The following is a 230,686-nucleotide window of genomic DNA, read 5'->3' on the forward strand; positions in this document are numbered from 1 at the left end:
TGTCGGCCACCCGCCTGCTCGTCCTGGGCATCGTGCGCGGCTACGGGCGCGCCCACGGCTACCGCATCGGCACCGACCTCCAGTCGTGGGACGCGGCCGACTGGGCCAACGCCAAGTGGGGCTCGATCTACCACGCCCTGCGGGCGATGACCGACGCCGGGATGCTGCTCGACCACGACGACGTGCCGGGGCGCACCGAGTACGAGCTCACGGACAAGGGCGAGGCCGAGTTCCTGAGGCTGCTGCGCGACGCCGTCCGTCGCCCGGCCAGCCGCCCCGACCAGCTCGGGGCCGCGCTCGCGATGCTGCCCTCGCTCTCCCGCGCGGAGGCGGTGCGGCTGCTGCGCGAGCGTTTGTCGGCACTGGAGGAGATCCGGGACAAGGCCCGCGCCCAGCTCGAGGGGTGGGTCGACGCGCCGCACTGGTCGGAGCTCTACGGGCTGTGGGAGCACACCGCGGCCGGTGGCGTCGAGTGGACGTCCGGGCTGATCGCGCGGCTCGAGGGCGGCGCGTACGCGATGGCGGGCGAGCCGGGCTCCCCCGGCCGGCCGGGCAGCTGGCCGTCGCTGCAGGAGTGACGCGCCGGGTTCGCGGCGATTCCCGTTTGCCTGTCCGCCCGAGGGTCGGGCACACTCGCACGACGGAGTTCAAGTTTGAGTATGGGAGACCGATGACCGAACGCACCGACCGGCGCGCCGTCAGGCCCCCCGCGGGGCTGAAGGAGATGAACGAGGAGCTGATGGAGCAGCAGCGGGCCGGCGCGCTGCCGTTCGACCTCCCGGTGCTGACCGTGCCGGGGCGGCGCAGCGGCGTCCCGCGGCACACGCCGCTGACCGTCCTGGACCGCGACGGCGTGCGCTTCGTGGTCGGCGGCTTCCCCGCCGCCGACTGGATCCGCAACCTCCGGGCCGCGGGCGGCCTCGCGAGCCTGCGCACCGGTGGCGTCGACGAGGCGGTGCGGCTCGTCGAGCTCGACGTCGCCGACGCCGCCGCCGTCCTGCGGGAGTGGCCCGTCGTGACCCCGCAGGGAGTGCAGATGATGAGGGACGCCGGGGTCGTCGACGACGTCACCCCGGACGCACTGGCCGAAGCGGCCGGAACCTGTCCGGTGTACCGCATAGAAAGGGTCGTATGACCGAGTACATCACCGTCACCGGCGCCCGGGAGAACAACCTGCGCGACGTGTCGGTCCGCATCCCCAAGCGGGCCATCACCGCCTTCGTGGGGGTGTCCGGGTCCGGCAAGTCGTCGCTGGTGTTCGACACCATCGCCGCGGAGGCCCAGCGGCAGCTCAACGAGACGTTCTCGGCGTTCGTCCGCGGGTTCCTGCCCAAGCTGGGCCAGCCCGACGCCGACCTGATCGAGAACCTGTCCACCGCGATCGTCGTCGACCAGAAGCGCCTCGGCGGCGGCTCGCGCTCCACGCTGGGCACCGTCACCGACATCAACCCGCTGCTGCGGCTGCTGTTCTCCCGCCGCAGCACCCCGCACGTGGGCCCGGGCTACGCCTTCTCGTTCAACGAGCAGGGCATGTGCCCGGGCTGCAACGGCATCGGGCGGCGCGTGCAGCTCGACCACACCGTCATGTTCGACCGCTCGAAGTCGCTCAACGAGGGGGCCATCCGGCACCGGGACTTCGCGGTCGACAGCTGGTACTGGCACATCTACGCCCAGTCCGGGAAGTTCGACAACGACAAGCCGCTGCGCGACTACACCGACGCCGAGTGGCAGCTGCTGCTGTGGGGGGCGGACGAGAAGGTCGAGCTCGCGGTCACGGGCAAGAAGTCGATGAAGATGGAGCTCGAGGGCGTCGAGGCGAAGTTCAACCGGATCTACGTCAACGCCGCCGAGGAGGGTGCGTCGGAGCGCAAGAAGGAGGTCGTCGCGGCGTACACGACCTCGGTGCGCTGCGCCGACTGCGGCGGCACCCGGCTCGCCGAGGCCCCCCGCACCGCCACGGTCGCGGGCGTCACGCTGCCGGAGGTGTGCGCGATGGACCTCGCGTCGCTGCACGCGTGGCTGCCGACCGTCCGCGACGCGGACGTCGCCCCCCTCGTCGACGAGGCGGGCGCCCGGATCGGTGCGCTGGTCGACATGGGCCTGGCCTACCTCACGCTCGACCGGGAGACCTCCACGCTGTCCGGCGGGGAGTCGCAGCGGATCAAGATGGTGCGCCACCTCGGGTCGTCGCTGGTCGACGTCATGTACGTGTTCGACGAGCCGACGATCGGCCTGCACCCGCGCGACGTCGGCCGGATGAACGCCCTGCTGCACCGGCTGCGCGACAAGGGCAACACGGTGCTCGTCGTCGAGCACGACACCGACGTCATCACCCAGGCCGACCACGTCGTCGAGCTGGGGCCGCGCGCGGGCACGGCCGGCGGCACGATCGTCTACCAGGGCGACGTCGCGGGCCTGCAGCACTCGGGCACGCTCACCGGTGAGTTCCTGCACCGCCCGGTCCGGGCCAAGGAGTCGCCGCGGCAGCCCACCGGCACCCTCCCGCTGCGCGACGCCACCGCGCACAACCTCCGCGGGTTCGACGTCGACATCCCGCTCGGCGTGCTCGTCGCGCTCACCGGGGTGGCCGGCTCGGGCAAGTCCACGCTGGTCCGCGAGGTGCTGGTCCCCCAGCACCCCGACGCGATCGTCGTCGACCAGAGCGCGGTGGCCACCTCCGTCCGGTCCACGCCCGCCACCTGGACCGGCGTCATGGACGCCGTCCGCAAGCTGTTCGCCAAGGAGACGGGCGTCAAGCCGGCGCTGTTCTCCTTCAACTCCGCGGGCGCCTGCCCCACCTGCAACGGCCTCGGCGCCGTCTACTCCGATCTCGCCTACCTCGACGGCGTGCGCTCCACCTGCGGCGACTGCGGCGGCCGCCGCTACACCGAGGAGGTGCTCGCGCTCACCGTGCGCGGGAAGTCGATCTCCGACGCGCTCGACATGACCGCCGCCGACGCCGTCGAGTTCTTCACCGGGCGCGACATCCGGCCGAAGCTGCAGGCCGTCGTCGACGTCGGGCTGGGGTACCTCACGCTCGGGCAGCCCCTGTCCACGCTGTCCGGCGGCGAGTGCCAGCGGCTCAAGCTGGCCAGCCGGCTGCACGAGGAGGGCAACGTCTACGTCCTGGACGAGCCCACGACCGGGCTGCACATGTCCGACTGCGGGCACCTGCTGACGATGCTCGACCGCCTGGTCGACGGCGGGAGCTCGGTGATCGTCGTGGAGCACAACCTCGACGTCATCGCGCACGCCGACTGGGTGATCGACCTCGGGCCCGACGGCGGCGACGGCGGCGGCTCGATCGTCTTCGAGGGCCCGCCCGCCGCGCTGCTCTCCGCCCCGGGCTCGTTCACCGGGGAGCACCTGGCCCGCCACGTCGGCGCCGGGGCCCGGTGACCGAGGCGTCCTTCCTGCCCGCCGATCCGCCGCGCGCCGGGACGCTGGTGATGTGGGGCGACCCGGCCCACCCGCCGGACGGGGTGCTGCGGGTCGCCGGGCCGCCGGACGGGGCGGTGCGGCCCGGGCCGGTGCGGCGGATCGGGATCGGGGACGCGCTGCCGCTGCTGCTCGCCGCCGACCCCGGGGCGTGCTCGGGCTCGGTGCGGTTCTGGGCGGCGGTCGCGCGCACGGCCCTCGGGCTCGTCGCGCGGGGCCGGCTGCTGCCCGGTGTGTCGCCCGGGGGGTGGGACGCCTGGCGGGCCGGCCCGCTCGACGCCTCCGACGCCGACCACCTGCGGGCGCTGGCCGCGGCGATGCCGGCGCAGGCCCGGGCGGTCCCGGCCGGCCCCGGTCTGCTCCCGGCGGCCGCGCCGCTGGTGCGGGCGTTCGTCGACGCGGTGGCCGACCACCTGCCGCGGACCGGCGAGGGCCCGTACGCCGGACCCGTCCCGGTCGCCGTGCCGGACCTGCGCGGGTGGGCGGCGGAGGCCGCGGCGGGCGTCGACGCCGGGGTGCGGGTGTCGCTGCGCCTGGATCCGGAGCGGCTCGACGGCGACCCGGCGGGGCGGCTGCGGCTCGTCGTGCAGGTCCACGCCCTCGACGACCCGACGCGGCTGGCCGACCTCGCCGACGTCTGGAGCGGGGCGGCGGCCGGGTTCGGGCCGGACGCCCGGGTCGACGCGCTGCGCGCCGTCCGCCGGGCCGCCCGGTTCTGGGCCCCGCTCGAGCAGCTGCTCACCCGCGCGGTCCCCGACGAGGCGGAGCTCGACGACGTCGACCTCGCCGACCTGCTCGACACCGGCGCCGCCGCGCTCGCCGCGGCCGGCATCTCGGTGCACCGCCCGCGCGACCTGGTGACGCCGCGGACGCAGGTGGTCGCCGGGGACGCGGGAGACGGGCCGGGCCTGCTGGGCGACGACCCGTTCCGGCTGGACTGGGAGGTCGCACTGGGCGGCGTCCCGCTCACCCCCGACGAACGCGACGAGCTGGCCCGCAGCCACCGGCCCGTCGTGCGGCTGCGCGGGGAGTGGGTGCTCGTCGACTCCGCGACCCGCCGCCGCGCCGCCGCCCCGGCCGCGCCGCCGGTGCCGGTCGTCACCGCGCTCGGCGCCGCGCTGGCCGGGGAGGTCGACCTCGACGGCGACCGCGTGCCGGTCCGCGCGACCGGCCGGCTCGCCGACCTGCGGGAACGGCTCACCGCTCCCCCGGAGCCCGAGCCCGCGCCCGACGGCCTCGCCGCGACGCTGCGCGACTACCAGCTCCGCGGCGTCGGCTGGCTGCACCGGATGACCGCGCTGGGTCTCGGCGCCTGCCTGGCCGACGACATGGGGCTGGGCAAGACCGTCACGCTGATCGCGCTGCACCTGCGCCGGGCCGCTCTCGGCGCCGGACCCACGCTGGTCGTCTGCCCGGCGTCGCTGCTGGGCAACTGGGAGCGGGAGATCACCCGCTTCGCCCCCGGGCTCACGGTCGCGCGCCACCACGGGCCGGACCGTGCACTGGGTGCCGCCGACGTCGTGCTGACGACCTACGCCACCATGCGCCTGGACGCCGGTGTGCTGGCCGCCCACGGGTGGGGGCTGGTCGTCGCCGACGAGGCCCAGCACGTCAAGAACGCGGGGTCGGGCACCGCGCGGGCGCTGCGGACGATCCCGTCCGCGGCCCGGGTCGCCCTCACCGGCACGCCGGTGGAGAACGACCTCGACGAGCTGTGGGCGATCCTCGACTGGGCCACCCCCGGCCTGCTCGGCTCCCGCGCCGGGTTCCGGCGCCGCTGGTCGGACCCCATCGCCGACGGCGACGCCGACGCCGCGGCCCGCTTCGCCCGGCTGATCGGACCGTTCCTGCTGCGACGCCGCAAGTCCGACCCCGGGATCGCGCCGGAGCTGCCGCGCAAGACCGAGACCGACCGGCCCGTCGCGCTCACCCCGGAGCAGGCCGGGCTCTACGCCGCCGTCGTCGACGATGCGCTGGCCCGGATCGCGGCGGCCGACGGGATGGCCCGGCGCGGGCTGGTGCTGGGCCTGCTCACCGCGCTCAAGCAGGTGTGCAACCACCCCGCCCAGTACGCGCGCGAGGTCGACCCGGTCCTCGTCGGGCGCTCCGGGAAGCTCGAGCTGCTCGACGAACTGCTCGACACGATCCTCGCCGAGGGCGGATCGGTGCTGGTCTTCACCCAGTACGTGGCCATGGCGCGGCTGCTGGAGCGCCACCTCGCCGACCGCGGCACCGGGCACGCGCTGCTGCACGGCGGCACCCCGGTCCCGCGCCGCGAGGAGCTGGTGGAGCGGTTCCAGCGCGGGGCGATCCCGGTGTTCCTGCTGTCGCTCAAGGCCGCCGGCACCGGGCTCAACCTCACCCGCGCCGACCACGTCGTGCACTACGACCGCTGGTGGAACCCGGCGGTGGAGGACCAGGCCACCGACCGGGCGCACCGGATCGGGCAGACGCGCCCGGTGCAGGTGCACCGGCTGATCACCGAGGGCACGCTGGAGGACCGCATCGCCGCCCTGCTGGAGAGCAAGCGCGCGCTCGCCGACGCCGTGCTCACCGGCGGCGAGGCCGCGCTGTCGGAGCTGTCCGACGCCGAGCTCGCCGAGCTGGTGGGGCTGCGGTGAGGGCCAGGGGCTTCCCCGCGTTCGCCGCCCGACCGGGACGGCGGGGCCGGTCCTGGTGGGCGCGGGCGTTCGTCGCGGCCCTGGAGGACGCGGCACTGGACGCGGGCGTGCTGCGCCGCGGCCGCCGGTTCGCCGGGAGCGGGCGGCTCGGGCCGATCACGGTAGCCCCCGGCCGGCTCTCCGCCGTCGCCGACGACCCCGACGACGGCCCGGTCGGCACCGTCGTGCACGTCCCGGTGCTCGACGACGCCGACTGGGACCGGCTGCGCCGCCAGACCGGTGCCGAGGCGGGCCACCTCGCGGCCCTGCTCGACGGCGAGCTGCCCCGCGCGCTCGTCGACGCCGCCGACGCGGCGGGGGTGGCGCTGCTGCCCGGGGTCGGCGACCTGGAGTCCGACTGCGACTGCCCCGACATCGGCGATCCCTGCCCGCACTCCGCCGCCCTGTGCTACCAGGCGTCCTGGCTGCTCGACGCGGACCCGTTCGTCCTGCTGCTGCTCCGGGGCCGTTCCGCCGACGACCTGGTCGACGTTCTCACCCCCGCCCCGGCCGGACCGGGCACCGTCGACCCGCTCGACCAGCCCGTGCCCGCCGCCGCGGCCTACGCCGGCACCCCACCCGACCCGCCGCCCGCCGCCCGCCCGGGCCCGGTGTCGGTGCCGGCGGTCCCTCCCCCACCGGGCCTCGACGCGGCCCTGCTCCCCCGCCTCGCCGCCGACGCGGCCGCCAGGGCCCGGGCCCTGCTCGCGGCGGACCGGCCCGGCGTCAGTGCCGCGCCGCCACCCGCCGCCGCAGCGCCCGGCCCGGCGCCGAGACGACCGTCTCCAGCGGGCCGCGGCGGCCGGCCAGACGCAGCCCCACCCCGACCGCGACGGCCACGGCGAGGTGGGTGAGCAGCGTCGGGATCCCCTCCGTCGGCCGGTCCGCGAGCCACACCACGTGCCCGGTGTAGAGCGTCAGCGGGACCGCTCCCACCGCGGCGGGCAGCCACAGCACCGACCGCGGCAGCAGCAGCGCCAGCCCGAGCACCGCGAGCGCCGTGCCGGTGGTGTGGGCCAGGTCGAACGGGGTGCCCGAGTGCGGGGCGTCGACGACCAGCCACCACCAGGTGTCGACGGGCGTGGTGCCGGAGAACCGCTCGCCGCGGAGGTCGAGCGCGGGACCCGCGACGCCCACCAGCCACGCCGAGCCGGCCGCCGCCGCCACGGCCAGCGCGACCCCGCCGCCGAGCAGCCACCCGGCCGTGCGGCGGTCGCGCAGGTCGAGCCGGCCCACGGCCATCCCCGCGAGCAGGTACGCGGTCCACGGCAGCACCGGGTAGTAGCCGGTCAGGGTCAGCGTGACCAGCAGCTGCCCGGGGTCGGCGAGCGAGTCGAGCGCGGCCTGCGGGCCCGGGCCGGCGGGCAGGCCCGCCCGCAGCACCTGGCTCACCACCGGGCCGGCGACGGCCAGCACCGCCGCCCCGGCCGCGAGCACCCCCGCCCGCAGCCGCAGCAGCGGGATCGCGACGACGAACAGCAGCGCGTAGTAGGCGAGGATGACCGCGATCGGGGGGCCGAGCCCGGCCAGCGCGAGCCCGAGCAGGCCGACGAGCAGCGCGCGCACCAGCAGGCCCACCCCGGCCGCGGCGTGGTCCCGGCCCGCGTCGTCCCGGCCCGCGTCGTCCCGGCCCGCGGGGTCCTGCAGCCCGCGCGTCGACAGCGCGATCCCCACCCCGGCGAGCACCGCGAACAGGGCCGAGGACCGCCCGTGCGCGACGAGCCCTGTCAGCGACGCCGACCCGCCGGGGTCCACCAGCGGCAGGGTGTGGGTGGCGAACATCCCCGCCAGGGCGACCGCCCGCGCGGCGTCGACCCCGAGGACGCGGTCGGCGCTCAGCGCCGCGTCACCTGGGTGACCGGCCCGTCCGGGGCCGCGTCGACGCTGCGCAGCCAGGTCTCCAACGCGTCGCGCGCGGCGGACAGCGGGGGCCGCTGGGCCGGGTCGTTGTGCATCGCGGCGTGCAGCAGCGCGGTGTGGGCGCTGCGCGTCGGGAGCTGGGAGAGCGGGGCGCCCGCGGCGGCCGCCCGCAGCCCGGAGACGGCGTCGGCGTGCGTGCCGCGGGGCGGATGCCCGGACAGGGCGTAGGAGATGGTGGCGGCGAGCTGCCACGAGTCGGACTGCGGGGTGGCCCGCTGCCCGCCCGCGACCTCGGGGGCGAGGAAGTCCGGGGTGCCGAGCACGAACCCGGCGACGGTCAGCGTGGCGTCGCCGGTGCGGCGGGCGATCCCGAAGTCGATCAGGTGCGCGTACCCCGCGGCGTCGACGATCACGTTGCCCGGCTTCACGTCCCGGTGCATCACCCCGCGGGCGTGCGCGGCGTCCAGCGCCCCGGCGACCGACGCCCACGCCCGGGCGGCCGCGATGTCGTCGAGCAGCCCGCGGGAGCGCACGAGCTCGCCGAGCGGGGTGCCCACGACGTGCTCCATCACCAGGACCAGGCCCTCGAGCTCGGCGAGTCCGGGGTCGCTGCGGGCGTCGACGAGGTCGAAGATGCGGACGCAGTTGGGGTGGCGCACCGAGCCCAGCGCCGTGGCCTCGCGCCGGATGCGCTCCTCGGTCTCGGCGTCGGGGGTGTGCGCGGCCTTGAGCGCGACCTCGTGGCCGAGCCGCGCGTCGTGGGCGAGCCAGACCTTGCCGAAACCGCCGGCGCCGAGGCGCCGGATCATCCGGAACCGCGGCTCGCCGGAGCGCGCGCCCGCTGCGGCCGCGGCCCCGAACAGCGGCCCGGGCGCGACGAGGGTCGGTGTCGGGCCCGCCCCGGAGCGCGGCACCGACACCAGGGGCTCCGGCGGGCGCGTGAACTGCCGCCCGGCCGCCGCCGACCGCGCGGACGCGACGTCCTCGGGCCGGGTCGGGGGCACCGGGCGGCTGCGGATCGGCGCGCTGCGGACCGGCCCCCGCGACACCGGGTCGGGTTCGCGCGCCGGGGCCTCCCGGCGCCGCGACCGCGCGGGCTCCAGCGAGCGGCGGACCGCCTCCCGGGACGGGCGCCCGGCCAGCAGCACGAGGAAGATCCCCACGAACGCCCCGCCGACGGCGCCGATCCACAGGTGCCCCGACGACCCCGCGGGCGTCGCCGCCGTGAGGAACGGCACCGCGAGTGCGGGGATCCAGAACAGGTGCACCGGCCAGGTGGGGCCGCGGCGCAGCGCGAGGCGGGCCTGGACCCACACGAACACCGCGACGAGCAGCGGCAGGACGGCGAGCACCCCGATCGCGAGCCCGAGCGCGGCGGGGTTCGCCGGGTCGAACGCCTGGCGGACCGACGTGCCGCCCAGGTAGTCGCCCTGCGAGGCGAAGACGAGGTCGGCGAACGGGACCGGGATCGGCTCGGCGAGTGCGGCGACGTCGGACGAGCGGAGGCCGGTGACCTGCTCCCCCGCGGCGGCCGACCGCACGACCTGCCCCGTGGCGGTGAACGCCAGCCAGGGCAGCAGCCCGGCGGACCCGACGCCGAGCACGACGAACCCGAGCGCGGCCCCGCCGCCGTAGCGCGACCCGATCCCCTTGCGCCACAGCGCCAGCAGGAAGGCCCCGACCGCGGGCAGCAGCCCGACCAGCACCCCCAGCACCGTGATCGCCCAGGCCCAGCCGCCGACGACCACGTCGGTGTTCAGCACGGCCCTCAGGCCGGAGATGAGGGCGGCGACCAGCGCGGTGACCCCGTCCACGCCGTCCTCCCCGAGCCTCTCGCCGCCACGACCTCCCCCACTATGGCATCACCGCGCCGGGAGGACTCCCAGCGCGTCCGGGGCGGCCCGCAGCGACGCCAGGTCGGCGAAGCCCGCGAGGGCGAGGGTGAGGTCGAGCTCGGCCAGCACGCTGCGCAGGACGTGCCGCACGCCCTCCTCGCCGCCGATCGCGAGCCCGTAGGCCATCGGGCGGCCGAGCAGCACGGCGTCGGCCCCCAGCGCGAGGGCGATCGCGGCGTCGGCTCCGGTGCGGACGCCGGAGTCGAACAGCACGGGCGCCCGCCCGCCCACGGCACCGACGATGCCGGGCAGCGCGTCGAGCGACCCGATCGCGCGGTCCACCTGCCGCCCGCCGTGGTTGGACACGATGATCCCGTCCATCCCGGCGTCGAGCGCGTGCAGGGCGTCGTCGACGTGCTGCACGCCCTTGAGCACGATCGGGCCGTCCCAGTGCTCGCGCAGCAGGTCGAGCCGGTCCCAGCGCAGCGCGGTGCCGGTGAACATCGGCACCCACCGCCCGACCGCGGCCATCAGGTCGTCCTCGGGGGCCTTCGCCAGCCCCGCCCGGAACGCCGGGTCGGAGAAGGGGATCGCCGTGCCCACGCCGCGCAGGAACGGCAGGTAGGCGCCGTCGAGGTCCATCGGGCGCCAGCCCAGCGTCCACGTGTCGAGCGTGACGACGAGCGCGGTGTACCCGGCCGCGCGGGCGCGGTGCAGCAGGCTGACCGTGACGGCGTCCTCGGTGGGCCAGTACAGCTGGAACCAGCGCGGGCCGTCGCCGCCGGCCTCCGCCACCTCCTCCGTCGTGTACGACGAGGCGGTCGAGAGCACCATCGGCACCCCCAGCGACGCCGCCGCGCGGGCCACCGCGAGCTCGCCGTCGGCGTGCAGGATCGACATGACGCCGACCGGGGCGGTGAGCAGCGGGGCCGGCGTCGCCGTGTCGAGCACGGTGGTGGACCAGTCGCGGGTCGTGGTCTCGCGCAGCATCCGCGGCACGAACCCGTGGCGGTCGAACGCGGCCCGGTTCGCGCGCATCGTCGTGCCCTGCCCCGCGCCGCCCGCGACGTAGCCGAAGGGCCCGTCGGTCAGGACGGACCGGGCCGCGGCCTCGAGCTGCGCCGGGTCGGTCGGGTGGCGGGGCACCTCGTCGCCCAGCCCGCGCAGGTAGATCTCGGCGGCGTAGGAGGAGAAGGGGGCGGTCATGAGGGCAACCTACGGTGGGCGTCGAGGTCGACGTTGAGCCGGTTCAGCAGGGTCGCCAGCGCGTCGCCGTCCTCGGCCGACCACGACTCCAGCACGTCCCCCATCCGGGTGGCGCGGCCCGCCCGGACGTGCCGGACCTGCGCGTCGCCCGCCGCGGTGAGCGCCACGCGCATCGCGCGGCCGTCGGTCTCGGTGGCGACGAACCCGGCCGCGCTGAGCCGGGAGACCCGACGGCTGGCGGTCGGCTTGGTCAGCCCGAGGCGGGCCGTGAGCGTCGTGAGGTCCTGCGGGCCGTGCTCGTCGAGCAGGGCCAGGACGGAGTAGGTGTAGCGGTCGACGGCCGGGTCGTCGCCGTAGCCGACGGCCCAGACCTCCTCCAGCGTGCGCCGCAGCAGCACGGTGACCTCGCGCTCGACGCGGGCGAGGACGGCGGTGTCGGAGATCACCGGCGGACGATCGGGACGAGGGGGCACGAACCCATACTACGTGTGTTGCGTCATGCAACGTTGCGGCGTGCAATGCAAGGCATGTGCGGACTCTGTGGATGGATCGACTACGACCGGAACCTCGACGACCCCGCTGCCCGGCGCGAGCTGGCCGACATGACCGCGACGATGTCCTGCCGCGGCCCGGACGACGAGGGGGTGTGGGTCGACGGCACCGCGGCGCTCGGGCACCGCCGCCTCGCCGTCATCGACGTGCCGGGCGGCCGCCAGCCCATGACGCTCACCGAGGAGGGGGCGGTGCGGCTCGCGCTGGTCTACAGCGGGGAGACCTACAACTACCGCGAGCTGCGCGAGCGCCTGGCCGCGGCGGGGCACCGGTTCGACACCGCCAGCGACACCGAGGTGGTGCTGCACGCGCACCGGGAGTGGGGCCGCGACGATCCCCGGGACGCCGTCCGCGAGCTCAACGGCATGTTCGCCTACGCCCTGTGGGACACCGGCGCGCAGGAGCTGACGCTGGTGCGCGACCGGCTCGGCGTCAAGCCGCTGTACTACTACCCCACCCCGCACGGCGTGCTGTTCGGCTCGGAGCCGAAGGCGGTGCTGGCCAACGCGCTGGCCGAGCGCGTCGTCGACGCCGACGGGCTGCGCCACGCGCTGTCGTTCGTCGCCGACCCCGGGCACGCGGTGTTCCGCGGGCTGCGCGAGGTGCCGCCCGGCCACGTCGTCCGGGTCGGCCGCGGCGGGATCCGCGAGGAGCGGTACTGGCAGCTCGCCGACACCGGCCACACCGACGACGTCCCCACCACCGTCGGGCACGTCCGGGAGCTGCTGGAGGACACCGCGCGCCGCCAGCTCGTGTCGGACGTCCCGCTGTGCACGCTGCTCTCCGGCGGGCTCGACTCCTCGGCGCTCACCGCACTGGCGGCGCGGAACACCCCGGACCGCGTGCGGTCGTTCGCCGTCGACTTCGCCGGCTACACCGAGAACTTCACCGCCGACGACGTCCGCGGCACCCCGGACGGCCCCTACGTCCACGAGGTCGCGCAGTTCGTCGGCACCGACCACACCGACATCACGCTGTCGACCGCGCAGCTGATGGACCCGGCCGTCCGCGCCGCCACGCTGCACGCCCGGGACCTGCCGGTCACCACCGGCGACCTCGACACCTCGCTCTACCTGCTGTTCCGGGCCGTCCGGGAGCGGTCGACGGTGGCGCTGTCCGGCGAGAGCGCCGACGAGGTGTTCGGCGGCTACCGCGACTTCCACGACGCCGACACCGTCGCCGCCGACACGTTCCCGTGGCTCGCCGGCCGCATGCTCGCCCACGACGTCACCGGGCCCGGGCTGTTCGACCCGGCCCTGACCAAGGAGCTCGACCTCGCCCACCACCTCGGCGACAGCTACCGCACCGCGCTCGCGCAGGTGCCCGAGCTGACCGGCCCCGCCGCCGCCGACCCGCACGAGCGGCGGATGCGCGAGATCTGCTTCCTCTACCTGACGCGGTTCCTGCCGAACCTGCTCGACCGCAAGGACCGGATGAGCATGGCCGTCGGGCTGGAGGTGCGGGTGCCGTTCTGCGACCACCGGCTCGTCGAGTACGTGTTCGGCACGCCGTGGGCGCACAAGACGTTCGACGGGCGCGAGAAGAGCCTGCTGCGGGCCGCCACCGCCGACCTGCTGCCGGAGTCGGTGGTGCAGCGCGTCAAGAGCCCGTACCCCTCGACGCAGGACGCGGGCTACGAGCAGGCCCTGCGCGACCGGGTCGCCGCGCTGGGCCCGGACGCTCCGGTCGCCCCGCTGCTCGACCCGGACGCGGTGCGGGCGCGCGTCGCCGAGCCCGTCGGGAACGGGATGGGGGCGCGCTGGGCGCTGGAGCAGGTGCTGGCCCTGGACGCCTGGCTCACCGACTACGACGTGCGGGTGGCCCTGTAGGCGGAATGCGGCCGCGCGGGTCCGGCGTTGGCGGTGACATGGGCCTCACCCGCACCACCGGACCGCTGTCCCCGCGCGCACCGCAGACCGTCAACTACGCGGTCGACGGACCGGCGCACAAGCTCCTCATGCACCCGTTCCCGCGACGGGTGCGCGCCGAGTTCGCCGGCCGCACGATCCTCGACACGACCCGCGGCGTCCTGCTGCACGAGACCGCGCTGCTGCCGCGGCTCTACGTCCCCGAGGACGACATCGACCTCACCGCGTTCGTGCCGAGCGCGCTGAGCACGCACTGCCCGTTCAAGGGCGACGCCGCCTACCGGACGCTGCAGGTCGGCGACCGGACCGTGCCCGACGCGCTGTGGAGCTACCCCGAGCCGGTCGGCTCCGCCTCCTGGCTGACGGGCTACGCCTCGCTGTACTGGGAGGCGGCCGACGCCTGGTTCGACGAGGACGAGCAGGTCTTCGCCCACCTCACCGACCCCTACACCCGCGTCGACGTCCGCCCGACGAGCCGGCACGTGCAGGTCTTCGCCGGTGACGAGCTGGTCGCCGAGTCGCACGCCCCGCTGCGCCTGGACGAGACCGGCCTGCCCACGCGCTGGTACCTCTCCCCCGGCGACGTCCGGGCGACCCTGACCGACAGCGACACCCGGATGCGCTGCCCGTACAAGGGCGAGTCGAGCTACCGGAACCTGCGCCTGGCCGACGGCCGCGAGATCGCCGACGCCGCCTGGGGCTACGCGGACCCGCTGCCGGAGTCCGCGCGCATCGCCGGGTACCTCAGCTTCCTGCACGACGACCTGCGCACGGTCGTGGACGGCGAGGAGATCTGACCGGCCCTCAGGACAGCCGCAGCGCGGCCACCGTCTCGCCGTCGTCGACCTCCCCGGTCGGGACGAAGCCCAGGCGGCGGTAGAACGGCTCGGGCCCGCCGGGGCCCTCCACCCAGCTGGTGACGAGCCGGGTGCGGCCCTGCTCCCGCAGCCGACCGGCCAGCAGGCCGATCGCGCGGGCCCCGATGCCGCGGCGCTGGTGGCGACGGTCGACCAGCGGCCGCCACAGGTAGGGATCGGGGACCGTCGAGGTGACCTCGGCGAGCATGAGGAACCCGGCGGGCTCGCCGTCCGCGGTGATCATCCGCAGCCACGGGACGAGCGGCACCCCGTCGACGGACTCGGGGAACAGGGCGTCGGCGAACGACACCGCGGTGGTGGCGACGAACCGCTCCTGGCTGCGGTGCGTCGCCAGCCGCCACACGGTGCGGGTGTTCGACGCGTCGACCGGTACCAGTGCGACGTCGTCCGGACGGCCCGTGGGGCGGGCGCGCCAGGCGTCGCGGTCGGCGGCCAGCAGGGCGTAGCGGTCGTCGTCGAGCCAGGCGCCGCGCACGAGCGCCGCGGACGGCGACCGGCCCTCGTAGCGGAACCCGAGCTGCTCGAGCAGGTGCGCGGAGCGGACGTTGTCGGGGTCGAGCGTGGCGGTGATCCGATGCACGCCGCGCCCGTCGAGCAGGGCGTCCACCAGCGCCGACACGGCCTCGCGGGCGAGGCCGCGCCCCTGGCGGTCGGCGCGGAACGAGTACCCGATCCCGGCCTGGTGCCCGGCCGCGTCGAGGCCGACGGCGAGGTCGCCGACCACCTCGCCGTCGTGCTCCACCGCGATCTGCACCCAGCGGCCCGGCTCGGGCCCGCGGGGTTGGGCGGCGAAGTGCTGCCGCATGGCCGCTGCGTCGACCGGGAGCGGCCAGTCCTGGAAGCGCGCCACCCCGGGGTCGTCGTGGTAGGCGGCGACGGCGGGTGCGTCGTCCGGGGTGCAGGCGCGCAGCGTCGACCGGGCGGTGCGGATCGGCAGCATCGGCGCAGTGTCGCCGACCGGGGCGGGTCTGCCGAGCGGATTGCGCCGCTGCCAGGGTGGGGTCATGACGTCCGTCGAGGTGCCGACGTCGGCGGGCCGGGTGCGCGGGCTCCGGGAGGGCCCGTCGGTGGTGTTCCGCGGCATCCCGTTCGCCGCGCCGCCGGTCGGGCCGCACCGGTTCGCCGCCCCGGTCCCGGCCGCGCCGTGTGACGGCGTGCGCGCCGCCCTCCGGCCCGGCCCCGCACCACCCCGGCCGGGCCACCCGACCACGGGCGACGACTGGCTCACCCTCACCGTGTGGACCCCCGACCCGGGCCGGGCGGCCCTGCCGGTCATCGTGTGGATCAGCGGCGGCGGCTACCTGGCCTGCGACTCCGCCGACCCCTTCCTGCAGGGCGACCTGCTCGCGGCGGCCGGTGCGGTCGTCGTGAGCGTCCACTACCGCACCGGGTGCGAGGGCTTCCTGCACGTCGACGGCGCGCCGGACAACCGCGCCCTGCTCGACCAGCTCGCCGCGCTGCGGTGGGTGCACGGGGAGATCGCGGCGTTCGGCGGCGACCCGGACTCGGTCACCGTCCTGGGCCAGTCGGCGGGGGCGGGGTCGATCGCCGCGCTGCTGGCGATGCCCGCCGCGGCGGGGGCGTTCCGGCGCGCGATCCTGCAGAGCGTCCCCGGCACGTACTTCTCGCCCGCGCTGGCCGCCGACGTCGCCGTCGCGGTGTGCGCGGGCCTCGACCGCACCCGGCTCGCCGACGTCGACCCCGACGTCCTGGTCGCGGCGACCGCGGCGGTGACCGACGGGCTGGTGCACCGCGCCGACGACTGGGGCGCGGTGGCCTGGTCGTCGACGCCGTTCTCCCCTGTCGTGGACGGGGAGGTGCTCCCGCAGGCGCCGTGGCCCGCGCTCGCCGCGGGGGCCGCCCGTGACGTCGACCTGCTCGTCGCGCACACCCGCGACGAGTACCGCCTGCTCGCCGCGCACCTGCCCGACACCGACGACGACGGGGTCGACGCGCTGGTCGGGCGGCTCGACCCCACCCCGGGCGCGGCCCGCTACCGGGAGGCGTTCCCGGCGTCCGAGGTGCGCGAGACCGCCCTGGCCGACTGGCTCCACCGGATGCCCGCCCTGCACCTCGCCGAGGCGGCCGACCGGGGCGGGGCCCGGGTGCGGCTCGCCGAGCTGCGGTGGGGCTTCGGCCCGGACGGCGCCTCCCACGGGCTCGACACCCTGCTGCTGTTCGGCTCGGCCGACCTGCGCGGCGAGGTCACCGCCGCCGGGCCCGCCGCCCTCGACGAGGCCGCCCGGCTCGGGCGGACGCTCCGCGCCGAGTACCTGGCCTTCGCCGCCACCGGCGACCCGGGCTGGCCCCGCTTCGACCGGCTCGCCCGGCGCACCCGCGTCCACGACGCGCAGCCCGGTGTCCTCGCCTACCCCGAGGAGGCCTCGCGCCGGATCTGGCGTGACCGCAGGTTCGGGGTGCTCGACCTGCCGGACCGGCCGGGGCTCACTCGTCGTCGACGAGGAGCGCCTCCAGCGCCGGCATCGCCGCGGCGAGGGCCCGGCGCTGCTCGTCGTCGAGACGGGTGAGGCGGCGGGCGACCAGCGCGGTGCGCGTCGTGCGGACCTCGGTGAGCCGCGTGGCACCCAGCTCGGACAGGGTGATCAGGACGCCGCGGGCGTCCTGGGGGTCCGGGGCGCGCACGACCAGGCCCTGCTCGTCGAGCGCGGAGAGCACGCGGCTCATCGTGGGGGCGGTGACCGCCTCGCGCCGCGCCAGGTCCGACAGGCGCAGCGGGCCGCACTGCTCCACCGTGACCAGCGCCGAGAGCTGCAGCGGCGGGATCGACTCGCGTCCGTCGATCCGGATGCGCCGGTGCAGCCGGCCCACGGCGAGGCGCAGGTGGGCGGCGAGCTCGGTCAGCTCGGCGTCGAACGGGTCGGGGTCCTCGAGAGGGGCGGCGTCGTGGGGGGCGGCCGCGTCGATCCGGTCAGAACGGGCGTTCATCCCCGCATCGTGCCAGGTCAGACCTTCCGCAGTCGCACCCCGGTGACGCTGTGGTCGGGGCCCTTGCGCAGCACCAGGCTGGCACGCCCGCGGGTGGGCAGGATGTTGCGCTGCAGGTTGGGCCCGTTGATCTCCGCCCAGATCTTCTCCGCCCGCGTCACCGCCTGTTCCTCGGTGAGCTCGGCGTAGCGGCGGAAGTAGGACTCCGGGTCGCGGAACGCGGTCTCGCGCAGCCGCAGGAAGCGGTCGACGTACCAGCGGCGGATGTCCTCGGTGGCGGCGTCGACGTAGACGGAGAAGTCGATGAAGTCGCTCACCGCCAGCGCCGCCCGCCCCGGCATCGACGACGCGGGCTGCAGGACGTTGAGGCCCTCCAGCAGCAGGATGTCGGGCCGGTGCACGGTGGCCTTCTCGCCGGGGACGATGTCGTAGACCAGGTGGGAGTACACCGGCGCCGCGACCTCGGCCCGCCCCGCCTTGACCTCGGTGACGAACCGCAGCAGCGCGCGCCGGTCGTAGCTCTCGGGGAAGCCCTTGCGGGTCATCAGGTCGCGGCGGGCCAGCTCGGCGTTGGGGTGCAGGAACCCGTCGGTCGTCACGAGCTCGACGCGCGGATGCTGCGGCCAGCGGGCGAGCAGCAGCTTGAGCAGCCGGGCGGTCGTCGACTTGCCGACCGACACCGACCCCGCCACCCCGATGACGAACGGCGTGCGCGCGCTCTGCGCGCCCAGGAACGTGCGGTAGGCGCGGTAGAGCCGGCCGCCCTCCTGCACGTGCAGGGTGAGCAGCCGCGAGAGCGGGAGGTAGACCTCGCGGACCTCGTCGAGGTCGACCTCGTCGCCGAGGCTGCGGACCCGCTCCAGCTCCTCCGCGGTGAGCGGCAGCGGCGTGGCCTCCCCCAGCTTCGCCCACGCCTCCCGGTCGAAGTCGACGAACGGCGAGGACGCCTCGCGGGCGAGGCTGCTGCGACCGGTCATGGGCGGCTGCCGTTCATGAGGGGTCAACCTAGGTCGTACCGGGCCCGACCGCGGGCGGGGGTGACGTGCGGCTCACCCGGGAGTGTCAAGGGTCACCGGCATCATGCGCCCATGGACCTGACCCGTGAGCAGGTGCTCACGCACCGTCTGCACGCGCACGGCCTCGTGGAGCGGGCGAGCGCGCTCACCGACGTCGCCGTGCTCGACCTCGGCGTGCAGAACTCCCCGCCCGGTTCCCTGCCCGTCGCCCTGTCCGCGCGCCTGCGGGAACCGCTGGGCCCCGACGAGGACCCCACCGACGGCGGGGCGTTCACCCTGGTCTGGTCGCACCGCGGGGCCCCGCACCTGCACCGCACCGCCGACCTGCCGGCCCTCGCCGCCGCCTGCTGGCCCCGCGACGACGCCGACGCCGCCGCCCGGCTCGGTTGGCAGAAGGCCCGCGCGGCCGCGTCGGGCGGGGCGGCCCGCTCGGCGTTCCGCACGGCGGCCGACGCGGTGCGGTCGGTGCTCACGGCCCCGATGACGAAGAGCGAGCTGAGCACCGCCGCCACCGCGGCCGTCCCCGCCGAGCTCTCCCCGTACTGCGCCGCCTGCGAGGTCCACCACATCGGCGAGCAGCTGCTCCGCGTCACCGGGCTCGCCGCCGGGGTGCGGCTGCGCGGGGCCCGGCCGCTCGTGCTGGAGCCGATCCCCGACTGGCCGGGCCCACCGGCCGACGACGCCGCGGGCACCGCCGCCCTGCAGCGCTCCTACCTGCGGTTCTTCGCACCGTCCACCGAGGTCGAGATCGCCTCGTTCCTGGGCACCTCGCGCGCGGCGGCGGCCCCCGACCGGCCCGACGACCTCGTCGCGGTGCGGGTGGAGGGGCGGGCCGCGGCCGCGCCGCCCGAGGTCGTCGACGCCGTGCGGGCCGCGGAACCCGTGCCGGTCGTGCGGCTGCTGCCGCCGTCGGATCCGTGGCTGCAGAGCCGTGACCGGGAGGTCCTGGTCCCCGACGCCGCGCTGCGCAGGACGATCTGGAAGCCGATCGGGTCGCCGGGGGTGGTGCTGTCCGGGATCGACGTCGTCGGCACCTGGCGCACGAAGCAGAGGGGCCGGACCCTGCGGGTGGAGATCGCGTGGTCCGGACCCCCGGTCGACCTCGGCGACGAGCCCGAGCGCCTGGCCGCGGTCCGCGGGGCGTCCGGGGTCGAGGTGGTGTGACGGGTGGCTCGGTCTGGGACCGGGCCACCCCGGGTACGTCACCGGAACGTGTCCCTAGACTGAGCCGACCGAAGCACCGAGGAGCCCGATGACGGTCCTGCTGTCCGTCCTGGGACTCCTGGGCGTCGCCGTACTGACGTTCGGCACGTTCGTGGCCGTCGCCTCGGAGTTCTCCCTCACCGCGCTGGAGCGCAGCCAGGTCGACGCCCACGTCGCCGAGGCCGACGACGCCCGCGCCCGCACGGTGCAGCGGGCCCACCGCGACCTGTCGTTCCAGCTCTCCGGCAGCCAGCTGCTCATCACCGTCACCACGCTGGTCACCGGCTACATCGCCGAGCCCGCGATCGCGTCGCTGTTCCGGCCGGCGCTCGACGCCGCCGGTCTGCCCGAGGGGCCCGCGGCCACCACCGCCACGATCCTGTCGCTGCTGGTCGCCACCACCCTGTCGATGGTGTTCGGCGAGCTGGTGCCGAAGAACCTCGCCATCGCCAACCCGCTGCGCACCGCGCGCAACGTCGTGTGGCTGCAGAGCGGGTTCGCGCACGCCTTCCGCTGGCTGATCAGCGCGCTCAACAGCGCCGCCAACGCCGTCGTGCGCCGGGTCGGCGTCGAACCGGCCGAGGAGCTGCGCTCGGCGCGGTCGCCGCGGGAGCTGTCGTCGCTGGTCCGGTCGAGCGCGCAGAGCGGCACCCTCGACGCGGGCACCGCCACCCTGCTCGACCGGTCGCTGCGCTTCACCGACCGCGTCGCCGAGGATCTGATGACCCCCCGCGTCCGGGTGGCCTCCCTCGACGCCGACGACACCCTCGCCGACCTCATCGCCCTCGCCCGCCGCACCGGCTTCTCCCGGTTCCCGGTCGACGCGGGCGACCCCGACACCGTCCTCGGCGTCGTGCACGTCAAGCAGGCGTTCGGCGGACCGGACCGCCGCACCCCGCTGCGCGAGCTCGTCCAGACCGTGCCCACCGTCCCCGGCTCCCTCGACGGCGACGCCCTGCTCACCGCGCTGCGCGGCTCCGGGCTGCAGATGGCCGTCGTCGTCGACGAGTACGGGGGCACAGCCGGGATCGTCACGCTGGAGGACCTCATCGAGGAGATCGTCGGCGACGTCCACGACGAGCACGACGGCGCCGAGCGCGCCCAGGTGCAGCCCCTCGTCGACGGCGGGTGGCTGGTCTCGGGCCTGCTGCGCAGCGACGAGGTCGTCGACGCCACCGGGTTCGCGATGCCCGACGGGCCCTACGAGACCCTGGCCGGGCTGGTGCTCGCGCAGCTGGGCAGGCTCCCCGACGTCGGCGACGAGCTGGTCGTCGACGGGCGGCGGTTCACCGTGACCCGCCGCGACCGCAACCGCGTGGCGGAGCTGCGGATGCACCCGGCCCAGCCGGCGCCCGCCGTCCAGGAGGCCTCCCGTGGGTAGCGACGTCCTCGCCCTGCTCGCCGCGGTGCTGCTGCTCGCGGCCAACGCGTTCTTCGTCGGCGCCGAGTTCGCGCTGGTCTCGGCCCGGCGCGACCGGCTGGAGTCGATGGCCGACTCCGGTCAGGGCTCCGCCGCGGTCGTGCTCCGCGCGCACGCCGACCTCTCCCGCATGCTGGCGGCCTCGCAGCTGGGCATCACGATCTGCTCGCTGCTGCTGGGCCGCCTCGGCGAGCCCGCGGTGGCCCACCTGATCGAGGGCCCGCTGGCGTTCGTCGGCCTGCCCGAGGCCGTGCTGCACCCCCTCGCGTTCGCGATCTCCCTCGCGGTCGTCGTGGTGGCGCACATGGTGCTGGGCGAGATGGTGCCGAAGAACATCGCGATCGCCGGACCCGAGGCCGCCGCGATGTGGCTGGTGCCCCCGTTCCTGGTGTTCACCACGGTGGCCCGCCCGCTGATCGCGTTCTTCAACTTCCTGGCCAACGGCGTGCTGCGCCTGGTCGGGGTGGAGCCGCGCGACGAGCTGGAGGCCGCGTTCACCTCCGGCGAGCTGGCCGACCTGATCACCGAGTCGCGCCGGGAGGGCTTCCTCGACGACGAGGAGACCAGCCGCCTCACCCGCACGCTGCGCTCGGCGCAGGCCACCGTCGCCGACGTCCTCATCACCGCGGGCGACCTGGTGACGCTCCCGCCGCACCCCGTCGTCGGCGACGTCGCCCGCGCCGTCGCCGACACCGGTTACTCGCGGTTCCCGCTGCGGGCCCGCGACGGCCGCCTCACCGGGTACCTGCACGTCAAGGACATCCTCGACCTGGCCGACGACGAGGCCGCCGCCGTGCCCCCGGCCCGCGTGCGGGCGCTGCCCGAGGTGTCGACCGGGGCCCGGCTCGACGAGGCGCTGGCCGTGCTGCGGCGCCACCGCGCGCACCTGGGCCGCGCGGTCGGCCCCGACGGCGGCACCGCGGGCGTCGTCACGATGGAGGACCTCATCGAGCGCTACGTCGGCAACGTCCGCGACGCCACCCACGCGCCGGGCGACCGGGTGCGGCCCGCGTAGGGCACCGTGTCCGCCGGCCGCCTCGGCCCCGGGTAGCGTCGCCGGGGTGCGGGTGCTCGACGAACCGACGTGGCGCGGCCGGGCCGCCGCCCACCGCGCCCGCGTGGAGGTCTGGACCGTCCCGCACCGGGAGCGCCGCCGCCGCGGCGAGGCCCACCCCGTCATGGACTTCCTGTTCACCTACTACTCGCTGCGCCCCGTGCGGCTGGAGCAGTGGGAGCCGGGCCTGGGCGTGGCCCTGCGCGGGGGCGAGGACCGGCCGGGCCGGGTCCGCGACGGCGACGCCGTGCACCTCGACCCCGCCGCCCTGCCCGAGCGGCTGACCGGCACCGCGCGGTTCGTCCGGGCCCTGCTCGACGCCACCGCGTCGCGCCCGCCGCGGCTGGGCTGCTTCGGGCTGCACGAGTGGGCGATGGTGTACCGCACCGACGCGCCCCGCCACGGCGCCGTCCCGCTGCGGCTGGGATCCGCGGGCACCGACGCGGTCGTCGAGTCGCTGCCGGTGTACTGCACCCACCACGACGCGTTCCGCTTCTTCACCGCGGCCGCGGTGCCCCGCAACGCGCTCACCCCCACCCGGGAGGCGCAGGTGGACAACGAGCAGCCGGGCTGCCTGCACGCCACCATGGACCTCTACAAGTGGGCCTACAAGCTCTCCCCCGCCACCCCGTCGGAGCTGCTGGCCGACTGCTTCGCCCTCGCCGTCGACGTCCGCGAGCTCGACATGCGCGCGAGCCCGTACGACCTCGCCGATCTCGGCTACCCCCCGGTCCGCATCGAGACCCCGGCCGGGCGGGCCGAGTACGCCCGCGCCCAGGCCGGGTTCGCCGAGCGGGCCGCTCCCCTGCGGCGTCGCCTCGTCGAGGTCTGCGACCTCGTCGCCCCGCCCTCCTCCTGACGCACCGGGCCGGCCTCGGCCGGTCGAGGCCGTCGTCGTCGGTCAATGAAAGATCGACGGTTCGATAGCGTCAATGTTTCATTGACATCGGAGAGGAGGTATCAGGGGGAGGCGGTGGGCGCTCGTCGATCTGCGGGCGGGCGCGGACCGGAGGGGGTCGCGCCCGCCCGCACGCCTACCGGCAGGGCACGTTGGCCGTTCCCCTGGCCGCACCGACGGCCCTGTTCGTGCAGGTCACGCGGTTGCGGTCCTTGTTGGTCGAGAGGTTGATCCCGTACCCGGGGCCGTTGACGGTGGCGGTGTTGCCGCTGAAGACGTTGTCCAGCCCCCACCCGTCGAGGATCCGGTGGAGCTGGAAGCCGTCGGTCGGGGCCGTGGTGCCGACGTTGCCGCTGATGGTCCAGCCGTTGCCCTTCACGTCGACCCAGGAGTCCGCGTCGGTCATCCCGGTCCCGGTGAACCGGTTGTTGCGCAGGATCCCGCCGGTCGTGCCCTCCTTGAGGTCGACGGACTCGGCGCGCGTCGCGGAGATGTCGTTGCCCTCGATGAGGTTGCGGTCGCTGCGGTCCGGCCGGCAGGCGGTGTAGGTGCACCAGTTGCTCTGCGCGGTGCCGACGTAGATGCCCTCCCCCACCGCAGGCGTCCGGGAGCCGGCGTCGCGGATGACGTTGTTGCGCACCGCGTTGTCGGAGCTGTTGCGGCGCAGGTGCAGCGCCTCGTCGCCGGTGCCCTCGACGAGCAGGCCCTCGATGCGGCTGTCGCGGGTGGCGTCGGCCATCACGCCCTTCTGCCCGCCGCGCACGGTGAACCCACTGACCTGCCAGTACCGCGCCCCGTCGAGGTGCAGGGTGTACCCGGTGGCCGTCGTGCCCGCGGTGAGGACGGCGGTGCGGGGCCCACACAGCACGACCGGCCGGGTCGCCGTCCCGGCCCCGCGGGCGACGAAGGTGCCGGTGTAGGTGCCCGGGGCCAGCCGGACCACCGACCCGGGCCCGGCCGCGGCCAGCGCCCGGGTGAGGCCCGCGGCGTCGGAGACGAGCGTCCCGCCGGAGCACGCCCGCGTCGACGGCGGCGCCGCGCTCCCCACCGAGGGGAGCGCGAGCAGCAGCGCCGCGGCGAGCGGGACGACGAGCAGGCGGGCGAGCGTCATGCCCCACTGTCGTCGCTCCCGCACCGTCCGTTAGGCGGAGTGTGGGCCGTTCAGCCCAACGGAGCAGTGCCGTCCGGGGTAGGGCCGGAGCGGGGCCGTCAGGAGTACGCCTCCACCGGCGGGCAGGAGCAGACCAGGTTGCGGTCGCCGTGGGCCCCGTCGATCCGGCGCACCGGGGGCCACACCTTGCGGTCGTGCACGCCGGGCGTCACCCCCGTCGGGTAGGCCGCCAGCTCGCGCGGGTACGGGTGGTCCCACTTGTCGGCGATGCAGGCCGCGGTGTGCGGGGCCCCGCGCAGCGGGTTGTCGTCGACCGGCCACTCCCCCGCCGCGACGCGGTCGATCTCGCCCTTGATCGAGATCATGGCGTCGACGAAGCGGTCGATCTCGGCGAGGTCCTCGCTCTCGGTGGGCTCCACCATGAGCGTGCCGGCCACCGGGAACGACATGGTGGGTGCGTGCAGGCCGTGGTCGGCGAGGCGCTTGGCCACGTCGTCGACGGTGACGCCGGTGTCCTTGGTGATCCCCCGCAGGTCGAGGATGCACTCGTGGGCCACCTGGCCGTCGGCGCCCGCGTAGAGCACCGGGTAGTGCTCCCCCAGCCGGACGGCGACGTAGTTGGCCGCCGCGACCGCGGTGAGGGTGGCGCGGCGCAGCCCGTCGAGCCCCATCAGCCGGACGTAGGCCCAGGAGATCGGCAGGACGCCGGGGCTGCCGTGCGGGGCCGCCGAGACCGGTCCGACGACGCCGCGCCCGGGCAGGAACGGGGCCAGGTGCTCGGCCACCGCCACCGGGCCGACGCCGGGGCCGCCGCCGCCGTGCGGGATGCAGAACGTCTTGTGCAGGTTGAGGTGGCTGACGTCGCCGCCGAACGCCCCCGGCCGGGCGACACCGACCAGCGCGTTGAGGTTGGCGCCGTCGACGTAGACCTGCCCGCCCGCCTCGTGGACGGCGTCGCAGACCTCGCGCACCTGCGCCTCGTACACGCCGTGCGTGGACGGGTAGGTGATCATCAGGGCGGCGAGCGCCTCGCGGTGCTCGGCGATCTTCGCGTGCAGGTCGTCGAGGTCGACGTCGCCGGTGGGGGCGGTGGCCACCACGACCACGCGCATCCCGGCCATCACCGCCGACGCCGCGTTGGTGCCGTGCGCGGAGGCGGGGATCAGGCAGACGTCGCGGTGGTCGTCGCCGCGGGAGCGGTGGTAGGCCGCGATCGCCAGCAGACCGGCGAACTCGCCCTGGCTGCCCGCGTTGGGCTGCAGCGACACCGCGGCGTACCCGGTGAGCTCGGCGAGCCAGCGCTCCAGGTCGGCGATCAGCTCCAGGGACCCCTCGGCGTCGGCGGCCGGGGCGAACGGGTGCAGGTCGGCGAAGCCGGGCCAGGTGATCGGCTCCATCTCCGCGGTCGCGTTGAGCTTCATCGTGCAGGAGCCCAGCGGGATCATCGTCCGGTCCAGCGCGAGGTCGGCGTCGGCGAGGCGACGCAGCCAGCGCATCAGCGAGGTCTCGCTGCGGTGCTCGTGGAACACCGGGTGGGTCAGGTACTCGCTGGTGCGGGCCAGGCCGGCGGGCAGGGCGTCGTCGGTGGCGGCGTCCAGCTCGTCCACCGAGCCGGTGACGCCGAACGCGGCCCACACCGTCTCCAGGTGCGCGCGGGTGGTCAGCTCCGAGCACGCCACGGCGAGCGTGTCGACGTCGACGCGGCGCAGCGCGATCCCTGCGTCGTGGGCGGCGGTGGCGATCGCGTCGGCGCGGCCGGGGACCCGGGCGGTGACGGTGTCGAAGAAGGCGTCGTGGACCGGCTCCACTCCCCCGGCGCGCAGCCCGGCGGCCAGCACCGCGGTCATCCGGTGCGTGCGCCGCGCGATCGTGCGCAGGCCGTCGGGACCGTGGTAGACGGCGTAGCAGGCGGCGACGACGGCGAGGAGCACCTGCGCGGTGCAGATGTTGGACGTGGCCTTCTCCCGGCGGATGTGCTGCTCGCGGGTCTGCAGCGCCAGGCGCAGCGCCGGGTTGCCGTCGGCGTCGCGGGACATCCCGACCAGGCGTCCCGGCAGCTGGCGGGCCAGCTTCTGGCCGACGGACAGGAACGCGGCGTGCGGGCCGCCGAACGCCATCGGCACCCCGAAGCGCTGCGTGGTGCCGACGACCGCGTCGGCGCCCAGCTCCCCGGGCGGGGTGAGCAGCGTCAGCGCGAGCAGGTCGGCGGCCACGGCCACCAGCGCGCCGCGCTCGTGCGCCTCGGCGATCAGCGCGGACGGGTCGCGGACCAGCCCGGACGCGCCGGGGTAGGACAGCAGCGCGCCGAAGAACTCGCCGTCGGGCAGCCCGTCGTCGATCACGAGCTCGATGCCGAGCGGCTCGGCGCGGGTGCGCAGCACGTCGATCGTCTGCGGCAGGGTGTCGGCGTCGACGACGAACCGGTTGCTCGGCGACTTCCCCGCCCGGCGCAGCAGCGTCATCGCCTCGGCGGCCGCGGTGGCCTCGTCGAGCAGGGACGCCCCGGCGACCGGCAGCCCGGTGAGGTCGGCGACGGCGGTCTGGAACGTCAGCAGCGCCTCCAGCCGGCCCTGGCTGATCTCCGGCTGGTACGGCGTGTACGCCGTGTACCAGGCCGGGTTCTCCAGCACGTGGCGGCGGATCACCGGCGGCGTGATCGTGCCGGAGTAGCCCAGGCCGATCATCGGGACGGTCACGGTGTTGCGCGCGGCGAGGGCGCGCAGCTCGGCGAGCACCTCGGTCTCCGACGCCGCGGGGGGCAGCGTCGACGGCGCCGCGCTGGACGACCCGGGGGGCCCGTCGTGGATGGTGTCCGGCACCGCGCGGTCGGCCAGCTCGTCGAGCGAGGCGACGCCGACGGCGGCGAGCATCGCGTCGAGATCGGCGGGGCGGGGCCCGATGTGCCGGTCGGCGAACGGCACACCCTGCTCCAGGGCGGCGAGCGGGATGCGGTTCGTGCTCAACGGACGACCTCCGGGGTGACGCGGGCAGGACCGAGCTGCCCTCCCCCTCTGTCACCACCCGAAGGCACCTGAGAGATTCACCTGCACCCGCAGGCTTTCCCCGTCGGCGGACGCTCGCGCGTCACTTTCCAGAGGCGTCTGCCCGCGCGGTCCGTGTGCCTGAGAGGTTCCGGGGAGGATTTGCTCCTTCGGCGCCCGGCCCGACCTCGACCGGATCTCTTCCGCGCGGCCGTCGACCGCCCCGACACCCTACCGCGGTGCACCGGTCCGTGACCGCGGTCCGGTAGTGCTACGGACGCGACGCGGGTCACCCCGGCGACACACTTCCGCCATGACCTCGACACCCCCGCCCGTCTCGCCCACCTCCGCCGCTTTCCACATCCAGGCGGTCCTGTCCTTCGGGATCTCGCTCACCGCGGTCGCCGTCGCCGTGGTCTACCTGCCGGCCGACGGCTGGGTCCGCGCGTTCCTCGGGCTCGGCATCCTCTACGTCACGACCTCGGCGTTCACCCTCGCCAAGACGATCCGCGACCGCCAGGAGGTGAGCACCGTCGTCACCCGCGTCGACCAGGCGCGCATGGACAAGCTGCTCGCCGAGCACGACCCCTACGCGGTGCGCTGAGCCAGGAGGGTCAGGAGATGGCGCGGCGGGCGCGGCGGCGGGACAGCTCGTCCTCGGGCGTCTCGTCGACGCTGCCGCCGTCGGCGCGCTCGACCGGGAAGTCCTTGATGGAGCCGCTGATCTCGCGCATCGCGCCGGAGACGGCGATGCCGAAGACGCCCTGGCCGCCCTGCAGCAGGTCGACGACCTCCTCCGGCGAGCTGCACTCGTACACCGTGGTGCCGTCGGAGAACAGCGTGATGCCGGCGAGGTCCCGTATCCCGCGGCGGCGCAGGTGCTCCACCGCCACGCGGATGTTCTGCAGCGACACCCCCGCGTCGAGCAGGCGCTTGACCACCTTGAGGACCAGCACGTCCTTGAACGAGTACAGGCGCTGCGATCCCGAGCCGGCCGCGCCCCGTATCGAGGGCATGACCAGGCCGGTGCGCGCCCAGTAGTCGAGCTGGCGGTAGGTGATGCCGACGACCTGGCACGCGGTGGGCCCGCGGAAGCCGACGAGCTGGTCCGGCATCCCGTCGAGCCCGGCACCCAGGAGTGGGTCGGGGAAGAGCTCACCCTGCTCGGGCTTACCCGACGGCGGGTTGTCCACCGAACTCCCTCCCGCCGAGGTCCCGCGATCGGGACCCGCTGTCGGAGCTGACCGTAAGCGGGTCGACGCTCCCGGTCAACGCGGCGCGCCGGGTGGCGTCACCCGATGACGGGCGCGTCGCGCCCGGTGGTGCGCCGGTTCGACCCGTTCAGGGCTGGGCGCCGCGGAAGTCCTCCGGCGAGATGGAGTCGAGGAACTCGCGGAACTTCTCGACCTCGTCCTCCTGCTCGTCGGGGATCACGAGGCCCGCCTCGGCGAGCACGCTCTCCTCGGCGTGGATCGGGACCCCGATCCGCAGGGCCAGCGCCACCGAGTCGCTCGGCCGCGCCGACACCGTGATGCCGCCGTCGAAGATCAGCTCGGCGTAGAAGGTGCCCTCCTGCAGATCGGTGATCCGCACCTGCTCGAGGCGACGCCCGAGCGAGGAGATCACGTCCTTGAGGAGATCGTGGGTCAACGGCCGGGCCGGCTTGACCCCCTGCTGCTCCAGGGCGATCGCCGTGGCCTCCACCGACCCGATCCAGATCGGCAGGTAGCGGTCACCGCTGGTCTCCCGCAACAGGAGGATGGGCTGGTTCGCGGGGAGTTCAACTCGGACTCCCACGACGCGCATCTCACTCATGCGCTCTCCTCCTCCTGGGTCGTGCTCCGGTGCCGAGGCCGCTGGATCCTGCGATCGGGCCGCCCCGTGTCCGACGGTGTCGACGCTACACGGGCGACCCCGCCCGCGCCCGACTCCGGACGGGCGGCGGGCCGCGTCGTGCGCGTCACTCGGTGCCGGGCTCCTGCGGTCCGGTGAGGAAGACGAGGCGGAACTTCCCGATCTGGACCTCGTCGCCGTTCGCGAGCACCGCGGTGTCGACCGGCTCGCGGTTGACGTAGGTGCCGTTCAGGCTGCCGACGTCGACGACGACGAACTCGCCCGAGTCGCGGCGGAACTCCGCGTGGCGACGCGAGACGGTGACGTCGTCGAGGAAGATGTCGCTGTCCGGGTGCCGTCCCGCGCTCGTGGAGACGCGGTCGAGCAGGAACCGGGAGCCGGCGTTCGGGCCGCGCTTGACCACCAGGAGGGCGGCCCCAGCGGGAAGCGCGTCGACGCCGGAGATCGGCTGGTCCTGAGCGGGCGGCTCGGCGTCGGCGAGGAAGTCGGCCCGGAAGACCGACGTCATCTCGGGGGCGCGCTCCGGCGGTACGCCTGGCCCGTCGTTCGTGGTCACCTCGGGGTCTCCTCCTGCGGTGGTGGGGCGGTGGATCGGTCGGGGGGAACCTACCGTGCCTCGCGGGCACGGCCGGGGTCAGGCGCCCGTCAGCTCGGCGTAGGCCGCGGCGTCGAGCAGGGCGTCCAGGCCGCCGTCGGTCACCCGGAGGTCGATCATCCAGCCGGCCTCGTACGGGCCGGAGTTGACGAGCTCGGGGCTGTCGGCGAGCGCCTCGTTGACGGCGACGACCTCGCCGGTCAGCGGGGAGTAGATGTCGGAGACGGACTTGGTCGACTCGACCTCGCCGACCGAGGCGCCGGCGGCCACGGAGGCGCCGACGTCGGGCAGCTGGACGAAGACGACGTCACCGAGCTGGTTCTGGGCGTGGTCGGTGATACCGATGCGGACGACGCCGTCGCCCAGCTCCCGCACCCACTCGTGCGCCTCGGTGTACCGGAGATCGTCGGGAATCACGCCGGGAGCTTAGTCGGGGGACGGAAGGGCCGACGGAGGAGGCCCGGGGTGGGCAGGGCCGGTACGCATCGCCAGCACGAACTGGGTCAGGTACAGCACCCCGGACCACAGGTACAGCGCCGTGCCCCAGGCGGCGAACGCGAGCCCCAACGGGAGGGCGATCGCCGCCCACACCCCGTCGGCCTGGCCCAGCAGCAGCAGCGGGAACGCGTAGAGCAGCAGGAACGTGGCCGCCTTGCCCAGGTAGGTGACGACGAACGGCCCGTAGCCCCGCCCGCGCAGCACCAGCACGCAGCAGGCGAGCACCACGTCGCGCGCGACGAGCAGCACCACCACCCACCACGGGACGACCTCGCGGATCCCCAGCGCCACGAGCGCGGCGAGGATGTAGAGGCGGTCGACGGCCGGGTCGAGCAGGGCCCCGAGCCGGGAGTACTGGCCGAGCAGCCGCGCCAGCTTGCCGTCGAGCCAGTCGGTGAAGCCGCCGACGGCCAGCACCAGCACCGCCCAGCCGTCGCCCCAGCCCGGCGCGCCGTCGGCTCCCGGGGACAGCAGCAGCCACAGGAACAGCGGCACCCCGGCCAGGCGCAGCACGCTGAGCAGGTTGGGGATCGTCAGGACCCGGTCCTCGGGCGGGGCTGCCACGGCAGCAGGGTAGGACCGGACCGTGCGCGACGGCGAACCGTTGTGCACGATGTGCCCATGGACACCGCCGCCCTGAAGGCCATGCAGGCTCCGCTCAAGGCCCAGTACACCGAGGACCCCGGCACCGCGCTGGTCACGTTGAAGGCCGACGGCGAGCTCGACGGCTCCGGCATCGCCTGCAAGGTCCGCACCGCCACCGCCCTGTCGGAGGCGGGCCTGCACCCCGCCACCGGCGGTGACGGCACCCAGCTCTGCTCCGGCGACATGCTCCTCGAGGCGCTCGTCGCGTGCGCCGGGGTCACGCTCCGCGCCGTCGCGACCGCCCTGGACCTGCAGGTCTCCGGCACCGTGCACGCCGAGGGCGACCTCGACTTCCGCGGCACGCTCGGCGTCGCGAAGGACGCCCCGGTCGGCTTCCGGGACATCCGGCTGAGCTTCGCGCTCGACACCACCGCCGACGCCGACCAGATCGCCACCCTGATGAAGCTGACCGAGCGCTACTGCGTGGTGCTGCAGACCATCGTGTCCTCGCCGAACACCGACGTGACGGTGACGACTGCGTGAACGGTGCCGGTTCGCTGCTGCGCACCCTGACCGGCGCGGGCGTCGACGTCTGCTTCGCCAACCCCGGCACGTCGGAGATGCACTTCGTCGCGGCCCTGGACGGGGTCCCGGAGATGCGGGCGGTGCTCGCGCTGTTCGAGGGCGTCGCCACCGGCGCCGCGGACGGCTACGCCCGCATGTCCGGCCGCCCCGCCGCGGTGCTGCTGCACCTGGGGCCCGGGCTGGGCAACGGGCTGGCGAACCTGCACAACGCCCGCCGCGCCGGCACGCCGGTGGTGGCGGTCGTGGGCGACCACGCGCTGTCCCACGCCCCGCTCGACGCGCCGCTGCAGTCCGACATCGCCGCGGTCGCCGGCAGCGTGTCGGGCTGGGTGCGGCACAGCGGCTCCGCCGCCGAGGTGGGGGCCGACGCGGCCGACGCGGTCGCCGCCGCGCTGCGCGGACAGGTCGCCACGCTCGTGCTGCCCGCCGACGTCAGCTGGGGCGACGGCGGGCGGGTCGCGCCGCCGTCGGCCGTCCCGGCCCGGCCGGTCGCCGATCCGGAGGCCCTGCGGGCGGCCGCCGACGCGCTCGCCTCGCGCGAGCCCGCCGTCCTGCTGATCGGCGGCGACGCGCTGCGCGCCGACGGGCTCGCCGCGGCGAACCGGATCGCCGCGGCCACCGGTGCCCGGCTGCTCGCCGAGACCTTCCCGGCCCGCCTCGAACGCGGGGCGGGCGTCGCGCCGGTGGGACGGCTCGCCTACCTCGGCGACGCCGCGCGCCACCAGATCGGGGCGGCCCGGCACCTGGTGCTCGTCGGCACCCGCTCCCCCGTCACGTTCTTCGGCTACCCGGGCAAGGACGGCGACCTGGTGCCCGACGGCTGCGCCGTGCACCCCGTCGTCGACGGGGCGGGTGCGGCCGCCGCCGCGCTGGAGGAGCTGGCCGACCTCCTCGCGCCCGGCACCACCGCCGCGACGGCCCCGGCCGCCCGGCCGGAGCTGCCCACCGGGGAGCTCACGGCGGCCTCGGCGGCCGCGGTCGTCGGCGCGCTGCTGCCGGAGGGCGCGGTCGTCGTCGACGAGGCCATCACCTCCGGCGCCGGACTGCCCGCCGCCACCGCGGGCGCGCCGCGCCACGACTGGCTCACCCTCACCGGCGGCGCCATCGGCTACGGCCTGCCCGCCGCCACCGGCGCGGCGGTCGCGTGCCCCGACCGCCCGGTCTGGTGCCTGCAGGCCGACGGCAGCGCGATGTACACGATCTCGGCGCTGTGGACCCACGCCCGTGAGGGCCTCGACGTGACGACGGTGATCTACCACAACAGCGCCTACGCCATCCTGCGCGCGGAGCTCGCGCAGGTCGGCGCCACCGGCGGGCCGGCGACCGAGGGCCTGCTCGGGCTGGACCGCCCGGAGCTCGACTTCACCGCCCTCGCCCGCGGCACGGGCGTCCCCGCGGAGCGCGTCACCACCGCCGAGGGGCTGGCCGCCGCGCTGCGCCGGGCGGCGGCCGAGCCGGGACCGCACCTGATCGAGGCGATGGTGCCGTCGCCGGTCTGACCCGGAGCACGGCCACTAGGCCGATCGGCCCTGCCCAGGTCGCGAGGGGTGTCACGCCCGCCGCACCTCCGCCGCCGCTCGTCGCGGACGGCGGGCCGGTCACCGCTCGGTGACCGGCCCACCCCGACGGGCGACCCCGCGGGCGGACGTACAGTGGTCGTCGCGTGACGCTGCGACGTGACGGCTGCAGCGGGACCGATGCACCGTGACCGCTGCGACGTGATGCCCGTACCCGCGATCCCCCGGGGGACCGATGACCGTGCTCGAGGACGTGCCGCCCGTGGCGCACGCCTGCGCGGTCCCGGTCGGCGACGAGCAGCTCTGGGAGATGACCGCCGGCTACCTCGCCGAGGGCATCGCGGCCGGGGAGCGCGTCCTCTACTTCGACGACGGGCGCTCCGGGTCCCTGCTGCAGCGCCTCGAGGACGACCGCGTCGCCTACCGCTCCGCGATGCGCACCGGCCAGTTCGCGATCGTCCCCTCCTCCGTCACCCGCGCGCTGCTGTCCTCCAGCGCGGGCGAGCTGATCGCCGCGGTCGACGCCGTCGTCACCGAGTCGCTCGAGCAGGGCTACGGGTCGGTGCGGCTGATGGGCGACGGCAGCCACGGGCTGGCGCACGACGGCGGCGCGATGATGATCGACTACGAGTCCCGGCTCGACACGGTGCTCGGCCCGCGCCCCGGCAAGATGCTGTGCGCCTACGACCGCGGCCGCTACCCCGAGGACGTGCTGCACAAGCTCCGCGAGGTGCACCGCCACGAGGTCGTCGCCCCGTCGATCTACGACGACAGCCTGCTGCGGATCACCGGACCGGCCCCGTCGACGGTGCGCGTCGCGGGCGAGATCGACCACAGCAACCGGCCCCGGATCCGGCGCGTGCTCGACGCCGCGCTCGACGAGGCGCTGCGGTCGCACTCGTCGTCGTCGGAGATCACCCTGGACCTGTCGTCGCTGCGCTTCCTCGACGTGGCCGGTGCGGTGAGCCTCGTGCACGCGGCCGAGGAGTTCCCGAGCACGCACACGCTCGTGCTGACCGGCGCCCGTCCGGGGGTCCAGCGGCTGCTCGACCGGTGCGGCGCGCCGTTCGCCCGGCAGCTGCGGGTGGAGCCCCGCACCCCGGTCGACCCGTGGGTCCCGCCCGTCGCCGGTGAGGCCGGCGCCGCATCCGGCGACGCCGCTTCCGACGACGCCGCTTCCGACGTCACCGGCCCCGACGACGCCGCGGCCGCGTCGTGAGGATCACCGGGACGCCGGCGGGCACGGCGGCCCGCCTGGAGCACGCGGTCGGCTACCACGCCTCGCGCACCCACCTGCTCGGCCAGCTGGCGCCGCTGGCGCTCGCCGCGGCCGACCGCGGCGAGCCGGTCGCGCTCGCCGTCACCGGCGACACCGAGGCCGCGCTGCGCGCCGAGCTCGGCCCGGACGTCGCGCTGCACGCGCTCGCCCCGCCCACCGACGCCGGCTCGGGCCAGACGGTGGCGCTGCAGCTGGGTCGCCAGCTGCGCGAGCTCACCCGCGGCGCGGGCCCGGTGACGCTGCTGTCGGAGCACCGGTCCGAACTGGACGGACCCGACGGCAGCTTCTGGACCGAGCTCGACGCCGCGGTCAACGTCGCGCTCTCCGAGCTGCCGGTCCGGATGACGTGCTTCTACCCGGAGATGCCGCTGCACCTGTGCGTGCTCGACGGCGCACGGGAGAACCACCCGCTCGTCCTCGTCGACGGGGAGCTCCGGCACAACCCGCTGCACCGCCCGCCCCGCGACGTGCTCGCCGGGCACCCGGTGGCGCCGCCGCTGCTGCTCGGCGTCCCCGACCTCACCGTGGGCTTCCAGTCCTGGGAGCTGCAGGAGGTGCGCAGCGCGGTGCGCGGCATCGCGGGTGCGGCCGGGTTCACCGACGACCGCGTCGACGACGTCGTGCTCGCCGTCAACGAGGTCGCCACCAACGCGGTCGAGCACGGCGGGCCGCAGGCGGAGCTGCAGGTGTGGGCCACCGGCGGCGGGCTGGTCTGCGAGGTGCACGACGCGGGCGAGCTCACCGACCCGCTGCCCGGCCTGACCTCGCCGCACCCCTCCGAGCCGCGCGGGCGCGGCCTGTGGATCGCGCGGCAGGTGTGTGACCTGCTGCACGTGTGGTCCGACGACCGCGGCACCCACGTCCGCGTCCGCGCCGCGCCGTGAGATACCCTGGTCACAGTCGTCACCCGTCCGGCCGCACGTGCGGCGGGAACTGTGACGAAGCAGCCCCTTGGCAAGTGGGTGCGGTCGGAGAACACTTCTCTGCGGACTCGGCGCCATACGGTTGCAGACGGGTCATCATCGGCACCACCACAGACCGGGACAGCCATGCCTGAGGATCAGCGACGATCTCGCACGATGCCCGCCGGAACGAGCGCGCCCCACCGGGTCACCGTTCTCGGCTCCTTCACCCTCCACTCGCACGGCGGCACCGTGCCCCTCGGGGTCGACGCGCGCCGCGTGGTGGCCTACCTCGCGGTGCACCCGCGGCCGCAGCGGCGCGGCGCACTGGCCGTCGACCTGTGGCCGGGCGTCCCCGTCGAGGCCGCCATGCGCCTGCTCGACGACGCCGTGCTCGCCGTCGACGTACCGGGGCTGCTGGTCACCGACGCCGAGGGCGCACTGGCCCTGGCCGGCGACGTCGAGGTCGACCTGGCCGAGGCGATGCTGCTGCTGCGCACGCTGCCCGAGGTCGCGGCCGTCGAGGACCCCGACCTGGCGCTGCTCGGCGCCGACATCCTGCCCGGCTGGACCGCGTCCTGGCTCGTCGTCGAGCGGGAGCGGTTCCGCCAGCTCCGGCTGCACGCCGTCGAGGAGCGCAGCCTGCGCCTCACCGCGGCCGGCCGCTTCGACCGGGCCGTCGCGCTCGCCCAGGGCGCCGTGCACTCGGCCCCGAGCCGGGAGACCGCCCGTCGTGCCCTCATCGAGGCGCACCTCGCGCAGGGCAACATCTCCGCGGCCGTCGCGGAGTACGACGAGTACCAGGAGCTGCTGCGCTCCAGCGTCGGCGCCGCTCCCGCGTTCTCGCTCGACTCCCTGCTGCCGCCCACGCCGGCCTGGCCGGTCATGCGGGCCCGCTCGGTGATGCCGCGGTCCGCGGTGCAGCTGCCGGGCCTGCGCTCGGTGCGGGCGTCGGGCACCACCCGCCGCCTCGTCGCCGGGGGCACGGTCCCCGGAACCTCCCGCTGACCGCTGCGCTCCACCGGTCAGGCCGGGTAGACGATCTCGAAGGACACCTCGGTGCCAGCGGGTGAGCACAGCACCTGCACGCGCTGGGCGAGCTCGTCGATCATGACCAGGCCCCGTCCGCGGAAGCCGGGTGACGCCGGCGCGGGCCGCCAAGTCCCGTGGTCGGCCACGCGGACCACCACGGCGTCGGGGGCCCCGGTGCGGACCTCCATCTCGACCTCGACCGTGGCGTCGGTGTCGCCCCCGGCTCCGTAGGCGTGCTCGACGCCGTTGGCCACCGCCTCGCCCACGGCGAGCTGCAGGTCGATGGTCACGTCCTCGGGCACCCCGGACTGGCTGGCCCACCGCCCGACCAGGCGGCGGATCCGGCGGAGCTCCGTCGGGTCGGCGCGATGGCGCAGGCGGAGACGGGGTGCCGCACCGTGCCGTCCTCCCTGGCCCTCCATCACCACCCCGGTTGCCCGCGCACCCGGCGGGGCAAACCCGGCGCGCCCGCCCGAAGCGTGTGTGTCCGCCACACCGGGCGGGTATCCGGCGCCATGCCAGGAACAGAGGACGACGTCCCCGCCGATCCCGCACTCGCCGACTCCCGCGAGACGGGCGGCTCCGCGGAGGACACCCCGGGCGACGCCGCGGGTGACTCCACCAGCACGACGGGCACCGACCGCACCGAGGAGTTCGTCGGCCGCGTGGCCGGTGACGACGCCGGCTACGCCGGGGAGACAGGCGCAGAGAGGCGGGCGCAGTGAGCGCGCGCCGGGGCGACGGCTCCGAGCTGAGCACGCTCGGCAAGATCGCCTACAAGCCGTTCGGGCTGATCTTCGGGGTGCTCGGTGGCATGGTCGCGAGCTGGGTGTTCGGTCAGGTGTGGAAGCGCGTGTCCGACGAGGACGGCACCCCGCAGCCGTTGTCGGACGACTACAGCACCCGCGAGGTCCTGCTCGCCGCCACCATCCAGGGCGCGGTCTTCGGGCTGATCAAGACGGCGGTGGACCGCTACGGGATGAAGGGCGTGCGCCGCTTCCTCGACGCGCCCCGCCCCCGCCCGGAGGTCTGAGCGGTGCCGGCGGAGGAGGAGGTCCCGAGCACCGTCGAGCGGTCGGACGCGAAGGCGCAGCGGACGTGGGAGAAGACCTACGACTCCGCGCTGGAGACCTACGACGGCGACGGCGGGCGGGCCCGGCGCACGGCGTTCGCCTCGCTCAAGCACACCCACGAGAAGGTGGGCGACCACTGGGAGCCCAAGGACGAGAACGGCCCGTCCGACGAGCAGGCCGAGCGCGGCTCCGTCGACACCGACCTGCCCACCGCGGGCGGCGTCGACGCGAACGCGACCAAGGAGCACCTGCTCGAGCTGGCCCGCCGCCTCGACGTCCCGGGCCGGTCGACGATGACGAAGGCCGAGCTCGTCGACGCGCTGCAGCGGGCGAGCGACCGCGAAACCGCCCGGGCCCGGCGGGACTGACCCGGCGCGCACCTCCCGCCGCGGCGGGAGGTGCGCGTGGGGATCAGTGGAACGACGGCGGGCGCTTCTCGGTGAACGCCGCCAGTCCCTCGCTGCCTTCCGCGCCCGCCGCGGAGGCGGCGATGGCGGCGGCCTCCGCGTCGAGCTGGTCGGCGAGCGGGAGGTCCGGCGACGAGCCGAGCAGCCGCTTGATCCGGCCGAGCGCCAGTGTCGGGCCCTGGGCGAGGCGGTGCGCGGTGTGCTCGGCCTCGGCCCGCACCTCCCCGTCGTCGACGACGGTGGCCAGGATGCCGAGGTCGAGCGCGGCCTGCGCGTCGAGGATCCGGTCGGTGAGCAGGATGTGCCGCGCCTTCGCGGCCCCGACGATCCGGGGCAGCGTCCACGTCATCCCGCCGTCCGGGGAGAACCCGATCCCGGGGTAGGCCGGGCGGAGCTTCGTCCCCCGCCCGCCGACGGCGAGGTCGGCGGCGCAGACGATGCTCATGCCCGCGCCCGCGGCCCAGCCGGTGACGGCCGCGACGACCGGCACCGGGCAGTCCACGACCGCCCGCAGGAACGTGTGGAACGCGGTGGCGAGGTCGCCGACGTACGCGCCGCGGTCCTCGGCACCGGCGAACGCGCGCACGTCGCCGCCGGTGCAGAAGCTGTCGCCGTCGGACACGAGCAGGACGGCGCCGACCGACTCCGGGTCGAGCGTCGCCAGCGCGTCGGCGAGCACCGGCAGGGCGTCGCCGTCGAGGGTGCCGTGGCGCCCGCGCGCCACCCGCGCGCGGAGCACCCGCCCGTCCTGCTCCACCGCGTCGCTCACCCCAGCTCCCGCAGGGCGGGCAGCACGTCCTCGGAGAACTGGGTGAGGAAGCGCTCCTGGTCGTGGCCGGGGCCGTGGAAGACCAGGTGGGTCAGCCCGGCGTCGACGTAGGGGCGGATGCCGGCCAGCGCCTCCTCCGGGGTGGAGGCGACGATCCAGCGCTTCGCGACCTGCTCGATCGGCAGCTCGTCGGCGAGGCGCTCCATCTCCACCGAGGAGTCGACGCTGTGCTTCTGCTCGGGGGTGAGCGAGAGCGGCGCCCAGAACCGGCAGTTCTCCAGCGCCTGGTCCTTGTCGCGGTCGTAGGACATCTTGATCTCGATCATGCGGTCGACCGACCCGGCGGCCTTCTCCCCCGCCTCCTCGCCCTCGGCGACGGCCGGCAGCAGCTTGTCGGTGTAGAGCTCCATGCCCTTGCCGGAGGTGCAGATGAAGCCGTCACCCGCGCGCCCGGCGTACTTCGCCATCTGCGGCCCGCCCGCGGCGATGTAGACCGGCACCGGGGTCTCCGGCCGGTCGTAGATCGTGGCGTCGACGGTGCGGTAGTACTCGCCGTCGAACGACACCGGCTCGTCGGACGTCCACAGCTCGCGCATGAGCCGCACGGCCTCGCGCAGGCGGGCGTAGCGCTCCTTGAACTCGGGCCACTCGCGCCCGGAGACGGCGATCTCGTTGAGCGCCTCGCCCGTGCCGACGCCCAGCATCACCCGGCCGGGGTACAGCAGGCCCAGCGTCGCGAACGTCTGCGCGAGCACCGCCGGGTTGTAGCGGAACGTGGGGGTGAGCACCGACGTCCCGAGCTGGATGCGCGAGGTGCGCTCCCCCACCGCCGCCAGCCAGCTCAGCGCGAACGGGGCGTGGCCGCCCTCGTGCCGCCAGGGCAGGAAGTGGTCCGACACCGCCGCGCTGTCCAGGCCGACCTCCTCGGCCCGTACCGCGTACTCCACGAGCTCGCGCGGCGCGAACTGCTCCGCCGACGCCTTGTAGCCGATCCGCAACGCCACTCGTCTGCCCTTCTCGCGATGATCCGTCCCCACCACAGTGCTACACCGCGGCGTCGACCTCCACACGGGTGCAGGTCGCACCGTGGACCCATGAGCAAACTCGCATGCGGCGGACGCGCGGGCGACCTACCGTCGGGGACGCCATGAGCGATGTCCCACGGCCTGCGGACGGCACCCTGTCCGCGCTGCGCCGGCTGCTGCCCTACGTCCGCCCCCACCGCGCACCGCTGATCGGGGGTGGCCTCGCCGCGCTCGCGGCCACCCTCGCCGGGCTCGCGGTCCCGCTGGTCACGCGCGAGATCGTCGACGGCCCGATCGCCCGCGGCGAGCTCGACGTCCTGCCGTGGCTGGTGCTCGGCGTCCTCGCCTTCGGGCTGGTCGAGGCCGCGCTCATCACGCTGCGCCGCGCACTGGTGGCCCGGCCGAGCAACCAGATCGAGTCCGACATGCGGGCCGACCTGTTCGCGCACCTGCAGCGGCTGCCCGTGGCCTTCCACGACCGGTGGGCGTCGGGGCAGCTGCTCTCGCGCGCCACCGCCGACCTCACGACGGTCCGCTGGTTCGTCGCGTTCTCCGGGATCTTCCTGGTGGTCAACGCGGTGACGATGGTCGTCGGCATCGGGGTGCTGGTGTGGCTCTCGCCGTGGCTGGGGCTGGTCATCGCGATCACCGCGGTGCCGCTGACGATCCTGACGCTGATGCTCGAGAGCCGCTTCTCGGTGGCGGCCCGGCGCGCGCAGGACCAGCAGGGCGACCTCGCCACGATCGTCGAGGAGTCGGCGCTGGGCATCCGCGTGCTCAAGTCGCTCGGGCGGGGGCGGCGGCTCACCGACCACTTCGTCGCGCAGTCGCGCGGGCTGCGCGGCACCGAGCTGGTGAAGCTGCGGCTGCTCGCGGCGCTGTGGTTCGTGCTGGTCATGCTGCCCGAGACGGCGATCGCGGTGATCCTCGGGCTCGGCGCGTACGGCGTCGCGACCGGATCGCTGACGATCGGCACCCTCGTCGCGGCCGTCACGGTGATGACCTACCTGTACTGGCCGATCGCCTCGCTGGGCTGGCTGCTGGCCGAGGCCAGCAACGCCGCGACCGCCACCACGCGGTACTGGGAGGTCCGCGACGTCCTCCCGTCCATCACCGACCCCGCCTCCCCCGTGCCGCCCGCCGAGCCGGTCCGCGGCGCGCTGGAGCTGCGCGGGGTGGCGTTCCGCTACCCCGGGGCCGCCCGCGACGTCCTGACCGGCGTCGACCTGGTGCTGCGCCCCGGCGAGACGCTCGCGCTGGTCGGGGCGACGGGGTCGGGCAAGACCACGCTGACCGCGCTGATCCCCCGGCTCTACGACGTCACCGCGGGCTCGGTGCGGATCGACGGCGTCGACGTCCGCGACCTGACGCTCGCCGACCTGCGCCGGACCGTCGCCACGGCGTTCGAGGACCCGGTGCTGATCTCGGCGAGCGTGCGCGAGAACGTGGCGCTCGGGTCGCCCGCCCGCTCCGACGAGGACGTGTGGGAGGCGCTGCGGATCGCCCGCGCCGACGGGTTCGTCGCGGCGCTGCCGTGGGGTCTCGACACGCGGATCGGCGAGCAGGGCATGTCGCTGTCGGGCGGGCAGCGCCAGCGCCTGGCCCTGGCCCGCGCGGTGTTCGGGCGCCCGCCGCTGCTGGTGCTCGACGACCCGCTCTCCGCGCTCGACGTGCACACCGAGGCCGAGGTGGAGGCGGCGCTGCGGCAGGTGCTCGGGGGCGTCACCGCGCTGGTGGTGGCGCACCGGTCCTCGACGGTGCAGATGGCCGACCGGGTGGCGCTGCTGTCCGGCGGGCGGATCTCCGTCGTCGGCGACCACAGCGAGCTGATGGCCACGCACCCGGAGTACCGGGCGCTGCTGGCCAGCCTGGACGTGGAGAAGGAGGGGGTGGGGGCATGAGCACGGACACCGACACCGGTACCGAGGAGTGGCGCGGCGTCGCCACCGAGGACGACGAGGACGTCACGCACGCCGCGGGCCTGCGCCTGCAGCGCCGGGCGCGGTCGCTCGTCGTCGACCTCGTGCGCCCGCACCGCCGCGCGGTCGCGCTCGCCGTGGCGCTGCTCGTGCTGGAGAACGCGGTGATGCTCGCCGGGCCGCTGCTGGTGGCGCTGGCGATCGACACCGGGATCCCCGCGGCGCTCGACGGCCGGCCCGCGCCGCTGGCCTGGACGATCGCGGGCTACGCGGCGTGCGGGCTGGCCGGCGCGGGGCTGCGCGCGGCGTTCCTGGTGCTCTCCGGGCGCGTCGGGCAGGACCTGCTGCTGGAGCTGCGGCGCCGCGTGTTCGCCCACGGGCAGCGGCTCTCGCTCGACTTCCACGAGTCCTACACCTCCGGGCGCCTGATCTCCCGGCTCACCTCCGACCTCGACTCGCTCGGCGACCTGCTCGAACGCGGTCTCGACGGGCTGCTCGGGGCGATCCTGTCGCTCGTCGGGATCTCGGTGCTGCTGGTGGTGCTCGACCCCCTGCTCGCCCTGATCGTGTTCGCCGGGTTCGTGCCGCTGGTGTTCCTGACGCGCTGGTTCCAGCGCAGCTCCCGGGCCAGCTACCGGCGCACCCGGACGACGGTCGCCCGGCTGATCGTGCACTTCGTCGAGTCGATGAACGGCATCCGCGCGGTGCAGGCGTTCCGCCGCGAGCGCCGCAGCGAGGTGATCATGGACGGGCTCGGGACGTCGTTCCGCGACGCCAACGTGCAGGCGTTCTACACCGTCGCCTGGTACGTCGGGGCCACCCGCGCGGTCGGCAACCTGACCCTGGCGACGGTCCTGCTCGTCGGCGGCCTCCGCGTCGTCGACGGCTCGCTGGCGCTCGGGGCGCTCACCGCGTTCCTGCTGTACCTGCGCCGCTTCTACGACCCGCTCGACGACCTGGCGCAGTTCTTCAACGCCTACCAGTCGGCCGCCGCGGCGCTGGAGAAGATCTCCACGGTGCTCGACACCTCCCCCGGGGTCGAGGAGCCGGAGCGGCCGGTGGCGCTGCCGTCGCCGGTGCGCGGGGCGCTGGAGTTCGACCGGGTCCGCTTCGCCTACCGGCGCGCACCCGACCGCGTCGTGCTCCCGGAGTTCTCGCTGCGGGTGCCGGCCGGGCAGACGGTCGCGCTGGTGGGGGCCACCGGCGCGGGCAAGTCGTCGCTGGCCAAGCTGGCGGCGCGGTTCTACGACCCGACGGCCGGGGCGGTGCGGCTCGACGGCGTCGACCTGCGCGACGTCGCCGACGCCGACCTCCGCGACGCGCTGGTGATGATCACGCAGGAGGCCTTCCTGTTCTCCGGGTCGGTCGCCGGCAACATCGCGATGGGGCGGCCGTCGGCGACGCGGGAGGAGGTCGTCGCGGCCGCGGAGGCGGTGGGCGCGCGCGGGTTCGTCGAGGCGCTGCCCGACGGGTTCGACACCGACGTCCGCAAGCGCGGCGGGCGGCTGTCGGCCGGGCAGCGCCAGCTCGTCTCGCTGGCCAGGGTGGTGCTGGCCGACCCGGCGGTGGTGCTGCTCGACGAGGCCACCTCCTCGCTCGACGTGCCGTCGGAGCGGGCCGTGCAGGACGCGCTGGAGACCGTGCTCGCCGGGCGGACCGCCCTGATCATCGCCCACCGGCTGTCGACGGTCCTCATCGCCGACCGGGTGCTGGTGATGGCCGACGGGCGGGTCGTGCAGGACGGCCCGCCTGCCGACCTGCTGGCCGGGGACGGCGAGTTCGCCACCCTGCACGCCGCCTGGCGCGCGTCCCTGGCCTGAGGGTGCGGGTCGGGGCGGGTCGGGGCAGCCTGGAGGGGTGATCGCGCCCGTCTCCCCCACCGCCCCCGACCTGCCGCGGCCGCACCTGATGCGCCAGCGCTGGTCCGACGTCGGGTTCCTGCACTGGGCGATCGACCCCGCGGCCGTGGCGCACCTGTACCCGCCCGGCGTCCGCCCGGACGTCATCGACGGGCGGACCTACGTCGGGCTGGTGCCGTTCCGGATGGTCGGGGCCGGGTTCGCGCACGGGCCCGGGGTGCCGTGGGCGGGCACGTTCCTGGAGGCGAACGTGCGGCTCTACTCGGTCGACGAGCGCGGGCGCCGCGGCGTGCTGTTCCTCAGCCTCGACACCGACCGCGCGGTGATCGTCGCCGGGGCGCGGACGGTGTTCGGGCTGCCCTACCGGTGGGCGCGGATGCGGTACCGCGCCGAGGGCGGCGTCCACCGCTACGCGGCACGCCTGCGGTGGCCCGGCGCGACCGCGGAGAGCCGGATCGGGCTGCGTCCCGGCGCCCCGGCCCCCGACGGGGAGCTGGAGCGGTTCCTCACCGCCCGGTGGGGCCTGCACGTCGCCCACCTCGGCCGGACCCTGCACGTCCGCAACGCCCACCCGCCGTGGCCGCTGCGCACCGCGGAGGTGACCGAGCTCGACGACGGGCTGGTCGCGTCCGTCGGACTGGGTCACCTCGTGTCGGGGCCCCCCGACCACGTCCTGTTCAGCGACGGTGTGCCGGTCTCCTTCGGCACCCCCACGCGCGTGCGGTGACTCAGCTGGAGAGCGTCAGCTCGAAGGAGTAGCGGCTGGCCCGGTAGACGTGCGAGCCGTACTCCACCGCCCGCCCGGACTCGTCCCAGGCCGTGCGGACCATCGTCAGCATCGGGGCACCGCGGGGGTCGCCGAGCTGGCGGGCCTCGGCGGCGGTGGCCGCCTTCGCCCCGACGGTCTGGCTGGCCATGCGCGGCACGTGCCCGGCCGCGCGCAGCAGCTCGTAGAGGCCGCGCTCGGCGAGGTCGTCCTCGGTCAGCGCGAGCAGGTCGAGCGGCACGGCGTTGTGCATGATCGCCAGCGGCTCGCCGCCGGAGTGGCGCAGCCGCTCGATCCAGGTGATGTCGAGCCCGCCGGGCACGCCGAGGGCCTCGGCGACGTGGTCGGGAGCGCGGCGGACCTCCACGAGCAGCACGTCGGTGCGCGGCGACTGCCCGTTCTTGACCAGGTCGTCGTACAGGCTCGTCAGCTCGACCGGCCGGCGGACCTTGGGATGCACGATCTGCGTCCCGATCCCCCGGCGGCGCACCAGCATGCCGCGCTCGACGAGGTAGGCGATCGCCCGGCGCATGGTGGGCCGCGACACACCGAGCCGCTCGGCGAGCTCCACCTCGTTCTCCAGCCGGCTCCCGACGGCCAGCTCGCCGTCCTCGATGAGCTGCTGCAGACGCGTCGCGACCTGGAAGTACAGCGGCACGGGGCTCGTCCGGTCCAGCGGGACGTCGGGAACCGTGCGCTCCACCATTCCGTGACCTCCTTTGTTAGTACAAAGTGTTGACCTAATCTTTTCGTGAGAGTACACCTGACCCGGCGCGAGGAGCCAGATCGACCGGCAGCCAGATCGAGCGACGAGGGAGTCGGATGCCAGGCCAGGAGAGCACCGCGGCGGAGGTGCTGACGATGGGACGCATCGGCGTCGACGTCTACCCGCTGCAGACCGGCGTCTCGCTGCGCGAGGTGACGACGTTCGGCAAGTACCTCGGCGGCAGCGCGACGAACGTCGCGGTGGCCGCGGCGCGGCACGGCCGGCGCAGCGCGGTGATCACCCGCACCGGCGACGACCCGTTCGGCGAGTTCCTGCACGACGCGCTGCGCGGCTTCGGCGTCGACGACCGACACGTCACCGCCGTGCCCGGCCTGCCGACGCCGGTGGTGTTCTGCGAGATCTTCCCGCCCGACGACTTCCCGCTCTACTTCTACGGCCGCGACCCCGCCCCCGACCTGGTGATCCGGCCCGAGGAGCTCGACCTCGACGCCGTGCGCGCCGCCGACGTGTTCTGGGTGACGGTCACCGGCCTGTCCCGTGAGCCCAGCCGCTCGGCGACCCTGGCCGCGCTGGAGGCCCGGGCCGGGCGCGGGACCACCGTCCTGGACCTGGACTACCGCCCGATGTTCTGGGAGTCCCGAGAGGAGGCCCGGCACTGGGTCCGGCAGGCCCTCCCCCACGTCGACGTCGCCGTCGGCAACCTCGACGAGTGCGACACCGCGGTCGGCGAGCGCGAGCCCCGGGCCGCGGCCCGGGCGCTGCACGCCGCCGGGGTCGGGCTCGCCGTGGTCAAGCAGGGCCCGGCGGGCGTGCTCGCCTCCGAGGCGTCCGGGGATGGCGGCACGACGCAGGTCGAGGTGCCGCCGGTGCCGGTCGAGGTCGTCAACGGGCTCGGCGCGGGCGACGCGTTCGGCGGGGCGCTGTGCCACGCGCTGCTGTCCGGCTGGGACCTGGAGCGGTCGATGCGCTTCTGCAACGCGGCCGGCTCGATCGTCGCGGGCCGCCTGGCCTGCGCCGACGCCATGCCGACCTCCGCGGAGATCGACGAGATGCTGAGGGAGACCGTCGGTGCGTGAAGAGGACCTGCGCACGCTGGTGGAGACCCGCGTGCACCGCCCCGGCGCGGTCGCCGACGCGGCCGCCGCGCGCGTGCGCCCGGCGTCGCTGCTCGGGGACCACGGCCGGCTGATGATGATCGCCGCCGACCACCCCGCCCGCGGCGCGCTGCGCGCCGGGGACCGGGCGATGGCGATGGGCGACCGCGCCGACCTGCTCGACCGGCTCGTCCTCGCCCTGTCGCGCCCCGGCGTCAACGGCGTGCTCGGCACCCCCGACGTCCTGGAGGACCTGCTGCTGCTCGGCGCGCTCGACGGCAAGGTCGTCGTCGGGTCGATGAACCGCGGCGGCCTGGCCGGCACGGCCTTCGAGATCGACGACCGGTTCACCGCCTACGACGCCTCCGGGATCGCCGCGAGCGGGTACGAGGGCGGCAAGATGCTCACCCGCATCGACGCCGAGGACCCCGCCACCGTCGTCACGCTGGAGGCGTGCGCGCGGGCCGTCTCCGACCTGGCCGGGCACGGGCTCATGGCGATGGTCGAGCCGTTCGTCTCCCACCGCGTCGACGGCCGGGTGCGCAACGAGCTCACCGCCGACGCCATGGCCCGGGCGATGACCGTCGCCGCCGGGCTGGGCCGGACCTCGGCGCACACCTGGCTGAAGGTGCCGATCGTCGAGGAGATGGAGCGGGCGATGGCCGCGACGACCCTGCCCGCGGTGATCCTCGGCGGGGAGGTCTCCGCCGACCCGGACCGCGCGTTCGCCGACTGGAGCAAGGCGCTCGCCCTGCCCACGGTGCAGGGACTGGTGATCGGCCGGTCGCTGCTCTACCCGGCCGACGACGACGTCGCCGCCGCCGTCGACACCGCGGTGGGTCTGCTGTGAGCGTGATCCGGGCCGGGGAGAGCGCCGAGGGGGCGTTCTCGCTGGTCGTGACCCCGGCGAGCGCCGGGTGGGAGTACAGCTCGCTGCGGGTGCTCGCCCTCGACCCCGGCGGGAGCGCCACCTTCGACACCGGCGAGGACGAGACGATCGTGCTCCCGCTGACGGGGAGCTGCGTCGTGGAGTGCGACGGGGAGCGCTTCGAGCTGGTCGGCCGCGACGACGTGTTCAGCCGCGTCACGGACTTCGCCTACGCCCCGCGCGACGCGCAGGTGACGGTGACCAGCGCGGGCGGGGGCCGGTTCGCCCTGCCCGCCGCCCGCGCGACGCGCCGCCTCGCGGCCCGCTACGGGCCCGCCGAGGGCGTGTCGGTGGAGCTGCGCGGGGCCGGGCAGGCGAGCCGGCAGGTCAACAACTTCTGCATGCCCGGCACGTTCGACGCCGACGCGCTGATCGCCGTCGAGGTGCTGACGCCGGGCGCCAACTGGTCGTCGTTCCCCCCGCACAAGCACGACGAGGAGCGCGAGGGCGAGTCGGTGCTGGAGGAGATCTACTACTTCGAGGTGGCGAACGGTGGTCCCGGCTACCAGCGCGTCTCGACCTCGGGCCCCGGCCGCGAGATCGACGTCTGCGCCGAGGTCCGCTCCGGCGACACCGTCCTCATCCCGCACGGCTGGCACGGCCCGTCGATGGCCACCCCCGGCTACGACCTCTACTACCTCAACGTCATGGCCGGCCCCGGCGACGAGCGGGCCTGGCGGATCTGCGACCACCCCGACCACGCGTGGGTCCGCGGCACCTGGGACGCCGAGGCGATCGACCCCCGGCTCCCCCTGACCACCACGGAGGCGAAGTGAGACTGACCGTCGCCCAGGCCGTCGTGCGGTTCCTGGCCAACCAGTACTCCGAGCGCGACGGCGTCGAGCAGCGACTGGTGCCGGGGATGTTCGGCATCTTCGGCCACGGCAACGTCGCGGGGATCGGGCAGGCGCTGCTCGAGGTCGCCGACAGCGGTGACCTCCCCTACCACCTGGCCCGCAACGAGCAGGGCATGGTCCACTCCGCCGTCGGCTACGCCCGGATGCGCGACCGCACCCAGTTCCTGGCCTGCACCGCGAGCATCGGCCCCGGCTCCACCAACATGCTCACCGGCGCCGCGCTCGCCACCACCAACCGCATCCCGGTCCTGCTGCTGCCCTCCGACGTGTTCGCGACCCGCGTCGCGAGCCCGGTGCTGCAGGAGCTGGAGCGCGCCGACGGCTACGACGTCTCCGTCAACGACGCGTTCCGCCCGCTGTCGGTGTTCTTCGACCGCGTGTGGCGCCCCGAGCAGCTCCCCGCGGCGCTGCTCGGCGCGATGCGGGCGCTGACCGACCCGGCCCAGACCGGCGCGGCGACGATCGCGCTCCCCCAGGACGTGCAGGCCGAGGCGCACGACTGGCCCGACGAGCTGTTCGCGAGGCGCGTCTGGCACCTGGCCCGCCCGGTGCCCGAGCCCGCCGCGCTCGCCCGCGCCGCCGCGGTCATCCGCTCCGCACGGCGACCGCTGCTCGTCGCGGGCGGGGGCGTGCACTACTCGCAGGCCTCCGACGCGCTCGCCCGCTTCGCCGAGGCCACCGGCATCCCGGTCGCCGACACCCAGGCCGGCAAGGGTGCGCTGCTGCACGACCACCCGCAGGCCGTGGGCGGCGTCGGGTCCACCGGTTCCCCCGTCGCCAACGGGCTCGCCCGCACCGCCGACGTCGTGATCGGCGTCGGCACCCGGTGGTCGGACTTCACCACCGCCTCGCGCAGCGCGTTCCAGGACCCGGACGTCCGGTTCGTCAACCTCAACGTCGCCTCCCTCGACGCCGCCAAGCACGCCGGGGAGATGCTGCTGGCCGACGCGCGGGAGGGGCTCGACGCGCTCACCGGCGCGCTCGCCGGGCGGCGCTGGGACATCACGTGGGACGCGGGCCCCTGGAACGCCGAGGTCGACCGCGCGTTCCACCTCGGGCACTCCCCGCTCCCGGCGCAGACCGAGGTGCTCGGCGCCCTCAACGAGGGGATCGACGCCCGCGACGTCGTCGTGCAGGCGGCCGGGTCCATGCCCGGTGACCTGCAGATGCTCTGGCGCGCGCGGGACCGCAAGGGCTACCACGTCGAGTACGCCTACTCCTGCATGGGCTACGAGATCGCCGGCGCGCTGGGCGTGAAGATGGCCGCTCCCGAGCGCGAGGTCTGGGCCCTGGTCGGCGACGGCTCCTACCTGATGATGGCGAGCGAGATCGTCACCGCGGTGTCGGAGGGCATCAAGCTCAACCTGGTGATCGTCCAGAACCACGGGTTCGCCTCGATCGGCGCGCTGTCGGAGTCGCTGGGCTCGCAGCGCTTCGGCACCGCCTACCGCTACCGCGGCGGCTCCGGCCGCCTCGACGGCGACGTCCTGCCCGTCGACCTCGCCGCCAACGCCGAGAGCCTCGGCGCCGACGTCATCCGCGTCCGCACGATCGCGGAGTTCCGCGACGCGGTCAAGCAGAGCCGGGCGGCGACCCGCACCACCGCGATCCACGTCGAGACCGACCCGCTCGCCCCGGTGCCCGACCCCGACAGCTGGTGGGACGTCCCGGTCGCCGAGGTCTCGGAGCTCGACAGCACCCGCCACGCCCGCACGACCTACGACGAGCGCAAGCGCGACCAGCGCCCCCTGATCGGAAGGAACGCACCGTGAGAACCGTCAGCCACTGGATCGGCGGCAAGCCGGCCACCGGCACGTCCACCCGGACGAGCCCGGTCTGGAACCCCGCCACCGGCGCGCAGCAGGCCGAGGTGCTGCTGGCGGGAACGGCGGACGTCGACGCCGCCGTGCAGAGCGCGAAGGCCGCGTTCGAGACCTGGGGCCAGTCGTCGCTCTCGCAGCGGGTCAAGGTGCTCTTCGCCTTCCGCGAGCTGGTCAACGCCCGCATGGACGACCTCGCGGAGATCATCTCCGACGAGCACGGCAAGGTGCTGTCCGACGCGAGGGGCGAGGTGCAGCGCGGACTGGAGGTCGTCGAGTTCGCGTGCGGCATCCCGTCGCTGCTCAAGGGCGAGTACTCCGACCAGGTCTCCGGCGGGGTCGACCTGTTCTCCTTCCGCCAGCCCCTGGGGGTCTGCGCCGGGATCACGCCGTTCAACTTCCCGGCGATGGTCCCGATGTGGATGTACCCCGTCGCCATCGCCACCGGCAACACGTTCGTGCTCAAGCCCAGCGAGCGCGACCCGAGCGCGTCGATGCTCGCGGCGGAGCTGTGGGCCGAGGCCGGGCTGCCCGACGGCGTGTTCAACGTCGTGCACGGCGACAAGGAGTCGGTCGACGCGCTGCTCGACCACCCCGACGTCGCCGCGGTGTCGTTCGTCGGCTCCACCCCGATCGCGCGGTACATCCACGAGCGCGGCATCGCCGCGGGCAAGCGCGTGCAGGCCCTGGGCGGTGCGAAGAACCACGCGATCGTCCTGCCCGACGCCGGCCTCGACTACGCCTCCGACCACCTCGTCGCCGCCGCCTTCGGCTCGGCCGGCGAGCGCTGCATGGCGATCTCCGCGGCCGTCGCCGTCGGCTCGGCCGCCGACGCGCTCGTCGAGGCCGTCAGCGCCAAGGCGCGGGCCACGAAGGTCGGCTCCGGGCGCGACGCGGAGTCCGAGATGGGCCCGGTCATCACCGCCGCGGCCCGCGACCGGATCGTCGACCTGATCGGCACCGGCGAGGCCCAGGGCGCCACGCTCGCCGTCGACGGCCGCGGGCTCACCGTGCCCGGCCACGAGGACGGCTTCTTCGTCGGTCCGACGGTCATCGACCGCGTGACGACGGAGATGGACGTCTACACCGAGGAGATCTTCGGCCCGGTGCTCTCGGTGATCCGGGCGGACTCCGTCGACGAGGCCATCGCGATCATCAACGCCAACCCCTACGGCAACGGCACCGCGATCTTCACCTCCTCCGGCGAGGCCGCGCGGCGGTTCCAGCGCGGCGTGAACGTCGGGATGATCGGGATCAACGTCCCCATCCCGGTCCCGATGGCCTACTACTCCTTCGGCGGCTGGAAGGACTCCCTGTTCGGGCAGTCCCACATCCACGGGCCGGAGGGCATCGCGTTCTACACCCGCGCCAAGGTCGTCACCGCGCGCTGGCCGCAGGTCACGGCGGCCTCCGACTCCTCGTTCCACTTCCCCACCGCTACCTGATCACCCCGTCAACACAAAGGATCACACCGATGAAACTCCGCAAGGGCGTCGTCGTGGCCGCCTCGGCCGCACTGCTCCTCGCCGCCGGCTGCAGCGGCACCGGCCAGGCCCCGTCCGCCGAGAGCGCGGGCGGCGGTGGCGGTACCTACGGGTACAACTTCACCGTCGTCACGCACGGCGCCGCGGGTGACACGTTCTGGGACGTCGTGAAGAAGGGCGCCGAGCAGGCCGGCACCGACGAGGGCGTCACGGTGACCTACCGCGACAGCAACGGCGACCCGGCCCGGCAGTCGCAGCTCATCGACGCCGCCGTGAACGAGGGCGTCGACGGCATCGTGGTCTCGATGGCCAACCCGGACGCGCTCCGGTCGTCGATCGAGGCCGCGGAGGCCAAGGGCATCCCGGTCATCACGATCAACTCCGGACAGGACCGGTCGGCGGAGTTCGGCGCACTCGCGCACGTCGGCCAGGACGAGGGCATCGCCGGGCGCGGGGCCGGCGAGCAGATGGCGGCGGCCGGCGTGACCAAGGCGCTGTGCGTCATCCAGGAGGCCGGCAACATCGGTCTCGAGCAGCGCTGCGCGGGCTTCGCGGAGGGCCTCGGCGGCTCGGTGGAGAACCTGCAGGTCGAGAACAGCAACCCGACGGGCGCGCAGGCGACCATCCGGGCGAAGCTGCAGTCCGACCCGTCGATCAACGGCGTCCTGACGCTCGGCCCGGTCATCGGCGCCGTCGCGATCAACGCGGTCGCGGAGTCCGGCTCGAGCGCCCAGCTCGCCACGTTCGACCTCAACGGCGACGTCACCCAGGCCATCGCCGACGGCACGATGCTCTTCGCCGTGGACCAGCAGCAGTACACGCAGGGCTACCTGCCGATCGTGATGCTGACGCTGTACAAGTCCAACCTCAACACCATCGGCGGCGGGCAGCCGGTCCTCACCGGACCCGGCTACGTCACGCGCGAGAACGCCGCTCAGGTCCAGGACCTGGCCACGCAGGGCACCCGCTAGCAGGCCTCCGGAGGGGGCCGGACCGCTCCGGCCCCCTCCCCTGGAACCCGGAGCACACTCATGACCACGACCCTGAACCCGACCCCGCCCGCCCCTCCCGACACCGACGAGCGGGTGGCCCGCGTCGGGCTGCTGCGGCGGCTCGTCCTGCGCCCCGAGATCGGCTCGCTGATCGGCGCGGTGATCCTGTTCGTGCTGTTCGCGGTGTCCTCGACGCAGTTCTACTCGCTCGCCGGCATCTCGAACTGGCTCGACCCCGCGTCGCTGTTCGGCATCATGGCCGTCGCGGTGGCGATGCTGATGATCGGCGGCCACTTCGACCTGTCCGCGGGCGTCCTGACCGGCACCGCCGGCCTCGCCACCGCCGTGATGACGACCCAGTGGGGCCTCAACATCTGGGTCGCGCTGCTGGTGTCGCTGGTGATCTGCCTGGGCGTCGGCTTCGTCAACGGCTACCTGGTGACGCGCACGGGGCTGCCCAGCTTCATCATCACCCTCGCCACCTTCCTCATGCTGCAGGGCCTCAACCTCGCCGTCACCAAGCTGATCACCGGCACGGTGTCGGTGGGCGGGATGGCGCAGGTGCCCTTCTTCGACACCGTGCGGCCGCTGTTCGCCAGCCGGATCAACGTCCTCGGGGTCGACTTCAAGATCCAGATCCTGTGGTGGGTCCTGGTCGTCGCGATCGGCGCCTGGGTGCTGGCCAAGACCCGGTTCGGCAACTGGACCTTCGCCGTCGGCGGTGACCCGGTCGCCAGCCGCAACATCGGCGTCCCCGCGGCCCGCACCACGATCACCCTGTTCATGGGCGTCGGGGCCTGCGCGTGGCTCGTCGGGTCGCTGAAGCTGATGGAGCAGACCTCGGTCCAGACCAGCCAGGGCTTCGGCGAGGAGCTGATCTACATCGTCGCCGCGGTGATCGGCGGCTGCCTGCTCACCGGCGGGTACGGGTCGGTGATCGGGGCCGCCATCGGCGCGCTGATCTTCGGCATGACCAGTCAGGGGATCGTCTACGCCGGCCTCGACAGCGACTGGTTCAAGTTCTTCCTCGGGGCGATGCTGCTGCTCGCGGTGCTCGCCAACCAGTACGTCCGCCGGTACGCCGAGCGGAGCGGGAGGTAGCGATGAGCACCGCAGAGTCCGAGACGCCACTGCTGGAGATCCGCAACGTCACCAAGCTGTTCGGCAGCGTGATCGCGCTGCAGGACATCTCGACCAAGGTCGGCGCGGCCGCCGTCACCTGCGTCCTGGGCGACAACGGCGCCGGCAAGTCCACCCTGATCAAGATCTTCGCCGGCGTGCACCGGCACGACGGCGGCGACTTCCTGCTGGAGGGGGAGCCGGTCTCCTTCGCCTCGCCCCGCGAGGCGCTCGACGCCGGCATCGCCACCGTCTACCAGGACCTCGCGGTCGTGAAGCTGATGCCGGTGTGGCGCAACTTCTTCCTCGGGTCGGAGATCCGCAAGGGCTGGGGCCCGGTGGCGCGGCTCGACACCGACGCGATGCGGAAGATCGCCAAGGCCGAGCTGCTCGCCATGGGCATCGACCTGCGCGACATCGACCAGCCGATCGGCACGCTGTCCGGTGGCGAGCGGCAGTGCGTCGCGATCGCCCGGGCGGTGTACTTCGGCGCCAAGGTGCTCATCCTCGACGAGCCGACCGCGGCGCTGGGCGTCAAGCAGGCCGGGGTGGTGCTCAAGTACGTCATCCAGGCGCGCGAGCGCGGGCTGGGCGTCATCTTCATCACCCACAACCCGCACCACGCCTACCCGGTCGGCGACCGGTTCATGCTGCTCAAGCGGGGCCGCAGCCTCGGGGACTTCGCCAAGAGCGAGATCACCCGCGAGGAGCTGACCGGCCTGATGGCCGGCGGTGCCGAGCTGGAGGCGCTCAGCCACGAGCTGCAGCAGGGCGGCGGCGCGGCGGCGGAGGCGGCCCAGCAGATCGGGGCCGAGGCGCAGGACCTGGCCATCCCGTCCGGGGTCGCCGCCGGCACCCCGCCGACGACCTGACCCCCGAGAGGACCGCAGTGACCATCACCGTCGGCGTCATCGATGCGGGCGCGACCGGGCGGGACCACGTCCGCCGGTCGTCCCGCGTCCTGTCGGGGGGCCGCCCCGCCCTCGACGGGGGTGCGGTGTGACCCGGGTCGGGGTGGGGCTGGCCGGGCTGGGCCGGATGGGGCGCATCCACGCCGCCGCGCTGGCCGGGCGGTGCTCGGTCGCGCAGCTCGCGTGCGTCTACGACCCGGTCCCGGCCGCCGCGCAGGCCGCCGGAGCCGAGTTCGACGTCCCGTGGACGACGTCGTTCGACGAGCTGCTCGACCGCGTCGGCTCCGTCGCGATCGCCTCCCCCACCGGCACGCACGCCCCGCTGACGACGCAGGCGGCCGCCGCGGGCCGGCACGTGTTCTGCGAGAAGCCGATCTCGCTCGACCGCGCGACGACGGTCGCGACGCTGGAGGCGGTCGAGGCGTCCGGGGTCGTGTTCCAGGTGGGCTTCCACCGGCGCAGCGACCCCGACTGGGTCGCCGCGGCGGCCCGGATCCACGCGGGCGAGCTGGGCGAGGTCACGCTGTTCCGCACCTCGCTGCGCGACATGACCCCGCCGGACCCGGCGTTCCTGTCCGGCTCGGGCGGGTTCTTCCTCGACGTGGTGGTGCACGACCTCGACGTCGCCCGCTGGCTCGTCGGCGAGGTCGTCGAGGTGCACGCGCACGGCGCCGCGGCCGACCCGGAGTTCGCCGCGCTCGGCGACATCGACACCGCCGTCACCGTGCTCCGGTTCGCCGACGGCGCGCTCGGCGTGATCGACAACAGCCGCAGCGCCCGCTACGGCTACGAGTGCTCCACCGAGGTCATGGGCACGCTCGCCACGGCGCGGATCGACGCCCCGCACGTCCGCGGCGTCGAGTGGCGCACGCCGGGGCTCGCCTCGCGCGACCTGCCCCGCGACTTCGAGGAGCGCTACCCCTGGGCGTACGCGGCGGAGCTGGACGCGTTCGCGCGCGCCGTCCGCGACGGCACCCCTCCCCCCGTCACCGGTCGCGACGCGCTGGCCGCGTTCGACCTCGCCCTGGCCGCCGACGAGTCCTGGCGGACCGGCGTGCCCGTCCGTCCGAAGGAGAACGCATGAAGATCGCCGGAGCCCCCATCTCGTGGGGCGTCTGCGAGGTCCCGGGCTGGGGCCATCAGCTCCCGCCGTCGCGGGTGCTGGCCGAGATGCAGGAGGTGGGCCTGGCCGCCACCGAGTTCGGGCCGGACGGCTTCCTGCCCGAGGACCCCCGCGAGGTGCTCGCGCGCCACGACCTGCAGGCCATCGGCGGGTTCACCCCGCTGCTGCTGCACGTGCCGGAGCACGACCCCGTCCCCGAGGTGGAGAAGCTGCTGGCCACCTACGCCGCCACCGGGTCGGACACCCTCGTGCTGTCGGCGATCAGCGGTCTCGACGGCTACGACGCCCGCCCCGCGCTCGACGACGACGGCTGGCGGACCCTGCTCGGCAACCTCGACCGCCTCGCCGGGGTCGCCGCCGCGCACGACGTCCGCGCCGTGCTGCACCCGCACGTCGGGACGATGGTGGAGAACACCGACGACGTGCAGCGCGTGCTCGACGGATCGGCGATCGCGCTGTGCCTCGACACCGGGCACCTGCTCATCGGCGGCACCGACCCGGTCGCCCTGGCCCGCCAGGCCCCGGAGCGGATCGCGCACACCCACATCAAGGACGTCGACGCACGCCTCGCGAAGCAGGTGCAGGGCGGGCGGCTCACCTACACCGAGGCGGTGCGGGAGGGCATGTACCGCCCCGTCGGGCACGGGGACGTCGACTTCTCCGCGATCGTCGGGCACCTGCGCGACCACGGGTACGCCGGCTGGTACGTCCTGGAGCAGGACACGATCCTCACCGGGGAGCCGGCGGGCGAGGGTCCGCTGACCGACGTCCGCACGAGCGTCGAGGCGCTGCGGACGATCCTCGCGCGCTCGTGACGGGCCCGTTCTGACCCATGCAGCCGGTGAGGTCGACATCATCGGAGCCTGCCGGCCGTGAAGCCCCCACCACGTCGATCCCATCCGTGTCGGGCGCGTCCTCGTGAGCGGCCCCCTGCGGATCGGGATCCTCGGGGCCGCCCGGATCACGGGGCAGGCGCTGGTCGACCCGGCGAAGGAGACGGGCGACCGGCTCGTCGCCGTGGCGGCCCGCGACCCCCGCCGGGCCGAGGCGTTCGCCGCGGAGCACGGCGTCGAGCGGGTCGTCGGCTCCTACGCCGACGTGCTCGTCGACCCCGAGGTCGAGATCGTCTACAACCCGCTGGCCAACGCGCTGCACGGCCCGTGGAACCTCGCCGCCGTCGCGGCCGGGAAGCACGTGCTCAGCGAGAAGCCGTTCGCGAGCAACGCGGCGGAGGCCCGGGCGGTGCGCGACGCCGCGGCGGCCGCGGGCGTCGTCGTGCTGGAGGGCTTCCACCACGCCCACCACCCGGTGCTGCTGCGGCTCCACGAGCTCGTCGCGTCCGGGGAGCTGGGGGCGCTGCGCCGCGTCGAGGCCCGGTTCACGATGCCCGCCCCGCCCGACGACGACCCGCGCTGGCGGCTCGACCTCGCCGGCGGGGCGCTGATGGACCTCGGCTGCTACCCGCTGCAGTGCCTGCGCTCGTTCGCGCGGTGGGCGGGCGGCGAGCCGTCCGTCTCCTCGGCCACCGCCGGGGAGCGGGCCGGGCACCCGGGCGTCGACGAGCGGGTCACCGCGGAGCTCGGCTACCCGTCCGGCGCGACCGGTGCGGGCGCACCTGCGCGACGGCGCGCCGTTCCCCACCGGGGCCGACGACGCCGTGCGCACCGCCGAGCTGATCGACGCGGTCTACGCGGCGGCCGGGCTGCCGGTGCGACCGCGGGCGGAGTCGGTGTCGCCGTAGCGGCGACCGGCGGAACGCGGTCGACTCCGACCGCGTTCCGCAGAACGCGGTCTGCCGGCGCGGCGGGCGGACGGACGGCGTTCCGCTGACGGCGGTCGGTCAGTCGGTTGTGCGGGCGGACGCGCGGATACGTCGGCAGTGGTCGGATCGCGTACCCGCGGAACGCAGGGCCCGATCGCGTCCCGCGGAACACAAGACCCGATCACGTCCCGCGGGCCGGCGATGCCGGCGGATGCGGATACGTCGGCGATGGCCGGATCGCGTCACGCGGAACACGGGGCTGATCGCGTCCAGCAGAACGACGCCCGATCGCGTCCGCGGAAAACTGGGGCCGACGGCGTCCCGCGGAACGCCGGGCCCGATCGCGCCCGGCGGAACACCGGGCCCGAGGTGCATTCCGCAGAACTCGAGGCCCGATCGCGTTCCGCGGAACATCGCGCCCGAGGCGCGTGCGCAGCCGCGCTGCGTTCCGCGGAACGCGGGGGCTCACCTCGGACCCCCGTTGTGAGGGCCGGGGCCTGCCCTGCGGGCGCGGGGATCACCGCGAGTCGCACGTGGTGGTCCTCCCGCGCGCCCTGGTGCGCGGGTCGCGCCGATCACCCCGCGACGGGTCGCCGCGAGTGGCACCCGGGTCGTCGCCGGGACCGTGGCGGCCCGGTCCTGGTGATCCTCGCGGCCGGGAGGTGCCGTGAAGGGCGGCGCAGCGATGGACCCGAGACCCGTGGTGACCGTCGCCCGGGCCCCGACTCGCACCGCCGCACGGCACCGCGTTCCGCAACACTCGGAGCGGACACGCGGCGCCGCTCGCAGGACGCCGGACCGTACACGAGCACGATCGCGTTCCGCGGAACGCACGGACCGTGCCGTTCCCGACCGGCCCGGGGGCGGTGATCGCGGCGAGAGAGTCGTACGTGGTGGTCACCCCGACCGGGAGGATCGGCCGCGTCTCACTCCCCCACCCGCCCCAGCATCTCCAGGTAGTGCACGTTCGTCATCACGCCGAGGACGTTGCCGAAGGGGTCGACGACCGAGGCGGTGACGAACCCGTCGCCGCGCACCTGGACCGGCAGGTACTCGACGGCCCCGAGCCCGAGCAGGCGGGCGACGGTGCCGTCGAGGTCGTCCACGGCCCAGTGCATGATCGCGCCCGCCGGGCCGCCCCCCACCGGCGGGCGGTAGGCGCTGCTGATGATCCCGAACTCGGCCTCCAGGTCGCCGATCCGGAACTCGATGTAGGCAGGCCTGCCGTCGGGGCCGGGGCGCTCGAAGTAGGGCTGCACGCCGAACACGTCGGCGTACCAGCGGGCGGCCTGCGCGACGTCGTCGGCGAAGAAGTTCAGGGTGGCGAATCCGCGGAAGGTGGTCATGGCACCCATCCTGCGGGCGTAAGTGCTCACCTCCTGAGCACTTTCGCTGGCAGACTTCCGGCGTGCGTGCAGACCGGCTCGTGGCCGTCCTCCTGCTGATGCAGGCACGCGGCCGGGTGACGGCCGCGGAGGTCGCGGCCGAGCTGGAGGTCTCCGTCGCCACGGCCCGCCGCGACCTGGACGCGCTGTCCGCGGCGGGGATCCCGGTCTACCCGCAGGCCGGGCGCGGTGGGGGCTGGTCGCTGCTCGGCGGCGCCCGCACCGACCTGACCGGGCTCACCGCCCCGGAGGCGCGGGCCCTGTTCCTGCTGCTCGGTCCGGCCGCGGCGGCGGCGCCCGAGGCGCGCTCGGCCCTGCGGAAGCTGACGCGCGCGCTGCCCGAGGTGTTCCGCGCCGAGGCGGCCGCCGCGGCCGACTCCGTGGTCGTCGACCCCACCGGCTGGGGCGGGCGCGACGACGACCGGCCCCCGGTCGTCGAGCTGCTGCAGACCGCCGTGGTGGCCCGCCGTCGCGTGCGGCTGCGCTACGCCGGGCGCGCCCGGGAACCCGGCGAGCGGCTGGTCGACCCGTGGGGCCTGGTCGACAAGGACGGCACCTGGTACCTCGTCGCGGGCACCGACGCCGGGCAGCGGACGTTCCGGATCGACCGGGTGGTCGACGCCGAGGTCACCGACCTGGTCGCCCACCGCCCCGACGGGTTCGCCCTGGCCCGGGCGTGGGAGCGGGTCGTCGAGGAGATGGAGGCGCGGCGCGGGCGGTTCACCGCGACGGTGGTGATCGAGACCCGCTTCGTCCCGGTGCTGCGCACCCACTTCGGCCGGCACTGCGACGCCGGCCCGCCCGGTCCCGACGGCCGGTCGCAGGTGCGCGTCGGCGCCCCGACCGCGCTCGACCTCGCCCGCACCCTCGCCGGGTGGGGTGCCGCGGTGGAGGTGCTCGACCCGCCGGAGGTCCGTGCCGAGCTCGCCCGGATCGGCCGGGAGCTGGCGGGGCGCTACGCCTGAACCGGGGCGGTCGTCCCGCGCACCACCAGCCGCGGCCGCAGCACCCGCTCCACGACGTCGGTGCGGTCGCCGTCGAGCCGCTCCAGCGCGGCGTCGACGGCCATCCGCGCCTGCTCGGGGGCGTCCTGGCTGACGGTGGTGAGCCGCACGTGCTCGAGCCGGGACAGCTCGGCGTCGTCGTAGCCGACCACCGAGACGTCGCCGGGCACGCGGACCCCGGCCCGGACGAACACGTCGAGCAGGCCCAGGGCGCTGCGGTCGTTGGCGGCGACCACCGCGGTCGGCAGGCCCGCGTCCAGCAGCGCCCGGGCCGACCGGGCCCCCGCCCCCTCGCTGTCGCCGCCGGGCGCGACCCGCGGTTCCAGGCCGTGCCGGGTCATCGCGGCGGTGAAGCCCTCGCGGCGCTCCTGCGCCATCTCGGCCCGCCCGCCGTCGACGTGCACGATCGCGCGGTGGCCGAGCCCGACGAGGTGGTCGACGGCCTGGCCGATCCCGTCGGCGTCGGCGACCCGCACGACGTCGAACCCGGACGGGGGGAGCCGCCGCCCGACGACCACGGTCGGGACCCGCGCCCCCAGCCCGGCCAGCTGGGCGGGCGACAGGCCAGGGGCGAGCAGGAGGACCGCCTCGCAGCGCAGGTCGAGCAGGGTGTCGACGACGCGCTGCTCGTCGTGGGTGCGGGTGATGCCGCTCAGGGCCACGGTGTAGCCGCGCGCGTCGGCGGCGAGCTGCACCTCCTCGGCCAGCTCGGTGCGGAACGCGTCGCGCAGCAGCACCGGGACGCCGAGCACGTGGGTGCGCCGCCGGGCCAGCAGGCTCGCGCTGCGGTCGGCGCGGTAGCCGAGCCGGGCCGCGGCCTCCAGCACGCGCTCCCGGGTCTCCGCGCTCGGGCCCGCGACGCCGCGCAGTACGAGCGACACCGACGCCGTCGACACCCCGACGGCGGCCGCGACGTCCTCCAGCCGCGGCCTCTTGACAGCTCCGGTCACGTCGCGGATCGTACACAGCGATCGTTAAAGCGCTTTAAAGGAGAGTGGCCCATGGGCGTGCCCGTCCTCGACGACCTCGTCGCGGTCCTCGCCGACCGGATCGACCCGCGCGCCTACCCGCACGCCGACGCCGTGGAGCAGCAGGTGCTGGTCTACTCCGCCGACGGCGTCCGCGCCGCGCCGCCCGCGGAGCTGGTGCGGGCCCTGGCCGACGGTCCCGGCGTCGTCGTCGTCCGCGGTGCCCTGGACCGGGCCATGGTCGACCGCGTCACGGGCGAGTTCGACGCGATGGTCGCCGAGCAGCACGCCGCCGGCCGGCAGGTGGGCGACCACTTCGCCGCCCCGGGCACCAACGACCGCGTCTGGAACGCGCTGGAGAAGCTCGCCGTCCGGGCGCCGGCCGCGTTCGTCGACTACTACTCCTCCGACGTGCTCGCCCTCGTCGCCCTGGCCTGGCTCGGGCCGGGCTACCAGGTGACCTCGCAGGTCAACGTCGTGCACCCGGGCGGACGGGCGCAGGTCGGGCACCGCGACTACCACCTGGGCTTCCTGCCCCCGACCGAGATCGTGCGCTACCCGGCGCACGTGCACCGCCTGTCCCCCGTGCTCACGCTGCAGGGGGCGGTGGCGCACGCCGACATGCCGGTGGAGTCGGGCCCGACGCTGTACCTGCCGCACTCGCAGAAGTACGGCGACGGGTACCTCGCCACGGCCCTGCCGGAGTTCGCCGAGCACTTCGAGCGCCACCACGTGCAGCTGCCGCTGGCCACCGGCGACGCCGCGTTCTTCAACCCCGCGGTGATCCACGGCGCGGGCCGCAACCGCAGCTCCGACGTCCGGCGCACCGCCAACCTGCTGCAGATCAGCTCCGCGTTCGGCCGGGCGATGGAGTCGGTCGACCGCGCCCGCGTGTGCCGCGCGGTGTACCCGCACCTGCGTCCGGGCCACGAGCACGCGATCGCCGCCGCGGCCGAGGGCTACGCCTTCCCGACCAACCTCGACCGCGACCCGCCGGTCGACGGCCTCGCGCCGCCCACCCAGGCCGACCTGGTGCGCCGCGCGGTCGCCGAGCGCTGGACCGCCGAGGCGTTCGACGCCGCCCTCACCGACCACACGACACGACGGGACACGCACTGATGGGACTGCTGGACGGAACGGTGCTGCTGGTCAGCGGCGGCACGCAGGGGGTCGGGGCCGGTGTCGCCCGGGCCGCGGTGCGGGAGGGCGCGCAGGTCACGATCAGCGGCCGGCGCGCCGACGTCGGGGAGAAGGCGGCCGCCGACATCGGCGCGCGGTTCGTGACCGCCGACATCGCCGACCCGGAGCAGGCACGGGCGTCCGTCGCCGCGGTGATCTCGGAGCACGGCCGGATCGACGCGCTGGTCAACGCGGCGGGGCTCACCGACCGCGGCACCCTGCTCGACACCACCCCGGAGCTGTTCGACCGGCACGTCGCGGTCAACCTGCGCGGGCCGTTCTTCACGATGCAGGCGGCCGTCTCCGACATGGTGGGCCGCGGCGCACCCGGCGCGGTCGTCAACGTCATCTCGTCCTCGGAGCTGGGCGGGCAGCCGTTCCTCGCGCCCTACGTCGCGGCGAAGGCCGGGCTCGCCGGCCTCACCCGCAACGCCGCGCACGCCCACCGCTTCGACCGCGTGCGGATCAACGGCCTCGACATCGGCTGGACCGACACCGAGGGCGAGGACGCCACCCAGCGCGCCTTCCACGACGCCGACGACACCTGGCGCGCCGACGCGGCCGCCCGGCTGCCGATGGGCAAGCTCGGCCAGGTCGACGAGATCGCCGACTTCGTGGTGTTCCTGCTGTCGCCGCGCAGCGGCGTCGTCACCGGCTCCGTCATCGACTGGGACCAGAACGTCCTCGGAGGGTTGGACTGACATGAGGTTGGGACTCATCGGACTGGGGCGCATCGGCGCCTTCCACGCCCGCACGCTGGCCGCGCTGGACGCGGTCGACTCGCTCGTCGTCACCGACGCGGTGCCCGCCGTCACGGCGGCGGTGACCGCGGAGGTCGGTGCGGAGGCCGCCGACTCCCCGGAGAAGCTGATCGCCGCGGGCGTCGACGGCGTGCTGATCGCGGCCGCCACCGACGCCCACCCGGTGCTGCTGCGCGCCGCCGTCGCCGCCGGGCTGCCGGTGTTCTGCGAGAAGCCGCTGGCCGCCGGGCTGGCCGACGCCCGCGCCACGGCCGCGTCCGTCCGGGGCGCCCGGGTGCAGATCGGCTACCCCCGCCGCTTCGACGCCGCGTTCCTCGCGGTGCGCGGGGCCGTCGCGGCCGGGGAGCTGGGCCGGGTGCACACCGTCCGGTCCACCACGCTCGACCCGGCCCCGCCGCCGCGCGCCTACCTGGCCGGGTCCGGCGGGCTGTTCCGGGACTGCACCGTGCACGACCTCGACGCCGTCCGCTGGGTCACCGGACAGGAGATCAGCGAGGTGTACGCCACCGGCTCCGACCGCGGCGACGCGATGTTCGGGGAGCTGGGCGACGTCGACGCCGCGGCGCTCGTCCTGACGATGGCCGACGGATCGCTCGGGCTGGTCTCCAACAGCCGCTACAACGCCCGCGGCTACGACGTGCGCCTCGAGGTGCACGGCGCGGCCGACAGCGCCGCCGCCGGGCTCGACGGCGGCCTGCCGGTCCGCCCGCTGGGCCCCGGCGCGCTCACCGTCGCCGGGCCGGCGCACACCTTCTTCATGGACCGGCTCGCCTCGGCGTTCCGGGCCGAGCTGGCCGCGTTCGTCGAGGTGGTGGCCGGGACCAGGGAGTCGCCCTGCACCGTCGACGACGCACTGGCCGTGGCCGTCGCGGCGGAGGCGGCCACGATCTCGCTGCGGGAGCACCGGCCCGTCGCGACCGCCGAGATCGCCTGACTCAGACGAAGGCGGAGTGCCCCGTGATCGCCCGGCCCACGACGAGGGTGTTGATCTGCTTGGTGCCCTCGAAGGAGTACAGCGCCTCGGCGTCGGCGAAGAACTTGCCGACGCCGTAGTCGAGCACCACCCCGTTGCCGCCGACGACCTCGCGCGCGAGCGCGACCGTCTCGCGCATCTTCGTGGTGCAGTACTCCTTGGCCAGGGCGGCGTGCTCGTCGCGGGCCTCCCCCGCCTCCTGCATCTCGGCCAGGCGCACGGCCAGGCCGAGGGAGGCGGTGATGTTGCCGAGCATCCGCACGAGCAGGTCCTGCACGAGCTGGAACCCGGCGATCGGGCGGCCGAACTGCTCGCGCTCCTGGGAGTAGGCCAGCGCCAGCTCGTAGGCGGCCATCATCGTGCCGGTCGAGCCCCAGGCCACGCCGCCGCGGGTGCGGCGCAGGACCTTGTTGGTGTCGGCGAAGGAGTGCGCCTCCTGCAGGCGGTCGGCCTCGGGCACGCGGCAGCCGCTGAGCACGATGTCGGCGTTCTGCACGGTGCGCAGGGCGATCTTGTTCTCCATCTTCGTGGTGGTCATGCCGGGGTTGTCCTGCTCCACCACGAAGCCCTTGACCGAGTCGTCCGCGACGTCCCGGGCCCAGATCACGACGAGGTCGGCGAACGTGCCGTTGCCGATCCAGCGCTTCTCGCCGTCGATCACCCACTCGTCGCCCTCGCGGCGGGCGGTGGTCTCCAGGCCGCGCGCGACGTCGGACCCGCCGTGCGGCTCGGTCAGCCCGAACGCACCGATCTTCTCCATCCGCCCCATCGCGGGCAGCCAGCGCTCGCGCTGCTCGGGCGAGCCGCACAGGTCGATGCTGCCCATCGCGAGGCCGTTGTGGATGCCGAAGAAGCTGTTCAGCGACGGGTCGGTGTGCGCGATCTCCATCGACACGAACCCGATGAGCTGCCGGCGCGCGGCCGGGCCGTCGAGGCCGTCGTAGGGCAGGGACGCGATGTTCAGCCCCGCGAACCCGGGGATGAGGTGGTGCGGGAACTCGGCCTTCGTCCAGTGCTCCAGGGCGACGGGCGCGACCTCCTCCGCCAGGAACTCGCGCACCCGGCCGACGACCTCGCGCTCGTCGTCGGTGAGGGCGTCGGCGAAGCGGAAGAAGTCACCCGTCAGGGGTTCGGCGGTCATCGCACCAGGGTGGCACCGGTGGCGTCCGCGCGCCCGGTCTGCGGCGCCGCCCCGGCGGACCGCCCCGGGCCGTCGGGGCCTGCGCCTACGATCGGGGCGTGCTCCCCGACACCGCACCCGCCCCGCTCGACGTGCTCCGCCGCGTCTTCGGCTACGACGCGTTCCGCGGGCCGCAGCAGGAGGTGATCGAGCACGTCTGCGCGGGCGGCGACGCGCTCGTCCTCATGCCCACCGGCGGGGGCAAGTCGCTGTGCTACCAGGTGCCGTCGCTGGTCCGAGACGGCACCGGGGTGGTGGTGTCCCCGCTGATCGCGCTCATGCAGGACCAGGTCGACGCCCTGCGCGCGCTCGGCGTCCGCGCCGGGTTCCTCAACTCCACGCAGAACCCCGACGAGCGGCGCGACACCGAGCGCGCCTACCTCGACGGCGAGCTCGACCTGCTCTACCTCGCCCCCGAGCGCCTGCGCGTCCCGTCCACCCTGTCGCTGCTCGGGCGCGGGCGGATCGCGCTGTTCGCCATCGACGAGGCGCACTGCGTCGCCCAGTGGGGCCACGACTTCCGGCCCGACTACCTCGCCCTGTCCGAGGTCCACGAGCGCTGGCCCGACGTCCCCCGCATCGCGCTGACCGCCACCGCCACCGAGGCCACGCGCACCGAGATCGCCCAGCGGCTGGACCTGACCGCGGCCAAGCAGGTCGTCGCGAGCTTCGACCGGCCCAACATCCAGTACCGGATCGCGCCGAAGAACGAGCCCCGCAAGCAGCTGCTGGACCTGCTGCGCGCCGAGCACCCCGGCGACGCCGGCATCGTCTACTGCCTCTCGCGCAAGTCGGTGGAGCAGACCGCGGAGTTCCTCGTCGGGCAGGGGATCCCGGCGCTGCCCTACCACGCGGGGCTCGACGCGGAGGTCCGCGCGCGCCACCAGTCCCGGTTCCTGCGGGAGGAGGGCGTGGTGATGGTCGCGACGATCGCGTTCGGCATGGGCATCGACAAGCCCGACGTGCGGTTCGTCGCCCACCTCGACCTGCCGAAGTCCGTCGAGGGCTACTACCAGGAGACCGGCCGCGCGGGCCGCGACGGGCTGCCGTCCACCGCGTGGCTCGCCTACGGCCTGGCCGACGTCGTGCAGCAGCGCAAGATGATCGACGAGTCCGAGGGCGACCGCGCGCACAAGCAGCGCCTGGGCCAGCACCTCGACGCGATGCTCGCGCTGTGCGAGACCGTGCAGTGCCGCCGGGTGCGGCTGCTGAACTACTTCGGGCAGCCGGGCGAGCCGTGCGGCAACTGCGACACCTGCCTCACCCCGCCCGAGTCCTGGGACGGCACGATCCCGGCGCAGAAGATCCTCTCCACGGTGTGGCGGCTGAAGAACGAGCGCAACCAGTCGTTCGGGGCCGGGCACCTCATCGACATCGTCACGGGCAAGCGCACCGCGAAGGTCGAGCAGTTCGCCCACGACCAGCTGACGGTGTTCGGGGTGGGCGCCGACCTGTCCGAGCCCGAGTGGCGTGCGGTCGTCCGCCAGCTGCTGGCCCAGGGCCTGCTCGCCGTCCAGGGCGCGTACCAGACCTTCGCGCTGACCGACGCCAGCTCGGAGGTGCTGCGCGGCGAGCGCGAGGTGCCGATGCGGCGCGACCCGGTGAAGGCCACCCGCACCCGGTCCCGGTCCTCCCGCGGCGACGCCCCCGCCCTTGCCCCGGAGCTGGCCCCGGTCTTCGAGCGGCTGCGGGCCTGGCGGGGGGCCACGGCCAAGGAGCAGGGCGTGCCCGCGTACGTGATCTTCCACAACGCGGTGCTGGAGGAGATCGCCACCCGCCGACCCGACTCCCTGGCCGCGCTGGGCACGATCAGCGGGATCGGGGAGAACAAGCTGGCGAAGTACGGCCAGGGCGTCCTCGACGCGCTCGCCGACGACTGACCCACCCCGTGGGGTCCTCCCGGGGCCCCCCCGCGCGTGGCGCGCGTCGGGCGGCGGGGGTGCTGCCATGCTCGTCCGATGAGGTTCACCGCCCGGGTCGCCCTGTTCGCCGCGACGGCGGTCCTGGTCGGGTGCGGGGCCGCGGGACCCGCACCCGCGGCGTCCACGTCCACCTCCACGTCCACCTCCACGCCCACCTCGCCGCCGACCACCGTCGCCCCGCTCACCCGGGGCCCCGGGCCCACCGTCGCGGCGTCGGAACCGCGGGTCGTCGTCCTCGATCCCGGCCACAACGGCGGCAACGGCGCGAACCCCGCCGCGATCGGCCGGGAGGTCCCCGACGGCCGCGGCGGCACCAAGGCCTGCAACACCACCGGAACCGAGACCGACGCCGGCTACCCCGAGCACGCGTTCACCTGGGACGTCTCCCGGCGGGTGCAGGCCGGCCTGGAGGACGCCGGGGTGCGGGTCGTCCTCACCCGGCCCGACGACGACGGCGTCGGGCCCTGCGTCGACGAGCGCGGCCGGGCGGGTGAGGCCGCCGACGCCGACGCGGTGGTCTCGATCCACGCCGACGGCTCGGCCCCCGCCGACAGCGGCTTCCACGTCGCACTCTCCGACCCGCCGCTCAACGCCGCCCAGGGCGCGCCCGCCCGGGAGCTCGCCGTCGCCGTCCGCGACGCGATGCGCACCGCGGGCTTCCCCGACTCCGACTACATCGGGGACCAGGCCCTGTCCCCGCGCGGCGACCTCGGCGGCCTCAACCTCGCCACCCGCCCGACCGTCCTCGTCGAGTGCGCCAACATGCGCAACCCCGGCGAGGCCGCGCTGGTGTCGAGCGAGGCCGGGAGGCAGCGCTACGCCGAGGCGATCGCCGCCGGCATCCTCGCGTTCCTGGGCTGACTCGCCCGGCTCAGCCGGCGTCGAGCCGGTGCAGCATCGGCGGCAGCGGCTGCGTGTGCACCACCGCGAGCCGCTGCGTGGCCCGGGTGAGCGCGACGTAGAGGTCGTTGGCCCCGCGCGGGGACTCCGCGAGCACCTCCGCGGGCTCCACCAGCACCACCGCGTCGAACTCCAGGCCCTTCGCCGAGGAGATCGGCAGGACCACCACCGGGGACTCCAGGTCGACGCTCGGGTCGGCCGGGCCGTCGGGGGTGTCGGGTCCCTGCTCGGGCTCCGCGGCCCCGAGGAGCCGCAGCCGCAGGTCGCGGACCCGCGCGGCCGGGGCGAGCACCACGGTCCGCCCGTCGGGCACCGCCCCCGACTCCTCCGCGAGCACCTTCGCGACGGTGTCGTCGAGGGCGGCGGGGTCGGCCGCGACCGCGCGCGGCGGCACGCCCGTGCTGCGCACCGAGCTCGGGGCCGCGAGCCCCGGCTCGATCACGGCGAGCACGTCGTCGGCGACGTCGGCGATCTCCGACGGGGTGCGGTAGTTGACGGTGAGCTGCTCCAGCCGCCACCGGTTCGCCACGTACGGCGAGAGCACCTGCCCCCACGACGACGCCCCGGCCAGGTCGCCGGTCTGCGCGATGTCGCCGACGAGGGTCATCGAGCGGGTCGGGCAGCGGCGCATGACGAGCCGCCACGCCATCGCGGAGAGCTCCTGGGCCTCGTCGACGATGACGTGGCCGTAGGTCCACTCCCGGTCGGCGGCGGCGCGGTCGGCGGTGGAGTCGTAGCGGCGCACGGCCTGCCGCTCGGCGAGGCGGTCGGCGTCGACGACGTCGCCGGCGCGCAGCAGCTCGTCGTCGAGGTCCTCCTCCAGGTCGAGCACGTCGAGCACGCCCTGCGCGTAGAGGACCTCCTCGCGCAGCGCAGCGGCCTCGCGCGCGGCCCGCTCGGCGCCGTCGTCGCCGAGGAGCTCGGCGGCCTCGTCGAGCAGCGGGACGTCGGCGGGGGTCCAGCGCAGGCCGGGCGGGACGTCGTCGCCGGGCGCGGGCCGCTCCAGGCGGGCCCGGTCCTCCGCCGGGATGCGGCGGGCGACCGAGCCGAGCCGGCGGGGATCGGCGAACAGGTCGGTGAGCAGCTGCTCGGCCGAGAGGGTGGGCCACAGGTCGTCGAGGGCCCGGGCGAGCTCGCGGCTCTCGGTGAGCTCCTCGCGGATGTCGGCGAGGTCGCCCGCGTCGAGGAAGCGCGCGGAGTTGAGACCCGCCCCGCCCAGCCCGCGGGCCGCCTGCTGGGCGAGCAGGTTCACGGCCTCCTTGTGGAAGATCCGCTTGGCCTCGTTGTGCGGCTTGCGCGAGCGGCGGGCCCGGGTGCGCGCGGAGTTGGCGACGTCGCGGTCGAGCCGGATCCGCTGTCCCTCCACGTCGAGCTCGACGGGGCGGCGCGGCACCTGCTGGCGGTCGCGCACCGCCGCGGCGACGACGGCGGCCATGTCGGCCCGCCCCTTCACCTCCGCGGTGGCGGCGGGTTCGGGCCGCCGCGCGTCGAGGTTCGGGAACAGCTGCCCGACGGTGCCGAGCACGACGCTGGTCTCCCCCAGCGACGGCAGCACCTGCCCGATGTAGCGCAGGAACGTGGGGTTGGGGCCGACGACGAGCACACCGCGCCGGGCCAGCCGGTCGCGGTGGGTGTAGAGCAGGTACGCGGCCCGGTGCAGCGCGACGGCCGTCTTGCCGGTGCCCGGCCCGCCCTGCACCACCAGGACGCCCGACGGCTTGGAGCGGATGATCGCGTCCTGCTCGGACTGGATGGTGGCGACGATGTCGCCCATCCGCCCCGTGCGCCGCGCCCCGACCGCGGCGAGCAGCGCCGCCTCGCTGGTGAGCCCCGAGGACCGGGTGCCGGCGTCGACGTCGTCGAGGTCGAGCACCTCGTCGTCGATGGCCAGCAGCTCGCGGCGGCGGGTGCGCAGGTGCCGCCGCCGGCGCATGCCCTCCGGGGACGCGGCCGTGGCGGTGTAGAACGGGCGCGCCGCCGGGGCGCGCCAATCCATCAGCAGCGGCTCGTAGTCGTTGTCCTCGTCGAGCAGCCCGAGGCGGCCGATGTAGCGGCGCTCCCCCGGCGAGCCGTCGGCCTCGTCGGCGGCGTCGAGGCGGCCGAAGGCCAGGCCGTGCTCGGCGGCGCGCAGCGCGGCCAGCCGGTCGGTGTACATCGCCGCCGCGGCGTCGCGCTCGGTGAGGGCCTGCGGCGTGCCGACGGTCTCGTCGTGCAGGGCGTCGTGCAGCCGCTGCGCGGTCTCCGCCCGCCGGGCGTCGAGGCGGCCGTAGAGCATCTCCACGTACCGCCGCTCGTGGGCGATGCCGTCGTCGGGGTCCGGGTGGGTCTCGGTACCGGGGAGCCCGGAGGACGTGCTGTCTGACACCGGCGGATCACCTTCACGGGCTGGAGAATCGGCGACTATCCAAGCTACCAGCGCGCCCCGGGGGGAGTTTCCCGTGCCGGGTGGGCGGGTATGCCCCCGAGTGCCCGATCACGAGGCCTCACGCGATTCCGAGTACGGGCACCTGGCCCCGCTGTTCGCCGAGTTCGCCGCGCTGCCACCCGACCACCCCGACCGTGCCGCGCTGCGTGCGCGGCTGGTCACCGGCCACCTGCCCGTCGTCCGGCACATCGCCCGGCGCTTCTCCGGCCGCGGGGAGCCCTCCGACGACCTGGAGCAGGCGGGCACCATCGGGCTGCTCGGCGCCGTCGACCGCTTCGATCCCTCCCACGGCAGCGACTTCCTGTCCTACGCGGTGCCCACCATCACCGGCGAGATCCGCCGGCACTTCCGCGACCGCACGTGGGCGATGCGGGTGCCGCGCCGCCTCAAGGACCTGCAGGCGACGATCGCCGGGGCGGTCGGCCCGCTGTCGCAGGAGCTCGGCCGCGCCCCGCGTCCCAGCGAGATCGCCGCCCGCCTGGACATGCCCGTCGACCAGGTACTGGAGGGCCTCGACGCCCAGCAGGCCTACCGCAACACCTCGCTCGACGAGCTGGTCGCCGGCGGCGAGACGCCGCTCGCCGACACCCTCGGCGCGATCGACGTCGACATGGCGACCGTCGAGTACCGCGAGACCCTGGGCCCGCTGCTGGAGGAGCTGCCGGAGCGGGAGCGGACGATCCTCGTGCTGCGGTTCTTCGGGAACATGACGCAGACCCAGATCGCCGACCGCGTCGGGGTGTCGCAGATGCACGTGTCGCGACTGCTCGCGCAGACCCTGCGGCAGCTGCGGGAGAAGCTCAACGCGGCGGGCTGACCCCGTTGCGGCGCACCGGGACGGGCAGGACGAACCACAGCCCGACCAGCACCAGGCCGACGGCCGCTGCGGCCGGCACCGCGAAGCCGCGCCCGACGGCGACGTCGAGGACCAGCAGGACCGCGCCGGTCAGGGTCAGCGCCAGCGTCACCAGCCCGGCGAGGAACAGCCGCTGGCCGAGCGCGACCGTCGCCTGCTTGACGCCGTGCCCGAACGTGACGCGGTGCGCCGCCGCGGGCCCGACGAGCAGGCCCGCGGTCAGCACCGAGAGCAGCAGCGTCACCACGTAGGTCCAGCGCTGCACCTCGTCGATGCGCCCGAAGCGCTCGGTGAACGACAGCGACAGCAGGAACGCGAACAGGATCTGCACACCGGTCTGGGCGACGCGCAGCTCCTGCAGCAGCTCGAGCATGTTGCGGTCGGCCCGCCGCAGCGGGCCCTCCCCGCGCTCGTCGGGCTCGATCACCGGCCCACGCTACCGGGCGAACGCGTCCACCACGGCCGCGGAGAACGCCGGGAGGTCGTCGGGGTCGCGGCTGGTCACGAGGTTGCCGTCGACCGACACCTCCTCGTCGACGACGGTGGCGCCCGCGTTGCGCAGGTCGGTCCACACGCTGGGGAACGAGGTGAGCGTCCGTCCTTGCACCACCCCGGCGTCGATCAGCGTCCACGGGGCGTGGCAGATCGCGCCGACGGGCTTGCCCGAGCTCACGAACGCCTGCACGAACAGCCGCACGTCGTCGTCGATGCGGAGCTTGTCGGCGTTGACCGTGCCGCCCGGCATCAGCAGGCCGTCGTAGTCGTCGACCGAGACCTCGGCCGCCCTGCGGTCGACCGCGAAGGTGTCGGCCGGCTCGATGTCGCCGTTCATGCCCTGGATCTCGCCCGTGGAGATCGAGACGAGCGAGACGACCGCCCCCTCGCCGAGCACCGCGTCACGCGGGCCGGTGAGCTCGACCTGCTCCACGCCGTCGGTCGCGAGGATCGCGATCCGCTTGCCGTTCAACCTGTCCGTCATGGGTGCGGCGTACCCCCGCCGCGGTGTGGGTACTCGCGGTCCATGACCGACATCGAGGAGGGCGACCACGTCGCCTGGAAGACCCACGGCACCACCACGGAGGGCACCGTGGAGGAGGAGATCACGTCCGACACCGAGGCGGCCGGGCGCACGGTGCGGGCGTCGGAGGACGACCCGCAGTACCGCGTGCGCAGCGACAAGTCCGGCAAGGACGCCGTGCACCGGCCCGACGCGCTGGAGAAGACGGACGAGGGAAGGGCCGACTAGGTGACGACCGGGGTGTCGGCGTGCTCGCGGCACGTCGCCACCTCGGGCCGGGCCTCCAGGCGCTCGTCGTCGATCGTGGCGCCGCAGACGACGCAGGTGCCGTAGCTGCCGTCCTCGACGCGCTCGAGCGCCTCCTGCACCAGCCGACGCTGGTCGGCGACGGTGTCGACGAGCAGCTCGGAGTCCATCGCCTCGGCGACCTCGGAGCCGTAGTCGCCGGGGTGCTGGCCGAGCGCGCCCTCCTCGGTGTCGCCCGAGGTCTCCGCGCGGGTGCGCTCGGCGAAGCGGGCGCGCTCGTCGAGCGACTCCAGCTCGGTGGTCAGGGTCTTCCGTGCGTGGTCGAGGTCCACGGTGGGTCCTTCCGGGTGGGGAGACGTCAACGAGGCTGCATACCCCGTTCCCCCACCCGGGAACCCCGGCTCAGCCCCCGGGGTGGCGCGCCTTCGGCGCCCGGCCGAACGGCTGCTCGACGGGCTCGACGCGCACGGCGTCCGGGTTCTCCCGCAGCACCGGGTCCTCGGCCAGCGCGAGCGCGTCGCCGTGGTGGGTCAGGCGCATCGGCGGCCCGCTGACCAGCTGGTACTCGGTGCCCTCCGGCGTGATCTGGACGCGGAGCTGGCGGCCCTGCCACTTGAGCCCGAAGGAGATCCGGGACAGCGCCGGCGGCAGGCGCGGCGCGAACCGGAGGCCGGCCGAGTCGCACTGCATCCCGCCGAAGCCCTGCACGACGGCGATCCAGGTGCCCGCCATCGACGCGATGTGCACGCCGTGGTCGGAGTTGCCCGCCAGGTCGTTGAGGTCGACGAGGGCGGACTCGGCGAGGTAGTCGAACGCCAGGTCCAGGTGCCCCGTGCGGGCGGCCATCACGGCCTGGGTGCACGCCGAGAGCGACGAGTCGCGCACCGTGATCGCCTCGTAGTAGGCGAAGTTGCGCTCCACCTGCTCCGGGGTGAACGCGTCCGGGCGCAGCTGCATGGCCAGCACCAGGTCGGCCTGCTTGGAGACCTGCTTCCGGTACAGGTCGAAGTAGGGCACGTTGAGCAGCAGCGGGTACATGTCGGGCTTGGTGTTCTCGAAGTCCCACACCTGGTGGTCGGTGAAGCCCTCCGACTGCGGGTGCACGCCGAGCGTCTCGTCGTAGGGGATCCGCATCGACGTCGCCGCGTCGCGCCAGCTCGCCATCTCCTCGGCGTCGACGCCGAACTTGGCCGCCGCCCGGGAGTGCCGGGCCGCGGTGTCGGCGGCGACGCGCAGGTTCAGCTGCGCCATGAGGTTGGTGTAGACGTTGTTGTCGACGATCGCGGTGTACTCGTCGGGACCCGTGACGCCGTCGATCCGGAACTGCCCGGCCGAGTCGTGGTGCCCGAGCGAGCGCCACAGCCGCGCGGTCTCGATCAGCAGCTCGAGGCCGACCTCCTTCTCGAACTCGGTGTCGCCGGTGGCCGCCACGTGGCGGCGCACGGCGTCGGCGATGTCGGCGTTGATGTGGAACGCCGCGGTGCCGGCCGGCCAGTAGCCCGAGCACTCGTGGCCGCGGATGGTCCGCCACGGGAACGCCGCGCCCTTGAGCCCCAGCTGCTCCGCGCGTTCCTTGGCCAGCGGGATGATCGACTGCCGCCAGCGCAGCGCGTCGGCCGCCGCCTCCGGGGCGACGTGGCTGAGCAGCTGCAGGCAGAACGTCTCGGTGTCCCAGAAGGTGTGCCCGTCGTAGCCCGGGCCGGTCAGGCCCTTCGCCCCGATGCAGCGCCGCTCGGCGCGCGCCCCGGCCTGCAGCACGTGGAAGATCGCGACGCGGACGGCCTGCTGCAGCTCGGCGTCGCCGTCGATCTCGATGTCGGCGGTGAGCCAGAAGTCGTCGAGGTAGGTGCGCTGCTCGTCGAGCAGCCCCTGCCAGCCGGTGTAGCGGGCGGCGGCGAGCGCGGCCCGCACCTGGTCGTGCACGGCGGACAGCGACCGGCGCGAGGACCAGCCGTAGGCCAGGTACTTGACGACGGTCAGCTTCTCCCCCGGCTTCAGCCGGGAGATCACGGTGGTGCGGGCGACGTCGGGGTGGGCCTCCGAGGAGATCTGCAGGCCCTCGGGTCCCTGCACCTCGTGGTCCATCGCCGCGGCCACCCGCAGCCCCGACGCGCGGGTCTGGTGCACGAGCGTGGCGCTGGTGTCGCCGTGGCGGTGCTGCTCGGCGACGAGCGGGTCGGTCATCGCGGCCTCGACGCGCGGGTCGTCGTCGTCGCGGGCGGGCAGGGCCTCGTTGGCCACCAGCTCCGACTGCACGACCAGCAGCGCCGGCGCGTCGAGCACCTCGACCTCGTAGCGGATCGCGGCGATCGCGCGCTGGGTCAGCGACACCAGCCGCTCGGTGCGCAGCGTCACCACGCGCCCCGCCGGGGACTCCCACTCGACCTCGCGGGTCAGCGTGCCGGCCTGCAGGTCGAGCACGCGCTCGTGGCGGTGCACCCGGCCGTAGCGCAGGTCGAGCGGCTCGTCCTCCACCAGCAGCCGGATCAGCTTGCCGTTGGTGACGTTGATGATCGTCTGCCCGGACTCGGGGTAGCCGTAGCCGCCCTCGGCGTAGGGCAGCGGGCGCTTCTCGTAGAACGAGTTGAGGTAGGTGCCCGGCGTCTCGTGCGGCTCGCCCTCGTCGAGGTTGCCGCGCAGGCCGATGTGCCCGTTGGACAGCGCGAACACCGACTCGGCCTGGCCGAGGGCGGCGAGGTCGAGGTTGGGCTCGCGGACGACCCACGGCTCGACGGTGAAGGTGCGGGCGGGATCAGGACTCACAGCAGGTCCTCCAGGTCCTTCACCACGACATCCGCGCCCGCGGCGCTCAGCTCGTCGGCGTGGTCGAGCCGGTCGACCCCGACGATGAAGCCGAAGCCGCCGGCCTTCCCCGACTCCACCCCGGCGATGGCGTCCTCGAACACCACCGCGTCGGCCTTGTCGACACCCAGGTCGGCAGCGGCCGCGAGGAAGGTGTCGGGCGCGGGCTTGCCCGGCAGGCCGCGCTCCTTCGCCGTGGCGCCGTCGACGCGGTGGTCGATGTACTGCGCGAGGTCGGCGACGCGGAGCACCTGCTCGGCGTTGGCGCTCGACGACACGACCGCGGTGGCCAGCCCCGCCTCGCGGACGGCCTTCAGGTAGCGCACCGAGCCCGGGTACACCTCCACCCCGACGCTGACGATCTTCTCCTGCACCAGGTCGTTCTTGATCGTCGACAGGCGCACCAGCTCGTCGTGGTCGAGTTCGATGCCGCGCGAGCGCAGGAACGAGTCGGTGCCGTCCAGGCGCGGCTTGCCGTCGACGTAGGGGCCGTAGTCGGCGGACACGTCGAACGGCCGGAAGCCGTCGCCGTCGCGTTCGCGCAGGTAGTCGTCGAACATCTGCTTCCAGGCGGCGGCATGGACGCTCGCGGTGTCGGTGAGGACGCCGTCGAGGTCGAACAGGCACGCGCGGGTGCCGTCGGGGAGGCCTAACATGCGCGAACCGTACCCACTGCATCGATCACCGCCGAGCGGTGGCCGTGCGGAGTTCACCCAGCGTTGACCTGGCTCAGGGTGCGGCGGCGGGGAACAGCAGCCGCGCCGTCTCCCCCGCCGCGGTGATCGCGACCTCGCAGCCGTCGTCGACGCGCCGGGCCGCGACCGTCAGCAGCCCGCCCTCGCGCCGGGGCTCGATGCCCTTCTGCACGGCCTCGCGGACGACCGAGAGCACCTGCATCGTCGCCACCGGCTCCGACCCGACGCCGTCGTCGAGCTCGATCTCCACCTGCAGCCGGGACCCGAACCGGGCCTGCTCGATCTGCAGGTAGGCGCGCACGGCGTCGAGCTCCCGCGCGACCGTGCTCTCCGGGGGGCCGTCGGCGGCGCGGGACAGGTCGGCGAAGCCGAACAGCAGCTCGCGGGCCCGGAACGGGTCGGTCCGGATCAGCGCGGCGATCGTGTTGAGGGAGTTGTAGACGAAGTGCTGCTCGAGCCGGCGGACGTCGGTCCCCTCCGGCTCGGCCGGCGCGACCGCGGGCGGGGGTGGCGGCTCGGTCGCAGCGGGCGCCGGGTCGGCCGCCGCCGGGGCCGCGACGGCCAGCGCATCGGGCGCGGGCGCCGGGGTGGGCGGGATCGCCCACTGCGAGTCGTCGAGGTCGTCCAGGTCGGCCAGGCCGCGCCACAGCGGCAGCCGCATCCGCGTGCCGCCGACCCAGCCGGTGAACTCGACGAGCCCGACCAGGTCGGGCAGCACCCACACCGCGTGCCGGGCGGCGTCGGCGGGCAGCTCGGCGGTGAACGGGGAGTCGTCGCGGGCGCTGCCGCGCAGGTCGGCGTCCAGGCGGCGCCGCTCCTCCACCCCGATCCCGACCCGCCCGACGTAGCGCAGCCGGTCGCCGTCGGGCACGCCGAGCAGCAGCGTGCCGATCGCGTCCGCGCGGTGCGGGTCGGTGGGCGTCCATCCCCCGATGACGACCTGGCGGGTGCGCTGCACCGGCACGCGCAGCCAGAACTTCGACCGGCCGCCCGGGCGGTAGCGGGCGCCCAGGTGCCGGGCGTGGAAGGCGTCGATGCCCTCGGCCGCGGCGATCCGCATGATGGACCCCAGCTCGGTGGCCGGGAACAGCGCCGTCGTCCACACCGGGGCGCCGTCGAGCCCGAGCCCCTCCAGCAGCGTGCGGCGCTCGCGGTAGGGCAGCCCGGTGGTGTCGTGACCGTCGAAGAACAGCAGGTCGGCGATCTGCAGGTCGACCGGGACCGCGGCGATGTCGTGCTCGCTGGGCTTGTAGCGGGAGTGCCGGCGCTTGAGCAGCCGCGGCCGGGCGGCGTGCTCCTCCCCGCGGGCGACGATCGTGCCGTCGAGCACCATCCCGCCCGGCGGGCAGCGGGCCAGCAGCGGCGCGGAGAACTCCGGGTAGGCGTGGGTCATGGAGTTGTCGGCGCCCGACAGCAGCCGCACCCGGCCGTCGCGGCCCGGGCCGGGCGGGTGGACGTAGGCGACGCAGCGGTGCCCGGTCCACGCCACCTCGACGCGCCAGTCGGGCCCGGTCGGCGGATCGCCGGAGGTCACCGCGGGCATCATGGGCGGGACGAGGAGCGGCACACCGTCGTCGGATGCGGCCCCCGTCACGGGCGTCACCGTATCGGCCCACCCCCGTTCCGGCACCGCAGCGGCACACAGAGGACGATCGGGACCATCATGACGCTCACCGACCGCCTCCCTCCCGGCAACGACCCCGACGACCTCGTCGAGGCGTTCACCGACTGGGCGTACGAGGAGCGGGGCCTGTCGCTCTACCCGGCGCAGGAGGAGGCGCTGCTGGAGCTCGTCACCGGCAGCAACGTGATCCTGTCGACGCCCACGGGCTCCGGGAAGTCGCTGGTGGCGGTCGGCGCGCACGCCGCCGCACTGGCCCGCGGCCAGCGCACGTTCTACACCGCGCCGATCAAGGCGCTGGTCAGCGAGAAGTTCTTCGCCCTCATCGACGTGTTCGGCCCCGACAAGGTCGGCATGCTCACCGGCGACGCCGCGGTGAACGAGAAGGCGCCGATCATCTGCTGCACGGCGGAGATCCTGGCCAACATCGCGCTGCGCTCCGGCCGCGACGCCGACGTCGGCTCGGTCGTCATGGACGAGTTCCACTTCTACGCCGACCCCGACCGCGGCTGGGCCTGGCAGGTCCCGCTGATCGAGCTGCCGCAGGCGCAGTTCCTGCTGATGAGCGCCACGCTCGGCGACGTCTCCTTCTTCGAGGAGGACCTGACCCGGCGCACCGGCCGGCCCACCGCGGTGATCACGTCCGTCGAGCGGCCGGTGCCGCTGCTCTACCAGTACGTCTTCACCCCGGTGCACGAGACGATCACCGACCTGACGACGACGAACCAGGCCCCGGTCTACGTCGTGCACTTCACGCAGCAGTCGGCCGTGGAGCGGGCGCAGTCGCTGATGAGCGTCAACGTCACGTCGAAGGAGGACAAGGCGGCCATCGCCGCGCTGATCGGGAACTTCCGGTTCACCTCGGGCTTCGGCAAGACGCTCTCGCGCCTGGTGCGCCACGGGATCGGCGTGCACCACGCGGGGATGCTCCCCCGCTACCGGCGGCTGGTGGAGACGCTCGCGCAGGCCGGGCTGCTGCGCGTCATCTGCGGCACCGACACCCTCGGCGTCGGCATCAACGTCCCCATCCGCACGGTGCTTTTCACCGCGCTGGCCAAGTACGACGGGCAGCGCACCCGCCCGCTCAAGGCGCGCGAGTTCCACCAGATCGCCGGGCGCGCGGGCCGGGCCGGGTACGACACCGTCGGCTCGGTCGTCGCGCAGGCCCCCGACCACGAGGTGGAGAACGCCCGGCGGGTCGCGAAGGCGGGCGACGACGCGAAGAAGCTCAAGCGCGTGGTGCGCACCCAGCCGCCGGAGGGGTTCGTCGGGTGGTCGGGGGTCAGCTTCGAGAAGCTGCAGACCGCCCAGCCGGAACCGCTGACCAGCCACTTCCAGGTCTCGCACGCGATGCTGCTCAACGTCATCTCGCGGCCGGGGGACGCGTTCGCCGCGATGCGGCACCTGCTGGAGGACAACCACGAGCCGCGCCCCCGCCAGCGCCGCCACATCCTGCGCGCGATCGCGATCTACCGGGCGCTGCGGGCGTCCGGGGTGGTCGAGGAGCTGCCCGAACCGGACGCGGAGGGCCGCCGCGTGCGCGTCGTCGGCGACCTGCAGCTCGACTTCGCCCTCAACCAGCCGCTCTCGCCGTTCGCGCTCGCCTCGCTGGAGCTGCTCGACCGGGAGTCGCCGTCGTACGCGATGGACGTGCTCTCGGTCATCGAGGCCACCCTCGACGACCCGCGCCAGGTCCTCTACGCCCAGCAGAACAAGGCCAAGGGCGAGGCCGTCGCCGCGATGAAGGCCGAGGGCATCGAGTACGAGGAGCGGATGGCGCTGCTCGAGGACGTCACCTGGCCCAAGCCGCTCGACGAGATGCTCGACGCGGCGCTGGAGACCTACCGGCGCGGCGCGCCGTGGGTCGAGGACGCCAAGCTGTCGCCGAAGTCGGTGGCCCGCGACATGTTCGAGCGCTCGATGACCTTCGTCGAGTACGTCTCGCACTACCAGCTCGCGCGCTCGGAGGGCCTGGTCCTGCGCTACCTCGCCGACACCTACCGGGCGCTGCGCCAGACCGTGCCCGACCAGGCCCGCACCGAGGAGCTCACCGACGTCATCGAGTGGCTCGGCGAGCTGGTGCGCCAGGTCGACTCGTCGCTGCTCGACGAGTGGGAGGCCCTCGCGGCCGGCGCGGGCACGGGCGACGAGATCGTGCCCCCGTCGCTGGACTCCGGTCCGGCGGGCGTCACCCGCAACGTCCGCGCGTTCCGGGTGCTCGTGCGCAACGCGATGTTCCGCCGCGTCGAGCTGGCGTCGTTCCGGCGCTGGGACCTGCTCGCCGAGCTCGACGGCGCCGCAGGCTGGGACGCGGCGGCGTGGCGCGAGGCGCTGCTCCCCTACTGGGAGCGCTACGGCGACACGATGACCGCGATCGGCACCGGCCCGGACGCCCGCGGCCCGCAGCTGATCTCGATCACCGCCGAACCCGAGCGCTGGCTGGTCCGCCAGGTCCTCGACGACCCCGACGGCGACCGCGACTGGGCCATCACCGCCGAGGTCGACCTCGCCGCGTCCGACGAGGAGGGCGCCCCGGTCGTCTGGCTGACCGGCGTGGAGCCCCTCGGCGGGATCTGACCCCGGGTCCGGTCCCGGCGGGGTTGCGCGTGCGCCGTCGGTCAATGATCGATTGCCGATCCGAAAGCGTCAATGTATGGTTGACAGATGAAGTACGAGGAAGCGCAGCGCTGGCTGGAGCGGGCCGACCCGTCCATCGCGAAGCAGCGGGAGTCGATCACCCAGCAGCTCGACGGGCTCAAGGAGCGGGCCCGGTCGGGCGTGCTCACCCACGACGGGGCGGCGGCCTGGTACGCGCTGGTGCAGGAGATGCGCCGGCTGGCCGACTACTACGAGCGCGACCTGATCCGCAAGCTCCGCTCCGACGGGCTCACCTGGCAGCAGACCGCCGACGCCGTGCAGGCGCAGCTGTCGAGCCGCCAGGCCGCCCAGGGCAAGTGGAAGCGCCTGATCGACCCGGGCCGGCGCACCACCACCGGCGACATGCAGCGCGGGGGGCGGCGCAAGCAGGCCCCCGAGGCCGGGGCGGAGCGGCCCGGATGACGTTCGGGGGCTGCCTCCGATGATCGTCACCCGATAGTGTCGCCGGGTCCCGCACGGGACACCGAGCGGGGCGGGGGGCCGGATGGGCGTCGACGGCGGTCCCCGCGGCACCGGCCCGTCGGCCGCCGACCTCGCGGCGTCCTGGCCGGTGCCCGGCGCGGCGCCCGCCGACGGCGCCGCCGTCCCCGACCTCGCCGTCCCCGACCTCGCCGTCCCCGACCTCGCCGTCCGCGACCTCGCCGCCCGCGTGCGCGACGCGTGGGACTGCGCCGAGCCCGACCGGTGCGCCGAGCTCGCCGCCGCGGTCGGCCACGGTCTGGCGGCCGCCGGGGTCACCGACCTCGCCGCACTGGACCGGACGCTGCGCTACCTGACCGAAAGGCTGGCGCCTTCTGCGAGCACCCCGGAGGCCGCGGCCCGGCTCGCCACCCTCGTCGGCGGCATCGCCGTCGGCGCCGCGGGGGCCCAGCAGGAACGCCAGTGCGCCGAGCAGGACCGGCTCGCGCGGGCGGCACTGACGCAGCGGATCGACGTCGAACGCGCCCGCTGGGCGAGCGAGGCCCGCTTCGCCGCGGTGTTCGCGGGCTCCCCCACCGGGATCGGCATCACCGCGCTCGACGGGCGCGTCCTGGAGGCCAACGCCGCCCTGTGCGAGACATTCGGGCTCTCCCCGGAGGCGTTCCGCGGGCAGAACCTGCGGGCCTTCGTCCACCCCGACGACGACCCCGAGGACTGGGTCCGCCTGGACGCGATGCTCGACGGGCGCCTGGACCGCCTGCGGGTGGAGAAGACGATCTGGCGCTCCGACGGGCGGGCGGTGCACCTGGAGGTCGTCCTGTCCCTGGTCCGCGGGCCGGACGGGCCGCCGCGGTACATCCTCGGGATGGTCCAGGACGTCACCGAGCGCCGCGACCTGGAGCACCGGCTGCGCCACCAGGCCCAGCACGATCCGCTGACCGGCCTGCCCAACCGGGCGGTGTTCCTGGACCGGCTCGACGCCGCGCTGGGCCGGGCCGGTGACGTCGGCGTGTGCTTCGTCGACCTCGACGGGTTCAAGACCGTCAACGACACGCTGGGGCACACCGTCGGGGACGAGCTGCTGCGGACCGTCGCGCAGCGCCTGCAGGCCGATCTCGGACCCGACGGCCACCTCGTCGCGCGGATGGGCGGGGACGAGTTCGTCGTGCTGGTCGAGGGCGGCGACCTGCGCCCGGTCGCCACCCGGATCCTGGAGGCGCTGCGCAGGCCGGTGGCCCTCGCCGGGCGCGAGGTCTCGGTCACCGCCAGCGTCGGCGCGGTGGGGCGGGCCGACGGCGGCGACACCGCGGCCGACCTGCTCGCCGCCGCCGACACCACGCTGCTGTGGGCCAAGAACGACGGCCGCGACCGGTGCGCGCACTTCGACCCCGACCGGCACCGGGCCCACCTCGACCGCTCCGCCCGCGCCGCGGTGCTGCCCGCCGCGCTCGCCGCGGAGGAGTTCGTCGTGCGCTACCAGCCGCTGGTGCGCCTGGGCGACGGGCGGCTGGTCGGCGTCGAGGCGCTGGTGCGCTGGGACCGGCCCGGGTCCGCCGCGCTGCTGGGTCCCGACGAGTTCGTGCCGCTGGCGGAGGAGACGGGGCTGATCGTCCCGCTGGGCCGGTGGGTGCTGGAGCAGGCGTGCGCGCAGGCCGCGCGGTGGCGGGCCGAGCCGGGCGGCGCCGACCTGTTCGTCAGCGTCAACCTGGCGGTGCGGCAGGTGCACGAACCGGGGATCGTCGACGACGTCGCACGGGTCCTGCACGAGACCGGCCTGCCCCCGTCGGCTCTGCAGCTCGAGCTCACCGAGACCGCCGCGATGGCGACGACGGGGGCACCGCTGGGGGTGCTGCGGCGGCTGGCCGACCTCGGCGTCCGCATCGCGATCGACGACTTCGGCACCGGCTACTCCAACCTCGCCTACCTGCGCGACCTCCCGGTGCACGTGCTCAAGCTGGCCGGCCCGTTCGTCACCGGCCGCGGGGCCGCCGGTGGCGACGTCGACGCCGCCGTGATCCGGCACCTGGTCCGGCTCGCGCACACGCTCGGCGTGTCGATCACCGCGGAGCACGTGGAGACCGCGCAGCAGGCGCGCCTGCTGCAGTCCCTCGGCTGCGACGTCGGCCAGGGCTGGTTCTTCGCCCCGGCCGGCGTGCCCGCCGAGATCACCCGGATGCTGGACGCCGCCGCGTCCGGCCGCGGGAAGCCCCGGGCCGGCTGACGCGCGGCGCCTACCCCAGCGGGCTGCGCGGCAGCAGGCGGTCGGCGATGATCTTGCGCTGGATCTCGCTGGTGCCCTCGAAGATCGTGGTGAGCCGGGCGTCGCGCCAGTGCCGCTCCACCTGGTGCTCGGTGGTGTAGCCGTTGCCGCCGTGCAGCTGGATGCCGTCACCGGTGACCTCCGCGGCCATCTCCGTCGCCATCAGCTTCACCATCGCGGCCTCCCGCTGGCAGGGGTGGCCGAGGTCGATCAGGTGGGCGACGTGCTGGTAGAACGCCCGCGCCTGCTCCACCCGGGCGGCCATGTCGGCGAGGGTGAACCGCACCGCCTGGAAGTCGCCGATGGGGTGCTCGAACTGCTCGCGGTCCTGCAGGTAGCCGATGCAGTCCTCGACGGCGGCGCGGGCGAGCCCGACGGCCCGGGCCGCGGTGTGCACGCGCGCGATGTTGAGCCACTTCTGGGCGTCGGCGAAGCCCTTCTCCCCCACCTGGTTGGCGACCGGGACGCGGAAGCCGTCGAACTCCAGGTCCCAGGTGACGAACCCGTGGTAGCCGATCTTGTCGATCGGCTTCCCCGTGATGCCGTCGGGGAAGGAGTCGCGCTCCTTCTCCACGAGCAGCGACGCGAGGCCTGCGGAGCGCTTCTCGTCGGGGCCCGGGTCGGCGGTGCGCACGAGCACCTGGATGAAGTCGGCCGCCTTCGCGTTGCCGGTCCAGCGCTTGTGGCCGGTGACGACGAAGTCGTCGCCGTCGCGGACCGCGCGCGTCGCGACGCCCGCGAGGTCGGACCCGGCGTCGGGCTCGGACAGCGCGATCGCGCCGATCCACTCCCCCTTCGCGCTGCGGCGCAGCAGCTCCGCCCGGCGGGCCGGGTCGGCGACGTCGGTGCCGGCGCCCTGCGCGCGGGCGATGATGCTGCCGACGCTCATCCACGCCCTGGCCAGCTCCTCGGCGACCATGCAGTACTCGAACGCGCCCAGCCCCATCCCGCCGAACTCGCGGTCGACGGTGATGCCGAACCAGCCCTCGCCGGCCATCGCGTCGAGCAGGGAGCGCGGGATCTCGCCCTTGACCGGGTCGAGCTCGTTGGCGACCGGCAGCACCCGCTCGGTGGCGAACGCCCGGGCCCGCGCCTGCAGCTCCTCGCGCTCGGGCGTGTGGTACGGCGGGGCGACGACGGGCACGGGGGGCAGCAGCGGATCCTCGGTGGTCACCCCGTCAGTTGTGCCACATCGTGCAACGGAGCGCGACCGCGGGGCCGGGGCGTCAGAGCCGGCGCAGGCCCGCGAGCACGCGCTCCATCAGCGCCAGGTCGGGGCCGCCCGCGTCGGCGGCGCGGTGGACCTGCACGGCCCCCGCCCCCAGCATGTCCCCCAGCAGGACCTGCGCGACCCCGAGCGGGACGCCCAGCAGCGCGGCGACCTCGGCGACCGACCGCGGCTCGCGGCACAGCTCCCGGATCCGGGTGTGGTCGAGCGGTTCGCCGGCGCGGCCGGGACCGGTGGCCGTGATCAACGCCTCGACGGCGAAGCTCACCCCGGCACGGGTGCGGCCGCCGGTCAGGACGTAGGGCCGGACGATCGTGTACGGCGACGGCTCCTCGACGGCGTCGGGGACGCCGGGGGCCGGCGCGGCGGGTGGTGCGGGGACCGGCGCCGCAGGGACCGGCGCTGCGGGGACCGGGACGGCGGCCGGCGGGGCGGCGGGGGCCGGGGCCGCCTCGGGCGGCCGGGCCTGCTCCCGGCGCCGCCGCGACGAGCCGCCGAAGCGGGCGCCCGTGAGTCCGACCGGGGCGTCGTCGACGGCATCGGCGCCGACCGGGGGCAGCGGCGCCCGGGCGGGCTCCGGCCGCTTCTCCCGGCGCTTGCGCGAGGCCCCGCCGAACCGGGCACCGGTGAGCCCGATCTCGGGGCCGGTGTCGTCGGGGTGCACGGGCATGCCGGGACCCTGACCGGGCCGTGTGACGAACGTGTTGCCTCCCCGTTCCACGGTCATGACGACACGGTACTGCGCGCCGATCCACCCGATCCGGTGGCCGCGCCGCCACCGGGCTACCCACGGTGACCCCGCGTAACCTGAGCGCCATGAGCCGTCCGGCCCGCGCCTGGCACGCGACCAGCGCCCTGGTGGTGGTCGTGGCCCTGGTGATCCAGATCCCGATCACCGCGGCGAACACGGGGGGTGCGTTCGACACCCCGGCCGCCCGCGTCGCCAACCTGTTCACCTTCTTCACGATCCTGACCAACCTGCTCGTCGTCGTCACGGGGGTGGCGCTGGCGGTGGCCCCGCAGCGGCGCTCCACGCTGCTGTCGGTGATCCGGCTCGACGCCGTCCTGGGCATCGCCGTCACCGGGATCGTGTTCCACACGCTGCTCGCCGACCTCTACGACCTGCGCGGCGGCGAGGCCGTCGCCGACGTCCTGCTCCACACCGCGTCGCCGATCCTGGTCGTGCTGGGCTGGCTGCTGTTCGGGCCGCGCGGCCTGATCGACCGGCGGATCGTGGTGCTGTCGCTGCTCTACCCGCTGCTGTGGCTGGGGTTCACGCTCGTGCGCGGCGCGCTGATCGACTGGTACCCGTACCCGTTCGTCGACGTCTCCCGGTTCGGCTACCCGACGGTGCTGCTCAACTCGCTCGGCATCACCGCGCTGTTCCTCGTGCTCGCCGCCGCGCTGCTCGGCATCGACCGGGCGCTGGCCCGGCACGGCGCGGCGCGCGGTGCCAGGATCGGATCATGAACCACCCCATCCGGATCGGTGTCCAGCTCCACCCGCAACACGCCGACTACGCGCAGATCCGCAGCGCCGTCGCCGAGGCCGAGGACGCCGGCGTCGACGTGGTCTTCAACTGGGACCACTTCTTCCCGCTCTACGGCGAGCCCGACGGCAAGCACTTCGAGTGCTGGACGATGCTCGGAGCCTGGGCCGAGGCCACCAGCCGCGTCGAGATCGGCGCGCTGGTCACCTGCAACAGCTACCGCAACCCCGAGCTGCTCGCCGACATGGCCCGCACCGTCGACCACATCTCCGGCGGCCGCCTGATCCTCGGCATCGGAGCGGGCTGGTTCGAGCGCGACTACGACGAGTACGGCTACGAGTTCGGCACCGCGGGCTCCCGGCTGGCCGACCTCGCGCAGGCGCTGCCCCGGATCCGGGACCGGTGGAGCAAGCTCAACCCGGCCCCGACCCGCGAGATCCCGATCCTCATCGGCGGCGGCGGGGAGAAGAAGACGCTGCGCTACACCGCCGAGCACGCGCAGATCTGGCACAGCTTCGGCGACGTCGACGTGCTCACCCGCAAGAACGGCATCCTCGACGGCCACTGCGCCGACGTGGGCCGCGACCCGTCGCAGATCGAGCGGTCGATCGGCGTGCAGGCGCCGCCCGGCGAGGTCGCCGACGCGCTGGTCGCGGCGGGCGCGACGCTGTTCACCGTCGGCGTCGGCGGGCCGGACTTCGACCTGGGCCTGCTCCGGGACTGGATCGCCTGGCGCGACGAGCGCTCCTGATCTGGGAGGCTGGGGACGTGGCCGTACTGAGCGCGGGGTTGTTGCTGTTCCGACGGGGGGCCGCCGGGGTCGAGGTGCTGCTGGGGCACATGGGCGGGCCGTACTGGGCCCGCAAGGACGACGGCGCCTGGTCGATCCCCAAGGGCGAGCACGAGCCCGACGAGGACGCGTTCGCCGCGGCGGAGCGGGAGTTCACCGAGGAGCTCGGGCACGAGCCGCCCGCGGGCGAGTCGCACGGGCTGGGCACGCTGTCGCAGCGCGGCGGGCGCAAGCAGATCACCGTGTTCGCCCGCGAGGGCGACTTCGACCCGGCCCACCTGCGCCCCGGCACGTTCGACCTGGAGTGGCCGCCGAAGTCGGGCACGATGCAGGCCTTCCCGGAGATCGACCGGGTGGCCTGGTTCGACCTCGACACCGCCCGGCACAAGCTGGTGGCCGCGCAGGCCGGCTTCGTCGACCGGCTCGCGGACCTGCTCCCCTCCCTCACCGCGGCCGCGGGCACCGACTGACCCCGGGGGTTGGCCGCGGCGGCCCCCGGGTAGGACTGCGCCATGACCCCCTCACCCTGGAACGGCCTCGTGCGCGGCGCGGCCGCCGGCGCGGCCGGCACCACCGCGCTGAACGCCGTCACCACGCTCGACATGGCCGCCCGCGGCCGCCCGGCGAGCGACGCACCGGAGCAGGTCGTGGCCGCGCTGGCCGACCGGGCCGGGGTGTCGATCCCGGGCGGGCGACGGGAGCGGGCCCGCCGGCTCTCCGCCCTCGGCCCGCTGGCCGGCACGGCCACCGGCGTCGGGATCGGGGCGGCGGCCGGGGCGCTGCGGGCGGCCGGGCTGCGGCTGCCCACCGCCGTCGGCGGCCCGCTGCTGGGGGTGGCCGCGATGCTGGCGAGCGACGGCCCGATCGCGGCGCTGGGCATCTCCGACCCGCGCCGGTGGAGCCGCGCCGACTGGATCTCCGACGCCGTGCCGCACCTCGTCTACGGGGTGACGACGCACGCGACGCTGGTCGCGGCGCTGCCGGACGCCGGGCCGGCCCCGCGGGCGGGCACCCTGCTGCGGGCCGCGGCGCTGGGCGCGGCCTCCGGGGCGCGCAGCACCGCGGGGGTGGCGGCGATCGCGCTGACCTCCGCGGGCGACGACCGCGGCCCGGCCGGGCGCCTCGGCGGGCGCACCGGCACGACGCTCAGCGCGCTGATGGCCGCCGGTGAGCTGGTGGCCGACAAGCTCCCGTCGACGCCGAGCCGCACCGACCCGCCCGGCCTGCTCCCCCGGGCCGCGCTGGGGGCCGGCTCGGCCGCCGCCGTGGCCCGCCGCGACGGCGAGGACGCCACCCTCGCCGGCGTGATCGGCGTGCTCGCGGCGCTCGGGGCGGCGGCGCTCGGCGTGCGGGCCCGCGCGGCGGCGTCGGACCGGTTCGGCTCCGACCTCCCCGGTGCCCTGGCCGAGGACGCGGTCGCCGCCCTGCTCGGGTGGCTGGGAGCGCGCCGCTGACCCCCGGCTGCCGCGGTCGGCCGGGGGTGCGCGGGTCTACCTGCGCCGCAGGCGCGCGCGCAGGGCGCGGACCCGTCGACGCACGGCGTCGGCCACCGCGCCCGCCGCGATCCGCACCGGGCTCGGCGCGGCGACCCGCACATCGGGCACCGCGCCGGTGCGGGCGCTCTCGTCCACCGCGGAGGCGAACTGCTCGAACAGCCGCCTGCTGACGTCCCCCGCCAACGCCCGCCCGAACTGGGCGATGCGGCCGGAGAGGAACAGGTCGGCCTCGGCGCGCAGCACCGTGCCGCCGTCCGGGCCGGGCTCGGCGTGCAGCCGGATGTCGGCCTGGGTGGCGCTCCCGCCGGTGTCGCGGCCCTGGCCGACGAGCCGGATGCGGTGGGCGTCGGCGTCGCGATCGAGGATCTGCGCGAGGCCCTCGAACGACAGCTTCACCGGCCCGAGTGCGACGCCGGCGCGGCCGCGGTAGCGGTCGCCGGGCAGCGTCTCGGTCAGCTCGGCACCGGGGAGGCAGGCCACGAGCCGGGACACGTCGGACACGACCTCCCAGACGGCCGCGATCGGCGAACGCAGCTCGCTGGTGACCAGCACCGTGGCCGACGGGGCGCCCGTGGGGATGCGCACCTCGGCCGGGGCGGCGGCCCGGACCTCGTCGGCGGGCACGTCACCGGACGGGGCCTGCGACGACGCCGGCCCGCTCCCCCGCCCCACCAGCGTGCGGGTGGCGCAGTTGCGCGGCCCGGGCACCCCGTCGGGATGGGTCCCGTGCACGTCCGACACCGCGGCGAGGATCCCGCGGTAGCCGGTGCAGCGGCACAGCACGCCCGACATCTGCTCGGGCAGCTCGTCGTCGCCCGCGTGGTCGGGCGCGTTCGCGAGCAGGTCGTAGGAGCTCATCAGCATGCCCGGCGTGCAGAACCCGCACTGCAGGCCGTGGTGGTGGGAGAACGCCTCCTGCAGCGGGTGCTGCCGCTCCGGCGACCCGAGCCCCTCCACGGTGACGATCTCGGCGCCCTCGCACTGCACCGCGAACAGCAGGCAGGCCCGCGCCGCGTCGCCGTCGACGAGGATCGTGCACATCCCGCAGACCCCGTGCTCGCAGCCGAGGTGGGTGCCGGTGAGCCCCAGCTGCTCGCGCAGGGCGTCGGCCAGGTGCATCCGGGGCGGCACGGACACCGACACGGACGACCCGTTGACGGAGAACGCGACGTCGACGAGTTCGTGCGCCTCCACGCGCTCCCGCGCCGGTGCGCACTTCGGAGCCGAAGTGCCGTCCGGGGCCCCCTCCGGAGTGCGTTGTGGCTCCGGAGTGCGTTCGGTGGTGGTCATGGGCGCTCCTTCCGGGCGTTGCGTCGTGCGCGTTGCAGCTCGCGCGTCGCCAGCACCGTGAACAGGCGGCGGCGGTATCCCGTCGAGCCGTGGGTGTCGCCGCCGGTGTCGACCACGTCCGCTGCCAGGTCCCGGATCCCGCTCTCGTCGTCGAGCAGGGCGGTCACGTCGCGGGTGACCGGGGTGTCGGAGATGCCGAAACCGGTCAGGCGGGCGTCGAGCACGGTGCCGTCGTCGTCCACGCGGACGCGCGTCACCACCCCGGCCAGCGCGAAGTCGCCGTGCCGGCGGGCGATCTCGCCGAACCCGTAGCCCTCACCGGGGCGGGCGACGGGGAACTCCACACCGGTCACGACCTCCTCGGCCGTGGCGGCGGTCGTCATCGCGCCGGCGAAGAACTCCGCCGCGGGGACGCGGCGGCGACCACCGGTCCCGGCCACCTCGATCGTCGCGCCCAGGCAGGACGCCACGGCGGGCAGCTCGGCCGACGGGTCGGCGTGGGCGATGCTGCCGCAGACGGTGCCGCGGCTGCGCAGCTCCCGGTGCCCGACGAACGGCATCACCATCCCGATCAGGGGCACCGCGCGGGCCTCGTCCGATCGCTCCAGGCGGCGCTGCCGCACGGTGGCGCCGACGCGCAGCACGTCGTCCGTCACCGCCAGGTCACCGAGGGACGCGACCGACCCGATGTCGACGAGCGTCGCGGGCCGGCCCAGGCGCATGGCCAGCACCGGCACCAGCGACTGACCGCCGGCCAGCACCTTCGCGTCCCCGCCGGCCAGCTCGGCGAGCACGTCGTCCAGGCTGCCCGGCCGGACGTAGGCGAAGGGAGCGGCCTTCATCGGCCCGTGAACTCCGGCTTGCGCTTCTCGCCGAACGCCGCGACGCCCTCGGCGAAGTCGTGGGTGGAGCGGAGCATGGCGTAGGCCTTCCGCTCCAGGTCGATGCCGGTGTACAGCGGGCCGTCGATCCCCTTGTCCAGCACCTCCTTGGCGGTGCGCTGGGCGATCGGGGAGAAGCCGGCCATCTTCGCGGCCAGTGCGTCGGCGGCCGCGTCGAGCGCCGCGCGGTCGTCGTGGACCTCGGCGAGGATCCCCCAGTCCAGCGCCTGCTGGGCCGGGATGCGGGTGGCCGTCATGATGTGGAACTTGGCCCGCGACAGCCCGATCAGCCGGGAGAGCCGCTGCGTGCCGCCGGAGCCGGGGATCATGCCGAGGTTCATCTCGGGCAGCGCGAACTGCGTGCGCGGGGTGCCGAGCCGGATGTCGCAGGACAGCGCCATCTCGCAGCCGACGCCGAAGCAGTAGCCGTCGATGGCGGCGATCACCGGCTTGGTGCTGCGCGCGGGGGCGGTGACGTTGTGCCCGAGGTCGGTGAAGTCGATGGGGTCGACCTCCATGAACCCGGCGATGTCGCCGCCGCTCGTGAAGTGCTCCCCGTCGGACCGCACGACGACCACCCGGATGTCCGGGTCGGCGTCGATGTCGGCGAACCGGTCGGCCACGAGCTGGCGCATCTCCCACGTCACGACGGTGTACCTGCCGTGCGAGAGCGTGAGGTACGCGATCGGGCCCTTCTTCTCGAGCAGGACGTCGCCACCGGTGAGTGCCATTACTTCTCCTCCATGAGCTGGTGCAGCACCTCGCCGTGCAGCGGGAGCTGGGTGATCGGGACGCCGGGCAGCGCGTCGGCCACGGCGTTGGCGAAGGCCACGGGGAAGCTCATCGACGAGCCCTCCCCGCAGCCCTTGGCCCCCAGCGGCGTCAGGGGCGACGGCGTGACCACGTGGTCGGTGCGCAGGTCGAAGCCGGTCTCGGCGCTGGTGGGGCACAGGTAGTCGAGGAACGTGGCCGAGGTCGGCTGCCCGGACGGGGCGTGGGTGAACTCCTCGTACATCGCGCCGCCGAGTGCGTGGGCGAGCGCGCCGTGGACCTGGCCGTCGAGGAGCTGCTGGTTGAGCACGGTGCCGGCGTCGTGCACCGACGACACGCGGTCGATCGTGATCTCCAGCGTCGCGGGGTCGATCCGCACGGCCACGATCTCGGCGACGAACCCGTAGCAGAGCGAGGAGTTGATCCGGTCGTCCGCCGTGGCGGCCCTCGTCTCGCGCGGGCTGAACTCGGCCTCGGCGTAGAGCCGGGCGGGCACGCCGGCGGGCAGCGAGGTCGGGTCCCAGTGCACGATCCCGGCGGCGTGCCGGAACGCCAAGGTGGCGCCGGACGGGTGCACGACCGCGCCGTCGGCGAGCGAGAGCTCGTCGGCAGGCACCTCCAGCGCGACGGACGCGGCGGCGCGGATGGTGGCGGCGATCGTGTCTGCCGCCTGCACCACCGCGCTCGTGACGAGCGGGGCGAAGCGCGAGGAGTAGCTCCCGGACGTGACCGTCCACGGGGTGGTGGAGGTGTCCATGTCGACGACGACGCGCACCTGCTCGACCGGCAGCCCCAGCCGGTCGGCGGCCACCTGGCGCGCCACGGTGGCGTGCCCCTGCCCCTGCGGCACCGACCCCAGCAGCACCGTGACGACCCCCTGGACGTCGACCGACATCCGCACGTGCTCGGTGGAGCCGGACTTGTCGCGGCCCGGCCTGCGCTGCTCGGAGGGGGTGGCGAGGCCGACGTAGCCGATGTTGGTGCCCGACGGGTCGACGACGAGTGCGGTGCCGATGCCGTAGTAGGCGCCCTCGGCGCGGGCCGCGGCCTGACGGGCGCGCAGCTCGTCGAGGTCGGCGTTCTGCACCGCCAGCGCGACGGCGGCGGCGTAGTCGCCCGAGTCGTAGACGCCGCCGGTGGGCGTCTCGTACGGGAAGGCGTCGACCAGGTTGCGGCGGCGGACCTCGATCGGGTCCAGCCCGGTGGCCGTCGCGACGGCGTCCATCAGGCGCTCCAGCCCGAAGTAGAGCTGCTGGCCGCCGAAGCCACGGTTCAGCCCCGTCGGCATGGCGTTGGTGACGACCGCGCGTGCCCGGATCTCGACGGCCCCGATCGCGTACGGGCCGGTGATGTTGCCGAAGCAGCGGTAGAGCGTGGACGGCTCGGGCGGGCGGAGGTAGGCGCCGACGTTGTCGACGAGGTCGGTCCGCAGCGCGGTGACCTGGCCGTCCCCGGTGACGGCTGCGGCGAACCGCATGACCCGGTCGGCCCCGGAGGAGGAGGCGAGCAGGTGCTCGACGCGGTCCTCGGTCCAGCGCACCGGCGTGCCGGAGTGCTGCGACGCCAGTGCCATCAGCACGACGTAGGGGTAGATGCCGGCCTTGATGCCGAAGCTGCCGCCGATGTCGGCGGGCACGTGCAGGCGCACCGCCGAGGTGGGCAGGCCCAGCGCACCGGCCATGACGGGCACCATCGTGAAGGGGCCGTGGAAGTTGGCCCACGCCTCGACGGAGTCGCCGCGGTGGTCGGCGATCACGGAGTAGCACTCCATCGGCACCGAGGAGTAGCGCGGGAAGTCGTACTCGCCCTCGACGACGTGGGCGGCCTCGGCGAAGGCCCGCTCGACCTCCCCGAAGGAGAACGTGCGGTCGGTGGCGACGTTCGTGCCCGCGGCCTCGTGCAGCAGCGGCGCCCCCTCGGCGAGCGCGGCGCGGGCCCCGACCACCACGTCGAGCGGCTCGTAGTCGACCTCGACGAGCTCGGCGGCGTCCTCGGCCACGTACCGGTCGGACGCGACGACCACCGCGATCGGCTCGCCGACGAACCGCACCACGTCGGTGGCGGTCGGGTAGTAGTGCATCGGCGCGCCCGTCGAGAGCGGGAACGGCGCCAGTGCGGCGAGCACCTCCTCGGGGCCGATCACGGCGGCGACGCCGGGGTGGGCCCGGGCGCGGGAGAGGTCGACCGAGCGGATCCGCGCGTGCGGCTGGGTGGAGCGGACGACGGCGGCGGTCAGGGTGCCCGGGAGGGGGTCCTGGTCGTCGAGGAACCGCCCCCGCCCGGTGACGAGCGGGAGGTCCTCGATGCGGCTGGGGGTCCACTTCCGTTGCAGCATGGCCACCTTGCCGCCATCCGGTTGCGGGAAGGTGGCCTTGCTGCGATCCGGCTCAGGCACGCGCACGCTCCTCGTAGTCGCCGGCCACCAGCGTGCGGCGCAGCGTCTTGCCCACGCCGGAGCGCGGGACGGCGTCCACGGCGATCACCCGCTTCGGGCGTTTCAGCGACGGCAGCACCTCGCGGGCGAACGCCATCGCCCGCTCGGCGCAGGCCTGCGGATCGACCCCCGTCCGCGGCACCACGAACGCGGTGACGGCGTGGCCCCACCGCTCGTCGGGCAGGCCCACCACGCACACGTCGTCGACCTCGGGGCAGCGGATGAGCGCGGCCTCGATCTCGTCGGGGTAGATGTTCTCCCCGCCCGAGTTGATCATGTCGTCGACCCGGCCGGAGACGTGGAGGTCACCGTCGGCGTCGGCCGTGGCGAGGTCGCCGGTGAAGTACCAGCCGTCGCGGATCGCCTTCGCGTCCGCGTCCGGGCGGTTCCAGTAGCCGGCGAACGCCTCGGGGCTGTCCATCGACACGATCACCTGCCCCTGCTCCCCCGGCGCCACGATCGCGTCGACGGGCGCGCCCACCTCGGGCGCCACCAGCCGGACGCGGGAGAAGATCCCCGCGCGGCCGGCCGATCCGGGCTTGGCCGCGACGTCCGGTCCGATCGTGAACGTGTAGATCTCGGTGCTCCCGAAGTGGTTGACGAAGGACGTGGGCGCCAGCGCGTCCACGAGCTCCTCGGCGAGCGCGGGCGTCATCGCGGCACCGGCGTAGGCGAGGTGGTCGAGCGTGCCGCGGACCCCGTCGAGCCCGGCTCGCAGCAGCGACCAGTAGATCGTCGGCACCAGGTAGAGCGAGGTGACGCCCTCGCGGCGGACCAGCTCCATCGACTCCGCCGCGTCGAACGCGGGCTGCCCCACCCACGTGCCGCCGACGACGATGCTGGCCAGCAGCGTGCGCAGGCCCATCGTGTGGAACATCGGCATGACGCCGAGCACGACCTCGCCGTCGCGCTGCTGGGTCTGCACCGCGTGCGCCACGGCCGCGGCGTGCTCGGCGCGGTGGGTGCGCGGTACGCCCTTGGGCTTCCCCGTCGTGCCGGAGGTGTAGAGCATGACGCTGACGGCGTCCTCGCCCGGCGTCTCCGCGAGCGGGGCGTCGGACTCCCGTTCGGCGCGGGCGTCGAGGTCGGCGACGGCGTGCGTCGCACCGGGGAAGCGGCCCGCGTTGGCCTCGTCGGCGACGACGAGCACGGCGGACGCGTCGTCCACGCAGTACCGCAGCTCCTCGGCGCCGAAGCGGGTGGACAGCGGCACCGACACCGCGCCGAGCTTCTGCGCCGCGAGGTGCAGGCTGGCCAGCGGCTCACCGCCGCCGAGGCCGAGGGCCACGCGGTCACCCGCCGCGACGCCGGCCGCGGCGAGGGCACGGGCGAGGCGGGTCGTGCGGGCGTCCCACTCGGCGTAGGTCAGGTGCCGCCCGGACCCGCCGACCGCGCGGCGGTGCGGGTACCGCTCGGCGGCCCAGCTCAGTGCCGTGGACAGGTCCATCCGCTCTCCGATCGTCAACGCTCTGAATCGGACGGTACTGGAAGGACGGTGAACACACAAGCACGACCGTCCCGGGCGGACGGTCCGGGCGCTACCATCCGCGTCGTGTCCGAGGTGCGGCTGTCGACCACGTCCTACGTCGTGCTGGGGATGATCGCGCTGCGCGGCCCCTCCACGCCGTACGACCTCAAGCGCGCCGTGGGCCACTCCGTCGGCTACTTCTGGCACTTCCCGCACGCCCAGCTCTACTCCGAGCCCGACCGGCTCGCCGACCTCGGCCTGCTGGAGCTGTCGGTGGAGGACAGCGGGCGGCGGCGCAAGACCTACTCGCTGACCGCCCCCGGCCGTGACGCCGTGCGCGCGTGGCTCGCAGCGCCGACGAACGAGCACTTCCAGATGCGCGACATCGCCGAGCTGAAGCTGTTCTTCAACGAGGTCGGCGACCCGGGCAACGTCGCCACCCTCGCCGCGGAGCAGATGGCGCAGCACCGGGAGCGCATCGCCGTCTACGAGGGCATGGTGGAGCGCTTCGGCACCCAGCCCTCCGCGGAGCCGCGCATGATCACCCTCGAGCTGGGGCTGGAGATGGAGCACGCGGCCCTGCGGTTCTGGCGGGCGCTGGCCGACGGCGATCTGGACGGGCTGCGCGCGGCGCGGGAGCATCGGTACGACCGGTCGGAATGAATCCTGCCGGGACGGGCTTGGGAGCGGTATGGCGGGCACCACGCGAGGTTTCCTCGGACGACGACGCGAGCGCGATCCCCGGCTCCCCCCGGGCCAGTACGACGCGCGGGACGAGTGGCCGGTGCTCAACGCCGAGGCCACGCCGCGGCTGAGCACCGACCGGTGGACGTTCACCGTGGAGGGTCTCGTCGAGCGCGAGCTGACGTGGACCTGGGACGAGATCCGCGCGCTGCCGCCGTCGCGGTACGAGGGCGACATCCACTGCGTGACGACGTGGTCGAAGTTCGGCATGCGGTTCGACGGCGTCTCCGTCGACACGCTGCTCGACGCGGCCGGGGTGCTGCCCACCGCCACCCACGTCATCGGGGTGGCGCACACCGGCTACACCACCAACCTGCCGCTGGCCGACGTCACCGGCGGGAAGGCCTGGGTGGTCTGGGACGTCGACGGGCAGCCGCTCACCCGCGAGCACGGCGGCCCCGCCCGGCTGCTCGTGCCGCACCTGTACTTCTGGAAGAGCGCCAAGTGGGTCTCCGGCCTGCGCCTGCTCGACCACGACGAGCAGGGCTTCTGGGAGCGCAACGGCTACCACGACCGCGGCGACCCCTGGACCGAGCAGCGCTACCAGGGCGACTGATGACCCTGACGCCCGGCGGCACCACCCACCGCCGGACCCTGCGCTGGCAGCTCGCCCGGGTGCTGGCCGTGCGGGACGAGACGCCCCGCGCGCGGACGCTGCGCCTGGCCCTGCCCGAGCCCCGCCGGCACGTCGCGGGGCAGCACTACGTCGTGCGGCTCACCGCGCCCGACGGGTACACGGCCCAGCGCTCCTACTCGGTGGCGTCCGCCCCGGACGACACCGGCGAGATCGAGCTGACCGTCGAGGAGCTCGAGGACGGCGAGGTGTCGGGCTACCTGCACGGCGTGGTCGAGCCCGGCGACGAGCTGGAGGTCCGCGGCCCCATCGGCGGGTACTTCGCGTGGGCGGGCGACACCCCGGCGCTGCTCGTCGGCGGCGGGTCCGGCGTCGTGCCGCTCATGGCGATGCTGCGCCAGGCCCGACGTGCCGGGGCGGGCGACCTGCTGCGCGTCGTCGTCTCCGCCCGCACCGCGGCCGACCTGTACTACGCCGACGAGCTGCCCGGCCCGGAGACCACCGTCGTCCTGACGCGGACCGGGCGCGGGCGGCTCACGGTCGACGACCTCGCGCCGCTCGTCCGCGGCGGCGAGGACGTGTTCGTCTGCGGCTCCCCCGGCTTCTGCGACGCCGTCACCGACCTGCTGGTGGAGGCCGGGGTGCCGGTGGGGTCGATCCGCACGGAACGCTTCGGCCCCTCCGGCTGACGACCGCGGGCGCGCCCCGCCGCCCCGGCCCGTCGCCCGGCCCCCGCGCCCCGCCCGATCGCAGTGGGGTGGCTCCACTCCGACCAGGTTGCAGTGAAGCCACCCCACTGCGTCGCGGGTCGGGGTGGCGGGGGTCGGGGTGGCGGGGGTCGGGGTGGCGGGGGGTCAGGGCGGCGGGGTGAGGGCGCGGAGGATGCGGGCGAGGTGGGCGCGGTCGTCGTCGGACAGCGGCCGGAACACGCTCTCCGCCTCCGCCGCCCTGGCCGCGCGGATCGCGTCGCCGACCTCGCGCCCGCGCTCGGTGGGGGCGACGAGGGTGGCGCGGCGGTCGGCCGGGTCCGGGGCGCGCTCGACGAGGCCGCGACCCTCCAGCGCGTCGACGACCTCGGTCGCGGACCGGGGCGCGATCCGCAGTGCGTCGGCCAGGTCCCCCAGCCGCAGCGGTCCCCCGCGCAGCAGCGTGCCCAGTGCCCGCGCCTGGGCCGGCGTGACGTCCCACGGCGCCAGCGCCTCGCGCGCGGCCTCGCGCATCCGCCGCGCGACCGCGCGGAAACCGTCGGAGAGGGAGTCGTCCACGGGAACAGACTAGACACGGCCCGTGTTGCACCCTCATAGTGAGGTTACCTCAACAAAGTCGACGGAAGGATCCGTACTTGGAAGCCGACATGCAGAAGCTGTCCCGTCGCGCCGGGCGCGACACCGTCACCGCCGCCGACACGGCGCAGGCCCGCGAGGTCTCGCTGCGTCGCATCGGCCGTCTGTTCACCCCCCACCGCCGCGCGCTCGCGGTCGTCACGGCGATCATCGTCGCGTCGTCCGTCGTCGCGCTGGCCTCGCCGTTCCTGCTCCGCGCGGTGATCGACACCGCCCTCCCGGAGCGCGACATCCCGCTGCTCGCCTGGCTCGCGGGCGCGATGGTCGCGGTCGCCGCGATCACCGCCGCCCTCGGCGTCGTGCAGACCTGGATCGCCACCTCCGTCGGCCAGCGGGTCATGCACCGGCTGCGCACCGACGTGTTCGCCCACCTGCAGCGCCAGTCGATCGCGTTCTTCACGCGCACCCGCACCGGCGAGGTGCAGTCGCGCATCACCAACGACATCGGCGGCATGCAGACCGTCGTCACCTCGACGGCCACGTCCGTCGCCTCCAACCTGACCACCGCGGTCGCCACGGCCGTCGCGATGGCCGTGCTGTCCTGGCAGCTCTCGCTGATCTCGCTGGTCGTGCTGCCGCCCGCGGTCTACCTGACCCGCCGGGTCGCGCAGATGCGCCGCGCCATCACCGCGCGCCAGCAGCGCGAGCTCGCCGACCTCAACGTCACCGTCGAGGAGGGCCTGTCGATCAGCGGCATCCAGCTCTCGCGGACGATGGGCGCGGGCCCCGCGCTCGTCGAGCGGTTCACCGGGTCCTCGGCCCGGCTCGTCGACCTGGAGCTGCGCAGCCAGCTCGCCGGACGCTGGCGGATGGCCTCGACCGGGGTGGTGTTCGCCGCCGTGCCGGCCGTGATCTACCTCGGCGCCGGGTTCACGACCACCCTGTCGATCGGCACGCTCGTCGCGTTCACCACCCTGCAGGCGGGGCTGTTCCGGCCCCTGCTGGGCCTGATGAGCGTCGGGGTCTCGCTGGTCAGCTCGCTCGCCCTGTTCGCCCGCATCTTCGAGTACCTCGACCTCCCCGTCGAGGTCGACGACCCGGCCGACCCCGTCGAGATCGACCCGGCGCGGATGCGCGGGCACGTCCGCATCGACGACGTCACCTTCGCCTACCCCGGCGCCGACACCGCGGCCGTCGCGGGCGTCACCCTCGACGTCCCCGCCGGCAGCACGCTGGCCCTGGTCGGCGCGACGGGCTCGGGCAAGTCGACGCTCGCCGCGCTCGTCGCCCGCCTCTACGACCCGGACGCCGGACGCGTCACGATCGACGGCGTCGACCTGCGCGACATGCGCCTCACCGACCTCGCCTCGGTCGTCGGCGTCGTGAGCCAGGAGACCTACCTGCTGCACACCACGGTGCGGGAGAACCTGCGCTACGCCAAGCCGGACGCGACCGACGCCGAGATCGAGGCCGCGGCCCGCGCCGCGCAGGTGCACGAGCTGATCGCGGCCCTGCCCGACGGCTACGACACCCTGGTCGGCTCGCGGGGGCACCGCTTCTCCGGGGGCGAGAAGCAGCGCCTGGCCATCGCCCGGACCCTGCTGCGCGACCCCCGCGTGCTGGTCCTCGACGAGGCCACCTCGGCGCTGGACACCAGCACCGAGAAGGCCGTCCAGGCCGCGTTCGACGCGCTGTCCCGCGGCCGCACCACGATCACCATCGCCCACCGCCTGTCCACCGTCCGCGGCGCCGACCGGATCGCGGTCGTCGACCACGGCCGGATCGCCGAGTCCGGCACCCACGACGAGCTGGTCGCGCGCGAAGGCCGGTACGCCACACTGGCGGCATGATCGGTCGCACGGCCCTGGTCACGGGCGTCAGCAGGCGGCGCGGCATCGGGTTCGCCCTCGCCCGGCGCCTGCTCGCCGACGGCCACCGCGTCTTCGCCCAGTCCTTCAGCCCCTACGACGCCACCGAGCCCTGGGGCGCCGACCCGATCGACGAGGTGCTCGACGAGCTCGGCGGCGAGGGGCCGCGGTTCGCGCACACGGCCGTCGACCTGGCCGACCCGGCGGCCCCCGCGGCGCTCGTCGCGGCGGCCGTCGAGCGGTTCGGCGGGATCGACACCCTGGTCGTCAACCACGCCCGCTCCCAGGACGCCACGCTCGCCGAGATCGACGCCGCGATGCTCGACGCGGTGTGGGCGGTCAACGTGCGGGCGTCGCTGCTGCTCGTGCAGGCCTTCGCCGAGCAGTACCGCGGCGAGGCCGGCCGGGTCGTGCTGTTCACCTCCGGCGCGCACCGCGGCCCGATGACGCGCGAGATCCCCTACGCGGCCACCAAGGCGACGCTGGCGGCGATCACCGAGACGCTGTCCGACGCGCTGGTCGGGCGCGGGATCACCGTCAACTGCGTCAACCCCGGCCCCACCGACACCGGCTGGGCCACCCCGGAGCTCACCGAGCAGGTGCGCGACCACCTGCCCCGCGGCCGCTGGAACCGTCCCGACGAGGCCGCGGCCGTCGTCGCGCTGCTGCTCTCCCCCGACGCGGGGTCGATCACCGGGCAGGTCGTCGACGCCGAGGGCGGGTTCCGCCGCTCCACCGTGTGACCGGTGACCCGATCGGGTGGCGTCCCGGTCACACCTTCGGGGCCGATCGCCGTGCGGAACCTGACGGCGGGCCGCACCGTGGGGAAGCTGGGGTCATGCAGCTCACCCGATACGTCCTGGCCGGAGCGCTCGCGATGGCCCTCGCCATCGGCGGTGCGACGGTCGCGTTCGCCGCGGACGCGCCGGGCAACCGCGGGTGGTCGGCGCCGGTCGGGGCGGCCGACGAGTTCGCCGACCGCTCCGAGTAGACCCGCCCCTAGCCCCGGTCCGGGCCGCCCGCCGCCCGGTACACCTGGGCGGCGGCGCGGCTGAAGCCGTCGGGCAGGCCGACGGCGGCGATCGCGTCCGCGGCCTCCTCCATCTCCCCCGCCCAGCGCCACGCCTTGGCCGAGGACCGGGCGGTCACCTCGCTGATCCGGGCGCCGTAGTCGATGCCGTCGCGGGCCAGCTCGTCGCGCAGGGCGTCCTCGACCCCGTGGGCGCGGGCGGCCTGCGCGAGCGTCAGCCACAGGGCGGGGACCGCCTTGCTCTGCAGCCCGAAGCACGCCTTCAGCGCGCTCGCCGCGCCGAGGTCGGCCCCGAGCACGCGGGCGTCGAACGGGGAGTGCGCGAACAGCTGCGCCACCTCCTCGGCGCGGGCGCCGGACAGCCACAGCACCGTGCTCCCCCGCTCCCACGCGGGCGGCCCGATGATCGACCCGTCGACGACGTCCCCGGCGCCGAGCAGGTCGGCGATCGCCGCGACCGTGCCGGGCGAGACGGCGTTCGCGTCGACGTAGAGCGGCCGGTCGGGCCGGTCGGCCAGTGCCCGCGCCACCTGCGTCGCGACGTCGAGCGCGGCGTGCGGCGGGCAGATGGAGACGATCACGTGCGAGCGGCGGGCGAGTTCCGCGAGGTCGGGCACGGCGACGAGGTCGGCGGTCTCCGCGCGCTTGGAGGTGGGCACGCTCCGCGCGGCCGCGGCCCAGATGACGGCGCCCGCCACGGGCTTGAGGGCCGAGCCGAGGGCGGCACCCATCACGCCGGGGTGCAGGATCCCGATCACCGGGCGGGGCGGCAGCGCGCTCATGGGGTCATCATGGCCGCTGCGGAGATCAGCTGCTCGACCCGGTCCCGCAGGTCGAGCAGCACCGGCGCCACCCCGGGCACGACGAGCGCGACCAGCACGAACGCCGCCACCGTGAGGCCCGGCGCGACGAGCCACGCCTCCACCTTCCCGCCGGTGCGGAACCGCATCGCGCGCGGGCTGCCGACCGGGTACCAGCGGCGCTGCCGGATCGGCAGCGGCCACAGCAGCGGCGCCCCCGACTCGGTGACCGCGTCGCCGACGGAGTGCACGACCATCCCCAGCGTCACCGCGGTGCCCAGCCAGCCCGCGGTGCCTGCGGTCCCGCCGGGCACGTACACCTGCACCGCGAAGGTCAGGCCCGCCGCGACCACCAGCGACGGCGGGCCGGGCACGATCGCGTCGAGGCCCTTGATCGCGAGCGCGAGGCAGACGAACAGCGTCCCGAGCAGCACCGGCGTGCCCCAGGCCGCGGACGCCAGGTTGATCCCGAGCCCGAGCAGCACCGCCCCGAGGACGGTGTGGGTGAGCCCGCGGTGCGTGCCCTTACCGGTGTCGCGCCGGGCGCGGGTGAGCCGGTACACCAGCCCGGACAGCGGCCGCACCACCTGCGAGGCGAGGAAGGACGCCGCGGTGAAATGCTTCGTCGCCGTCGAGCTCGGATGGTCGAGATCCGGCAGCAGCGCGGCCCCCGCGCACACCGCGGCGAAGGTGAGGACGGACCCCGCGGACGGCTCGACGCCGAGGGCGAGGGGGACGTACCCGGCGACCGCCAACCCGAGGACGGCACCGGACGTGGCATGACTGACCCCGAGCACGCGGTGACGCTACGCAACCGGCGGGGCGACGTCGGTGAGGCGCGCCGCCCGCTCGTCGCTAGGGCGGATCGGGCAGGCCCAGGGTGTCCAGGAGCCGCGTCGCCGCCAGCGTCGCCGTCAGGTCACCGCTGCGGACCTCGGCCTCCACCTCGCCCAGGGTGTCCTTCGCGCTGGTCTGCAGGCGGTCCATGAGCTGGTCGCGGACCATCGCCCACATCCACTCGACCTGCTGGTCGGCGCGGCGGCGGCCCAGCGACCCGTCGGCCTCCAGGGTGGAGCGGTGATCCTGGACCGCCGCCCACACCTCGTCCATCCCGGCGCCGGTCTGCCCGCTGCAGGCCAGCACCGGCGGGCGCCAGGTGTCGTGGGCGGGCGTCATCATCCGCAGCGCGCCGGCGAGCTCGCGGGCGGCGACCCGCGCATCGCGCTCGTGGGACCCGTCGGCCTTGTTCACCGCCACGACGTCGGCGAGCTCGAGGATTCCCTTCTTGATGCCCTGCAGCTGGTCGCCGGTGCGGGCGATGGTGAGCAGCAGGAACGTGTCGACCATCCCCGCGACGGTCACCTCGGACTGCCCCACCCCGACGGTCTCGACGAGCACCACGTCGTACCCGGCGGCCTCCATCAGCACGATCGTCTCCCGGGTCGCGCGGGCGACGCCGCCGAGCGTCCCCGCGCTCGGCGAGGGCCGGACGAACGCGCTGTCGTCGACGGCGAGCTTCGCCATCCGGGTCTTGTCGCCCAGGATCGAGCCGCGCGTCCGCGTCGACGACGGGTCGACGGCGAGCACCGCGACCCGGTGCCCGTCGCCGGTCAGACGGGTGCCGAGGGACTCGATGAACGTCGACTTGCCGACGCCGGGCACGCCGCTGATGCCGACGCGCACCGCTCCCCCGCTGTGCGGCAGGAGCTCCAGCAGCAGCTCCTGGGCGGCGGCGCGGTGGTCGGGGCGGTTCGACTCGACCAGCGTGATCGCGCGGGCGAGCACCGACCGCGACCCGTCCCGGACACCGGCGGCGAGAGCGGCGACGTCGACCGGCGGCCGCTCAGCCACGGGGCCTCCGGCCCCCGTGCGCGGGGAGGAGGGCCGGAGCCCTCTTCTCCGCGCACAGGGCGTTCAGCTCTCCCCCAGCTTCGTCAGCAGGTCCACCGCGGCCTCGGCGATCACGGTGCCCGGCCCGAAGACCGCGGCCGCGCCCATCTCCAGCAGCGTCGGGACGTCGGCGGGCGGGATCACGCCGCCGACGACGACCATGATGTCGGCGCGGTCGAGCTTCGCCAGCTCCTCGCGCAGCTCCGGCACCAGCGTGAGGTGCCCGGCGGCGAGGGAGTTGACGCCGACGACGTGCACGTCCGCCTCCACGGCCTGGCGGGCGACCTCGCCGGGGGTCTGGAACAGCGGGCCCACGTCGACGTCGAAGCCGAGGTCGGCGAACGCGGTGGCGATGACCTTCTGGCCGCGGTCGTGGCCGTCCTGGCCCATCTTCGCGACGAGGATCCGCGGCTGGCGGCCCTCCTCGGCGGCGAACGCGTCGACCAGCTCGCGGGCGTGGTCGAACGTCGGGTTCTTCCCCGTCTCCTCGGAGTACACCCCGGAGATGATCCGGATCTGGCCCGCGTGGCGCGAGTACACCTTCTCCAGCGCGTCGGAGATCTCCCCGACGGTCGCCTTCGCCCGGGCGGCCTGCACCGCGAGCAGCAGCAGGTTCTGGTCGTCGCCGCGGGTGGCCTGGCCTGCGGCGTTCGTCAGGGCGTCGAGGGCGGCGTCGACCTCGCGGGAGTCGCGCTCCTCGCGCAGCCTGCGGAGCTTGTCGAGCTGCTCGGCGCGCACGCCGGCGTTGTCGACCTTGCGGACGTCGAGCTGCTCGTCCTCCGCGACGACGTACTTGTTGATGCCGATGACGGGCTGGCGACCGGAGTCGATGCGGGCCTGGGTGCGGGCCGCGGCCTCCTCGACGCGCAGCTTCGGGATGCCCGCGTCGATGGCCTGCGCCATGCCGCCCGCCTTCTCGACCTCCTCGATGTGCCCCCAGGCGCGGCGGGCGAGGTCGTAGGTGAGCTTCTCGACGTAGTAGCTGCCGCCCCACGGGTCGATGACGTCGGTGGTGCCGGACTCCTGCTGCAGCAGCAGCTGGGTGTTGCGCGCGATGCGCGCGGAGAAGTCGGTGGGCAGTGCGAGCGCCTCGTCGAGGGCGTTGGTGTGCAGGCTCTGCGTGTGGCCCTGGGTCGCCGCCATCGCCTCGACGCAGGTGCGGATGACGTTGTTGTAGACGTCCTGCGCGGTGAGCGACCAGCCGCTGGTCTGCGAGTGCGTGCGCAGCGACAGCGACTTCGCGTTCTTCGGGTCGAACTGGCTGACCAGCCTGCTCCACAGCAGCCGGGCCGCGCGCAGCTTCGCGACCTCCATGAAGAAGTTCATCCCGATCGCCCAGAAGAAGCTCAGGCGCGGGGCGAAGGTGTCGACGTCGAGCCCGGCGTCGATCCCGGCCCGCAGGTACTCCACGCCGTCGGCCAGGGTGTAGGCCAGCTCGAGGTCGTTCGTCGCCCCGGCCTCCTGGATGTGGTAGCCGGAGATCGAGATCGAGTTGAACTTCGGCATCTCCCGCGAGGTGAAGGAGAAGATGTCGGAGATGATCTGCATCGACGGGGCGGGCGGGTAGATGTAGGTGTTGCGGACCATGAACTCCTTGAGGATGTCGTTCTGGATGGTCCCGGTCAGCGCCTTGTGCTCCACCCCCTGCTCCTCGGCCGCCACGATGTAGAGCGCGAGGACGGGCAGCACGGCCCCGTTCATCGTCATCGACACCGACATCCGGTCGAGCGGGATGCCGTCGAAGAGCTGGCGCATGTCGTAGATCGAGTCGATCGCGACGCCCGCCATGCCGACGTCGCCGCCGACGCGCGGGTGGTCGGAGTCGTAGCCGCGGTGCGTGGCCAGGTCGAACGCGATCGACAGGCCCTTCTGCCCGGCGGCGAGGTTGCGCCGGTAGAACGCGTTGGACTCCGTGGCGGTGGAGAAGCCCGCGTACTGGCGGATCGTCCACGGCTGCGTCGCGTACATCGCCGGGTACGGGCCGCGCAGGTACGGCGCGATGCCCGGGTAGGTGTGCAGGAAGTCGACGCCGTCGAGGTCGGCCGCGGTGTAGAGGGGGTTCACCGCGATGCCCTCGGGGGCCTCCCACGCGCTCCCGGACCCCGCCCAGGTGTCGGCCGGGGCCGCGTCGGAGCGGAGCGGGACCTGGGTGAAGTCGGGGATCATCGGCCGGCCTCCTGGTAGATCGTGTCGATCACGGTGACGGCGTCGCAGCCCGCGTACAGGGTGCCGTCGAGCCCGTCGAGGTCGGACCTCCCGGCGAGCAGGACGTGCGTGGCGCCCGCCTCGCGCAGCGCGGAGACGGTCTCGGCCGCGCGCTCGGCGTAGACGTCGTCGGTGGAGCACAGGACGGCGACGGTCGTGCCCGCGTCGGCGAACGCGGTGGTGACGTCGGACGCGGTCTCGGTCGGGCCCGCCTCGACTGGCTCGATCCCGCCGGCCTGCAGCAGGTTGCGGGCGAACCCGGCGCGCGCGGTGTAGGCCGCGAGCGGGCCGAGCGTGGCGAGGAACGCGCGGGGCCGGGACCCGGATTCGGCGAGCCGGGCGTCGGAGCGGTCGCGGAACGCCTCGTAGACGCCGGCGGGGCGGTAGACCGGGAGCCCCCCGGTCGGTGCCTCGGGCAGCGGGCGGCGCTCGACGGGCTTCTCGTCGAGGTCGGGGAACTCGCTGACGCCGGTGAGCGGGCGCTTCCGCGTGGCGGCGTCGCGCTCGCGGCGGGCCCGGACCTCCCCGGTCCGCTCGGCGAGCCATCCCGAGTCGAGCACCGCGACCGCCCCGCCCGCGGCCTCGATCTCCTGGAAGAACGCCCAGGACGCCTGCGCGAGCTCGTCGGTGAGGGACTCGACGTAGAACGAGCCGCCCGCCGGATCGATCACCCGGGCGACGTGCGACTCCTCGACCAGCAGCGCCTGGGTGTTGCGGGCGATGCGGCGGGAGAACGGCTCGGACGCCCCGAGCGCGGAGTCGAACGGGGCGACGGTGACGGCGTCGGCTCCCCCGACGCCCGCGGAGAACCCGGCGAGGGTGCCGCGCAGCAGGTTCACGTAGGGGTCGCGGCGGGTGTACATCGTCGGTGAGGCGACGGCGTGCTGGGCCATCGGCTGGGCATCCCCGCAGGCCTCCGTGACGCGGGACCACAGCCGTCGGGCCGCGCGCAGCTTCGCGATCGTCGGGAACTGCTCGGCGGTGGCGGCGAGCCGGAACTCCAGCAGCCGCGACGCCGTCGGGATGCCGAGGTCGGCCAGCACCCGCAGGTACTCCAGTCCCGCGGCGAGGGCGAAGCCGAGCTCCTGGGCGTCGGAGCCGCCCGCGGTGTGCACCGGCAGCGCGTCGACGACGACGGCGCGGACCAGCGGGTGCTGCTCGGCGACCCGGGTGGCGAGCGCGACGACCGAGTCGACGGGCGGGCCGTCGCCGGTGCGGGCGCGCAGGCCGATCGGGTCGAGGCCCAGGGTGCCGCGCAGGGCGTCGCCGGTGCCGCGCTCGGCGGCCAGGTCGAGGAACGCCTCGGCGAGCGCCTGCTGGTCGGGTCCGTCGAGGACGACCGGGGCGAGGTCGAGCAGCACGTCGCCGAGGACGTGCGGGAGGTCGGCCGGCGCGGTGCCGGTGAGCCAGACCGAGGTGACGCCGTTCTCCAGGTCGGCCAGCACGGCGGCGCGCGCGGTGTCGGCGTCGGTGTCGGTGTGGCGCTGGCGGACGTCCCAGCCGTCGGGCACGGGGCCGTCGGCGGTGCCGCCGCGGACGAACGGGGCCGCGCCCGGCACGCCGACCGGGGCGTCGGGGACCGCGGTGTAGAGCGGGCGGACCGCGATCCCGTCGGGACTGGTGCGGACCAGCTTCTCGACGCCGGCGCCCGCGGGGGCGTCGTCACCGATCCGGCGGGCCTTGCGCAGCACCCCGTCGACCAGCGCGGTCCACTCCGCCTCCGTGGCCGCGGGGAACTCCGCGGCCAGCGACAGCGCGGGCGGCGCGGTGACCTCGCCGGACACGGGCACCTCGGACGACGCGGCCCCGGACGACGCGGCCTCGGACGACGCAACCTCAGACGACTCTGCCTCGGGCATCCCGCGATCGTAGTGAGTGGCCGGCGGCGCGGCCGGACCCGCCGTGGGTGGTTCCGCTCACGTACGGCGCACGGCCGGCTCCGCAGCCGGGTGACGCCCGGGGGCGCCATGGCCGTTCAGGCGAGCACGACCGCCCCGTCCCGCACGGCGACGGTGCGGGACGGCAGCGGCTGCTGGGCCGGGCCCGCGGTCGGGCTGCCGTCGACGGCGGAGAACGTGCTGCCGTGGCACGGGCACACGATCTCGCCGTCGTTCACCTCGGTGACCGCGCAGCCCTGGTGCGTGCAGGTCGCGGAGAACGCCCGGAACTCGTCCTCGGCGGGGCGGGTGACGACCAGGTCGAGCTCGGCGAACACCCGCCCGCCGCCGACGGGGATGGTCGCGGCCAGGGCGAGCGCGTCGGCGACGGGCAGGGAGGCGGCGGGCGGGGAGGCGGCGGGCGGGGACGCAGCGGGGGCGGGCACGACGGCGCCGGCCTCGGCCGCCGGGCGGCCCGCACCGTAGGCGGCACAGCCGGTCAGCGCCGCGGCACAGGTCCCGCAGGCCGCGGCGAGCAGGGAGCGTCGGGTCGTCACGGGGTGCCTCTCAGAGGGTCGGGCCGGAGGTGGTGAAGAACCACAGCGAGGACGTCAGCCACAGCGCGGTGAGCACGACGAACAGCAGCGCGCCCAGCACGGGGACCGCCCACCGCGGGCCGCCCGGACGGCCGAGCACCAGCATCTTCGCGACGAACGCGCCGTACACCGCGCACCCGGCGAGCGAGTGGACCAGCACGCGGACGGTCGTGTCCTGGTAGCCGAGCGCGTAGAGGCAGTGCACCGCGACCGGCACGGTGAGCAGCACCGCCGCCCGGCCCGACCAGCGGTGCAGGCCGGCGGCGACCCGCCCGCCACCGCGGTGCATCCGCCGCGCCGACCCCAGCTGCACCAGGGCGAGGGCGAACGCGGCGGTCCCGAGCCAGCTCTTCGCCGCGGTGCCGCTGGAGAACCCGGCGACGTTGATCGCGACGAGCGCGGGCTCGTGCACGCGCCCGTAGACGCCGAGGCCGACCGAGACCATGGTGCCGAGCGCGACCGCGACGACCAGGGGGCCGGGCCGCAGCGCGGGCGGCGTCGGGCGGGCCGCGGCGTGGGCGGGCCCCTCGAAGGTCCAGGCGCCGTCGTCGTCGGTGGGGGCGGCCGGGCGGGCGGTGGTGCCGGGGAGGGCCGCGGCGCCGGGGCGGGCGTCGGACGTTCCCGCACGCGCGGGGGCGGCCATCAGTACGCCATCCCGGCGCGGTCGGCCACGTCCGCGACGTCGTCGCGGCCCGCGGCCACCGCGGCGTCGACGTCGGTCGCCTCCGCCGTGAGGGCCCACTCCACCCCGTCGAGGGTGAAGGTGCCGGTGGCGCCGTCGGCGTCGGCGGTGCCGGTGAGGGTCGCGGAGCCGTCGGCGCTGCGCAGGTCCAGCTCCCCGCCGGTCGCGGTGCCGCGCAGCCACACCTCGTCGCGGGCGTCGCAGACGTAGGCCACGGCCTCGTCGCCGGTGACGACGACCGCGACGGTCATCGGGCGGCCCTCGGTCCGGCCCGCGTAGGCGATCTCGTCGGGCCGGGCGCCCGCGTCCCGGTCGGCGCCCGCGGCGGCGGCGGGGTCCGGGACGACACCGACCACCCCCGGCGCGGGGATGGTGCCGATCCGCGGGGCGGCGGCGGGCGGGCCGGGGGCGGTGGCGCTCTCGGCGACGCGCACCGCGTCGCCCGCCGGCGGGGCCGCCAGGTGGTTGGTGGCGAACAGGCCGCCGCCGAGTACCCCGACGGCGAGCAGTGTCAGGAGGGGAGCGTTGCGGGTCATGACCGCCACACGGACGGGTGACGGCGGCGGTTCAGGTGAACCCCGTCCGGTCGCGGTCCGTGTGGGGATCAGGCGGCCGGACCGTGAGTAGGGTCCCCGCCCGTGGACCGGACAGGTGACCGTCGAGCCAGGGCGGACGAGGCGTTGGTCCACGCCGTCTACTCCGAACACGGACGGGCGATGCTGGTGTACGCGACACGACTGCTCGACGACCGCGCGGCGGCCGAGGACGTGGTCCAGGAGACCCTGATCCGGGCCTGGCGACACCCCGACGTGCTCACCAACGGCCGCGGCTCCGTCCGCGGCTGGTTGCTGACGGTGGTGCGCAACATCGTGATCGACCGCGTCCGGGCCCGCGACGCGCGTCCCCGCGAGGTCGCGGAGGAGCCCGAGCGCCCGCCCGTGGCCCGCGACCACGCCGACGCCGTGGCCGCCTCGGTCACCGTGCACGCGGCGCTCGGGTCGCTGTCCGACGAGCACCGCGCCGTGCTGGAGCAGGTCTACCTGCACGGCCGCAACCTCGACGAGGCCGCGGCGGCGCTCGGTGTCCCCAAGGGCACCGTCAAGTCGCGGTCGTTCTACGCGCTGCGCGCCCTGCGCTCGGCGATGGAGGCCGCCCGATGACGCTCCACGACCGCGGCGACCTCGGCGCTCACGCCCTCGGCCTGCTCGACGGCGACGACGCCCGCGCCGTCGACGCCCACCTCGCGACGTGCCCGGACTGCCGGGCCGAGTGGGAGTCGTTGCGCGGCACCGCGCTGGCGCTGCGGGAGCTGCCGCCGGAGACGTTCCTCGACGGCCCGCCCGACTCCGGGCTGCTGCTGCGCCGCACCGTCCGCGCGGTCCGCGCCGAGGGCGGTGGGGCGCGGCGCCGCACCCGGCTGGCGCTGGTGGCGGCCGCGGTCGCCGTCGCGGTGGCGCTGGCCGGCGGCGGGGCCCTGCTCGGGCGAGCGCTCGGCCCGTCGACGACGGTCTCCGCCGACTCCCGCACCCCCGGCTCCCGCACCGTCGAGGGCACCGCGGGCCCGATCGTCATGTCCGCCACGGTCACCCCGGCGGCGGGGTGGGTGCGGGTGGCGACGACGGTGCGCGGCATCGAGGCCGGGAAGCGCTGCACGATCATCGTGGTCGGCCGCGACGGCACCGAGAACGTGGCCGGGAGCTGGCTGGTCTCCCCCGCGTGGGAGGTCGAGGGCGGCACGGTGCAGGGCTCGACGATCATCGACCCTGAGGACGTGCTGGCCGTGGCGATCCGCGACGAGGGCGGGACGGACCTGATCACCCTGCCCGTCTGACCCCGCCCGTTCGACCCCGCCCGTTCGACCCCGCCCCGCCCGGACCATGGCCCGGGACACCTTCCGCCCCCGCTGACTTCTACAGGGTGTAGAACTACTACAGGACGTAGAAGTTCGAGCCTGGAGGAAGCCCGTGGACGCCCTGGACCTGGCCCGGTGGCAGTTCGGGATCACGACGATCTACCACTTCCTGTTCGTGCCGCTGACGATCGGGCTCTCCGTCGTCGTCGCCTCCCTGCAGACGGCCTGGCACCGCACGGGGAGGACCGAGTACCTGCGCGCCACCCGGTTCTTCGGCAAGCTGTTCCTGATCAACTTCGCGATGGGCGTGGTGACCGGGATCGTCCAGGAGTTCCAGTTCGGGATGAACTGGAGCGCGTACTCGACGTTCGTCGGCGACGTCTTCGGCGCCCCGCTGGCCCTGGAGGCGCTGCTCGCGTTCTTCCTGGAGTCGACGTTCATCGGGCTGTGGATCTTCGGCTGGGACAGGCTGCCCAAGCGCGTGCACCTGGCGACGATCTGGGCCGCGGCCATCGGGTCGAACCTCTCGGCCTACTTCATCCTCGCCGCGAACGCCTGGATGCGGCACCCGGTCGGCTTCGAGGTGAACCCGGAGACCGGCCGCGCGCAGCTCACCGACATCGGAGCAGTGCTGACCAACCCGCAGGCGTGGTCGACCTACACGCACGTGCTGGGCGCGTCGTTCGTCGTCGCCGGGCTGTTCGTGGTGGCCGTCAGCGCGTACCGCCTGTGGAAGCACCACGACCAGGACTCCGGGATGTTCCGCAGGACGCTGCGCGCCGGGCTGCTCACGACCGTGGTCGCCGGCGTCGTCGTCGTGGCGTCGGGCGACCACCAGGCCAAGCTGATGGCGCAGGACGAGCCGATGAAGCTCGCCGCGGCCGAGGCGCTGTGGCGCACCGAGGCGCCCACCGGGTTCTCGCTGTTCGCCGTGGGCGACGTCGAGGGCTCGCGCAACGTCGTGAACGTGCAGGTCCCCTACGTGCTGTCGTTCCTGGCCACGGGCGAGATCACCGGCGAGGTCGAGGGGATCGTCGACCTGCAGGAGCGCTTCGAGCAGCAGTTCGGCCCCGGCGACTATGTGCCCAACGTGCCGGTCCTGTACTGGGCGTTCCGGCTGATGATGGGCCTGGGCGGTGCGGCGATCGGCGTCGGCGTGCTCGGGCTGTGGCTCACCCGCCGCGGGCGGCTGCCGCGGGCCGGCTGGATGTACGGCGTCGCGATGCTCGCCCTGCCCGCGGCGCTGGCCGCCAACATCGCGGGCTGGATCCTCACCGAGATCGGGCGCCAGCCGTGGACGGTCGTCGGCCAGCTGCTCACGGCGGCGAGCGTCTCCCCCGGGGTCTCCCTCGGCGAGGTCGCGTTCTCGCTGACCGTCTTCACCCTGCTCTACGGCGCGCTCGCCGTCGTGGAGGCGCGGTTGCTCTGGCGCTACGTGCAGGCCGGGCCCGGGCACGTCACCCCGACCGTCGAACCGGGCGCCCGCGTCCCGGCCTTCACCTACTAGGAGCGGTCATGGATCTCGCGACGGTCTGGTTCCTCGCCATCGCCCTGCTCTGGACCGGCTACCTCGTGCTGGAGGGCTTCGACTTCGGCGTCGGGATGCTGCTGCCCTCCGTCGGGCGCGACGAGCCGGGGCGCCGGACGATGATCAACGCGATCGGCCCGGTGTGGGACGGCAACGAGGTGTGGCTGATCACCGCGATCGGCGCGATGTTCGCCGCGTTCCCCGCCTGGTACGCCGCCGTGCTCAGCGGCTTCTACCTGCCGGTGCTGCTGGTCGTGGTGGCGCTGGTGTTCCGCGGGGTCGCGTTCGAGTACCGCGGCAAGATCGACTCGCCGGCGTGGCGGCGGCGCTGGGACGCGGCGATCGTCGGCGGCAGCCTGGTCCCGGCGTTCGGCTGGGGGCTGGTGTTCGCGAACATGCTGCGCGGCGTCGAGATCGGCGCCGACGGGGTGGTCCGCTCCTCGCTGCCCGACCTCCTGTCCCCCTACGCCCTGCTCGGCGGGCTCGCCACGACCGCGCTGTTCGTCCTGCACGGAGCGCTGTTCCTGGGCCTGAAGACCGACGGGCCGGTGCGGCAGCGGGCGCGGGCGGCGGCGCGGCGGGCCGCGTTCGTCGCGGTGCCCGTGGTCGGCGGGTTCCTGGCGTGGACGGTGCACGACCGGGGCACGGGCGTCGTCGCGGCGGTGGCCGCGGTGGTCCTGCTGCTCGCGGCCGTCGGGTGCGCGGCGCGGCGCCGGGAGGGGTGGGCGTTCGCGGCCACCGCGACCGCGGTCGTCGCGGTGTCGGTGGTGGTCTTCACCGGCCTGCACCCGGAGCTGCTGCCCTCGCTCGTCGACCCCGCGTACGCCCTGACCGTCGCCGACGCGTCGTCGGCGCCGTACACGCTGGGGATCCTCAGCGCGGTCGCCGCGGTGTTCCTGCCCCTGGTGATCGGCTACCAGGCGTGGAGCTACTGGGTGTTCCGCAAGCGGGTGCACGTTGAAGCCGCTTGACCCCCGCCTGGTCCGCAGCGTCGCCGCGGTGCGGGTGCACCTGGCCGTCGTCGTCGTACTCGGCGTCGCGACGACGGGGGTGATCCTGGCGCAGGCCTGGCTGCTGGCGCGCACGATCGCCACCGCGGAGCTCGCCGTCTCGGTGGCAGCGCTGGCCGCGTTCGCGCCGGCCCGGGCCGCGCTCGCGTACGGCGGGGAGACCCTCGCGCTGCGCAGCGCGGCGACGGTGAAGTCGGCGCTGCGGCGGCGGCTGGTCCGGCACGTCGTCGACGACCCGCAGGGCGCGGGCGAGGTCGTCACGCTGGCGACCCGCGGCCTCGACGCCCTCGACGACTACGTCGCCCGGTTCCTGCCCCAGCTCGTGCTCGCGGTGCTCGTGCCCGCGGCGGTGCTGGTGGTCGTCGCGCGGGCCGACTGGATCTCCGCGCTGGTCATCGGCCTGACGCTGCCCCTGATCCCGCTGTTCATGGCGCTCGTCGGCTGGCACACCCGGGCCCGGACGCAGCGTCAGTGGCGGCTGCTCGAACGCCTCGCCGGGCACTTCCTCGACGTCGTCGAGGGGCTGCCGACGCTGGCGCTGTTCCGCCGCTCGAGGGCCGCGGCCACGCAGATCCGCGCGGCCACCGACGCCCACCGCGACGCGACGCTGGGCACGCTGCGGATCGCGTTCCTCTCGGCGTTCGTGCTGGAGCTGCTGGCGACGCTGGCGGTGGCGCTGGTGGCCGTCGAGGTCGGGCTGCGGCTGCTCTACGGCCACCTGGACCTGGAGACCGCGCTGCTCGTGCTGATCCTCGCGCCGGAGGCGTACCTGCCGCTGCGCGAGGTGGGGGCGCGGTTCCACGCGTCGACCGAGGGGGTGGCGGCCGCGGAGCGGGTGTTCGAGGTGCTGGAGCGGCCGGTGCCCCCGGTGGTCGCGGGAGGCCCGGTCGCCGCACCGTCGGTCGTCCGGTTCGAGGGCGTCTCGCTGTCCTTCGGCGAGGTCCCCGTCCTGCGCGGGCTCGACCTCGCGCTCGCCGCCGGCACCACGACGCTCGTCACCGGGCGCAGCGGGGCGGGCAAGTCGACGCTGCTCGCGCTGCTGCTGCGGTTCGCGACGCCCGACTCGGGGCGCCTCACCGTCGACGGGCGCGACCTCGCCGCGGTGTCCACCGAGCAGTGGCGGCGGCTGATCGCCTGGGTGCCCCAGCGGCCGCACCTGTTCGACGCCTCGCTCGCCGACAACATCCGCCTCGGCTCCCCCGGCGCCTCGCTCGCCGACGTCGCGGACGCCGCCGGGCGGGCCGGGCTCGCCGACGTGGTCGCCGCCCTGCCCGCGGGCTACGACACGCACCTCGGCGAGCGCGGCACGCGGCTGTCGTCCGGGCAGCGGCAGCGGGTGGCGCTCGCGCGCGCGTTCCTGCGCCGGGCCCCGATCGTCCTGCTCGACGAACCGACCGCGCACCTGGACGCGGCGATGGCGGCGGTCGTCCGGGCGTCGGTCGCGGATCTGGTGCGCGGCGCGACGGCGGTGATCGTCGCCCACGACGACGGCTGGTCCGACCTGGCCGACGCGGTCGTGCACCTCGACACCGCTGCGCCCGACCCCGGCGACCCCACCGCACCCGGTGCCTCCGACGCCTGGACCGGCCCCGCGGTCCCCCGCGGCCCGGCCCCCGGCACCCGCTCGCCGGAACCGGTCCGATGACCGCCCCGAGACGGGGCTCCCGGTGGCCCGGACCGCACCCGGCCGCGGCTCGGGACGATCACCCCGAGGGTGCTCGCTCCGGGGGGCTCCCGGGCGGGCCGACCGCGTCGGGGCGGGACCCCCTGCTGCGGATGATCGTCCTCGCCCGGCCGCGCGGGGCCCGGTTCGCGCTCGGCGTCCTGGCCGGGGCCGTCGCCACCGCGTCCGCGGTCGCCCTGCTCGCCACCGCCGCCTGGCTGATCAGCACGGCCGCCGCGCAGCCGCCGATCACCGCGCTGAGCGTCGCCGTCGTCGCGACGCGGGCGCTCGGCGTCACCCGCGGGACGGCCCGGTACCTCGAACGCCTCATCACCCACGACGCCGCGCTGCGCACCCTGTCCGACGTGCGGGTCCGCGTCTACGAGCGGCTCGCGCGCACCGAGCCGGTGCGCCGGTTCCGCTCCGGCGACCTGGTGACGCGGCTGGTCGGCGACACCGACGCCACCCAAGACCTGCTGATCCGCGGGCTCACCCCGCCCGCGGCCGCGCTCGTCACCGGGGCCGGGGTCGTCGGGCTGTCGACGGCGGTGCTCGTGCCCGGCGGCGCGCTGCTCGCCGCGGGGCTGCTCCTCGGCGGGGTCGCGGTGCCGCTGCTGGCCGCCGCGGCCGGTCGCGGTCCGGGTCGCCGGGCCGCCGCGGCCAGGGCGGAGCTGTCGACCGCGCTCGTCGACGCCCTGCACGGCGCCCCCGACCTGCACGCCCACGGCGCGATGCCCGCCGCCGTGGCCCGGGTGGAGGCGGCCGACGCCGCGCTCACCCGGACCGCCCGCCGCGACGCGACGCTGCTCGGCCTCGGGGCGGGGGCGTCCGCGCTGGTCGCGGGCCTGACGGTGTGGGGAACGCTGCTGCTCGGCGTCGCCGCCGTCGACGACCTCGGCACCGTCGGCCTCGCGGTGCTGGTGCTCACCGCGCTCGCCGCGTTCGAGATCGTCGCCCCGCTCCCGGCGGTCGCCGCGCGCCTGGGCGGCCTGCGGGCCGCGGGCGCCCGCCTGTTCGACGTCCTCGACGCCCCGCCCGCGGTGACCCGGCGGCCCGCCGCGCCCGTGCGCGACGAGCCGGGCCTGCGGATCCGCGACCTGCGCGTCCGCTACGGGCCGGACGAGCCGTGGGTCCTCGACGGTCTCGACCTCGACCTGCCGCCGGGTCGCCGGATCGCCGTCGTCGGGCCGAGCGGGGTGGGCAAGTCGACGCTGGCGGCGGTGCTGTTCCGGTTCCGCGACCCCGACGCCGGCACCGTGCACCTCGACGGCGTCGACGTCACCACGCAGGACCCCGACGACGTCCGCCGCGTGATCGGCGGCGTCCCCGCCGACCCCCACGTGTTCGACGCGACGGTGCGCGCCAACCTGCTCCTCGCCCGCCCCGGCGCCACCGACGCGGAGCTGTCGGCGGTGCTCGACCGCGTCCGGCTGACCGCGCCGCTGGCCCCCGCGGGCGGGCTCGACGCCGAGACCGGCCCGCACGGCGACCGGCTCTCCGGCGGCATGCGCACCCGGCTCGCGCTGGCCAGGGCCCTGCTCGCCGACCCGCGCGTCCTCGTCCTCGACGAGCCGACCGCCCACCTCGACCCCGAGACCCGCGACGCCGTGCTCGCCGACGTCCTGGCCGCCACCCGCGGCCGCACGCTCGTCCTCGTCACCCACGACCCGGCGGGGCTCGACGCGCTCGACGAGGTGGTGGAGCTCAGCTCGGCGCGCCGGACTCCGGCAGCACGGTGAGCGTCTTCGGGGTGGCGGGCAGGATCCGCTGCACGTAGGACCGGGCCGCCGCGGTGGTCCCGACGTCGGTGCCGGCCTGCTCCGAGAGGAACCAGCGGTGCTCGAGGATCTCGTGGAACAGCTCGGCGGGGGCCAGGCGGTCGGACAGCTCCGGCGGGACCATCGCCATCACGCGGTCGTAGACCTCGGAGCGCCAGCGGTGCCCGGCCACCGTCTCCGGCACCTGACGGCCCTCCTTCTGCTCCAGGTAGGCCCGGTAGCTGACCACGTCGTTGAGCAGGCGGCGCGCCTGGTTCTCCGTGACCTGCAGGCCGGTGAGCACGAACAGCCGGTGCCGGTGCCGGCCGGACTCCGCGACGCGCGTGTGCACCTTGAGCCGCGTGCCCTCCGCCGTGGTGACCAGCTCGATCTCGTCGACGTCGAAGCCCAGCTCGTTGAGCCGGTCGACCCGCTCGGCCACGCGGTAGCGCTGCTCGTCGGGGCGCATCAGCTCCTCGCGCGTCAGCTCGTCCCACAGGGCGTGGTAGCGCGCCGGGAGCTCCGCGGCGATCCGGATCGGGTCGACGTCGTCGGGCAGCAGCCCGCCCGCCTGCAGGTCGAGCAGCTCGCCGCCGACGCGCTCCACGGCGTAGTCGATGTCGAACCCGCGCTGGCCGTCGGTGAGCGAGGGGTGCAGCTCCGCGGTCTCGGCGTCGACCAGGTAGGCGGCGACGCTGCCCGCGTCCGGGCGGAACAGGGTGTTCGACAGCGAGCAGTCGCCCCAGAACAGCCCGGCCAGGTGCAGCCGCGCGAGCAGCTCGACCATCGCGTCGATCAGCTGGTCGGTGGGCTGCTGGGTGTGCCCGTGGGAGAACACGTAGCGGTAGGACATCGAGTAGTCCAGGAAGCGGGTCACGAGGATCGCGTCCTGGCCGTCGCCGCGCTCGACGCAGATGCCGAGCACCGACACCGCCGGCATCTCCATCGCCTCCAGCTCGCCGAGCAGGCGGTACTCCCGCCGGGCGAGCCGCTCGTCGATCTCCTTGAGCGCGTAGACCATGCCGTCGACCTCGACGAAGCGCACCACGTGCCGCGAGATGCCGCGCTGGGCGACCTCGAGGAGGTGGTCGTCGACCCACTCCTCCAGCGGCGTGGCCCACGGGAGCGTCAGCAGCCCCGCCGCGTGCGCCGCCGGGGGGCGGAAGATGAAGCGCATCAGGCCTTCGGTCCGCCTGCGACGTAGATGACCTGCCCCGAGACGAAGCCGGCCCCGTCGCTGACCAGGAACGACACCGTGTGCGCGATGTCCTCGGGCTGACCGGCGCGGGCCACCGGGATCTGCGCGGCGCGCGCGGACACGTAGGTCTCCCAGTCCTCGCCGATCCGCTCCGCCGTCGCCTTCGTCATGTCGCTGACGATGAACCCGGGGGCGATGCAGTTGGCGGTGACGCCGAACTTGCCCAGCTCGATCGCCAGCGTCTTCGTGAAGCCCTGCAGGCCCGCCTTCGCGGTGGCGTAGTTGGCCTGGCCGCGGTTGCCCAGCGCCGAGGTTGACGACAGGTTGACGATCCGGCCCCACTTCGCGGCCACCATGTGCTGCTGCACGGCCTTGCTCATGAGGAACGCGCCGCGCAGGTGCACGCCCATGACCGAGTCCCAGTCGAGCTCGGTCATCTTGAACAGCAGGTTGTCGCGGGTGATCCCGGCGTTGTTGACGAGCACGGTCGGCGCGCCCAGCTCGGCCTCGACGCGGGCCACCGCCGCGGCGACGGCGTCGGCGTCGGCGACGTCAGCGCCCACCGCGAGGGCCCGCCCGCCCCCGGCGACGATCGCGTCCACGGGGGTCTTCGCAGCCGACTCCTCGAGGTCCAGCACCGCGACCGCCATCCCGTCGCGCGCCAGGCGCAGGGCGGTGGCGGCACCCAGGCCGCGCGCCCCACCGGTCACGATGGCCACCCGCTGGTCGCTCGTCAGCTGGTCGTTCGTCATCTGGGCACTCCTCGTCGCACGGCTCGGTCGGGCCTGATCCTTCCACCCACCGGGGTGCGGCCGCGGATGGACCGACCGGCCCAGCGTTCCTGGCCCGTCCGGGGCAGCCCGCCGCCGCCGGTCCCCGCAGCACGACCGCTGACCGCTCGTCCCCGCGGGGGTGACGACCCGTGTCCTCTCCGTCACCGTTCCGTGACCTGGATGGGCGACCGTTCGCCCCGGTGTCGGGGGGCGCCCCCGGTCGTCCTCCCCCGTGAGTCTCCGCCGCTATCGGAATGCGAGGGCCCGTGAGCTCTGCCGATCGATCCCGTGACCGCTCCGGCCCGGCCTGGCTGCCGCTGGCCGCCGCCGCACTGGTGGTGCCGACCGTGCTGGCCGGCCTCACGCTGCTGTGGCCGCGCCCGCAGATCGAGGGCGAGCTGACGCGCACCGCGACGGAGTCGCTCGCCGCCGCCGGACTCACCGGCGCCGGGGTGGCGTTCACCGGCCGCGACGCCGTCGTCACCGGGCTCGACGGCCCGGACGCCGCGCGGGCCGTCGAGATCGTGCAGGGCGTGGACGGGGTCCGGATCGCGCAGCTGCCCGCCGGCGGCGCGGGTGCGGAGACGGGCCCGGGCGACGGGACCGGGACCGGGGACGGGGCGGGTCCGGACGCGGCCGCGAGCGCGCCGTTCGGGATCGCGCGCCGGGGGGCCGACGTCGTCCTGACCGGCGTCGTCGGCTCCGAGGCGGAGCGCGACGCCCTCGTCGCCGCGGCCACCGAGCAGGCGGGTGGCGCCACCGTCGTCGACGAGCTGACCGTCACCCCGGGTGCCCTGCCCCAGCCCGGGGTCACCACGACGAGCGTCGGGGCGATCGCCGCCCTGCTCGGCGCCGTGCCCGCCGACATCGCGACCTCGATCGACGGCGACACCCTGACCCTGACCGGCACCGCCCCGGACTCGGCGTCGGCCCAGGCCGCGGGGGCCGCCCTGGGCGCGCTGCTGCCGGGCACGACCGTCGACAACCAGCTCGCCGTCGCGGGCGGGGGTGCGGCGGCGTCCGGCGAGCTCGACGACGCGGGCAAGCGGGAGCTGCAGACCGCGATCGACGCCCTCGTCGCCGGTGCCCCGATCACGTTCGAGCCGAACAGCCCGGCGCTCACCGCGAGCGGCGCCGCCACCGTCGACGGCATCGTCACGCTCGTCGCGCTGGTGCCCGGGGCGCGGGTACAGGTCGACGGCTACGTCGCCACCGGGCCCGGCGACGGCGTGCTCACCGCGCAGGAGCTGTCCGACCAGCGCGCGGCCGCCGTCCGCGACGCGCTGGTGGCCGGTGGGGTGCCCGCCGACAACATCACCGCACGCGGTCTCGGCGAGGGCGACACCCCGGCGGCCCAGGCGGCCGGGCGCCGCGTCGAGATCACCGTCGTCTGAGTCCCCCGTCCGCATCCGCTCGAGGAGGAGTCGTCGTGCTCTGGTTGTTCGCCCAGGTCTGGGTCTGGTTGATCGTCGCGCTGGCGCTCGGGGTGCTGGCCGGCTGGCTGTTCTGGGCCCGCCCGCTGCGCCGCCGGGTCGCCGAGCTCGAGTCCTCCCGCGGTCAGGCGGCGCCGCCGTCCCGCTCCGCCGCCTGACCCATCCGCTCCCGCACCGCTCTCTGGAGGAACACCGTGTCTTGGCTCTACGGGCAGACCTGGCTCTGGTACCTGCTGGCGTTCCTGGTCGGCGTGCTGCTGGCCTGGCTGCTCCTGGTGGTCCCGGCCGGGCGGCGGCTGCGGGCGCTGGAGCGCGGGCGGCCGGCCGCGGGCCCGGACGGGCGGGACCGGCCCGCCCCCGCGGCGGCGGAGCCCGTCGCGCTGCGCAAGGACGAGCGCCGGCCCGCGGTGGACGACGCGGTCACCGAGCAGATTCCGGCCGTCGACCCCGCGCTGAGCATCCTGGACACCTCGCGCTCGCGCCCCGACCTCGCCGCCGGGGCCACCGCCGCCGGGCTGGGGGCGGCCGGCCTGGGGGCGGCCGGGCTGGGGGCGGCCGGGCTCACCGCCGCGGACGACAGCGAGACCACCCGCGAGATCCCCCGCGTCTCCCCCGACGACGAGACCCGCGAGATCGACATCTCCGGCACCCGGGACACGACCGTCCTCCCGGTCACCCCGCCCGCCGAACCCGACTCCACGACCGTGATCGAGCGACCGGCCGCCGACGCTCCGGCCGCCAACGCTCCGGCCGCCGACCCGACCCGCACCGACGCGGGCGGCGGCTCCGCCGCCGCCGCCCACGCCCCCGCCTCCGACGCCCCTGCGTCCGAGACCCCGGACGCCGCGACCTCCGAAGCCGCGACCCCCGCCGTCGGTGCCGACGCGGGCGCGACCGATGCGGCGGCCGTCGGCTCCGCGGACACCGACGACTCCGCCGGACTCGGGGCAGCCGCCCTCGGTGCCACCGCCGTGGGAGCGACCGCGGTCGGGGCCACCGCCGTCGCGACATCGGGCGATCCCTCCGACGAGGCCGCCGCCGACCCGACCGCAGCGACCGGCCACGCCGCGTCGCCGACGGGGGCCGCCGCGTCCGACCCGGCCGCTCCCGTCGCTGACCCCGCCACCGACCCGAGCACCACCGACGACACCGGAACCGTCGCCGCAGCGGGCGGCTCGGCCGGCGCGGCCGAGCCCGTCACCCCGGCCGTCACGACGCCGGACCCGGCCGTGCCCGCGGTCGACGGGCGAGCTGTCCCGGACCCGGTGGGCGCCGACCCGGTGGGCGCCGACCCGGCGAGCGCAGACCCGGGCACCGCTGAGGCGGGCGCCGCGGGCGAGGACGTCCCGACCTCGGGCACGGACACCGGCCCCGGGACCGCCGCCGCCCTCGGCGCGGCCGGCCTGGGCGCGGGTGCGGTGACCGCGGCCGCCGTCTCCCGCGACGACGGCCCCGCCGACGCAGCGGCCACCGACGCAGCGACCACCAACGCAGCGACCACCAACGACACCGCTGCCGGCGCGGCGAGCACCGACGCCGCGGCCACGGGCGACGCACCGGCCGCGTCCGACGCCGCCGACCCGGCCGCGGGCGCCCCCACCGGGGTCTCCGGCTCCGACATCGTGTCCAGCGTGTCCGACTCCCCCGCCGACACCCCGGCTCCCGCCGACGGCCACGCCGGCACCGCCACGGGTGCGGCCGCGGCGTCCGTCGGGGCGGCGGCCGTCGGGGCGGGCGACGTCGGGGCGGGCGCCCTGGGTGCCGCGGCCGCGGGCGGCGGAGCCGGGGACGCCGACGACGCCCCGTTCGGTCCCGGCTCGGTCCGCGCCACCGCCGACGGCGCCTCCCCCGACCCCGCGTTCGGGATCAAGGGCAACGTCGACACCATGCGCTACCACGGCCGCTCCTCGCCCTACTTCGAGCGGACCCGGGCCGCGGTGTGGTTCCGCACCGGGCGCGACGCCGAGGAGGCCGGGTTCGTCGCCTGGAACACCCGCGGCCGCATCCCGCGCTCCCCGGCCGTCCCGGCCACCCCGCAGGGCCTGCTCGGCACCCCGGACACCGCCGGGACGGCAGCACCGGAGACGGGAGCACCGGAGACGGCGGCCCCGGCCGTCAGCCCCGGCCGGTTCCCCGGGTCGGCGCTGCCGCTCGCGGGCGGGGCCGCCCCTTCGCCGGAGCACACCATCAAGGGCAACGCCGACTCGATGCTCTACCACACCCCCGAGTCGCCCTACTACGGCCGCACGAAGGCGGAGGTCTGGTTCACCAGCACCGCCGACGCCGAGGCCGCCGGGTTCGCCGACTGGAAGCGCCGGACGCGGTAGCTGCCGGCCCGGTCGGGGCGCCTCATAGACTCCTCCCGTGTCGGACGATCCGGGCGGGGACGTGATCACCTGGGTGAGCGACCAGGCCGGTGCGCGGACCGCCCTGTCCCCCGCCTGGCGCAGCGCCACGGGGGCCGACCCGGCGAGCGACCTGGGGTCAGGCTGGCGGCGTCGGGTGCACCCCGACGACCTGCCCGGCCTCCTCGCCCGCACCGCCGCCGCGCGCGCCGCCGGCGCCGGGTGGACCACGACCTACCGCCTGCTGCACACCGGCGGCACCGCGCAGGCGGTGCGCGAGCACGCGGTCGCCGTCGACGGCTCCTGGGCCGGGATCGTCGTGCCCGACACCGACGGCGCCGACCCGGCCGCGACGGGCGCGGCGTTCCGGCTGCTCGCCGAGCACGCCGACGACGTGATCGGCCGGCACACCGCCGACGGGACCTGGCTGTGGGTCTCCCCGTCGGTGGAGCGGGTCGCCGGGTACCGCGTCGCGGACGTGATCGGGCTGCACCCCCGCGACGTCGTGCACCCCGACGACGCCGGCCGCCTCGACGCGGGCCTCGCCGGGCTCACCGACGACGAGCCCGTCGCCGAGCTCACGGTGCGGCTGCGCTGCGCGGACGGCACGCACCGCTGGTTCGCGATGCACGCGCGCCGGGTGCGCAACGACCGCACGGGGGCCGTCGAGGTGCACACGTCGCAGCGCGACGTCACCGACCAGCTGCTCACGCAGGAGGAGCTCGGGCGGTTCCGCGGGCTCGCCGACCGGGCCGCCGACCTGATCGGCATCGCCGGGGCCGACGGCACGATCCTCTACCTCAACCCGGCGGGCCGGGAGATGCTCGGCTTCCCCGGCGACCACCCGCTCGACGGCCTGACGATGCGGGGGGCGGTGGCCCCCGCCGACCACAAGCGCTTCGGCGGGGTGATCGCCGAGGTCGACCGCACCGGGACGTGGTCGGGCTCGATGCGCCTGGTCGACACCGCCGGCATCGTGATCCCGGTGTGGCTCGGCGCGGCCGCGCACCCCGACCGGAGCGGCCGCACCGCCTTCTACTCCGCGGTGGCGCAGGACCTGCGCGAGCGCCGCGGGGGCGAGCCGGCCCTGCAGCAGGAGCGCGAGCGCTACCGGATCCTGGTCGCGCAGGCCCCCGTCGGCATCTGGGTCGCCGACCGCACCGGCGCCACGACGTTCGCCAACGAGCACATGGTCGAGATCACCGGCCACGACGCCGCCGGGCTCGCCGGCGTCGACCACATCCACCCCGACGACCGCGCGGCCCTCGTCGACAGCTGGACGGCCGCGGTCGCCCGCGGAGCGCCGTGGCGCGACGAGTTCCGCGTCCTCACCCCGGCGGGCGAGGTCCGCACCGTGACCTCCACCGCCCGCCCCCTGCACGACGCGGCCGGCACCGTCACCGGGTTCCTGGGCACGACCACCGACGTCACCGAGCAGCGGGCCGCCGAGCGCGACCGGCGCGAGGCGGCGGGCCAGCAGGCCGCCCGCCGCGTGTCCGACGCCGCCGCGGCGCGGCTACGGGCGATGATCGGGGGCCTCACCGCGATCGTGTGGGAGGCCGACTGGGACCCGCGCGCCACCGCGCTGCGCTTCACGTTCGTCTCCGAACGGGCCGAGGAGCTGCTCGGCCACCCCACCCGCCGCTGGCTCGACGACCCGGGGTTCTGGCCCGGGGTGATCCACCCCGACGACCGCGCCGACACCCTCGCCTACACCGCGGACCGCACCGCGGGCGGGCACGACCACGACCTGACCTACCGCGCGCGCACCGCCGACGGCCGCACGCTGTGGCTGCACCAGGTGGTGCACGTGGTCGGCGGCGGCGGGTCACCGGTGCGCGCCCAGGGCCTCACCGTCGACGTCACCGAGCAGCGCCGGGCCGAGCGGTCCTCGGAGATCCTCGCCGAGACCGGGCGCCTGATGGCCGAGACCGGCACCGTCGAGCAGAAGCTCGACGCGCTGGTCCGGCTCGTCGCGCACGACTTCGGCGAGGCCGCGGTCGTGTCGCTGGCCGGGCCCGACGGGCTGCTGCGCCGCGCCGCCGTGGCCCACCCCGACGACCCGGCCGGCGAGCGCGCCCTGCTGCGGCTCCCCCCGGCCGCGCCCGGGCCGGGGGTGCTGGACCGGCTCGCCGACGGCGTCCCGGTCGTCCTGCCGCCCGCCGACGCCCCGGAGGGGCACCACGCGCTGACGGTGCCGCTGCGCATCGAGGGCCGCTTCGCGGGCGTGCTGTCCTTCCTCGCGCTCGGCCCGGTGCGCCACCACGACCACGCCGTGCTCGAGCTGGCCGCCGAGCTCGGGCGCCGCACGTCGCTGATGCTGGAGGCCGACCGCAGGCGCACCCGCGAGCGCCAGCTCCAGCGGGTCACCGCCGACCTCGCCACCGCCGACACCGTCGACGAGGCCGGCAGGCGGCTGGTGGAGCGGCTGCGCGACATCCTCGGGGCGGACGCCGCGAGCATGTACCGGGTCGACGCCGAGCAGGGCGTCCTGCGCAGCGTCGTCGCGACGGGCTACGCCGACGAGCTCGTCGAGCAGTACGCGACGATCCGGGCCGACGCCACCGCTCCCCTCGCGCTGGCGGTCCGCACCGGCCAGGCGTCCTGGGTCCCCGACCGCGACGACTGGGCGCGCCGCTTCCCCGACCTGCTGGGGCCCGCGGCCGCCGCGGGCCGGCACGCGTGCGCCACGCTGCCGCTGCTCTCCGGCGGCGTCGCGGTCGGCGCGGTGTACCTGAGCTTCGCCACCCCCCGCACCTTCCCGGCCGACGAGCGGGCGTTCGCGCTGGCCATGGCCGCGCAGGCGGCCCCGGCCCTGGAACGGGCGGTGGCGGCCGACGAGCGCCGCGTCATCGCCGAGACCCTGCAGAGCAGCCTGCTCCCGCCGACGCTCCCCGAGCTGGACCGGCTCTCGCTCGCCGCCCGCTACCTCCCCGGTGCGCAGGGCACCCGCGCGGGCGGGGACTGGTACGACGTCCTGCCCCTGGACGACGGGCGGGTCGCGATCGCCGTCGGGGACGTCGTCGGGCAGGGCACCCGCGCCGCCGCGGTGATGGGGCAGCTGCGCAGCGCACTGTCGGCCTACCTGCTGGAGGGACACGACCCGGTCCGGGCCCTGGGCCACCTCGACCGCTTCGCGCACCGCGTGCCCGGCGCCGCGGGCAGCACCGTGACCTGCCTGGTGCTCGACCCGGTCGACGGTCGGCTGACCTGGGCGCGCGCCGGGCACCCGCCGCCGATGGTGCTCGGCCCCGGCGGGCCGCGGCTGCTGGAGGACGCCACCGGCACCGTGCTCGCCGTGCGCGGCCGCCCGCCCTACGCCGCGGGCACCGCCCGGCTGTCGCCCGGCGACAGCATCGTGCTCTACACCGACGGCCTGGTGGAGCGGCGCGGCGAGGTCGTCGACGACGGCCTGGAGCGGCTGTGCGCGGCCGGGGAGAAGGCCCACACGCTGCCGCCCGCCGCGCTCGCCGAGGCACTCCTCGACGCCGGGCTCGACGACGGCCCGACCGACGACGTCGCGCTCATCGTCGCCCGCCTGACCCCCGCCCCGCTGCTGCTCGACCTCCCGGCCGACGGCGGTGAGCTGCGCGGCCTGCGCCGCGCGGTCGCCCGCTGGACCGCCGAGATCGGGCTCGACCCCGACGAGTCCTACGACCTGCAGCTCGCGCTCGGCGAGGCGGCCGCCAACTCCGCCGAGCACGCCTACCGCGGCGCCACCGGACCGGGCCGGATGCAGGTGCGCCTGGCCCGCGACGGCGCCACCCGGATCGCCGTGGCCGTGCGCGACACCGGCGTCTGGCGACCGCCGCCGAGCGATCCCGGCCACCGGGGCCGGGGCCTGGACCTGATCCGCGAGATCGGCGACGACGTGCATCTCGACCACGGGCCCGACGGCACGGAGATCCGGTTCACCGTGCCCGCCCTGCCCCCCGACACCCCGGCCCCGCCGCCGTTCGCGGCCCCGCAGACCGTCCCGGCCGGGGCCGGGCCGACCCGCCTGCGCATCCGGCGGACCGCGGCGGCCGAGCGGATCGCCGTGGCCGGCGACCTCGACCCGCCCGGCGCGGCGTCGGTCGGGCCCGCGCTGCTGGCCGCGGCCGGCGCGGACGGTCCTGCGCTCGTGCTCGACCTGCGCTCCACCACCTACCTGTCCAGCGCCGGGATCGCGCTGCTCGCCGAGGTGGCCGACACCGCGACGCGGGCACGGCGGACCCTGCGCCTGGACGTGGCGCCCTCCGGCGCGGTCGGGCGGGCACTGGCGCTGTCGGGGATCCCCCGCCTGGCCGGGCCCGCCTGAGGCCCGGCCCCGGCCGTCAGTCGAACAGCTCCGGCTGCTCGGTGCTGATCCGCTCCCAGATCGGCTGGAACTGGAACCAGCCGGCGAACTCGTAGCCGACCTGGCCGCGCGTCAGCTCGGCCTCCTCGCGACCGATCCGCCGGGGCGGGCGGCCCAGGCCCGCCGCGGCGGCGTAGGCGTCGAGCTGGCAGCGCGCGGTGCGCTCCAGGGTGAGGAACCACCAGGCCGCGCTGTCGACGCTGGTGCCGACGGTGAGCATCCCGTGGTTGCGCAGGATGACCGCCTTGTGCGAGCCCAGGGCGACCCCGATGCGGCGGCCCTCCTCGCGGTCGAGCACGACGCCGGTGAAGTCGTCGAACACGCCCACGTCCTCGTAGAAGGCGCAGGCGTCCTGGGTGAGGGGCTCGACGTCCACCTCCAGGCTGGACAGCGTCTTCCCGGCCGGGCCGTGCGCGTGGGCGGCGGCGAGGACGTCGGGCCGGGCCGCGTGGACCGCGCAGTGGATGGCGACCGCGGCCCCGTTCACCGCCCGGTCGCCCTCGACGACCTGCCCGTCCTCGTCGACGCGCACCAGGTCGCTGCTGCGGATCATCGAGAAGTGCATGCCGAACGGGTTGACCCAGAACGTGTCCGGCTCCGCCGGGTCGCGCACCGTGATGTGCCCGGCGACGCCCTCGTCGAGCCCCGCCCGGCTGAACATGCGGAACGCCGCGGCCAGCTTGGCCTTGCGGTGGGCCCGCTCCTCCTCCACGGTGGCGAACTCCGGCGGCCGGGCCATGTACAGGCTGCGCCCGCCCGCTCCGGTGGTGGCCGCGGCGGCCGGGGCGGCGGTGTTCGTGTCGGTGCTCACCCGCCCAGTGTGCACGCCGGACCCCGCATGATCGAGACTCGGCCGTGATGAGACGTGACGGGACCAGCCGGGACGGATGGACGCGCTGGGGGCTGCTCGCCGGGCTCACCGCGGCCGTCTCCCTGGGGATCGCGGCGTTCGGCGTCCCGTCCCCCGCGCTGTTCGGCGGCCTGCTCGTCGCCACCGTCCTGGCGCTGGCCGGCCGGGCGCCCGAGCGGGTCCCGCGCGGCGCGGCCACGGTGGCGCAGGCCGTCATCGGGGTGGTCATCGGCCTGCTGGCCCGCCCGGGCACCCTCGGCGCGGTCGCGCAGAGCTGGCTGCCGGTGCTGCTCGTGTCCGTCGGCACGCTGGTCGTCAGCATGGGCGCGGGGCTGCTGATGGGCGTGCGGCGCGGCGTCAGCCCGCTCACCGGGATGCTCGCGCTCACCGCGGGCGGCGCGTCCGGGCTGGTCGCGGTGGCCCGCGAGCTCGGCGGGGACGACCGGGTGGTCGGCGTCGTGCAGTACCTGCGGGTCGGGATCGTGACCGCGACGATGCCGGTGGTGGCCGCGCTCGTGTTCGGGGCGACCGTCACCGGCGGGGCGGACCCCGGGGCCGGGCCGGGCGCGCCGTGGGTCGTCGACCTCGGGTTCCTCGTCGTGTGCGTCGGGGTGGGCCTGCTGATCGCCCGGGTGGCGCGGGTGCCGGCGGCCGGGCTGCTCGGGCCGATGGCGGTGGCGATCGCGCTGAGCCTGGGCGGGCTGTCGTTCGGGGCGGCCCCGCCCGTGCTGATCGTCGAGATCGCCTACGCGGTCATCGGCTGGCAGGCGGGCGTGCGGTTCACCCGGACCGCGCTGCGCACCGTCGTCGGGGCGCTGCCCCTGGCCACGGCCCTGATCCTCGCCGTGATCGCCGCGTGCGCCGGGCTGGGCCTGCTGCTGTCGGAGCTGACGGGCGTCACGCCGCTGGAGGGCTACCTCGCGACCACCCCCGGCGGCGTCTACGCCGTGCTGGCGACCGCCATCTCGGCGGGCGGCGACGTGACGTTCGTGGTGGCGGTGCAGGTGCTCCGGGTCATCCTCATGCTGCTCGTGGCCCCGCTGCTGGCCCGCCTGGTGGGGCGCCGCGGCCCGCCCGGCGGTGACCGCGGCGACACCGGGGTGTGAGCCACACCGGGCGGGGGTATCCGGTCGCGAGACATCCCCGAGACGACAGGAGGCCCCCATGGCGGCCGACGACAAGGCGAGCAACAAGGCCGAGGAGCTCAAGGGCAAGGTCAAGGAGGGCGTCGGCGGCGCCATCGGCGACGAGAACCTGGAGCGCCAGGGTCGCAACGACCAGGCCAAGAGCAACCTCAAGCAGGGCGTCGAGAAGATCAAGGACGCCTTCAAGAGCTGACCGCGTACGCAGGGCGGCCCCGGTCGAGCCGACCGGGGCCGTCTCGCGTGCGGACGACGGCCCCGCCCGGGCATGATCCCGGACGTGCCGCTCTCCCCCGCCGACCTCTTCTGGGCCGCCCACGCCGACCTCCCGCGCGAGGCCCCCGGGTCCCCCGCCACCCTCCGCCTGCTGCTGGGGCTGGCCGGGCCCCTGCCGGAGCGGCCCCACGTCGTCGACGTCGGATGCGGGCCCGGCACCGCGTCCCTGCTCCTCGCGCGGGAGACCGGCGGCACGGTCACCGCACTCGACACGCACGGGCCGTTCCTGGACCGGCTGCGGGACCGCGCAGCCGCCGAGGGCCTCGGCGACCGGGTGCGTGCGCTGGAGGCCCCGATGCAGGACGTCCCGCTCCCCGACGGTGCCGCCGACCTGGTGTGGGCCGAGGGATCGGCCTACGTCATGGGGTTCGACGCCGCGCTCGCCGGCTGGCGCCGCCTCCTCGCCCCGGACGGGGTGCTCGTACTCACCGAGGCCGAGTGGACCACGCCGGACCCCGCCCCGGCCGCACGCGCGTTCTGGGACGCCGGCTACCCCGCCATGCGCACGACGGCGGACAACGTGGCCGCCGCCCAGGACGCGGGCTGGACGGTCGCCGCCACCTACCTGCTGCCGGACTCCGACTGGGCGGCCTACTACGACCCCCTCGCCGCCCGGATCGCGGCGCTGCGCGCGGAGCACCCCGGTCAGGGCGCTGCGCTCGACGAGGTGGGCGCCGAGATCGGGGTGCGGCGCGAGCACGGGGGCGACTACGGCTACACCGCCTACGTCCTGCGTCCCCGCCACGGGACGCGTCCCTTCCGCGGGCGTCCGGCCGGGGTGACGGGCTAGCGTCGGCCCCATGACCGCGATCGCCACCTTCGCCCTCGTCGCGCTCGACTGCCCGGACCCGGCCGGGCTGGCCCGGTTCTACGGCGCGATCACCGGGTGGGAGGTCGACGGGGAGCCCCCCGAGCTGATCGGCGACGACGACGGCTGGGTGCAGCTGCGCGCCCCGGGCGGCGGCGCCACCATCGCCTTCCAGAAGGTGTCCGACCACCGGCCCCCGCAGTGGCCCGGTGCGGAGCACCCGCAGCAGGCCCACCTCGACTTCGACGTGCCCGACCTCGACGCCGCCGAGGAGCGCCTGCTCGCGATCGGGGCCCGCAAGCACGAGGTGCAGCCCGGCGAGAGCTTCCGCGTCTACCTCGACCCGGCCGGGCACCCGTTCTGCCTGGTGCAGTCGTGAGCGCCGGCGCGGAGGTCACGACCCTGGAGGAGCTCGACGAGCTGATCGGCGTCCCGCTGCCCTGGATCGCCGGCAAGGCCCGCGACCGGCTCGACCCGATCGACGTGGAGTGGATCGGGAGCTCACCGTTCTGCCTGGTCTCCACGAGCGCCGCCGACGGCACCTGCGACGTCTCCCCCAAGGGCGACCCCGCCGGGTTCGTCCGCGTGCTCGACGACCGCACGATCGCGATCCCGGAGCGGCCGGGCAACCGCCGCATCGACGGCTACCGCAACATGGTCACCAACCCGCACGTCGGGCTGCTGTTCGTGGTGCCGGGGCGCACCGACACGCTGCGCGTCAACGGGCGGGTGCGCGTGGTCCGCGACGCCCCGTACTTCGACGACATGGTCGTGAAGGGGCACCGCCCGATCCTGGCCGCCGAGGTCACGGTGCAGGAGATCTTCTACCACTGCGCGAAGTCGTTCCTGCGCTCCCACCTGTGGCAGCCCGACCACTGGCACCCCGAGGAGCTGCCCTCGCGCGCGGAGATCGTGCAGGCGCTCGAGCGCAGGTCCGACTCGCTCGAGGAGGTGCGGAGCTACTACGAGAGCCCGTCCTACACCGACGGGCTCTACCGGCAGAACCTCTGAGCCCTACGGGGTGTCGCGCACCGCGTCGAGGCGGGCCCGCGCCGCGGCCGGGTCCGGGGTGCGGCCGCGGCCGGTGCCGTCGAGCAGCTCCACGGCGTCGTCGACGGCCCGGCGCAGCCGGCCCACCTCGGCCGCGCGCAGGGCCAGCTCGGTGTGCATCGACCACAGGTCCACGAACACCGACACCTTCGACCGCAGCACCCACGGGTCGAACGGCTTGGTGATGTAGTCGACCGCCCCGGCCTGGTAGCCGCGGAAGGCCAGGTGCGGGTCGTAGTCGACGGCGGTGAGGAACAGGATCGGGATGTGCCGGGTGCGTTCGCGCTGCTTGACGTGCCCGGCCGTCTCGAAGCCGTCCATGCCGGGCATGTGGGCGTCGAGCAGGATCACCGCGTAGTCGCCGGTGAGCAGGCGCTTGAGGGCGTCCTCCCCGCTGGTGACGGACTCGATCTCGATCGGCAGCCCCTCCAGGATCGCCTGCAGGGCCAGCAGGTTCTCCCGCCGGTCGTCGACGGCCAGCACGCGCGCGATGCTCATGACCCCTCCGCCGGGACGATCACGTCGGCGGGGCTCACGACGCCACCCGCCCCTGCACCCACGAGGCCATCAGGACCAGCAGCTCGTCGAGGTCGACCGGTTTGGTCACGTAGTCGGTGGCGCCCGCGGCCAGGCTGGACTCGCGGTCGCCCGGCATCGCCTTCGCCGTGAGGAACACGACCGGGAGGCCGCGGCCCTGCGGGAGGGCGCGGATGCGTCGGGTGGTCTCGTTGCCGTCGATGTCGGGCATCATCGCGTCCATCAGCACGACGTCGACACCCGGGTGCTCGGTCAGCATCGCGATCCCGTCGTGGCCGTTCTCCGCGTAGAGCACCGTGAGCCCGTGCAGCTCCAGCGCACTGGTCAGGGCGAACACGTTGCGCACGTCGTCGTCGATGATCAGCACGGTGACGCCGTCGAGCCCGGTGGCGGGCCGGGCGGACGGGCCCGTCGCGCGCAGGATCGGCGCCCGGCCGTCCGGCCGGGCCCCCTCCCCCGGGCCCGGCGCCGGGTCGGGGGCCGGGCGGCGCGGCGCGATCCGCGCCGTCGAGGTGACGGCGGGCAGCTCGTCGGGCAGGTACAGGGTGAACTCCGACCCCCGCCCCACCTCCGACGACACGTCGATCCGGCCGCCGAGCAGCCGGGCGAGCTCCTTGCTGATCGACAGGCCCAGGCCGGTGCCGCCGTACTTGCGGCTGGTCGTGCCGTCGGCCTGCTGGAACGCCTCGAAGATCATCGCGAACTTGTCCTCGGGGATGCCGATGCCGGTGTCGCGCACCGAGAACGCGATGACGTGCCGCGCCGCGTCGAGCGGCGGCACACCGTGCACCGTGCCGGACGGGGCCCGCGACACGGTCAGCGTGACGCCGCCCGCCGCCGTGAACTTCATCGCATTGGACAGCAGGTTGCGCAGGATCTGCTGCAGGCGCTGGGCGTCGGTGGTGATCGTCGCGGGCAGGTCGGCGCCGGCCCGCACCCGCAGCTCCAGCCCCTTGTCCTCGGCCTGCGGCCCGAACACGTGGGTGACGTGGGCGCGCACCTCGGCGAGGTCGACGACGGCGGAGTCGACGTCGACGCGCCCGGCCTCGATCTTGGACAGGTCGAGGATGTCGTCGATGAGCACCAGCAGGTCGGAGCCGGCGCCGTGGATGGTGCGGGCGAACTCGATCTGCCGCGCGGTGAGGTTATCGTCGGCGTTGTCGACGAGCAGCCGCGAGAGCAGCAGCAGCGAGTTCAGCGGGGTGCGCAGCTCGTGGCTCATGTTGGCCAGGAACTCCGACTTGAACTGGTTGGCCAGCGCGAGCTGCTGCGCCTTCTCCTCCACCCCGCGCCGGGCGGCGTCGATCTCCATGTTCTTGATCTCGACGTTGCGGTTCTGCTCGGAGAGCTGCTCGGCCTTCTCCTCCAGCTCCGCGTTGGCCCGCTGCAGCTCGGCCGACTGGTCCTGCAGCTCGGTGGCGAGCCCCTGGCTCTGCTTGAGCAGCTCCTCGGTGCGCCGGTTGGCCTGGATCGTGGCGAGCGCGACCCCGATCGCCCCGACCAGGCGCTCCAGGAACGCCAGGTGCAGCGCGGAGAACGGGGTGACCGACCCGAACTCGATGACGCCGAGCGACTCGCCCTCGAACGGCACGGGCAGCACCACCACCGCGCGCGGCGCGACCGCCCCCACCCCGGAGCGGACCGGCAGGTAGTCGTCGGGGACGTCGGTCATCAGGACGGTCTCGCCCGTGGCCGCCGCCTGCCCGACCAGCCCCTCGCCGGAGCGCACCGCCACCGGCGGGTCCTCGACGGCCATCGCGTAGCCGCCGGTGAGCACCCACCGGCCGTGCGGGCCGGAGCGGTCGGCGGCGAGGAAGAACGCCCCCACCTGCGCCCCCACCAGCGGCGCGACCTCGTTCATGATCATCTGACAGACCGCGCGCAGGTCGCGCTGGCCCTGCAGCAGGCCGCCGATGCGCACGAGGTTGGAGTCGAGCCAGCTCTGGTCGGCGTTGGTCGTGGTGGTCTCGCGCAGGGCCGCGATCATCATGTTGATCGTGTCCTTGAGCTCGGCGACCTCGCCGAGCGCGGCCACCCGGATCTGCTGGGTGAGGTCGCCGCTGGCCACCGCCGTGGAGACCGCGGAGATCGCGCGCAGCTGCGTGGTGAGGGTCGAGGCCAGCTGGTTGACGTTCTCGGTGAGGTCGCGCCAGGTGCCGGACACGCCCCGGACCTGCGCCTGCCCGCCGAGCTTGCCCTCCGTGCCGACCTCGCGCGCCACGCGCGTGACCTCGTCGGCGAAGGACTGCAGCTGGTCGACCATCGTGTTGACCGTCGACTTGAGCTCCAGGATCTCCCCGCGCGCGTCGACCGTGATCTTCTGCGACAGGTCGCCGCGCGCGACCGCCGTGGTCACCTGCGCGATGTTGCGGACCTGCCCGGTCAGGTTCGACGCCAGCTCGTTGACGTTCTCGGTGAGGTCGCGCCACGTCCCCGCGACGCCCTTCACCTCGGCCTGACCGCCCAGCTTGCCCTCGATGCCCACCTCGCGGGCCACGCGCGTGACCTCGTCGGCGAAGGACTGCAGCTGCCCGACCATCGTGTTCACCGTCGACTTCAGCTCCAGGATCTCGCCCCGGGCGTCGACGGTGATCTTCTGGCTCAGGTCGCCCTGCGCGACGGCGGTGGTGACCTGGGCGATGTTGCGGACCTGGCGGGTGAGGTTCGACGCCAGCTCGTTGACGTTCTCGGTGAGGTCGCGCCACGTCCCCGCGACGCCCTTCACCTCGGCCTGGCCCCCGAGCTTGCCCTCCGTGCCGACCTCGCGGGCCACGCGCGTGACCTCGTCGGCGAAGCTCTGCAGCTGGTCGACCATCGTGTTCACCGTCGACTTCAGCTCCAGGATCTCCCCCCGGGCGTCGACGGTGATCTTCTGGCTCAGGTCCCCGCGCGCCACCGCCGTGGTCACCTGGGCGATGTTGCGCACCTGCCCGGTCAGGTTGGACGCCATGTAGTTGACGTTGTCGGTGAGGTCGCGCCAGGTCCCCGCGACGCCGCGCACCTCCGCCTGCCCGCCGAGCCGGCCCTCGGTGCCCACCTCGCGGGCCACGCGGGTGACCTCGTCGGCGAAGGACTGCAGCTGGTCGACCATCGTGTTCACCGTCGACTTCAGCTCCAGGATCTCCCCCCGGGCGTCGACGGTGATCTTCTGGCTCAGGTCCCCGCGCGCCACCGCCGTGGTGACCTGCGCGATGTTGCGGACCTGCCCGGTCAGGTTCGACGCGAGCTGGTTGACGTTCTCCGTGAGGTCCCGCCACGTGCCGGACACGCCCCGGACCTGCGCCTGCCCGCCGAGCTTGCCCTCCGTGCCCACCTCGCGCGCCACGCGGGTGACCTCGTCGGCGAAGGACTGCAGCTGGTCGACCATCGTGTTCACCGTCGACTTGAGCTCGAGGATCTCCCCCCGCGCGTCGACGGTGATCTTCTGGCTCAGGTCGCCCTGCGCGACGGCCGTGGCCACCTGGGCGATCCCGCGCACCTGGTCGGTGAGGTTGGTGGCCATGAGGTTCACCGCGTCGGTGAGGTTCTTCCAGGTCCCCGCGACACCCGCGACCTCGGCCTGCCCGCCGAGCTTGCCCTCCGTGCCCACCTCGCGCGCCATGCGCGTGACCTCGTCGGCGAACAGCGCGAGCGTGTCGGTGAGCGAGTTGATCGTGTCGGCGAGCGCCGCGACCTCGCCCGCCGCGCTCACCGTGATCTTGCGCGAGAGGTCGCCCTGGGCGATCGCGGTGGCCGTGATGGAGATCGAGCGCACCTGGTTGGTGAGGTTCGACGCCATCGTGTTGACCGAGTCGGTCAGCGCCCGCCAGGTGCCCGCGACGCCGCGCACGTCGGCCTGGCCGCCCAGGCGCCCGTCGGTGCCGACCTCGCGCGCCACGCGCGTGACCTCCACGGCGAAGCTGGAGAGCTGGTCGACCATCGTGTTGACGGTGCGGCCGATCCGCAGGTACTCCCCGCGCAGCGGCCGGCCCTCGATCTCCAGCGCCATGTGCTGGCTCAGGTCGCCCTCGGCCACGGCCTCAATGACCCGGGCGATCTCCGCGGTGGGCCGCGCCAGGTCGTCGATCAGCGAGTTGACGGCCTGCGCGCCCGTGGCCCACCCGCCGTCGTAGGACTCCTCGTCGAGGCGGTCGGACATCCGGCCCTCGCGCCCGACGACCCGGCCGATCCGCAGCAGGTCGCGGTTGCGCCGCTCCTGCATCCCGACCATCTCGTTGAACCGGTCCACGACCTCGCCCGCGGTCCCCTCGCGCCGCGGCAGGCGCACGTCGAACCGGCCGCGACGCACCTGGTCCAGTGCGTCCGCCAGCTCCCGGAGGAGGTCGTCAGCGTCCCCCGGCCCCGTCGGTCCGGGCTCGTCGGCCCGGGTCGTCCTCGCCGTCACGACGTCCTCCCTGCGCGGCCGTCATCGGTGACGACGACCCTAGTGCAGGCGCCCCCGCCCCACGGAGCACCGCCTCGACCCGGCGGGCACACTGCAGGGATGCCCGGCACGACCGAGCGGCGGATCCGTCTGCCGCCCGACCCGCGTTCCCCCGGACAGGTGCGTCGCATGCTCCTCGACGCGCTCGGCGACCCCGAGTTCGAGACCGTCGTCGACACCACGGTGCTGCTGGCCAGCGAGCTGTGCGAGAACTCGGTGCTGCACGCCGGCACCGAGTACGAGGTGGAGCTGCGCGTCAACGACGACGCGGTGACGGTCACGGTGAGCGACCGCGGGGCCGGGCCGCTGGAGGTGCACCTGGCCCGGCCCCGGCGCCTGTACGGACGGGCGTCGACGCACGGGCGCGGGCTCACGATGCTGCAGCGGCTCGCGGCGGTGTGGGGCACGCGGCACGAGGCCGACGGCACCCACCGCACCTGGTTCAGCGTCCTGCGCACCCCGGCCCCGCCCGCCCCCGCGCTGCCCGCCGAGCCGGTCGGGTCCGGGCCGGTCCCGGCCGGCTCCGATCCCGAGCGGACCCGCTGGCTGCTGCACGTCCCGACCGGGCTGGCCGACCGCCTGGAGCCCGCGGAGCTGGTCGCGGAGCTGGCGCGGCGGCTGCGCGAGGTGCTCGACGCGGGGTCCGTCGTGGTGGAGGTCGACGACGGCGACGGCACCGGGCTCAGCGAGCTCGCCCGGTCGGGCGTCCCCGACCCCGAGGGCGGGCTCGAGGTCGCGCTCCCGACGACGGCGCCGCTGCGCGGCCGGCTGCGGGTCACCGGCGGGGCCCCCGACGCGCCGGGGCGCGAGCTCGCCGAGCTCGTGGCGCACCGCGTCGCGATGGCGGTGGAGTCGGCCTGGCTGCGCGGGGTCGACCAGCGCAGGCGCGCCTGGATGACCTACCTCGCCGAGACCAGCGAGCTGCTGTCCCAGTCCCTCGACGTCGAGCTGGCCGTCGCCGTCGTCCCGCAGGTCGTCGTGCCCCGGCTGGGCCAGTGGTGCGCGGTGCACCTCGCCGACCCGCTGGGCCGGCTGCGCCTCGCCGCCCTGACCCACGCCGACGAGGACGAGCTGCCCGAGCTGCGGGCCGTGCTCGACCCGGGCGGGCGCCCCGGGCTCGGCGGGGAGCTGCGCGACCGGCTCGCCGAGCTGCTCCGCGAGGACGGGGCCACGGTGCGGTTCGCCGTGCCGACCGACGGGGTGGCCGTGGCGCTGCGGGCCCGCGGCCGCACGCTGGGCACGCTCGTCGTCGGCCGCCCCGACGGCCGCCCGCACTCCCCCGAGGACGTCGTCCTGATCGGCGACATCGCCCGCCGCGCCGGGCTCGCGATCCACAACGCGCAGAGCACCGCCGCGCACGTCGACGTCTCCCAGGCGCTGCAGCAGGCCCTGCTGCCCCGCGCGCTGCCCGTCGCCCCCGGTCTCGACTTCGCCGCGCAGTACCTGCCGGCCACCGCGGGCAGCGACGTCGGCGGCGACTTCTACGACGTCCTCACGATCGACCCGGCGCACTGGCTGGTCTCGATCGGCGACGTCTGCGGCAAGGGCGCGCGGGCCGCCGCGCGCACGGGCCTGGTGCGCGACGTCCTGCGGGTGCTCGTCCGCGACGGGCGGACGCTCGCGCGCGCGGTCGAGCTGCTCAACGACGTCATGATGGACGCCGACGACCCCCTGCAGTTCTGCACGCTCGCCGCGGCCCAGGTCAGCCGGCCGGGGCCGGGCGAGCCACCGGGGTTCGACGTCGAGCTGGTGCTGGCGGGTCACCTGCAGCCGGTGCTGGTGCGCCGCGGCGGGACCGCGGAGCTGATCGGGGAGTTCGGCACGGCCGTCGGGCTGGTGCCGCAGGTGCAGCTCACCGCCACCCGCCACCGGCTCGCCCCCGGCGACACCCTGCTCGTCTACACCGACGGGGTCACCGAGCGCCGCCGCGGCGACGAGCAGTTCGGCTCCGAGCGCCTGCTCGCCGCCGCGGCCGCCGCAGCGGACCGGCCCGCCGCCGCGCTGGTGGAGGCGGCCCGGGCCGCGGTCGAGCGGTTCTCCGCCGACCCGCGCGACGACGACATCGCCCTGCTGGCGGTGCGGGCGCTGCCCCACTAGGTGCGACCCGATCAGGTGCGACCCGGGTCTCACCGCCCGGACCTGTCGCCCCGCCCGCCGGGCGGGGCACCCTGGGGGCCACGACGGCCCCGACCCCGAGGAGGAGTGCTGTCCACGTCCCTGCGGATCCGGTCCGGACCCGCCGTCGCGCTGGTGCTGTTCTGCCTGTGCGTCGGCCTGCCGGCGACGGTCGCGCTGACGCCCGGCCAGGACCTGGTCGCGTTCGGCCAGCAGATCAGCGTCGGGGCGCGCACCCCCGACCTGTCGGTCTCCGGGCCCGCGCAGGTGGTGCAGGTCGGCAACACCGCGTTCGACGTCGAGCGGCTGCGCGTGTGGGGGCCGCTGCGCCCGCAGCTCACGCTCGGCCCGGTGCAGCGCAACGCCGCCGCGCAGGCCGTGCTGGACCCCGAGGCCGGGCCGCGCCTGCAGCGTGCGGCCGTCGACGCCGTCACCGGCGGGTTCCTCGCCTGGTACCTCACGGGGGCGGCGCTGCTGGTCGCGATCACCCTCGCCGCGTCGGCCGGGGCCGCCGGGCTGCGCACGCTGCTGGTGCTCCGCAGCGAGAGCCGCCGGCCCGGCGGGCACCGGTCGCTGCCGGAGATCTGGTCCCACTGCGTGCGCGGCGCCGGGCGGATGACCGCGGCCGCCGTCGTCGCCTCGGTGCTGGCGTGGGGCGCGGCCGGGGGGCTGGCCTACGCGGGCGCGGCGGGCGGCCTGGGTGACGTCGCGTCGCTCTCGCAGCTGGTGGGGGCCCGGCACCTGGCGACGCCGCCCGCCGGTCCCGTCGTCACCGGCTTCGACGGGGCCGTGATCGGCGACTCCCGGGTCGCCCGGCTCGGCGGCCCGCCGCTGCCCGACGGCACCCCCGACGACGTGGCCTGCCAGCGCAGCACCGACTCGCTCGCCGAGCAGATCGCGGCGCTGCGCGGGGACCGCGTGCTCAACCTGGCCTGCCCGTCGGCCACCGTCACCGCCGGGCTCCGCGGCCCCCAGGACGAGGGAGGGCGGACGCTGGAGCCGCAGGTCGGCCGGCTCAAGCAGGTGCAGGGCCTGGACTGGGTCGTGGTCGCCGTCGGCCCGAACGACGTGGGCTGGATCGACTTCCTGCTCTACTGCTACGGCGTGCCGGACTGCTCGGACAACCTCACCCAGGGCGAGTTCGACTACCGCCTCGCCGCGTTCGACCGGGTGTTCGGCGACCTGCTCGTCGACCTCAACGACCTGCCCGGCCGCCCGCGGATCATCGTGCTGACCTCCTACGACGCGTTCCCGGTCGAGGGCGCCCCGTCGGACGTGCCGTGCCCGGACAGCCGCGGCCCCGAGGAGTACCCCGGGCTGGACGCGGAGAAGATCGTGCTGCTCGACGAGCGCAACCGCGCCGTCAACGACATCCTCTCCGCGGGGGCGCAGGCCTACGGCTTCGCGGTCGCCCGCCCGGTCCTGCGCCCGCTGTGCGGGGCGGCCCGCGCGGGGCTCGGCCCCGACCTGCAGGGCCTCGCCGACCCCTTCCCCTTCCACCCGACGGGCGTCGGGTCGCTGCGGATGGCGGCCGCGGTGATCCCGCTGCTCGACCCGCCGCCCCCGCAGGGCGGATAGTCGGGGCGTGCCGGTGGTGCTGCACGTCGACCTCGACCAGTTCATCGCGGCCGTCGAGGTGCTGCGGCGGCCCGAGCTGGCCGGGCTCCCCGTCGTGGTCGGCGGGCACGGGGACCCGACCCGGCGCGGGGTCGTCGCCACGGCGTCGTACGCGGCCCGCGAGCACGGGATCCGGTCCGGGATGCCGCTGCGCACCGCCGCGAAGCGCTGCCCGGACGCGGTGTTCCTGCCCGCCGACAACCCGGCCTACGAGGCCGCGTCCGCCCGGGTGATGGACGTGCTGCGCGGCCTGCCGGACGTGGTCGTCGAGGTGCTGGGCTGGGACGAGGCCTTCCTCGGCGTCGAGACCGACGACGCCGGGGCGTTCGCCGCGGCGGTGCAGGAGGCGGTGCACGCGGCCACGGCGCTGCACTGCACGGTCGGGATCGGCGACAACCTGCTGCGCGCGAAGATCGCGACCGGGTTCGGCAAGCCCGCCGGGACCTACCGGCTCACCCGCGACAACTGGTTCGCGGTGATGGGCGAGCGGCCCACGCGGGCGCTGTGGGGCATCGGGGCGCGGACCGCGCGCAGGCTCGCCGACCGGGGGCTGCACACCGTCGCCGACCTCGCCGCGGCCGACCCGGCCGCGCTCGCCGCCGATCTCGGCCCGCGGATGGGCCCCTACCTCGTGCAGCTGGGCCGCGGCATCGGCCGGGAGCGGGTGGACGGCACCCCGTGGGTACCCCGCTCCCACGGCCGCGAGACGACGTTCCCGGAGGATCTCGAGGACTGGGCCGACGTGCGCCGGGAGGTCGCGGCGCTGGCCCGCACGGTCGCCGGCGAGCTGGCCGGGCGCCCCGCGCGGCGGGTGGGGGTGAAGGTCCGGTTCGTCCCGTTCACCACGCGGACGCGCAGCGCGACGCTGCCCGCGCCGACGCGGGACCCCGACGTGCTGGCCGCCGCCGCTGGCGAGGTGCTGGACCGCTTCCCGGCGCGGCGGGCGGTGCGGCTGGTCGGGGTGCGGGCCGAGTTCTAGGCCCGCCTACTTCTCCGGGAGCAGCTCCGCGGCCGGGCTGCCCTCCGCCACCCGGACGACGAGCGCGCCCGCGTCGACGCGGACCGCCATCTCGGTGACGTCGCCGATCGGGTCGCCGTCGATCTGGGAGGCCTGCGGGTCCTCCGCGGTGATGAGGACCTCCTTCGCCGTCCAGTGCTCCACGCGGGAGTGCCCGCGGCGCCGGCGGCTGATCACCCGCGCGGCGACGGCGATCCAGCCGGGGATGCCCTTCGGGGCGAGGTTGACGACGTCGAGCACGCCGTCGTCGACCTCCGCCTCCGGCATGAGCACCAGCCCGCCGAGCAGCGTGCCGCTGTTGCCGACGAGCACGGTGCGGGTGCGGCGGCGCAGGTCCTCGCCCCCGTCGAGCCGGATCGTCACCCGGGTGCGCCGCCCGCGCATCGCGCGCAGCCCAGAGACGACGTAGGCGAGCGGCCCCACCTTCGCCTTGAGCGCCTCGGGGGTGTTGCCCATGACCTCGGCGTCGAAGCCGGTGCCCGCCATCACGAGGAACACGCGCTCGTCCTCGTCGCCGTCGACCCGGACGCGGCCGATGTCGATCGCGCGGTCGTCACCGGTCAGCGCGACCCGCGCCGCGGCGGCCATCTCCAGCGGGGTGCCCAGCGTGCGGGCGAGCAGGTTGCCGGTGCCGGCGGGGAGCAGGCCCATCGCCACCCCGGTGCCGGCCAGCGCCTCGGCGACCGACCGCACGGTGCCGTCCCCGCCGCAGGCCATGACCACGTCGACGCCCTGCTCGACGGCCTTGCGCGCCTGCCCGGTGCCCGGGTCGTCGACGGTGGTCTCGAGCCACAGCGGCTCCGCCCAGCCCAGCTCGACGCACAGGCCGGAGATGAGCTCCTGGGTGGTCGCCTCGACCTTCGTGGGGTTCGCGACGACCGCGGCGATCGGACGGTCCTCCGGATCCGCCGCGAAGGGTTCGGCCGGGTCATCTGATCGGCGGTTGCGCACGACGAAAGCTAGCAGCATCCCGGCCAGGAGCAGGACGAAGACGATGACGACGACCAGCCAGGTCGCCCCGGAGGCGGACACGCGCGCACTGTATGCGCCCGTGTCCGGCCCCGATCGGCGGTCCGGCTGTGACGAGGATCAGGCTGTGACGGCCGTCGCGGGGTCGGAGTAGGGCAGCCCGAGGTCGTGGGCGACCTGCAGGTTGGTCAGCGCACCCTCGTGCGTCGACAGACCCTGCGCGAGGGCGGCGTCGGCGCGCACGGCGTCGGCCCAGCCGAGGTCGGCGAGGCGCAGGACGTAGGGCAGCGTCGCGTTGGTCAGCGCGTGGGTCGAGGTGTGCGGCACCGCGCCGGGCATGTTCGCGACGCAGTAGAAGACCGAGTCGTGCACGCGGTAGGTCGGGTCGGCGTGCGTGGTGGGCCGGGAGTCCTCGAAGCAGCCGCCCTGGTCGATGGCGATGTCGACGAGCACCGAGCCGGGCTTCATGCGCCGGACCAGGTCGTTGCTCACCAGCCGCGGGGCGCGGGCCCCGGGGACGAGGACGGCGCCGATCACGAGGTCGGCGTTCAGGCACGCGTACTCGATCTCGTGGGCGTTGGACACGATGGTGCGGACGCGCCCGGCGTAGCGGTCGTCGAGGTCGCGCAGCTTGGCGATGTCCAGGTCGAGCACCGTGACCTCGGCCCCCATCCCGACGGCCATCGCGACGGCGTTCTGCCCGGACACCCCGGCGCCGATGACGACCACGTTCGCCGGTCGGACCCCGGGCACCCCGCCCATCAGGACCCCGCGGCCGCCCGCGGCGCGCATCAGGGCACCCGCCCCGGCCTGCGGGGCGAGCCGGCCCGCGACCTCGCTCATCGGCGCGAGCAGCGGCAGCGCGCCGTCGGCGGTGCGGACGGTCTCGTACGCGATCGACGTGGTGCCGGAGTCCAGCAGCGCCTGCGTGCACGCGCGCGACGCGGCGAGGTGCAGGTAGGTGAACAGGACCTGCCCGCGGCGCAGCCGGTGGTACTCCTGCTCGATCGGCTCCTTGACCTTGAGCAGCAGGTCGGCCGCGGCCCACACCTCGTCGGCGGTGGCGGCGATGCGCGCGCCCGCGGCCTCGAAGTCGGCGTCGGTGAGGGAGCTGCCGAGCCCGGCGCCCCGCTCGACGAGCACGTGGTGCCCGTGCCGGGTGAGCTCGTGCGCCCCACCGGGGGTCAGGGCGACGCGGTACTCGTGGTTCTTGACCTCGCGGGGCACACCGATTCTCATCCCTCCAGCGTGAAGATCCTGCCGGTAGGCTGCAACCGAACCGCAGATCATTCTCCCGGAGGCGTTCGTGCCGCTCCCTTCTGCCGCACCCCGGCCCGTGGCGCCCGTCCCGCCGCAGGATGTTCGGCTCGACGACACCGACCGGGCGATCGTCGCCGCGCTGCTCGCCGACGCGCGGACGTCCAACAAGGACCTCGCCGACCTCGTCGGGATCGCCCAGTCGACGTGCCTGGCCCGCGTCCGCGCCCTGCGCACCCGCGGGGTGATCCGCGGGTTCCACGCCGACATCGACCCCCGGGCGCTGGGCCACGACCTGCAGGCCATGATCGCGATCCGGCTGCAGCCCGACGCCCGGCGCGCGATCGTCGAGTACACCGCGCGGCTCACCCGCTACCCCGAGGTGCTGGAGGTCTACTTCCTCGCGGGTGCCAACGACTTCCTCGTGCACGTGGCCACGGCCAGCACCGACGAGCTGCGGCGGTTCGTCGGCGAGCAGCTCAACCGCGACCCCGCGGTGGCGGGCACGGAGACGAACCTGATCTTCGAGCACACGCGGGGCGGCCGGGTCTGACTCAGGCGGGGTCGGCCGGCGGGGCGTCGTCGTCCGGGACGAGCGGGCACCGCATCCACGCCACGTCGTGCCACCGGCCGGCCTTCCACCCCACCCGGCGGAACGTCCCCGCCGGCTCGAACCCGAGCGCGCGGTGCAGGCCCGCGCTCGCGTCGTTGGGCAGGGTCATCCCGGCGAACGCGGTGCGGTAGCCGCGGGCCGCGAGGCGCGGCAGCAGCTCGGCGTACAGCGCCCGGCCGCCGCCGGTGCGGCGCAGGCCCGTCTCCAGGTAGACGCTCACCTCGCAGGACCAGCGGTAGGCGGCACGCGCGGCGAACCGGCCGCCGTAGGCGTACCCGCGCACGCCCGACCCGTCGGTCAGCACCAGCCAGGCGTGCCCGCGCTGCGCGGCCGCGATGCGCGCGGCCATCGCGGCCGCGGTCGGCGGGTCGGTCTCGAACGAGATCGCCGTGCCGGTGACGTAGGGGGCGTAGATCGCGGCGCAGGCCGCGGCGTCGTCGACGGTGGCGTCCCGAACGGTCATGGCCGGATAGTAGCGACAGCGGCACTATGGTGACACCGTGTCCGACCGGCTCTCCCTCGCGCTCGCCGCCGCCCTCTACGCCGCCCGCACCGCGCGCGACCTCTCCGCGGCCGCCCTCGCGGAGCGCTCCGGGGTCTCCCGCACCATGATCGGCAAGATCGAGCGCGGCGAGGCCCAGCCCACCGCGGCCCTGCTCGGGCGCCTGTCCGGGGCGCTCGGGATGACGCTGTCGGAGCTGGTGGCGCGCGCGGAGGGCACCGGCGGGCGGCTGGTCCGGGCCGCCGACCAGCGCACCTGGACCGACCCCGACACCGGCTACGTCCGGCGGGCCGTCTCGCCCGTGCCCGGCGGGCCGCTGGAGCTGGTCGAGGTGCACCTGCCCGCCGGGGCCCGGGTCGAGTACCCGGCCGAGTCCTACGCGTTCCTGCACCACCAGATCTGGGTGCTCGACGGCGCGCTCCGGTTCGAGGAGGGAGACGTGCGCCACGAGCTGGCGACCGGCGACTGCCTGCAGCTCGGGTCCCCGCAGCCCTGCGCCTACGTCAACCCGACCGATCGCGACTGCCGCTACCTGGTGGCGCTGGCCCGCCGGACCTGACCCCGAGTCGCCGGATCCCCGCCCGCCGGGCAGGGTGGCGGCATGCGTGTCTTGGTGACCGGTGCGTCCGGGTTCGTCGGCGGCCGGCTGTGTCCCGCCCTGGAGGAGGCCGGGCACGAGGTGCGGGCGATGACCCGCCGCCCGGAGAGCTACGACGGGGCCGGCACGGCCGTGGCGGGCGACGTCCACGACGCCGCGTCGCTGGCCGGGGCCCTGGCCGGGCAGGACGCCGCCTACTACCTGGTGCACTCCCTCGACGACCCGCACTTCGCCGAGCGCGACGCGGAGGCCGCCCGGACCTTCGGCAAGGCCGCCGCCGACGCCGGGGTGTCGCGCATCGTGTACCTGGGCGGGCTCGGCGACGACGCCGACGACCTGTCCGAGCACCTGCGCAGCCGCCGCGAGGTCGAGAAGATCCTCGGCGAGGCCGGCGTCCCGGTCACCGTGCTGCGGGCGGGCATCATCGTCGGGCACGGCGGGATCTCCTGGGAGATGACGCGCCAGCTCGTCGAGCACCTCCCCGCGATGATCACTCCGCGCTGGGTGCGCACCCGCACGCAGCCGATCGCCGTCGCCGACGTCGTCCGCTACCTCGTCGGGGTGCTGGAGGTGCCCGAGACGGAGGGCCGCGCGTTCGACATCGGGGGCACCGAGGTGCTCGAGTACGTCGAGATGATGCGCCGCGTGGCCGTCATCGAGGGCCGCACGATGATCGTCGTGCCGGTGCCGCTGCTCTCGCCGCAGCTCTCCTCGCGCTGGTTGTCGCTGGTCACCGACGTCGACGTGCAGACCGGCCGGTCCCTGATCGACTCCATGTCCAACGAGGTCGTCGTCCGCGACCCCGCCATCCGCGAGCTCGTCCCGTTCGAGCCGATGGACTACGACTCCGCCGTACTGGCCGCCCTGGGCGACCGGGCGCGCGCCGCACGGGAGAAGAAGTGACCGTCACGCGTTTCCTGCCCCGCTGGCTGTCGGAGAAGGTGCCGCGCGACCACCGGGAGTCCGACGCCCGGTTCCGCCGCCGCCGCCGCGTCGTCGCCGCGACCTCGCTGGCCGGCGCCGGGATGCTCGGTGCGGGCCTGTCGACCAAGCCCGCCTCCCCCGCCTTCTACGGCATCACGCTCGGCACCGCGGCCACCTGGGTGGTCGGCGGGCTCGCCTCCGGCAAGCTGCACCTGGGCTGGATGCAGTACGGCGACAACCTGCGACGCCCGATCGTCACGCCGGTGCTGACGGGCGTCGGCGCGTTCGGCACCTTCTACGCCGCCGCGCTCGTCGCGAAGCGGATCCCGGTGCTCGAGCGCGCGATCTCCTCGGTGCTGCAGTACGCCGACCAGGGCAACCAGGGCCTCGTCGTGCTCACGACGCTGGCCAACGGAGCGGCGGAGGAGGTCTTCTTCCGCGGTGCCCTGTACGCGGCGGTCGGCGAGCGCCGCCCGGTCGTCGCGTCGACGGGGGTCTACATGCTGGCCACGGTCGCCACCCGCAACCCGGCCCTCGTGCTGGCCTCGGGCGTCATGGGGGCGCTGTTCGGGCTGCAGCGGCGCTCGTCGGGCGGCATCCAGGCCCCGCTGCTCACGCACCTGACCTGGTCGACGCTGATGCTGCGCTACCTGCCGCCGCTGTTCCGCGACTCCGCCACCGGGGGGACGGACGTGAACTCGCCCAACGCGGCGATCAGGCGATCCACGTCGCCGTCGTCGGTGTAGGGCGCGAGGCCGATCCGCAGCGACCCGCCGTCGCCGAGGCCGAGGTGCCGCGACGCCTCGAGCGCGTAGAACGAGCTCGCCGGGGCGTTGACGCCGCGCTCGGCGAGGAACCGGTAGGCCTCGGCCGGGTCGCGGCCGTCGAACCCGACCAGCAGGGTGGGCGTGCGCCGGGCGGCCCGGGACCAGACGGTGACGCCGGGCAGTGCGGCCAGGGCGTCCTCGATGCGGTGGCGCAGGCGGTCCTCGTGGGCCTCCACCGCCGTCATCGAGGCGACGAGGCGCTCGCGGCGGGTGCCGTCGCCGGGCACGAGGCCGGCGAGGAAGTCGACGGCCGCGGTGGTGCCGGCGAGCAGCTCGTAGGGCAGCGTGCCGAGCTCGAAGCGCTCCGGCACGGCGTCGGAGGAGGGCAGCAGCTTGGCCGGGCGCAGCGTCTCCAGCAGCGCGGGCGCGGCGGCGAGCACCCCGCAGTGCGGGCCGAGGAACTTGTAGGGCGAGCAGGCGTAGAGGTCCGCGCCCATCTCCGTGACGTCGACGGCGGCGTGCGCGGTGAGGTGCACGCCGTCGACGTGGACGAGCGCGCCCGCGTCGTGCGCGCGGTCGGCGATCGCGCGCACCGGGGGCCGCGTGCCGATGAGGTTGGACGCGCCGGTCACGGCGACGAGGCGGGTGCGGTCGGACAGCAGCGGGGCGAGGTCGTCGAGCTCGCCGGTGGCGGGGTCGAAGCCGAGCCACCGCACGGTCGCGCCGACCGCCTCCGCGGCGATCACCCAGGGGCGGATGTTGGCGTCGTGGTCGAGGCGGGTGACGACGACCTCGTCGCCGGGGCCCCAGCCCGCCGCCAGCGTGCGGGCGAGGTCGAACGTCAGCGCGGTCATGCTGCGGCCGAACACGACGCCGCCCGGGTCGGCGCCGAGCAGGTCGGCCATCGCGACGCGCGCGGCGAGCACGATCGCGTCCGCGGTGCGCTCGGCCGCGGTGACCGTGCCGCGGTTGGCCAGCGGGGAGGTCATCGTCTCGGCCACGGCGCGGGCGACGACGTCGGGCACCTGTGAGCCGCCCGGGCCGTCGAAGTGCGCGTACCCCGCCGTGAGGGACGGGAAGTGGTCACGGACAGCGGCGACGTCGAGGCTCACGTCCGTCACCCTGCCACGACGCGGCGCAGCAGGCCCTCGCACTCCTCGACGGTCGGGGTGCCGCGGGCGAGGAGGGCCTGCAGGGTGAACCCGTCGACGGCGGCGGTGAGGGCGTCGGCGGTCAGCGGGTCGAACCGGCCGCGCAGCGCCGTGCGCAGCAGCCCGATCCACTCCGCGCTGCGCGCCCGCAGCGGCTCGCGGCGCAGGCCGGCGGCGTAGAGCTCGTAGTCCAGCACCGTGCGGGCGGTGTGCTCGGTGAGGTAGCCGACCGTCATCTCCGCCAGCGACCGGCACACCCGCTCCGCCGGGGCGTCCGGCGGCAGGGCGGCGTCCCAGGCGGCGATGCGTCCGCGCGACTGCTCGAGTGCGACGTCGACGGCGGCGAGCAGCAGGTCGTCGAGGTCGCGGAAGTAGTAGGTGGTCGAACCCAGCGGCACGCCCGCGTGCGCGGCGACGGCGCGGTGGGTGATCGTGTGCAGGCCGTCGCGCCCCATCAGGTCGCCGGCCGCGGCGACGATCCGGTCGCGGCGGCCCGGGTCGTTCGGGCCGCGGCTCACAGGTTCAGCACCACGACGCCGGTGGCCACCAGCACGATCCCGGCCACCGCCCCGACGCCGAGGTGGTCGCCGAACAGCACGACGCCCCCGACCGCCACCACGACCGTGCCGACCCCGATCCACACCGGGTACGCCACGCTGATCGGCAGCGTGAGCAGGGCCCTCGACAGCAGGACCAGCGTCAGGCCGAACCCGGCGAGCGCGAGCGCCCCGACCAGCGGCCGCCCGAACCCCTCGGACGCCTTGAGCAGCAGCGTCGAGCAGATCTCGGCCACGATCGCGCCGGCCATCGGCCACCACGGGGACCTCACAGCGAGCCCGTGAGGTTGAGCAGCACCACGCCGCCGACGATCAGCGCGACCCCCGCGACGCGCGTCGCCGTGATCCGCTCCCCGAACACCACCCGGCCGACGACGGTGAGCAGCACCGCCGCTCCCCCGCCCCACACGGCGTGGATGACGCCGACGGGCAGGTACTCCATGAGCAGGCCGAGCGCGACCGTGGCCACCCCGTACCCGGCCAGCGTGCCCGCGACGGGCCACGGCCGCCAGGCCCCGGCCGCCAGCTTGAGCGACGTCGACCCCACCACCCCCGACACCACGGCCAGGACCAACAACGCGTACTCCACGGGACCCACCCCCTCGATATGTACAACAGTACACACCGAAGTGCCCCGACCACCCCCGCCCCGCGAGTTTGCCGATCCCGCCCGGCGAGTTTGCCGACCCCACCCGGCGAGTTTGCAGACGGGCTCAGCGAGTTTGCCGCCGGCGCCCGGCGAGTCGGCCGACCCCGCCCGCCGAGGTTGCTGTTCCCGCCCAGCGGGATTCTGCCTCCGTGATCGGCGGGTGTTGGTTCGCGCTCTCCGACTGCTCGCGCTGCGTGTCGCTGCACACCGCCCGCCGGGTCACCGGTTCCCCGGGTCCACAGGCCGCCGGTCGCGCACCCACGCGGTGGACGTCGGGACTCGATGTGCGATCCCGATCCGCAGGGGTCGTGATCGCCGCGAACCGGTCAGCGACGTCGCCCGCGCGGCCACGAGCCGCGCCTCGTGACGATCTTGCGGGCTGGTGGAGCAGCACCCCAGCCGACCGCGGCATCCCGGGCGGGGGCGGATGGCGGGCCGCACTCACGGTGTCGGGCGACCCGGGTCCTGCCGCACCGGAGTGGGCCCGTGCGGCGAGAACCGACGGCCTCGCGGGGCCCCGTAGGAGCGCTCGCCCGGCCGCAACGACGGGCTGACCGTGCGCGAGCGGGCAACTCGCCGGGCGGGGCGGCCAACTCGCCGGACGAAGGCGGCAAACTCGCCGGGCGAAGGCGGCAAACTCGCCGGGCGAAGGCGGCAAACTCGCCGGGCGAAGGCGGCAAACTCGCCGGGCGGCGTCCGCAAACTCGCCGGGCGGGGCGGCAAACTCGCCGGGTGGGGGTGGCGGGCTCGGGGGTCGGGCGGCGGGCTCCCGGGGTGGGGACCAGTGGCTGCCGGGGCCGGGGCATGATCGACCCCATGCTCGAGTGGTCGTTGCTGAGCGGCCCACTGCCGTGGGTCCTCCTGCTGGCCGGGGCGGCGGGGCTCGTGCTGCTGCTCGCCGCCCGCGGCCGCCGCTGGTGGGGGCGGTCCGTGCCGGTCGCGGTGGGGTCGGCGGTCGTGCTCACCGCACTCGCGGTGGTCGTCGTCGACGTCGTCTGGCAGCCGTTCCCCGACCCGGTCCCGCTGCTCGTGGTGCTGGCCGTCGGGCTGGGGCTGGTCGCGGTGGGGCTGGCCGTGGCGCGGTGGCGCTGGTGGTCGCCGGTGGCCGCGACGCTCGTCGTGCTCGCCGCCGCGCAGGGCGTCAACGGCTACTACCAGGAGTTCCCGACGGTGCGCACCGCGCTCGGCCTCTCCGCGGCCGACGTCCTGCCCTTCGCCGACGTCGCGGCCCGGCAGCGCCAGTACGTCGGGAGCAGGGGCACGCCGCTGGAGGGCGGGTGGCGCCCGTCCGCCGACATGCCGGACGCCGGCGTCGTCAGCCAGGTCGACATCCCGGCCACGGTGTCGGGCTTCCCCGCCCGGCCCGCCTGGGTCTACCTGCCGCCCGCCTACCTCGGGTCGACGCGCGCCCAGCTGCCCGTGCTCGTGCTGCTCTCCGGCCAGCCCGGCTCCCCCGACGACTGGCTCACCAGCGGCGAGCTCGCCCAGCGCGCCGACGCCTACGCCGCCGAGCACGACGGGCTCGCCCCGGTGGTCGTCCTGCCCGACCACCTCGGCGACCCGCTCGCCAACCCGCTGTGCGTCGACTCCCCGCTCGGCGACGCCTTCACCTACCTCACCGTCGACGTCCCGGCGTGGATCCGCTCCACGCTGCAGGTGACCGCGTCCGACTGGGCCGTCGGCGGGCTGTCCAACGGCGGCACGTGCTCGCTGCAGCTGGCCGTCAACGCCCCCGACCTGTTCCCGACGTTCGTCGACATCTCCGGCGAGGACGCCCCCACCCTCGGCGACCGCGCACAGACGATCGCGCAGGCCTTCGGCGGCGACGAAGCCGCGTACCGGGCCGTCAACCCGCTCGACGTCCTCGCGACGCGGCAGTTCCCCGACACCGCGGGCTACCTGGTCGGCGGGCTGCAGGACAGCGAGTACCTGCCGCAGGCGAGGACGGTGTTCGCGGCGGCCCAGGCGGCCGGCATGGACGTGGAGTTCCACCCGCTCCCCGGCGAGCACACCTGGGAGGTCTGGGGGCCGGGCCTGGGCGACGCGCTCCCCTGGCTCGGCACCCGGCTGGGGATCACCCCGTGAACGGCCACCGCACCGTGACCGGCCGGCGCCTCGTGGCGACCGCGCGCCGCGCCCCCCTGACGATCGCGTTCGCCGCGCTCGCCCTCGTCGCCGGGATCGTCACCGGCAGCATCCCGAACGGCCCGGGCCAGGACGTCCTCGACGCCGTCGGCACCGGGGTCGGCCCGCTGGCCGACGGCCGCTGGTGGACCCCGCTCACCGCGATCGTGCTCTGGGGCGGCCTGGCCGGGCACCTGGTGACGGCCGTGCTGGTGCTCGGGGCCGGGGCGGTCGCCGAGCGCCGGGTCGGCGCGCTGCGGACGGCCGCGCTGCTGGTGGGCACGCAGGTCGTCGGCACGCTGCTGGCGGTCGGCTCGATCGCCGCCGGATCCGCCGCGGGCGGGGCGTGGGCGGGTGAGCTGGCCGGGCAGGTGGCCGTCGGCGCGGCGCCCGGCGCGGTCGGGCTGCTGCTCGCCGTCAGCCACGTCCTGTCCGCGCTGTGGCGGCGGCGGATCCGGCTGGTGCTGCTCGTGGGCGTCGTCATGCTCGTCGCGTACTCCGGCGAGCTGACCGACTCCCTGCTGCTCACCTCCGCCCTGACCGGCCTGGTGGCCGGGCCGCTGGTGCTGCGCGGGACGGCGGTGCACCGGACGGGGGCGTCGTCGCGGTCGGAGGGGCGGGTGCTCGTGGCGCTCGTCGTCGCGGCCTCGGCGGTGGGGCCGGTCGTCGCGGCCGTCGCGCAGGCCCCGATCGGGCCGCTGTCGGTGCTGCAGTTCGTGGTGCTCTCGCCGCCGCCGGACGCCGCGACCGTCCAGCAGATCTGCGCGACCGCGGCCACCGACGTCTGCCGGTCGCTGCAGGCGCAGCTGCGGCTGTCCGGGATCGGGCCGGCGATCGCGTCGGCGATCCCGGTGCTCCTGCTGCTGGTGACGGCCGAGGGCCTGCGCCGCGGGCGGCGGGCGGCCCGGGTCGTCGGGATCGGGCTGAACCTGCTCCTCGCCGTGCTCGGGCTGCTGCTCGCGACGCAGGTCGCCGCGACCCCGGCCGAGCAGCTCGTCGTCTACGGGGGTGCGCCCGGGGCCCGGCAGGTGCTCGCGCTGGTGCTGCCGCCGCTGCTGCCGCTCGCCGTCGCCGTGCTGCTGGTCCTCACGCGGGCCCGGTTCGCGGTGCGGGCGCCCTCGGGCACCTACCGCAGGCTCGGGCTCGTCGTCGCGGGCGCGCTCGTCGTCGTCTCGACGGCCTACGTCGGCGGCGGCACCCTGGTCGCCGACGGGTTCGACCGCCCGCCCTCGACCGGCGACCTGGCGGCCGACCTGCCGCTGCGGTTCCTGCCGCCGGGCTACCTCGGCGAGGTCGAGCCGGGGTTCCTGCCGCAGGACCTCGGTGCCACGCTGCTGTTCGAGTGGACCGGCGTCGTGTTCTGGCTGGTCGTGGCGGCGGGGCTGCTGCGGTCGTTCGTGGCGGCGCGGCCCGTGGGCGCCTCCGACGACCCCACCCGCGCCCGCGAGCTGCTGCGGGCGACCGGCGGGTCGCACCTGGGCTGGCTCACCACCTGGCCCGGGCACGCCTACTGGTTCGGCGACGGCACGGCCGTCGCCTACCGGGTGATCGGCGGCGTCGCGGTGACGACGGGCGACCCGATCGGCCCCGCCGACGCCCGGGAGACCGCGGTCCGCGGGTTCGCCGCGCACTGCGCCGAGCGGGGTCTGACCCCGGCGTTCTACAGCGTCACCGACGCGACGCGCGCGGCGTGCGCGGCCCTGGGGTGGCGCGCGGTGCAGGTCGCCGAGGAGACCGTGGTCCCGCTGCCCGAGCTGGCGTTCACCGGCAAGCGCTGGCAGGACGTCCGCAGCGCGCTCAACCGGGCCACCAAGAACGGCACCACCGCCGAGTGGATCACCTACCGGCACGCGCCGCTCGCGATCACCGACCAGATCCGCGCGATCAGCGAGGAGTGGGTCGTCGACAAGGGGCTGCCCGAGATGGGCTTCACCCTGGGCGGTCTCGACGAGCTGGCCGACGACGACGTGCGCTGCCTCGTCGCCGTCGACACCGACCGCACGGTCCTCGGCGTCACCAGCTGGCTGCCCGTGCACGAGGACGGCGAGGTCGTCGGCTGGACGCTGGACTTCATGCGCCGCCGGACCGGCACCCACGGGATCATGGAGTTCCTCATCGCCTCGGCCGCCCAGACCTTCCGCGACGAGGGCGCGCGGTTCGCGTCGCTCTCCGGCGCCCCGCTGGCCCAGCTCGAACCCCAGCAGGCCGACGGGCTGCAGCGCGTCCTCGACGTCGCCGGGCACGCCCTCGAACCCGTCTACGGCTTCCGGTCGCTGCTGGCGTTCAAGGCGAAGTTCCAGCCCACCTACGAACCGCTGTTCCTGGCCTACCCCGACCCCGTCGCGCTGCCCGCCATCGGCGTCGCCGTCGGGCGCGCCTACCTCCCGGACCTGACCGCTCGTCAGTCCGCCCGGCTCCTCGCACGGATGCGGGAGGGCCGTCCGGACGCGTGAGCAGCGGCCCGGCGACCGACCGCCGCGTGCACCGGGCCGACCGGCGCAGGCCAGGCAACCCGCCGGGGTTTCGATTTGCCGGCTAGTACCCTCGCCCGGGTTGACCGATAACCGTCGGAGGGCATGGGTGGCGCGCGAAGGCAGGGAGACCGACGAGGTACTGGTCTGCATGGCGCAGCGCCTGCAGAGCCAGCTCGAGCGGCAGCTCACCCTGGTCGAGCGCCTCCAGGTGCACGGCCGCGACGAGACGCTGGCCGACCTCGCCGAGCTGCGCACGTCGCTGCAGCGGTCGCTGCGGGGCAGCGAGAACGTGCTCGTCCTCGCGGGCGCGCAGCAGGGCCCGAGGTCGCGCGGCCCCCGCTCGGTCGCCGACGTGCTGGCCGACGCCCGGGCGGGCGTCGAGGACGTCTCGCGGATCGGTCTCGGGCCCGCCCCCGACGCGAGCATCGCGCCGCGCGCGGTCGCGGGCCTGGTCGCCCTGTTCACCGAGCTGCTCACCCACGCCGTCGGCGCGGCCGCGCCGATGAGCCGCGTCGACGTCGCGAGCACCCGGTCCGAGGACGGCGGGGTCGTCGTCGAGGTCGCCGTCGACGGGCCCAGCCCGAGCGCCGGCGAGATCGACGAGCTCACCCGCCGCCTGGGCGACCGCCCGATCATCGACGACATCGTGTCCAACCGCGTCGGGCTGTTCGTCGCCGCGCGGCTGGCCCGGCGCTGCGGCGTCGGCCTGCGGGTCCAGCTGCGGCGCGGCACCCTGGCCGGCCCGGGGATCGTCGTCGTCGTCCACTGCCCGCCCGACCTGCTCGACGCCGTCGCCTTCGCCGCCCCCGACGCCCCGCGCTCGTGGAACCGCGACCCGGTCGTCCGCAACGGGAACGGCAACGGCCACCCCAACGGGGCCAACGGGAACGGCCGCCGCGCAGCGGCGCATCCCGGCAACGGGGCGGGGCACCCCGGCAACGGGGCCTTCGACGCCCGGCCCGCCGCCGGTGGGCCCCACGGGAACGGCGGGTACCCCGGGGGGAACGGGCAGCCGCGACGGCCCGATCCGCTGTCCGACCCCCTCCCCGGCTTCGCGTCGCGCCGCGACGCCGACCCGGCACGGCCCGACCCGGTGCGCGCCGATCCGCGCCGCCCCGACCCGTCGCACCGTCCCGACCCGTCGCACCGTCCCGACCCACTGCACCGGTCCGACCCACTGCACCGGTCCGACCCGCTGCACCGGCCCGACCCGCTGCGGGCCGACGTGCGGGGACCCGACGCACCGGGATCCGATCCCGTGCGGTTCGACCCGCCGGCCCCCGATCCCCTCCGGTCCGATTCCCTCTGGTCCGATCCCCTCCGGTCCGACGCGCCGGCATCCGGCACCCGGGGATCCGACCGGCAGCGCTTCGACGAGCAGCGATCCGAACCGCTGGGATCCGACGCCCCGGGCTCCGACCCCCTGCGCTCCGACCTGCTGCGTCCCGATCCGGTGCGCACCGACCGCCGCGGCCCCGCCGAGCGACCCGGCGACGGCCGCCCGGCGGTCCGCAGGGAGCCGACCCGCACCGACGGCCCGTACCCCGGCAGCCCCGCCCCCGGCAGCGACCACCCCGGCCGGCCCGCCGACGAGCCCTCCCGCGCCGGGACGCCGGTCGCCGCGCCGCGGACCGGCTCGGAGCCCGCGCCGCCCCGCCGGGGCGATCCCGTCCGCCGGTCCGAGCTGCCCGGCCGGTCCGAGCCGTTCACCCGGTCCGAGCCCCTGTGGCACGACGAGCCCCGCCGCCCGGAGGACCCGTTCCGGCCGGGCGGGCCGGTCCAGCCGCTGGAGCCGCCCCTGCTGCCGGCCGCCCCGGTGTGGACCGACGAGCCCCCGCTCTCGCGCGGCAGCGGCGACGCCGAGCTGTTCGGCCCGCTCACCGGCTCGCTGCGCGACCGGATGCGCGAGAGCGCCCCGACCCCGATCTACGAGGCGGTGGCGTCGGCCTGGTTCGTCGACGCCGACAGCGCCCCCGCCGGGCGCCCGGCCGGCGGACCACCCCCGGACTGGAACACCCCCAGCGACGCCGAGTGGCGCGCCGCGTCCGAGCGCGCCGCCCGCCCCGCCGGCCCCCCGCCGGCCTCGACGCCGGCCGGGCTCCCCCGCCGCCGCCCCGGCACCCAGATGGTGGCGCCGCCGCGGCACGGCGACCCCGCCCCGCAGGGCGGCTCCCGCGACCGCGAACCGGAGAAGGTGCGCGAGCGGCTCGCGGTGTACCAGCAGGGTCTCGAGCGCGGGCGGCACCGCGCCGCCGACACCGACCGCTGACCCGGCCCGTGATCGGCGCGATCGTGGCGGGTGGCGCCCCCCCCGGAGGGCACCGAGGCACCGACCGTCGAGGTCGGGGGCACGTCCGCGGGACGGTCGTGGTGAGGGGGCGGGCGGGCCGTCCTAGAGTGGCGCGATGCCGCAGTTCAGGATCTCCGAGGTCGCCCGCCTGCTCGGCGTCAGCGACGACACCGTCCGCCGGATGGTCGAGCAGGGGACGCTCCCGGTGCGGCGCGACGAGTCCAACCGCCGCGTCGTCGACGGCGTCGCGCTCGCCGAGTTCACCCGCGACCACGCGCGCTCCGTCCCCGACCCCTCCGACGTCCTGCGCTCGGCGCGCAACCGCTTCGTCGGGCTCGTCACCTCCGTCGTGCAGGACACCGTGATGGCGCAGGTGGAGATCCAGTGCGGGCCGCACCGGGTGGTGTCGCTGATGAGCACCGAGGCCGTCGAGGAGCTCAACCTGCGTCCCGGCGTGCTCGCGGTGGCGGTCGTCAAGTCGACCAACGTCGTCGTCGAGACCCCGACGCGGCTCCCCCACCACCGCTCGGAGGACTGACGCCGTGGACCTGGGACTCACCGGGAAGCGCGCCGTGGTGACCGGCGCGAGCCGCGGGATCGGCCTGGCCGTGGCGCTGGGCCTGGCCGCCGAGGGCGCCGACGTGGCGCTCGTCGCGCGCGACCGGGCCGCCCTCGACGCCGCGGCCGGGCGGGTCGGCGGGCTCGGCGTCCGCGCCCTGCCCGTCGTCGCCGACACCTCCGACGACGCCGCGGTGCGCGCGATGGTCGACCGGGTCGTCGCGGAGTGGGGCGGGGTCGACGTCCTCGTGAACGCCGCCGCGACGCCCGCCGGCGGACCGGTCCCGGCGCTCGCCGACCTCACCGACGACGCGATGCGCGCCGAGTTCGAGACGAAGGTGCTGGGCTACCTGCGGTGCGCCCGGGCGGTCGCGCCGCACATGGTCGCGCAGGGCGGCGGCCGGATCGTCAACGTCAGCGGCCTCGCCGCACGCCAGTCGGGCTCGATCGCCGGTTCGGTGCGCAACGTCGCCGTCGCCGCGCTGACCAAGAACCTGGCCGACGAGCTCGGCCCGGCGGGCGTCGGGGTCACCGTCGTGCACCCGGGGCTGACGGTCACCGAGCGCATCCCGGCCCTGTTCGCCGCCCGCGCGGAGGCCCAGGACACCACCCCCGACGAGGTCGCCGCCGCCTTCGGGGCGGCCACCAGCATCGGGCGGCTGCCGACCGCCGAGGAGGTCGCCGACGTCGTGGTGTTCCTCTGCTCGCCGCGCAGCGTCGCGGTCACCGGGGACGCCGTCGCCGCCGGGGGCGGAGCCCGGGGCGCGATCCACTATTGAGACGGTCCGGGGCGGACCGGCGTGGAAGGGTGGTCCGATGGGACTCGGGCAGGACGTGATCGTCGAGCTGGAGGCGATCGTCGGCTCCGACCACGTGCGGACGGCGAAGGGCGACCTCGAGCCGTACGCCCGCGACGCCACCCCGCTGTTCCGCGGCGTCCCCGACGCCGTCGTGTGGCCGCGCACCGCCGACGAGGTCGCCGCGGTCCTGCGCCTGGCCACGCGGCGCGGCATCCCGGTGGTCCCCCGTGGGGCCGGGTCCAACCTGTCGGCGGGCACGCTCGCCGACCGCGGCGGGATCGTCCTGGTGCTGACCCGGATGACCTCGATCCTGGAGGTCGACGCCGACGAGCTGCTCGCGCGCGTCGAGGCCGGGGTCACCACGGCCGCGCTCGCCGAGGCCGCCGCGGCGAAGGGCCTGCTCTACGCCCCCGACCCCGGCTCCCGCACGGTGTCGACGGTCGGGGGCAACGTCGCCACGTGCGCGGGCGGCCTGCGCGGGCTCAAGTACGGCGTCACCCGCAACTACGTCCTCGGCGCCACCGCGGTGCTGCCGACCGGCGAGATCATCCGCACCGGCGGGCGGCTGTGGAAGGACGTCGCGGGCTACGACCTCACGCGCCTGCTCACCGGGTCCGAGGGCACCCTCGGCGTGCTCACCGAGCTCACCGTCGCGCTGCTGCCGATGCCGGCCACCACCAACACCGGCGTCGCCTACTTCCCGTCGCTCGCCGACGCGGGCCGGGCCGTCACCGCCGTCATCGCCGACGGGATCGTGCCCGCCACGCTGGAGTTCCTCGACGCCAAGTGCATCGGGGCCGTCGAGGACTACGCCCACCTCGGGCTGCGCCGCGACGCCGGGGCGCTGCTGCTGTTCGGCGACGACGGCGGCGCCGACGCCGTCGAACGGTCCCTGACCCGCATCGGCGAGCTGTGCACGCGGCACCGGGCGATGGAGGTGACGCTCGCCGAGGACGTCGCGCGGTCGGAGGCCCTGCTCGCGGCCCGCCGCTGCTCGCTGCCCGCCCTGTCCCGGCTGGGCACGCTGACGATCCTCGAGGACGCGACGGTCCCCCGGCCCCGGCTCGCGGAGATGGTCGGGCGCATCGACGAGATCGCCGAGCGCTACGACGTCAGCATCGCCACCTTCGGCCACGCCGGCGACGGCAACCTGCACCCGACCTGCGTGGTCGACCGGCACGACGAGGCCGCGGCCGACCGCGCGCACAAGGCCTTCGGTGACATCTTCGCCACCGCGATCGACATGGAGGGCACCATCACCGGCGAGCACGGCGTGGGCGCGGCGAAGCTGCCGTACCTGCAGGCGCGACTGGGCGCCGACCAGATGGCGCTGCTGCGGCGGATCAAGGCCGCGTTCGACCCGGCCGGCATCCTCAACCCCGGGAAGCTGGGATCGTGACCAACCTGTTCGACCCGGAGCTGCTCGACCGCTGCATCTCCTGCGGCTTCTGCCTCCCCGCCTGCCCGACCTACGCCCTCACCGGCGACGAGGGGTCCTCGCCGCGCGGCCGCATCAACCTCATGCGCGCGCTCGACACCGGCGTGCTCGACGTCGACGACCCGCGGGTGCGGGAGGAGGCGTCGTTCTGCCTGGGCTGCCGGGCGTGCGAACCGGTCTGCCCGGCGGGCGTCCAATACGGGCAGCTGCTGGAGACCTGGCGCGACCTGCAGTGGACCGGCCGCCACCGGCCCGTCGTGGCCTGGGGGCTGATGACGGTCGCGGCCCGCACGTCGCTGCTGCGGCTGGTGGGCCTGGTCCGCAGGCCGGCCCGCGGCGCCGCCGCGGGCGCCACCTCGCTCATGCTCGGCTGCTTCGAGCGCGGCCTGTTCCCCGGCGTCAGCCGGGCCGCCCGGCGGCTGCTCCCCGGCGTCGCGGTGCCCGCCGACCAGGGCTGCTGCGGCGCCCTGCACGCCCACAACGGGCAGTCGCACCAGGGCGAGGAGATGGCGCGGCGGCTCGGGGAGCAGCTGCCCGGGGTCATCGTCACGACGTCGGGGGGCTGCGCCGCGCACCTCGCGACCGTGCTCGGGCGCGACCGCGTCCACGAGCTCAGCGAGCACCTCGTCGCCACCGGGGTGACGCCCGTCGGGGAGGTCCGGGTCGACGGCCGCCGGGCCAGGGTCGCGCTGCAGGACTCCTGCCACCTGCGCAACGGGCTCGGCGTCTCCGCCCAGCCCCGCGCCCTGATCTCCGCGGTCGCCGACCTCGTCGCGGTGCCCGGGGAGGCGTCGTGCTGCGGCGCCGCGGGCACGTACTCGATGCTCCGGCCGCGCGACAGCCGCCGCGTCCTCGACCCGAAGCTCGACGCCGTCGAGGCCGCGGGGGTCGACTACGTCGTCGCGGTCAACCCCGGCTGCCTGCGCCAGCTCGACACCGGTCTGCGCCGGCGCCGCAGCCGCGTCCGCGCGGTGCACCTGGCCGACCTGCTCGCCGACGCCGCGGGCGGGCGCGCCCTGCCCCGGCCGCGCCGCCGGGCGTTGCGCGCGCGCTGAGGGACAGCGGTCAGGCGGCGGTACCCTCCGGCCGCCGGTCGGCGGTGCCGAAGACCGGCAGGCCGATCTCGGTGCGCCACGCGGCCCGGTCCGCGGTGTCGTGCGGGCCGACCAGGTAGGTCTCCCGCACCGGACCGGCCAGCCCGACGGCCTGCTCGGCGACCCAGACCCCGAGCTCGCCGTAGGTCACGTCGATGTCGTCGTGCGGGCCCGCGTGCACCGCGACCGCCAGCTCCTCCGCGGGGAGCGCGACCGGCCGCACGCGACCGGCCCGCGGCGCGTCGGCGACGGACAGGTGGGCGAGCACGTGGCCGCGGTCGTCGGTGAACAGCGCGCGGTCGATGCGGGCGCCGGGCGGCCCGGTCTCCACCGGGGCGAGTCCGCGCAGCTCGGCCATCGCCCCGGCGTACCACGCGAGCACCGCCGACCGGTCGACCTCGGCGCCGATGCCCGCGACGACCCGGGCGGGCACCGAGCGCAGCTCCACCCGCAGCGACGGCGGTTCCGGGGCGAGCAGCCGCCGCAGCGACAAGACGGCCGCCTGGGTCGTGGCGAGCTGCTCCTCGAGCCGGGCCAGGTGCGCCGCGACGATCCCGGCCCGCTCGTCGGTGTCCGCGAGCAGGACGGAGCGGACGTCGGCGACGGGCATGCCGAGGTCGCGGAACCGGCGGATCACCTGCGCGGTCGGGACCTGGGCGAGCGAGTAGTAGCGGTAGCCCGTGGCGGCGTCGACGCGGTCGGGCTCGAGCAGCCCCGCCTCGTGGTAGTGCCGCAGGGTCTTGCGGCTCAGGTGCGTGATCCGCGCGAAGTCCCCGATCGTCAGCATCGGTCCAGCGTGCACCTTCCCCCGGGGGGAAGGTCGAGGGCTTGACCCTCCCCCGCCGACACCGCCGACGCTCGTCCCATGACACCGATCAGCTACTTCGCCCCGGCCCCCGACCTCGACGCCTTCCTCGCCCTGTTCACCGAGGACGCCGTCGTGGCGGACGAGGACCGCGAGCACCGCGGCACCGACGCGATCCGCGCCTGGCGGGCCGCGGTGCCGCCGGTGACCCACGCGGTGCGCAGCGCCGTCGCCGTCGCCGAGGTGGCCGGGGAGTTCCCCGGCAGCCCCGTGACGCTGGAGTTCCGCTTCGACTACGCCGTCGACGGGCGGATCTCCGGGCTGCGCATCGCACCGCCGCGGTGACTACACCCCCAGGGCCCGCGTGAACCCGTCCGGGACGACGACGTCGGAGCGGCCGAGGTCCTGCACCGAGTCGTGCCCGAGCCCGAGCACGGCGGAGTCGATGCCGCCGCGCAGGATGTCGAGCACGTTCTCCACGCCGGCCTGGCCGTTCGCGGCGAGACCCCACAGGTAGGCGCGGCCGATCAGCACGGCCTTGGCCCCCAGCGCGAGCGCCTTGACCACGTCGCCGCCGCGGCGGATGCCGCCGTCGAGCAGCACCTCGACCTGGTCGCCGACCGCGTCGGCGATGGGCGGGAGGGCCCGGATCGAGGCCGGGGTGCCGTCGAGGTTGTTGCCGCCGTGGTTGGACACCGAGATCGCGGAGACGCCCGCGTCGACCGCGCGCTTGGCGTCGTCGACGCGCATGACGCCCTTGAGCATGAACGGCCCGCCCCACTGCTCGCGCAGCCAGGCGACGTCCTCCCAGGTGGGCAGCGGGGTGCCCATCCACTCCCCGTAGGCGCCGAAGAAGGTGGGCGCGGTGCCGCCGGGCGGGGTGAGGTTGGGGGTGGTGAGGTCGGGGATCTTGCCGGACTTCGCGAAGTCGAGTAGCCAGGGCAGGCGCAGCGCCACCTCGGGGCCGAACTTCAGGGCCGCCTTGAGGTCGACCTTCTCCGGGATCGCCGGGCTGCCCCAGTCGCGACCGTTGGAGAACGACCAGTCCAGGGTCATGATCAGGCCGACGGCCCCGGCGGCGCGGGCGCGCTCCATGCGCTGCACCAGCACCTCGCGCGAGCCGACCCAGTACATCTGGAAGAACGTCTGCGGGCTGGCCGCGGCGACCTCCTCGATGGACTTGCTCGCGAACGAGCTCAGCCCCATCGGGATGCCGCGGGCGGCGGCGGCGCGGGCCACGGCGACCTCGCCGTCGGGGTGCACGGCCTGCACGCCGGTCGGGGAGATCAGCACCGGCATCGACGCGGGCTGCCCCATCACGGTGGTGCCCAGCTCGCGCTTGCCCGACAGCCCGGCGACGTGCGGGGCGAACCCGAGCTCGCCGAAGGCCGCGGTGTTGTCGTCGACGGTCAGGCCGCGCTCGGAGCCGGCCACCAGCGCCATGTAGACCGACTTCGGCAGCCGCTTCTTCGCGCGCCGCTGCGCCTCGGCAACCGTCTCGAACCATCCACCGGGCATGGGCGCTCCTCCTCGTGGGACCGTCACCGGCCTCTGCGCCGACGACCGGGGCGACGATATGGCATCCGGTGCCACAAGGGCGAGACATGGGCCGGGGATGCCGGCACAACCCCTCCGACCGGTCAGGGAGCACCGCCACCCTTGACCAGGCCCCTGACCTCGTGCACTGTCCCGTACAGCGTACGTACACGATCGCGAGGGAGCCCGCATGCCGACGACAGATCCCGCCCCGTCCGACTACGTCGTCGTCGGCGGCGGCACCGCGGGCTGCGTGCTCGCGCGCCGGTTGCTCGACCGGACCGACGGCACCGTCCTGCTCCTGGAGGCGGGCGGGTCGCCCGACGGGATCGACACCGTCGCGTCGCCGCCGCGCTGGGTGGAGAACATCGGCGCCGCGCACGACTGGGGCTACACCTACGCCCCCACCGAGCACGTCGCCGGCCGCACGCTGTTCCTCTCGCGCGGCCGCGTACTCGGCGGCTCCGGCAGCACCAACGCGCTGGTCTGGGCCCGCGGCCACCGCGCCGACTACGACGGCTGGGCCGCGGCCGGTGCGCGGGGCTGGGACCACGACTCCGTGCTCCCCCACTTCCGCGCGTCCGAGGACTGGGAGGACGGTGCGTCCGCGCACCGCGGCGCGGGCGGGCCGGTGCGCATCGAGCGCCCGCGCGACCTGCACCCCGTGGCCACCGCCCTGATCGAGGCGGGCGTGTCCTACGGCATGCCCTACCTGGACGACATGAACGTCGCCGAGCCGCTCGGCGCGGGCCCGATCAACACCGACGCCTCCGACGGCGTGCGCACCAGCACGTACACCGGACACCTCCGTCCGGTGCTCGGCCACGAGCGGCTCACCGTCGTCACGGGGGCGCGGGCCACCCGGCTGCGGATCGACGGCGGCCGCTGCACCGGCGTCGAGTACCTGCGCGACGGACGGCCGGGGACGGTCGCCGCGACCCGCGAGGTCGTGCTGGCCGCCGGGGCGATCGACAGCCCGCGGCTGCTCCTGCTCTCCGGCGTCGGCCCCGCGGCGCACCTGCGCTCCGTGGGCGTCGAGACGGTCCTGGACCTGCCCGGCGTCGGCCGCAACCTGCAGGAGCACCCCATCCTCGGCGGCGTGTGCTTCGCCGCCCGCGAGGCCCTGCCGCCGCCGAACAACAACCTGGAGGGCAGCACGGCGTTCTGGCGCAGCGATCCCGCGCTCGAGGTGCCCGACCTCATGTACGTCGCGGTGCAGATCCCCTACGTCTCCCCGGAGATCGCGGACCGGTTCCCGGTGCCGCCGAACGCGTTCGTCATCGCGCCCGGGCTGATGACGGTGCGCAGCCGCGGCTTCCTGGAGCTGACCGGCCCCACCCCGGACCACGCACTGCACCTGCAGCCGAACATGCTCGCCGAGCGGGCCGACGTCGACGCGCTGGTGACCGGCGTCGAGATCGCCCTGGACCTGGCGGCCCAGCCGGCGTTCGCGAAACTCGTCGAGCGGCGGGTCGCGCCGGGTGAGGACACGAGCCGCGCCGCGCTCGTCGACTTCGTGCGGCAGGCGGCCATGCCGTACTTCCACCCGGTCGGCACGTGCGCGATGGGGGTCCACGACGACGCGGTGGTCGACCCCGACCTGCGGGTCCGCGGCGTCGACGGGCTCCGCGTGGCCGACGCCTCGGTCATGCCGACGATCACCTCGGCCAACACCAACGCACCCACGGCGATGATCGCCGAGCGCGCCGCCGAGCTCATCGCCGCCGGCTGATCGATCTGTCCCACGACGGGTGCGTCGCTGCCGGTCATGCTGTACCGTACTAAGTACTGAACTGAGGAGGGTCCGATGACCGTGGACGACGACGGCGTCCTCGACCTCGAGGTCGTGAGCCTGCGCCGCGAGTCGGACTGCGTGCTGTCCGTCGAGCTCGCCGACCCGCTGCGCCGCCTGCTCCCCGCGTGGGAGCCCGGCGCCCACATCGACCTGGGGCTCCCGGGGCACGTGCGGCAGTACTCCCTGTGCGGCGACCCCGCCGACCGCAGGCGCTACCGCGTCGCGGTGCTGCGCGAGCCGGCCTCGTCCGGCGGCTCGCGGTTCGTGCACGAGCGGCTGCGCCCCGGCGACCGCGTCGAGGTGGCGGGCCCGCGCAACCACTTCGCCCTCGTCGACGCCCGGCGCCACCTGCTCGTCGCGGGCGGCGTGGGGATCACCCCGCTGCTCGCGATGGCGGGCGAGCTCGCGGCCCGGGGCGCCGAGTGGCGGCTGGTCTACGGCGGTCGCAGCCGCGCGTCGATGGCGTTCCTCGGCGAGCTCGCCCGCTTCGGCCCCGCCGTCGAGGTCGTCGCGGAGGACGAGGCGGGCCGCCCCGACCTCGACGCCCTGCTGGGGGCACCGCAGGACGGCACCGCGGTCTACTGCTGCGGCCCGGAGGCCCTGCTCGGCGCCGTCGAGGAGCGGTGTCGGGTCTGGCCGGCGGGATCGCTGCACGTCGAGCGGTTCGCGGCGAAGGCCCGCGACGACAGCGACCTGCGCGCGTTCGACGTCGTGCTGCGCCGCTCCGGGCGGCGCCTCGAGGTCGGGCCGCTGGATTCCGCGCTCGACATCCTCGACGCGGCCGGCATCGCGATCCCGAACGCTTGCCGCGACGGCGTGTGCGGCAGCTGCGTCACCCGCGTCCTGTCCGGCGTGCCGGACCACCGCGACTCGCTCACCGAGCCCGGGCGCACCGACGTCGTGCTGCCGTGCGTGTCCCGGGCGGTCGGCCGCGAGCTGGTGCTCGACCTGTGACCCCCGTGACCTCCTGGGAGACGACCGTGACCGCAGTGCCCGACGCCGAGGCCCCGCGCCGAGCCCGCCGCCCCCGAACCGTCGCCCCGGTGGAGCCCGGGCCGCCCGTGCAGGACGGGGCCGACTGGGAGAAGTGGCCCACCTACGACGCGGCCGAGCTCGGCTTCCGCGACCACTGGTACCCCACCGTGTGGGCCCACCAGGTCGGCGCGAAGCCGGTGCCGGTCACCGTGTGCGGTGAGAAGGTCGTGCTGGTCCGCGACGGTGACACCGTGCACGGCCTGCACGACCGCTGCCCGCACCGCGGCGTGCCGCTCTCGCTCGGACGCCGCCAGTTCCCCGGCACGATCAGCTGCCCGTACCACGGCTGGACCTACGACCTCACCGACGGGAAGCTCTGCGCCGTCATCACCGACGGTCCGGACTCCCCCATCAGCGGCCGCGTCTCGGTGGCGACCTACCCGGTCGTCGAGCGGATGGGCCTGCTGTTCGTCTGGATCGGCACGCTGGCCGAGGGCGAGGAGCCGCCGCCGGTGGAGCGCGACATCCCCGCCGAGCTCACCGACAACGCGTTCGTCCTCGGCGGGCGCACCGAGGTCCGCGACGGCAACTGGCGCTTCGCCGCCGAGAACGGCTTCGACGAGGGCCACGCCAAGTACCTGCACAACACCGCGCTGTGGCGGCTGTTCAAGGTCATGCCGACGTGGAACGTCACCCGGATCGTCGAGCAGGACGGCTGGCTCGTCCGCGTGCAGGACGAGGTGCACTGGGAGGCGGAGTTCCCCGGGGTCGGCTCGTTCACCAACAAGCGCTGGTGGAAGCGCATGCCGCTGCCGGACCGTCCCGGCCGGAACGGCGACGCGAACCCGGTGATCGCGGGCCTGGACCTGCCGGGCTTCGTCTCCATCCGGCTGCCCGGCATCCTGCGCGTCGCCTACCCGCAGTTCGTCCACTACGAGTGGTACGTGCCGGTCGATGCCGACCACGTCCGGTACGTCCAGCTCATGGTGCGCTTCGAGACCGGAGCGAAGGCGCTGGCCTTCAAGGCGAAGTACCTCGCGGCGATCCGCTGGCTGTTCCACGGCCAGTTCACCGCGCAGGACGCCTGGATGGTCGACGTCATGGACTCCCCGCCCGAGCGGCTCTACCGCCCGGACCTCTCACTCACCGCGTGGCGGCGGCACGTGGAGCAGGCCGGACTCGTCCTGCAGCCCACCGCACCGCGCCGCGGGCACTGATGGCGCCGCCGGCACCGATGCTCCCGGCGCACGGCTGGACGGGCCCCGCGGACGGGCCCGCCACGCTCGTCCTGCACGGCGGCGGTCCCGGCTGCCACTCGGCGTCCGACTTCGCCGGGGTGCTCGCCCTGCGGGCGGACCGGCGCCACCTCCTCGTCGACCTGCCCCGCTACGGCGCGTCCGGCCCCTCGTCCGACGACGGGCCGGTGTTCACCGGGCACGCCCGCGCGCTGGCGGGGCTGCTCGACCGGCTCGACGTCGGGCCGGTCGACGTGCTCGCGCAGTCCCTGGGCGGGTCGGTCGCGCTGCGGCTGGCCGCCGACGAGCCCGCGCGGGTCCTTCGGATGCTCCTCATCGGCGCCACCCCGACCCCGGGACCCGGCATCGACCCGGCCGCGGGCGCGCGGGCCCGCGCCGACTACTACGGCGGCGACGGCCCGAGCCCGGAGGCGATGCGCCGCCTGATCGCCGGCCTGGAGTGGCACGACGGCCACGCTGTGCCCGACGCCACCGTGGCCGCCCGGTACCGGTCCAGCGTCACCCCGGTCGCCCTGGCCACCGCCACCGGCGGGCGGGGCGCCCCCGAGGACCTCGGCCCCGACCTGGCCCGCGTCACCGCGCCCGCGCTCGTCGTGTGGGGCCGGCACGACCCGTTCGCCGGGCCGGAGTACGCGGCGTTCCTGGCCGACGCCCTGCCCGCCGGCGACCTCGCCGTCCTCGGCCGCACCGCCCACCACCCGCAGGCCGAGCGGCCCGACGCCGTCGCCGCGCTGGCCTCCTCGTTCCTCGACCCCTCCCGGAGCCGATCGTGACCCGAACCGCACTGGCGCTCGCCGCCGGCCTCGCCACCGTGCTGGCCGCGCAGCGCACCGGCCTGCTCGCCCGGCTCGGGCGCGGCACCACCGTCCGCACCGTGCGGCCGCGCCCGTGAGCGCACCCCCGGCGCCCCGCACCGCGCAGCGGGAGTGGACCGAGGCCGCCTGGGCCCGCATCTCCCCCGCCCGGCTGACGGAGCTGGTGGTCGGCATGGTCGACATCCCCAGCCCCACCGGCGAGGAGGCCCCGCTGGCCCGCTGGCTCACCGGGCAGCTCGCGGACGCCGGACTGCAGGCCCGCTACCAGGAGGTCGACGACCGCCAGGGCAACGCCGTGGGCCGCCTGCGCGGCACGGGCGGCGGCGAGGACCTGCTCCTCTACGCCCCCATCGACACCCTCACCGTCGGCGACCCCGCCGAGGACGTCCCGTGGATCGGACCCGAGCTGCGCCCGGACATGGTGCCGCGCGCACAGGTCCACGGCGACCACGTCGTCGGCCTGGGCGCGAGCAACCCGAAGGGGCACGGCGCGGCCGTCGTCGCCGCGGCGGAAGCGATCGCGGCGGCGGGGATCCCGCTGCGCGGCGACCTCGTGGTGGGGCTCGGGGCGGGCGGCATGCCGACGAACGGGCGCACCGCCCGCGGGCTCACGCGCCGCAACGCCGGGCAGGGTGCGGGCTGCTCGTTCCTGCTGGAGCAGGGCGTCTGGGCCGACTACGCGGTGATCGCCAAGCCCGGCTGGGCCGTCGCGTGGGAGGAGGTCGGGCTCTGCTGGTTCGAGGTGCGCGTGCGCGGCAGCTTCTCCTACGTCGGCAGCCGCCACCGGATGCCCTACCGCAACCCGATCGCCCACGCCGCCACCGTGATCGACGCGCTCGAGCGCTGGTTCCCGGAGTACTCCGCCCGGCACACCGACGGGCTGGTGGCCCCGCAGGGCATCGTCGCCGCCGTCGAGGGCGGGTGGCCGCGGATGGCGTCGGTGACCCCCGCGCTGTGCCGCTTCCACGTCGACCTGCGCACCAGCCCCCGCTCGACGCCCGCCGAGGTGCGCCGCGAGTTCGGCGCGGCGCTGCACGCGATCACCGCCGCGCACCCGGAGATCGAGCTCGACTGGGACATGGTGCTCGCCATCCCCGGCACCCACACCCCCGAGGACGCGCCGGTCGTGGTGGCCGCGAAGGACGCGTGGGAGGAGCTGGCCGGGCGCCCGCACGAACCGATCGTGGCCAACAGCGGGGCCACCGACGCCAACATCCTGCGCTCCCGCGGCCTGCCGACGGCCCGGATCGGGATGGACCGCATCGGCCCCGACGCCCCGCTGCCACTGGACTTCCCGTCCGGCATGAACGTCGTCGACGTCCGGGAGGCCGTCCGGCTCACCCGCCACCTCGTGCACACGGCGATCAGCCTGTGCACCCGCGAGAGGACCGCCCCGTGAGCGAGATCGTGCTGGGTGTCGGTGCGTCGCACAGCACCCTGATGAACACCCACTGGGCCGAGGTCGACCACCTGCCCGACGCCCACGCCTTCCGCGACGGGCTGGCCGCGGCCCGCGACGCGCTCGCCGCCGCGCGGCCCGACGCCGTCGTCGTGCTGGGCTCCAACCACTTCCGCGGCATGTTCCTCGACCTCATGCCCGCATTCACCGTGGGCGTCGGCGAGGTGCTCGGCGCGGGTGAGGCCGGCACCCCGGGCGGGCCGCTGCCCGTCGACACCGCGCTGGCCCGCGCCCTCGTCGACGGGCTGGTCGACGCCGGGTTCGACCCCGCCTTCTCCCTGCGGCTCACCGTCGACCACGGGATCACCCACGCGCTGCAGCACCTGGTGCCCGACCTCGAGGTGCCGATCGTCCCGGTCGTGACGAACACGTTCGCGCCGCCGCTGCCGTCGCTGCGCCGCTGCCACGACCTGGGCACCGCGCTCGGGGCGGCGCTGCGCGCCGACGGCTCCGGCCGGCGGGTCGCGGTGATCGCGTCGGGCGGCCTGTCGCACCGGCTGCCGTGGCCCAAGTGGTTCGACGCGCTGAGCGACGACGACCGCTTCCTCGTGGAGGCCTGGCTCGACGGCCGCCACTCCTGGGGCGACTACGAGGTGCGGCGCCGCGAGATCATCCGCGCCGCGAAGCCCGACATCAACCCCGCCTTCGACGCCTGGTTCCTCGGCCTGCTGGAGACCGGCGACCTGTCGGCGGTGCTCGACCGCACCAGCGCCGAGATCGACGAGGAGGCGGGCAACGGCGCCCAGGAGATCCGCGCCTGGATCGCCATGACCGCCGCGCTGACCGGCACCGGCGGCCCGCCCACCGGCACCACCCTCGCCTACGCCGAGATCCCGCAGTGGCTCACCGGCATGGGCATCACCCTGCTCACCCCCGCACCGGAGAGGACGTCATGACCATCTGGACCGAGCTGGCCGGCACCGACATCGAGGTGTCGCACGCCCCCGTCGGCGGCACCCGCACCCGGGTGCTGCGCGCGGGCACCGAGGGCGAGCACGTCCTCATGCTGCACGGCACGAGCGGGCACCTGGAGGCGTTCGTCCGCAACGTCCCGGCGCTGTCGACGAAGTTCCGCCTGCACGTCCTCGACATGCTGGGCCACGGCTACACCGACAACCCCGGCGGCGACCTGCGGATCCCCCGCTACGTCGACCACGTGCTCGCCTACCTCGACAGCCGCGGCATCGAGCGCGCGAGCTTCGTCGGGGAGTCGCTCGGCGGCTGGGTCGCGGGCCGCCTGGCCGCCGACCACCCCGACCGCGTCGGGCGCCTGGTGCTCGTCGCGCCGGGCGGCACCGTCGCGAACCCCGAGGTGATGGACCGCATCCGCACCAGCACCCGCACCGCCGTCCTCACCGACGACCGCGCGCTCACCCGCCGGCGCCTGGAGCTGCTCATGCACGATCCGGCGAACGTCAGCGAGGAGCTCGTCGACGTCCGGCACGCGATCTACCACCGCCCCGAGTTCGTCGCCGGCATCGACGAGCTGCTGTGCCTGCAGCAGATGGACAACCGCACCGAGGACCTGCTCACCCCCGAGCAGATGGGCCGCATCACCGCGCCGACGCTGATCGTGTGGGGCGCGCAGAACCCCTTCGGCGACGTCCCGGAGGCGCACCGGATGCAGCAGAGCATCCCCGGCTCGGAGTTGGAGATCCTCCCCGAGTGCGGGCACTGGCCCCAGCACGAGCACAGCGCGCGGTTCAACCAGCTCGCCGCCGCGTTCCTGTCGTGAGGGTCGGCATCCGCGTCCCCCCGTGCGCCCCGGTGCCGGAGCTCGCCGCGTTCGCCGCCGAGGCGGAGCGGAGCGGCGTCGACGAGGTGTGGTTCCCGGACTCCCAGCTGCTCTGGCGCGACGTGTTCGCCGTGGCGTCGGCCGCCGTCGCCGCCACGGCGCGCATCACCGTCGGCACAGCGGTCGGCAACGTCGCCACCCGGCATCCGTCCGTCGTCGCCTCGGCGGCACGGACGGTCGCCGAGCAGGCCCCCGGCCGGTTCGTGCTGGGCCTGGGCGTCGGCAACAGCTCCGTGCTGCCGGTGGGGATCCCGCCCAGCACCGGGGCGGAGCTGCGGGCCGGGGTCGAGCAGGTCCGGTCGCTGCTCGCGGGGAACGAGGTGGCCTACCCCGGCGTGCGGTCGCGGTTGCGCGACCCGCGGCCGGTGCCGATCCACGTGGCGGCGAGCGGACCGCGCAACCTGCGGCTCGCCGGCGAGATCGCCGACGGCGCGATCCTGCTGTCCGGCGTCGCCCCCGCCCCGCTCGCGGCGGCGACCGCACGCGTCCAGGAGGGCGCCGCGGCGGCCGGGCGGGCCCCCGTCCCGATGACGGTGTCGGCGTTCTGCCGGGTCACCGACGACGTCGAGCGCGACGCCCGCGAGCTCAAGCCCATCTGCGCGGGCATCGCCCAGCACGGCGGCGCGGCCTCGCTGGCCCTGGCCGGCATCCGCGTCGACGTCCCGGCGCAGCTGCCCGGCGTGTACCCCGACCTCGTGCACGCCGAGGACTGGGCGGGCGCGGTCGAGGCCTGCGACCCGTACGTCTCCGACGCCGACGCCGTCGCCTTCGCCCGCGCGTTCTGCCTGTTCGGCACGCCGCAGGAGATCGTCACCCGGGTCACCGAGGCGGCCGCGGCCGGGGCCGACGCGGTGTTCCTGCAGCACGTCGGCTCCTACGACCTGCCCCGGACGCTCCTCGCGGACGTCGCCGAGCGCGTGCTGCCGCTGCTCGGCCGCCTCCCGGTGAGCAGCCCGTGACCCTGCTCGCGGACCTGGCGGTCCGGTCCCGGGCGGCCGCGCGCGACGCCGACCGGGCGGTGCTCGACGCGGCCGCGCGGCACGTGCTCGACACCGCGGGCTGCACGGTGTCCGGCTCCGCCCATCCGCTGGCCGCGCGCTGGGTGCCGCTGCTGACCGGCGCGCCCGACGGGATCCGGGCGATCGGGGCCCGCGGGCCGTGGCCCCTGGAGACGGCTGTCGAGATCGACGCGACCCTCGCCCACGTCGACGAGTTCGACCCGCTGCACGGCCCGGCCGGGGTGGCTCCGGGCGCCGTCGTCGTGCCCGCGGCGCTGCACGTCGGCCGCACGCTCGACGCCGGCGGGGAGCAGGTCCTGCGGGCGGTGGTCGCCGGGTACGAGGCCGTCGTGGAGGCGTCGCTGCGCTACGGCGGCCCCGCGCTGTACGCCGCGGGGTGGTGGCCGACGGCGCTGTTCGGGGCGCTCGGCTCGGCCGCGGTGACCGCCCACCTGCTCGGCCTCGACGAGCCCCGGACCACCGCCGCACTGGCGCTGGCCGCCGCCCAGCTGGGCGGCCTGCTGAGCGCCGACGACCTGGGCGACGCCCACTACCTGCTCTGCGGCCGCGCCGCCGCGCACGGCGTCCGCTCCGCCCGGGCCGCGGCGGCCGGCCTGACCGGCAGCGCGTCCCTGTTGGACGCCCCGGCCGCCGCCGCGCTGGGCCGCCCGCCCGAACCGGCGTCCCCGGACGGCGCGGCGCACCTGACCGGTACGGCCATCAAGTCCTGGCCGTGCGCGCGGCCGCTGCACACCGTGCTCGCCGCCCTCGAGGAGCTCGCCGCCGACGGCGTCGTGGCGGGGTCCGGTGAGGCGGTGCGGATCGCGCTGCCCCGGGCCGCGCTGCGGTTCGTCACCGCGGACCGGGCACCGGGCGGGCCCGCTGAGGCCGCGGCCAGCGCGGCGGTCGCGGTCGCCGGGGCGCTGGCCGGCCGGGCCCGCGAGCCGGGCTGGTACCGCGACCCGCAGGGGGCCGCCGACGTCGTGCTCGGCACCGATCCCGGGCTGGACGCCGTGTTCCCCGGCCGCTGGGGAGCCGTGGTCACCGTCGGGACGGCGAGCCGGCGGGTGCTGCTGGCCCCCGGTGACCCGGAGCGCCCGCTGCCGGACGCGGCCGTGCGCGCCAAGGCCGCCGGGCTGCTCGGCGTCGACGCGGCCGACCCGCGGATCACCGCCGTCCTCGGGCTCGGGGACGCGCCGCGCGCCGCGCCCGTCCTCGACGCCCTGCTCCCCCGCGACGCGCCGGTGCCCGGGCCGGGTCGCGTGATCCCCGGCACCCGTGGAACGCTTGTACCGGACGGTGTACCCCACCGCCCGAGGACGAGGAGGCACGATGGCGCGCGGTCGGACGGCCGGGGGACGCGACCCCCTGACCCCTGAGCGGATCATCGACGCCGCCCTGCTGATCTCCGACGCCGAGTCCGACCTGGACCGGCTCACCGTGCGGCGCCTCGCCGCCGAGCTGGGCGTCGGCACGATGACGCTCTACAGCTACTTCCGCAGCAAGGACGAGATCCTCGACGCGATGGCCGACCACGTGCTGGGCCGGATGCGACTGCCCGCCGAGCCCGCGGGCAGCCCGGCCGAGGCACTGCGGTCGGTGGCGGAGGCGTTCCTGGCCATGATGCGCGAGCACCCCAGCGTCGTGCGCCTGCTCGCCACCCGGATCACCAACAGCCGCACCGCCCTGCGCGGGGCGATGGAGTCGGTGCTCGCCCACCTCGTCGCCGCCGGCGTCCCCGGCCCCACCGCCGTGCGCTGCTACGGCTTCCTCATCACCTACGCCATCGGCTTCGTCAGCTACCAGACGCCGCGGCCGTGGGGACACCAGGACGTCGACGAGGCCGCGGAGGTCCGCCGCCAGCGCAGCCACTTCTACGCCGGGCTGCCGCGGGACGACTTCCCGCAGATGGTGGCGCTGGCCGACCACCTCGTCGACCTGCCGAGCGACGAGCAGTACCGGGCCGGCGTGGACGCGTTCGTCGAGTCCGTCGTGCGCGGGCTGCCCGCCTGAGCGGAGCCCCTTGACCCGCGGCAACGCGGTCGTACAAAGTACGGGAATGCACACGCTGGTCGTCAACGGTTCCCCGGTCGAGGTCGACGCCCCCGGGCTGCGGTCCCTCGCCGACGTCCTGCGCGGTGACCTCGGGCTGACCGCCGCCAAGATCGCCTGTGGGCGCGGCGAGTGCGGCGCCTGCACCGTCCTGGTCGACGGCCTGCCCCGGACGGCCTGCACGACGCCCGCCGCGCTGGTCCGCGGCGAGGTGTGGACGAGCGAGGGACTGGCCCAGGAGAGCGCCGACCTGCGGGCCCGCTTCGCCGACACCGGTGCGTTCCAGTGCGGGTTCTGCACCCCCGGCCAGGTCGTGCACGCCACGGCCCTGCTGCGCGGCGGGCTCGCCGATCTCGACCCGGACGAGCGCCGCGCCTGCGTGCGGCGGGCGATGTCGGGCAACATCTGCCGCTGCACCGGCTACCAGGCGATCGTCGAGTCGGTGTGTGGGGTCGCAGAGGACCGGGTCGCAGAGGACCGGGTCGCAGCGGACCGGGCGGCCCGGTGAGCATCGGCGACCGCGTCCGGCCGATCGACTGGGACGCCCGCAGCACGGGCCTCGTCTCGTTCACCGCGGACCTCCCCGGGACGCACCCGCCCGGTCCCGTCCTGCACGGCGCGATCCTGCGCTCCCCCGTGCCGCACGCCGAGATCACCGCGCTCGACGTCTCCGCCGCCCGCGCGCTGCCCGGTGTGCACGCGGTGATCACCGCGGCCGACTTCGCGCCCGGCATCCGGTACCTGCACCGGGGCGGGCCGCTGTCGGACCGGCCGCCCCTGGCCGACGGGGTGGTCCGCCACGTCGGGCAGGAGGTGGCGGCCGTCGCCGCCGAGACCCCGGAGCAGGCCACCACGGCGCTGCGAGCGATCCGGGTGCGCTACCGCCGCCGCCGCGCGCCCCTGTCGGTGGGCGAGGCCCTGGCGCGCGGGGCCGGGCGGTTGCACGAGCGGACCACCGCGGAGCCCAACGTGTCGATGCTGCTGCGCACCGACTGGGGCGATCCGGACGCCGGCCTGGCCGCCGCGGCGGTGTCGGTGACCGGGCGGTTCGTGCACCCGAGCGTGGCCCACGCCTGCATGGAGCCGAGCACGACGCTCGCCGCGTGGGACGCCGGGCGCGGTGTGGTGGAGCTGTGGACCTCGACCCAGGCCCCGTGGTTCATCGCCAAGGAGGTCTCGCACCTCCTCGGCCTCGAGCACGAGCAGGTGATCTGCCGCGAGGTCGCCGTGGGCGGCGGGTTCGGGCAGAAGTCGAAGGCGTCCGAGCACGAGGTGCTGGCGGCGGCCCTGTCCCGCGCGGCCGGACGGCCGGTGCTCGTGGAGCTGAGCCGGGAGGAGGAGTTCGGCGCGAACAAGCCGCGGCACCGCTTCGAGACCGTGCTGACCACCTCCGCCGACGCCGACGGCGTACTCCGGGCACTGGAGGCCGATGTCGTCGTCGACAACGGGTCCTACAACCACATGGGCACGTCGGTGATGGGCGTCGGCGTCATCACGCTGGGCTCGATGTACCGGCCCGACGGCGTGCGCCTCACCGCGCGGCTCGTCGACACCGCGACCCAGCCCGGCGGCCAGTTCCGGGGCTACGGGACGCCGCAGGTGTCGCTGGCGATGGAGCAGCAGGTCGACGAGATCGCCGGGCGCCTCGGGATCGACCCGATCGCGCTGCGGCTGCGCAACCTCGCGCCCGAGCACGCCACCGCGCTGTGCGGCTACGAGGTCACGACCTCCCGACTCGGCGACTGCCTGGTCGCGGTGCGCGACGGCCTCGACTGGGACCGGGCGCGCGCGGAGCGGCCGGCGGGCCCCGTCGCCCGCGGGTGGGGCGTCGCGGCGGGCACCCACGGCAGCGGTGCCTTCGCCTACGAGCACGCCGACCGCAGCGACGCCGCCGTCGACCTGTTCGCCGACGGGCACGCCCGCGTCCGCTACGGCGGCACCGACGCCGGCACCGGGCAGAGCACGATCCTCGCCCAGATCACCGCGCACGAGCTGGGCCTCGACGTCGCCGATGTGGCGGTGCTGTCCACCGACTCCGAGCGCACCCCGTTCGAGCTGGGTGCCTGGTCCTCGCGGGGCACCCACATGACGGGCTCCTCGGTCGGGCGGGCCGCGCGCGAGCTGGCCGACCGGCTGCGCGGCATCGCCGCGGCGAAGCTCGGCGTCGACGCCGGCGCGGTGCGGCTCACCGGTGGGCGGGCCGTGTCCGGCGACGACGCGGTCGACCTGGGCGACCTCGTCGGGCTGGCCGACGACGCGGTCGACGGCGTGCTGAGCCACGAGACGACCTACCGCGTCACCGGCACCGAGATGCTCACCCCGGACCGCGACACCGCCAACCTCTCCCCCAGCTACGCGTTCGCCGCCCACGGCGCCGTCGTCGACGTCGACCGCCGGACCGGGCGGATCCGGGTCGTCGACTACCTGGCCGCGCACGACGTCGGTCGGGCGATCAACCCCACCGCCGTGGAGGGCCAGATCGTCGGCGGGGCCGCGATGGGCCTGGGCGCGGCGCTCGGCGAGGAGCTCGTGCGCGACGGCGGCCGCGTCGTGAACACCAGCTACCTGCACTACGCCCTGCCCCGCAGCGCCGATCTCCCGTCGGTGCGCGCGCACGTGGTCGACAACCACGACGCGGCCGGCCCGTACGGAGCGAAGAGCGTCGGCGAGATGTCGATCATCCCGCCGGGGGCGGCGGTCGCCAACGCCGTGCACGACGCCGTCGGCGTCCGCATCCGCGAGCTGCCGATCACCCCGGACAAGGTGCTCACCGCGCTCGCCGCCCAGGAGGGCCGCGTCCGCGACCACCGCATCCGGTTCCGGCCGGACCGCTGGTGGGTCGCGGCGATCCGCTGGCTCTACCCGCGCGGCCTGCACCACGTCCTCGACCGGTACGGCACCTGGCCGGGCCGCCTGCGCGGCGGCCCCGCGCCGCAGCCCGTGCTGCACGCCCCCATCGAGCTGGGCGACGCGCTCGCACTCCTGTCCGCGCCCGGCGCGATGCCGCTGGGCGGGGCCACCGACGCGCCCGTCGAGCGGCGGCGGGAGACCCGCCCCGCGCCGGTGCTCGTGTCGGTTGCGGCCGTCACCGGCCTGCGGGGCATCGGCCGCACCTCCGACGGGCTGCGCATCGGGGCCGCCGTCACCCTCGCCGAGCTGGCCGCGCACGCCGACACCCCGCACGCGCTCGTCGAGGCCGTCTCGACGATCGCCTCGCCGCAGGTGCGCAACGCGGCCACGGTCGGCGGCAACCTGGTGCAGGCCAAGCGCTGCTGGTTCTTCCGCAACGGCTTCGACTGCTACAAGCGCGGCGGCGCCACCCGTCCCTGCTACGCCGTCCTCGGTGACCACCGCTTCCAGCACGCCGCGGTCGACGGACACCGCTGCCAGGCCGTGACGCCGTCGGACCTGGCGACGGTCCTCCTGGCCCTCGACGCCACCGTCGAGGTCGACGGCGACCGCCGCGTCCCGATCGGCGAGTTCTGCACCGGTCCGGGCGAGACGGTGCTGCGCGACGGCGAGCTCGTCACGGCCGTCACCGTGCCCGCGGCCGCCCTGCTGCGGCACACCGCGTTCGCCAAGCTCGCCCTCTACACCGGCGACTTCGCCACGGCGTCCGTCGCGCTCGCCGCCGAGCGGGCCGACGACGGCTCCTGGCGCGACGCCCGGATCGTCCTGGGGGCGATGGCCCCCGTTCCGCTGCGGATGCCCGCGGCCGAGCGGGAGGTCCTCGCCGCGGGTGCCGTCACGCCGGCGGCGGTCCGGCGGGCCGTCGACCGCGAGCTGGAGCGCACGGCCCATCCCCTGCCCGGCAACGCCTGGAAGGTCGACGCCGCCGCCGGGCTGGCGGAACAGGCCGCGGAGCAGCTCACACCGCCGCGGGACCTTGACGGCGTGCACAGTGCCGTACATAGTACGGAGCAGATCCCGGGTCGCTGACCAGGACCGGACGACACACGAACGTCATCCAGGCAACACCTCCACCCACTACCGTACTTAGTACGGTCCCAGGGACGCATCGAGCAGTGACGCCACCACCGAGCAGTGAGGACCCCATGACCACGCTCTCCCGGCCCGACGCACGGGCCACCGGGACGTCGGAGCAGCCGCCCCTGCTCGCCATCCGCGACCTCGCCAAGCAGTACTCCCCCGGCGGCCCGTACGTGTGCCGCGAGCTGTCGTTCGAGGTGCACCGCGGCGACTTCGTGGCCATCGTCGGCCCGTCGGGCTGCGGCAAGTCCACGCTGCTGCGGATGATCAACGGGCTGCTCACCCCGACCACCGGGGAGGTGCTGCTCGACGGTGCCCCGGTCACCGGGCCGCCGCCGGAGATGGCGCTGGTCTTCCAGGACTACACGCGGTCGCTGTTCCCGTGGCTCACCGTCGCCGGCAACGTCGCGTTCCCGCTCGCGAAGCGTGCCGACCTCGACGCGGCGGCGAAGCGGACCCGCATCGACGAGGCGATCTCCGCCGTCGGGTTGGCCGGGTTCGAGGACTACCACCCCTACGAGCTCTCCGGCGGGATGCAGCAGCGCGTGGCGATCGCCCGCGCGCTCGCGTTCCGGCCGCAGATCCTCCTGCTCGACGAGCCCTTCGCCTCCGTCGACGCGCTGACCCGCGAGAGCCTCGAGGACCTGCTGCTCGCCATCCAGGACCGCTACGCCGACGAGGGCATCACGATGCTGCTCGTCACCCACGACATCGACGAGGCGGTCTACCTCGCCGACCGCGTCGAGGTCCTGAGCCCGCCGCCGTGCCGGGTCGTCAGCGACCTGACGATCGACCTCACCCGGCCGCGCAACCAGATCCGCACGCGCGGCGAGGCCCCGTTCCTCGCCGCACGCGCCGCGATCCACGAGCTCGTCGGGCTCGACCAGCAGCGCGCCGCCGGCGCCTGACCCGCACCCGCCCCACCACGGAGGACCCCATGACCCCGATCCCCGGCGCCCTGCGCGCCCGCCGCCTCGCCGGCACCGCGACCGCGCTGATCGGCGCCGTCGTCCTCACCGCGTGCGGCGGCGCCGCCCCGGTCACCGGCGACGACGGCCGGATCGCCCTGACGATGGCCACCGTCGCGTCCGACTCCTGCGCGCAGGGGTTCTTCGGCGTCGACCAGGGCATCTTCGCCGCCCACGGCATCGACGTGACGCTGAACGTCGTCGCCGGCGTGCCCGAGCTCGCCGCCGCCGTCACCTCCGGCCAGGCCAACGTCGCCTGCAGCGCGCCCACCGCCATCGCCAGCGGCGTGAGCCAGGGCCTGCCGTTCACCATGATCGCCCCCGGCATCGCCTACACGCGCGACAACCCGGGGTCGAACCTCGTCGTCCCGGCCGGCAGCCCCATCGGCGACGTGGCCGACCTGGCCGGTACGACCGTCGCGGTGAACGCGCTCAACACCCTGCCGCACCTGGCGAGTCGGGCGATGCTGCAGGACTCCGGCGTCGACCCGGAGAGCGTCACGTTCGTCAACCTCCCCTTCCCCAACATCGCCCAGGCGATGGAGACCGGGCAGGTGCAGAGCGGGCTGCTGCAGTCGCCCTTCACCGAGAACGCGGAGGCCGCGGGCGGCCGGAAGATCGCCAGCCCGTACGACTTCGTCAACGGCGGTGAGCCGTTCGTCTACACGGTGTGGTTCGGCACGACCGAGTTCGCCGGGCAGAACCCCGAGGCGGTCGCACAGCTCCGCGAGGCGATGGCCGAGGTGAGCGAGTGGGCCAACGACCCCGCCAACGCCGACGCTCGCCGCGCCAGCCTCGCCGCGGCCACCGGCCAGACCGCGGCCACCGCGAGCACCGCCCCGCTGTCGAACTACGGCACCGAGCTCACCCCGGAGCTGATCCAGAGCCAGCTCGACCTGCAGGTGCGCTTCGGCACGCTGCCCGAGCCGGTCGACGCCGCCACCCTGATCGCCACGGGCACGTCGTGACCGTCGCGCCAGCCGCACCGGGCCGGGCAGGGACCCGCCCGGGTGCGGTGGCCACCGGGCGCCTGCGCGGGGTCAACCTGCGCGGGGCCGCGTTCGTCGTCGGGCTGGTGCTCGTAGGCGAGGCCGGCACGGTCCTGCTGGGCTCGCGGTTCTTCCCGCGGCCCAGCCAGGTGGCCGTGGCGCTGGTCGAGCAGTTCGCCGACGGCCGGCTCACGGCCGCGCTGATCGGCACCCTGGCCAGCGTCGCCGCCGGGCTCGCGATCGCGACCGTCGTCGGCGTCACGCTCGGGCTCCTGCTCGGCAGCTCGCAGTGGCTCTACGCCACCTTCCGCTGGGTGATCGAGTTCCTGCGCCCGCTGCCCTCGGTGTCGCTGGTGCCGTTCGCGATCCTGCTGCTCGGCGTCGGCCCCGTCACCACGACCGCCGCCGCGGCGTACGCGGCGCTGTGGCCGGTGCTGTTCAACACCTACTACGGGGTGCGCGACGTGAACCCGGTCGCGATCGACAGCGCCCGCACGTTCGGGCTGAGCCGTGCGGAGGTCCTGCGCCGGGTCGTGCTGCCGCTGGCCCTGCCCGGGGTCCTCACCGGGATCCGGGTGGCCTCGGCGATCGCGCTCGTCCTGGTCATCACCGTCGAGCTGCTCACCGCGGCGGGCGGCGTCGGCTACTTCATCTCGTTCATGCAGTCCGCGATCCGCGTGCCGGAGATGTACGCGGGGGTGCTCGTCGTGGGCGTGCTCGGCTACCTGATCGCCCTGGGCGTGCAGGCGCTGGAACGCGGGCTGCTGTTCTGGAACCGTCCTGGAGGCGAGCGATGACCACCACCACGCCCACACGGCGGGCGCGGCCCGCGCGCAACGGCTCGACCGTCCCTGGCTGGGTGTCCGCCGTCCTGCCCGTCGTGCTGCTCGCGCTCTGGGAGCTGGCCGGACGGGTCGGCGGCAGCGTCTACCTGCCGCCGCTGTCGCGGGTGCTGGGCCGCTTCGCCCGCGACTGGTTCCCCGACGTCGTCGTGCACGACCTGCTGCCGAGCCTCGCCCGGTTCGCGGCGGGGTTCGTCCTCGCCGCGGCGGTCGGGATCGTGCTCGGCCTGGCCATCGGCACGTTCCGCACGCTCGACGACTACCTCCGCCCGACGCTGGAGTTCCTCCGCGCCCTGCCCGCCGTGGCGATCCTGCCGGTCGCGGTGTTCGTGCTCGGGCTCGGCAACGCCATGCGGATCGCCGTCATCGTGTTCGGGGTGGTGTTCCCGGTGCTGGTCAACGCCACCGCCGGGGCGCGCTCGGTGCGCCCGGAGCGGGTCGACGCCGCCCGCATGTTCGGGCTGTCGCGCGTCGACATCGCCCGCCGGGTCGTGCTGCCCTCGGCCCTGCCGATGATCTCGGCCGGGCTGCGGGTCGCGCTGCCGATCGCCCTGATCATGACCGTGGTGTCGGAGCTGGTCGGCGGGCAGAACGGTCTCGGCTTCTACCTGACCTCGCACCAGCAGATGTTCGACATCCCGGCGATGTTCACCGCGGTGATCGTGCTCGGCGTGCTGGGCAACCTGCTCAACGCTGCGTACTCGGCCGCCGAGGACCGGGTGCTGCACTGGGCCCGCCACGCCTGAGGGCGGCCTCAGCCCGGGCCGGGCAGCCCCAGGTAGGCGAGCGCGTTGGCGGTGAGGTCGACGCCCGGCGGGAGCACCGCTGCGCTCCGCGCCCGCTCGACCGACGCGATCGACAGCGCCATCTGGTCGGGGAAGAACGGGGCGTCGCTGCCCAGCAGCAGGCGGCCGGGGCCGAAGCGGTGCACGAGCAGGCGCAGGTGCTCGTCGTCGAAGACGAGGGTGTCGGCGTAGAGCAGGCGGACCAGCTCGTCCCGGCGCGCCGGGTCCCCCGTGACGCCCCCGCGGGCGGCGGCCACGCGCAGCCGCGGGTAGGCCCACGGGAACGCGCCGCAGCCGTGGGCCAGGGCCACCCGCAGGTCCGGGTGCCGCTCCAGCACCCCGCCGAACACGAGAGCGCCCGCCGCGAGCGCGGTGTCGGCGAGCATGCCCAGCCCCAGGTCGTAGGGCGGGCCGGTGCGGCGCAGGACGCCGCGTCCCTCGTCGACGGGGTGGACGAGCACCGCGCTGCCGGTGGCGGCGAGCGCGGCCCACACGGGGTCGAGCGACGGGTCGTCGAGGTCGCGCTCCCCCACCCGCGTGCCGATCTCGACGCCGAGCAGGCCCGCGGCGCGGCTGCGGTCGAGCTCGGCGACCGCGGCGCGGGCGTCGTGCAGCGGCAGGCAGGCCAGCCGAGCAGCCGGCCCCCGGACGCGGCGCAGGCCGCCACGATCGCGTCGTTCCGGGCGCGGGCGTACGCGGGGTCCCCGACCGCGTGCTCCATCGCCACCGGGACCGGCGAGACCACCTGGTGGGTCACCCCGGCGAGGTCCATCTCGGCGAGGCGGCGCGGGACGTCCCACAGCGTGGCGGTGACGCGGCGGAACAGCGCGTCGCCGCGCAGGATCCGGCCGCCGTCCCCGTCGTCGATCACCAGGTGCGGCGCCGACGGGGGGCCGCCCGGGTCCATGTGGTGGGCGTGGACGTCGATCGTCGCGGGGGTGGGGACCGTCATCCCGCGATCGTCCCGCGGGGGCGGACCCGGTGCGGACCCGGCGTCGGGACGACCGGGGCGCACGAGAACGGGCGGCCCCGTGGCGGGACCGCCCGTTCCGGTCGGGTCAGGAGGACTGCTCGGTGAACGGCGTCTCCAGCGGCGCGACGCCCGCGGAGGTCTCGTACGGGTTGGCGTAGGGCAGGGGCTCGTCGTTGCCCGGGGTGACGGTGTCGAACACGCCGTCGAGGTTCGTGTCGTCGAAGACGACGTCGGCCAGGCCGTCGCCGTCGGCCGCCACCGCGATGACGTCGGCGGTGAACTCGCCGTCGCCGGGGGTGTTGTCGAACGCGGCGACGTCGTCGTAGAAGTCGCCGTCGACGTCGGTCAGGACGGCGTCGATCTCGCCGTCGCCGTTCGAGTCGATCTGGGTGGTCTCGGTGTAGCCGTCGCCGTCGAGGTCGACGTACTCCTGCGTCGAGGCGCCGGGCTCGGCGGGCAGGTCGAAGTCGGGCTCGGGGGTCGGCTCGGGGACGAAGCTCTCGGACATCGGGTCCTCCAGGGGCGGGCTGCGGTGGGCTGTCATGGAACAGGACGCCGTACGGGCCGCCGGTGTTACACCGCACCCCCGAGGAGTTCGTGTCCGCAGGAGGCCGGGCGTCAGCCGACCCGCATCGGCAGTGATCCCCACGCCCGCATCGTGTTGTTGTGGTGGCGCCGGGTCGGGCCCGCGATCTCGATCGTCGCGACGCGGCGGGCGAGTGCGTCGAGCAGGCACTCCGCCTCCAGCCGCGCGACGTGCTGCCCGACGCACTGGTGGATCCCGAAGCCGAAGCCGAGGTGGCCCGACGGGTCGCGGGACAGGTCGAAGGCCTCCGGGTCGGTCCAGCGGCGGGGGTCGTGGTTGGCCGAGGCCAGGAACATGAGGATCTTCTTCCCGTCCGGGATCACCGCGTCGCCCACACGGACGTCGGTGGTGGCGGTGCGGAAGAACGTCTGCACCGGCGAGCCCCAGCGGATCGCCTCGTCGAACGCCACGCGGGCGAGCTGCGGCTCGGCGCGCAGGCGCCGCCAATGCTCGGGGTGCGTCGCGAACGCGTGCAGCACGGTGGCGAGGGCCTGCACGGTGGTGTCGACGCCCGCGGAGAGCAGGGAGCGCACGACGAGCGGCGCCTGCTCCGCGGTGATCTCCCCGCGGTCGGCCGCGGCCCAGATCCGGGCGCCGAAGCCGTCGGGGGCGAGGACGTCGCGGGCGCACTGCGCGTTCACCCACGCCCCCAGCTCGGGCGCCCGGTGCGCGGCGGCGGCGACGAGGTCGTTGTGCGGGCCGAAGGCGTTGAACAGGAAGTCGCCGTAGGGCAGCAGGTTCTCGCGCCCCTCGTCGGGGATGCCGACGGCGTCGGGGAAGACCCGCAGCGGGAACGCCTCGGCGAGCTTGGGCACGGCGTCGAACTCGTCGCCCGCGGCGAGCAGGGCGTCGACGAGCTCGTCGGCGACCGCGCTCCACCGCTCGCGCAGCCGGCGCAGCTCGCGCGGTGCGAGGATCCCGGCCAGCACGCGGCGCGGGGCGTCGTGCCGGGGCGGGTCGGACTCCAGCAGCAGGCTCGGCGGGCGCCACGGCGGCTCGGTGCGGAAGTTCGACAGCCCGACACCCGCCCCGGACTGGAAGCCCTGCCAGTCGCGCAGCGCCGCGTGGACGTGCTCGTAGCGGCCCATCGCGTAGACGTCGTAGCGGCTCAGGTGCACGACCGGGCCGGCGTCGCGCAGGTCGGCGTGGAACGGCAGCGGGTCCTCGAGGACCTCGGGGCCGAACGGGTCGGCGTCGCTGGTCGGGAGCAGGGTGGCGGTCACGGGATCTCCTACAGGTCGAGCACGAGTCGGTCGGAGCACGAGCGCGAGACGCACAGGAACATGCAGTCGCCCGCCGCCCGCTCGTCGTCGCGCAGCAGCGAGTCGCGGTGGTCGGGCGTCCCCTCCAGCACCTCGGTCTCGCAGGTGCCGCAGGTGCCCTGGCGGCACGACGACAGGACGTCGACCCCGGCGTCGCGCACGGCGTCGAGGACCGTCCGGTCCGGTCCCACCGAGACGGTGGCGCCGGTGCGGGCGAGTACGACGTCGAACGGCCGGTCGCGGACGGGCGCGCCCTGCTCCCGCGCGACGAACCGCTCGGTGCGCAGCGCGTGCTCGGGCCACCCGGCGCACGCCGACTCCACCGCGTCGAGCAGCGGGCCGGGGCCGCAGCAGTAGACCGCGACGCCCTCGCGCGGCTCGCCCAGCCAGCGCGGCAGGTCGAGGCGGCCGTGGCGGTCCTCGGGGAGCACGTGCACCCGGTCGCCGTGGGACTCCAGCTCGTCGAGGAACGCCATCGACCCGCGGCGCCGGCCGCCGTAGACCAGCGTCCAGTCCGCGCCGAGCAGGTCGGCCTGGCGGACCATCGGCAGCAGCGGCGTGATCCCGATGCCGCCCGCGACGAACAGGTAGCGCTCCGAGGGCACGAGCGGGAAGTTGTTGCGCGGGCCGCCGACGCCGACGACGTCGCCGACCGCGAGCACGTCGTGCACGTAGGCGGACCCGCCGCGCCCGGCCGGTTCGCGGAGCACCCCGACGCGGTAGGTGCGGGCGTCGAACCGGTCGCCGCACAGGGAGTACTGCCGGGTCGTGCCGTCGGGCAGGTGGAGGTCGATGTGCGCGCCCGGCGTCCAGTCCGCCAACCGCGCGCCGCCCGGGTGGGCGAGGGTCAGGACGACCACGCCGTCGGCGGCGACGTCCTTCGCCGTCACGCGGAGCGCGTCACCCGCCCGCGTCGCGTCTGCAGCCGTCACGAGCACCTCCGCGTCGATGGAGGTCGAGGATCGCGTGCCCGACCGCCCCCGCGGGGGCGGCTCTCACTCAGTGAGAGGCAGGCTCCGGGAGATCCCGCGCGCCGCCGCCCGCAGGACGGGCACCACGGCCCGCCCGGAGTCGTCGTTGGGCACGACGGCCGCGAGCGCCGCGACGACCCGCCGCGCCCCGTCGGCGACGGGGACGGCGACGCCGAGCGCGTCGTCGTGGATGTGGCCGGGGCACAGGACGAACCCGTCGCGGCGGACGTCGGCCAGCGTCCGGCGCAACCGGTCCGCGGTGGTGATCGTCTGCGCGGTGTAGCGGCGCAGCGGCCCGGCCAGCACCGACTCCTGCACGTCGTGCGGGGCGTGGGCGAGCAGCACCAGCCCCGACGACGACGCGTGCAGCGGCAGCCGGCCCGCGATCCGGGTGTAGTTGATCACCGAGCCGGGCGCGCTGAGCCGCTCGACGAACAGGACCTCGCTGCCGTCGCGCACGCCGAGCTGGACGTGGTGCCCGACGACGGCGTGCAGGTCCTCCAGGAACGGCATGGCGGCGTCGCGCAGCGACAGCGTCGGCGACGCGCGCATCGCCAGCTCCCACAGCCGGACGCCGACCCGGACCCGCCGGTCCGGGTCACGGGCCAGCAGCCCGTGCTCGACGAGCTCGGCGACCAGCCGCGACGCCGTGGCCAGGTGCAGGCCCGACCGGGCGGCGATGTCGGAGACCCGCAGGGTCCGGTCGTCCGGGCCGAACGCGTCGAGGATCCGGACGGCGCGCGTGAGCACCGACTCGCCGGGCCCCGACCGCCGACCCTGCACCGGCGTCAGCGGCCCTGGTAGGTCGCCCGGCCCGGCCCGTCGGCCAGGAAGGACGCCACCGCACCCCGCAGGTCGTCGGTGCCGAACAGCGGGCCCGACACCGCGGGCAGCACCGCGTCGGCCGCGCGCACCCCGTCGCGCACCGCGGTGGTGACGAGCGTCTTCGTGGCCGCGTGCGCCACCGTGGGGCCGGCCGTGATCCGCTGCGTGAACTCCCGCGCCGCCGCGGCGAAGCCGTCGTCGGGCAGCACCCGGTTCACCACGCCCCACTCCCGCAGCACCGACGCCGGGTAGCGCTCGCCGGTGAACACCAGCTCCTTCGCCCGGGCGGGGCCGGCCCGCTCGGCGAGGCGCTGCGGCCCGCCCATCGACGGGGTGAGCCCGACGACGATCTCCACCAGCCCGAACGACGCCCCCTCGGCGGCCAGCAGCAGGTCGCAGGCCAGCGCGATCTCGAAGGCCGCGGTCAGGGTCAGCCCGTGCGCGGCGAAGACGGTGGGGACCGGCAGCTCCTCGATCGTCTGCGCGACCCGGATCAGCCGGGCCCACAGGGCGGTGCCCCGTCCGACCGGGTCCGGGCCCTCCGCGATCTCGCCGAACGCCTGCACCTGCACCCCGGCGGAGACGACCTTGCCGCGGGCCTCGACCAGCACGCCGCGGGCCCGGTCGGGCCGGCCCGGTGCCGTCAGCCCGACCAGCTGCGCGACGGCGTCCTCGAACCCCGCGAACACGCTCTCGTCGAACAGGTTGAGCGGGGGGCGGTCCAGGACGACGACGGCGAGGTCGCCGTCGCGCTCGATCCGGACCGGGGCGGTGTCGGGGGTGCTCATGCCCGGATCCTCCCCGACGCGCCCTCAGCGCGCGGGCCGGACCGTCCCGGTCACCGCCCCGAAGGAGATCCGGCCCCCGCCCGCCCCCGGCGCGGTCGCGGAGATCGTCACCTCGTCGCCGTCGAGCAGGAACGTGCGCTCCTCCCCCGCCACGGTGACGGGCTCCCGCCCGCCCCAGGTCAGCTCGATGAACGCACCGCGCTGGTGCCGCTGCGGCCCGGAGACCGTGCCGGAGGCGAACAGGTCGCCGGTGCGCGCGGAGGCGCCGTTGACCGTGAGGTGGGCGAGCATCTGCGCCGGGGACCAGTACATCTCGCGGTACGGCGGCCGCGAGACCTCCTCGCCGTTCCACTCCACGACCATCTCGACGTCGAGCCCCCACGGCTCGCGGCCGCGCAGGTACGGCAGCGGTTCCGGATCCTGTGCCGGCAGTGGGACGCGCGCGTCGTGCAGCGCCGCGAGCGGCACCACCCACGGCGAGACCGACGTCGCGAAGCTCTTGCCCAGGTGCGGGCCGAGCGGCACGTACTCCCAGGCCTGCAGGTCGCGCGCCGACCAGTCGTTGACCAGGACCGCGCCGAAGACGTGGTCGGCGAACGCGTCGACGCCGATCCGCTCGCCCAGCCGGGACCCGGCCCCGACGACGAACCCGAACTCGGCCTCGATGTCGAGCCGGGCGCTCGGGCCGTAGGTCGGTGCGTCGTCGGCGGGCGCCCTGCGCTGCCCGCACGGCCGGACGATCTCCGTGCCGGAGACCACCACCGTGCCCGCGCGGCCGTGGTAGCCGACCGGGAGGTGCTTCCAGTTCGGCATGAGCGGCTCGGAGTCGGGCCGGAACAGCCGCCCGAGGTTCGTCGCGTGGTGCTCGGAGGCGTAGAAGTCGACGTAGTCGGCCACCTCGAACGGCAGGTGCAGCGCGACGGACCCCACCGGGTGCCGCGCCGACGCGGGGACGTGGCCGGCGAGGAGGTCGGTGAGCCGCGCCCGGACCTCCGCCCAGCGCGCGGGGCCCTGGGCGAGGAACGGGTTGAGCGACGGCGCGGCGAACACGTCGTCGTCCAGGACCGCGGCGACGTCGACGACCGCGTCCCCCAGCCGGACCCCGACGCGCGGCGCCGCGGACCCGACCGAGTAGACGCCGTAGGGCAGGTTGTCGAGCCCGAACCCCTCGGGATCGGCGATCACGCGGGGCCCCGTCCCGACCAGCTCCACGCGTAGGTCCCGTCGTCGACGGCCCGGCCGCCCTCGCCCAGCTCCAGAGGGCGGAACGTGTCGACCATGACGGCGAGCTCGTCGAAGTGCTCCGCGCCGATCGAGCGCTCCGTGGCGCCGGGCTGCGGGCCGTGGCTGTGCCCGCCGGGGTGCACGCTGATCGAGCCCTGCCCGATCCCGGAGCCCTTGCGGGCCTCGTAGTCGCCGCCGCAGTAGAACATGATCTCGTCGGAGTCGACGTTGGCGTGGTAGTAGGGCACCGGGATCGACAGCGGGTGGTAGTCGACCTTGCGCGGCACGAAGTTGCAGATCACGAAGTTGCCGCCCTCGAACACCTGGTGCGCGGGCGGCGGCTGGTGCACCCGGCCGGTGATCGGCTCGAAGTCGCCGATGTTGAACGTGTACGGGTAGAGGCAGCCGTCCCAGCCCACGACGTCGAACGGGTGCGTCGGCACGACGTAGCGGGTGCCGGTGATCCCGGAGCCCCCGCGGTGCTTGACCAGCACCTCCACGTCGGTGCCCTCGACGAGCAGCGGCCCGACGGGGCCGTGCAGGTCGCGCTCGCAGTACGGGGAGTGCTCCAGGAGCTGCCCGTAGCGCGAGAGGTAGCGCTTCGGCGGGGCGATGTGCGAGTTGGCCTCGATCGCGTAGAGCCGCAGCGGCTCGCTGCCCGTCGGCACCCAGCGGTGGGTGGTGGCGCGGGGCAGGACCACGTAGTCGCCCTGCCGCGCGTCGAGGGAGCCGAAGACCGTCTCGACGACCGCGGTGCCGGACTCGACGTACACGCACTCGTCGCCGACGGCGTTGCGGTAGAGCGGGCTCGCCTCCCCCGCCACGACGTAGGACAGCCGGACGTCGGTGTTGCCCAGGACGAGCCGGCGGCCGGTCACGGCGTCGAGGGCCTTCCACGCGTCGTCGTCGAACAGGTCGTGCAGCTTCAGGTGCCGCGGCACCAGCGGGGCGTTCGGCGTGGTGGTGAGGTCGCCGACGTCCCACACGGTGGCGTCGACGATCGCCGAGGGGATGCCGCGGTGGTAGAGCAGCGAGGAGTCCGAGGAGAACCCCTCCTCCCCCATCAGCTCCTCGTAGTACAGGCCGCCCTCGGGCGTGCGGTGCTGGGTGTGCCGCTTGGGCGGGATCTCACCGGCTCGCCTGTAGTGCGCCATCGTGGCTCTCCTCCTCCGGTGACGGGGTGTGCGCGACGGCGCGGTGCAGCGCCGCGGTGATCTGTCCTGCGGTCGGGTCGACGAGCACGGCGGCGACGTGCGCGTCCGGTCGGACGACCCACACCTCGCCCGGCCGCGCGGCCAGCGCCGCCCCGAGCGTGCCATCCGGGTCGACGTCGGGCAGGGCGAGCACGCGGACCGGGCCGCCGGCCCCCGCCACCGCGTCCGCGGGGCCCGGCCCGGCGTCGGCGGTGAGCAGCAGGAACCCGTCACGGGCCAGCGCCCGGATCCGCCCGCCCGGCACGGTGACCGGGGCGTCGGGCAGCAGGACGCCCGGACCCGCCGGCGGCACCTGTCCGCGGGGCGGGCGCCCGGTGAACGGCCGGTCGGCGCTCGGCGTGGTCAACGGCGAGTCGACGTACCAGAACGGCTCCGCCAGCCGGCCCGAGTCGACACGGGCCCGGACCGCGGGATCGGCCGCCGCCCCGGCCAGCACCTCGGCGCGGTGCCGGGCCCTGGCCTCGTCCGGCGGGACCAGGAAGTCCATCGTCGCGGTGGTGACGGCGATGTTCTCCCGCGCCGCCGCGTGCCGCTCGTCGTGGTAGGTCTCCAGCAGGTGCTCCGGCGCCCAGCCGTGCCCGACGTAGGCGATCTTCCAGGCCGCGTTCTCGGCGTCGGCGACGCCGGAGTTGAGCCCGCGAGCCCCGAACGGCGACACCAGGTGCGCGGCGTCCCCGGCGATGAGGACGCGGCCGCAGCGCATCCGGTCGACGCAGCGGGAGTGGAACCGGTACACCGACTTCCAGACGATCGTGTAGTCGACGTCGCCGACGATCCGCCGGATCCGCGTGTCCAGTGCGCCGGACGCGACCTCGGCGTCGAGGTCGTAGTCGGCCGGGACCTGCCAGTCGATCCGGAACGTCGAGTCCGGGCAGGGGTGGATCAGCACCTGCCGCCCGGGGTTCCAGGACGGGTCGAAGTGGAACCGGCGCTCGGTGGCCCACGCGGGGAGGTCGGCGCGGATGTCGCAGATGAGGAACCGGTCGTCGAAGGTGTGGCCGTCGAACGCGACGCCCAGCAGGGCACGCAGCTCCTCGCTCCGGGCCCCGCCGCAGGCGACCAGGTAGGGCGCGCGGACCTCGGCGCCGCCGGCGCAGCGCAGCGTCACGCCGTCGGCGTCCTGGTCGACGTGGACCACGTCGTGGTCCCAGCGCAGGTCGACGAGCGGTTCCCGGGCGATGGCCTCGTCGAGGATCTCCTCGGTGCGGGTCTGGGAGAGGTTGACGAACGGCGGGAACGCCGGGCTCCCGGGCTCGGCGAAGGCGTAGCTGAACAGCTCGGCGTCGCGGTGGAAGGTGCGCGCGGTCGTCCAGGTGACGCCCTCGTCGGCGATCCGGCGGCCGACGCCGACGGACTCCCAGACGTCGAGGACGTCGCGCTGCTGGCAGATCGCCTTGGACCCGACGGCGTCGCGCCGGGCGCGCCGGTCGAGCACGACGGTCGGCACGCCCCGGCGGGCCAGCAGCAGGGCGGTGGTCTGCCCGACCGGGCCCGCGCCGAGGACGGCGACGGGCGGGTGGGGCCAGGTCGGGATGGTCATGATCGTCAGCCCTGCAGCTGCGCCCAGACCTCCTGGTCGCGTTCGGCGGTCCAGATGACGGGCCGCTCCACGCCGGCGAGCTCGTCCCAGACGCGGGAGACGTCGAACGGGAGGCAGTGCTCGAAGATCGGCCAGCTGCCGTAGTCGTCGACCAGGGCCGCGTGGGTGGCCTCGAAGGCCTCCTTCAGCGTGCCGCCGCGCCCCTGCACGGCGCCGACCTCGCGCAGCAGGACGTCGAGGAAGCCGCGGGTCTTCGCGATCGCCGCGTCGACCTCCGCGCGTCCCCGGCTCACGTCCCCGCGTCCGCCGACGAGCTGCTCGGCGCCCAGTGCCGCGACCCGGTCCAGCGTGCCGGTGGTCCACTCCCGGTGGAACGCGTCGCCGGTGTAGAGCGCGGCCTCGGCCTCCACCAGGTCGCCCGCGAAGAGGATCCGGTGCCGGGGCAGCCATGCGGTGATGTCGCCCTCGGTGTGGCCGCGGCCGTGGTGCTGCAGGACCAGCTCACCGCGGTCGCCGCCGAGGTCGATGGTGAGCCGGTCGGAGAACGTCAGCGTGGGCCAGGTCAGGCCGGGTACGGAGTCGGCCCCGTCGGCCAGGCGCGGCATCCGCGCGAACTCGCTCGCCCAGTCCTGCTTCCCGCGCTCCGCCACGAGCGCGCGCGTGTTCTCGTGCGCGACGATCACCTCGGCGTCGAACGCGCTGGCCCCCAGCACGCGGACCGCGTGGTAGTGGCTCAGCACGAGGTAGCGGACCGGCTTGTCGGTGTGGGTGCGCAGGGTCGCGAGCCACTTCGCCGCCGCGACCGGCGTGGCGAGCGCCTCGAAGCAGACCAGGAAGTCCTCCCCCTCGATCGCCCCGATGTTCGGGTCGCCCTCGGCGGTGAGGGCGTAGACGCCGTCGGCGAGGACCTCGAGGGTCTGCTCCTTGGCCGCGGTGTCGGCGGACGAGGCGAACGGCTTGGCCATGTCTTCCTCCGATATGATCAAAGCTTTGATTAATCAGGGATGCTAGCGCGGCGCACGCTCCCGCACCAGGGGTCGCCGGGGCCGGCGACCCGCTCGACGGGGCAGCCACCGGGCTGCGCGCGGCGCCCACCACCGTCGACGGCACCGGGAGGGCCGACCGCCTTCCCCGACGGGACGGCGACGGTCGCCGGCGCGGGCGAGCGCGGCACGGGCGCGCCGGCGATCGGGATCGCGCACCGGCTCACCCCGGCCGACGGCGCGGCCTGGTGGTGCACGCCGGAGGAGCCGGTGGCCGCGGGCGGGCGCCTGCTCACGCCTCCGGGGCGGGGTGCGAGGTCAGATAGCCGCCCATGCGCGTGAAGTACTCGACGCCGGTGAGCTCGGTGCCATCGTCGAGGCGCAGGCGGTCGATGCGCAGGCCCGGGTTGCGGCCGCGCCGGGCGTCGGCCCCCGCCACGACGACGACCCCCTGGCCGTCGCGGATGAAGATCCGGCCCGGCGTGCCGCCGTACGGCGTCGCGGTGACGCCCGCGCGCAGGATCCGCAGCCGTCGCGCGCCGTGGAAGCAGTAGGCGTTGGGGTACGGGTCAACCTGGGCGCGCACGAGGTTGAACAGCTCCCGGGCGCTCCAGCCGAAGTCGATCCGGTTCTCCTCCTCGGTGCGGCGGTGGAAGTAGGAGGCCGCGCGGCGGTCCTGGGGCGCCCAGTCGGTGCGGCCGGACCCGATCAGCTCCAGCGCGTCGACGGTGATCGGGCCGAACATCGCGAGCGTCCGGTCGAACAGGTCGACGACCGTGTCGTCGTCGGTGATCGCCGTGGACCGCTGCAGCACGACGTCGCCCGCGTCGAACTCGGCGTTCATCATGTGTGCGGTGACGCCGACCTCGGGCTCGTCGTTGATCAGCGCCCAGTTCAGCGGCGCGAAGCCCGCGTAGGCGGGCAGCAGGGCGTCGTGGACGTTGAGGGTGCCCAGCCGCGGGATCGTGAAGACCTCCGGCGGCAGCCACGTCCGCCAGTTCGACACGACCATGACGTCGGCATCGGCGGCGGCGATCGCGGCCCGGACCTCGTCGTCGACCGCCCGGTCGCGGACCAGCACCGGGATGCGGTGCTCAGCGGCGAGCTCGGCCACCGACTCGTTGAAGATCTTCTCGTAGGCGTTGTCGCTGTCCTGGTGGGTCACGATCAACGGCACCTCGTGCCCCGCGGCGAGCACCGCCTCGATGGTCCGGCGGCCCCAGGTCATGTACCCGAACGCGACGACGCGCATCGCCATCCCCTCCTCGACAACAGTGAGGAGAGGCTAACCGAAATGCGCACCGCCATCCGTGCGAGTCGGCGCGCCACCCGCAGCATCATCGGGCAACCCGGGCGTCGGCGCCGGATGGATCGTCGGGCGCGAGCCCGTCGACCGGGATCAGAACGGCGGGGCGTCGTCCGCGTGTTCGGCCGTCGAGGCCCAGTCGAGGGCGACCCTCCGGCTCCGCCCCGGACGCCGGGGTGGCGGATCGGGTTCGGGCCGGTAGTCGAAGGGCTCGCTGACGTAGGTGTGCCCGGTGGGGGTGGTCCACTCCAGGGTGCCGTCGGGGTGCTGCACGACGGTCCATCCCGGTGAGTGCTTCTCGTGGTGGTGCAGGGTGCAGCCGTGGGTGAGGTTGTGCTCCGCGGTGGGGCCGTGCGGGAACGGGACGGTGTGATCGAGCTCGGAGTCGAGGGCGCGGCGGCGGCACAGGGGTGACCTGCAGTGCACGTCGCGGGCGCGGACGAAGTCGGTGAGTGCGGCGGGTGGGCGGTAGGTGGTGCGGCCGTGGTCGAGAAGGGCACCGGACAGGGGGTCGGTGACGAGGCGTTTCCAGACCGCGTCGGCCGCGATGCGGCGGGCGAGGTCGGCGGGGATCGGCCCGTACCCGGCGAGCTCGCACGGCTGGTGCTCGGCGCCGGTCAGCGTCGAGAACGGGACGACGACGTGGACCAGCGGCTTGCCGGGATTGACCGGGGCCACCCGCAGAGCGGGTCCCGCACCACCCGCCGGCACCGGAGCGACCTCCCCCTCCCGCGGCCCGTCGCCGTCCGCGCCGGCGGACGGGTCGACATCGAGGTCGGGTTCGGCGACGGCGACGCGGCCGGTGAGCAGCCCGACGAGCAGGTCGGCACGGCGGGCGTCCATGCCGCGGGGGTCGTCGGTGCCGAGGCCGCGGGCCAGGCGGGTGAGCCACTGGTGGGCGGCGAGGGCGTCGGGCGCGGCGAGCAGGGCCCACAGCGAGGCCATGCCCTCGTCCTCGGCGCCGACGACCACGCGACGGTCGCGGCGGGCCCGGGCGTGCCGCTCGTTCGCCCCCTCGGGGTCGATCGCGATCACGGCCCGGCGCAGCGCGGCGACGAGCTGGGCGCGGCTCTGGCGGGCCGCGGCGGGCAGGACCCGGTCCTGGACCCGGACAGCGGCGTCCTCGAACAGGGGATGCGTGGCGTCGCAGATGGCGCGGACCTTGCTGCCGTCGATCTCCCCGGCCTCGTGCGCCGCGAGGGTGGCGGTGAGGGTTTCGGTGAGCCGGCGGGCCTGGGCGAGCCGGGCACCCGCGGTGGACCGGGAGATCGACAGGGCCAGTGCGATCTCGTCGGGGGCCCACCGGCTGATCGCCTCGGGGCCGGTGGTGCTGTCGCGGGGATCGGCGGGACGGCGGCGGGCGAACTCGGCGAGAAGGCGGGCCTGGCGGGCCGCGGCCCAGGAGGCGATCCGGTCGAGGTCGGCGACGGCGTCGACGAGCGAGCGGTCGTCGAGCAGGGCGGGGTCGTCCGTGGCGGCGTCGAGCTCGAGGGCGAGCCAGCCCGACGGGCCGGGCCGACCGGCGGCGACGATGGCGCCGAACGTGTCCTCGGGCGACGGCCACGCGGCGGCGTTCGCGACCGATCGGGAGACCGGGGCGGTCTCCGCGGGACACTCGGTATCGAACATGCGTTCGATTCTACCCCTCGTCCCGATGCGGGTCAACGGCCCGGAGCGGGGTGCGCCACGCCCCGGCGGATGCCGTGCTCGTCGCGGCGCGCGGCACCGACCGCGAGGGGTCCGCGCCGCGACCGGCAGCGCCAGCCCCGTTCGCACGTGGTTTCGACGCGGTCGCCGGACGCGACCCCCGGCAACCCACCCACCACCCGCCGTTCCGGCCCCCGCACTCGCGCCGGGCCGACCCTCCGCGGGCGCGGCGTCGGGCGGGAACGCGGGGCCAACGGCGCCGGGCAGGTCCGCCACCCGGGGCCCGGCACCGGCCCGCCCCACTTACCCGGCCGCCACCATCCCCCGGTGCATCACGCGGTCGCCCACCACACCGAAGTGGTCGGCGCGGTGCAGCACGCACGCGTTGTCCCACATCACGACGTCCCCGGGCGACCACTCGTGGCGCAGGACGTTGTCCTCGGCCGTGGAGTGCGCGTAGAGGAGGTCGACGAGCTCGCGCGCCCGCGCGGGCGCCACGCCGCTGATGGCCGCGCACCGCTGCGGCGTGGACAGGTACAGCGCGGTGCGCCGGGAGCGGGGGTGCTCGCGGAACACCGGGTGCTCGGCGGAGGTCTCGGCGTCGTCGGGGAGGTCGAGACCGGTCACGACGTGGGTGACGGTCCGCCCGGCGAGCTCATCGCGCAGGTCGGACGGCAGCGTGTCGTACGCGCGGTACTGGTTGGTGAACTGGGTGGCCCCGCCCGCCGACGGCACCTCCACCGCCCGCAGCGCCGTGAAGGCCGGGGGCCGGCGCACGTAGCTGGTGTCGACGTGGAACGAGCTGCGCGGCGGCGTCGTCCGCCCGACGTTGCTCACCACGTTGAGGTCGGGGAACCCGGGTACCGCCGTCTCCCCGACGGTGAAGGTCAGCTCGCCGAAGCGGCGCAGGAATGCCACGAATGCGGCGTCGTCGACGTCCTGTCCGGGTAGCACGAGAACGCCGTGCTCGGCCAGCAGAATGGCGAGCCGGCCCGCGATGTCGGGGTCGACGTCGCGAATCGACAGATCCGTGATGGTGGCGCCGACGGGATGGTGCACGACGATTTCCACCGGCCGACGCTAACAGGACCGGGCCCGGTCCGCGCGCCGATCCTCCGGGTCGCTGACCCGCCGGACCCCGGGTACCTTCGATGGCGTGCCCGCCAGAGGGCACCCCACACGGGACCGTCCCCGCACCCGGCACCGGATGCGGGCGGAGGGTCCCGGAAATGCGCGGCCCGCCCCCGGGGCGATGCCGCCATTCCCTTTCCGGGCGTCCGGACACCATTCCGCCGCGTCCGTTGTTCGTGCGCACCGCCCACCCGAGAAGCAGGAGTCCACCGTGTCCGCAGTTCTGTTCGGTTCCATCGGAACGCTCGCCGAGACCTCGGAGATCCAGCGCGAGGCGTTCAACGACGCGTTCCGGGCCCACGGGCTCGACTGGCACTGGGAGCGCGCCGACTACCTCGCCATGCTGCGGGAGTCCGGCGGCCGCGACCGGATCGCCGGCTACGCGGCCCAGCAGGGCACCGAGGTCGACGCCGACGCGGTGCACCGCTCGAAGTCGCAGGCCTTCCAGAAGCTCCTCGCGACCTCCGGCCTCACCCCGCGCCCTGGCGTGGTCGACACGATCGCCGCCGCCCGCGACGCCGGGGTGAAGGTCGGCCTCGTCACCACGACCTCGCGCGAGAACATCGACGCCCTGCTCGACGTGCTCGGTCCCGACGTGCGCCGGGCCGACTTCGACGTCGTGGTCGACACCTCCGAGGTGTCCGCGCCCAAGCCGGACGCCGCCGCCTACGTCCACGCCCTCGACGCCCTGGGCGAGCGGGCGGGCGACTGCGTGGCGATCGAGGACAACGGCGACGGCGTCACCGCGGCGGCGGCGGCCGGGGTCCCGTGCGTCGCGTTCCCCGGCGCGAACACCGCCGACCACGGCTTCTCCGACGCCCGCAGCGTCGTCGACCGCCTCGACCCCGCCGACCTGCTCCCCGGCCGCTGACCCGACAGCCCGGACGACCCCGACACCCCGGACGACGAGGAACACCCATGGGCAACGTGCACGCCACCTACACCGCGACCGACCGGTCCTTCCACGTCGAGGGACACGAGAAGATCGACTTCAACCTGACCTACGTCGACGGGGTGTTCGCCGTCGAGAACCCGGAGCTGGCCGACTGCTACCGCGGGTTCGGCCGCTGCCTGATGGTCGTCGACGGGGTCGTCCACGACCTCTACGGCGACCGGATCGCCGCGTACTTCGCCCACCACGGGATCGCGCTGACGGTGCACCCGGTGCGCATCCGCGAGGTCGACAAGACGCTGCGCACGCTCGAGGACATCGTCGACTCCTTCTCCGCGTTCGGGCTGGTCCGCGGGGAGCCCGTGCTCGTCGTCGGCGGCGGGCTGACGACCGACGTCACCGGGTTCGCGTGCGCCACCTACCGCCGCCGCACCGACTACATCCGCATCCCGACCACCCTGATCGGGCTCGTCGACGCGAGCGTGTCGATCAAGGTGGCGGTCAACCACGGCAAGGCCAAGAACCGCCTCGGCGACTACCACGCCTCGCAGGACGTGCTGCTGGACTTCTCGTTCCTGGGCACGCTGCCCGAGGACCAGGTGCGCAACGGGATGGCCGAGCTGATCAAGATCGCGGTGGTGGGCCACGCCGGGATCTTCGACCGCCTGGAGAAGTACGGCGAGGACCTCCTCGCCACCCGGTTCGGCCACCGCGACGGCACGCCCGAGCTGCGCCAGCTGGCCGACGAGCTGACCTACGACGCGATCGACGCCATGCTCGCGCTCGAGGTCCCGAACCTGCACGAGCTCGACCTCGACCGCGTGATCGCCTACGGCCACACGTGGAGCCCGACCCTGGAGCTGACGCCGGACCCTCCGCTGTTCCACGGGCACGCGATCAGCATCGACATGGCGTTCTCCGCGACGCTCGCGCACCTGCGCGGCTACCTCTCCGCGGGCGAGCGGGACCGGATCCTGGGTCTGATGAGCCGGCTCGGCCTGGCGATCGACAGCCCGCACCTCACCGCGGAGCTGCTCGTCTCGGCCACGGAGTCGATCGTCCAGACCCGGGGCGGGCAGCAGCGCGCGGCCGTGCCGCGCCCGATCGGCGAGTGCTTCTTCGTCAACGACCTCACCTCCGACGAGCTGACGGCGGCGCTGGCCGAGCACCGCCGGACGTGCGCGGCGTACCCGCGCGCGGGGGACGGCGTCGACATGGTGACGGGGGGCGCGGCGTGACCGGCGGCACGGCGACCGGGGACGCCGCCGTGACCACCCCGGTGCGCCCCGCCCGCCCGGTCACCCCGGCGGGCATCCTCGCCCACGAGCTCGACGAGCTCAGCCGCCTGCTCGACGACACCGTGCACCCCGCCACGGCCGCGCGCCTGCGGCGGGCCGCCGCGCTCGCGACCGGGCTCGACCCCTACGTCGGCCGGTGCACCACCCCGGAGTCCCCCGCCCTCGCCGCGCTCGCGCAGCGGACCCGCGAGCGCGACTGGGACGGGCGCCGCGGCGACGGCGTGGTGGTCGCGCTCGAGCAGGAGATGCTCTCCGGGCACGTCGAGGGGCAGCTGCTGCGGTTCCTGGTGCACGCGACCCGCGCGCGCCGGGTGCTGGAGATCGGCATGTTCACCGGCTACTCCGCGCTCGCGATGGCCGAGGCGCTCCCCGCCGACGGCGAGCTCGTGGCCTGCGAGATCGACGCCGACGTCGCGCGGCTCGCCCGGGAGTGCTTCGCCGCGTCCCCGAGCGGGGGCCGGATCTCGGTGCGGGTCGCCCCGGCCCTGGACACCCTGCGCGAGCTGGCCGCGGAGGGAGCGCGGTTCGACCTCGTGTTCGTCGACGCCGACAAGGCCGGGTACGCGGACTACCTCGACGCGCTGCTGGGCCCCGGCACCGACGACTCCGGCCTGCTCGCCCCCGGCGGCATCGTCGCGGTCGACAACACGCTGATGCAGGGCGAGCCCTGGCTGCCCGGTCCGCGGACGGGCAACGGGGACGCGATCGCGGCGTTCAACCTCTCGGTCGCCCGCGACGCCCGGGTGGAGCAGGTGCTGCTCCCGGTGCGCGACGGCCTGACGCTGATCCGGCGGGTGTGACGTGGCGGCCCGCAGCTGGAAGGCGGTGCCCCGCACCGTCGGCACGCTGGCGCTGCTGACGTCGGCGCTGCCGTTCAACCTGGCCCTCACCACCGTCGCGCTGCTGCGCTCGGCCGTGGCCGGCCGGCCCCGCCCGGCCACGGCCGCCGCACCGCGCACGATCCTGGTCAGCGGCGGGAAGATGACCAAGGCGCTGCAGCTCGCCCGGACCTTCCACCGCGCCGGGCACCGCGTGGTGCTCGTCGAGTCGAGCCGCTACCGCCTCACCGGGCACCGGTTCTCCCGTGACGTCGACCGGTTCCGGATCGTGCCGCCGCCGCAGTCGCCGGGCTACGCGGCCGCGCTGCTGCGGATCGTGAAGGAGGAGCAGGTCGACGTCTACGTTCCGGTCTGCAGCCCCGTCGCGAGCCGGCACGACGCCGACGCGAAGGAGGTGCTGGCCGGGCACTGCGAGGTGGTGCACCTCGACCCGGACACCCTGCGCACCGTCGACGACAAGGACGGGTTCGCGCGGCTCGCCGCGTCGCTGGGCCTCGACGTGCCCGACACCCACCGCATCACCGACGCCGGCCAGGTCGCCGCGTTCGACTTCGCCGCGGCCCCCGGCGACACCTACGTCCTCAAGAGCATCGCCTACGACCCGGTGCACCGCCTCGACCTGACCCCGCTGCCCCGGCCCACCGCCGCGGAGACCGCCGCGTTCGCCGCGTCGAAGCCGATCTCCGAGGCGAACCCGTGGATCCTGCAGGAGTTCGTGCGCGGCGAGGAGTTCTGCACCCACAGCACCGTGCGCGACGGCCGGCAGCGGGTGTACGGGTGCTGCGCGTCCTCGGCGTTCCAGCTCAACTACGCGATGGTCGACGAGCCCGCGGTCGCGGAGTGGGTGCGGCGGTTCGTCGCCCCGCTGGGCACCGGGCAGGTCTCGCTCGACCTGATCCGGACCGACGACGGGCGCGTCTACGGCATCGAGTGCAACCCGCGCACGCACTCGGCGATCACGATGTTCGACGGCCACCCGGGGCTCGCCGACGCCTACCTCACCGACGGCACGGAGCAGATCGAGCCGCTGCCCTCGAGCCGCCCGACCTACTGGCTCTACCACGAGCTGTGGCGGATGCTCAGCCGCCCGGCCTCGGCCCCGGAGCGGCTGCGGGTGATCGCCCGCGGCCGGGACGCGATCTTCGACTGGTCCGACCCGCTGCCCTTCCTCATGGTCCACCACCTGCAGATCCCGTGGCTGCTGGTGGGCAACCTGGTGCGGCTCAAGGACTGGATCCGGATCGACTTCAACATCGGCAAGCTCGTCGAGCCGGCGGGCGACTGACCGTGCCGCTCCACGTCCTGCACCTGGTCGGCTCGGCCGTCGACGACGGGTTCGCCGACCTGTCGCGCCTCTACGCGCGCGGCGCCCTGCAGGCCCTCGCCGACCCGGACCGCTACCGGCACTCGGTCGCCCACGTCGCCCCCGACGGCCGGTGGCGCTTCCCCGCCGACCTGGAGCGGGGGTCGATCGCCGCGGCCGCCCCGCTGGCGCCCGGCGCCGCGGTCGCGCACCTCGCCGGTCTCGGGGTCGACCTGGCGCTGCCGCAGATGTTCTGCCGCCCCGGCATGACGTCCTACCGCGCCCTGTTCGACGTGCTGGGCATCCCGTTCCTGGGCAACACCGCCGAGGTGATGGCGCTGGCCGCGCACAAGGGCCGGGCGAAGGCGGTCGTCGCCGCGGCCGGGGTCGCGGTGCCCGCCGGCGAGCTGCTGCGGCCCGGGGACCGCCCGGGCGTCGCCGTCCCCGCCGTCGTGAAGCCGGTGGACGCCGACAACTCCGACGGCGTCACGCTCGTGCGCGACCCGGCGGGGTTCGACGCCGCGCTCGCCGGGGCGTTCGCCCACTCCGGGGAGGTGCTCGTCGAGACCTACGTGGAGCTCGGCCGCGAGGTCCGGTGCGGCGTCGTCGTGCGCGACGGCGAGCTGGTCTGCCTGCCGCTGGAGGAGTACGCGCTGGACCGCGTGCGCACCCGTGCCGACAAGCTCGCCCGCGACCCGGACGGCGAGCTGTACCTGGTCGCCAAGGACGCCACCCGGTCCTGGATCGTCGACCCCGCAGACCCGGTCACCGCGGCGGTCCACGACGCCGCGCTCCGGGCGTACGCCGCACTGGGCTGCCGGCACTACGGCCTGTTCGACTTCCGCGTCGACCCGGACGGGCGCCCGTGGTTCCTGGAGGCCGGGCCGTACTGCTCCTACGCCCCGACGAGCGTGGTCGCGGTGATGGCGCGGGCGGCGGGGATCGAGCCGGCCGAGCTGTTCGCGGCCGGAGTCGCGGAGGCGCTCAGCTGACCTGCGGGCGGCGGCGGAACAGCCCGCGCGCCTCCCGGCGGCGCTCCCGGGCAGCGAACGCCCGCTGGGGCAGCGACAACCGCCAGATCGAGCGGGTGGACTGCCAGAACTGCCGCGGGAACGGGCCGGTGGTGTAGGGCAGGTCGTACTTCTCGCACAGCGCGCGCACCCGCACCGCGATCTCCGGGTACCGGTTCGACGGCAGGTCCGGGAACAGGTGGTGCTCGATCTGGTAGCCGAGGTTGCCGGACATGACGTGCATCAGCGGCCCGCCGCGGAAGTTCGCCGAGCCCAGCAGCTGGCGCAGGTACCACTGGCCGCGGGTCTCGCCGTCGAGCTCCTCCTCGGCGAACACCTCGGCGCCGTCGGGGAAGTGCCCGCAGAAGATGATCGCGTAGGACCAGACGTTGCGGACCACGTTGGCGACGGCGTTCGCGGCCGCGGTGGACAGGAACGCGGGCCCGGTAAGTGCGGGGAACAGGACGTAGTCCTTGCTGATCTGGCGGGCCTGCTTGCGGCCGATCTCCGCGAGCTTGCGCCGGAACTCCGCGGGGTCCTCCAGGTTCGCCTTCACCAGCCCGTCGATGTCGAGGTCGTGCAGCGACACCCCGTACTCGAACAGCAGCATGAGCAGCACGTTGACCACCGGCTGCGTCAGGTAGTACGGGTGCCACGGCTGGTCCGGGCGCACCCGCAGGATCTCGTAGCCGACGTCCTTGTCCCGGCCGATCACGTTCGTGTACGTGTGGTGCAGGTAGTTGTGCGAGTGCCGCCACTGCGACGCCGGGCAGACGTTGTCCCACTCCCACGTCGACGAGTGGATCTCCGGATCGTTCATCCAGTCCCACTGGCCGTGCATGACGTTGTGGCCGATCTCCATGTTCTCCAGGATCTTGGCCACGGCCAGCAGCGCCGTGCCCGCCGCCCACAGCGGGGGCAGCCGCGAGCCGAACAGCACGACCCGCGCGGCCACGTTCAGCCGGCGCTGCACGGTGATCACCCGGCGGATGTAGTCGGCGTCGGCCTGGCCGCGCGACTCCTCCACGTCGGTCCGGACCGCGTCGAGCTCGCGCCCGATCGCCTCGACGTCGGCCTCGGTGAGGTGGGCGAACTCGCGGACGTCGGTGATGGCCATGGGGGTCCTCCCGCAGGTCGGGGACGGTCAGCTGTCGATCACGCAGTCGCCGGCCGCGGCCGTGACGCAGGTCTGGATCTTCTCGGCGGGGGCGCCGCGCTCGATGCGGCGCTCGGTGCCGTCGCGCAGGTCGCGGACCGCGCCGGAGCGCAGCGGCACGACGCAGCTGTGGCAGATGCCCATGCGGCAGCCGAACGGCAGCGCGACGCCCGCGCCCTCCCCCGCCTCCAGCAGCGTCGTCGCGCCGTCGGCGTCGACCTCGCGGCCGGACGTCGCGAACGTGACGGTGCCGCCCTCGGCCTCGCCGCCGGTGAGGTCGGCGGAGAAGCGCTCGACGTGCAGCCGGTCGCCGAGCCCGGCGTCGCCCCAGACCCGTTCGGCCTCGTCGAGCATCGCGTTCGGGCCGCACACCCAGGCCTGGCGCCCGCGCCAGTCGGCGCAGACCCGGTCGAGCCCGGCGAGGTCGAGGCGGCCGTCGCGGGCGGTGTGCCGCAGGTGCACCCGCAGCCCGGGGTGCTCGCGGGCGAGCCGGTCGATCTCGTCGGCGAAGAGGGTCTCGCGCTCGTCGGGCGCGGAGTGCACGAGGACGACGTCGGACAGGGTGCGACGGCGGTGCAGGGTCCGCAGCATCGCCATGATCGGGGTGATGCCGCTGCCCGCGGTGAGGAACAGGATCCGCTCCGGCGGCGGGTCGGGGAGCACGAACTCCCCGCGGGGGGCGGCGAGGCGCACCACCGTGCCGGGGGCGACGCCGGACACCAGGTGCCGGGACAGGAAGCCCTCGGGCATCGCCTTGACCGTCACCGAGACGTGGCGCTGGTGCCGCGTCGGCGGGGAGGTCAGGGAGTAGGAGCGCCAGTGGAAGCGCCCGTCGACCTCCACCGCGATGCCGATGTACTGGCCGGGGGCGGAGTCGAACGGCCAGCCCCAGCCCGGCTTGATGACGAGCGTCGCGGCGTCGCCCGCCTCGGGCACGACCTCCACCACCCGCCCGCGCAGCTCGCGCGCCGACCACAGCGGGCTGATCAGCGACAGGTAGTCGTCGGGCAGCAGCGGGGTGGTGAACCGCGCCGCCGCCGCGCGCAGCCGGCGCGTGCCGCGCGGCAGCCTCGCCTCCGTGCTCATCCGCTCGCCTCCCGTGGCCGCCGGTGTACGCGACATCGTGACGGGCGATCACGATGGGCCACCGGACTCGGCGGCGATGGTGTCACATCGGCGTCAGGTCGGCTCGATGTGACCGAGCCAGGTCGTCAGGAGGCCCTCCAGCCGTGCGGCCTCGTCGGGGGTGAGGACGTCGAGGAGGCGCCGCTCGTTGCGCATGTGCTCGGTGAACGCGCCGTCGATCAGCGTGCGGCCCGCGTCGGTGAGGGCGACGACCCGGCCGCGGCCGTCGTCGGAGGCGGGTCGGCGGGTGACCAGACCGGCCTCGACCAGCCGGTCGATGCGCTTGGTCATCGCGCCGGTCGTGACCATCGTGAACCGGGCGAGCTCCCCGGGCGCGCGCTCGAACGGCGCGCCGGCGCGGCGCAGCGCGGCGAGGACGTCGAACTCGCCCTCGGCGAGGCCGTGGCGGCGGTAGACCACGCACAGCTCGTCGGTCAGGTGCGCGGCGAGGCGGTGCAGCCGCCCGATCACGCCCTGCGGGGACACGTCGAGGTCGGGACGCTCGCGCGCCCACTCGGCCTGGATCCGGGCGACGTGGTCGGGCTCGGTCATGGCCCCACTATATCTTCCTTGGAAGGTATATGGTGTCTTCCATGGAAGCTACCTGGCGGCGGGTACTGGTCACGGCGATCGCGCCGGTGGCCTGGGGCAGCACCTACTTCGTGACGCGCGAGTTCCTCCCGGCCGGCCAGCCGCTGCACGGGGCCGCCCTGCGCGCGCTGCCCGCCGGACTGCTGCTGCTCCTGCTGTGCCGGGCCCGGCCGCGCGGGGCGTGGTGGTGGCGGTCGGTCGTGCTGGGCGTGCTCAACACGAGCGCGTTCTTCGCCCTCGTCTACGTCGCCGCGCAGCTGCTCCCCACGAGCGTCGCGTCGGTGGTCATGGCGACGTCGTCGGTGGTGATGATGCTCGTCGCCTGGGCGGTGCTGGCCGAACGGCCCGCGCCGGTCGCGGTGGCGGGCGCGGTGCTGGGGATCGCCGGGGTGGCCGCGATGCTCCTCACCGCGACCGAGGCGGTGAGCCCCACCGGGGTCGCGGCGTCGGTCGCCGCGATGCTGATGTCGTCGGTGGGGTTCGTGCTGGCCCGGAGGTGCAGCGGCCAGGTGCCGGTGCTCGCCTCGACGGCGTGGCAGCTCGTCGCGGGCGGGCTGGTCGTCCTCCCGGTCGCCCTGCTCGTCGAGGGCGCGCCGCCCGCGCTGGACGGGCCGGCCGTCGCGGGCTTCGCCTACGTGGGCGTCGTGGCGACCGCGCTGGCCTTCACGGCCTGGTTCACCGGGCTGCGCCACCTGACCGCGGGCACCGTGGGGCTGGTCGGGCTGCTCAACCCGGTCACCGGGGTGCTGCTCGGCACCGCGCTCGCCGGTGAGGCCCTGAGCGGGCGCCAGGTCGCCGGGATCGCGCTCGTCCTCGCCGGGATCGTGCTCGCGCTCCCACGGCCCCGCGCTGGTCGGGACCCCGGAACGGGTGGCGGAGAAGATCCTCGACCACCACAGGTCCTTCCGCCACGACGTGCCGTCGGTGTCGGTCGACCCGACCCTGCCCTACGCGCAGCAGCGGGAGGTGCTGACGCGGTTCGCCGAGGAGGTCGCCCCGGTCGTGCGCCGCGAGGTGAGCACCACGCTGTGGGGACCGCGGGACCCGGGGCGGGCAGCGGGGTCCACCGCCGCCCGACCCACCCCGATTGCGCACGGGGATGATCGTCGGCCAGACTCGTGCCATGGTGCGCACCCTGCTCGAGGCCTTCTGGCCCAGCCGGCGCATCACGCACTTCGACGAGCTCTGTCGCCCGGCCGCGTAGCGCGACCGCACCCTCCCGTCCCGGTCGTCACCCGCGTGGTCCCGGCGTGCCCGGGTGCCCCCGTCCGGGTCGGCGGCCACGACACCCCCGCACCACACGAAGGAGACACGTCCATGGCTCTGCAGATCGGCGACACCGCCCCCGACTTCGAGGCCGAGACCACCGAGGGCACCATCCGGTTCCACGAGTGGATCGGGGACTCCTGGGCCGTCCTGTTCTCGCACCCGCGCGACTTCACCCCCGTCTGCACCACCGAGCTGGGCTACCTCGCCAACAACAAGGCGGAGTTCGACCGGCGCGACGTCAAGCTGATCGGCCTGTCGGTCGACCCGCTCGACAACCACGAGAAGTGGGCCGCCGACATCGCCGAGACCCAGGGCACGGCGCCGAACTACCCGCTGATCGGCGACTCCGAGTTCGTCGTGTCCAAGCTCTACGGGATGCTCCCGGCCGAGGTGTCCGGCGACCCCACGCAGCGCACCCCCGCGCAGAACGCGACCGTGCGCAACGTGTTCGTCGTCGGCCCGGACAAGAAGGTCAAGCTCGTCCTCGTCTACCCGATGACGACCGGCCGCAACTTCGACGAGGTCCTGCGCGTGATCGACTCGCTGCAGCTCACCGCGAACCACCGCGTCGCCACGCCGGCGAACTGGAAGCAGGGCGAGGACGTCATCATCGCCGGCTCCGTCTCCGACGACGAGGCCAAGACGATCTGGCCGGACGGCTGGGAGTCCCCGCGCCCCTACATCCGCATCGTGCCCCAGCCCAGCTGATCCGGACCCGGGTCGCCCGGGGGCGGGCGTCGCGGCCGTAGGCTCGTGGCGCCACGCCGGGAGGTCCTCATGCGCACGCCACTGGCCCGACGGGCCGCCGCCGCCCGCGACGCGGTCCTGCACCGGGTCCTGCGCGTGCCCGGCGAGGCGCAGCCCTACGTCCGCGAGGACGACCTGGCCGCCCCGATGCGCGACGGGGTCTCGCTCCTCGCCGACCGGTACGTCCCCCAGGGCTCGACGGGTCCGCAGCCGGTCGTGCTCGTCCGCTGCCCCTACGGCAGGCGCGGGCTGCTCGGCCAGGTGTTCGCGATCCCGCTGGCCCTGCGCGGCTTCCAGGTGCTGGTGCAGAGCACGCGGGGCACGTTCGGCTCGGGCGGGGAGTTCCGGCCGTTCTGCCACGAGCAGGAGGACGGGCTCGACACGCTGGAGTGGGTGCGGGCCCAGCCGTGGTGCGACGGGCGCGTCGCGACGGTCGGCGCCAGCTACTTCGGCCACACGCAGTGGGCCGTGGCCCCCTACGCCGACCCGCCGCTCGCCGCCTCCTGCCTGGACATCACCGCCTCCCGGGTGACCGCGGCGTTCTACACCGACGGCGTGCCGAACCTGCAGAACGCGCTGGGCTGGACGCAGTCGATCGGGACCCAGGAGCGCGGGGTGCTCCCGCCGCTGGTGCCGAACCTGCGCCACGCCCTGCTGATGCGCCGGGCGCTGCGGACGCGGCCGCTGCAGGCGGCCGACGTGACCGTCGCCGGCTCGCCGGTGCAGTTCTGGCGCGACTTCTGCGAGCACGCCGGGCCGGGCGACGGCCACTGGGTGCAGGCCGACCACCAGGACGCCGACCTCGCCGCGGTCCCGCCGACGAGCATGGTCAGCGGGTGGTGGGACCTCTTCGCCGCCGAGCAGCTGCGCGACTTCACCCGCCTGCAGCGGGCCGGCAAGGACGTCCGGATCACCGTCGGACCGTGGATGCACGGCGAGCCCCCGCAGATCGCCGAGATCGTGGCCTCCTCGGTGCGTTGGCTCGACCGCCACCTCGACGGCGTCGACGACGACCCCGGACGGGCCCCGGTGCGGCTGTACCTGCAGGGCGCCGACCGGTGGCTCGACCTCGCCACCTGGCCGCCCACCGAGTCGACCGCCACCGCGTTCCACCTGCAGCCGGGCGGCGGCCTCGACACCGCACCGCCCACGGCGGAGCAGGCGGCGAGCACCTTCGTCTACGACCCCGCCGACCCGACCCCGGGCGTCGGCGGGCCGCTGCTGTTCCGGCCGGCCAAGCAGGTCGACAACGCCGCGGTCGAGGCCCGCGCCGACGTCGTCACGTTCACCGGGCCGGTGCTGACCGCGCCGCTCGACCTCGTCGGCGAGCTCTCCGCCGTCGTCCACGTGCGCACGCAGCTCCCGCACACCGACGTGTTCGTCCGGATCTGCGACGTCGACGCGCAGGGCCGCTCGCTCAACGTCGCCGACGGCATCCGCGGCCTCACCCCCGACACCGCCGACGCCGCACCCGACGCCGACGGGGTCAGGGAGGTGGCGGTGTCGCTGTTCCCCACCGCGTACCGGGTGCCCGCCGGGCACCGGCTGCGCGTGCAGGTCTCCGGCGGCGCGTTCCCGCGCTACCGCGCCAACCCCGGCACCGGCGAGCCGTTCGCGGGCGCCGTCTCCGGGACGCCCAACCGGATCGAGGTGCTGCACGACGCGCGCCGCCCCTCGCGGGTGGTGCTGCCGGTCCTCGGCCCGTAGCCCCTCGCGGGTCCGCCCGGCGGGTCACCGACGTCTCCCCGGACCGTTCGACCGTAGGCTGTGACCGGTGCCGGATCAGCAGAGCGCAGGAGCCGCGGGGTGGGTCGGCCACGTGCTGGCCGGGCACCGCCTCGACGCGCTCATCGGCGAGGGCGGGATGGGCGTCGTCTACCGGGCGACGCACCTGCGGCTCGGCCGCACCGTCGCCCTCAAGGTCCTGCCGCCCGCGCTCGCCGCCGACCTCGACTACCGTCGCCGGTTCGAGCGCGAGGCCGCGATCGCCGCCAGCCTGGAGCACCCGAACGTCGTCCCGATCTACGACGCCGGCCACACCGACGGCGTGCTGTACCTGTCGATGCGGTTCGTCGACGGCGAGGACCTCGGTGCCGTGCTGCAGCGCGAGGGCCGGCTGGGCATCGAGGGGCTGTGCGCCGTGCTCGGGCCGGTCGCCGACGCGCTCGACGCCGTCCACGAGGCCGGGCTGGTGCACCGCGACGTCAAGCCGGGCAACGTCCTGCTCGTGCGGGCCGGGCGGCCGCGCGGCGGGCAGGTGTACCTGTGCGACTTCGGGATCGCCAAGGGCGCGACGGCCGCGGGCAGCGACATCACCTCCGCGGGGCAGTACATGGGCACGCCGCAGTACTCCTCCCCCGAGCAGATCGAGGGCCGGTGGGTGGACGGGCGCTCGGACCAGTACGGGCTGGCCTGCCTGGCCTATCGCTGCCTCACCGGCGAGGTCCCCTACCCGCGCCCGGAGATGGCCGCCGTCGTCTACGCCCACCTCGCCGCCGACCCGCCCCGGCCGAGCCGGCTGCGCCCCGACCTGCCCGCGGCCGTCGACGCCGCCGTCGCCCGCGCCGCGGCGAAGCACCCGGACCACCGGTTCCCCACCTGCTCGGCCTTCCTCGACGCCCTGCGCGCCGCCGCCCACACCCCGGTCCCCCGCCCGCGGCCCCGGCCCCGCCCGACCGCGCCGTACCCGACGGCGGCACCCCGCCCGATGGAGCCGGCCGCGACGACGCGGGCCCCCGGCGGCCCCACCCGGCGGATCGGCACCGAGGACCCGGCCCCGGACGACCCGGCCCCCGCCCGGACCCTGCCCCTGCCGGACACCGCGGTGGTATCGGAACCGGGACAGCCAGAACCGGGCCAGCCGGAACCGGGCCAGCCGGACCCCGCACAGCAGGCGCCGCCCGGCGTGCCCGCGCCGGTCGACGTGCGAGCCGAGCGCGGCACCGACGACCACTCCGTCACCGTCAGCTGGACCGCGGGCGGACCGCAGGACGTCGAGTACAAGGTCACCCGGCTGACCGCGGAGGGTCGCCGGCAGGTGGTGGGGCGCACGCGCTCCACCGGCATCGTCGACGGCGCCGTCGCCCCCGACGCCCCCGTCCCGGTGTACGAGGTCACCGCCCGGCTCGGCACGACGGTGTCGCCGCCCGTCGGGACCTCCACCGGCGGGCCCGCCGCGGAGCCGGAGCCACCGGGCGGGATCCCCGCGGTGCGCCACCTCGTCGTCACGGGGCCGGGGACGCTCGCGTTCGAGTGGCCCCCGGGGATCACCGAGGCGATGGTGGTGGTCCGCCCCGACCGGCTCCCCGAGACGCCGGACGACCCCGCCGCCACCGCCTGGAAGATCACCAACATGCGCTACGAGCTCGACGGAGGGCTGCGCCTGCCCAGCTCCGTCCCCCTGCCCTGCCACGTGGCCGTCGCGTCCTGCCGCCGCGTCGACGGCGGGCTGGTGGTCGCGCCCGGGTTCGACCCGAGCGCGACCACCACCGTGGGCTCCTGAGGTGGCCCCGCCGCCCGAGGACCCGGCGGTCACCCGCGCCCTGGAGGAGGCGCCCGAGCAGCGCTACGTCGGCGAGCGCGACCTCACGTCCTGGCCGACCGCGGTGGGCGCGGGACTGGTCCACCTGGCCGGACGGCTGCGGCAGCGGCTCACCCCGCAGGCGGTGCTGCTGGTCGTGCTCGCCGTCGGGCTGGTCCTGGCCGCGGGGCTGACCGCGCTCGCCGGTGCCGTCTACGACGCCGTCACCGAGGACGACGGGGTCGCCGCGCTGGACCGCCCGCTGCTCGACGCGGTCGTCGGGCTCCGCACCCCGACGCTCGACACGGTCGTCACCGGCTTCTCCGCGCTGGGCGGGCCGGTGGGCATGCCGGTGCTCGCCGGGGTCGTCGCGGTCGGGCTCGCCGCGGCCTGGCGGCAGTGGACGCCGGTGCTGCTGGTCGCCGCCACCGCCGCCGGGTCGCTCGCGCTCACCGTCGTCGGGAAGGCCGCGGTCGGCCGCGTCCGGCCGCCGCTGGCCGACGCGGTGCCCCCCTACGAGGTCAGCGCCTCGTTCCCGAGCGGCCACACGCTCAACGCGATCGCCCTGGCCGGGATCGTCGCCTACCTGGTCGTGCGCCGGCAGCGCACCAAGCGGGGCCGGACCGCGACCGTGCTCGCCGCGGCGCTGTTCGCCCTGCTCATGGGGGTGAGCCGGGTGTACCTGGGTCACCACTGGCTCACCGACGTCCTCGTCGCCTGGGCGCTCGGCCTGGCCTGGCTCACGGTCGTCGTGACCGCGCACCGGTTGCTGCTCACGCTCCGGGCCGCCCGGCACGCCACGCCGGACCCGGCGCCCTCCGATCCCGCACGCTCCGACCCGGCCCCGCCGCCCACCCCGGACTGAGTCGATCGCCACTCCGCCCGCGTCGCGGCGCCGGTCCGCGGCCGCCAGGCGGTAGGCTGGACCCCGAGATCCGACCCCGCTGGGCTCTGCCCGTCCGGCACGGCCGGCCCGCGCGGGCGTGTTCCCGGGCGGCTGTCCGGCCCCGCGGTGGCGATCTCCCGAGATCCACGGGCCGGTTCGCGTCCCGGAGGAGCCGTCCGGCCCCTCCTCGAGACGCCCCACCGGCCCGCAGCACGGTGCTCGGCAGGCCGCCAGACGGCCCGGCCGGGCACGGCGAAGGAGGAGTACGTGGCTCGACGAGGCCAGCCCCCCGCAGGGGCTCGCCGGGGCGCCCCCCGCGACCGACGACGCGGCGGCGACCGCCCGGAGGACGTCCTGTCGGCGCTCGCCCGCACCGTCCGGGAGGTCGAGACCGCCCTGAAGCGCGGCGGCCGGGCCACGCCCGCGACGCGCACGAAGTTCCAGGCCGCCGCGCTGCTGCTGCGCGAGGAGCGCGCCCGGGTCCGGGCCGACGAGTCCACCGGTGAGCGCCAGCGCACCGAGCGGCTCAAGCGCCTCGACGAGATCGCGAAGACCCTCGCGATGACCGCGGTCCGCGACCAGGCCCTGCTGGCCCTGCTCGCCGAGGACGCCGTCGTCTCCGACGAGGCGCGGTCGCTGCGCGGGGAGGTGCTGCGCCGGGCCGGGATCGTGACCGAGCCCGAACCGGCGCCGGCGCCCGTCGAGGCCCCGGCCGCCCCGGCGAAGCCCCGCGTGGTGCCGCAGTCGGTCGTGTCCCGGCAGCTGGCCAACCCCTTCCTCGCCCCCGACTTCTCCGCCGCCCGGCCCAGCGCGCCGCGCCCGTCGCCGCTGGCCGGCTGGGAGCTGCTCGGCCCGCTGCTGCGGTCCTTCGAGCGCGCCGGCGGCGGGGCGTCGGCGTGCATGACGCTGCCCGCGCCGTCCTCGCGGACCGCGCCCGGCGGCCGCGAGCTCATGCCGCACCAGGCCCGGCTCGTCGCCGCGGCCGCGGCCGGGCACCGGACGTTCCTGCTCGCCGACGAACCCGGGCTGGGCAAGACCGCGCAGGCCCTGCTCGCCGCGGAGGCGGCCGACGCCTACCCGCTGCTCGTCGTCGTCCCGAACGTCGTCAAGACCAACTGGGTGCGCGAGGCCGGGCTGTGGTCGCCGCACCGCGCGGCCACCGTCATCCACGGCAACGGCGACACCATCGACGGGTTCGCCGACATCGTCGTCGTCAACTACGAGGTGCTCGACCGGCACGTGGGCTGGCTGGGCGACTTCCGGTTCCGCGGCATGGTCGTGGACGAGGCGCACTTCATCAAGAACAAGTCCTCCCAGCGCTCGCAGCACGTCCTGGAGCTGTCGCAGCGGATCCGGGAGTTCACCGCGCGGCCGCTGCTGATGGCGCTGACCGGCACCCCGCTGATCAACGACATCGAGGACTTCCTCGCGATCTGGCAGTTCCTCGGCTGGATCGACGCGACCAAGCCGCTGGGCGACCTGATGGACGCCCTCACCGCCACCGGGCTGACGCCCGCCGACCCCGGCTTCTACCCCGCGGCGCGCAGCTCCGTCGTCGACCGGGGCATCGTCCGCCGCCGCAAGGTCGACGTGGCCGCCGACATCCCCGCGCGGCGCATCGCCGACCTCCCGGTCGAGCTCGACGGGGCGGCCGGCCGGTCGATCCGGGCGGCCGAGCGCGAGCTGGCCCGGCGGATGGTGGCGCGGTACGAGACCGCGCTCGCGAACCGCCGCTCCGGGGCGCTGGTCGAGGGCGTCGACCACGACCTCGTGCGCCAGGTGGCGCGGTGGGAGCAGAAGGACGCCGCGGAGGCGAAGTCCGGCGACAACGTCTTCGGCATGATGCGCCGCATCGGGCAGGCCAAGGCCCACCTGGCCGCCGACTACGCCGCCCAGCTGGCCCGCAGCGCGGGCAAGGTGGTCTTCTTCGCCAAGCACGTCGACGTGATGGACGCCGCCGAGGAGACCTTCACCGCGCAGGGGGTCCGGTTCTCCTCCATCCGCGGTGACCAGACCTCGGCGGTGCGCCAGCGCAACATCGACGCCTTCGTCAACGACCCCGAGGTCGCGGTCGCGGTCTGCTCGCTCACCGCGGCGGGCGTCGGCATCAACCTCCAGGTGGCCTCCAACATCGTGCTCGCGGAGCTGTCCTGGACCGCGGCGGAGCAGACCCAGGCCATCGACCGCAGCCACCGCATCGGGCAGGACCAGCCGGTCACCGCGTGGCGCATCATCGCCGCGCAGACGATCGACGCCCGGATCGCGGAGCTGATCGACAGCAAGGCCGGGCTGGCCGCCCAGGCCCTCGACGGGTCCGACGAGGAGGTCGGGTCCTCGGCCGACGTGCAGCATGCGGCGCTGGTCGCGCTGCTGACCGAGGCCCTGTCCAGCGATCCGGCGTACGCCTGACGTGGTCGACCGCACCCCGGACGGCCGGTGGATCGTCGTCGACGGGCGGCGGTGGCGGGCGGCCGACCCGGAGCTCCCCGACGACGTCCGCGCCGAGCTGCTGCACCACCTCGGCGTGGCCCGCAGCGCGGTCCGCACGGCGGGGCGGGCGGGCGACGACGAGGCGGTGCGCCGCGCCCGGGCCCGCGTGCAGGCCGCGAAGACCGGGCTCGGCGAGCGCGGCGACCCCTGGTGGGAGCAGGACGCCGACGCCCGCGCGGCCCGGTGGACCGCGGCGCTGCGGACCCTCGGCGAGGGGTAGCTACTCCTCCTGCAGCGCGGCCCGGCGCAGCGGCTCGGTCCGGAACAGGTCATCGAACACGCGCGCGCGGTCGAAGGACAGCGCGTGCTCGCGGCCGCGCCGCTCCAGCGAGCGCCGCTCGTGCTCCGACATCTCCAGCACCACCCGGTCCAGCGCCGCGGTGATGGCCACGACGTCCCCGGCCGCCACGATGACGGCCGCGTCGCCGACCGCCTCGCCGGTGCCGCCGGTGATCGCGGTGATCACCGGGCCGCCCCCGGCGAGCAGCTTCTCGGTCAGCGCGATCCCGAACGTCTCGACGAAGTCGGGCTCCTCCTTCGTGGGCAGCGCGTAGGTCGCGCACCCGCGCATGAGCAGCGGCTTCTCGTCGTCGTCGACGTCGGTCAGGAAGACGATCCGGTCGTCGCCCGCGGCCAGCTCCCGGACCTCGGCCAGTGCCGGGCCGGTGCCCGCGACGACCAGCTTCACGCGGTCGCGCGCCCGCGACGCGGTGTAGGCCCGGACCAGGTCGAACACGCCCTTCGCCCGGGAGATCCGGGACAGGAACAGCACGTAGCCGTCGCGCTCCAGGCCGCGGCGGCGCAGCGCCGCGTCGACGGCGTCCGGGTCGAGGTCGAGGTAGGCGGAGGTGTCGATCGGCGGGTAGCTCACGGTCACCCGCGCCCGGCACTGCTGCGCGAACAGGGTGCCGCAGTGCGCGTCGACCGCCTCAGCGGACAGCACGATCTGGTCGCGCGTGTACTCCGAGACCGCGACGACCTCGTCGTGGGCCAGGAACGTCGTCAGCAGCGCGACGGCGGCGCCGAACCGCTCCTCGCGCAGGCAGGAGCGGATGACGTTGGTGACGTCGGAGCCCACGGCCTTCGCGATGGTGTGGACCTCGCCGAGGAGGCCCGCCGCGTGCGCCGCCGTCACCGCGTCCATGACGACGTTCGCGTGCGGGGCCAGGTACATCGACAGGCACGTGGTCGGCACGGGCTCCGCGAGCAGCTCGACGAGCCGGCCGGTGAGGCCGGCGAGGCCCCGCCCGTCCGGCACGCGGTAGTCGCCGACCGGCTCGGGCCGCTCGACGGTGATGCCGGGGCCGTAGGGCTGCAGCCGGTCGAGCGGCTTGAGCGGCAGCCCGGCGGCCTCCAGCGTCGCGATCGGCCAGGTGAGCAGGCGGACGTCGTCGAAGCCGCGGGTCAGCGCCACCTCGGCGAGGTTGCGCGCCTCCCCGGAGTGGCCGCAGATCACCGGGTCGGCCCGCACGACGATCACGAGCCGGCGCTCGGGGTAGGTCACTCCCCCGTTCTCGCCGCGGGCGCGTCGGACAGCGACGGGGGTCGCGCCGACCGGCCCCACGCCGAGGGCTCCGGGCCCAGTTCCAGGTGCAGCACTCCGCCGCGGTGCACGTCCGAGGCGCTGATGTGGGTCGTTTCGCATGGCCGTCCGTTCAGGGTCGCCGACTGCACGTACTGCGCGGGAGGTGTCTCGTGGACGCCGTCCGCGCCGATGGGGGTGTCGCGGTGCCCGGTGGTCTCGATGACGAACTCCCCGCCGCCGACGCGCAGTGCCGCCCGGGCGAAGGCCGGCGCGTTGACGAGGAACAGGCCCTGCCCGGCGACCGGGAAGAGGCCGAGGGAGGCCCAGACGTACCAGGAGCTGAGGCCCCCGGAGTCGTCGTTGCCGGGCATACCGCCTGCGCCGGTGCCGAACTGCCAGGTCAGCGCGGCGTGCACGACGTCGGCGGTGCGGTCGGGGCGGCCCGCGTAGTGGTAGGCCCACGGCGCCTCCATGTCGGGCTCGTTGTTGAGCCCCTCGAACCGGTTCAGGGCGTAGCCGGCGGCCATCTCCGCGGCGGGCGGGGCCAGGCCCGGCTGGGTGACCGCGGGCGCGCCGAACCCGAAGAAGGCGTCGAGCATCCCGACGAACGCGTCGTCGCCGCCCGCCAGCGCGATCCGGGCCCGCATGTCGTGCAGCAGCCGGAACGAGTAGTTCCACCGCCCGCCCTCGTAGTACTCGGAGTCGAGCAGCAGGCCGGTGGAGGCGTCGAACGCGTTGACCCACCGGCGGGCGCGCCCCTCCAGCTCGTCGGCGAGGCGGCGGTCGCCCAGGGCCCGGGCGACCCGGGCCGTGCAGTGGTGGCCGTAGGCGAGGTCGAGCGTGTGCGTGATCGGGTGCACCACGCCGTCGTCGACGAAGTTCTCCCCGTAGAGGCGGCGCAGGTCCGCCTCCATGTGCACCAGCGCCCAGCTCCAGTCCAGCGCGCCGGACCCGGTCGCGTGCGCGTCGGCCAGCGCGGTGTGGGCGAGCGCGCTGGCCTGCCGGAAGAACCGGTCGGCGCCGCGGGCCATCCGGTACCCGATGGGGAAGTTGCCCTCCTCCTCGCAGACCCGGATCAGCGACTCCAGCAGGTCCGCCGCCCGGTCCGGGACGATCGCCGCCAGCAGCGGGATCTGGGTCTTGTAGATGTCCCACATCGTGCAGACGTCGAACGCGAACGGCCCGGACGTCGGCCAGAAGGGCTCTCGTCGTCGGCGAAGCACGGCTTGATCAGCGAGTGGTACATCGCGGTCGCGAACACCGAGCGCCGGGCCGGGGTGCCGCCCTCGACCCGCACGCGGTCGAGGTGGTCGCCCCACCGGGCACCCGTGCCGGCCCGCACGGCGTCGAAGGACGGTCCGGTCCCGCCGCACTCGCGACGGAGGTTCTCCCGGGCCTGCTCGCAGCCGCGCAGGGAGAAGCCCAGCCGCACCTCGACGGTCTGCCCGGCGCGGGCGCGGCCCAGGAACAGCAGGCCGAAGGGGCGCAGCGTGGTCTGCCGGATGCTGTCGAAGTCGAGCCGGGTGCCGCCCTCGACGAGGCGGCGGTCGTACCAGAGCATCTGCCGCCAGCCCGGGCTGCTCACCTCCAGGTGCACCGACAGCGGCACGCCCTCCATCACCACCGTGCCCTGCGCCCGGCCGTGCCCGAGGCTCTCCACCTGCGCCCGCAGCGGGACGGTGCGCCCGTGGTCGATGGCGAGCCCGCCGCAGGACAGGTCGAGCACCAGCCGCGCGCTGCCGCTCTCCGGGAAGGTGTAGCGGTGGACGGCGACCTTCTCGCCGACGGTGAGCTCGCAGCGGATGCCGGTGCCCAGCGTGGCGGCGTAGTACCCGGCCTCCGCCGTCTCCTCGTGCAGCGGCCACGCCTCGCCGAGGTCGTCGAGCGGCGCCACCATCGGGGTGACCCGCACGTAGTTGTAGTACTTGCGGATCGCGCCGGTGCCGGACTGCTGGAAGTGGGTGAACCCGGACGCCTGCTGCGTCGGGAAGATCTCGACGGGAAGGCCCTCGGTGCCCTTGTCGTAGCGCCCGTAGCCGGTCGGGTAGGCCCCGGAGTAGGCGCAGGCCGAGACCATCCCGAGCGGGGAGGTGGCACCCGGGTGCGTGTTGCCGACCAGCGGCTTCGGGAACCACCACGTGGCCGCGAGACCGTCCGCGGGCGGGAGGCTCGTCGCGGCGGTGCCGATGAAGGGATCGACGTCGTGGAGGATGAGCGGAGTATGGGGTGGGGGCCGGTGACCGGTGGTTACGGCGCCGTGAACTCGGGTGGCGAGAGCTGCGGCCGATCCGGGCGCTCCACGAAGTCCGGCGGACGGTGGGCCCGGACCGGCGACGGGTCCCCCTCGAACCGCTCCACCTCCACCAGCGCGTGCTGCCCGGAGGTGCCCTGAGCCAGCCGGGACGTGCCGTGGTCGCGGGTCAGGACGTTGGGGTTGCCGTGCGCGCACAGCTCGGTGTCGCCGACCGGGTCGAACCACGCCCCGGTGGGGAGCTGCACGACCCCGCGGCGGACGCCGTCGTCGAGGCGGGCCCCGGCGAGGCAGGCGCCTCGGTCGTTGAACAGGCGCACGACGTCGCCGTCGGAGATGCCCCGCTCGGCGGCGTCGTCGGGGTGCATCCGCACGGCCTCCCGGCCGCCGACCTTGTGGCGCCTGCTCTCCGCCCCCGCGTCGAGCTGGCTGTGCAGCCGCCCGCGCGGCTGGTTGGCGATCAGGTGCAGCGGCCACCGCGCCGCGTGCGGGGAGCCCAGCCACTCGACGGGCTCGAGCCAGGTGGGGTGGCCGGGGCAGTCGTCGTAGCCGAAGCCCGCGATCGTGGCGGAGAACAGCTCGATCCGGCCGCTCGGGGTGCGCAGCGGGCGGCCGTCGGGGTCGGCGCGGAAGCCGTCGAGGAAGGTGCGGTCGGCGGGCTGCACGGGCAGTGTGAGCAACGGGGATGCGAGGAAGTCGTCGTAGGGGGGCAGGTCGACGCCCAGCCGCGGCCCCGTCGACGTCGCCCAGGTCTCGTAGAGGTGCCGGAGCCACTCGTCGGCGGACCGGCCTTCGGTGAACGCATCCCCCACCCCGAGCGCGTCGGCCAGTGCCGCGAGCACGGCGTGGTCGTCGCGGGCCAGACCGAACGGCTCGACGACCCGGTGCATCGGGACGAGGTGGTGGTCGGTGCGCGACGCGCCGATGTCGGTGCGCTCCAGCGGCGTCGTGACCGGCACGACGATGTCGGCGTGCTTGGCCATCGCCGTCCAGAACGGCTCGTGCACCACCACGGTGTCGACGGTGGCCAGCGCGCGCCGCAACCGGTGGAGGTCCTGGTGGTGGTGGAACGGGTTGCCGCCCGCCCAGTAGACGAGCCCGATGTCGGGGTAGGTCAGCGTCGACCCGTCGAACTCGAACGGTTCGCCGGGGTGCAGCAGCATGTCGGCGACGCGGGCCACCGGGATGTGGTCGGCGACCGGGTTGACGCCCTGCGGCAGCGTCGGCACGCGGACGCCCGCACCGGGCACGCCGACGTCGGCCATCGAGCCGTAGCCATGGCCGAATCCGCGGCCGGGCAGCCCGATCTGGCCCAGCACCGCCGCGAGCGCGATGCCCGCCCAGGGCGCCTGCTCGCCGTGCTCGGTGCGCTGCAGCGACCACGTGACCGTGACCAGCGTGCGGGACGCGGCCATGCGGCGGGCGAGGGCGCGGATCGTGTCGGCGGGGACGTCGCAGCGCTCCGCGGCCCACTCCGGCGACTTCGCGACGCCGTCGCTGCGCCCCGTCACGTACGCGAGGAGCTCGGGCGCGCCGACGCAGTAGCGCTCCAGGAACGCGGGGTCGTGCAGGTCCTCGGCGACGAGGACGTGCATGAGCCCGAGCATCATCGCGACGTCGGACGCCGGGCGGATCGGCAGCCACGTGGAACCTGGGGAGTCCTCGCGCAGCGGGCTGACCGTCACGACGTCGACCGAGCCCCCGACGGCCGCCCGCAGGTGCTGGTCGGCGGTGTGGCGGACCATCCCGCCCGGGTTCATCGCCGTGTTCTTGCGCGGGATGCCGCCGAAGGCGACCACCAGCTCGGTGTGCTCGCGGATCACCGCCCAGTCGGTGAGCCCGGTCGTGACGTCGACGCCGCGGCCCACGACGTGCGGCATGAGCACGCCGGAGGCGCCGTAGCTGTAGTTGCCGACGCCGGAGACGTAGCCGCCGAGGCAGGTGAGGAAGCGCTTGAGCTGGCTCTGCGCGTGGTGGAACCGGCCGGCGCTGGCCCAGCCGTAGGAGCCGCCGAAGACGCCGCGCGGCCCGCGCTCGGCGTAGACGTGCCGCAGCTCACCGGCGAGGACCTCGATCAGCTCGTCCCACTCGACCTCGACGAAGCCCTCGCGTCCCCGCCCGTCGGACGGGCCCGGACCGTCGCGCAGCCATCCCTCGCGGATCGCGGGCCGGGCGATCCGCACGGCCGGGTCGACGGCGGACGCGAGGTTCGCGAGCAGCGGCGACGGATCGGGATCGGCGGGGTGCGCACGCACCTGCACGGTGCCGTCGACGGCACGGGCCTCGAAGGCTCCCCAGTGCGAGCTGCTGGTGACGTACGGGTTCGCGGCGATCTCCGTACTGTGTACGACGGTCCGACCGGAGGTCAACACCCCGTGCTCAGGCCGCCGCGATCCGCCGCCCGAGCGCCCGCAGCGGCGGGCCGGGGTCGGCGAGGCAGCGGGCGAGGTCGGGCTCCACGTCGCCGAGGACGTGCACCGGCCCCAGCCCGGCGGCGGCCGCCCGGCCCGGCGTGATCGCAGACCGGCCGCAGACCACGGCCACCGCCACCCCGGCCGACCGGGCGGCCGCCGCGACGCCGACCGGGGCCTTGCCGCGCAGGGTCTGCTCGTCCAGCGCCCCCTCCCCGGTGATCACCAGCTCCGCCCCGGTGAGCTGCTCGCGGAACCCGACGAGGTCGAGCACGACGTCGATCCCGGGGCGGGGCCGCGCCCCGAGCACGGCGAGCGCGGCGAACCCGACCCCCCCGGCGGCCCCGGCCCCCGGGGCGGCGGCGTCCGCCCCGAGGAGCGCCGCCCACCGGGCCAGCGCCGCCTCCAGCACCGCGACCGCACCCGCGTCGGCCCCCTTCTGCGGGCCGTACACCGCGGCCGCACCGGTCGGGCCGAGCAGGGGGTTGTCGACGTCGCTCGCGAGCACGAACCGGGTCGCGGCGAGCCGGCGGTCCAGCCCGGACAGGTCGACGCGGTGCAGGTGGGCCAGCGCCGCGCCGCCGTCGGGCAGCGCGGCGCCGTCGGCGTCGAGCAGCCGGGCACCGAGTGCGGACAGCATCCCCGCGCCGCCGTCCGTGCAGGCGCTCCCGCCGACGCCGAGCACCACGGTCGTGGCCCCGGCGTCGAGCGCCGCGGCCACCAGCTCCCCCGTGCCGCGGCTGGTGGCCCGCAGCGGCGCGGGCCCGTCGGTCAGGTGCGCGAGACCGGACGCGGCGGCCAGCTCCACGACCGCCGTGCCGTGCCGGATCGCGACGCCGGTGCGCACGGGGGCGCCGGTCGGCCCGGACACCGTGGCCGGGACCGGCCGGAAGCCCGCGGCGACGGCGGCGTCCAGCGTGCCCTCCCCGCCGTCGGCCACCGGGAGCTCGACGGCGTGCCGGCCCGCGTCCCGGACGCCTGCCGCCAGGTGACGGGCCGCCTCGGCGGCGGTCGCGGAGCCCTTGAACTTGTCCGGGGCGACGAGGATGTGCCCCATCAGCGCAGCGGGATCGTCGCGGTCGGCGCGTCCTCGGCGGTGCTCGCCAGGTCCTCGAACTCGGTCACGGCGTCGATCTCGGTGCCCATCGCGATGTTCGTGACCCGCTCCAGCACGACCTCGACGACGACCGGAACGCGGTGGGTCGCCATCAGCTCGCGGGCCCGGGCGAACGCGGCCGCCAGGTCGCGGGGGTCGGTGACCCGGATCGCCTTGCAGCCCAGCCCCTCAGCGACCTTCACGTGGTCGACGCCGTACTTCCCCAGCTCCGGGGAGTTGACGTTGTCGAAGCCGAGCTGCACGCAGTAGTCCATCGCGAACCCGCGCTGGGCCTGCCGGATCAGCCCGAGGTAGGAGTTGTTCACGACGACGTGCAGGTAGGGCAGGTTGAACTGGGCCCCGACGGCCAGCTCCTCGATCATGAACTGGAAGTCGTAGTCGCCCGACAGGGCCACGACCGGCGCGTCCGGGTCGGCGACGGCGACCCCCAGCGCCGCGGGGGCCGTCCAGCCCAGCGGCCCCGCCTGCCCGCAGTTGATCCAGTGCCGCGGCCGGTAGACGTGCAGGAACTGGGCGCCGGCGATCTGGGAGAGCCCGATCGTCGACACGTAGCGGGTCTCCGGCCCGAACGCGCGGTTCATCTCCTCGTAGACGCGCTGCGGCTTGACCGGGATGTCGTCGAAGTGGGTGCGGCGCTGCATCGCGCCCTTGCGCCCGGCGCACTCGCGCACCCAGGCGTCGCGCGGCGGGAGGGCGCGGTCGCGGGCCGCGGCGAGCATCTGCCGCAGGAACGCGCCCGCGTCGGAGACCACGCCGTAGTCGGGCGCGAACACGCGCCCGATCTGGGTGGGCTCGACGTCGACGTGCACGAACGTGCGTCCCCGCCGGTAGACCTCCAGGCCGCCGGTGTGCCGGTTGGCCCAGCGGTTGCCGATGCCCAGCACGAGGTCGCTCGCCAGGAGCGTCGCGTTGCCGTAGCGGTGCGCGGTCTGCAGCCCGGCCATGCCCGCCATCAGCGGGTGGTCGTCCGGGATCGCGCCCCAGCCCATCAGCGTGGGGACGACGGGGACGTCGAGCAGCTCCGCGAGCTCCACCAGCTCCGCGCAGGCGTCGGCGTTGACGATCCCGCCGCCCGCGACGATCAGCGGTCGCTCGGCGGCGGCCAGCAGGTCGAGCACCTTCTCGGCCTGAGCGCGGGTGGCCACGGGCCGGTGCACGGGCAGCGGCTCGTAGGTCTCGACGTCGAAGTCGATCTCGGCGAGCTGGACGTCGATCGGCAGGTCGAGCAGCACCGGACCGGGGCGCCCGGAGCGCATGAGGTGGAACGCCTGGGCGAACGCGCCCGGCACCTGCCCCGGCTCCAGGACGGTCATGGCGAGCTTGGTGACCGGCCCGGCGATCGCGGCGATGTCGACGGCCTGGAAGTCCTCCTTGTGCAGCCGCGCCACCGGCGCCTGCCCGGTGATGGCCAGGATCGGGATCGAGTCGGCCGACGCCGAGTACAGCCCGGTGATCATGTCGGTGCCCGCGGGACCCGAGGTGCCGACGCAGACGCCGAAGTTGCCGGCCCTCGCGCGGGTGTAGCCCTCGGCCATGTGCGAGGCGCCCTCGACGTGGCGGGCGAGGACGTGGGTCAGGCCGTCCCCCGTGGCCTCGGCGTCGGCGCGCATGGCGTCGTAGAACGGGTTGATCGCGGCGCCGGGCAGGCCGAACACGTGCGTGACTCCCTCCTTGCGCAGGATGGCGACGGCGGCGTCGATGGCGCGCATGCGGGTCACTTCGTGGTCCTTCCGGAGAGGGTCTCGACCTGCAGCAGCAGCGCGCTGTGGTCGAGGGAGCCGTGGCCCTGGGCGCGCAGCGAGGCGACCAGCTGGGCGACGTGCGCCCCCAGCGGGATCGCGACGCCGGCCTCGCGGGCGGCGGCGGTGACGATGCCGAGGTCCTTGTGGTGCAGGTCGATGCGGAAGCCGGGGGCGAACTCCCGTGCCCGCATCCCGGCGGCCTTGCGGTCGAGCACGGTGCTCCCGGCCAGGCCGCCTGCGAGGACCCGCGTGGCGGCGTCGGTGTCGACGCCGTGGGCCTCCAGGAACACCAGCGCCTCGGCGACGAGCTGGATGTTCCCGGCGACGATCAGCTGGTTGGCCGCCTTCACGGTCTGCCCGGCCCCGGCCGGGCCGACGTGCACGACGGTGCCGCCGACGACGTCGAGGTAGGGGCGGGCCGCCTCGACGTCGGCCGCCTCCCCGCCGACCATGATCGACAGGGTGGCCTCGACCGCCCCGGCCTCCCCGCCGCTGACCGGGGCGTCGACGACGCGGACGCCGTGCTCGGCACCGGCCGCGGCCACTCGGCAGGCGACGTCGGGGCGGATGGTCGAGCAGTCGACGTGCAGCGTGCCGGGCTTGACGTTCGGGTGGATCTCGCGGGCCAGCGCCTCGACGTCCGGGCTGTCCGGGACCATCGTGATCACGACCTCGGCGTCGCGGACGGCGTCGACGGTGTTCTCCGCGGCCAGCCCTCCGGCGGCGACGAGCCGGTCGACGGCCGGTCGGGACAGGTTGTGGCCGACCACCTCGTGGCCGGCGGCGACGAGGTGGGCCGCCATCGGGCCGCCCATGATGCCGAGTCCGATGAACGCGATGCGGGTCATGACGAGAGCTCCTCGGTCCGCGCCAGCCAGTCGAAGGCGGCGGCGCTGGTGGTGGTGGGTGCGTACTCGAGCCCGACGCGGCCGGCGTAGCCCGCGTCGTCGAGCGCGGCGAGGTGGCGGCGCAGGTCGAGCGAGCCGGTGCCGGGCTCGTGGCGGCCCGGGGCGTCGGCGACCTGGACGTGGCCGATCCGGTCGACGTGCGCCGGGAGCGCGTCGAGGTCGTCGCCGTTGACGGCGAGGTGGTAGAGGTCGGCGAGCAGGGCGGTGCCCGGGACGCGGTCGACGACGGCGAGCGCGTCGGCCGCGGTGCGCAGCGGGTAGCGGTCGGCACCGGAGAGCGGTTCGAGCACGACGGTCGCGCCGATCCGGGACGCCTCGGCCGCGGCGAACGCGAGGTGGGCCTCGGCGAGGTCGTCCTGGCCGGTCGCCCCGTCGATGCGGTTGCCGTACAGGGCGTTGAACACCGACGTCCCGAGCCGCTCGCCGATCCCGACGGCGACGGCGACGGAGTCGCGGAACTCGCTCTCCCGCCCGGGCCAGGACACGAGGCCGCGGTCGCCGGCGGGCATGTCGCCCGCCGCGAAGTTGAGGCCGGTCAGCCGGACCCCGGCGTCCTGCACGGCGGCGACGAACGCGTCGACCTCGGCGTCGTCGGCGGTGGTGAACGGCCACCAGAACTCGACGGCGTCGAACCCGGCGGCGGCCGCGGCGGCGGGGCGCTGCAGCAGGGGCAGCTCGGTGAACAGGATGGAGCAGTTGACGGCACAGCGGATCGCCATGGGGCCCTCCAAGGGCGTGCGGGACTCGCAGGAAGGCCACCTTCCTGCCTTCTCGTTGCGTGAAGGTGGCCTTGCTGCAATACGGGTGGGGCGGACTCGGGCGGTCAGCGCGCCGCGGTCCAGCGGCGCTCCAGGTGCGCGCGGCCCTGCTCGGTGAGCGGGCCGTGCAGCCGCAGGCGGGCCATGCCGCCGTCGGGGTGGATGTCCAGGCGTACCGCCGTGGTGGGGCGGGGGTCGGCGAGCACGAAGCGGTGCCGGGTGTCGGGGCGCAGCGGTACCCGGGGCAGCAGGTCGAACCACTCCCCCGCCCCCGTGCGGCCGCGCAGCGTCGCCCACCCGGGCGCGTTGTGCAGGAACCAGCTCGTGTCCAGCTCGGCGACGGCGATCGTGCCCTCGGCGGCGAGCGCGAGCTCCACCCAGTCGTTGCCGTCGTCGCGGCGCCGGGCGGTCTCCCAGCCCTCCCCCATCGAGCGGGCGGGCCCGGGCAGCAGCAGGTTGTTCGGCGAGCTGTAGAACAGGTTCGAGCAGCCGGTGACGACGCCGCCGTTCTCCAGCGCCACCAGGTCGACGGTGCCGAGCGCGTCGAGCAGCGCCGGGTCCGGCAGCGCCTCGCCGTGCACCCGCAGCCGCGCGACGCCGCCGTCGGGGAAGATCCGCAACCGGACGTGCGTGACCCGCCGGGTGCTCTGCACGGCGAACGCGTTCTCGGTGTCGCCCGTGATCGCCGTGCGCGGGAGCAGGGGCTCCCACGCGGCGCCGGTCAGGTCGTCGACCGACGGGTTCCCGTCGAGCGCGACGCCGTCGACCGCCGCCTCCGGCGGGTAGTTGCCGGTGAACCAGGACGTGTCGACGACGACGCCGTGCACGATCCCCGGCGCGCCGAGCCGGACGACGGCCTCGTCGTGGCCCGCCTCCCGGCGGCGGCGGGTCTCCCAGCCGTCGTAGACCTTGCCCTTGGGCCCGAACGAGCCCGGGTCGAACACGGCCGGCCCGGGGGTGATCAGGTTCTCGCGGACGGCGAACGCCTCGTCGTTGGCGTGCACGACCGAGCCGCCGAGGTTGCGCACGGCGAGATCGGGCAGCCTGCGGAACTCGTTCACGACTCTCCTCGGGTGAGCAGGCGGCCGCGGGGCGGGCCGTCGTCGACCGGGGCGCCGCGCAGCCAGGTCGCGCGGACCCGGCCGTGCAGCTCGCGCCCGGCGTAGGGGGTGATCGGGTGGCGGTGGTGCAGCGCGCCGACGGTGAACGCCTCGTCCGGGGCCAGCACGACGAGGTCGGCGTCGCCGCCCGCCGCGATCCGGCCCTTGCGGGTCATCCCGACCAGCGCGGCGGGCCGCTCGGCCATCCACCGCACCACCTCGGCGAGGTCGTGGCCGCGGCGGCGGGCCTCGGTCCACACCACCGGCAGGCTCAGCTGCAGCGACGCGATCCCGCCCCAGGCGGCGCCGAAGTCGCCGCTGTCGAGCTCCTTCAACTCCGGCGTGCACGGCGAGTGGTCGCTGACCACCAGGTCGACGGTGCCGTCGGCGAGGCCCGCCCACAGCGCGTCGCGGTTGGCCGACCCGCGCACCGGCGGGCAGCACTTGAACCGGGTGTCGCCGTCGGGCACCTCCTCGGCGGTGAGCGCGAGGTAGTGCGGGCAGGTCTCGACGCTCACCCGCACGCCCGCGGCCCGCGCCGCCGCGAGCTGCGGCAGCGACCCGGCCGAGGACAGGTGCACCACGTGCACCCGCGCCCCGGTCTCCCCGGCGAGCCGCAGCAGCAGCGCGATGGCGGAGTCCTCCGACGCACCGGGGCGCGACGCCACGAAGTCGGCGTAGCGGCGCCCGGACGCGGCCGTGACCAGCGCCCCGTCCTCGGCGTGCGCGATCAGCAGCCCGTCGAACGCGGCGACCTCGCGCAGCGCGGGTCCCGGGTCGAGCAGCGGCGGGAACTCGGGCACGCCGGAGTCGATGAGGAAGGCCTTGACGCCGAACACGCCCGCGTCGTGCAGCGCCCGCAGGTCGCCGGTGTTGCCCGGGACGGCCCCGCCCCAGAACCCGACGTCGACGGCGCACCGGCCGTCGGCGGCCTTCCGCTTGACCTCCAGCGCGTCGACGTCGACGGTCGGCGGCAGGGAGTTCAGCGGCATGTCGACGATCGTGGTGACCCCGCCCGCCGCCGCGGCGCGGGTGGCGGTCGCGAAGCCCTCCCACTCGGTGCGGCCCGGCTCGTTGACGTGCACGTGCGTGTCGACCAGCCCGGGGATCAGCACCTCGTCGGCGGCGAGGACGACCTCACGGGCCCCGGCGACGGCGGCGTCGCGCGGCAGCACCGCGGCGATCCGCTCCCCCTCGACGACCACGGCGGCCGCCCGCTGCACGCCGTCGACCACGGCCCGGTCGGCCCGGAACACGATCACGGCTGCCCCCGGTACGCGCGCCAGCTCGCCAGCGCCGAGATGTCGGTCAGCTCCGCGGCGCCGTGCGCGCGGCGCAGGACCATCGCCAGCGATCCCGACCCGTCGGCCAGCTCCACCACGCCCAGCTCCAGGCCGTCGGGCTCGCCGGGGAGCAGGACCTCGCGCAGCCGGTCGTAGGACAGGTCGTAGACCTCGCCGTGCACCGCGGCCCCGCCCGCGCCGACGTCCTCCAGCGCGGGGTAGCGGCCGCCGACGGCGTGGAACCGGTAGCGCGGCGCGGTCGTGGTGGTCGCGACCAGCGGGGCGTCGCCGACGAGGTGGTGGTCGGCGCCGCCGGCCATGGCGGTGCCGTTGAGGAACATGAGGGGCACGGTCGCTCCTTGTCGGGGTCGTGCGCGGGTCGGGGGGTCGTGCGCGGGTCGGGGGGTCGTGCGCGGAAGGGGTGGCCGGGGCGAACCCTTCCGCACACGGGCGGTGGCGTCAGCCGCAGAGGTGCTCGGGCCGCACGGGGACGCGCCGGACGGGCCGGCCGGTCGCCGCGCGGATCGCCGCCGCCACCGCGGGCCCGCTGCTGATCGTCGGCGGCTCGCCGACCCCGCGCACGCCGTAGGGGGCGTGCGGGTCGGCGTACTCGAGCACCGCGATCCGCATCGGGGGCATGTCGAGGATCGTGGGGATCAGGTAGTCGGTGAACGACGGGTTCCGCACGTGGCCGTCGGTCACGACGATCTCCTCCATCAGCGCCAGGCCCATCCCCTGGGCGCTGCCGCCCTGGATCTGGCCGATCACGGCGTCCGGGTTGATCGCCTTGCCGACGTCCTGCGCGGTGTCCAGCGCCACGACCTTGACCAGCCCCAGCTCGACGTCCACGTCGACCACGGCCCGGTGCGCGGAGAACGCGTACTGCACGTGCGCGTCGCCCTGCCCGGTCTCCGGGTCGATCGCCCGGGTCGGCCGGTGCCGCCACTCGACGGTCTCCTCGACGGCGTCGTCGCCGAGCACCTCGGCCAGCGACGCGACCACCTCCCCCTGCGCCGACACGATCTTGTCGCCGTCCAGGCGGCAGCCGGGCACGTCGACCCGGGCCAGCACCGACGCGCGCACGGCCTCGCAGGCGGCCTTGACCGCGCCGCCGGTGACGTAGGTCTGCCGTGACGCCGACGTGGAGCCGCCGGACCCGACCGTGGTGTCCTTGGGGTGCACCACGACCCGCTCGACGCCCAGCTCGGTGCGGCAGATCTGCTGCTCCACGGTGATCAGGCCCTGCCCGACCTCCGCCGCCGCGGTGTGCACGGTGACCACCGGCTCGCCGCCGGTCAGCTCCAGGCGGACGCGCGCGGTCGAGTAGTCGTCGAAGCCCTCGGAGAACCCGACGTTCTTGTAGGTCACCGCGTAGCCGATCCCCCGCACGACGCCCTCGCCGTGGGTGGTGTTGGCGACCCCGCCGGGGAGGTCGCGCAGGTCGGCCTCGGCCTCCCGCTCCGGGGGCAGCGGCATGTCGCGGACGATCCGGACCAGCTCGGCCACCGGCGCCGCGGAGTCGATCAGCTGCCCGGTGATGTTGTGGTCGCCCTCGCGCATCCCGTTGAGCGCGCGGATCTCGACCCGGTCGACGCCCACGGCGTCCGCGAGCTCGTCCATCAGGGCCTCGTGGGCGAACGCGGCCTGCACGCAGCCGAAGCCGCGCATCGCCCCGCACGGCGGGTTGTTCGTGTACACGCCGCGGGCGTCGACGTGCACGCTCGGGAAGTTGTAGGGGCCCATGCCCAGCGTGCCGCCGTTGCCGACGACCGCCCCGGTCGACGAGGCGTACGCACCGCCGTCGAACAGGATGTCGGCCCGGCCGTAGACCAGCGTGCCGTCCGGCTGCGCGCCGAACTCGTAGCGCAGCCACGCCGGGTGGCGGTGGACGTGGCCGTGGAAGGACTCGTCGCGGGCGTAGCTCATCTTCACCGGCTTCCCGGTGCGCAGAGCGAGGAGGCAGGCGTGGACGTGGACCGAGAGGTCCTCGCGCCCGCCGAACGCCCCGCCGACGCCGGCCAGGGTGAGCCGCACCTGCTCGGGCGGCAGCCCGAGCACGCGGCAGATCTGGGACTGGTCGACGTGCAGCCACTGCGTGGCGACGAACAGGTCGACGCCGCCGTCGCCGTCGGGCACGGCCAGCCCGGACTCGGGGCCCAGGAACGCCTGGTCCTGCATGCCGACCTCGAAGTCCAGCGCCACCACGACGGGTGCGGTGGGGGCGGGGTCGCCGCGGCGGATCTGCATCGCCCGGACCAGGTTGCCGCCGGGGTGCACCTGCGGAGCGTCGTCGTCGAGGGCGCGGCGGGGATCGGTGACGGCGGGCAGCACCTCGTAGTCGACGACGATCCGCTTCGCCGCGCGCCGCGCGGTCTCCGGGTGGTCGGCGGCGACCAGCGCCACCGGCTCGCCCTCGTAGCGGACGACGCCGGTCGCCAGGGCCGGGGTGTCGAGGTGCTCCAGACCCACGGCGTTGACGCCGGGCACGTCGTCGGCGGTGAGCACCGCGGACACGCCGGGCACGGCCCGTGCGGCCGCGGTGTCGATCGAGCGGATGCGGGCGTGCGGGTGCGGGCTGCGCAGCGTGACGCCCCAGACCATGTCGTCGTGCCACAGGTCCGAGGCGTAGGCGAACTGGCCGGTGACCTTGAGGTCGGCGTCGGGGCGGACCGGCGAGTCGCCGATCCGGCCGGCGACGCCGGTCTGCGTGCTGGTCATGCCTTCTCCAACAGGGTGCGGTGGACGCGTGCGCACTCGCGGGCGAGCGCGTCGGTGTCGACGGTGAGGACGCGGTCGCGCTCGACGACCGGGCGGCCGTCGACGAGCAGCAGCTCCAGGGGCGGCGGTGAGCCGAGGACGAGCGCGGCCACCGGGTCGGCGACGTCGGCGTGCGCGAGCCCGTCGATGCGCCACAGGGCGAGGTCGGCGAGCTTGCCGACCTCGATCGAGCCGATCTCGTCGGCGCGGCCGAGGACGGCGGCCCCGCCGAGGGTGCCCAGCTCCAGTGCGTCGCGGACGGTGAGCGCGGTGGGCCCGCCGACGGCGCGGGCGAACAGCAGCGCATGCCGCAGCTCCTCCAGCAGGCTGCCGGCCTCGTTGCTGGCCGCGCCGTCGACGCCGAGCCCGACGCGGGCGCCGGCGTCGCGCAGGTCGCGGGTGCGGGCGATGCCGGCCCCGAGGCGCGCGTTGGACGACGGGCAGTGCGCCACGCCGGTGGACGAGTCGCCGATCTTCTTCACCGCGGAGTCGTCGAGGTGGATCGCGTGGGCGAACCAGACGTCGTCGCCGGTCCAGCCCAGCGACTCGACGTACTCCAGCGGCGAGCAGCCGAAGCGCTCCCGGCAGAAGTCCTCCTCGTCGAGGGTCTCGGCGAGGTGGGTGTGCAGCCGGACGCCGAGCTCCCTGGCCAGCACCGCGGACTCGCGCATGAGGTCCCCGGTCACCGAGAACGGCGAGCAGGGGGCCAGGGCCACCCGCAGCATCGAGCCCGGCGACGGGTCGTGCCAGCGGTCCACGGCCTCCCGGGACGCGGCGAGGATCGCGTCGCGCGACTCGACGACGTGGTCGGGCGGCAGGCCGCCGTCGCGGCGGCCCAGGTCCATCGAGCCGCGCGTCGTGTGGAACCGCAGCCCCACCTCGGCGGCCGCGCGGATCTCGGCCCCGAGGACGTCGCCGCCCTCACGGGGGAACACGTAGTGGTGGTCGCTGCTGGTGGTGCAGCCGGTGAGCGCGAGCTGCGCCAGCGCTCCGCTCGCGCCGGTGTGCACGGCGTGCTCGTCGATGCCGGCCCACACCGGGTAGAGCGTGGTCAGCCACTCGAAGAGCGTGTGGTCGACGGCCAGCCCGCGGGTGACCCACTGGTAGAGGTGGTTGTGGGTGTTGACGAGACCGGGGGTGAGCAGGCAGCCGCGGCCGTCCACCACCCGTGCGCGGAAACGCTCGCCCTGGCCCGCCTCTCCGCGCACGAGGGCCTCCGGCGCGGGGCCGGGGCCGACGGCGGTGATCCGGTTGCCCTCGACGACGACGTGCCCGCCGGGGAACTCCTCGCCGGTGACGGTGACGACGTGCGCACCCTCGATGATCGTGGTCGGGCCGTCGGTGCTCACTGCGCCGTCGGTGCTCACTGCGCCGCCTGACGCACGGCGTCCAGGATCTTCTCGTAGCCGGTGCAGCGGCAGAGGTTCCCGGCCAGCGCCTCGCGGATCTCCGGGTCGCTCGGCGCGGGGTTGCGCTCCAGCAGGTCGTGGGTGGAGACGACCAGGCCGGGGGTGCAGAAGCCGCACTGCACGGCGCCGCACGCGACGAACGCCTGCTGCACCGGGTGCAGCTCGCCGTCGTCGGCCAGCCCCTCGACGGTGGTGACCGAGCGGCCCTGCGCCTGCCCGGCCGCGACCAGGCAGGAGCACACCGGCACGCCGTCGAGGTAGACGGTGCACGAGCCGCACTCCCCCTGCTCGCACGCGTTCTTGGAGCCGGGCAGCCCCATCCGCTCGCGCAGGGCGTGCAGCAGGCTCTCGCCCTCCCACACGTCGTCGACGGCGTGCTCGGTCCCGTTGACGGTCAGCTCGATCCTCATGCGGCGCTCCGGTAGTCGGTCCAGGCCCACGTGGCCGCGCGGCGCGCCATCACGGACAGGGTGTGCAGGCGGTAGGCGGCGGTGCCGCGGACGTCGTCGATGGGGGCGGCGGCGTCGCGCACCCGGCGGCCGAACTCGACCGCGAGCCCCTCGGGCAGCTCGCCGCGCGACTCCCACAGCCCCGCGGCCTCCAGCTCCCCGGCCAGGTACTCCCCCGCCGCGACGGCGCGGCGCGGGGTGGGCGCGGCGCTGCCGATCCCGGTGCCGACGGCCCGGCGGTCGGGGTGCAGCGCCAGCCCGAAGGCCGACACCGCGATCACCATCGCGTTGCGGGTGCCGATCTTGCTGAACTGCTGCGGCCCGGCCGGCGGGGTGATCCACACGGCGGCGATCAGCTCGTCGGGGGCGAGCGCGTTGCGCTTGACGCCGGTGAAGAACTCGGCGACCGGCACCGTCCGGCTGCCGCGCACCGACGCCACCTCGACCTCGGCGTCGGCGGCGAGCAGCGCCGGATGGCTGTCACCCGCGGGCGAGGCCGCACCGAGGTTGCCGCCGACGGTGCCGCGGTTGCGGATCTGCGGCGAGCCGACCGTCCGCGCCGCCATCGCCAGCCCGGGCAGCGTCGCGCCCAGCTCGTCGATGACGCGGGCGTAGGTGACGCCCGCGCCGAGCCGGATGCGACCCCCCTCGGGTGCCCACTCGCGCAGCTCGGGCACGCGGGTGAGGTCGAGCAGGGCGGGCGGCCTGCGGTGGTCGAAGTTGATCTCGACCATGACGTCGGTGCCGCCCGCGACGGGCAGCGCGTCGGGATGCTCCGCCTTCGCCGCGAGCGCGTCGGCCCAGGTGGTGGGCGCCAGGAAGTCCATGCGACGAGTACAGCCCGCCGCGGGCGTCGGCAGAAGTCGCCGCCGTGACGAATCGACGGCCCGCGCACGCCGTCGGAGTTGTACGTTCCTCCAATGCTGCTGCGCGAGCTCGTCGGGCACCCCGCCCTGGGGCTGCGCCTGCTGCACGGCGACGACGCCGCGCTCGACCGGCCGGTCCGCTGGATCTACACCACGGACCTGATCGACCCCGCCCGCTACCTCTCCGGCGGCGAGCTGGTCATCAGCGGCCTGATGTGGCGGCGCGGGCCGGCCGACAGCGAGCGGTTCGTCGCGGTCCTCGCCGCGTCGGGCACCGCCGCGCTCGCCGCGGGCACCGCGGTGTTCGGCACGATCCCCGACGACCTCGTCGACGCCTGCCGCCGCCACGACGTCCCGCTGGTCGAGGTGCCCGAGGAGACCTCGTTCTCGGCGGTCACCGAGCTCGTCGTCGGCGCGCTGTCGGCGGCGCGCGGCGACCGGCTCGCGCACACGGTCGGCCGCCAGCGCCGGCTGCTGTCGGCCGTCGCGGGCGGGATGGGCCTCGACGAGCTGGTGGCGCAGGTGTCGGCGTCGACGGGGCTGGTGTGCCGGGTGCTGAGCGCGACCGGGCGCGGGATCGTGCCCGGCCCGCGGGCCCTGTCCGATCCCGAGCTGGACCGGATCGCCGCCACCTTCCTCACCGCCGTGCGGCTGCCGGCCGTCGTCGGCGGCGGGGCGCACTCGGTGTTCCCGGTCGGGCCGGCGTCCGAGCAGCGCTCGACGTCGTGGTTCGTCGCCGTCGAGGGCGCGTTCCCGACCTGGGACGCCGAGGCCACCGAGGCCGTCGACGAGCTGGTCGCGATCGCCGCGCTGGACCGCGCGCGGCGCGGCGAGGGCCTGCGGGTCGCCCGCGACATCGCCGACGACGCCGTCGCCCTCATCGCCGACGGCGCCGGGAACCGCCCCGAGACCGCCACCCGGCTGCGCCAGGCCGGGCTGGACCCCACGGCCCCGCTGACGGTGGCGGTGGCGGGCTTCGTCGACCGGCCCGACCGCCTGGAGATCGCGCGCGCGATGCTCGTCGACGCCGCCTCCCACGGGACCTCCGGCGCGCCCGCCGTCGGCGTGCGCGACGGGCTGGCCGTCGCGCTGCTGCCCGGTGACGCCGACGCCCTGCGCGTCGCGCTGACCCGGCTGGAGCCCGGGCTGGGCCCCGAGCGGCTGACCGTCGGGGTGAGCCGGCCGTCGGAGCCGGGGGCGCTGGCCGGTGCCCTGCAGGAGGCCCGGCACGCCCGTGACCAGGCCGAGCACCGGCCGGGGGCGCTGCACGTCGTGACCGGAGCCGACGTCACCTCGCACGTCGCGCTGCTGGCCACCGTGCCCGACCAGGTCCGCCGCGCGTTCGCCACCCGCGTGCTCGACCCGGTGCTCGCCTACGACGCCCGCAACGACGCGGGCCTGCTGGAGACGCTCGAGGCCTTCCTGGACTGCTCCGGATCGTGGAGCCGGGCGGCCGAGCGGCTGCACCTGCACGTCAACACGGTGCGCTACCGCATCGGGCGCGTCGAGGAGCTCACCGGCCGCGACCTCGGCGTGTTCGCCGACCGCGTCGACGTGTTCCTGGCCCTGCGCTCCCGCTGACGGTGGACACTGGGAACACCGACGCGACGGGAGGACCGGGGATGAGCACCGCCGGCCGCGTGCCCGCCACCGCCCTGCCCGCCGCGCTCCGGGAGCCGGACCGGCCGGTGTCCCCCGGATGGGTCGCCCGGCTCTCGCTCAACCTCGTCGGGATGTGGATCGCCTGGTACGCCCCGCTGCAGGTGCTGCTCGGGCTGCACGCCGCCGCGCTCGCGCCGGAGGGCAAGGAGCTCGTGTTCGGGGTCGCCACCGCCGTCGGCGGCCTGTGCTCGCTGGTGGCGAACCCGCTGGTCGGGGCGCTGTCGGACCGGACGACC

205 protein-coding genes, 1 pseudogene and 2 riboswitches (2 of these 208 only partly in view) are annotated in these 230,686 nt (G+C 75.3%); of the genes and pseudogenes, 117 read left to right on the plus strand and 89 right to left on the minus strand.

Annotated features, from left to right (window positions below; genetic code table 11):
- The 5 genes from H6H00_RS23920 to H6H00_RS32445 form a co-directional block, all read left to right on the plus strand.
- Positions 1–578, plus strand: partial view of a PadR family transcriptional regulator gene (locus H6H00_RS23920; RefSeq protein WP_185717938.1) — the 3' portion only. The gene continues 1 nt to the left of window position 1, outside the view; only the last 578 of its 579 coding nucleotides appear in the window; its start codon straddles the left edge of the window (only 2 of its three bases are visible, at positions 1–2); it ends in the stop codon at positions 576–578.
- Positions 579–670: 92 nt separating this feature from the next.
- Positions 671–1,135 carry a nitroreductase/quinone reductase family protein gene (locus H6H00_RS23925; RefSeq protein WP_185717939.1) on the plus strand — a complete coding sequence of 155 codons (465 nt, stop codon included), beginning with the start codon at positions 671–673 and terminating at the stop codon, positions 1,133–1,135.
- Positions 1,132–3,399 carry an ATP-binding cassette domain-containing protein gene (locus tag H6H00_RS23930; protein ID WP_185717940.1) on the plus strand — a complete coding sequence of 756 codons (2,268 nt, stop codon included), beginning with the start codon at positions 1,132–1,134 and terminating at the stop codon, positions 3,397–3,399. Before H6H00_RS23925 ends, H6H00_RS23930 begins: the two co-directional genes overlap by 4 nt.
- A 50-nt stretch (positions 3,400–3,449) precedes the next feature.
- Complete coding sequence (locus tag H6H00_RS23935; RefSeq protein WP_185722733.1) at positions 3,450–6,059, plus strand: SCO1167/SCO6262 family helicase; 2,610 nt, start codon at positions 3,450–3,452, stop codon at positions 6,057–6,059.
- Entirely contained in the window at positions 6,056–6,952 is an 897-nt protein-coding gene (locus H6H00_RS32445; protein WP_255425344.1) for an SWIM zinc finger family protein, read from the plus strand. The genes H6H00_RS23935 and H6H00_RS32445 overlap by 4 nt, the downstream gene beginning before the upstream one ends.
- Before the next feature lie 367 nt (positions 6,953–7,319).
- Here H6H00_RS32445 and H6H00_RS32450 read toward each other — a convergent pair.
- The 4 genes and pseudogenes from H6H00_RS32450 to H6H00_RS23955 all read right to left on the minus strand — a co-directional run.
- Positions 7,320–7,994, minus strand: a pseudogene (locus H6H00_RS32450) (heparan-alpha-glucosaminide N-acetyltransferase domain-containing protein); the annotation flags it as partial.
- Complete coding sequence (locus H6H00_RS23945; RefSeq protein ID WP_185717941.1) at positions 7,934–9,772, minus strand: serine/threonine-protein kinase; 1,839 nt, start codon at positions 9,770–9,772, stop codon at positions 7,934–7,936. The pseudogene H6H00_RS32450 and the gene H6H00_RS23945, both read right to left, overlap by 61 nt.
- Before the next feature lie 48 nt (positions 9,773–9,820).
- On the minus strand, positions 9,821–10,999 hold the full coding sequence (locus H6H00_RS23950) for an alpha-hydroxy-acid oxidizing protein (protein ID WP_185717942.1): 1,179 nt from the start codon (positions 10,997–10,999) through the stop codon (positions 9,821–9,823).
- Positions 10,996–11,445 (minus strand): MarR family winged helix-turn-helix transcriptional regulator, encoded by a 450-nt coding sequence (locus tag H6H00_RS23955; RefSeq protein ID WP_185717943.1) that lies wholly within the window; start codon positions 11,443–11,445, stop codon positions 10,996–10,998. Before H6H00_RS23955 ends, H6H00_RS23950 begins: the two co-directional genes overlap by 4 nt.
- 81 nt (positions 11,446–11,526) lie before the next feature.
- Here H6H00_RS23955 and asnB point away from each other — a divergent pair, with 81 nt between their 5' ends.
- Together asnB and H6H00_RS23965 are read left to right on the plus strand one after the other, a co-directional pair.
- Positions 11,527–13,380: an asparagine synthase (glutamine-hydrolyzing) gene (gene asnB, locus H6H00_RS23960; protein ID WP_185717944.1), complete on the plus strand. Its 1,854-nt coding sequence runs from the start codon at positions 11,527–11,529 to the stop codon at positions 13,378–13,380.
- A 38-nt stretch (positions 13,381–13,418) separates the two neighbouring features.
- Positions 13,419–14,216, plus strand: a complete 798-nt coding sequence (locus tag H6H00_RS23965) for a DUF427 domain-containing protein (RefSeq protein WP_185717945.1) — start codon at positions 13,419–13,421, stop codon at positions 14,214–14,216.
- 7 nt (positions 14,217–14,223) lie between these two features.
- On the opposite strand, the gene H6H00_RS23970 is transcribed toward H6H00_RS23965, so the two are convergent.
- Positions 14,224–15,237 carry a GNAT family N-acetyltransferase gene (locus tag H6H00_RS23970; protein ID WP_185717946.1) on the minus strand — a complete coding sequence of 338 codons (1,014 nt, stop codon included), beginning with the start codon at positions 15,235–15,237 and terminating at the stop codon, positions 14,224–14,226.
- 64 nt (positions 15,238–15,301) lie between these two features.
- Between H6H00_RS23970 and H6H00_RS23975 the strand changes: the two genes are divergently transcribed.
- Positions 15,302–16,825: a carboxylesterase family protein gene (locus tag H6H00_RS23975; RefSeq protein WP_185717947.1), complete on the plus strand. Its 1,524-nt coding sequence runs from the start codon at positions 15,302–15,304 to the stop codon at positions 16,823–16,825.
- Here the strand turns inward: H6H00_RS23975 and H6H00_RS23980 are convergent.
- Together H6H00_RS23980 and coaA are read right to left on the minus strand one after the other, a co-directional pair.
- On the minus strand, positions 16,743–17,243 hold the full coding sequence (locus tag H6H00_RS23980; RefSeq protein ID WP_185717948.1) for a MarR family winged helix-turn-helix transcriptional regulator: 501 nt from the start codon (positions 17,241–17,243) through the stop codon (positions 16,743–16,745). The two genes, H6H00_RS23975 and H6H00_RS23980, sit on opposite strands and share 83 nt — an antisense overlap.
- 17 nt (positions 17,244–17,260) lie before the next feature.
- A complete protein-coding gene (coaA, locus tag H6H00_RS23985) occupies positions 17,261–18,220 on the minus strand; it encodes a type I pantothenate kinase (protein WP_185717949.1) in 960 nt (319 codons plus the stop codon).
- A 111-nt stretch (positions 18,221–18,331) separates the two neighbouring features.
- Between coaA and H6H00_RS23990 the strand changes: the two genes are divergently transcribed.
- The 4 genes from H6H00_RS23990 to H6H00_RS24005 all read left to right on the plus strand — a co-directional run bounded on the left by H6H00_RS23990 (position 18,332) and on the right by H6H00_RS24005 (position 22,795).
- Positions 18,332–19,423 (plus strand): DNA glycosylase AlkZ-like family protein, encoded by a 1,092-nt coding sequence (locus H6H00_RS23990; RefSeq protein ID WP_185717950.1) that lies wholly within the window; start codon positions 18,332–18,334, stop codon positions 19,421–19,423.
- Positions 19,424–19,511: 88 nt separating this feature from the next.
- Positions 19,512–20,843, plus strand: a complete 1,332-nt coding sequence (locus H6H00_RS23995; RefSeq protein WP_185717951.1) for a hemolysin family protein — start codon at positions 19,512–19,514, stop codon at positions 20,841–20,843.
- Complete coding sequence (locus H6H00_RS24000; RefSeq protein WP_185717952.1) at positions 20,836–21,897, plus strand: hemolysin family protein; 1,062 nt, start codon at positions 20,836–20,838, stop codon at positions 21,895–21,897. The genes H6H00_RS23995 and H6H00_RS24000 overlap by 8 nt, the downstream gene beginning before the upstream one ends.
- A 46-nt stretch (positions 21,898–21,943) precedes the next feature.
- Positions 21,944–22,795 carry a 3-methyladenine DNA glycosylase gene (locus H6H00_RS24005; protein WP_185717953.1) on the plus strand — a complete coding sequence of 284 codons (852 nt, stop codon included), beginning with the start codon at positions 21,944–21,946 and terminating at the stop codon, positions 22,793–22,795.
- A 175-nt stretch (positions 22,796–22,970) separates the two neighbouring features.
- On the opposite strand, the gene H6H00_RS24010 is transcribed toward H6H00_RS24005, so the two are convergent.
- Both H6H00_RS24010 and gcvP read right to left on the minus strand, forming a co-directional pair.
- A complete protein-coding gene (locus tag H6H00_RS24010) occupies positions 22,971–23,945 on the minus strand; it encodes a NosD domain-containing protein (RefSeq protein ID WP_185717954.1) in 975 nt (324 codons plus the stop codon).
- A gap of 98 nt (positions 23,946–24,043) precedes the next feature.
- The gene (gene gcvP, locus H6H00_RS24015; protein WP_185717955.1) at positions 24,044–26,908 is read right to left on the minus strand and encodes an aminomethyl-transferring glycine dehydrogenase; all 2,865 of its coding nucleotides are present in this window, start codon (positions 26,906–26,908) and stop codon (positions 24,044–24,046) included.
- 38 nt (positions 26,909–26,946) lie between these two features.
- A riboswitch (glycine riboswitch) is annotated at positions 26,947–27,045 on the minus strand.
- Positions 27,046–27,142, minus strand: a riboswitch (glycine riboswitch).
- A gap of 97 nt (positions 27,143–27,239) precedes the next feature.
- On the opposite strand from gcvP, the gene H6H00_RS24020 reads away from it, so the two are divergent.
- Positions 27,240–27,530: a YiaA/YiaB family inner membrane protein gene (locus tag H6H00_RS24020; protein ID WP_185717956.1), complete on the plus strand. Its 291-nt coding sequence runs from the start codon at positions 27,240–27,242 to the stop codon at positions 27,528–27,530.
- A 10-nt stretch (positions 27,531–27,540) separates the two neighbouring features.
- Here the strand turns inward: H6H00_RS24020 and H6H00_RS24025 are convergent, their stop codons facing one another.
- From H6H00_RS24025 to clsA, 5 genes are all read right to left on the minus strand, one after another.
- Entirely contained in the window at positions 27,541–28,119 is a 579-nt protein-coding gene (locus H6H00_RS24025) for a MerR family transcriptional regulator (protein WP_185717957.1), read from the minus strand.
- A 148-nt stretch (positions 28,120–28,267) separates the two neighbouring features.
- Positions 28,268–28,741, minus strand: coding sequence for a bifunctional nuclease family protein (locus tag H6H00_RS24030; RefSeq protein ID WP_172162775.1), 474 nt, complete (start codon positions 28,739–28,741; stop codon positions 28,268–28,270).
- Between the two features lie 145 nt (positions 28,742–28,886).
- Positions 28,887–29,336, minus strand: a complete 450-nt coding sequence (gene garA, locus H6H00_RS24035; protein ID WP_304632928.1) for a glycogen accumulation regulator GarA — start codon at positions 29,334–29,336, stop codon at positions 28,887–28,889.
- Between the two features lie 78 nt (positions 29,337–29,414).
- Positions 29,415–29,792, minus strand: a complete 378-nt coding sequence (gcvH, locus tag H6H00_RS24040; RefSeq protein ID WP_185717958.1) for a glycine cleavage system protein GcvH — start codon at positions 29,790–29,792, stop codon at positions 29,415–29,417.
- 9 nt (positions 29,793–29,801) lie between these two features.
- Complete coding sequence (gene clsA / locus H6H00_RS24045) at positions 29,802–30,437, minus strand: cardiolipin synthase ClsA (RefSeq protein ID WP_255425345.1); 636 nt, start codon at positions 30,435–30,437, stop codon at positions 29,802–29,804.
- Between the two features lie 57 nt (positions 30,438–30,494).
- Here clsA and H6H00_RS24050 point away from each other — a divergent pair, with 57 nt between their 5' ends.
- The 5 genes from H6H00_RS24050 (at position 30,495) to H6H00_RS24070 (ending at position 35,749) form a co-directional block, all read left to right on the plus strand.
- Positions 30,495–31,001 (plus strand): OsmC family protein, encoded by a 507-nt coding sequence (locus H6H00_RS24050; protein ID WP_185717959.1) that lies wholly within the window; start codon positions 30,495–30,497, stop codon positions 30,999–31,001.
- On the plus strand, positions 30,998–32,542 hold the full coding sequence (locus H6H00_RS24055; RefSeq protein WP_185717960.1) for an acetolactate synthase large subunit: 1,545 nt from the start codon (positions 30,998–31,000) through the stop codon (positions 32,540–32,542). The genes H6H00_RS24050 and H6H00_RS24055 overlap by 4 nt, the downstream gene beginning before the upstream one ends.
- Positions 32,543–32,795: 253 nt before the next feature.
- Entirely contained in the window at positions 32,796–33,779 is a 984-nt protein-coding gene (locus H6H00_RS24060; RefSeq protein ID WP_185717961.1) for an MEDS domain-containing protein, read from the plus strand.
- A complete protein-coding gene (locus H6H00_RS24065) occupies positions 33,776–34,723 on the plus strand; it encodes an ATP-binding protein (protein WP_185717962.1) in 948 nt (315 codons plus the stop codon). Before H6H00_RS24060 ends, H6H00_RS24065 begins: the two co-directional genes overlap by 4 nt.
- A gap of 195 nt (positions 34,724–34,918) precedes the next feature.
- A complete protein-coding gene (locus tag H6H00_RS24070) occupies positions 34,919–35,749 on the plus strand; it encodes an AfsR/SARP family transcriptional regulator (RefSeq protein ID WP_185717963.1) in 831 nt (276 codons plus the stop codon).
- 17 nt (positions 35,750–35,766) lie between these two features.
- Here H6H00_RS24070 and H6H00_RS24075 read toward each other — a convergent pair whose 3' ends face one another.
- Positions 35,767–36,195, minus strand: a complete 429-nt coding sequence (locus H6H00_RS24075; RefSeq protein ID WP_185717964.1) for an ATP-binding protein — start codon at positions 36,193–36,195, stop codon at positions 35,767–35,769.
- A gap of 93 nt (positions 36,196–36,288) precedes the next feature.
- On the opposite strand from H6H00_RS24075, the gene H6H00_RS24080 reads away from it, so the two are divergent.
- Genes H6H00_RS24080 through H6H00_RS24090 form a run of 3 tightly spaced genes read left to right on the plus strand, consistent with a single transcriptional unit; the run spans position 36,289 to position 37,214 of the window.
- The gene (locus tag H6H00_RS24080) at positions 36,289–36,498 is read left to right on the plus strand and encodes a hypothetical protein (RefSeq protein ID WP_185717965.1); all 210 of its coding nucleotides are present in this window, start codon (positions 36,289–36,291) and stop codon (positions 36,496–36,498) included.
- On the plus strand, positions 36,495–36,806 hold the full coding sequence (locus H6H00_RS24085; RefSeq protein WP_255425346.1) for a DUF4235 domain-containing protein: 312 nt from the start codon (positions 36,495–36,497) through the stop codon (positions 36,804–36,806). The genes H6H00_RS24080 and H6H00_RS24085 overlap by 4 nt, the downstream gene beginning before the upstream one ends.
- Positions 36,807–36,809: 3 nt before the next feature.
- Positions 36,810–37,214, plus strand: coding sequence for a ChaB family protein (locus H6H00_RS24090; RefSeq protein ID WP_185717966.1), 405 nt, complete (start codon positions 36,810–36,812; stop codon positions 37,212–37,214).
- A gap of 43 nt (positions 37,215–37,257) precedes the next feature.
- On the opposite strand, the gene H6H00_RS24095 is transcribed toward H6H00_RS24090, so the two are convergent.
- Positions 37,258–38,022 carry an enoyl-CoA hydratase/isomerase family protein gene (locus H6H00_RS24095; protein ID WP_221775644.1) on the minus strand — a complete coding sequence of 255 codons (765 nt, stop codon included), beginning with the start codon at positions 38,020–38,022 and terminating at the stop codon, positions 37,258–37,260.
- Positions 38,019–39,026 (minus strand): glucose-6-phosphate dehydrogenase (coenzyme-F420), encoded by a 1,008-nt coding sequence (fgd, locus tag H6H00_RS24100; protein ID WP_185717967.1) that lies wholly within the window; start codon positions 39,024–39,026, stop codon positions 38,019–38,021. Before fgd ends, H6H00_RS24095 begins: the two co-directional genes overlap by 4 nt.
- Before the next feature lie 143 nt (positions 39,027–39,169).
- On the opposite strand from fgd, the gene H6H00_RS24105 reads away from it, so the two are divergent.
- The 3 genes from H6H00_RS24105 to H6H00_RS24115 are packed head-to-tail and all read left to right on the plus strand — an operon-like array spanning position 39,170 to position 43,552.
- The gene (locus H6H00_RS24105; protein WP_185717968.1) at positions 39,170–40,948 is read left to right on the plus strand and encodes an ABC transporter ATP-binding protein; all 1,779 of its coding nucleotides are present in this window, start codon (positions 39,170–39,172) and stop codon (positions 40,946–40,948) included.
- Positions 40,945–42,786, plus strand: coding sequence for an ABC transporter ATP-binding protein (locus H6H00_RS24110; RefSeq protein WP_185717969.1), 1,842 nt, complete (start codon positions 40,945–40,947; stop codon positions 42,784–42,786). Before H6H00_RS24105 ends, H6H00_RS24110 begins: the two co-directional genes overlap by 4 nt.
- A 37-nt stretch (positions 42,787–42,823) precedes the next feature.
- The gene (locus H6H00_RS24115; RefSeq protein ID WP_221775645.1) at positions 42,824–43,552 is read left to right on the plus strand and encodes a YqjF family protein; all 729 of its coding nucleotides are present in this window, start codon (positions 42,824–42,826) and stop codon (positions 43,550–43,552) included.
- Position 43,553: 1 nt separating this feature from the next.
- Here the strand turns inward: H6H00_RS24115 and H6H00_RS24120 are convergent, their stop codons facing one another.
- Positions 43,554–44,297, minus strand: a complete 744-nt coding sequence (locus H6H00_RS24120) for a GntR family transcriptional regulator (protein WP_185717970.1) — start codon at positions 44,295–44,297, stop codon at positions 43,554–43,556.
- Positions 44,298–44,413: 116 nt separating this feature from the next.
- Here H6H00_RS24120 and iolC point away from each other — a divergent pair, with 116 nt between their 5' ends.
- The 11 genes from iolC to H6H00_RS24175 all read left to right on the plus strand — a co-directional run bounded on the left by iolC (position 44,414) and on the right by H6H00_RS24175 (position 56,476).
- Positions 44,414–45,394 carry a 5-dehydro-2-deoxygluconokinase gene (gene iolC / locus H6H00_RS24125; protein WP_221775646.1) on the plus strand — a complete coding sequence of 327 codons (981 nt, stop codon included), beginning with the start codon at positions 44,414–44,416 and terminating at the stop codon, positions 45,392–45,394.
- On the plus strand, positions 45,387–46,262 hold the full coding sequence (locus tag H6H00_RS24130) for a Cgl0159 family (beta/alpha)8-fold protein (protein WP_185717971.1): 876 nt from the start codon (positions 45,387–45,389) through the stop codon (positions 46,260–46,262). The genes iolC and H6H00_RS24130 overlap by 8 nt, the downstream gene beginning before the upstream one ends.
- Positions 46,259–47,116, plus strand: coding sequence for a 5-deoxy-glucuronate isomerase (gene iolB / locus H6H00_RS24135; RefSeq protein WP_185717972.1), 858 nt, complete (start codon positions 46,259–46,261; stop codon positions 47,114–47,116). The genes H6H00_RS24130 and iolB overlap by 4 nt, the downstream gene beginning before the upstream one ends.
- Complete coding sequence (iolD, locus tag H6H00_RS24140) at positions 47,113–48,969, plus strand: 3D-(3,5/4)-trihydroxycyclohexane-1,2-dione acylhydrolase (decyclizing) (RefSeq protein WP_185717973.1); 1,857 nt, start codon at positions 47,113–47,115, stop codon at positions 48,967–48,969. The genes iolB and iolD overlap by 4 nt, the downstream gene beginning before the upstream one ends.
- A complete protein-coding gene (locus tag H6H00_RS24145; RefSeq protein WP_185717974.1) occupies positions 48,966–50,462 on the plus strand; it encodes a CoA-acylating methylmalonate-semialdehyde dehydrogenase in 1,497 nt (498 codons plus the stop codon). The genes iolD and H6H00_RS24145 overlap by 4 nt, the downstream gene beginning before the upstream one ends.
- A gap of 29 nt (positions 50,463–50,491) precedes the next feature.
- On the plus strand, positions 50,492–51,472 hold the full coding sequence (locus tag H6H00_RS24150) for a sugar ABC transporter substrate-binding protein (RefSeq protein WP_185717975.1): 981 nt from the start codon (positions 50,492–50,494) through the stop codon (positions 51,470–51,472).
- A 60-nt stretch (positions 51,473–51,532) separates the two neighbouring features.
- Positions 51,533–52,594, plus strand: a complete 1,062-nt coding sequence (locus tag H6H00_RS24155) for an ABC transporter permease (protein ID WP_185717976.1) — start codon at positions 51,533–51,535, stop codon at positions 52,592–52,594.
- Positions 52,595–52,596: 2 nt separating this feature from the next.
- Positions 52,597–53,484: an ATP-binding cassette domain-containing protein gene (locus H6H00_RS24160; protein WP_185717977.1), complete on the plus strand. Its 888-nt coding sequence runs from the start codon at positions 52,597–52,599 to the stop codon at positions 53,482–53,484.
- A 127-nt stretch (positions 53,485–53,611) separates the two neighbouring features.
- Positions 53,612–54,607, plus strand: coding sequence for a Gfo/Idh/MocA family protein (locus H6H00_RS24165; RefSeq protein ID WP_255425347.1), 996 nt, complete (start codon positions 53,612–53,614; stop codon positions 54,605–54,607).
- A complete protein-coding gene (locus H6H00_RS24170) occupies positions 54,604–55,461 on the plus strand; it encodes a sugar phosphate isomerase/epimerase family protein (protein WP_185717978.1) in 858 nt (285 codons plus the stop codon). The genes H6H00_RS24165 and H6H00_RS24170 overlap by 4 nt, the downstream gene beginning before the upstream one ends.
- A 103-nt stretch (positions 55,462–55,564) precedes the next feature.
- Entirely contained in the window at positions 55,565–56,476 is a 912-nt protein-coding gene (locus H6H00_RS24175) for a Gfo/Idh/MocA family protein (protein WP_255425348.1), read from the plus strand.
- Between the two features lie 858 nt (positions 56,477–57,334).
- On the opposite strand, the gene H6H00_RS24180 is transcribed toward H6H00_RS24175, so the two are convergent.
- On the minus strand, positions 57,335–57,754 hold the full coding sequence (locus tag H6H00_RS24180) for a VOC family protein (protein ID WP_185717979.1): 420 nt from the start codon (positions 57,752–57,754) through the stop codon (positions 57,335–57,337).
- A gap of 62 nt (positions 57,755–57,816) precedes the next feature.
- Between H6H00_RS24180 and H6H00_RS24185 the strand changes: the two genes are divergently transcribed.
- On the plus strand, positions 57,817–58,758 hold the full coding sequence (locus H6H00_RS24185; RefSeq protein ID WP_185717980.1) for a helix-turn-helix transcriptional regulator: 942 nt from the start codon (positions 57,817–57,819) through the stop codon (positions 58,756–58,758).
- Here H6H00_RS24185 and H6H00_RS24190 read toward each other — a convergent pair.
- A complete protein-coding gene (locus tag H6H00_RS24190; protein WP_185717981.1) occupies positions 58,749–59,747 on the minus strand; it encodes a LacI family DNA-binding transcriptional regulator in 999 nt (332 codons plus the stop codon). The genes H6H00_RS24185 and H6H00_RS24190 overlap by 10 nt on opposite strands.
- Before the next feature lie 51 nt (positions 59,748–59,798).
- On the opposite strand from H6H00_RS24190, the gene H6H00_RS24195 reads away from it, so the two are divergent.
- The 3 genes from H6H00_RS24195 to H6H00_RS24205 are packed head-to-tail and all read left to right on the plus strand — an operon-like array spanning position 59,799 to position 62,639.
- Positions 59,799–60,884, plus strand: a complete 1,086-nt coding sequence (locus H6H00_RS24195; RefSeq protein ID WP_185717982.1) for a phytanoyl-CoA dioxygenase family protein — start codon at positions 59,799–59,801, stop codon at positions 60,882–60,884.
- The gene (locus tag H6H00_RS24200) at positions 60,884–61,645 is read left to right on the plus strand and encodes an SDR family oxidoreductase (protein WP_185717983.1); all 762 of its coding nucleotides are present in this window, start codon (positions 60,884–60,886) and stop codon (positions 61,643–61,645) included. Before H6H00_RS24195 ends, H6H00_RS24200 begins: the two co-directional genes overlap by 1 nt.
- A 1-nt stretch (position 61,646) precedes the next feature.
- Positions 61,647–62,639 carry a Gfo/Idh/MocA family protein gene (locus H6H00_RS24205; protein ID WP_185717984.1) on the plus strand — a complete coding sequence of 331 codons (993 nt, stop codon included), beginning with the start codon at positions 61,647–61,649 and terminating at the stop codon, positions 62,637–62,639.
- 1 nt (position 62,640) lies between these two features.
- On the opposite strand, the gene H6H00_RS24210 is transcribed toward H6H00_RS24205, so the two are convergent.
- Entirely contained in the window at positions 62,641–63,819 is a 1,179-nt protein-coding gene (locus H6H00_RS24210) for an acyl-CoA dehydrogenase family protein (RefSeq protein WP_185717985.1), read from the minus strand.
- A gap of 98 nt (positions 63,820–63,917) precedes the next feature.
- On the opposite strand from H6H00_RS24210, the gene recQ reads away from it, so the two are divergent.
- Positions 63,918–65,738, plus strand: coding sequence for a DNA helicase RecQ (gene recQ, locus H6H00_RS24215; protein ID WP_185717986.1), 1,821 nt, complete (start codon positions 63,918–63,920; stop codon positions 65,736–65,738).
- Between the two features lie 78 nt (positions 65,739–65,816).
- Complete coding sequence (locus H6H00_RS24220) at positions 65,817–66,641, plus strand: N-acetylmuramoyl-L-alanine amidase (RefSeq protein ID WP_185717987.1); 825 nt, start codon at positions 65,817–65,819, stop codon at positions 66,639–66,641.
- 10 nt (positions 66,642–66,651) lie between these two features.
- Here the strand turns inward: H6H00_RS24220 and H6H00_RS24225 are convergent, their stop codons facing one another.
- The gene (locus tag H6H00_RS24225) at positions 66,652–69,045 is read right to left on the minus strand and encodes a HelD family protein (protein ID WP_500801825.1); all 2,394 of its coding nucleotides are present in this window, start codon (positions 69,043–69,045) and stop codon (positions 66,652–66,654) included.
- Positions 69,046–69,145: 100 nt separating this feature from the next.
- Between H6H00_RS24225 and H6H00_RS24230 the strand changes: the two genes are divergently transcribed.
- Positions 69,146–69,922, plus strand: a complete 777-nt coding sequence (locus H6H00_RS24230; RefSeq protein WP_255425349.1) for an RNA polymerase sigma factor SigF — start codon at positions 69,146–69,148, stop codon at positions 69,920–69,922.
- Here the strand turns inward: H6H00_RS24230 and H6H00_RS24235 are convergent.
- A complete protein-coding gene (locus H6H00_RS24235) occupies positions 69,906–70,388 on the minus strand; it encodes a DUF6328 family protein (RefSeq protein WP_185717989.1) in 483 nt (160 codons plus the stop codon). The two genes, H6H00_RS24230 and H6H00_RS24235, sit on opposite strands and share 17 nt — an antisense overlap.
- Before the next feature lie 9 nt (positions 70,389–70,397).
- The gene (locus H6H00_RS24240) at positions 70,398–70,940 is read right to left on the minus strand and encodes a type 1 glutamine amidotransferase domain-containing protein (protein ID WP_185717990.1); all 543 of its coding nucleotides are present in this window, start codon (positions 70,938–70,940) and stop codon (positions 70,398–70,400) included.
- A gap of 42 nt (positions 70,941–70,982) precedes the next feature.
- Here H6H00_RS24240 and H6H00_RS24245 point away from each other — a divergent pair, with 42 nt between their 5' ends.
- Positions 70,983–71,207 carry a hypervirulence associated TUDOR domain-containing protein gene (locus H6H00_RS24245; protein WP_185717991.1) on the plus strand — a complete coding sequence of 75 codons (225 nt, stop codon included), beginning with the start codon at positions 70,983–70,985 and terminating at the stop codon, positions 71,205–71,207.
- Here H6H00_RS24245 and H6H00_RS32455 read toward each other — a convergent pair.
- The 4 genes from H6H00_RS32455 to H6H00_RS24265 all read right to left on the minus strand — a co-directional run bounded on the left by H6H00_RS32455 (position 71,204) and on the right by H6H00_RS24265 (position 76,316).
- Complete coding sequence (locus H6H00_RS32455) at positions 71,204–71,557, minus strand: TraR/DksA family transcriptional regulator (RefSeq protein ID WP_255425350.1); 354 nt, start codon at positions 71,555–71,557, stop codon at positions 71,204–71,206. The genes H6H00_RS24245 and H6H00_RS32455 overlap by 4 nt on opposite strands.
- Positions 71,558–71,627: 70 nt before the next feature.
- Complete coding sequence (locus tag H6H00_RS24255; protein ID WP_185717992.1) at positions 71,628–73,988, minus strand: glycoside hydrolase family 65 protein; 2,361 nt, start codon at positions 73,986–73,988, stop codon at positions 71,628–71,630.
- The gene (locus H6H00_RS24260) at positions 73,985–74,683 is read right to left on the minus strand and encodes an HAD family hydrolase (RefSeq protein ID WP_185717993.1); all 699 of its coding nucleotides are present in this window, start codon (positions 74,681–74,683) and stop codon (positions 73,985–73,987) included. The genes H6H00_RS24255 and H6H00_RS24260 overlap by 4 nt, the downstream gene beginning before the upstream one ends.
- Before the next feature lie 73 nt (positions 74,684–74,756).
- Positions 74,757–76,316 carry an ATP dependent DNA ligase gene (locus H6H00_RS24265; protein WP_185717994.1) on the minus strand — a complete coding sequence of 520 codons (1,560 nt, stop codon included), beginning with the start codon at positions 76,314–76,316 and terminating at the stop codon, positions 74,757–74,759.
- 69 nt (positions 76,317–76,385) lie between these two features.
- Between H6H00_RS24265 and H6H00_RS24270 the strand changes: the two genes are divergently transcribed.
- The 3 genes from H6H00_RS24270 to H6H00_RS24280 all read left to right on the plus strand — a co-directional run bounded on the left by H6H00_RS24270 (position 76,386) and on the right by H6H00_RS24280 (position 81,642).
- Positions 76,386–78,920, plus strand: coding sequence for a DEAD/DEAH box helicase (locus tag H6H00_RS24270; protein ID WP_185717995.1), 2,535 nt, complete (start codon positions 76,386–76,388; stop codon positions 78,918–78,920).
- A gap of 87 nt (positions 78,921–79,007) precedes the next feature.
- Positions 79,008–79,403, plus strand: coding sequence for a hypothetical protein (locus tag H6H00_RS24275; RefSeq protein WP_185717996.1), 396 nt, complete (start codon positions 79,008–79,010; stop codon positions 79,401–79,403).
- A gap of 82 nt (positions 79,404–79,485) precedes the next feature.
- Complete coding sequence (locus H6H00_RS24280) at positions 79,486–81,642, plus strand: putative bifunctional diguanylate cyclase/phosphodiesterase (RefSeq protein WP_185717997.1); 2,157 nt, start codon at positions 79,486–79,488, stop codon at positions 81,640–81,642.
- A 10-nt stretch (positions 81,643–81,652) separates the two neighbouring features.
- Here the strand turns inward: H6H00_RS24280 and H6H00_RS24285 are convergent, their stop codons facing one another.
- A complete protein-coding gene (locus tag H6H00_RS24285; protein WP_185717998.1) occupies positions 81,653–82,855 on the minus strand; it encodes an acyl-CoA dehydrogenase family protein in 1,203 nt (400 codons plus the stop codon).
- 52 nt (positions 82,856–82,907) lie between these two features.
- Positions 82,908–83,636 (minus strand): DUF742 domain-containing protein, encoded by a 729-nt coding sequence (locus H6H00_RS24290; RefSeq protein ID WP_221775647.1) that lies wholly within the window; start codon positions 83,634–83,636, stop codon positions 82,908–82,910.
- 89 nt (positions 83,637–83,725) lie between these two features.
- On the opposite strand from H6H00_RS24290, the gene H6H00_RS24295 reads away from it, so the two are divergent.
- From H6H00_RS24295 to H6H00_RS24310, 4 genes are read left to right on the plus strand one after another with little or no spacing between them, the layout of a single operon-like run.
- A complete protein-coding gene (locus H6H00_RS24295; protein ID WP_185717999.1) occupies positions 83,726–84,379 on the plus strand; it encodes a Pr6Pr family membrane protein in 654 nt (217 codons plus the stop codon).
- A complete protein-coding gene (locus H6H00_RS24300) occupies positions 84,376–85,149 on the plus strand; it encodes an LLM class F420-dependent oxidoreductase (protein ID WP_185718000.1) in 774 nt (257 codons plus the stop codon). The genes H6H00_RS24295 and H6H00_RS24300 overlap by 4 nt, the downstream gene beginning before the upstream one ends.
- 17 nt (positions 85,150–85,166) lie before the next feature.
- Positions 85,167–85,658, plus strand: coding sequence for an NUDIX hydrolase (locus H6H00_RS24305; protein WP_185718001.1), 492 nt, complete (start codon positions 85,167–85,169; stop codon positions 85,656–85,658).
- A gap of 42 nt (positions 85,659–85,700) precedes the next feature.
- On the plus strand, positions 85,701–86,642 hold the full coding sequence (locus tag H6H00_RS24310; protein WP_185718002.1) for a hypothetical protein: 942 nt from the start codon (positions 85,701–85,703) through the stop codon (positions 86,640–86,642).
- Between the two features lie 36 nt (positions 86,643–86,678).
- Here the strand turns inward: H6H00_RS24310 and H6H00_RS24315 are convergent, their stop codons facing one another.
- The 5 genes from H6H00_RS24315 to H6H00_RS24335 form a co-directional block, all read right to left on the minus strand.
- Positions 86,679–87,878, minus strand: coding sequence for a xanthine dehydrogenase family Fe-S subunit (locus H6H00_RS24315; RefSeq protein ID WP_255425351.1), 1,200 nt, complete (start codon positions 87,876–87,878; stop codon positions 86,679–86,681).
- A 92-nt stretch (positions 87,879–87,970) separates the two neighbouring features.
- Positions 87,971–88,816 (minus strand): FAD binding domain-containing protein, encoded by an 846-nt coding sequence (locus H6H00_RS24320; protein ID WP_185718004.1) that lies wholly within the window; start codon positions 88,814–88,816, stop codon positions 87,971–87,973.
- On the minus strand, positions 88,813–89,586 hold the full coding sequence (locus H6H00_RS24325; protein ID WP_185718005.1) for an enoyl-CoA hydratase/isomerase family protein: 774 nt from the start codon (positions 89,584–89,586) through the stop codon (positions 88,813–88,815). Before H6H00_RS24325 ends, H6H00_RS24320 begins: the two co-directional genes overlap by 4 nt.
- Positions 89,586–92,021: a xanthine dehydrogenase family protein molybdopterin-binding subunit gene (locus H6H00_RS24330; RefSeq protein ID WP_255425352.1), complete on the minus strand. Its 2,436-nt coding sequence runs from the start codon at positions 92,019–92,021 to the stop codon at positions 89,586–89,588. Before H6H00_RS24330 ends, H6H00_RS24325 begins: the two co-directional genes overlap by 1 nt.
- Positions 92,014–93,525, minus strand: coding sequence for a class I adenylate-forming enzyme family protein (locus H6H00_RS24335; RefSeq protein WP_255425353.1), 1,512 nt, complete (start codon positions 93,523–93,525; stop codon positions 92,014–92,016). The genes H6H00_RS24330 and H6H00_RS24335 overlap by 8 nt, the downstream gene beginning before the upstream one ends.
- Before the next feature lie 87 nt (positions 93,526–93,612).
- Here H6H00_RS24335 and H6H00_RS24340 point away from each other — a divergent pair, with 87 nt between their 5' ends.
- The 3 genes from H6H00_RS24340 to H6H00_RS24350 are packed head-to-tail and all read left to right on the plus strand — an operon-like array spanning position 93,613 to position 95,535.
- Positions 93,613–94,191, plus strand: coding sequence for a PadR family transcriptional regulator (locus tag H6H00_RS24340; protein WP_344735735.1), 579 nt, complete (start codon positions 93,613–93,615; stop codon positions 94,189–94,191).
- A 28-nt stretch (positions 94,192–94,219) separates the two neighbouring features.
- Positions 94,220–94,828: a sulfite oxidase-like oxidoreductase gene (locus tag H6H00_RS24345; RefSeq protein ID WP_185718006.1), complete on the plus strand. Its 609-nt coding sequence runs from the start codon at positions 94,220–94,222 to the stop codon at positions 94,826–94,828.
- Positions 94,828–95,535, plus strand: coding sequence for a ferredoxin reductase (locus H6H00_RS24350; RefSeq protein WP_185718007.1), 708 nt, complete (start codon positions 94,828–94,830; stop codon positions 95,533–95,535). Before H6H00_RS24345 ends, H6H00_RS24350 begins: the two co-directional genes overlap by 1 nt.
- Positions 95,536–95,700: 165 nt before the next feature.
- On the opposite strand, the gene H6H00_RS24355 is transcribed toward H6H00_RS24350, so the two are convergent.
- On the minus strand, positions 95,701–96,111 hold the full coding sequence (locus H6H00_RS24355; RefSeq protein ID WP_255425354.1) for a MarR family winged helix-turn-helix transcriptional regulator: 411 nt from the start codon (positions 96,109–96,111) through the stop codon (positions 95,701–95,703).
- An 89-nt stretch (positions 96,112–96,200) separates the two neighbouring features.
- Between H6H00_RS24355 and H6H00_RS24360 the strand changes: the two genes are divergently transcribed.
- From H6H00_RS24360 to H6H00_RS24370, 3 genes are all read left to right on the plus strand, one after another.
- A complete protein-coding gene (locus tag H6H00_RS24360) occupies positions 96,201–97,979 on the plus strand; it encodes an ABC transporter ATP-binding protein (RefSeq protein ID WP_185718008.1) in 1,779 nt (592 codons plus the stop codon).
- On the plus strand, positions 97,976–98,740 hold the full coding sequence (locus H6H00_RS24365) for an SDR family oxidoreductase (RefSeq protein WP_185718009.1): 765 nt from the start codon (positions 97,976–97,978) through the stop codon (positions 98,738–98,740). Before H6H00_RS24360 ends, H6H00_RS24365 begins: the two co-directional genes overlap by 4 nt.
- Before the next feature lie 95 nt (positions 98,741–98,835).
- On the plus strand, positions 98,836–98,988 hold the full coding sequence (locus H6H00_RS24370) for a hypothetical protein (protein WP_185718010.1): 153 nt from the start codon (positions 98,836–98,838) through the stop codon (positions 98,986–98,988).
- 8 nt (positions 98,989–98,996) lie between these two features.
- Here H6H00_RS24370 and H6H00_RS24375 read toward each other — a convergent pair whose 3' ends face one another.
- From H6H00_RS24375 to H6H00_RS24410, 8 genes are all read right to left on the minus strand, one after another.
- Positions 98,997–99,809: a DUF1932 domain-containing protein gene (locus tag H6H00_RS24375; RefSeq protein WP_185718011.1), complete on the minus strand. Its 813-nt coding sequence runs from the start codon at positions 99,807–99,809 to the stop codon at positions 98,997–98,999.
- Complete coding sequence (locus tag H6H00_RS24380; protein WP_185718012.1) at positions 99,806–100,624, minus strand: metal-dependent hydrolase; 819 nt, start codon at positions 100,622–100,624, stop codon at positions 99,806–99,808. Before H6H00_RS24380 ends, H6H00_RS24375 begins: the two co-directional genes overlap by 4 nt.
- Before the next feature lie 58 nt (positions 100,625–100,682).
- A complete protein-coding gene (gene meaB / locus H6H00_RS24385) occupies positions 100,683–101,678 on the minus strand; it encodes a methylmalonyl Co-A mutase-associated GTPase MeaB (protein ID WP_185718013.1) in 996 nt (331 codons plus the stop codon).
- 63 nt (positions 101,679–101,741) lie between these two features.
- Positions 101,742–103,883, minus strand: coding sequence for a methylmalonyl-CoA mutase (gene scpA, locus H6H00_RS24390; protein ID WP_185718014.1), 2,142 nt, complete (start codon positions 103,881–103,883; stop codon positions 101,742–101,744).
- Positions 103,880–105,781, minus strand: a complete 1,902-nt coding sequence (locus H6H00_RS24395; protein ID WP_185718015.1) for a methylmalonyl-CoA mutase family protein — start codon at positions 105,779–105,781, stop codon at positions 103,880–103,882. Before H6H00_RS24395 ends, scpA begins: the two co-directional genes overlap by 4 nt.
- 116 nt (positions 105,782–105,897) lie before the next feature.
- On the minus strand, positions 105,898–106,356 hold the full coding sequence (locus H6H00_RS24400; protein WP_221775648.1) for a Rieske (2Fe-2S) protein: 459 nt from the start codon (positions 106,354–106,356) through the stop codon (positions 105,898–105,900).
- A 10-nt stretch (positions 106,357–106,366) separates the two neighbouring features.
- A complete protein-coding gene (locus tag H6H00_RS24405) occupies positions 106,367–107,038 on the minus strand; it encodes a DUF6529 family protein (protein ID WP_221775649.1) in 672 nt (223 codons plus the stop codon).
- Positions 107,038–107,613: a hypothetical protein gene (locus tag H6H00_RS24410; protein WP_185718016.1), complete on the minus strand. Its 576-nt coding sequence runs from the start codon at positions 107,611–107,613 to the stop codon at positions 107,038–107,040. The genes H6H00_RS24405 and H6H00_RS24410 overlap by 1 nt, the downstream gene beginning before the upstream one ends.
- Positions 107,614–107,715: 102 nt before the next feature.
- On the opposite strand from H6H00_RS24410, the gene H6H00_RS24415 reads away from it, so the two are divergent.
- The 6 genes from H6H00_RS24415 to cydC all read left to right on the plus strand — a co-directional run bounded on the left by H6H00_RS24415 (position 107,716) and on the right by cydC (position 114,869).
- Positions 107,716–108,237, plus strand: coding sequence for a sigma-70 family RNA polymerase sigma factor (locus H6H00_RS24415; RefSeq protein WP_221775650.1), 522 nt, complete (start codon positions 107,716–107,718; stop codon positions 108,235–108,237).
- Positions 108,234–108,908, plus strand: coding sequence for an anti-sigma factor family protein (locus H6H00_RS24420; protein WP_185718018.1), 675 nt, complete (start codon positions 108,234–108,236; stop codon positions 108,906–108,908). The genes H6H00_RS24415 and H6H00_RS24420 overlap by 4 nt, the downstream gene beginning before the upstream one ends.
- Before the next feature lie 133 nt (positions 108,909–109,041).
- Positions 109,042–110,436: a cytochrome ubiquinol oxidase subunit I gene (locus tag H6H00_RS24425; protein WP_185718019.1), complete on the plus strand. Its 1,395-nt coding sequence runs from the start codon at positions 109,042–109,044 to the stop codon at positions 110,434–110,436.
- An 8-nt stretch (positions 110,437–110,444) separates the two neighbouring features.
- Entirely contained in the window at positions 110,445–111,428 is a 984-nt protein-coding gene (gene cydB, locus H6H00_RS24430; protein ID WP_185718020.1) for a cytochrome d ubiquinol oxidase subunit II, read from the plus strand.
- On the plus strand, positions 111,415–113,112 hold the full coding sequence (gene cydD / locus H6H00_RS24435) for a thiol reductant ABC exporter subunit CydD (protein WP_185718021.1): 1,698 nt from the start codon (positions 111,415–111,417) through the stop codon (positions 113,110–113,112). The genes cydB and cydD overlap by 14 nt, the downstream gene beginning before the upstream one ends.
- 131 nt (positions 113,113–113,243) lie before the next feature.
- Entirely contained in the window at positions 113,244–114,869 is a 1,626-nt protein-coding gene (gene cydC, locus H6H00_RS24440) for a thiol reductant ABC exporter subunit CydC (RefSeq protein ID WP_221775651.1), read from the plus strand.
- On the opposite strand, the gene H6H00_RS24445 is transcribed toward cydC, so the two are convergent.
- Positions 114,835–116,064: a DUF4032 domain-containing protein gene (locus H6H00_RS24445; RefSeq protein ID WP_185718023.1), complete on the minus strand. Its 1,230-nt coding sequence runs from the start codon at positions 116,062–116,064 to the stop codon at positions 114,835–114,837. The genes cydC and H6H00_RS24445 overlap by 35 nt on opposite strands.
- Positions 116,064–116,837, minus strand: a complete 774-nt coding sequence (fabG, locus tag H6H00_RS24450) for a 3-oxoacyl-ACP reductase FabG (RefSeq protein ID WP_185718024.1) — start codon at positions 116,835–116,837, stop codon at positions 116,064–116,066. The genes H6H00_RS24445 and fabG overlap by 1 nt, the downstream gene beginning before the upstream one ends.
- A 287-nt stretch (positions 116,838–117,124) precedes the next feature.
- On the opposite strand from fabG, the gene arfA reads away from it, so the two are divergent.
- The 4 genes from arfA to H6H00_RS24470 are packed head-to-tail and all read left to right on the plus strand — an operon-like array spanning position 117,125 to position 124,936.
- Positions 117,125–118,252: a channel-forming protein ArfA/OmpATb gene (gene arfA, locus H6H00_RS24455; RefSeq protein ID WP_185718025.1), complete on the plus strand. Its 1,128-nt coding sequence runs from the start codon at positions 117,125–117,127 to the stop codon at positions 118,250–118,252.
- Between the two features lie 35 nt (positions 118,253–118,287).
- Positions 118,288–118,449 (plus strand): hypothetical protein, encoded by a 162-nt coding sequence (locus tag H6H00_RS24460; protein ID WP_185718026.1) that lies wholly within the window; start codon positions 118,288–118,290, stop codon positions 118,447–118,449.
- Between the two features lie 36 nt (positions 118,450–118,485).
- A complete protein-coding gene (locus H6H00_RS24465) occupies positions 118,486–120,618 on the plus strand; it encodes a sunset domain-containing protein (protein WP_185718027.1) in 2,133 nt (710 codons plus the stop codon).
- A 37-nt stretch (positions 120,619–120,655) separates the two neighbouring features.
- Positions 120,656–124,936 (plus strand): PAS domain-containing protein, encoded by a 4,281-nt coding sequence (locus H6H00_RS24470; protein WP_185718028.1) that lies wholly within the window; start codon positions 120,656–120,658, stop codon positions 124,934–124,936.
- Positions 124,937–124,952: 16 nt separating this feature from the next.
- Here H6H00_RS24470 and H6H00_RS24475 read toward each other — a convergent pair whose 3' ends face one another.
- Entirely contained in the window at positions 124,953–125,786 is an 834-nt protein-coding gene (locus tag H6H00_RS24475; RefSeq protein WP_185718029.1) for a class II aldolase/adducin family protein, read from the minus strand.
- A gap of 47 nt (positions 125,787–125,833) precedes the next feature.
- Here H6H00_RS24475 and H6H00_RS24480 point away from each other — a divergent pair, with 47 nt between their 5' ends.
- From H6H00_RS24480 to H6H00_RS24500, 5 genes are all read left to right on the plus strand, one after another.
- A complete protein-coding gene (locus H6H00_RS24480; protein ID WP_185718030.1) occupies positions 125,834–126,931 on the plus strand; it encodes an AbrB family transcriptional regulator in 1,098 nt (365 codons plus the stop codon).
- 58 nt (positions 126,932–126,989) lie between these two features.
- Positions 126,990–127,163 carry a CsbD family protein gene (locus tag H6H00_RS24485; protein WP_185718031.1) on the plus strand — a complete coding sequence of 58 codons (174 nt, stop codon included), beginning with the start codon at positions 126,990–126,992 and terminating at the stop codon, positions 127,161–127,163.
- Between the two features lie 84 nt (positions 127,164–127,247).
- Positions 127,248–128,033, plus strand: coding sequence for an SAM-dependent methyltransferase (locus tag H6H00_RS24490; RefSeq protein WP_255425355.1), 786 nt, complete (start codon positions 127,248–127,250; stop codon positions 128,031–128,033).
- A 10-nt stretch (positions 128,034–128,043) separates the two neighbouring features.
- A complete protein-coding gene (locus H6H00_RS24495; RefSeq protein ID WP_185718033.1) occupies positions 128,044–128,430 on the plus strand; it encodes a VOC family protein in 387 nt (128 codons plus the stop codon).
- Positions 128,427–129,062, plus strand: a complete 636-nt coding sequence (locus tag H6H00_RS24500) for an MSMEG_1061 family FMN-dependent PPOX-type flavoprotein (protein ID WP_185718034.1) — start codon at positions 128,427–128,429, stop codon at positions 129,060–129,062. Before H6H00_RS24495 ends, H6H00_RS24500 begins: the two co-directional genes overlap by 4 nt.
- Positions 129,063–129,065: 3 nt before the next feature.
- Here the strand turns inward: H6H00_RS24500 and H6H00_RS24505 are convergent, their stop codons facing one another.
- Both H6H00_RS24505 and H6H00_RS24510 read right to left on the minus strand, forming a co-directional pair.
- Complete coding sequence (locus H6H00_RS24505) at positions 129,066–129,599, minus strand: response regulator (RefSeq protein WP_185718035.1); 534 nt, start codon at positions 129,597–129,599, stop codon at positions 129,066–129,068.
- A gap of 34 nt (positions 129,600–129,633) precedes the next feature.
- Positions 129,634–133,848, minus strand: coding sequence for a HAMP domain-containing protein (locus H6H00_RS24510; RefSeq protein WP_221776017.1), 4,215 nt, complete (start codon positions 133,846–133,848; stop codon positions 129,634–129,636).
- A 273-nt stretch (positions 133,849–134,121) separates the two neighbouring features.
- On the opposite strand from H6H00_RS24510, the gene H6H00_RS24515 reads away from it, so the two are divergent.
- The 3 genes from H6H00_RS24515 (at position 134,122) to H6H00_RS24525 (ending at position 138,772) form a co-directional block, all read left to right on the plus strand.
- Positions 134,122–136,158 carry a SpoIIE family protein phosphatase gene (locus H6H00_RS24515; protein WP_185718037.1) on the plus strand — a complete coding sequence of 679 codons (2,037 nt, stop codon included), beginning with the start codon at positions 134,122–134,124 and terminating at the stop codon, positions 136,156–136,158.
- Positions 136,159–136,263: 105 nt separating this feature from the next.
- A complete protein-coding gene (locus H6H00_RS24520; protein WP_185718038.1) occupies positions 136,264–137,754 on the plus strand; it encodes a GDSL-type esterase/lipase family protein in 1,491 nt (496 codons plus the stop codon).
- Between the two features lie 7 nt (positions 137,755–137,761).
- Positions 137,762–138,772 (plus strand): DNA polymerase IV, encoded by a 1,011-nt coding sequence (locus tag H6H00_RS24525; protein ID WP_185718039.1) that lies wholly within the window; start codon positions 137,762–137,764, stop codon positions 138,770–138,772.
- A gap of 6 nt (positions 138,773–138,778) precedes the next feature.
- Here H6H00_RS24525 and H6H00_RS24530 read toward each other — a convergent pair whose 3' ends face one another.
- Both H6H00_RS24530 and ald read right to left on the minus strand, forming a co-directional pair.
- Entirely contained in the window at positions 138,779–139,843 is a 1,065-nt protein-coding gene (locus H6H00_RS24530; protein ID WP_221775652.1) for a diacylglycerol/lipid kinase family protein, read from the minus strand.
- A gap of 57 nt (positions 139,844–139,900) precedes the next feature.
- Positions 139,901–141,019, minus strand: coding sequence for an alanine dehydrogenase (ald, locus tag H6H00_RS24535; protein WP_185718040.1), 1,119 nt, complete (start codon positions 141,017–141,019; stop codon positions 139,901–139,903).
- Positions 141,020–141,086: 67 nt separating this feature from the next.
- Between ald and H6H00_RS24540 the strand changes: the two genes are divergently transcribed.
- Complete coding sequence (locus H6H00_RS24540; RefSeq protein WP_185718041.1) at positions 141,087–141,590, plus strand: Lrp/AsnC family transcriptional regulator; 504 nt, start codon at positions 141,087–141,089, stop codon at positions 141,588–141,590.
- A gap of 1 nt (position 141,591) precedes the next feature.
- Here H6H00_RS24540 and H6H00_RS24545 read toward each other — a convergent pair whose 3' ends face one another.
- The gene (locus tag H6H00_RS24545; RefSeq protein WP_185718042.1) at positions 141,592–142,113 is read right to left on the minus strand and encodes a GNAT family N-acetyltransferase; all 522 of its coding nucleotides are present in this window, start codon (positions 142,111–142,113) and stop codon (positions 141,592–141,594) included.
- Positions 142,114–142,150: 37 nt separating this feature from the next.
- Here H6H00_RS24545 and H6H00_RS24550 point away from each other — a divergent pair, with 37 nt between their 5' ends.
- The 3 genes from H6H00_RS24550 to H6H00_RS24560 are packed head-to-tail and all read left to right on the plus strand — an operon-like array spanning position 142,151 to position 144,420.
- The gene (locus H6H00_RS24550) at positions 142,151–142,711 is read left to right on the plus strand and encodes a helix-turn-helix domain-containing protein (RefSeq protein WP_185718043.1); all 561 of its coding nucleotides are present in this window, start codon (positions 142,151–142,153) and stop codon (positions 142,709–142,711) included.
- A gap of 42 nt (positions 142,712–142,753) precedes the next feature.
- On the plus strand, positions 142,754–143,653 hold the full coding sequence (locus H6H00_RS24555) for an NAD(P)H-binding protein (RefSeq protein WP_185718044.1): 900 nt from the start codon (positions 142,754–142,756) through the stop codon (positions 143,651–143,653).
- A complete protein-coding gene (locus tag H6H00_RS24560) occupies positions 143,650–144,420 on the plus strand; it encodes a CPBP family intramembrane glutamic endopeptidase (protein ID WP_255425356.1) in 771 nt (256 codons plus the stop codon). The genes H6H00_RS24555 and H6H00_RS24560 overlap by 4 nt, the downstream gene beginning before the upstream one ends.
- Here the strand turns inward: H6H00_RS24560 and H6H00_RS24565 are convergent.
- From H6H00_RS24565 to H6H00_RS24580, 4 genes are read right to left on the minus strand one after another with little or no spacing between them, the layout of a single operon-like run.
- Positions 144,321–145,553: a cysteine desulfurase-like protein gene (locus tag H6H00_RS24565; protein WP_185718045.1), complete on the minus strand. Its 1,233-nt coding sequence runs from the start codon at positions 145,551–145,553 to the stop codon at positions 144,321–144,323. The genes H6H00_RS24560 and H6H00_RS24565 overlap by 100 nt on opposite strands.
- Before the next feature lie 5 nt (positions 145,554–145,558).
- The gene (locus tag H6H00_RS24570) at positions 145,559–146,110 is read right to left on the minus strand and encodes a TetR/AcrR family transcriptional regulator (protein WP_185718046.1); all 552 of its coding nucleotides are present in this window, start codon (positions 146,108–146,110) and stop codon (positions 145,559–145,561) included.
- Positions 146,107–146,400: a DMT family transporter gene (locus H6H00_RS24575; protein WP_185718047.1), complete on the minus strand. Its 294-nt coding sequence runs from the start codon at positions 146,398–146,400 to the stop codon at positions 146,107–146,109. Before H6H00_RS24575 ends, H6H00_RS24570 begins: the two co-directional genes overlap by 4 nt.
- A 17-nt stretch (positions 146,401–146,417) precedes the next feature.
- Positions 146,418–146,738, minus strand: coding sequence for a DMT family transporter (locus H6H00_RS24580; protein ID WP_185718048.1), 321 nt, complete (start codon positions 146,736–146,738; stop codon positions 146,418–146,420).
- A gap of 876 nt (positions 146,739–147,614) precedes the next feature.
- On the opposite strand from H6H00_RS24580, the gene H6H00_RS24585 reads away from it, so the two are divergent.
- The 7 genes from H6H00_RS24585 to H6H00_RS24615 all read left to right on the plus strand — a co-directional run bounded on the left by H6H00_RS24585 (position 147,615) and on the right by H6H00_RS24615 (position 157,537).
- Positions 147,615–148,883: an alpha/beta hydrolase gene (locus H6H00_RS24585; protein ID WP_221775653.1), complete on the plus strand. Its 1,269-nt coding sequence runs from the start codon at positions 147,615–147,617 to the stop codon at positions 148,881–148,883.
- Entirely contained in the window at positions 148,880–151,375 is a 2,496-nt protein-coding gene (locus tag H6H00_RS24590; protein WP_185718049.1) for a bifunctional lysylphosphatidylglycerol flippase/synthetase MprF, read from the plus strand. The genes H6H00_RS24585 and H6H00_RS24590 overlap by 4 nt, the downstream gene beginning before the upstream one ends.
- 127 nt (positions 151,376–151,502) lie before the next feature.
- Positions 151,503–153,665: an ATP-binding protein gene (locus tag H6H00_RS24595; protein WP_185718050.1), complete on the plus strand. Its 2,163-nt coding sequence runs from the start codon at positions 151,503–151,505 to the stop codon at positions 153,663–153,665.
- A gap of 136 nt (positions 153,666–153,801) precedes the next feature.
- Entirely contained in the window at positions 153,802–154,224 is a 423-nt protein-coding gene (locus tag H6H00_RS24600; RefSeq protein WP_185718051.1) for a TOBE domain-containing protein, read from the plus strand.
- A 4-nt stretch (positions 154,225–154,228) separates the two neighbouring features.
- Positions 154,229–155,023: an SDR family NAD(P)-dependent oxidoreductase gene (locus H6H00_RS24605; RefSeq protein ID WP_185718052.1), complete on the plus strand. Its 795-nt coding sequence runs from the start codon at positions 154,229–154,231 to the stop codon at positions 155,021–155,023.
- A gap of 37 nt (positions 155,024–155,060) precedes the next feature.
- Positions 155,061–156,443 carry an FAD-binding oxidoreductase gene (locus H6H00_RS24610; RefSeq protein ID WP_185718053.1) on the plus strand — a complete coding sequence of 461 codons (1,383 nt, stop codon included), beginning with the start codon at positions 155,061–155,063 and terminating at the stop codon, positions 156,441–156,443.
- Positions 156,440–157,537, plus strand: a complete 1,098-nt coding sequence (locus H6H00_RS24615; protein ID WP_185718054.1) for a (Fe-S)-binding protein — start codon at positions 156,440–156,442, stop codon at positions 157,535–157,537. The genes H6H00_RS24610 and H6H00_RS24615 overlap by 4 nt, the downstream gene beginning before the upstream one ends.
- A gap of 10 nt (positions 157,538–157,547) precedes the next feature.
- On the opposite strand, the gene H6H00_RS24620 is transcribed toward H6H00_RS24615, so the two are convergent.
- Positions 157,548–158,363: a MerR family transcriptional regulator gene (locus tag H6H00_RS24620; protein ID WP_185718055.1), complete on the minus strand. Its 816-nt coding sequence runs from the start codon at positions 158,361–158,363 to the stop codon at positions 157,548–157,550.
- A 78-nt stretch (positions 158,364–158,441) separates the two neighbouring features.
- On the opposite strand from H6H00_RS24620, the gene H6H00_RS24625 reads away from it, so the two are divergent.
- Positions 158,442–158,726, plus strand: coding sequence for a nuclear transport factor 2 family protein (locus H6H00_RS24625; RefSeq protein WP_185718056.1), 285 nt, complete (start codon positions 158,442–158,444; stop codon positions 158,724–158,726).
- Here the strand turns inward: H6H00_RS24625 and mftD are convergent, their stop codons facing one another.
- Positions 158,727–159,899 carry a pre-mycofactocin synthase MftD gene (mftD, locus tag H6H00_RS24630; protein WP_185718057.1) on the minus strand — a complete coding sequence of 391 codons (1,173 nt, stop codon included), beginning with the start codon at positions 159,897–159,899 and terminating at the stop codon, positions 158,727–158,729.
- Positions 159,900–160,107: 208 nt separating this feature from the next.
- Here mftD and H6H00_RS24635 point away from each other — a divergent pair, with 208 nt between their 5' ends.
- The 17 genes from H6H00_RS24635 to H6H00_RS24710 all read left to right on the plus strand — a co-directional run bounded on the left by H6H00_RS24635 (position 160,108) and on the right by H6H00_RS24710 (position 178,597).
- Positions 160,108–161,649: a GMC family oxidoreductase gene (locus H6H00_RS24635; RefSeq protein ID WP_185718058.1), complete on the plus strand. Its 1,542-nt coding sequence runs from the start codon at positions 160,108–160,110 to the stop codon at positions 161,647–161,649.
- 75 nt (positions 161,650–161,724) lie between these two features.
- Positions 161,725–162,666 (plus strand): PDR/VanB family oxidoreductase, encoded by a 942-nt coding sequence (locus tag H6H00_RS24640; protein WP_185718059.1) that lies wholly within the window; start codon positions 161,725–161,727, stop codon positions 162,664–162,666.
- A 26-nt stretch (positions 162,667–162,692) separates the two neighbouring features.
- Positions 162,693–163,904, plus strand: coding sequence for a Rieske 2Fe-2S domain-containing protein (locus H6H00_RS24645; RefSeq protein WP_221775654.1), 1,212 nt, complete (start codon positions 162,693–162,695; stop codon positions 163,902–163,904).
- A complete protein-coding gene (locus tag H6H00_RS24650) occupies positions 163,904–164,716 on the plus strand; it encodes an alpha/beta fold hydrolase (protein ID WP_185718060.1) in 813 nt (270 codons plus the stop codon). Before H6H00_RS24645 ends, H6H00_RS24650 begins: the two co-directional genes overlap by 1 nt.
- Entirely contained in the window at positions 164,713–164,835 is a 123-nt protein-coding gene (locus tag H6H00_RS32460) for a hypothetical protein (RefSeq protein ID WP_255425357.1), read from the plus strand. The genes H6H00_RS24650 and H6H00_RS32460 overlap by 4 nt, the downstream gene beginning before the upstream one ends.
- Entirely contained in the window at positions 164,832–166,157 is a 1,326-nt protein-coding gene (locus H6H00_RS24655; protein ID WP_185718061.1) for a M20 family metallopeptidase, read from the plus strand. The genes H6H00_RS32460 and H6H00_RS24655 overlap by 4 nt, the downstream gene beginning before the upstream one ends.
- Positions 166,154–167,113, plus strand: coding sequence for a DODA-type extradiol aromatic ring-opening family dioxygenase (locus H6H00_RS24660; protein WP_185718062.1), 960 nt, complete (start codon positions 166,154–166,156; stop codon positions 167,111–167,113). Before H6H00_RS24655 ends, H6H00_RS24660 begins: the two co-directional genes overlap by 4 nt.
- Complete coding sequence (locus H6H00_RS24665) at positions 167,110–167,952, plus strand: alpha/beta fold hydrolase (protein ID WP_185718063.1); 843 nt, start codon at positions 167,110–167,112, stop codon at positions 167,950–167,952. Before H6H00_RS24660 ends, H6H00_RS24665 begins: the two co-directional genes overlap by 4 nt.
- Positions 167,949–168,971: an LLM class flavin-dependent oxidoreductase gene (locus tag H6H00_RS24670; protein ID WP_185718064.1), complete on the plus strand. Its 1,023-nt coding sequence runs from the start codon at positions 167,949–167,951 to the stop codon at positions 168,969–168,971. Before H6H00_RS24665 ends, H6H00_RS24670 begins: the two co-directional genes overlap by 4 nt.
- Positions 168,968–170,389, plus strand: a complete 1,422-nt coding sequence (locus tag H6H00_RS24675; protein ID WP_185718065.1) for an MmgE/PrpD family protein — start codon at positions 168,968–168,970, stop codon at positions 170,387–170,389. Before H6H00_RS24670 ends, H6H00_RS24675 begins: the two co-directional genes overlap by 4 nt.
- A complete protein-coding gene (locus H6H00_RS24680; RefSeq protein WP_185718066.1) occupies positions 170,343–171,023 on the plus strand; it encodes a TetR/AcrR family transcriptional regulator in 681 nt (226 codons plus the stop codon). The genes H6H00_RS24675 and H6H00_RS24680 overlap by 47 nt, the downstream gene beginning before the upstream one ends.
- A 46-nt stretch (positions 171,024–171,069) precedes the next feature.
- On the plus strand, positions 171,070–171,570 hold the full coding sequence (locus H6H00_RS24685; protein WP_185718067.1) for a (2Fe-2S)-binding protein: 501 nt from the start codon (positions 171,070–171,072) through the stop codon (positions 171,568–171,570).
- On the plus strand, positions 171,567–175,001 hold the full coding sequence (locus H6H00_RS24690) for a molybdopterin cofactor-binding domain-containing protein (RefSeq protein WP_185718068.1): 3,435 nt from the start codon (positions 171,567–171,569) through the stop codon (positions 174,999–175,001). The genes H6H00_RS24685 and H6H00_RS24690 overlap by 4 nt, the downstream gene beginning before the upstream one ends.
- A gap of 116 nt (positions 175,002–175,117) precedes the next feature.
- Complete coding sequence (locus H6H00_RS24695; RefSeq protein ID WP_185718069.1) at positions 175,118–175,960, plus strand: ABC transporter ATP-binding protein; 843 nt, start codon at positions 175,118–175,120, stop codon at positions 175,958–175,960.
- Between the two features lie 29 nt (positions 175,961–175,989).
- Positions 175,990–176,988 (plus strand): ABC transporter substrate-binding protein, encoded by a 999-nt coding sequence (locus H6H00_RS24700; protein WP_185718070.1) that lies wholly within the window; start codon positions 175,990–175,992, stop codon positions 176,986–176,988.
- Positions 176,985–177,806 carry an ABC transporter permease gene (locus H6H00_RS24705; protein WP_185718071.1) on the plus strand — a complete coding sequence of 274 codons (822 nt, stop codon included), beginning with the start codon at positions 176,985–176,987 and terminating at the stop codon, positions 177,804–177,806. Before H6H00_RS24700 ends, H6H00_RS24705 begins: the two co-directional genes overlap by 4 nt.
- Entirely contained in the window at positions 177,803–178,597 is a 795-nt protein-coding gene (locus H6H00_RS24710; RefSeq protein ID WP_185718072.1) for an ABC transporter permease, read from the plus strand. Before H6H00_RS24705 ends, H6H00_RS24710 begins: the two co-directional genes overlap by 4 nt.
- Before the next feature lie 8 nt (positions 178,598–178,605).
- Here H6H00_RS24710 and H6H00_RS24715 read toward each other — a convergent pair whose 3' ends face one another.
- From H6H00_RS24715 to H6H00_RS24775, 13 genes are all read right to left on the minus strand, one after another.
- Entirely contained in the window at positions 178,606–179,436 is an 831-nt protein-coding gene (locus H6H00_RS24715) for an amidohydrolase family protein (protein WP_185718073.1), read from the minus strand.
- Positions 179,437–179,694: 258 nt separating this feature from the next.
- Complete coding sequence (locus tag H6H00_RS24720; RefSeq protein WP_185718074.1) at positions 179,695–180,153, minus strand: fimbrial protein; 459 nt, start codon at positions 180,151–180,153, stop codon at positions 179,695–179,697.
- Between the two features lie 74 nt (positions 180,154–180,227).
- Positions 180,228–181,418: a cytochrome P450 gene (locus H6H00_RS24725; protein ID WP_185718075.1), complete on the minus strand. Its 1,191-nt coding sequence runs from the start codon at positions 181,416–181,418 to the stop codon at positions 180,228–180,230.
- A gap of 8 nt (positions 181,419–181,426) precedes the next feature.
- Complete coding sequence (locus H6H00_RS24730; protein ID WP_221775655.1) at positions 181,427–182,389, minus strand: PDR/VanB family oxidoreductase; 963 nt, start codon at positions 182,387–182,389, stop codon at positions 181,427–181,429.
- A 63-nt stretch (positions 182,390–182,452) separates the two neighbouring features.
- On the minus strand, positions 182,453–183,211 hold the full coding sequence (locus H6H00_RS24735) for an IclR family transcriptional regulator (protein ID WP_185718077.1): 759 nt from the start codon (positions 183,209–183,211) through the stop codon (positions 182,453–182,455).
- Positions 183,212–183,216: 5 nt separating this feature from the next.
- Positions 183,217–184,041 (minus strand): enoyl-CoA hydratase/isomerase family protein, encoded by an 825-nt coding sequence (locus H6H00_RS24740; RefSeq protein ID WP_185718078.1) that lies wholly within the window; start codon positions 184,039–184,041, stop codon positions 183,217–183,219.
- A gap of 24 nt (positions 184,042–184,065) precedes the next feature.
- Positions 184,066–185,226 carry a fumarylacetoacetase gene (gene fahA / locus H6H00_RS24745; protein ID WP_185718079.1) on the minus strand — a complete coding sequence of 387 codons (1,161 nt, stop codon included), beginning with the start codon at positions 185,224–185,226 and terminating at the stop codon, positions 184,066–184,068.
- Entirely contained in the window at positions 185,223–186,419 is a 1,197-nt protein-coding gene (locus H6H00_RS24750; RefSeq protein ID WP_185718080.1) for a homogentisate 1,2-dioxygenase, read from the minus strand. Before H6H00_RS24750 ends, fahA begins: the two co-directional genes overlap by 4 nt.
- On the minus strand, positions 186,394–188,019 hold the full coding sequence (locus H6H00_RS24755) for an FAD-dependent monooxygenase (protein WP_185718081.1): 1,626 nt from the start codon (positions 188,017–188,019) through the stop codon (positions 186,394–186,396). The genes H6H00_RS24750 and H6H00_RS24755 overlap by 26 nt, the downstream gene beginning before the upstream one ends.
- A gap of 5 nt (positions 188,020–188,024) precedes the next feature.
- Complete coding sequence (locus tag H6H00_RS24760; RefSeq protein WP_185718082.1) at positions 188,025–188,984, minus strand: MBL fold metallo-hydrolase; 960 nt, start codon at positions 188,982–188,984, stop codon at positions 188,025–188,027.
- A 310-nt stretch (positions 188,985–189,294) separates the two neighbouring features.
- On the minus strand, positions 189,295–190,254 hold the full coding sequence (locus H6H00_RS24765) for a methionyl-tRNA formyltransferase (protein WP_185722761.1): 960 nt from the start codon (positions 190,252–190,254) through the stop codon (positions 189,295–189,297).
- A 147-nt stretch (positions 190,255–190,401) separates the two neighbouring features.
- Complete coding sequence (locus H6H00_RS24770) at positions 190,402–191,937, minus strand: HNH endonuclease signature motif containing protein (protein WP_185718083.1); 1,536 nt, start codon at positions 191,935–191,937, stop codon at positions 190,402–190,404.
- A gap of 321 nt (positions 191,938–192,258) precedes the next feature.
- The gene (locus tag H6H00_RS24775; protein WP_185718084.1) at positions 192,259–193,026 is read right to left on the minus strand and encodes a TauD/TfdA dioxygenase family protein; all 768 of its coding nucleotides are present in this window, start codon (positions 193,024–193,026) and stop codon (positions 192,259–192,261) included.
- 271 nt (positions 193,027–193,297) lie between these two features.
- Between H6H00_RS24775 and H6H00_RS24780 the strand changes: the two genes are divergently transcribed.
- Genes H6H00_RS24780 through H6H00_RS24800 form a run of 5 tightly spaced genes read left to right on the plus strand, consistent with a single transcriptional unit; the run spans position 193,298 to position 198,410 of the window.
- Positions 193,298–193,957, plus strand: coding sequence for an HAD-IA family hydrolase (locus tag H6H00_RS24780; RefSeq protein WP_185718085.1), 660 nt, complete (start codon positions 193,298–193,300; stop codon positions 193,955–193,957).
- 47 nt (positions 193,958–194,004) lie between these two features.
- Positions 194,005–195,216, plus strand: a complete 1,212-nt coding sequence (locus tag H6H00_RS24785) for a sedoheptulose 7-phosphate cyclase (protein ID WP_185718086.1) — start codon at positions 194,005–194,007, stop codon at positions 195,214–195,216.
- Between the two features lie 29 nt (positions 195,217–195,245).
- A complete protein-coding gene (locus H6H00_RS24790; protein WP_185718087.1) occupies positions 195,246–196,076 on the plus strand; it encodes an O-methyltransferase in 831 nt (276 codons plus the stop codon).
- A gap of 1 nt (position 196,077) precedes the next feature.
- The gene (locus tag H6H00_RS24795) at positions 196,078–197,400 is read left to right on the plus strand and encodes an ATP-grasp domain-containing protein (RefSeq protein WP_255425358.1); all 1,323 of its coding nucleotides are present in this window, start codon (positions 196,078–196,080) and stop codon (positions 197,398–197,400) included.
- Between the two features lie 2 nt (positions 197,401–197,402).
- On the plus strand, positions 197,403–198,410 hold the full coding sequence (locus H6H00_RS24800) for a D-alanine--D-alanine ligase family protein (RefSeq protein WP_221775658.1): 1,008 nt from the start codon (positions 197,403–197,405) through the stop codon (positions 198,408–198,410).
- Here the strand turns inward: H6H00_RS24800 and H6H00_RS24805 are convergent.
- From H6H00_RS24805 to H6H00_RS24815, 3 genes are all read right to left on the minus strand, one after another.
- On the minus strand, positions 198,403–199,545 hold the full coding sequence (locus H6H00_RS24805; RefSeq protein ID WP_185718088.1) for a fatty acid desaturase family protein: 1,143 nt from the start codon (positions 199,543–199,545) through the stop codon (positions 198,403–198,405). The genes H6H00_RS24800 and H6H00_RS24805 overlap by 8 nt on opposite strands.
- Before the next feature lie 27 nt (positions 199,546–199,572).
- Complete coding sequence (locus H6H00_RS24810) at positions 199,573–200,670, minus strand: ferredoxin reductase (protein WP_255425359.1); 1,098 nt, start codon at positions 200,668–200,670, stop codon at positions 199,573–199,575.
- Positions 200,671–200,763: 93 nt separating this feature from the next.
- Positions 200,764–201,261, minus strand: a complete 498-nt coding sequence (locus H6H00_RS24815; protein ID WP_185718090.1) for a MarR family winged helix-turn-helix transcriptional regulator — start codon at positions 201,259–201,261, stop codon at positions 200,764–200,766.
- Between the two features lie 41 nt (positions 201,262–201,302).
- Between H6H00_RS24815 and H6H00_RS24820 the strand changes: the two genes are divergently transcribed.
- The 7 genes from H6H00_RS24820 to H6H00_RS24850 all read left to right on the plus strand — a co-directional run bounded on the left by H6H00_RS24820 (position 201,303) and on the right by H6H00_RS24850 (position 210,432).
- Entirely contained in the window at positions 201,303–202,403 is a 1,101-nt protein-coding gene (locus tag H6H00_RS24820; protein ID WP_185718091.1) for a DMT family transporter, read from the plus strand.
- A gap of 214 nt (positions 202,404–202,617) precedes the next feature.
- Complete coding sequence (locus tag H6H00_RS24825; protein WP_185718092.1) at positions 202,618–203,277, plus strand: peroxiredoxin; 660 nt, start codon at positions 202,618–202,620, stop codon at positions 203,275–203,277.
- Positions 203,278–203,346: 69 nt separating this feature from the next.
- The gene (locus H6H00_RS24830) at positions 203,347–205,023 is read left to right on the plus strand and encodes a CocE/NonD family hydrolase (RefSeq protein WP_185718093.1); all 1,677 of its coding nucleotides are present in this window, start codon (positions 203,347–203,349) and stop codon (positions 205,021–205,023) included.
- Between the two features lie 67 nt (positions 205,024–205,090).
- Positions 205,091–206,818, plus strand: coding sequence for a serine/threonine-protein kinase (locus tag H6H00_RS24835; protein WP_185718094.1), 1,728 nt, complete (start codon positions 205,091–205,093; stop codon positions 206,816–206,818).
- A 1-nt stretch (position 206,819) separates the two neighbouring features.
- Complete coding sequence (locus H6H00_RS24840) at positions 206,820–207,701, plus strand: phosphatase PAP2 family protein (protein ID WP_221775659.1); 882 nt, start codon at positions 206,820–206,822, stop codon at positions 207,699–207,701.
- Positions 207,702–207,989: 288 nt separating this feature from the next.
- Positions 207,990–210,131 carry a DEAD/DEAH box helicase gene (locus tag H6H00_RS24845; RefSeq protein ID WP_185718095.1) on the plus strand — a complete coding sequence of 714 codons (2,142 nt, stop codon included), beginning with the start codon at positions 207,990–207,992 and terminating at the stop codon, positions 210,129–210,131.
- A 1-nt stretch (position 210,132) separates the two neighbouring features.
- Positions 210,133–210,432: a biopolymer transporter Tol gene (locus H6H00_RS24850; RefSeq protein WP_185718096.1), complete on the plus strand. Its 300-nt coding sequence runs from the start codon at positions 210,133–210,135 to the stop codon at positions 210,430–210,432.
- Here the strand turns inward: H6H00_RS24850 and H6H00_RS24855 are convergent, their stop codons facing one another.
- The 15 genes from H6H00_RS24855 to H6H00_RS24920 all read right to left on the minus strand — a co-directional run bounded on the left by H6H00_RS24855 (position 210,433) and on the right by H6H00_RS24920 (position 228,749).
- Complete coding sequence (locus tag H6H00_RS24855) at positions 210,433–211,716, minus strand: glycosyltransferase (RefSeq protein WP_185718097.1); 1,284 nt, start codon at positions 211,714–211,716, stop codon at positions 210,433–210,435. It lies immediately after the preceding gene.
- Positions 211,713–212,894: a glycoside hydrolase domain-containing protein gene (locus H6H00_RS31980; RefSeq protein WP_221775660.1), complete on the minus strand. Its 1,182-nt coding sequence runs from the start codon at positions 212,892–212,894 to the stop codon at positions 211,713–211,715. The genes H6H00_RS24855 and H6H00_RS31980 overlap by 4 nt, the downstream gene beginning before the upstream one ends.
- A complete protein-coding gene (locus H6H00_RS31985; protein ID WP_255425872.1) occupies positions 212,813–213,949 on the minus strand; it encodes a glycoside hydrolase domain-containing protein in 1,137 nt (378 codons plus the stop codon). The genes H6H00_RS31980 and H6H00_RS31985 overlap by 82 nt, the downstream gene beginning before the upstream one ends.
- A 35-nt stretch (positions 213,950–213,984) precedes the next feature.
- Complete coding sequence (locus H6H00_RS32465) at positions 213,985–216,357, minus strand: molybdopterin-dependent oxidoreductase (protein ID WP_255425360.1); 2,373 nt, start codon at positions 216,355–216,357, stop codon at positions 213,985–213,987.
- A gap of 10 nt (positions 216,358–216,367) precedes the next feature.
- A complete protein-coding gene (locus tag H6H00_RS24870) occupies positions 216,368–217,456 on the minus strand; it encodes a glycerate kinase (protein ID WP_185718098.1) in 1,089 nt (362 codons plus the stop codon).
- Positions 217,456–219,234 carry a glyoxylate carboligase gene (gcl, locus tag H6H00_RS24875; protein ID WP_185718099.1) on the minus strand — a complete coding sequence of 593 codons (1,779 nt, stop codon included), beginning with the start codon at positions 219,232–219,234 and terminating at the stop codon, positions 217,456–217,458. The genes H6H00_RS24870 and gcl overlap by 1 nt, the downstream gene beginning before the upstream one ends.
- A complete protein-coding gene (locus H6H00_RS24880) occupies positions 219,231–220,106 on the minus strand; it encodes a 2-hydroxy-3-oxopropionate reductase (RefSeq protein WP_185718100.1) in 876 nt (291 codons plus the stop codon). The genes gcl and H6H00_RS24880 overlap by 4 nt, the downstream gene beginning before the upstream one ends.
- Positions 220,103–220,885: a hydroxypyruvate isomerase family protein gene (locus tag H6H00_RS24885; protein ID WP_185718101.1), complete on the minus strand. Its 783-nt coding sequence runs from the start codon at positions 220,883–220,885 to the stop codon at positions 220,103–220,105. Before H6H00_RS24885 ends, H6H00_RS24880 begins: the two co-directional genes overlap by 4 nt.
- Before the next feature lie 104 nt (positions 220,886–220,989).
- Complete coding sequence (gene alc / locus H6H00_RS24890; protein WP_185718102.1) at positions 220,990–221,985, minus strand: allantoicase; 996 nt, start codon at positions 221,983–221,985, stop codon at positions 220,990–220,992.
- Complete coding sequence (gene allB, locus H6H00_RS24895; RefSeq protein WP_185718103.1) at positions 221,982–223,286, minus strand: allantoinase AllB; 1,305 nt, start codon at positions 223,284–223,286, stop codon at positions 221,982–221,984. The genes alc and allB overlap by 4 nt, the downstream gene beginning before the upstream one ends.
- Positions 223,283–223,648, minus strand: coding sequence for an allophanate hydrolase-related protein (locus H6H00_RS24900; RefSeq protein WP_379540008.1), 366 nt, complete (start codon positions 223,646–223,648; stop codon positions 223,283–223,285). Before H6H00_RS24900 ends, allB begins: the two co-directional genes overlap by 4 nt.
- 118 nt (positions 223,649–223,766) lie before the next feature.
- Complete coding sequence (gene pucD, locus H6H00_RS24905; protein WP_185718105.1) at positions 223,767–226,025, minus strand: xanthine dehydrogenase subunit D; 2,259 nt, start codon at positions 226,023–226,025, stop codon at positions 223,767–223,769.
- Positions 226,022–227,413 carry an 8-oxoguanine deaminase gene (locus H6H00_RS24910; protein ID WP_185718106.1) on the minus strand — a complete coding sequence of 464 codons (1,392 nt, stop codon included), beginning with the start codon at positions 227,411–227,413 and terminating at the stop codon, positions 226,022–226,024. The genes pucD and H6H00_RS24910 overlap by 4 nt, the downstream gene beginning before the upstream one ends.
- A gap of 14 nt (positions 227,414–227,427) precedes the next feature.
- The gene (locus H6H00_RS24915; protein WP_185718107.1) at positions 227,428–227,883 is read right to left on the minus strand and encodes a (2Fe-2S)-binding protein; all 456 of its coding nucleotides are present in this window, start codon (positions 227,881–227,883) and stop codon (positions 227,428–227,430) included.
- Entirely contained in the window at positions 227,880–228,749 is an 870-nt protein-coding gene (locus H6H00_RS24920; RefSeq protein WP_185718108.1) for an FAD binding domain-containing protein, read from the minus strand. The genes H6H00_RS24915 and H6H00_RS24920 overlap by 4 nt, the downstream gene beginning before the upstream one ends.
- Positions 228,750–228,842: 93 nt before the next feature.
- Between H6H00_RS24920 and H6H00_RS24925 the strand changes: the two genes are divergently transcribed.
- Positions 228,843–230,369: a PucR family transcriptional regulator gene (locus H6H00_RS24925; protein WP_185718109.1), complete on the plus strand. Its 1,527-nt coding sequence runs from the start codon at positions 228,843–228,845 to the stop codon at positions 230,367–230,369.
- 41 nt (positions 230,370–230,410) lie between these two features.
- Positions 230,411–230,686, plus strand: partial view of an MFS transporter gene (locus H6H00_RS24930; RefSeq protein ID WP_185718110.1) — the start only. 990 nt of this gene lie beyond the right edge of the window; the window shows 276 of its 1,266 coding nt (coding positions 1–276); it begins with the start codon at positions 230,411–230,413; its stop codon lies off the right edge, out of view.

It is taken from the genome of Pseudonocardia petroleophila, from assembly GCF_014235185.1.
GTDB lineage: Bacteria > Actinomycetota > Actinomycetes > Mycobacteriales > Pseudonocardiaceae > Pseudonocardia > Pseudonocardia petroleophila.

Excerpts from the sequence above, each read along its gene's own strand:
- H6H00_RS23925 (WP_185717939.1), top strand. The coding sequence starts at position 671 with ATGACCGAACGCACCGACCGGCGCGCCGTCAGGCCCCCCGCGGGGCTG.
- H6H00_RS23930 (WP_185717940.1), top strand. The coding sequence starts at position 1,132 with ATGACCGAGTACATCACCGTCACCGGCGCCCGGGAGAACAACCTGCGC.
- H6H00_RS23935 (WP_185722733.1), top strand. The coding sequence starts at position 3,450 with ATGTGGGGCGACCCGGCCCACCCGCCGGACGGGGTGCTGCGGGTCGCC.
- H6H00_RS23950 (WP_185717942.1), bottom strand. The coding sequence starts at position 10,999 with ATGACCGCCCCCTTCTCCTCCTACGCCGCCGAGATCTACCTGCGCGGG.
- asnB (WP_185717944.1), top strand. The coding sequence starts at position 11,527 with ATGTGCGGACTCTGTGGATGGATCGACTACGACCGGAACCTCGACGAC.
- H6H00_RS23965 (WP_185717945.1), top strand. The coding sequence starts at position 13,419 with ATGGGCCTCACCCGCACCACCGGACCGCTGTCCCCGCGCGCACCGCAG.
- H6H00_RS23970 (WP_185717946.1), bottom strand. The coding sequence starts at position 15,237 with ATGCTGCCGATCCGCACCGCCCGGTCGACGCTGCGCGCCTGCACCCCG.
- H6H00_RS23975 (WP_185717947.1), top strand. The coding sequence starts at position 15,302 with ATGACGTCCGTCGAGGTGCCGACGTCGGCGGGCCGGGTGCGCGGGCTC.
- H6H00_RS23980 (WP_185717948.1), bottom strand. The coding sequence starts at position 17,243 with ATGAACGCCCGTTCTGACCGGATCGACGCGGCCGCCCCCCACGACGCC.
- coaA (WP_185717949.1), bottom strand. The coding sequence starts at position 18,220 with ATGACCGGTCGCAGCAGCCTCGCCCGCGAGGCGTCCTCGCCGTTCGTC.
- H6H00_RS23990 (WP_185717950.1), top strand. The coding sequence starts at position 18,332 with ATGGACCTGACCCGTGAGCAGGTGCTCACGCACCGTCTGCACGCGCAC.
- H6H00_RS23995 (WP_185717951.1), top strand. The coding sequence starts at position 19,512 with ATGACGGTCCTGCTGTCCGTCCTGGGACTCCTGGGCGTCGCCGTACTG.
- H6H00_RS24010 (WP_185717954.1), bottom strand. The coding sequence starts at position 23,945 with ATGACGCTCGCCCGCCTGCTCGTCGTCCCGCTCGCCGCGGCGCTGCTG.
- H6H00_RS24020 (WP_185717956.1), top strand. The coding sequence starts at position 27,240 with ATGACCTCGACACCCCCGCCCGTCTCGCCCACCTCCGCCGCTTTCCAC.
- H6H00_RS24030 (WP_172162775.1), bottom strand. The coding sequence starts at position 28,741 with ATGAGTGAGATGCGCGTCGTGGGAGTCCGAGTTGAACTCCCCGCGAAC.
- H6H00_RS24050 (WP_185717959.1), top strand. The coding sequence starts at position 30,495 with ATGGACACCGCCGCCCTGAAGGCCATGCAGGCTCCGCTCAAGGCCCAG.
- H6H00_RS24060 (WP_185717961.1), top strand. The coding sequence starts at position 32,796 with ATGACCGTGCTCGAGGACGTGCCGCCCGTGGCGCACGCCTGCGCGGTC.
- H6H00_RS24070 (WP_185717963.1), top strand. The coding sequence starts at position 34,919 with ATGCCCGCCGGAACGAGCGCGCCCCACCGGGTCACCGTTCTCGGCTCC.
- H6H00_RS24075 (WP_185717964.1), bottom strand. The coding sequence starts at position 36,195 with ATGGAGGGCCAGGGAGGACGGCACGGTGCGGCACCCCGTCTCCGCCTG.
- H6H00_RS24080 (WP_185717965.1), top strand. The coding sequence starts at position 36,289 with ATGCCAGGAACAGAGGACGACGTCCCCGCCGATCCCGCACTCGCCGAC.
- H6H00_RS24105 (WP_185717968.1), top strand. The coding sequence starts at position 39,170 with ATGAGCGATGTCCCACGGCCTGCGGACGGCACCCTGTCCGCGCTGCGC.
- H6H00_RS24110 (WP_185717969.1), top strand. The coding sequence starts at position 40,945 with ATGAGCACGGACACCGACACCGGTACCGAGGAGTGGCGCGGCGTCGCC.
- H6H00_RS24120 (WP_185717970.1), bottom strand. The coding sequence starts at position 44,297 with ATGGTGGAGCGCACGGTTCCCGACGTCCCGCTGGACCGGACGAGCCCC.
- iolC (WP_221775646.1), top strand. The coding sequence starts at position 44,414 with ATGCCAGGCCAGGAGAGCACCGCGGCGGAGGTGCTGACGATGGGACGC.
- H6H00_RS24150 (WP_185717975.1), top strand. The coding sequence starts at position 50,492 with ATGAAACTCCGCAAGGGCGTCGTCGTGGCCGCCTCGGCCGCACTGCTC.
- H6H00_RS24155 (WP_185717976.1), top strand. The coding sequence starts at position 51,533 with ATGACCACGACCCTGAACCCGACCCCGCCCGCCCCTCCCGACACCGAC.
- H6H00_RS24160 (WP_185717977.1), top strand. The coding sequence starts at position 52,597 with ATGAGCACCGCAGAGTCCGAGACGCCACTGCTGGAGATCCGCAACGTC.
- H6H00_RS24170 (WP_185717978.1), top strand. The coding sequence starts at position 54,604 with ATGAAGATCGCCGGAGCCCCCATCTCGTGGGGCGTCTGCGAGGTCCCG.
- H6H00_RS24180 (WP_185717979.1), bottom strand. The coding sequence starts at position 57,754 with ATGACCACCTTCCGCGGATTCGCCACCCTGAACTTCTTCGCCGACGAC.
- H6H00_RS24195 (WP_185717982.1), top strand. The coding sequence starts at position 59,799 with ATGGGCGTGCCCGTCCTCGACGACCTCGTCGCGGTCCTCGCCGACCGG.
- H6H00_RS24200 (WP_185717983.1), top strand. The coding sequence starts at position 60,884 with ATGGGACTGCTGGACGGAACGGTGCTGCTGGTCAGCGGCGGCACGCAG.
- H6H00_RS24205 (WP_185717984.1), top strand. The coding sequence starts at position 61,647 with ATGAGGTTGGGACTCATCGGACTGGGGCGCATCGGCGCCTTCCACGCC.
- H6H00_RS24210 (WP_185717985.1), bottom strand. The coding sequence starts at position 63,819 with ATGACCGCCGAACCCCTGACGGGTGACTTCTTCCGCTTCGCCGACGCC.
- H6H00_RS24220 (WP_185717987.1), top strand. The coding sequence starts at position 65,817 with ATGAGGTTCACCGCCCGGGTCGCCCTGTTCGCCGCGACGGCGGTCCTG.
- H6H00_RS24240 (WP_185717990.1), bottom strand. The coding sequence starts at position 70,940 with ATGACGGACAGGTTGAACGGCAAGCGGATCGCGATCCTCGCGACCGAC.
- H6H00_RS24245 (WP_185717991.1), top strand. The coding sequence starts at position 70,983 with ATGACCGACATCGAGGAGGGCGACCACGTCGCCTGGAAGACCCACGGC.
- H6H00_RS24260 (WP_185717993.1), bottom strand. The coding sequence starts at position 74,683 with ATGTTAGGCCTCCCCGACGGCACCCGCGCGTGCCTGTTCGACCTCGAC.
- H6H00_RS24270 (WP_185717995.1), top strand. The coding sequence starts at position 76,386 with ATGACGCTCACCGACCGCCTCCCTCCCGGCAACGACCCCGACGACCTC.
- H6H00_RS24275 (WP_185717996.1), top strand. The coding sequence starts at position 79,008 with ATGAAGTACGAGGAAGCGCAGCGCTGGCTGGAGCGGGCCGACCCGTCC.
- H6H00_RS24280 (WP_185717997.1), top strand. The coding sequence starts at position 79,486 with ATGGGCGTCGACGGCGGTCCCCGCGGCACCGGCCCGTCGGCCGCCGAC.
- H6H00_RS24290 (WP_221775647.1), bottom strand. The coding sequence starts at position 83,636 with ATGACCGTGGAACGGGGAGGCAACACGTTCGTCACACGGCCCGGTCAG.
- H6H00_RS24295 (WP_185717999.1), top strand. The coding sequence starts at position 83,726 with ATGAGCCGTCCGGCCCGCGCCTGGCACGCGACCAGCGCCCTGGTGGTG.
- H6H00_RS24300 (WP_185718000.1), top strand. The coding sequence starts at position 84,376 with ATGAACCACCCCATCCGGATCGGTGTCCAGCTCCACCCGCAACACGCC.
- H6H00_RS24310 (WP_185718002.1), top strand. The coding sequence starts at position 85,701 with ATGACCCCCTCACCCTGGAACGGCCTCGTGCGCGGCGCGGCCGCCGGC.
- H6H00_RS24320 (WP_185718004.1), bottom strand. The coding sequence starts at position 88,816 with ATGAAGGCCGCTCCCTTCGCCTACGTCCGGCCGGGCAGCCTGGACGAC.
- H6H00_RS24325 (WP_185718005.1), bottom strand. The coding sequence starts at position 89,586 with ATGGCACTCACCGGTGGCGACGTCCTGCTCGAGAAGAAGGGCCCGATC.
- H6H00_RS24345 (WP_185718006.1), top strand. The coding sequence starts at position 94,220 with ATGGCGGGCACCACGCGAGGTTTCCTCGGACGACGACGCGAGCGCGAT.
- H6H00_RS24350 (WP_185718007.1), top strand. The coding sequence starts at position 94,828 with ATGACCCTGACGCCCGGCGGCACCACCCACCGCCGGACCCTGCGCTGG.
- H6H00_RS24360 (WP_185718008.1), top strand. The coding sequence starts at position 96,201 with ATGCAGAAGCTGTCCCGTCGCGCCGGGCGCGACACCGTCACCGCCGCC.
- H6H00_RS24365 (WP_185718009.1), top strand. The coding sequence starts at position 97,976 with ATGATCGGTCGCACGGCCCTGGTCACGGGCGTCAGCAGGCGGCGCGGC.
- H6H00_RS24370 (WP_185718010.1), top strand. The coding sequence starts at position 98,836 with ATGCAGCTCACCCGATACGTCCTGGCCGGAGCGCTCGCGATGGCCCTC.
- H6H00_RS24375 (WP_185718011.1), bottom strand. The coding sequence starts at position 99,809 with ATGAGCGCGCTGCCGCCCCGCCCGGTGATCGGGATCCTGCACCCCGGC.
- scpA (WP_185718014.1), bottom strand. The coding sequence starts at position 103,883 with ATGATCCCCGACTTCACCCAGGTCCCGCTCCGCTCCGACGCGGCCCCG.
- H6H00_RS24395 (WP_185718015.1), bottom strand. The coding sequence starts at position 105,781 with ATGCCCGAGGCAGAGTCGTCTGAGGTTGCGTCGTCCGAGGCCGCGTCG.
- H6H00_RS24405 (WP_221775649.1), bottom strand. The coding sequence starts at position 107,038 with ATGGCCGCCCCCGCGCGTGCGGGAACGTCCGACGCCCGCCCCGGCGCC.
- H6H00_RS24410 (WP_185718016.1), bottom strand. The coding sequence starts at position 107,613 with ATGACCCGCAACGCTCCCCTCCTGACACTGCTCGCCGTCGGGGTACTC.
- H6H00_RS24420 (WP_185718018.1), top strand. The coding sequence starts at position 108,234 with ATGACGCTCCACGACCGCGGCGACCTCGGCGCTCACGCCCTCGGCCTG.
- cydB (WP_185718020.1), top strand. The coding sequence starts at position 110,445 with ATGGATCTCGCGACGGTCTGGTTCCTCGCCATCGCCCTGCTCTGGACC.
- cydC (WP_221775651.1), top strand. The coding sequence starts at position 113,244 with ATGATCGTCCTCGCCCGGCCGCGCGGGGCCCGGTTCGCGCTCGGCGTC.
- H6H00_RS24445 (WP_185718023.1), bottom strand. The coding sequence starts at position 116,064 with ATGCGCTTCATCTTCCGCCCCCCGGCGGCGCACGCGGCGGGGCTGCTG.
- fabG (WP_185718024.1), bottom strand. The coding sequence starts at position 116,837 with ATGACGAACGACCAGCTGACGAGCGACCAGCGGGTGGCCATCGTGACC.
- H6H00_RS24480 (WP_185718030.1), top strand. The coding sequence starts at position 125,834 with ATGAGACGTGACGGGACCAGCCGGGACGGATGGACGCGCTGGGGGCTG.
- H6H00_RS24485 (WP_185718031.1), top strand. The coding sequence starts at position 126,990 with ATGGCGGCCGACGACAAGGCGAGCAACAAGGCCGAGGAGCTCAAGGGC.
- H6H00_RS24495 (WP_185718033.1), top strand. The coding sequence starts at position 128,044 with ATGACCGCGATCGCCACCTTCGCCCTCGTCGCGCTCGACTGCCCGGAC.
- H6H00_RS24505 (WP_185718035.1), bottom strand. The coding sequence starts at position 129,599 with ATGAGCATCGCGCGCGTGCTGGCCGTCGACGACCGGCGGGAGAACCTG.
- H6H00_RS24510 (WP_221776017.1), bottom strand. The coding sequence starts at position 133,848 with ATGGTCGGGATGCAGGAGCGGCGCAACCGCGACCTGCTGCGGATCGGC.
- H6H00_RS24515 (WP_185718037.1), top strand. The coding sequence starts at position 134,122 with ATGCCCGGCACGACCGAGCGGCGGATCCGTCTGCCGCCCGACCCGCGT.
- ald (WP_185718040.1), bottom strand. The coding sequence starts at position 141,019 with ATGAGAATCGGTGTGCCCCGCGAGGTCAAGAACCACGAGTACCGCGTC.
- H6H00_RS24545 (WP_185718042.1), bottom strand. The coding sequence starts at position 142,113 with ATGACCGTTCGGGACGCCACCGTCGACGACGCCGCGGCCTGCGCCGCG.
- H6H00_RS24555 (WP_185718044.1), top strand. The coding sequence starts at position 142,754 with ATGCGTGTCTTGGTGACCGGTGCGTCCGGGTTCGTCGGCGGCCGGCTG.
- H6H00_RS24575 (WP_185718047.1), bottom strand. The coding sequence starts at position 146,400 with ATGGCCGGCGCGATCGTGGCCGAGATCTGCTCGACGCTGCTGCTCAAG.
- H6H00_RS24585 (WP_221775653.1), top strand. The coding sequence starts at position 147,615 with ATGCTCGAGTGGTCGTTGCTGAGCGGCCCACTGCCGTGGGTCCTCCTG.
- H6H00_RS24600 (WP_185718051.1), top strand. The coding sequence starts at position 153,802 with ATGCCGCAGTTCAGGATCTCCGAGGTCGCCCGCCTGCTCGGCGTCAGC.
- H6H00_RS24610 (WP_185718053.1), top strand. The coding sequence starts at position 155,061 with ATGGGACTCGGGCAGGACGTGATCGTCGAGCTGGAGGCGATCGTCGGC.
- H6H00_RS24620 (WP_185718055.1), bottom strand. The coding sequence starts at position 158,363 with ATGCTGACGATCGGGGACTTCGCGCGGATCACGCACCTGAGCCGCAAG.
- H6H00_RS24625 (WP_185718056.1), top strand. The coding sequence starts at position 158,442 with ATGACACCGATCAGCTACTTCGCCCCGGCCCCCGACCTCGACGCCTTC.
- mftD (WP_185718057.1), bottom strand. The coding sequence starts at position 159,899 with ATGCCCGGTGGATGGTTCGAGACGGTTGCCGAGGCGCAGCGGCGCGCG.
- H6H00_RS24635 (WP_185718058.1), top strand. The coding sequence starts at position 160,108 with ATGCCGACGACAGATCCCGCCCCGTCCGACTACGTCGTCGTCGGCGGC.
- H6H00_RS24640 (WP_185718059.1), top strand. The coding sequence starts at position 161,725 with ATGACCGTGGACGACGACGGCGTCCTCGACCTCGAGGTCGTGAGCCTG.
- H6H00_RS24650 (WP_185718060.1), top strand. The coding sequence starts at position 163,904 with ATGGCGCCGCCGGCACCGATGCTCCCGGCGCACGGCTGGACGGGCCCC.
- H6H00_RS24665 (WP_185718063.1), top strand. The coding sequence starts at position 167,110 with ATGACCATCTGGACCGAGCTGGCCGGCACCGACATCGAGGTGTCGCAC.
- H6H00_RS24680 (WP_185718066.1), top strand. The coding sequence starts at position 170,343 with ATGGCGCGCGGTCGGACGGCCGGGGGACGCGACCCCCTGACCCCTGAG.
- H6H00_RS24685 (WP_185718067.1), top strand. The coding sequence starts at position 171,070 with ATGCACACGCTGGTCGTCAACGGTTCCCCGGTCGAGGTCGACGCCCCC.
- H6H00_RS24695 (WP_185718069.1), top strand. The coding sequence starts at position 175,118 with ATGACCACGCTCTCCCGGCCCGACGCACGGGCCACCGGGACGTCGGAG.
- H6H00_RS24700 (WP_185718070.1), top strand. The coding sequence starts at position 175,990 with ATGACCCCGATCCCCGGCGCCCTGCGCGCCCGCCGCCTCGCCGGCACC.
- H6H00_RS24710 (WP_185718072.1), top strand. The coding sequence starts at position 177,803 with ATGACCACCACCACGCCCACACGGCGGGCGCGGCCCGCGCGCAACGGC.
- H6H00_RS24720 (WP_185718074.1), bottom strand. The coding sequence starts at position 180,153 with ATGACAGCCCACCGCAGCCCGCCCCTGGAGGACCCGATGTCCGAGAGC.
- H6H00_RS24740 (WP_185718078.1), bottom strand. The coding sequence starts at position 184,041 with ATGAGCACCCCCGACACCGCCCCGGTCCGGATCGAGCGCGACGGCGAC.
- H6H00_RS24750 (WP_185718080.1), bottom strand. The coding sequence starts at position 186,419 with ATGGCGCACTACAGGCGAGCCGGTGAGATCCCGCCCAAGCGGCACACC.
- H6H00_RS24755 (WP_185718081.1), bottom strand. The coding sequence starts at position 188,019 with ATGACCATCCCGACCTGGCCCCACCCGCCCGTCGCCGTCCTCGGCGCG.
- H6H00_RS24760 (WP_185718082.1), bottom strand. The coding sequence starts at position 188,984 with ATGGCCAAGCCGTTCGCCTCGTCCGCCGACACCGCGGCCAAGGAGCAG.
- H6H00_RS24765 (WP_185722761.1), bottom strand. The coding sequence starts at position 190,254 with ATGCGCGTCGTCGCGTTCGGGTACATGACCTGGGGCCGCCGGACCATC.
- H6H00_RS24770 (WP_185718083.1), bottom strand. The coding sequence starts at position 191,937 with ATGTTCGATACCGAGTGTCCCGCGGAGACCGCCCCGGTCTCCCGATCG.
- H6H00_RS24785 (WP_185718086.1), top strand. The coding sequence starts at position 194,005 with ATGGGCAACGTGCACGCCACCTACACCGCGACCGACCGGTCCTTCCAC.
- H6H00_RS24805 (WP_185718088.1), bottom strand. The coding sequence starts at position 199,545 with ATGGCCATCACCGACGTCCGCGAGTTCGCCCACCTCACCGAGGCCGAC.
- H6H00_RS24810 (WP_255425359.1), bottom strand. The coding sequence starts at position 200,670 with ATGAGCACGGAGGCGAGGCTGCCGCGCGGCACGCGCCGGCTGCGCGCG.
- H6H00_RS24815 (WP_185718090.1), bottom strand. The coding sequence starts at position 201,261 with ATGACCGAGCCCGACCACGTCGCCCGGATCCAGGCCGAGTGGGCGCGC.
- H6H00_RS24820 (WP_185718091.1), top strand. The coding sequence starts at position 201,303 with ATGGAAGCTACCTGGCGGCGGGTACTGGTCACGGCGATCGCGCCGGTG.
- H6H00_RS24825 (WP_185718092.1), top strand. The coding sequence starts at position 202,618 with ATGGCTCTGCAGATCGGCGACACCGCCCCCGACTTCGAGGCCGAGACC.
- H6H00_RS24830 (WP_185718093.1), top strand. The coding sequence starts at position 203,347 with ATGCGCACGCCACTGGCCCGACGGGCCGCCGCCGCCCGCGACGCGGTC.
- H6H00_RS31980 (WP_221775660.1), bottom strand. The coding sequence starts at position 212,894 with ATGTGGGACATCTACAAGACCCAGATCCCGCTGCTGGCGGCGATCGTC.
- H6H00_RS24870 (WP_185718098.1), bottom strand. The coding sequence starts at position 217,456 with ATGGGGCACATCCTCGTCGCCCCGGACAAGTTCAAGGGCTCCGCGACC.
- H6H00_RS24880 (WP_185718100.1), bottom strand. The coding sequence starts at position 220,106 with ATGACCCGCATCGCGTTCATCGGACTCGGCATCATGGGCGGCCCGATG.
- H6H00_RS24885 (WP_185718101.1), bottom strand. The coding sequence starts at position 220,885 with ATGGCGATCCGCTGTGCCGTCAACTGCTCCATCCTGTTCACCGAGCTG.
- H6H00_RS24900 (WP_379540008.1), bottom strand. The coding sequence starts at position 223,648 with ATGTTCCTCAACGGCACCGCCATGGCCGGCGGCGCCGACCACCACCTC.
- pucD (WP_185718105.1), bottom strand. The coding sequence starts at position 226,025 with ATGACCAGCACGCAGACCGGCGTCGCCGGCCGGATCGGCGACTCGCCG.
- H6H00_RS24915 (WP_185718107.1), bottom strand. The coding sequence starts at position 227,883 with ATGAGGATCGAGCTGACCGTCAACGGGACCGAGCACGCCGTCGACGAC.
- H6H00_RS24920 (WP_185718108.1), bottom strand. The coding sequence starts at position 228,749 with ATGGACTTCCTGGCGCCCACCACCTGGGCCGACGCGCTCGCGGCGAAG.
- H6H00_RS24925 (WP_185718109.1), top strand. The coding sequence starts at position 228,843 with ATGCTGCTGCGCGAGCTCGTCGGGCACCCCGCCCTGGGGCTGCGCCTG.